Origin of the sequence: Arhodomonas sp. SL1 (assembly GCF_052060015.1) — a bacterium.
Taxonomy (GTDB): Bacteria; Pseudomonadota; Gammaproteobacteria; order Nitrococcales; family Nitrococcaceae; genus Arhodomonas.
Genome location: NZ_JBPODZ010000005.1, coordinates 111,678 through 281,676 on the forward strand (window position 1 = coordinate 111,678; position 169,999 = coordinate 281,676).

158 protein-coding genes (1 of these 158 running past the window's edge) are annotated in these 169,999 nt (G+C 68.5%); 88 read left to right on the forward strand and 70 right to left on the reverse strand.

Annotation, left to right across the window (positions count from 1 at the left end; all coding sequences use genetic code 11):
• The 4 genes in view from ACQ754_RS09025 to glyQ are tightly spaced (each overlapping or abutting the next) and all read right to left on the reverse strand, a layout consistent with a single transcriptional unit that may run on beyond the window.
• On the reverse strand, positions 1 to 317 hold the start of the coding sequence (locus ACQ754_RS09025) for a lysophospholipid acyltransferase family protein (protein WP_440996687.1). It extends 451 nt beyond the left edge of the window; 317 of the gene's 768 nt are visible here — the first part of the coding sequence; the start codon lies at positions 315 to 317; its stop codon lies beyond the left edge, outside the window.
• The gene (gene gmhB / locus ACQ754_RS09030) at positions 314 to 859 is read right to left on the reverse strand and encodes a D-glycero-beta-D-manno-heptose 1,7-bisphosphate 7-phosphatase (RefSeq protein WP_440996688.1); all 546 of its coding nucleotides are present in this window, start codon (positions 857 to 859) and stop codon (positions 314 to 316) included. The genes ACQ754_RS09025 and gmhB overlap by 4 nt, the downstream gene beginning before the upstream one ends.
• Positions 856 to 2,964, reverse strand: coding sequence for a glycine--tRNA ligase subunit beta (gene glyS, locus ACQ754_RS09035; RefSeq protein WP_440996689.1), 2,109 nt, complete (start codon positions 2,962 to 2,964; stop codon positions 856 to 858). The genes gmhB and glyS overlap by 4 nt, the downstream gene beginning before the upstream one ends.
• Positions 2,961 to 3,863 (reverse strand): glycine--tRNA ligase subunit alpha, encoded by a 903-nt coding sequence (gene glyQ / locus ACQ754_RS09040; RefSeq protein WP_440996690.1) that lies wholly within the window; start codon positions 3,861 to 3,863, stop codon positions 2,961 to 2,963. Before glyQ ends, glyS begins: the two co-directional genes overlap by 4 nt.
• 305 nt (positions 3,864 to 4,168) lie before the next feature.
• Between glyQ and glnA the strand changes: the two genes are divergently transcribed.
• The 4 genes from glnA (at position 4,169) to ntrC (ending at position 8,764) form a co-directional block, all read left to right on the forward strand.
• Positions 4,169 to 5,584, forward strand: coding sequence for a glutamate--ammonia ligase (gene glnA / locus ACQ754_RS09045; RefSeq protein WP_440996691.1), 1,416 nt, complete (start codon positions 4,169 to 4,171; stop codon positions 5,582 to 5,584).
• Positions 5,585 to 5,684: 100 nt separating this feature from the next.
• Complete coding sequence (locus ACQ754_RS09050) at positions 5,685 to 6,227, forward strand: DUF4124 domain-containing protein (protein WP_440996692.1); 543 nt, start codon at positions 5,685 to 5,687, stop codon at positions 6,225 to 6,227.
• Positions 6,228 to 6,311: 84 nt separating this feature from the next.
• Positions 6,312 to 7,358, forward strand: a complete 1,047-nt coding sequence (gene glnL, locus ACQ754_RS09055) for a nitrogen regulation protein NR(II) (RefSeq protein WP_440996693.1) — start codon at positions 6,312 to 6,314, stop codon at positions 7,356 to 7,358.
• Complete coding sequence (ntrC, locus tag ACQ754_RS09060; RefSeq protein ID WP_440996694.1) at positions 7,355 to 8,764, forward strand: nitrogen regulation protein NR(I); 1,410 nt, start codon at positions 7,355 to 7,357, stop codon at positions 8,762 to 8,764. Before glnL ends, ntrC begins: the two co-directional genes overlap by 4 nt.
• Positions 8,765 to 8,777: 13 nt before the next feature.
• Here ntrC and ACQ754_RS09065 read toward each other — a convergent pair whose 3' ends face one another.
• Positions 8,778 to 9,074 (reverse strand): cupin domain-containing protein, encoded by a 297-nt coding sequence (locus ACQ754_RS09065; protein ID WP_440996695.1) that lies wholly within the window; start codon positions 9,072 to 9,074, stop codon positions 8,778 to 8,780.
• Positions 9,075 to 9,191: 117 nt separating this feature from the next.
• On the opposite strand from ACQ754_RS09065, the gene ACQ754_RS09070 reads away from it, so the two are divergent.
• Genes ACQ754_RS09070 through ACQ754_RS09090 form a run of 5 tightly spaced genes read left to right on the forward strand, consistent with a single transcriptional unit; the run spans position 9,192 to position 13,206 of the window.
• Positions 9,192 to 10,055, forward strand: a complete 864-nt coding sequence (locus ACQ754_RS09070; RefSeq protein ID WP_440996696.1) for a sulfurtransferase — start codon at positions 9,192 to 9,194, stop codon at positions 10,053 to 10,055.
• Positions 10,052 to 10,621 carry an endonuclease dU gene (locus ACQ754_RS09075; protein WP_440996697.1) on the forward strand — a complete coding sequence of 190 codons (570 nt, stop codon included), beginning with the start codon at positions 10,052 to 10,054 and terminating at the stop codon, positions 10,619 to 10,621. Before ACQ754_RS09070 ends, ACQ754_RS09075 begins: the two co-directional genes overlap by 4 nt.
• A gap of 9 nt (positions 10,622 to 10,630) precedes the next feature.
• Entirely contained in the window at positions 10,631 to 11,296 is a 666-nt protein-coding gene (locus tag ACQ754_RS09080; RefSeq protein WP_440996698.1) for a hypothetical protein, read from the forward strand.
• A 5-nt stretch (positions 11,297 to 11,301) separates the two neighbouring features.
• The gene (locus ACQ754_RS09085; RefSeq protein WP_440996847.1) at positions 11,302 to 11,766 is read left to right on the forward strand and encodes a tRNA (cytidine(34)-2'-O)-methyltransferase; all 465 of its coding nucleotides are present in this window, start codon (positions 11,302 to 11,304) and stop codon (positions 11,764 to 11,766) included.
• Positions 11,767 to 11,802: 36 nt separating this feature from the next.
• A complete protein-coding gene (locus ACQ754_RS09090; RefSeq protein WP_440996699.1) occupies positions 11,803 to 13,206 on the forward strand; it encodes an FAD-binding oxidoreductase in 1,404 nt (467 codons plus the stop codon).
• Positions 13,207 to 13,209: 3 nt separating this feature from the next.
• Here the strand turns inward: ACQ754_RS09090 and ACQ754_RS09095 are convergent, their stop codons facing one another.
• The 3 genes from ACQ754_RS09095 to ACQ754_RS09105 are packed head-to-tail and all read right to left on the reverse strand — an operon-like array spanning position 13,210 to position 15,185.
• Positions 13,210 to 14,217, reverse strand: a complete 1,008-nt coding sequence (locus tag ACQ754_RS09095) for an NAD(P)H-dependent glycerol-3-phosphate dehydrogenase (protein WP_440996700.1) — start codon at positions 14,215 to 14,217, stop codon at positions 13,210 to 13,212.
• A 13-nt stretch (positions 14,218 to 14,230) separates the two neighbouring features.
• Positions 14,231 to 14,722, reverse strand: a complete 492-nt coding sequence (gene secB / locus ACQ754_RS09100) for a protein-export chaperone SecB (protein WP_440996701.1) — start codon at positions 14,720 to 14,722, stop codon at positions 14,231 to 14,233.
• A 37-nt stretch (positions 14,723 to 14,759) separates the two neighbouring features.
• The gene (locus ACQ754_RS09105; protein WP_440996702.1) at positions 14,760 to 15,185 is read right to left on the reverse strand and encodes a rhodanese-like domain-containing protein; all 426 of its coding nucleotides are present in this window, start codon (positions 15,183 to 15,185) and stop codon (positions 14,760 to 14,762) included.
• An 80-nt stretch (positions 15,186 to 15,265) separates the two neighbouring features.
• Here ACQ754_RS09105 and ACQ754_RS09110 point away from each other — a divergent pair, with 80 nt between their 5' ends.
• Genes ACQ754_RS09110 through ACQ754_RS09120 form a run of 3 tightly spaced genes read left to right on the forward strand, consistent with a single transcriptional unit; the run spans position 15,266 to position 18,346 of the window.
• Complete coding sequence (locus ACQ754_RS09110; RefSeq protein WP_440996703.1) at positions 15,266 to 16,420, forward strand: murein hydrolase activator EnvC family protein; 1,155 nt, start codon at positions 15,266 to 15,268, stop codon at positions 16,418 to 16,420.
• Positions 16,421 to 16,443: 23 nt separating this feature from the next.
• Positions 16,444 to 17,751 (forward strand): S41 family peptidase, encoded by a 1,308-nt coding sequence (locus tag ACQ754_RS09115; RefSeq protein ID WP_440996704.1) that lies wholly within the window; start codon positions 16,444 to 16,446, stop codon positions 17,749 to 17,751.
• Positions 17,752 to 17,776: 25 nt separating this feature from the next.
• Positions 17,777 to 18,346: a DJ-1 family glyoxalase III gene (locus tag ACQ754_RS09120; RefSeq protein ID WP_440996705.1), complete on the forward strand. Its 570-nt coding sequence runs from the start codon at positions 17,777 to 17,779 to the stop codon at positions 18,344 to 18,346.
• Between the two features lie 13 nt (positions 18,347 to 18,359).
• On the opposite strand, the gene ACQ754_RS09125 is transcribed toward ACQ754_RS09120, so the two are convergent.
• Both ACQ754_RS09125 and ACQ754_RS09130 read right to left on the reverse strand, forming a co-directional pair.
• Positions 18,360 to 19,280: a methylenetetrahydrofolate reductase gene (locus ACQ754_RS09125; RefSeq protein WP_440996706.1), complete on the reverse strand. Its 921-nt coding sequence runs from the start codon at positions 19,278 to 19,280 to the stop codon at positions 18,360 to 18,362.
• A gap of 5 nt (positions 19,281 to 19,285) precedes the next feature.
• On the reverse strand, positions 19,286 to 20,482 hold the full coding sequence (locus ACQ754_RS09130; RefSeq protein WP_440996707.1) for a glycine cleavage T C-terminal barrel domain-containing protein: 1,197 nt from the start codon (positions 20,480 to 20,482) through the stop codon (positions 19,286 to 19,288).
• A 293-nt stretch (positions 20,483 to 20,775) separates the two neighbouring features.
• Between ACQ754_RS09130 and ACQ754_RS09135 the strand changes: the two genes are divergently transcribed.
• A complete protein-coding gene (locus ACQ754_RS09135; RefSeq protein WP_440996708.1) occupies positions 20,776 to 23,343 on the forward strand; it encodes a GcvT family protein in 2,568 nt (855 codons plus the stop codon).
• Between the two features lie 50 nt (positions 23,344 to 23,393).
• On the opposite strand, the gene ACQ754_RS09140 is transcribed toward ACQ754_RS09135, so the two are convergent.
• Positions 23,394 to 24,440: a GlxA family transcriptional regulator gene (locus ACQ754_RS09140; RefSeq protein WP_440996709.1), complete on the reverse strand. Its 1,047-nt coding sequence runs from the start codon at positions 24,438 to 24,440 to the stop codon at positions 23,394 to 23,396.
• A 326-nt stretch (positions 24,441 to 24,766) separates the two neighbouring features.
• On the opposite strand from ACQ754_RS09140, the gene ACQ754_RS09145 reads away from it, so the two are divergent.
• Both ACQ754_RS09145 and ACQ754_RS09150 read left to right on the forward strand, forming a co-directional pair.
• Positions 24,767 to 26,500 (forward strand): formate--tetrahydrofolate ligase, encoded by a 1,734-nt coding sequence (locus tag ACQ754_RS09145; protein ID WP_440996710.1) that lies wholly within the window; start codon positions 24,767 to 24,769, stop codon positions 26,498 to 26,500.
• Positions 26,500 to 27,051: a cyclodeaminase/cyclohydrolase family protein gene (locus ACQ754_RS09150; RefSeq protein ID WP_440996711.1), complete on the forward strand. Its 552-nt coding sequence runs from the start codon at positions 26,500 to 26,502 to the stop codon at positions 27,049 to 27,051. The genes ACQ754_RS09145 and ACQ754_RS09150 overlap by 1 nt, the downstream gene beginning before the upstream one ends.
• A gap of 18 nt (positions 27,052 to 27,069) precedes the next feature.
• Here ACQ754_RS09150 and ubiB read toward each other — a convergent pair whose 3' ends face one another.
• The 9 genes from ubiB to ACQ754_RS09195 form a co-directional block, all read right to left on the reverse strand.
• Positions 27,070 to 28,740 (reverse strand): ubiquinone biosynthesis regulatory protein kinase UbiB, encoded by a 1,671-nt coding sequence (gene ubiB, locus ACQ754_RS09155; RefSeq protein ID WP_440996712.1) that lies wholly within the window; start codon positions 28,738 to 28,740, stop codon positions 27,070 to 27,072.
• Positions 28,737 to 29,375, reverse strand: coding sequence for a ubiquinone biosynthesis accessory factor UbiJ (locus tag ACQ754_RS09160; RefSeq protein WP_440996713.1), 639 nt, complete (start codon positions 29,373 to 29,375; stop codon positions 28,737 to 28,739). Before ACQ754_RS09160 ends, ubiB begins: the two co-directional genes overlap by 4 nt.
• Before the next feature lie 10 nt (positions 29,376 to 29,385).
• Positions 29,386 to 30,153 carry a bifunctional demethylmenaquinone methyltransferase/2-methoxy-6-polyprenyl-1,4-benzoquinol methylase UbiE gene (gene ubiE / locus ACQ754_RS09165; protein WP_440996714.1) on the reverse strand — a complete coding sequence of 256 codons (768 nt, stop codon included), beginning with the start codon at positions 30,151 to 30,153 and terminating at the stop codon, positions 29,386 to 29,388.
• Between the two features lie 3 nt (positions 30,154 to 30,156).
• Positions 30,157 to 30,552 (reverse strand): gamma-butyrobetaine hydroxylase-like domain-containing protein, encoded by a 396-nt coding sequence (locus tag ACQ754_RS09170; RefSeq protein WP_440996715.1) that lies wholly within the window; start codon positions 30,550 to 30,552, stop codon positions 30,157 to 30,159.
• Positions 30,553 to 30,732: 180 nt separating this feature from the next.
• A complete protein-coding gene (hslU, locus tag ACQ754_RS09175; RefSeq protein WP_440996716.1) occupies positions 30,733 to 32,055 on the reverse strand; it encodes an ATP-dependent protease ATPase subunit HslU in 1,323 nt (440 codons plus the stop codon).
• An 8-nt stretch (positions 32,056 to 32,063) separates the two neighbouring features.
• Positions 32,064 to 32,615, reverse strand: coding sequence for an ATP-dependent protease subunit HslV (hslV, locus tag ACQ754_RS09180; RefSeq protein WP_440996717.1), 552 nt, complete (start codon positions 32,613 to 32,615; stop codon positions 32,064 to 32,066).
• 229 nt (positions 32,616 to 32,844) lie between these two features.
• The gene (locus ACQ754_RS09185; protein WP_440996718.1) at positions 32,845 to 33,816 is read right to left on the reverse strand and encodes an ABC transporter substrate-binding protein; all 972 of its coding nucleotides are present in this window, start codon (positions 33,814 to 33,816) and stop codon (positions 32,845 to 32,847) included.
• 50 nt (positions 33,817 to 33,866) lie between these two features.
• A complete protein-coding gene (locus ACQ754_RS09190; protein WP_440996719.1) occupies positions 33,867 to 34,448 on the reverse strand; it encodes an HD domain-containing protein in 582 nt (193 codons plus the stop codon).
• Between the two features lie 10 nt (positions 34,449 to 34,458).
• On the reverse strand, positions 34,459 to 35,613 hold the full coding sequence (locus ACQ754_RS09195) for a TauD/TfdA family dioxygenase (RefSeq protein WP_440996720.1): 1,155 nt from the start codon (positions 35,611 to 35,613) through the stop codon (positions 34,459 to 34,461).
• A gap of 96 nt (positions 35,614 to 35,709) precedes the next feature.
• On the opposite strand from ACQ754_RS09195, the gene ACQ754_RS09200 reads away from it, so the two are divergent.
• Entirely contained in the window at positions 35,710 to 36,642 is a 933-nt protein-coding gene (locus ACQ754_RS09200; protein ID WP_440996721.1) for a LysR family transcriptional regulator, read from the forward strand.
• A 24-nt stretch (positions 36,643 to 36,666) separates the two neighbouring features.
• On the opposite strand, the gene xerC is transcribed toward ACQ754_RS09200, so the two are convergent.
• The 5 genes from xerC to lptM form a co-directional block, all read right to left on the reverse strand.
• On the reverse strand, positions 36,667 to 37,575 hold the full coding sequence (gene xerC / locus ACQ754_RS09205; protein ID WP_440996722.1) for a tyrosine recombinase XerC: 909 nt from the start codon (positions 37,573 to 37,575) through the stop codon (positions 36,667 to 36,669).
• Complete coding sequence (locus ACQ754_RS09210) at positions 37,568 to 38,275, reverse strand: DUF484 family protein (RefSeq protein ID WP_440996723.1); 708 nt, start codon at positions 38,273 to 38,275, stop codon at positions 37,568 to 37,570. The genes xerC and ACQ754_RS09210 overlap by 8 nt, the downstream gene beginning before the upstream one ends.
• A complete protein-coding gene (gene dapF / locus ACQ754_RS09215) occupies positions 38,272 to 39,132 on the reverse strand; it encodes a diaminopimelate epimerase (RefSeq protein ID WP_440996724.1) in 861 nt (286 codons plus the stop codon). Before dapF ends, ACQ754_RS09210 begins: the two co-directional genes overlap by 4 nt.
• 90 nt (positions 39,133 to 39,222) lie before the next feature.
• Positions 39,223 to 40,476 carry a diaminopimelate decarboxylase gene (gene lysA, locus ACQ754_RS09220; RefSeq protein ID WP_440996725.1) on the reverse strand — a complete coding sequence of 418 codons (1,254 nt, stop codon included), beginning with the start codon at positions 40,474 to 40,476 and terminating at the stop codon, positions 39,223 to 39,225.
• A 16-nt stretch (positions 40,477 to 40,492) separates the two neighbouring features.
• A complete protein-coding gene (gene lptM, locus ACQ754_RS09225) occupies positions 40,493 to 40,633 on the reverse strand; it encodes an LPS translocon maturation chaperone LptM (RefSeq protein WP_440996726.1) in 141 nt (46 codons plus the stop codon).
• A 108-nt stretch (positions 40,634 to 40,741) separates the two neighbouring features.
• On the opposite strand from lptM, the gene ACQ754_RS09230 reads away from it, so the two are divergent.
• Complete coding sequence (locus ACQ754_RS09230) at positions 40,742 to 41,413, forward strand: alpha/beta hydrolase (RefSeq protein WP_440996727.1); 672 nt, start codon at positions 40,742 to 40,744, stop codon at positions 41,411 to 41,413.
• A 17-nt stretch (positions 41,414 to 41,430) separates the two neighbouring features.
• On the opposite strand, the gene ACQ754_RS09235 is transcribed toward ACQ754_RS09230, so the two are convergent.
• Positions 41,431 to 42,624, reverse strand: coding sequence for a DUF5924 family protein (locus ACQ754_RS09235; RefSeq protein WP_440996728.1), 1,194 nt, complete (start codon positions 42,622 to 42,624; stop codon positions 41,431 to 41,433).
• Between the two features lie 321 nt (positions 42,625 to 42,945).
• On the opposite strand from ACQ754_RS09235, the gene urtA reads away from it, so the two are divergent.
• The 5 genes from urtA (at position 42,946) to urtE (ending at position 48,632) form a co-directional block, all read left to right on the forward strand.
• Positions 42,946 to 44,235 (forward strand): urea ABC transporter substrate-binding protein, encoded by a 1,290-nt coding sequence (urtA, locus tag ACQ754_RS09240; RefSeq protein ID WP_440996729.1) that lies wholly within the window; start codon positions 42,946 to 42,948, stop codon positions 44,233 to 44,235.
• A 51-nt stretch (positions 44,236 to 44,286) separates the two neighbouring features.
• Positions 44,287 to 45,879: an urea ABC transporter permease subunit UrtB gene (gene urtB / locus ACQ754_RS09245; protein ID WP_440996730.1), complete on the forward strand. Its 1,593-nt coding sequence runs from the start codon at positions 44,287 to 44,289 to the stop codon at positions 45,877 to 45,879.
• Positions 45,880 to 45,882: 3 nt separating this feature from the next.
• On the forward strand, positions 45,883 to 47,007 hold the full coding sequence (gene urtC, locus ACQ754_RS09250) for an urea ABC transporter permease subunit UrtC (protein WP_440996731.1): 1,125 nt from the start codon (positions 45,883 to 45,885) through the stop codon (positions 47,005 to 47,007).
• On the forward strand, positions 47,004 to 47,831 hold the full coding sequence (gene urtD / locus ACQ754_RS09255) for an urea ABC transporter ATP-binding protein UrtD (RefSeq protein WP_440996732.1): 828 nt from the start codon (positions 47,004 to 47,006) through the stop codon (positions 47,829 to 47,831). Before urtC ends, urtD begins: the two co-directional genes overlap by 4 nt.
• A 111-nt stretch (positions 47,832 to 47,942) precedes the next feature.
• A complete protein-coding gene (gene urtE / locus ACQ754_RS09260; protein WP_440996733.1) occupies positions 47,943 to 48,632 on the forward strand; it encodes an urea ABC transporter ATP-binding subunit UrtE in 690 nt (229 codons plus the stop codon).
• 24 nt (positions 48,633 to 48,656) lie between these two features.
• Here urtE and argH read toward each other — a convergent pair whose 3' ends face one another.
• Positions 48,657 to 50,051 carry an argininosuccinate lyase gene (gene argH / locus ACQ754_RS09265; RefSeq protein WP_440996734.1) on the reverse strand — a complete coding sequence of 465 codons (1,395 nt, stop codon included), beginning with the start codon at positions 50,049 to 50,051 and terminating at the stop codon, positions 48,657 to 48,659.
• 116 nt (positions 50,052 to 50,167) lie between these two features.
• On the opposite strand from argH, the gene ACQ754_RS09270 reads away from it, so the two are divergent.
• From ACQ754_RS09270 to ACQ754_RS09295, 6 genes are read left to right on the forward strand one after another with little or no spacing between them, the layout of a single operon-like run.
• The gene (locus tag ACQ754_RS09270) at positions 50,168 to 51,199 is read left to right on the forward strand and encodes a sensor histidine kinase (RefSeq protein WP_440996735.1); all 1,032 of its coding nucleotides are present in this window, start codon (positions 50,168 to 50,170) and stop codon (positions 51,197 to 51,199) included.
• Complete coding sequence (locus ACQ754_RS09275) at positions 51,180 to 51,920, forward strand: LytR/AlgR family response regulator transcription factor (RefSeq protein WP_440996736.1); 741 nt, start codon at positions 51,180 to 51,182, stop codon at positions 51,918 to 51,920. Before ACQ754_RS09270 ends, ACQ754_RS09275 begins: the two co-directional genes overlap by 20 nt.
• A gap of 53 nt (positions 51,921 to 51,973) precedes the next feature.
• Positions 51,974 to 52,903 (forward strand): hydroxymethylbilane synthase, encoded by a 930-nt coding sequence (hemC, locus tag ACQ754_RS09280; RefSeq protein WP_440996737.1) that lies wholly within the window; start codon positions 51,974 to 51,976, stop codon positions 52,901 to 52,903.
• The gene (locus tag ACQ754_RS09285; RefSeq protein ID WP_440996738.1) at positions 52,900 to 53,676 is read left to right on the forward strand and encodes a uroporphyrinogen-III synthase; all 777 of its coding nucleotides are present in this window, start codon (positions 52,900 to 52,902) and stop codon (positions 53,674 to 53,676) included. The genes hemC and ACQ754_RS09285 overlap by 4 nt, the downstream gene beginning before the upstream one ends.
• A 9-nt stretch (positions 53,677 to 53,685) precedes the next feature.
• Positions 53,686 to 54,819: a uroporphyrinogen-III C-methyltransferase gene (locus ACQ754_RS09290; RefSeq protein ID WP_440996739.1), complete on the forward strand. Its 1,134-nt coding sequence runs from the start codon at positions 53,686 to 53,688 to the stop codon at positions 54,817 to 54,819.
• Positions 54,820 to 54,830: 11 nt separating this feature from the next.
• Positions 54,831 to 56,075 (forward strand): heme biosynthesis HemY N-terminal domain-containing protein, encoded by a 1,245-nt coding sequence (locus tag ACQ754_RS09295; RefSeq protein ID WP_440996740.1) that lies wholly within the window; start codon positions 54,831 to 54,833, stop codon positions 56,073 to 56,075.
• Here the strand turns inward: ACQ754_RS09295 and ACQ754_RS09300 are convergent.
• From ACQ754_RS09300 to ACQ754_RS09325, 6 genes are all read right to left on the reverse strand, one after another.
• The gene (locus ACQ754_RS09300) at positions 56,072 to 57,052 is read right to left on the reverse strand and encodes a quinone oxidoreductase family protein (protein ID WP_440996741.1); all 981 of its coding nucleotides are present in this window, start codon (positions 57,050 to 57,052) and stop codon (positions 56,072 to 56,074) included. The two genes, ACQ754_RS09295 and ACQ754_RS09300, sit on opposite strands and share 4 nt — an antisense overlap.
• Positions 57,049 to 58,101: a ferrochelatase gene (gene hemH / locus ACQ754_RS09305; RefSeq protein WP_440996742.1), complete on the reverse strand. Its 1,053-nt coding sequence runs from the start codon at positions 58,099 to 58,101 to the stop codon at positions 57,049 to 57,051. The genes ACQ754_RS09300 and hemH overlap by 4 nt, the downstream gene beginning before the upstream one ends.
• A gap of 13 nt (positions 58,102 to 58,114) precedes the next feature.
• Positions 58,115 to 60,403 carry an NADP-dependent malic enzyme gene (locus ACQ754_RS09310; protein WP_440996743.1) on the reverse strand — a complete coding sequence of 763 codons (2,289 nt, stop codon included), beginning with the start codon at positions 60,401 to 60,403 and terminating at the stop codon, positions 58,115 to 58,117.
• Between the two features lie 106 nt (positions 60,404 to 60,509).
• Positions 60,510 to 61,304, reverse strand: a complete 795-nt coding sequence (locus ACQ754_RS09315; protein ID WP_440996744.1) for an alpha/beta fold hydrolase — start codon at positions 61,302 to 61,304, stop codon at positions 60,510 to 60,512.
• 33 nt (positions 61,305 to 61,337) lie between these two features.
• Positions 61,338 to 66,197: an NAD-glutamate dehydrogenase gene (locus ACQ754_RS09320; protein ID WP_440996745.1), complete on the reverse strand. Its 4,860-nt coding sequence runs from the start codon at positions 66,195 to 66,197 to the stop codon at positions 61,338 to 61,340.
• Positions 66,198 to 66,283: 86 nt separating this feature from the next.
• Positions 66,284 to 67,309, reverse strand: a complete 1,026-nt coding sequence (locus ACQ754_RS09325) for a 3-oxoacyl-ACP synthase III family protein (RefSeq protein WP_440996746.1) — start codon at positions 67,307 to 67,309, stop codon at positions 66,284 to 66,286.
• 153 nt (positions 67,310 to 67,462) lie between these two features.
• On the opposite strand from ACQ754_RS09325, the gene ACQ754_RS09330 reads away from it, so the two are divergent.
• On the forward strand, positions 67,463 to 68,815 hold the full coding sequence (locus ACQ754_RS09330) for a phosphomannomutase (protein ID WP_440996747.1): 1,353 nt from the start codon (positions 67,463 to 67,465) through the stop codon (positions 68,813 to 68,815).
• A 140-nt stretch (positions 68,816 to 68,955) separates the two neighbouring features.
• On the opposite strand, the gene lpdA (ACQ754_RS09335) is transcribed toward ACQ754_RS09330, so the two are convergent.
• The 9 genes from lpdA (ACQ754_RS09335) to ACQ754_RS09375 form a co-directional block, all read right to left on the reverse strand.
• Entirely contained in the window at positions 68,956 to 70,728 is a 1,773-nt protein-coding gene (lpdA, locus tag ACQ754_RS09335; protein ID WP_440996748.1) for a dihydrolipoyl dehydrogenase, read from the reverse strand.
• 56 nt (positions 70,729 to 70,784) lie between these two features.
• Positions 70,785 to 72,485: a dihydrolipoyllysine-residue acetyltransferase gene (aceF, locus tag ACQ754_RS09340; protein ID WP_440996749.1), complete on the reverse strand. Its 1,701-nt coding sequence runs from the start codon at positions 72,483 to 72,485 to the stop codon at positions 70,785 to 70,787.
• A 108-nt stretch (positions 72,486 to 72,593) separates the two neighbouring features.
• A complete protein-coding gene (aceE, locus tag ACQ754_RS09345) occupies positions 72,594 to 75,269 on the reverse strand; it encodes a pyruvate dehydrogenase (acetyl-transferring), homodimeric type (RefSeq protein ID WP_440996750.1) in 2,676 nt (891 codons plus the stop codon).
• 318 nt (positions 75,270 to 75,587) lie between these two features.
• Positions 75,588 to 76,511 (reverse strand): oxygen-dependent coproporphyrinogen oxidase, encoded by a 924-nt coding sequence (hemF, locus tag ACQ754_RS09350; protein WP_440996751.1) that lies wholly within the window; start codon positions 76,509 to 76,511, stop codon positions 75,588 to 75,590.
• 12 nt (positions 76,512 to 76,523) lie between these two features.
• Positions 76,524 to 77,087: a Sua5/YciO/YrdC/YwlC family protein gene (locus tag ACQ754_RS09355; protein WP_440996752.1), complete on the reverse strand. Its 564-nt coding sequence runs from the start codon at positions 77,085 to 77,087 to the stop codon at positions 76,524 to 76,526.
• A 1-nt stretch (position 77,088) separates the two neighbouring features.
• The gene (locus ACQ754_RS09360; RefSeq protein WP_440996753.1) at positions 77,089 to 79,416 is read right to left on the reverse strand and encodes a DNA topoisomerase I; all 2,328 of its coding nucleotides are present in this window, start codon (positions 79,414 to 79,416) and stop codon (positions 77,089 to 77,091) included.
• A gap of 112 nt (positions 79,417 to 79,528) precedes the next feature.
• Positions 79,529 to 80,005 carry a DUF494 family protein gene (locus ACQ754_RS09365; RefSeq protein WP_440996754.1) on the reverse strand — a complete coding sequence of 159 codons (477 nt, stop codon included), beginning with the start codon at positions 80,003 to 80,005 and terminating at the stop codon, positions 79,529 to 79,531.
• Positions 80,006 to 80,042: 37 nt separating this feature from the next.
• Positions 80,043 to 81,176 carry a DNA-processing protein DprA gene (dprA, locus tag ACQ754_RS09370; protein ID WP_440996755.1) on the reverse strand — a complete coding sequence of 378 codons (1,134 nt, stop codon included), beginning with the start codon at positions 81,174 to 81,176 and terminating at the stop codon, positions 80,043 to 80,045.
• Positions 81,157 to 82,182 (reverse strand): LysM peptidoglycan-binding domain-containing protein, encoded by a 1,026-nt coding sequence (locus ACQ754_RS09375; RefSeq protein WP_440996756.1) that lies wholly within the window; start codon positions 82,180 to 82,182, stop codon positions 81,157 to 81,159. The genes dprA and ACQ754_RS09375 overlap by 20 nt, the downstream gene beginning before the upstream one ends.
• A gap of 117 nt (positions 82,183 to 82,299) precedes the next feature.
• Here ACQ754_RS09375 and def point away from each other — a divergent pair, with 117 nt between their 5' ends.
• From def to ACQ754_RS09515, 28 genes are all read left to right on the forward strand, one after another.
• On the forward strand, positions 82,300 to 82,830 hold the full coding sequence (gene def / locus ACQ754_RS09380) for a peptide deformylase (protein ID WP_440996757.1): 531 nt from the start codon (positions 82,300 to 82,302) through the stop codon (positions 82,828 to 82,830).
• A gap of 5 nt (positions 82,831 to 82,835) precedes the next feature.
• Positions 82,836 to 83,777, forward strand: coding sequence for a methionyl-tRNA formyltransferase (fmt, locus tag ACQ754_RS09385; RefSeq protein WP_440996758.1), 942 nt, complete (start codon positions 82,836 to 82,838; stop codon positions 83,775 to 83,777).
• Positions 83,761 to 85,077, forward strand: a complete 1,317-nt coding sequence (gene rsmB, locus ACQ754_RS09390; RefSeq protein WP_440996759.1) for a 16S rRNA (cytosine(967)-C(5))-methyltransferase RsmB — start codon at positions 83,761 to 83,763, stop codon at positions 85,075 to 85,077. Before fmt ends, rsmB begins: the two co-directional genes overlap by 17 nt.
• The gene (locus tag ACQ754_RS09395) at positions 85,059 to 85,643 is read left to right on the forward strand and encodes a DUF4390 domain-containing protein (RefSeq protein ID WP_440996760.1); all 585 of its coding nucleotides are present in this window, start codon (positions 85,059 to 85,061) and stop codon (positions 85,641 to 85,643) included. The genes rsmB and ACQ754_RS09395 overlap by 19 nt, the downstream gene beginning before the upstream one ends.
• Positions 85,619 to 87,841 carry an ATP-binding protein gene (locus ACQ754_RS09400; protein WP_440996761.1) on the forward strand — a complete coding sequence of 741 codons (2,223 nt, stop codon included), beginning with the start codon at positions 85,619 to 85,621 and terminating at the stop codon, positions 87,839 to 87,841. The genes ACQ754_RS09395 and ACQ754_RS09400 overlap by 25 nt, the downstream gene beginning before the upstream one ends.
• Entirely contained in the window at positions 87,838 to 89,181 is a 1,344-nt protein-coding gene (locus tag ACQ754_RS09405) for a sigma-54-dependent transcriptional regulator (RefSeq protein ID WP_440996762.1), read from the forward strand. The genes ACQ754_RS09400 and ACQ754_RS09405 overlap by 4 nt, the downstream gene beginning before the upstream one ends.
• Positions 89,181 to 90,557: a Trk system potassium transporter TrkA gene (gene trkA, locus ACQ754_RS09410; protein ID WP_440996763.1), complete on the forward strand. Its 1,377-nt coding sequence runs from the start codon at positions 89,181 to 89,183 to the stop codon at positions 90,555 to 90,557. Before ACQ754_RS09405 ends, trkA begins: the two co-directional genes overlap by 1 nt.
• Before the next feature lie 13 nt (positions 90,558 to 90,570).
• Positions 90,571 to 92,028, forward strand: coding sequence for a TrkH family potassium uptake protein (locus ACQ754_RS09415; RefSeq protein WP_440996764.1), 1,458 nt, complete (start codon positions 90,571 to 90,573; stop codon positions 92,026 to 92,028).
• 201 nt (positions 92,029 to 92,229) lie between these two features.
• Positions 92,230 to 92,550: a tetratricopeptide repeat protein gene (locus tag ACQ754_RS09420; RefSeq protein WP_440996765.1), complete on the forward strand. Its 321-nt coding sequence runs from the start codon at positions 92,230 to 92,232 to the stop codon at positions 92,548 to 92,550.
• Between the two features lie 80 nt (positions 92,551 to 92,630).
• The gene (locus tag ACQ754_RS09425) at positions 92,631 to 93,071 is read left to right on the forward strand and encodes a hypothetical protein (protein ID WP_440996766.1); all 441 of its coding nucleotides are present in this window, start codon (positions 92,631 to 92,633) and stop codon (positions 93,069 to 93,071) included.
• 289 nt (positions 93,072 to 93,360) lie between these two features.
• Complete coding sequence (gene dtd, locus ACQ754_RS09430) at positions 93,361 to 93,801, forward strand: D-aminoacyl-tRNA deacylase (protein ID WP_440996767.1); 441 nt, start codon at positions 93,361 to 93,363, stop codon at positions 93,799 to 93,801.
• An 81-nt stretch (positions 93,802 to 93,882) separates the two neighbouring features.
• Positions 93,883 to 94,482 (forward strand): imidazoleglycerol-phosphate dehydratase HisB, encoded by a 600-nt coding sequence (hisB, locus tag ACQ754_RS09435; RefSeq protein WP_440996768.1) that lies wholly within the window; start codon positions 93,883 to 93,885, stop codon positions 94,480 to 94,482.
• Positions 94,483 to 94,486: 4 nt separating this feature from the next.
• Positions 94,487 to 95,125, forward strand: a complete 639-nt coding sequence (gene hisH, locus ACQ754_RS09440) for an imidazole glycerol phosphate synthase subunit HisH (RefSeq protein ID WP_440996769.1) — start codon at positions 94,487 to 94,489, stop codon at positions 95,123 to 95,125.
• Between the two features lie 37 nt (positions 95,126 to 95,162).
• Positions 95,163 to 95,909: a 1-(5-phosphoribosyl)-5-[(5-phosphoribosylamino)methylideneamino]imidazole-4-carboxamide isomerase gene (hisA, locus tag ACQ754_RS09445; RefSeq protein WP_440996848.1), complete on the forward strand. Its 747-nt coding sequence runs from the start codon at positions 95,163 to 95,165 to the stop codon at positions 95,907 to 95,909.
• Positions 95,909 to 96,682: an imidazole glycerol phosphate synthase subunit HisF gene (gene hisF, locus ACQ754_RS09450; RefSeq protein ID WP_440996770.1), complete on the forward strand. Its 774-nt coding sequence runs from the start codon at positions 95,909 to 95,911 to the stop codon at positions 96,680 to 96,682. The genes hisA and hisF overlap by 1 nt, the downstream gene beginning before the upstream one ends.
• Positions 96,679 to 97,074, forward strand: a complete 396-nt coding sequence (hisI, locus tag ACQ754_RS09455; protein ID WP_440996771.1) for a phosphoribosyl-AMP cyclohydrolase — start codon at positions 96,679 to 96,681, stop codon at positions 97,072 to 97,074. Before hisF ends, hisI begins: the two co-directional genes overlap by 4 nt.
• Entirely contained in the window at positions 97,067 to 97,393 is a 327-nt protein-coding gene (locus ACQ754_RS09460; protein ID WP_440996772.1) for a phosphoribosyl-ATP diphosphatase, read from the forward strand. Before hisI ends, ACQ754_RS09460 begins: the two co-directional genes overlap by 8 nt.
• A 50-nt stretch (positions 97,394 to 97,443) precedes the next feature.
• Positions 97,444 to 97,722 (forward strand): twin-arginine translocase TatA/TatE family subunit, encoded by a 279-nt coding sequence (gene tatA, locus ACQ754_RS09465; protein ID WP_440996773.1) that lies wholly within the window; start codon positions 97,444 to 97,446, stop codon positions 97,720 to 97,722.
• Between the two features lie 17 nt (positions 97,723 to 97,739).
• Entirely contained in the window at positions 97,740 to 98,129 is a 390-nt protein-coding gene (tatB, locus tag ACQ754_RS09470) for a Sec-independent protein translocase protein TatB (RefSeq protein ID WP_440996774.1), read from the forward strand.
• Positions 98,126 to 98,890, forward strand: coding sequence for a twin-arginine translocase subunit TatC (tatC, locus tag ACQ754_RS09475; RefSeq protein ID WP_440996775.1), 765 nt, complete (start codon positions 98,126 to 98,128; stop codon positions 98,888 to 98,890). The genes tatB and tatC overlap by 4 nt, the downstream gene beginning before the upstream one ends.
• 455 nt (positions 98,891 to 99,345) lie before the next feature.
• The gene (locus ACQ754_RS09480) at positions 99,346 to 102,165 is read left to right on the forward strand and encodes a 2-oxoglutarate dehydrogenase E1 component (protein WP_440996776.1); all 2,820 of its coding nucleotides are present in this window, start codon (positions 99,346 to 99,348) and stop codon (positions 102,163 to 102,165) included.
• A gap of 67 nt (positions 102,166 to 102,232) precedes the next feature.
• Complete coding sequence (gene odhB, locus ACQ754_RS09485; protein WP_440996777.1) at positions 102,233 to 103,543, forward strand: 2-oxoglutarate dehydrogenase complex dihydrolipoyllysine-residue succinyltransferase; 1,311 nt, start codon at positions 102,233 to 102,235, stop codon at positions 103,541 to 103,543.
• Between the two features lie 38 nt (positions 103,544 to 103,581).
• Positions 103,582 to 105,003 (forward strand): dihydrolipoyl dehydrogenase, encoded by a 1,422-nt coding sequence (lpdA, locus tag ACQ754_RS09490; RefSeq protein ID WP_440996778.1) that lies wholly within the window; start codon positions 103,582 to 103,584, stop codon positions 105,001 to 105,003.
• A 323-nt stretch (positions 105,004 to 105,326) separates the two neighbouring features.
• A complete protein-coding gene (prpB, locus tag ACQ754_RS09495) occupies positions 105,327 to 106,211 on the forward strand; it encodes a methylisocitrate lyase (RefSeq protein ID WP_440996779.1) in 885 nt (294 codons plus the stop codon).
• A gap of 31 nt (positions 106,212 to 106,242) precedes the next feature.
• A complete protein-coding gene (prpC, locus tag ACQ754_RS09500) occupies positions 106,243 to 107,367 on the forward strand; it encodes a bifunctional 2-methylcitrate synthase/citrate synthase (protein WP_440996780.1) in 1,125 nt (374 codons plus the stop codon).
• Positions 107,368 to 107,570: 203 nt separating this feature from the next.
• Positions 107,571 to 110,198, forward strand: a complete 2,628-nt coding sequence (gene acnD, locus ACQ754_RS09505; protein WP_440996781.1) for a Fe/S-dependent 2-methylisocitrate dehydratase AcnD — start codon at positions 107,571 to 107,573, stop codon at positions 110,196 to 110,198.
• A complete protein-coding gene (gene prpF / locus ACQ754_RS09510; RefSeq protein WP_440996782.1) occupies positions 110,195 to 111,373 on the forward strand; it encodes a 2-methylaconitate cis-trans isomerase PrpF in 1,179 nt (392 codons plus the stop codon). Before acnD ends, prpF begins: the two co-directional genes overlap by 4 nt.
• 317 nt (positions 111,374 to 111,690) lie before the next feature.
• A complete protein-coding gene (locus ACQ754_RS09515) occupies positions 111,691 to 113,133 on the forward strand; it encodes a bifunctional 2-methylcitrate dehydratase/aconitate hydratase (protein ID WP_440996783.1) in 1,443 nt (480 codons plus the stop codon).
• A 175-nt stretch (positions 113,134 to 113,308) separates the two neighbouring features.
• On the opposite strand, the gene ACQ754_RS09520 is transcribed toward ACQ754_RS09515, so the two are convergent.
• From ACQ754_RS09520 to ACQ754_RS09535, 4 genes are read right to left on the reverse strand one after another with little or no spacing between them, the layout of a single operon-like run.
• Complete coding sequence (locus ACQ754_RS09520; RefSeq protein WP_440996784.1) at positions 113,309 to 114,076, reverse strand: M15 family metallopeptidase; 768 nt, start codon at positions 114,074 to 114,076, stop codon at positions 113,309 to 113,311.
• Between the two features lie 4 nt (positions 114,077 to 114,080).
• Entirely contained in the window at positions 114,081 to 115,364 is a 1,284-nt protein-coding gene (locus ACQ754_RS09525) for a TRAP transporter large permease (protein WP_440996785.1), read from the reverse strand.
• Positions 115,361 to 115,879, reverse strand: a complete 519-nt coding sequence (locus ACQ754_RS09530; RefSeq protein ID WP_440996786.1) for a TRAP transporter small permease — start codon at positions 115,877 to 115,879, stop codon at positions 115,361 to 115,363. The genes ACQ754_RS09525 and ACQ754_RS09530 overlap by 4 nt, the downstream gene beginning before the upstream one ends.
• Complete coding sequence (locus tag ACQ754_RS09535; RefSeq protein ID WP_440996787.1) at positions 115,876 to 116,886, reverse strand: TRAP transporter substrate-binding protein; 1,011 nt, start codon at positions 116,884 to 116,886, stop codon at positions 115,876 to 115,878. The genes ACQ754_RS09530 and ACQ754_RS09535 overlap by 4 nt, the downstream gene beginning before the upstream one ends.
• Before the next feature lie 331 nt (positions 116,887 to 117,217).
• On the opposite strand from ACQ754_RS09535, the gene djlA reads away from it, so the two are divergent.
• Complete coding sequence (gene djlA / locus ACQ754_RS09540; protein ID WP_440996788.1) at positions 117,218 to 117,994, forward strand: co-chaperone DjlA; 777 nt, start codon at positions 117,218 to 117,220, stop codon at positions 117,992 to 117,994.
• 9 nt (positions 117,995 to 118,003) lie between these two features.
• On the opposite strand, the gene ACQ754_RS09545 is transcribed toward djlA, so the two are convergent.
• The 3 genes from ACQ754_RS09545 to ACQ754_RS09555 are packed head-to-tail and all read right to left on the reverse strand — an operon-like array spanning position 118,004 to position 120,412.
• Complete coding sequence (locus tag ACQ754_RS09545; RefSeq protein ID WP_440996789.1) at positions 118,004 to 119,308, reverse strand: DUF4139 domain-containing protein; 1,305 nt, start codon at positions 119,306 to 119,308, stop codon at positions 118,004 to 118,006.
• A 28-nt stretch (positions 119,309 to 119,336) separates the two neighbouring features.
• The gene (locus ACQ754_RS09550) at positions 119,337 to 120,059 is read right to left on the reverse strand and encodes an LrgB family protein (protein ID WP_440996790.1); all 723 of its coding nucleotides are present in this window, start codon (positions 120,057 to 120,059) and stop codon (positions 119,337 to 119,339) included.
• A 2-nt stretch (positions 120,060 to 120,061) separates the two neighbouring features.
• Complete coding sequence (locus ACQ754_RS09555; RefSeq protein WP_440996791.1) at positions 120,062 to 120,412, reverse strand: CidA/LrgA family protein; 351 nt, start codon at positions 120,410 to 120,412, stop codon at positions 120,062 to 120,064.
• A 126-nt stretch (positions 120,413 to 120,538) separates the two neighbouring features.
• Between ACQ754_RS09555 and ACQ754_RS09560 the strand changes: the two genes are divergently transcribed.
• A complete protein-coding gene (locus ACQ754_RS09560; protein WP_440996792.1) occupies positions 120,539 to 121,018 on the forward strand; it encodes a YbhB/YbcL family Raf kinase inhibitor-like protein in 480 nt (159 codons plus the stop codon).
• 4 nt (positions 121,019 to 121,022) lie between these two features.
• Here ACQ754_RS09560 and ACQ754_RS09565 read toward each other — a convergent pair whose 3' ends face one another.
• The 5 genes from ACQ754_RS09565 to ACQ754_RS09585 form a co-directional block, all read right to left on the reverse strand.
• Positions 121,023 to 122,264 carry an AAA family ATPase gene (locus ACQ754_RS09565; protein WP_440996793.1) on the reverse strand — a complete coding sequence of 414 codons (1,242 nt, stop codon included), beginning with the start codon at positions 122,262 to 122,264 and terminating at the stop codon, positions 121,023 to 121,025.
• A gap of 63 nt (positions 122,265 to 122,327) precedes the next feature.
• The gene (locus ACQ754_RS09570; protein ID WP_440996794.1) at positions 122,328 to 122,852 is read right to left on the reverse strand and encodes a hypothetical protein; all 525 of its coding nucleotides are present in this window, start codon (positions 122,850 to 122,852) and stop codon (positions 122,328 to 122,330) included.
• Positions 122,846 to 123,043 carry an oxidoreductase-like domain-containing protein gene (locus ACQ754_RS09575; protein WP_440996795.1) on the reverse strand — a complete coding sequence of 66 codons (198 nt, stop codon included), beginning with the start codon at positions 123,041 to 123,043 and terminating at the stop codon, positions 122,846 to 122,848. The genes ACQ754_RS09570 and ACQ754_RS09575 overlap by 7 nt, the downstream gene beginning before the upstream one ends.
• A gap of 13 nt (positions 123,044 to 123,056) precedes the next feature.
• Entirely contained in the window at positions 123,057 to 125,393 is a 2,337-nt protein-coding gene (locus tag ACQ754_RS09580) for a Tex family protein (protein ID WP_440996796.1), read from the reverse strand.
• A gap of 5 nt (positions 125,394 to 125,398) precedes the next feature.
• Positions 125,399 to 126,502: an AI-2E family transporter gene (locus ACQ754_RS09585; protein WP_440996797.1), complete on the reverse strand. Its 1,104-nt coding sequence runs from the start codon at positions 126,500 to 126,502 to the stop codon at positions 125,399 to 125,401.
• Between the two features lie 177 nt (positions 126,503 to 126,679).
• Between ACQ754_RS09585 and ACQ754_RS09590 the strand changes: the two genes are divergently transcribed.
• Together ACQ754_RS09590 and ACQ754_RS09595 are read left to right on the forward strand one after the other, a co-directional pair.
• Entirely contained in the window at positions 126,680 to 127,825 is a 1,146-nt protein-coding gene (locus ACQ754_RS09590) for a flagellar motor protein MotA (protein WP_440996798.1), read from the forward strand.
• Positions 127,826 to 127,827: 2 nt separating this feature from the next.
• Positions 127,828 to 129,147 carry a peptidoglycan -binding protein gene (locus ACQ754_RS09595; RefSeq protein WP_440996799.1) on the forward strand — a complete coding sequence of 440 codons (1,320 nt, stop codon included), beginning with the start codon at positions 127,828 to 127,830 and terminating at the stop codon, positions 129,145 to 129,147.
• Here ACQ754_RS09595 and ACQ754_RS09600 read toward each other — a convergent pair.
• From ACQ754_RS09600 to ACQ754_RS09610, 3 genes are all read right to left on the reverse strand, one after another.
• Positions 129,134 to 129,631, reverse strand: coding sequence for an alpha/beta fold hydrolase (locus ACQ754_RS09600; protein ID WP_440996800.1), 498 nt, complete (start codon positions 129,629 to 129,631; stop codon positions 129,134 to 129,136). The two genes, ACQ754_RS09595 and ACQ754_RS09600, sit on opposite strands and share 14 nt — an antisense overlap.
• A gap of 226 nt (positions 129,632 to 129,857) precedes the next feature.
• Complete coding sequence (locus ACQ754_RS09605; RefSeq protein ID WP_440996801.1) at positions 129,858 to 130,367, reverse strand: cupin domain-containing protein; 510 nt, start codon at positions 130,365 to 130,367, stop codon at positions 129,858 to 129,860.
• 13 nt (positions 130,368 to 130,380) lie between these two features.
• A complete protein-coding gene (locus ACQ754_RS09610) occupies positions 130,381 to 130,764 on the reverse strand; it encodes a diacylglycerol kinase (protein ID WP_440996802.1) in 384 nt (127 codons plus the stop codon).
• Between the two features lie 54 nt (positions 130,765 to 130,818).
• Between ACQ754_RS09610 and ACQ754_RS09615 the strand changes: the two genes are divergently transcribed.
• Complete coding sequence (locus ACQ754_RS09615; RefSeq protein WP_440996803.1) at positions 130,819 to 132,762, forward strand: MBL fold metallo-hydrolase; 1,944 nt, start codon at positions 130,819 to 130,821, stop codon at positions 132,760 to 132,762.
• A gap of 14 nt (positions 132,763 to 132,776) precedes the next feature.
• Here the strand turns inward: ACQ754_RS09615 and ACQ754_RS09620 are convergent, their stop codons facing one another.
• The 4 genes from ACQ754_RS09620 to ACQ754_RS09635 all read right to left on the reverse strand — a co-directional run bounded on the left by ACQ754_RS09620 (position 132,777) and on the right by ACQ754_RS09635 (position 135,369).
• The gene (locus ACQ754_RS09620) at positions 132,777 to 133,259 is read right to left on the reverse strand and encodes an RES family NAD+ phosphorylase (protein ID WP_440996804.1); all 483 of its coding nucleotides are present in this window, start codon (positions 133,257 to 133,259) and stop codon (positions 132,777 to 132,779) included.
• Positions 133,256 to 133,693, reverse strand: a complete 438-nt coding sequence (locus ACQ754_RS09625) for an antitoxin Xre/MbcA/ParS toxin-binding domain-containing protein (RefSeq protein WP_440996805.1) — start codon at positions 133,691 to 133,693, stop codon at positions 133,256 to 133,258. The genes ACQ754_RS09620 and ACQ754_RS09625 overlap by 4 nt, the downstream gene beginning before the upstream one ends.
• Before the next feature lie 63 nt (positions 133,694 to 133,756).
• Positions 133,757 to 134,194: a nucleoside deaminase gene (locus ACQ754_RS09630; protein ID WP_440996806.1), complete on the reverse strand. Its 438-nt coding sequence runs from the start codon at positions 134,192 to 134,194 to the stop codon at positions 133,757 to 133,759.
• A 131-nt stretch (positions 134,195 to 134,325) separates the two neighbouring features.
• On the reverse strand, positions 134,326 to 135,369 hold the full coding sequence (locus tag ACQ754_RS09635) for a cyclase family protein (protein WP_440996807.1): 1,044 nt from the start codon (positions 135,367 to 135,369) through the stop codon (positions 134,326 to 134,328).
• 154 nt (positions 135,370 to 135,523) lie between these two features.
• Here ACQ754_RS09635 and ACQ754_RS09640 point away from each other — a divergent pair, with 154 nt between their 5' ends.
• The 15 genes from ACQ754_RS09640 (at position 135,524) to ACQ754_RS09710 (ending at position 151,957) form a co-directional block, all read left to right on the forward strand.
• Positions 135,524 to 136,501, forward strand: coding sequence for a LysR substrate-binding domain-containing protein (locus ACQ754_RS09640; protein ID WP_440996808.1), 978 nt, complete (start codon positions 135,524 to 135,526; stop codon positions 136,499 to 136,501).
• 73 nt (positions 136,502 to 136,574) lie between these two features.
• Entirely contained in the window at positions 136,575 to 137,888 is a 1,314-nt protein-coding gene (locus ACQ754_RS09645) for an ABC transporter substrate-binding protein (protein WP_440996809.1), read from the forward strand.
• Between the two features lie 71 nt (positions 137,889 to 137,959).
• Positions 137,960 to 138,868 (forward strand): branched-chain amino acid ABC transporter permease, encoded by a 909-nt coding sequence (locus ACQ754_RS09650; protein ID WP_440996810.1) that lies wholly within the window; start codon positions 137,960 to 137,962, stop codon positions 138,866 to 138,868.
• A gap of 2 nt (positions 138,869 to 138,870) precedes the next feature.
• Positions 138,871 to 139,827, forward strand: a complete 957-nt coding sequence (locus tag ACQ754_RS09655; RefSeq protein ID WP_440996811.1) for a branched-chain amino acid ABC transporter permease — start codon at positions 138,871 to 138,873, stop codon at positions 139,825 to 139,827.
• On the forward strand, positions 139,824 to 140,567 hold the full coding sequence (locus ACQ754_RS09660; RefSeq protein WP_440996812.1) for an ABC transporter ATP-binding protein: 744 nt from the start codon (positions 139,824 to 139,826) through the stop codon (positions 140,565 to 140,567). The genes ACQ754_RS09655 and ACQ754_RS09660 overlap by 4 nt, the downstream gene beginning before the upstream one ends.
• Positions 140,568 to 140,570: 3 nt before the next feature.
• Positions 140,571 to 141,275 carry an ABC transporter ATP-binding protein gene (locus ACQ754_RS09665; protein WP_440996813.1) on the forward strand — a complete coding sequence of 235 codons (705 nt, stop codon included), beginning with the start codon at positions 140,571 to 140,573 and terminating at the stop codon, positions 141,273 to 141,275.
• A complete protein-coding gene (locus ACQ754_RS09670) occupies positions 141,272 to 142,747 on the forward strand; it encodes an aldehyde dehydrogenase family protein (RefSeq protein WP_440996814.1) in 1,476 nt (491 codons plus the stop codon). Before ACQ754_RS09665 ends, ACQ754_RS09670 begins: the two co-directional genes overlap by 4 nt.
• Positions 142,748 to 142,926: 179 nt before the next feature.
• Positions 142,927 to 143,676 carry an SDR family oxidoreductase gene (locus ACQ754_RS09675; RefSeq protein ID WP_440996815.1) on the forward strand — a complete coding sequence of 250 codons (750 nt, stop codon included), beginning with the start codon at positions 142,927 to 142,929 and terminating at the stop codon, positions 143,674 to 143,676.
• Between the two features lie 173 nt (positions 143,677 to 143,849).
• Complete coding sequence (sdhA, locus tag ACQ754_RS09680) at positions 143,850 to 145,643, forward strand: succinate dehydrogenase flavoprotein subunit (protein ID WP_440996816.1); 1,794 nt, start codon at positions 143,850 to 143,852, stop codon at positions 145,641 to 145,643.
• Between the two features lie 13 nt (positions 145,644 to 145,656).
• Complete coding sequence (locus tag ACQ754_RS09685; protein ID WP_440996817.1) at positions 145,657 to 146,244, forward strand: hypothetical protein; 588 nt, start codon at positions 145,657 to 145,659, stop codon at positions 146,242 to 146,244.
• Between the two features lie 5 nt (positions 146,245 to 146,249).
• A complete protein-coding gene (locus ACQ754_RS09690; RefSeq protein ID WP_440996818.1) occupies positions 146,250 to 147,863 on the forward strand; it encodes a rhodanese-like domain-containing protein in 1,614 nt (537 codons plus the stop codon).
• Complete coding sequence (locus ACQ754_RS09695; RefSeq protein ID WP_440996819.1) at positions 147,860 to 149,017, forward strand: acyl-CoA dehydrogenase family protein; 1,158 nt, start codon at positions 147,860 to 147,862, stop codon at positions 149,015 to 149,017. Before ACQ754_RS09690 ends, ACQ754_RS09695 begins: the two co-directional genes overlap by 4 nt.
• A gap of 10 nt (positions 149,018 to 149,027) precedes the next feature.
• Positions 149,028 to 150,161 (forward strand): CaiB/BaiF CoA transferase family protein, encoded by a 1,134-nt coding sequence (locus tag ACQ754_RS09700; protein ID WP_440996820.1) that lies wholly within the window; start codon positions 149,028 to 149,030, stop codon positions 150,159 to 150,161.
• Positions 150,154 to 150,978: an FAS1-like dehydratase domain-containing protein gene (locus ACQ754_RS09705; protein ID WP_440996821.1), complete on the forward strand. Its 825-nt coding sequence runs from the start codon at positions 150,154 to 150,156 to the stop codon at positions 150,976 to 150,978. The genes ACQ754_RS09700 and ACQ754_RS09705 overlap by 8 nt, the downstream gene beginning before the upstream one ends.
• A 115-nt stretch (positions 150,979 to 151,093) precedes the next feature.
• Positions 151,094 to 151,957 carry an HpcH/HpaI aldolase/citrate lyase family protein gene (locus ACQ754_RS09710; RefSeq protein ID WP_440996822.1) on the forward strand — a complete coding sequence of 288 codons (864 nt, stop codon included), beginning with the start codon at positions 151,094 to 151,096 and terminating at the stop codon, positions 151,955 to 151,957.
• Positions 151,958 to 151,970: 13 nt separating this feature from the next.
• On the opposite strand, the gene ACQ754_RS09715 is transcribed toward ACQ754_RS09710, so the two are convergent.
• The gene (locus ACQ754_RS09715) at positions 151,971 to 152,486 is read right to left on the reverse strand and encodes a DUF2062 domain-containing protein (RefSeq protein WP_440996823.1); all 516 of its coding nucleotides are present in this window, start codon (positions 152,484 to 152,486) and stop codon (positions 151,971 to 151,973) included.
• 225 nt (positions 152,487 to 152,711) lie between these two features.
• On the opposite strand from ACQ754_RS09715, the gene ACQ754_RS09720 reads away from it, so the two are divergent.
• Positions 152,712 to 153,767, forward strand: coding sequence for an ATP-binding protein (locus ACQ754_RS09720; protein ID WP_440996824.1), 1,056 nt, complete (start codon positions 152,712 to 152,714; stop codon positions 153,765 to 153,767).
• 4 nt (positions 153,768 to 153,771) lie between these two features.
• Here ACQ754_RS09720 and ACQ754_RS09725 read toward each other — a convergent pair whose 3' ends face one another.
• From ACQ754_RS09725 to ACQ754_RS09760, 8 genes are all read right to left on the reverse strand, one after another.
• Entirely contained in the window at positions 153,772 to 154,293 is a 522-nt protein-coding gene (locus ACQ754_RS09725) for a carboxymuconolactone decarboxylase family protein (protein WP_440996825.1), read from the reverse strand.
• A 187-nt stretch (positions 154,294 to 154,480) separates the two neighbouring features.
• On the reverse strand, positions 154,481 to 155,020 hold the full coding sequence (locus tag ACQ754_RS09730; RefSeq protein WP_440996826.1) for a cytochrome P460 family protein: 540 nt from the start codon (positions 155,018 to 155,020) through the stop codon (positions 154,481 to 154,483).
• A 62-nt stretch (positions 155,021 to 155,082) separates the two neighbouring features.
• Entirely contained in the window at positions 155,083 to 155,817 is a 735-nt protein-coding gene (locus tag ACQ754_RS09735; RefSeq protein WP_440996827.1) for an outer membrane protein assembly factor BamB family protein, read from the reverse strand.
• Between the two features lie 145 nt (positions 155,818 to 155,962).
• Positions 155,963 to 156,661, reverse strand: coding sequence for a polysaccharide deacetylase family protein (locus ACQ754_RS09740; RefSeq protein ID WP_440996828.1), 699 nt, complete (start codon positions 156,659 to 156,661; stop codon positions 155,963 to 155,965).
• Complete coding sequence (locus ACQ754_RS09745) at positions 156,658 to 157,779, reverse strand: glycosyltransferase (RefSeq protein WP_440996829.1); 1,122 nt, start codon at positions 157,777 to 157,779, stop codon at positions 156,658 to 156,660. Before ACQ754_RS09745 ends, ACQ754_RS09740 begins: the two co-directional genes overlap by 4 nt.
• Positions 157,776 to 158,954, reverse strand: coding sequence for a sulfotransferase (locus tag ACQ754_RS09750; RefSeq protein WP_440996830.1), 1,179 nt, complete (start codon positions 158,952 to 158,954; stop codon positions 157,776 to 157,778). Before ACQ754_RS09750 ends, ACQ754_RS09745 begins: the two co-directional genes overlap by 4 nt.
• Positions 158,951 to 159,394 carry a GtrA family protein gene (locus ACQ754_RS09755; RefSeq protein ID WP_440996831.1) on the reverse strand — a complete coding sequence of 148 codons (444 nt, stop codon included), beginning with the start codon at positions 159,392 to 159,394 and terminating at the stop codon, positions 158,951 to 158,953. The genes ACQ754_RS09750 and ACQ754_RS09755 overlap by 4 nt, the downstream gene beginning before the upstream one ends.
• Before the next feature lie 140 nt (positions 159,395 to 159,534).
• Complete coding sequence (locus ACQ754_RS09760; RefSeq protein ID WP_440996832.1) at positions 159,535 to 160,521, reverse strand: calcium/sodium antiporter; 987 nt, start codon at positions 160,519 to 160,521, stop codon at positions 159,535 to 159,537.
• 362 nt (positions 160,522 to 160,883) lie between these two features.
• Between ACQ754_RS09760 and ACQ754_RS09765 the strand changes: the two genes are divergently transcribed.
• The 10 genes from ACQ754_RS09765 to ACQ754_RS09810 form a co-directional block, all read left to right on the forward strand.
• Positions 160,884 to 161,147, forward strand: coding sequence for an SHOCT domain-containing protein (locus ACQ754_RS09765; protein WP_440996833.1), 264 nt, complete (start codon positions 160,884 to 160,886; stop codon positions 161,145 to 161,147).
• 21 nt (positions 161,148 to 161,168) lie between these two features.
• Positions 161,169 to 161,648: a cytochrome c biogenesis CcdA family protein gene (locus tag ACQ754_RS09770; RefSeq protein WP_440996834.1), complete on the forward strand. Its 480-nt coding sequence runs from the start codon at positions 161,169 to 161,171 to the stop codon at positions 161,646 to 161,648.
• A 9-nt stretch (positions 161,649 to 161,657) separates the two neighbouring features.
• Entirely contained in the window at positions 161,658 to 161,885 is a 228-nt protein-coding gene (locus ACQ754_RS09775) for a hypothetical protein (RefSeq protein ID WP_440996835.1), read from the forward strand.
• Between the two features lie 619 nt (positions 161,886 to 162,504).
• Positions 162,505 to 163,008 carry a cupredoxin domain-containing protein gene (locus tag ACQ754_RS09780; RefSeq protein WP_440996836.1) on the forward strand — a complete coding sequence of 168 codons (504 nt, stop codon included), beginning with the start codon at positions 162,505 to 162,507 and terminating at the stop codon, positions 163,006 to 163,008.
• 183 nt (positions 163,009 to 163,191) lie between these two features.
• Positions 163,192 to 165,519: a copper-transporting P-type ATPase gene (locus ACQ754_RS09785; RefSeq protein WP_440996837.1), complete on the forward strand. Its 2,328-nt coding sequence runs from the start codon at positions 163,192 to 163,194 to the stop codon at positions 165,517 to 165,519.
• 15 nt (positions 165,520 to 165,534) lie between these two features.
• Entirely contained in the window at positions 165,535 to 165,717 is a 183-nt protein-coding gene (locus tag ACQ754_RS09790) for a hypothetical protein (protein WP_440996838.1), read from the forward strand.
• A 67-nt stretch (positions 165,718 to 165,784) separates the two neighbouring features.
• Entirely contained in the window at positions 165,785 to 166,669 is an 885-nt protein-coding gene (locus ACQ754_RS09795; RefSeq protein ID WP_440996839.1) for a cation diffusion facilitator family transporter, read from the forward strand.
• 137 nt (positions 166,670 to 166,806) lie between these two features.
• Complete coding sequence (locus ACQ754_RS09800) at positions 166,807 to 167,007, forward strand: heavy-metal-associated domain-containing protein (protein ID WP_440996840.1); 201 nt, start codon at positions 166,807 to 166,809, stop codon at positions 167,005 to 167,007.
• Positions 167,008 to 167,068: 61 nt separating this feature from the next.
• Entirely contained in the window at positions 167,069 to 169,576 is a 2,508-nt protein-coding gene (locus ACQ754_RS09805) for a heavy metal translocating P-type ATPase (RefSeq protein WP_440996841.1), read from the forward strand.
• Positions 169,577 to 169,697: 121 nt separating this feature from the next.
• On the forward strand, positions 169,698 to 169,999 hold a 302-nt coding region (locus tag ACQ754_RS09810; RefSeq protein WP_440996842.1), incomplete at its 3' end, for a hypothetical protein.

Consider the following 169,999-nt stretch of genomic DNA (forward strand, 5'->3'; position numbering starts at 1 on the left):
CAGATGAGCTCGCGCTTCACCACCCAACTCTGGGGGTAGAAGAGGCGGACCAAGGTAACGGTCTCCCAGGTGCTCTGGTGCTTGGCCATTACCACCGCCGCCGGCCCCTGGGCGTTCTCCTGGCCCTTGATTCGGTGGCGGATGCCGGCGCTTAGGCGCAGCCATAGCTCGACTAGGACGCACCAGCGGCTGATAAACCAGTAACGCCAACGATAGGGGAGCACTGCCGTAAAAAGACTGGGGATGCCCCACAGAAGCACCAGCGCGACGAATCCCGCCTGAAACAAGACGCCGCGAAACCAACTCCCTCGCCTCACCGTGTCCCCCCGCCGGCGATTGCCTTGGCAGCTGCTAGGAGATCGTCGAATACCGGGATACTCTCGTCCGCCAGTGCCGCCGCGGTGCGTCTCCCATTGCCGGTGCGCACCAGCAACGGGCGCGCCCCCGCAGCGCGGGCCGCCTCCAGGTCCCGGCGGCTGTCGCCGATGACGAAGCTACCGAGCACCGGACGCCCGAGCCGCTGCGCCACCTGTTGCAGTAGGCCGGGCCGGGGTTTGCGACATTCACAGTCGTCGCCCGGTCCGTGGGGGCACACGAAGATGCCGCGCACGTCGCCGCCGGCGGCACGGATCTCTGCTAGCATGTGCCGGTGGATCGCCTCGAGGTTCTCGCGGTCGATCAGCCCCCGCGCGAGCCCGGACTGGTTCGTGCAGACGACCACGTCAAAGCCGCTTCGGTTGAGCAGCGCTATCGCCTCGAGGCTCCCCGGCAGGGCCACCCAGTCCCGAGGAGTGCGGATGAAATCCGCCGAGTCCTCGTTGATGACCCCGTCACGATCGAGGATGACCAGCCCCGTCATGAATGGCTGCGCCCTGGCAGTTCCGAGATGTCTGCTACCGCCAGGAAGGCGTCGGCGAGGCGGTGCAACAGCGCCAAACGGTTATCCCGGACCCGCTCATCCTCCGCCATCACCAACACTCCCTCAAAAAACGCGTCCACGGGGCCAGCGAGACCGGCGAGATGTTCCAGCGCTGTGTCGTAATCACCCCTTGCTACCGAGCGTTCCACCGCGTCCCGTGCGTTGCCCAGCGCCTCGTGAAGGGTGTGCTCCTCGGGGTTTTCGAGAAGGCGCGGGTCCGGGACCCCCGCCTCCCCTTGGATGCCGGCCTTGCGTAGGATGTTGCGGATCCGTTTATTGGCCTCGGCGAGGCCGGCGGCTTCGGGGCGTTCCAGGAACCGCTGACAGGCCATGACTCGCCGATCGAAATCCACGACGCTGGCGACGGGGCCGTCGTCCCCGTGCAGCGCGCGTACCGCGGCGAAGACCTCTGCTGGTAATCCCTGCTCTAGGTACCAGGCACGTAGTCGCTCGACGGTGAACTCCATCACCGGCCCCACCTGGGCATCGCCATCGAGGCCGCCGGGCAGGTTATCCGCAGCGGCGGCGAATAGCTCCCGCAGGGAGATATCCCGCTGTGATTCCAGCAGGGTACGGGCGAGTCCGAGGGCGGCGCGCCGGAGTCCGAAGGGATCCTTGGCACCGCGAGGTGCCTTCCCGATGGCGAATATCCCCACTAGCGTATCGGCGCGCTCCGCGACCGCGAGGAGTTGGCCCAGGGGAGTCGCCGCCACGTGATCACCGGCGGAGCGGGGACGGTAGACCTCGTCGAGGGCCATGCAGAGCGCCTCCGGCTCACCGTCCTCTCGAGCGTAGTAGCGACCCATCACGCCCTGGAGATCCGGGAACTCGTCCACCATTTCCGTGAGCAGATCCGCCTTGGCCAGCCAGGCGGCACGCTCGGCCAGGGCCGTATCGATGCCAAAATCACCGGCGAAGCGACGGGCCAGCGCGGCTACCCGGGCGCTCTTGTCGTATAGCGTCCCGAGGGCCTTCTGAAAGACTACCGATGCCAGCCCCTCGACACGCTCCGCCAGCGGTGTCCGCCGATCCTGATCCCAGAAGAAGGCGGCGTCCGCCAGCCGCGGGCGGATGACACGCTCGTTACCGGCGATCACCTGACGGGGGTCGCGGCTCTCGATATTGGCCACCGCGACGAAACGCGGCATTAATCGCCCATCCGGCCCGCGCACCGGGAAATAACGTTGGTGGCCCTCCATACTGGAGATCAGCGCCTCCTCCGGCACCCGCAGGAAATCCTCGTCAAAGCCCCCGCTCAGGGCCACCGGCCATTCCACCAGTGCGGTCACCTCCTCGAGCAGGGGTTCGCGGATTACCGCTTCACCCCCATCGCCCCGTGCCACGTCGAGAACCCCGGAGCGGATGTGTTCCCGGCGCTGGTCGAAGTCCGCCAGTACCCGGCCGGGGTCGCGGAGTGTGTCCGCATAGTCGCGGGGGTGGGCGATGGCGAGGGGATCCGGGTGGTGGAACCGGTGGCCGCGGCTGTAGGTATCGCTATCGAGCTCCAGCAGCCGGGCGGGCACCACTTCGGTGCCGAGCTTGATCAGCAGCCAGTGGGCCGGGCGGACGAAGGTCTCGTCGCTGTCCCCCCAACGCATCCGTTTGGGGATGGGTAGCCGGCTGAGGGCATGCCCGATGATCCCGGGCAGGAGGCCGGCGGTTTCGCTGCCCGGCTCCACGCCCCGGTAGGCGAGCCGTTCCCCCTTCTCCGTTTCCACGCGCACAAGCTCCGCCACGGCTACGCCACAGGAACGCGCGAACCCTTCCGCTGCCCGTGTCGGTTCACCTTCGCTGTCGAAGGCGGCGGCAACGGCCGGTCCCAGGCGCTCTATCTCACGGTCCGGCTGGCGTAGCGCCACCTCCGGGATATGCACGGCAAGCCGTCGCGGGGTGGCGTACGGCTGCGCCGTTCCGCGGCTGATCCCGGCCTGGTCCAGGCCGTCGGCCACGGCCTCGGCAAAGCTGGTCATCAGCTCACGCAGCGCGGTAGGCGGCAGCTCTTCGGTACCGAGCTCGATAAGGAGGTCGTCGCGGGTCTCGCTCATGCTGTCTCGTCCTTCGCGCTATCCATCAGGGGGAACCCGAGGGCCTCGCGGGCGGCGTAGTAGCCCTCCGCGACCCGGCGCGCCAGGTTGCGGACCCGCAGGATATAGGCCTGGCGCTCGGTCACCGACAGGGCGTGCCGGGCATCCAAGAGGTTGAATGTGTGCGAGGCCTTCAGCGCCTGCTCGTAGGCGGGCAGCGGCAGACCGGCCTCCGACAGGCGGATGCTTTCGCGCTCGCAGGTCTCGAACCAATGGAAGAGGCTGGCGACATCCGCATGCTCGAAGTTGTAGGCGGACTGCTCGCGCTCGTTCTGCAGGAATACGTCGCCGTAGGTCACCGTGCCCGCCGGGCCCTCCGTCCAGACCAGGTCATAGACGCTGGCCTTGTCCTGCAGGTACATCGCGATCCGCTCGAGCCCGTAGGTGATCTCCCCGGTCACCGGGCGGCAGTCCAAGCCCCCGGCCTGCTGGAAATAGGTGAACTGGGTGATCTCCATGCCGTTAAGCCAAACCTCCCAGCCGAGACCCCATGCACCCAGGGTCGGCGATTCCCAGTCGTCTTCCACGAAGCGGATGTCGTGGACCAGCGGATCGACGCCGAGCGCCTCGAGGGAACCCAGGTACTGGTCCTGGATGTCCAGGGGCGAGGGCTTGAGCACCACCTGGAACTGGTAGTAGTGCTGCAGGCGGTTGGGGTTCTCACCGTAACGGCCGTCGGTGGGCCGGCGCGAGGGCTGGACATAGGCGGCGTTCCAGGGTTCCGGGCCGATGGAGCGCAGGAACGTCGCGGGGTGGAAGGTGCCCGCGCCCACCTCCATGTCCAGCGGCTGCAGGACCACGCAGCCGCGTTGGGCCCAGTAACGCTGCAGTTCCAGGATGAGCTGCTGAAAGGTGATCATTGCCTCGCCATCCCAATGGGGCATGGATTGCCCGGCTCGGACCGGGGGAGAAAATCGCAGAGTATACCGTGGGGAACGATCGCCGGGACAGGGCAGCGTAGGGCCCGTTTGCACTATACTAGTGCAACTGGTGCCCAGGATTGCACCACATTGAATCGCGCTGCCCCTGTTTGGGGTCCCGCCGCGGGGCATACCTGGGTGGTACTTTTATATTATATTGATTTTCCGGTTTATTTTTAATCTGGCACGGAATATGTATTCCTGGTCCGTGAACCGTTTTCGAACCACCAATCCGGAGGTAGCCCATGTCCCGCACCGCCGAGGATGTCCTCAAGCTCATCGAAGAGAACGAAATCAAGTTTGTGGACTTCCGCTTTACCGATACCAAGGGCAAGCAACAACATGTCACCGTCCCGGCGTCGACCCTGGACGAGGAAACCTTCGAGTCGGGCAAGATGTTCGACGGCTCCTCCATCTCCGGCTGGAAGGGCATCAACGAGTCGGACATGATCATGATGCCCGACCCGGAGACCGCGGTCATCGACCCCTTCTACGAGGAACCCACGGTCAACTTGGTCTGCGACATCATCGAGCCCGGCACCATGCAGGGCTATGAGCGTGATCCCCGCTCCATCGCGCGTCGCGCCGAGGCCTATCTGCAGTCCACCGGGGTTGGCGATATGGCCCTATTCGGCCCGGAGCCCGAGTTCTTCGTGTTCGACGACGTCCGCTGGGGCGCGAGCATGAGCGGTAGCTTCTATAAGATCGACTCCCAGGAGGCGGAGTGGAACTCCGAGCGGGTCTATACCGACGGCAACATGGGCCATCGGCCGGGAGTAAAGGGCGGCTACTTCCCGGTCCCGCCGGTGGACAGCCTCCACGACATGCGTGCGGCCATGTGTCTGGCCCTGGAGGAAATGGGCCAGGCGGTGGAGGTCCACCACCATGAGGTCGCTACCGCCGGCCAGTGCGAGATCGGCACGCGGTTCAACACCCTCGTGAAGAAGGCGGACGAGGTCCAGACCCTGAAGTACGTGGTCCATAACGTCGCCCATGCCTTCGGCAAGACCGCCACCTTCATGCCCAAGCCCCTCGTGGGGGACAACGGCAGCGGTATGCATGTGCATCAGTCCATTGGGAAGACCGGCGAGGCCCTGTTCGCCGGTGACCAGTACGGTGGGCTCTCGGAGACAGCGCTGTACTACATCGGTGGCGTCATCAAGCACGCCAAGGCCATCAACGCCTTCGCCAACGCCTCCACCAACAGTTACAAGCGCCTGGTGCCCGGCTTTGAGGCCCCGGTGCTGCTGGCCTACTCCGCGCGCAACCGCTCCGCCTCGGTGCGCATCCCCTGGGTATCGAGCCCCAAGGCGCGGCGGATCGAGATCCGCTTCCCCGATAGCACCGCCAACCCCTATCTGGCCTTTGCGGCGATGCTGATGGCGGGCCTCGATGGCATCCAGAACAAGATCCATCCCGGCGACGCCATGGATAAGGACCTCTACGACCTCCCCGCCGAGGAGGAGGCCGAGATCCCCAAGGTGGCGTTCTCCTTCGAGGAGGCGCTGGCGGCCTTGGATACCGACCGCGCCTTCCTCACCGCCGGCGGTGTGTTCACTGACGACGTCATCGACGCCTACATCGAGCTCAAGGGGGAAGAGGTCCAGCAGCTGCGTATGACCACCCACCCGATGGAGTTCGACCTCTACTACAGCGTGTAGGTCCTCCGTGCCCGGATGCCGGGCCGGCATCCGGGCACCGGTAGTGGTAGGGCATCCGCCGTGGCTGGACGAAGCGCCGCGGGCGCTTTAGATTGCGGGTATGTACCGATGGATATCGATCCCCTTCCTGCTGCTTCTCCTCCTCGCTACCGGTGCGGCCATTGGCGCGGAGGTCTACCGTTGGGTGGACGAGGACGGCAAGGTCCATTTCGGCGACCGTCCGCCGGAGGAGGCGGAACGCCTGGACATCGGCTCCCCCTCCGTGGCGGACCCTGTGGCCGTACCCGAGCGCTCACCGCCGGCTGGCGAGGAACAACCGGCGGGCGAGGAGGCGGTGGACTACAGTGTCCGCATCGATGCGCCGGCCGACGAGACCACGGTGCGGGACAACGTGGGCCGCGTGCGTATGAGCCTGGATGTGCGTCCGGAGCTCGGTTCCGAGCATCGTATCGTGGTCCTGGTCAACGGCAGCCCCGTGGAGGGCGGACCCTTCGAGGAGGCCGACATCGAGGTGCAGGGCCTGCACCGCGGCACCCACGAGCTCCAGGCGCTGCTCCGCGACGCCGAGGGCCGTACCCTCGCCCGCAGCGGGACCGTCACCATTTACCTCCATCAGGCCTCCGCGCTCTTCCCCAATCGCTGAACCGGCCGCGGTATGTTCGCGGCAGCCGAATTGCACCATAATGGTGCAAACGGAGACCCCGGTCGCGTCTGTGGGAGAGGCCCGATGAGCACCCCGGTCGGTGACAATCCCATCCTCGAGCATCTCGCCACGGCGGTGATCGTCGTGGATGCCCGTGACCGGATCACCGAGCTGAACCCGGCGGCCGAGAGCCTGCTGCGCATCAGCGCCCGACAGGTGACCGGGGTGGCCATCGGGGAAGCGCTACCGGGGCTGGATGGGCTTGCCGGGGCCCTCTCCCGGGCCCGCAGCCAGGGCAGCAGCTTCACCGACCGGGAGCACCGCCTTGCCCTCGGCGGCGAGTGGGTGACCCTGGACTGCTCGGTCACCCCTCTGCCCGATGGTGGGCTCGTCCTGGAGCTCGCCCAGCTGGACCGGCATCTGCGTATCAGCCGGGAGCATCAGCTCATCGCGCAGAACCAGGCCATCCGCGAGCTGATTCGCGGCCTGGCCCACGAGATCAAGAACCCCCTGGGCGGGCTGCGCGGGGCGGCGCAGCTGCTCGAGCGCGAGCTCGAGGATCAGCGCCTGCGCGAGTATACGGCGGTGATCATCGGCGAGGCGGACCGGCTACGAGGCCTTGTCGACGGGTTGCTCGGCCCCAGCACCCGGGCGCGTCGCGAGACGGTGAACCTCCACGAGGTCCTGGAGCGCGTCCGCCACCTGGCGAGCGCGGAGGCCCCCGCCGCGGTAAGATTTCGGCGGGACTACGATCCCTCCATTCCGCCGCTTCAGGGTGTTCGCGACCAGCTCCTGCAGGCCCTGCTCAACCTGGTCCGCAACGCCCTGCAGGCCGTCGACGGTCACGGCACCATTACCCTGCGTACCCGGACCCAGCGGCGTTTCACCATCGGCGATGTGCCCCACCGGCTGGTCGCGCGGATCGATGTCATCGATGACGGTCCCGGGATCCCGCCGGAGCTCATCGAGCGGATCTTCTATCCGATGATCACCTCGCGTCCCGAAGGCAGCGGCATCGGCCTCCCCATCGCCCAGAACCTGGTGGCCCAGCACGGTGGGCTCATCGAGTGCGAGAGCGAGCCGGGGAACACCCAGTTCACCGTATGGCTCCCCCTGGAGGACGGCGAATGAGCCCTACCGAACGCATCTGGATCGCCGACGACGACCGCTCCATACGCTGGGTACTGGCGCGGGCGCTCGAGGCCGAGGGGCTGGCCGCGGAGGGGTACGCCAGCGCTGAGGAGGTGCTGGCGGCGCTGGATCACCGCCGGCCGGACGTCCTCGTTACCGACATCCGCATGCCGGGGATGGACGGGCTGGCCTTGCTGGAGCGCCTGCGCGAGCAGGCCCCCGAGGTTCCGGTGATCGTGATCACCGCCCACAGCGACCTGGACGCGGCGGTATCGTCGTATGAGGGCGGCGCCTTCGAATACCTGCCCAAGCCCTTCGACATGGAGGAGGCGGTAGAGCTGGTGCGCCGGGCCCTGCAGGCCGCCCGGGAGCGGGCCCCGAAGGCGGCGGACGCCGGTCCGGTGCCGGAGATCATCGGCGAGGCCCCGGCGATGCAGGAGGTCTTTCGGGCCATCGGCCGGTTGTCGCGCTCACATATCACCGTGCTCATCAACGGCGAGTCCGGTACCGGCAAGGAATTGGTGGCCCGTGCCCTGCATCGCCACAGCCCGCGGGCGGATCGGCCCTTCGTGGCGCTCAACATGGCCGCCATCCCCCGCGACCTCATGGAGTCCGAGCTCTTCGGCCACGAGCGCGGCGCCTTCACCGGCGCCCACCAGCAGCGCCGCGGGCGCTTCGAGCAGGCCAACGGCGGGACCCTGTTCCTCGACGAGATCGGCGACATGCCGGCGGAGCTGCAGACCCGATTGCTGCGGGTGCTCGCCGATGGTGAGTTCTACCGGGTGGGTGCCCATACCCCCATGCATGCCGATGTCCGCATCATCGCCGCCACGCACCAAGACCTGGAACGGTTGGTTGAGCAGGGGCGCTTCCGCGAGGACCTCTTCCACCGGCTCAACGTCATCCGCATCCACGTGCCGGCCCTGCGGGAGCGCGCCGAGGATATCGCGGTGCTAGCCCGCCACTTCCTCGCCACCAGCGCCCGGGAGCTCAACGTCGAGCCCAAGGTGCTCACCGAGGCCGTGGAACGGCGCCTGGCGGCGCTCCCCTGGCCCGGCAACGTCCGCCAGCTGGAGAACACCTGCCGTTGGCTGACGGTCATGGCCAGTGGCCGGGAGATCCGGGAGGAGGACCTGCCGCGGGACCTGGAGGGTGGTGGCGCCGAGGCGGAAACGCCACCCGCAGGCGTCGGCGGCTGGGAGCAGGCCCTGGCCGACTGGGCCCGGCGCGCCGGGCAAGGGGGCGAACCCGCGGCACTGGCCGGTGCCCATGACCGTTTCGAACAGGTGATGATCCGCGTGGCACTGGAACGGACCGCCGGACATCGCCAGGAGGCGGCCCGGCTCCTGGGCTGGGGCCGTAATACCCTGACCCGCAAGATCAAGGAGCACGGCCTGGAGTTATAGCCGTGGTATCCGCTCAGTTGTCCTTCAACTCGACCTCCACGAACCACAACTCGCGGTCGCCGGCGTTGATCACGTTGTGCTCGGTGCCGGCGCGGCGCTGGTAGGAGACACCGGCGGACAGGGTCGCCCGGTTCTCGCCGGAGGCATCCACGATCTGCAGCAAGCCGTCGGTCCCGGGGACCACGATGTAGTCATATTCGTGGCGATGCCATCCGGTCTCACCGCCCGGCGGGAACGTCCAGCGGGTGATACGGACGCGGTCGTCATCGCACTGTAGGTCGGCGTGGGCCTGGGGGCGGTTTTCGGGCATGACGCGGTTCCCTGCTGCTCGGTGTCGTTCCCAGTCTATCGCGGCGAGGGCTCCCTTGCGCTGCCTGCCTGCAGGGATATCCTGAGCGCAGGACCCACAGCGGCGAGGGATACCGGAATGCGCTGGACGACACTGATCGACGTGGAAGAGCTGCGCTCGGCGCCGGGCGCCGGTGACTGGGTGGTGGTGGACTGCCGCTTCGATCTTTCCGACCCCGAGGCCGGTCGGCGGGCCTGGCAGCGGGGGCATATCCCCGGCGCGGTGTTCGCCGATCTCGACCGCGACCTCTCGGGCCCGGTGAACGAGCGCACCGGCCGCCATCCCCTGCCGGATACCGACGCCCTGGGCGCATGGCTGGAGCGCCACGGTATCGGCGACGACACTCAGGTGGTGGCCTACGACGACGGCCCGGGTGCCATGGCGGCGCGATTTTGGTGGCTGCTGCGCTGGCTCGGCCACGAGCCGGTGGCGGTGCTCGACGGCGGCATCGCGGCCTGGCGGGCCGCTGGTGGGGGCGTCACCGACGAGGCCCCCGAACCGGCGCCGCGCCGGTTCCGGCCGCGTCCGGGCTCCATGCCCGTGGTGGAGACCGATACCCTGGCCGACGGGCTGGAGGGTTTCTGCGTGGTGGATGCGCGCAGCGCCGAGCGCTACCGCGGGGAAGAGGAGCCCATCGATCCAGTGGCTGGCCATGTCCCCGGTGCCCTGTCCCGGCCCTTCAACGCGAACCTGGACGAGGACGGGCGTTTCCTCCCGGTCGAAGAGCTCCGTGCCCACTGGGCGCCGATCCTCGAGAACGCCCGCGGGCGGCCGGTGGTGGCCATTTGCGGTTCCGGGGTGAGCGCGTGCCATCACGTGCTCGCCCTGACCCATGCCGGGCTCGGTCCGGCCGCCCTCAATCCCGGCTCCTGGTCGGAATGGATCCGCGATCCCACCCGGCCCGTGGCCGTGGGGGATGAGAGCCGGGCCGCCGAGGGGTGACCGACCCCTGGCGGCATGCCGTCGGCTTCGATGACGCGCCCTTCGAGCGTGACAGGGATACACCCGTGCTCTTGGTGGGCGCCGTGTACGCGGGGGCCCGCCTCGACGGGGTGATCAGCACCTGCGCGCAACCGGACGGCGACGACGCCACCGCCGCCATCGCCCAGTGCGTCAATGCCAGCCGTCACGCCACCGGCCTCCGGGTGATCTTCCTCCAGGGCATCGCCGTGGGCGGTTTCAACGTGATCGATCTCCCGGCCCTCGCCGCTGCCACCGGGAAGGCGGTGATTGCCGTTGCCCGCCGCCGTCCGCGCTATCTCGCCATCGCCCGTGCCCTCCACCGCCGGGTCCCCGGCGGCGCCGGCAAATGGCAACGGCTGCGTGCCGCCGGGCCCATGCAAGCGGTGGCCGGCGTATGGGTCCAGGCGGCGGGGCTCGAGGATCCACGGGTGCTCTCGGGGCTGATATCCTCCCATCAGCGTTATTCCCGGATCCCGGAGCCGCTGCGCGCCGCTCACCTGATCGCCGGCGGCGTGGTCTCCGGGGAGTCCCGGGCCCGTGTCTAGGAGGCAACGATGCCCATACGCCCGCGGCACCTGATGCCTGCCGCCCTCGCCCTCGCGGTGGCCCATCCCGGTCCCGCCCCGGCCCAGGACCTTACCTTCGCCATGGATGTCGCCCGCGAGCAGTCGGATCTCCGCTATGACGATGGTCGCCGCATCGACACCCGGGAGACCCGGGTCTCGGCGAGCTTTCGCGAGCCCTTGACCCCCCACCTCGACGGTACCCTGACCCTGGGTGCCAGCTGGGTCAGCCAGGATGGTGATCCCGCCACCGAGGGCGAGGACCTGACCGGTGGCTTCGGCGGCCTCGCCCTCGAAGGCGTATGGCCGTTGAACCCGGAGCTGGCCGTCGAGGCGGCGATGGGCTGGCAGTACCACCGTGCCTCCGGGGACGGGCGTGACGGCGACATCACCCTGGAGCGCCACGTCGGCAGCGCCCGCGGTGGCCTGCGGCTGTCAGTGGAGGACCTCTCCCTGGCGGGCGGCGCGCTCTACCAGTACACCGACGGCGAACGCCGGGTCGACGGCCTGGACACCCAGGGTTTTGAGACCGACGATGATGTCGGGATCTACGCCCGGGTCGGCCTCGGCACCGGTGCCGGCGGGGCCGTCGCTGTGGAGGCCGTCACGGGACCGTGGCGGGGGGTACGCCTGATCTTCTCCCGGCGCTTCCGCTGATCGCGGTGATCGACGTCATCCTCTACCAGCCGGAGATCCCGCCGAATACCGGCAACGTCATCCGACTGTGCGCCAACACCGGGGCCCGCCTCCATCTGGTGGAGCCCCTGGGCTTCGAGCTGGACGACGCGCGGCTGCGCCGCGCCGGTCTTGACTACCATGAGCGCACCTCGCTGGTCGTGCATGCCGATCTGGTGCATTGCCTGGCCAGCCTCGGGCATCCCCGCCTGTTCGCCCTCTCCGCCCGCGGGCGGACGCGCTTCGACATCCCGGCCTATGCCACCGGCGACGCCCTGCTCTTCGGCCCCGAGACCCGTGGCCTCCCCGATGCCGTGTTGGCGGAATTGCCGACGGCGCGGGTCCTGCGGGTGCCCATGGTGCCGGGCAACCGCAGCCTCAACCTCTCCAATGCGGTGGCGGTAACGGTCTTCGAGGTCTGGCGCCAGCTGGGCTATGCTGGCGGGTCGTAGGCCAATCCGGCTCAACGGAATCGTCAGGAGGCAATCATGAGCGCCGTCGAACCCCTGGGCTTCGGCCCTGCCGGCCCCGCCATCGAGGCACTCGCCGAGATCCTCGGCGAGCGGCTGTCCACCGCCACCTCGGTGCGCGAGCACCACGGCCACGATGAGTCCGGGTGGCCGGTGATGCCCCCGGATGCGGTGGCCTTCCCGGAGAGCACCGACGAGGTAGCCGCCGTGGCGCGGATCTGCCACGAGCATCGGGTGCCCATGATCCCCTTCGGCACCGGCACCGCGGTGGAGGGCCACGTTCAGGCCCTGCACGGCGGCATCGCCGTGGATCTCACCGGCATGGGGCGGATCCTCCGGGTGTCCACCGACGACATGGATTGCACCGTCGAGGCCGGCGTCACCCGCAAGCAGCTCAACGCCGAGCTCCGGGACACAGGGCTGTTCTTCCCCGTCGACCCCGGCGCCGACGCCTCCATCGGCGGAATGATCTCCACCCGTGCCTCGGGCACCAATGCGGTGCGCTACGGCACCATGGCCGAGAACGTGCTCTCGCTGACGGTGGTGCTCGCCGACGGCCGGGTCATCCGCACCGGCGGCCGGGCGCGCAAGACCTCTGCGGGCTATGACCTCACCCACCTGTTCACCGGCTCCGAGGGGACCCTGGGCTTTATCACCGAGATTACCCTGCGCCTGCACGGCCTGCCCGAGGCCACTTCGGCGGCGGTGTGCCGTTTCCCCGACGAGGATGCCGCCGTGCGCACGGTGATCGAGACCATCCAGTCCGGCGTCCAGGTGGCGCGCATGGAGCTCCTCGATGCCCTGCAGATGCGTGCCATCAACGCCTACAGCCGGATGGACTACCCGGAGGCCCCGCACCTGTTCCTGGAGTTCCACGGTAGCGAGGCGGGGGTCCGGGAGCAGGCCGAGCTGGTCCAGGCCCTGGCCGCGGACAACGGCGGCGGCGATTTCACCTGGGCGACCTACGAGGAGGAGCGCTCACGGCTGTGGCAGGCCCGTCACGACGCCTATCCGGCGGCGATACAGCTGCGCCCGGGCTGCCGCCCGTTCACCACGGATGTCTGCGTACCCATCTCCCGGCTCGCCGAGTGCATCCGCGCCACCCGCGAGGACCTCAAGTCCCTGCCCATGCCTACCACCATTCTGGGCCACGTGGGCGACGGCAACTTCCACGTGCTCATCCTCTGCGACCCGGACAGCGCCGAGGAGCTGGCCATGGCCAAGCAGGTCAACGAGGCGATCGTGCTCCGGGCCCTGGAGATGGAGGGGACCTGCACCGGCGAGCACGGCATCGGCCAGGGCAAGATCGACTACCTCTACCGCGAGCACGGTGCCGGCGTGGACGTAATGCGCACGATCAAGGAGGCCCTGGACCCGCTGGGACTGATGAACCCGGGCAAGGTCCTGCCGCCCCGGCCGTGACGCTCAGTCGAACTCGGACTTGCGGGCCCGCTCCATGAGGTTGCGGGTCGCCTCCGCGGGGGTAACCTCGCCGGCGAGCAGGGCGTGGACCTGCTCGCAGATGGGCAGCTCGACGCCTTGCTCGGTGGCCAGGGCGTGGACCTCGCCGGCGGTGCGCACCCCTTCCACGGTCTGGCCGATGCCCTGCTCCGCCTCGGCGACCCCCTCGCCCCGGCCGAGGGCCAGCCCCATGCGGCGGTTGCGGGACTGGTCGTCGGTGCAGGTGAGGATGAGATCGCCCATCCCGGCGAGCCCCATGAAGGTGCGGTCGTCGGCGCCGAGGGCGCGGCCGAGGCGCCGCACCTCCGCGAGGCCCCGGGTGATGAGCCCCGCCCGGGCATTGGCACCGAAGCCGATGCCGTCGGCGACGCCGGTGGCGATGGCCAGCACGTTCTTCACCGCGCCCCCGAGCTCGACGCCGACGAGGTCGCTGCTGGTGTAGACGCGGAAGCGCTCGTCGTGGAAGGCGGCGCCGATGCGCTCGGCCACGGCCTCGTCCCGGGCCGCGACGGTGACCGCCGTGGGCAGCCCGGCGGCCACCTCCCGGGCGAAGCTGGGCCCGGAGAGCACCGCGCAGGGGTTACCACCCAGCGTGCGGTCGGCGATGTGGTGGAGGAGCCCGCCGGAGCCGGCATCCAGCCCCTTGGTGGCCCAGACCACGGGGGTGTGGGGTTCGAGCCGGGGTGCCAGCTCGGCGATCACGGCGGCGAAGGCGTGGCTCGGCACCGCCACCAGCACCCAGTCCACGCCGGCTACCGCCCGGGCGAGGTCGGACTGCACCGCCAGGTTGTCCGGGAAGGCGGCGTCCGGCAGGTGACGGCGGTTGCGGCGCTCCGCCGCGAGCCGGGCGAGATGGTCCGCATCGTGGCCCCAGAGGGTTACCCGATGGTGGTTCCGCGCCAGAACCAGTGCCAGTGCCGTCCCCCAGGACCCGGCGCCGAGGACGGCCATATGGCCCGCTGACCCTGCCATCGTCGGTGGCCCGCTACTGCTCGCCCCCGCCCTCTTCGCCGGCCTGTTGTTGGCGCCGGCGCTGTTGGGCGTAGAGGGCATCGAAGTTCACGGGGGCGAGCACCATGGGCGGGAAGCCCGCCTTGCCGGAGAGATCGGAGACCGCCTCGCGGGCATAAGGGAATAGGATGCTCGGGCAGAAGCTGCCGAGCAGCCCCTCCAGGGTCTGCTGGTCAAAGCCCGAGAGCGCGAACACCCCGGCCTGCTCCACCTCGCAGAGGTAGGCGGTCTTGTCGCCGAGCTTGGCGGTCACGGTGATGCGGATGGCGACCTCGTAGCTGCCGGAATCGATCTCCCGGTGCCGGGTGTCGAGCTCCACGTTGGCCTCCGGCCGCCACTCGGAGCGGAACACCTCCGGGGAGTTGGGCGCCTCCACCGAGCAGTCCTTGAGGTAGACCTTCTGGATGGCGAACTGCTGTTCCTGTGCCTGCTGGTTGCCGGCCGCGCCTTCCTGATTCTCCGCCATGATGCCTCCTGGGATGGGATTGTCGAATTCGCCCGACTCAGCCGCGGCCCTCGGTGGGCAGGCCCTTCTCCGCCCACGCGGGGAAGCCGCCCTGGAGCTGGTAGACGGGCTCGTGGCCCATGCCGCGGATCGTCTGCACTGTCGACGCCAATCCGCCGCCGTTGCCATAGACGATGACCGGGCGGCCGCGGGCGCGCTCGAGACGGTCACGGTGCTGCTCGAGATGCGTGCCCGGGGCGTTGATGGCCCCGGGGAGGTGGGCGCTGACGAAGGCGTTCTCGTCGCGCACGTCCACGAACACCGCGTCCTCCCGGTTGTACAGGCGGGTCGCCGTGTCCGGGTCTACGGCATCCCGTGCTTGGATGCGCAGATAGATCTCGTTGGCGATGATCGCGGCGATCACCGCCACGGTACCGAGCACCAGCAGCGGGTGGTTGGTGGCGAACTCGACAAGTCTTTCCATTACGGATCCGTAACCGTCCCGAGGCTTGATAGACTGCGCATTATACGCACCACCCCTCATGATGGAACGCCACCCCAGCCATGACCGCGCTCGCATCCCGGCTGTTCCTCGCCCTGCTGCTTGTGGCCGGTACTGTCGCCGCCCAGGGGGATCGATTGGCCGCCGAACGCGAGCGCCTCGAGGCGGTGCGCGCGGAGATCGAGTCCCTGGAGCAGGCACTGGTGGAACGCCACGGCCGCGTCGAGGGTCTGGAGGCGGAGCTTGCCGAGCTCGAGGCCTCGGTCTCCGAGGCGGACCGGGCCCTGCATGACACCGAACAGGCCGTCGAGGCGGCCCACGCGCGCCTTGCCAGCTTGCGCGCCGAACGCGCCGTCGAGCGCGAGCGCCTCGCCGGCCAGCGCGAGCGCCTCGCCGGTCAGCTGCGCGCGCTCTGGCAGGCGGGGGAGAGCCCCTTCCTGCGCCTGCTGCTCAGCCAGGAGCAGCCGGACCGGCTGCAGCGGTTGAGCGTCTATTACCAGCACTTCGCCCGAGCGCGGGCGGCGCGCATCGAGGAGGCCATTGCCGCCTTGGAGCGACTGGATTCCCTGCAGCGGGAGATCGACGCTGAGCTCGAGCGCCTGGAGTCCCTGCGCGCGGAGCGGCAGCGGCGTCACGCGGAGTTGGAGCAGCGGCTGGCCGAGCGTCGCTCGCTGCTCGAGCGCCTGCGTGAGCGCCTCGACGACGACGACCGTCGTCTGGCCCGGCTCCGCTCGGATGAGGAGCGCCTCGGCGAGCTGGTCAGCGACCTCCGCGAGCGTCTCGAACGGCGCCGTCGCAGTGAGGCCGAGGCACCCGGGGGCGGTGCCGGTGGCGACGGCTGGCCGGTGGCCGGGGAGTTGCTGGCCTCCTACGGGAGCAACCGCTCCGGGGATCTGCGCTGGTCCGGGGTGCTTATCGGTGCCGAGGCGGGCACGCCGGTACGTGCCGCGGCGGGCGGTCGCGTGGTGTTCGCGGATTGGTTGCGTGGTGTCGGGTTGCTCCTCATCATTGATCATGGCGGCGGGCAGCTCAGCCTCTATGGTCACAACCAGGCGCTGTATCGCGATGCCGGTGACCGCGTCGGCGCCGGCGAGGTTATCGCCACGGTGGGCAGTAGCGGCGGACAGCGCCGCGAGGGCCTGTATTTCGAGGTCCGGGTTGACGGCGACCCGGTGGACCCGCTGGCGTGGCTCGAGCGCCGCGGCGGCCAGGGGTGAAACGGGGCGAGAAGGGAAACGACATGCGATTTTCAAAGACGCTTTACACCCTCTTCGCGGGGGCGTTGTTCGGCTTCATCCTCGCCACCGGCCAGCAGGTCTGGGCCGAGCGCGATGAGGCGCAGGCGAAGGTCCCCGTAGAGGAGCTGCGGGCGTTCACGGAGGTGTTCGGGCGCATCCAGCGGGGCTACGTGGAGTCCATCTCCGACCGGGAGCTCATCGACAACGCCATCCGTGGCATGCTTTCCGGGCTCGATCCCCACTCCGCCTATCTCGACCCCGAGGCCTATGAGGACCTGCAGGCGGGGACCAGCGGGGAGTTCGGTGGCCTCGGCATCGAGGTCGGCTCGGAGAACGGCTTCGTCAAGGTGATCGCCCCCATCGACGGCACCCCTGCCGACGAGGCCGGTATCCAGGCAGGGGACCTCATCATCCGCATCGACGGCCAACCGGCCAAGGACCTCAGCCTCGACGAGGCCGTGCATCTGATGCGCGGCGAGCCGGGTACCGACATCACGCTGTCGATCATGCGCGAGGACCGGGACCAACCGCTGGAGGTGACCATCACCCGGGCGGTCATCCAGGTGGAGAGCGTGAAGTCCCGGATGCTCGACCGTCGGTTCGGCTACCTGCGCATCAGCCAGTTCCAGAACGCCACCAGCGATGACGTGATCGCCGCGGTGGAGCAATTGCGCGGGGAGGCCGACGACGGTCTGCGCGGGCTGGTGCTCGATCTGCGCAACAACCCCGGGGGGGTGCTCAATGCGGCGGTGGACGTCTCCGACCTGTTCCTCACCGAGGGGGAAGTCGTCTCCACCCGGGGGCGCCTGGACGACTCGGAGATGCGCTTCACCGCCACACCCAATGATCTCCTCGGCGGCGCGCCCATGGTGGTGCTGATCAATGCCGGCTCCGCCTCCGCCTCGGAGATCGTGGCCGGTGCGCTGCAGGATCACGGCCGCGCCGTGGTGATGGGCGAGAAGAGCTTCGGCAAGGGTTCGGTGCAGACCATCGTGCCGCTTCAGGATGGTTCCGCCATCAAGCTGACCACGGCCCGCTACTACACCCCCGACGGTCGCTCCATCCAGGCCGAGGGGATCGCCCCGGACGTCGTTGTGCGCCCGGTGCAGGTGGCCGAGGCCGAGCGCAATGGGCCACGTCCGCTCTCGGAGGCGGATCTCTCCCGCCACCTGCGCGGTGACGGCGAGGACAACGGCGAATCGGGGGACGCCGGTGTCGCGGACCGCCTGGCCCGGGAGGACTATGTGCTGGCCCAGGCCCTGAACCTGTTGCGGGGCCTGGACATACTCGGTGAGCGCATGGCGCGATGAGCCGCGCCGGCATGGGAGGTGGTGTATGTCACGCGTGCTGGTACCGCTCGCCGACGGCTGCGAGGAGTTGGAGGCGGTGACGATCATTGACCTGCTCCGGCGGGCGGGGATCGAGGTCACCGTGGCCGGGCTCGGCGACGGCTCGGTCACCGCGAGCCGAGGGGTGGTGCTGCAGCCCGATCGGCCCCTGGCCGAGTTACTCGCCGAGGACTTCGATATGATCGCCCTCCCCGGCGGCGCCGATGGCGCCCGCCGGCTCATGGCGGATGATGGGCTGCGGGACCTACTGGCCCGCCACGCCGAAAGCGGGCGCTGGACCGTGGCCATCTGCGCGGCGCCCCGGGTCCTCGCGGAGGCCGGGTTGCTGGCGGGTCGCCGGGCCACCAGCTTCCCGGGCTGGCTGGATGATGCCGGGGGAGTCCAGCGCGCCGACGAGCCGGTGGTGGTGGACGGCCGGGTCGCTACCTCCCAGGGCCCGGGCACGGCCATGGATTTCGCCTTGACCCTGGTGGAGCTGCTGGAAGGCCGCGAGGCCGCGGCCGCGGTGGAGGAGCGGCTCCAGCGCCCGGGGAATCAGTGCCGCTACACCGGCTGAGCCGGGCTGCGCCTCAGCCCGGCTGCTCCACCTGGGCCGCGGACGGCACAGCCCGCCCCGTCTGCGGGTCGAGGCCATGCCAGCGGCAGTAGCCGCCGTGTAGCTCGTCGAGCCAGTCCCGGGTGCCGGTGACCTCGTTGAAGGTATACACGTGCAGGCCGGCAACGCCTGTCTCCGGCTGCTCCAGGGCCGGCGTCAGCCCCCAGATCAGGTCGTCGGCGCGGTAGACGCTCGGCTGTAGCAGCCGGCCCACCAGTCCCTTCTGCCGCCCTAGGGCACGGGTGGAGGCCCCGAGCCCGATCCGCACCGCCACCGACATCAGCCGGCGGCGTTCCATCACCCCCGGTACCCCGGCGTAGACCGGCAGATCCATCCCCCGCCGGCGTTGCCCTTCCAGCCACTCCAGCACGGTAGCGGCGTCGAAGCACATCTGGGTCACCGCGTAGTCGGCGAGCTCCGCCTTGGCCTCCAGCGCCCGCTGCAGCGTGGCCTCGTCCATGCGGTGGTGGCCTTCGGGATAGGCGGGCACGCCCAGTCGTGCCGGTCGTGTGGGCAGGCCGGCCAGGGCCTCCAGGAGCTCCACGCCGCCGGGGAAGGCGCCAGCGGGGACGTCGGCGTCGCCGCCGACCACGAAGCAGTCGTCGATGCCCGCGGCGACCATGCGTTCCGCCAGCTCCCGGAGGTGGCCATGGTCCGGGATCAGCCGGGCGGCGATATGGGGCACCGCCCGGAATCCCGCCAGCACCAGGTACTCCGCCGCCTCCAGGGTCCGCTCGATGCCGTGTTTCGGCGAGCAGGTCACCGTCACCGTCGCCCCCGGCGGCAGCCCCCGGGCGGCCTCGCGCATGCCCTTGATCGGTAGCAGTTCGTAGCGCGGGGCGGCCAGGGCCGCGCAGGCCCCGGCCTCCGGCGCTGCTTGCAGCGCTTCGCTCATGGCACTCACCCCTTGGGGGTCTCCTTGCGCGGGTCGTGGAATGGCTTCGGCACCACCACCGCATCCTGCACGCCGGTATTCGCCTCGATCCGCAACTGCGTACCCAGCTCGCTGTAGGCCGCCGGCACCATGGCGTAGCCGATATTGCGGTCCTGGCGTGGCGAGTGGGTGGCGGAGGTGACCTTGCCGATGCGCTCGCCATCGCTGTCGTAGACCGGGAAGACGTCGATCATGGAGCCATCGGTGAAGTAGCCGATATTCGGCCCGTCGATCTCCACGCCGACGAGCTTGCGGCTCACCCCCTCGGCCTTGATCCGCTCCAGGGCGGCACGGCCGATGAAGTCGTCATCGCCGCGCAGGTCGACCATCCAGTCGTAGCCCATGCCCACCTCGAAGGGATTCGTGTCGTACCAGATGTCGCAGCCGAAGGCGAGGATGGCCCCCTCGATGCGGCGGATGTGGCACGGCCCGATTACCTGCATGCCGTGGGGCCGGCCGGCCTCGAAGACCCGCTGCCAGAGCCGCTCGCCGTTGGCGGTGGCGTCGCGCAGATAGATCTCGTAGCCGATCTCGCCGGAGTAGCCGGTCCGCGAGATGACCACGGACATGCCGTCGATCTCCGCCTCCATGAGGTAGTAGTAGGGGATCTCCAGCACCCGCTCGCCGAAGAGATCCACCATCACCTGTTTGGCCCGGGGCCCCTGGACCTGCACGGGGGCCACGTCCACCTCCTGGATGGTCACGTCCATGCCGGAGTTATGGGCGAGCCCCTGGCACCACAGCAGCACATCGCTGTCGGCGAGCGACAGCCAGAAGCGGTTCTCCTCGATGCGCAGCAGCACCGGGTCATTGATGATGCCGCCGTCCGGGGCGGTGACGAAGACGTACTTGCACTGGCCGACCTTGCACTTGCGCATGTCCCGGGGCACCAGCATCTGGGTGAACTCGAAGGCATCCGGGCCGGCGATCTCGATCTGGCGCTCCACGCCCACGTCCCAGAGGGTCACCCCCTCCACGAGGGCCCAGTATTCGTCCACCGGGTCGGTGTAGACCCGCGGGTGGTAGTGATGGTTGTAGACGCTGTACTTGCGCACCCCGTGGCGGCGGGAGGCGTAGAAGAACGGCGATTTCCGCACCCGCGGGTAGAGCAGGATCTCCGGTGCCGCTTGGGTATGCTCGACGCTCTCGATGACCTGGGACATGGTTGCTCCTCCTGATTTCCGAATTCCGACAGCTTGCTCTGTGCGTCTCGGACCGACACCGGGTGGCCGTCCTTGGGAGGCAAGCTAGCGCTGGCGCGGCCCGATCATGGCACCGCCTGCGACTCGGTCTTTGGTATCCGCGCCATCGCCGGCGGGGCTGTCGTCAACGGCAAAAAGGATGTCGCAAACCCTTGTCGTCGCGACGAAAATCCGCGTCGCAGTCGGACAGCGGGGTGGTCGGGGCTTTCACTACTGTGATTGGCAAAGGCACACCAGCGGCGAGGAGAGCGGCCATGGCGACACTACCGGCGAGCGCGAATGTGGTAATCATCGGCCAGGGGGGCATTGTCGGGGCGTCGGTGGCCCACCACCTCATCGAGCACGGTTGGGACGGCATCGTCGGGATCGACAAGTCCGCCATCCCCTCGGACATCGGTTCCACCTCCCACGCCTCCGACTTCTGCTTCATGACCTCCCACGACAAGATGTCGTGCTACACGACCACCTACAGCCGGCGGTTCTACGAAGCCTGGGGCCGTTACTACCGGGTCGGCGGCATGGAGGTGGCCCGAGTGGGGGATGACCAGCGCATGGAGGAGCTCAAGCGCAAGGTCGCCTCGGGGAAGGCCTTCGGCACCAACGCCTACATGATCAGCGCCGCGGAGGCCGCCGAGCGCTTCCCCCTGGTGGATCCGGACCTCATCCAGGGGGCGATGTGGGACCCGGACGCCGGGCTGGTGGCGCCGCGCTCCCAGCGGGTGGCGGGGGAGATGATCGAGCAGGGCAGGGCCAACGGTCGGCTGCAGACCTTCGCCAACACGCGGGCGCTGGATATCGACGTCCAAAACGGGCGGGTGCGCGGGGTGGAGACCGCCAAGGGCTATATCGAGGCCCCCATCGTCATCGTCACCTCCGGGATCTGGGGGCCGATACCGGCGGCCATGGGCGGCGCGACCCTGCCGCTGATGCCGGTGGAGCACCCGCTGATGTTCTTCGGCCCGTATGGCACCTTCGCCGGCACCGGCAAGGAGATCGGCTACCCGCTGTTCCGCGACCAGGGCAATTCCGCCTACCTCCGCGACACCGGTGATCCCCGTACCACCGAGGGCGGCCAGATCGAGTGGGGCTACTATGAGGCCAGCGAGCCGCGGCTCGTCCATCCCACGGACATCCTCGAGCCCGGCGAGGCACGGCTGTCGCCGTCCATGCGCGACCTCTACCCGGATCAGGTGATGGAGGCCTACGAACGGGCCATGGAGCTCACCCCCGTGCTCGCGGAGTTGGGTTGGGACGAGAAGAGCTCGTTCAACGGGCTGCTTTCCGTCACCCCGGACGGCAGCTCCTTGGTGGGCGAGTCCCCGGAGACCCGCGGGCTGTGGTTCTGCGAGGCGGTGTGGGTCAAGGACGGCCCGGGCATGGGCAAGGTGCTTGCGGACTGGATGAGCCTCGGCCGCCCGGAGATGGATCCCCACGGCATCGACATCGCCCGGTTCTATCCGGTCCAGAAGACCCCCCACCATGTGGAGGGCCGTTGCCTGGAGACCGCCCGCAAGATCTACGACCCGCCGGTGCATCCCCGCGAGCCCTACGAGAACGGCCGCAATCTACGCCGCGGCCCCTTCTGGCCGCGGGAGAAGGAGCTCGGTGGCTACTTCATGGAGGCGGCGGGTTGGGAGCGTGCCCACGGCTATGCCGCCAACGAGGCCCTGCTGGAGCGTTACGGTGAGCGGGTGCCGGAGCGGCCCAACGAGTGGGACGGCCGGCACTTCTGGCGGGTGTCCAACGCCGAGCACCTGGCGTTGAGCGAGGACGTAGGGATGATCAACCTCTCCCACTTCGCCGTCTTCGACGTCAGCGGCCCGGACGCCGAGGCGCTGCTGGAGTACCTATCGGTCGCCCGGGTGGGCGGTAGTCAGCCCGCTGGCAAGGGCGTCTATACCCACTTCCTGGACGCCTACGGTGGGGTGCGCTCCGACCTCACCGTGGTGCGGCTCGCCGAGGACGTCTTCCGGGTGATCTGCGGCGGCGACACCGGCCATCGGGACTACGTCTGGATGACCCGTAGGGCCGAGGAGCGTGGCCTCGAGCGGGTGCACTTCGAGGAGCGCACCGACAGCCTGGCCACCCTGGGCCTGTGGGGACCCAACGCCCGCCGCACCCTGCAGGCCGTGGCCGATGATCCCGACGGCCTGGAGCCGGGGCGTTTCCCCTTCGCTACCGCCCGGGAGATCCGCGTGCGCGGCCTGCCGGTGTGGGCCTTCCGCATCTCCTACGTCGGCGAGCAGGGCTGGGAGCTCTACACCCCCTTCAGCTATGGGCTCACCCTCTGGGATATCCTCCACGAGCAGGGCGTCACGCCGGTGGGCATCGAGACCTATGCCAACAGCCGTCGGCTGGAGAAGAGCCTGCGGTTGCAGAACGTGGACCTGCTCACCGAGTACAACCTCTACGAGGCGGGGTTGGCCCGGCCCAAGGTCAAGCCGGCGGAATTCCACGGCAAGGCCGCCTACCTGGAGCAGCGTGAGCGCGAGCGCCAGCCGGCCTACCTGTGCACCATGACGCTGCGTGAGCACACCGACAGCCGCGGCGTGCCGCGTTACCCGGTGGGCCATTCCCCCATCCTCGACCCGGAGACCGGCGAGGTGCTGGTGGACCAGCGGGGCCGGCGCTCCTATGTCACCAGCATCGCCTATGGTCCCTCGGTGGGTGAGATCATCGCCCTGGGGTACGTGCCGGCGGACTATGCGGAGACCGGCCGGACGTTGACCATGGAATACTTCGGCGAGCACTATCCGCTGCGGATCGAGGCGGTGGGCTACCGGGCGCTGTACGACCCGGACAATGAGCGGCCGAAGAGCTGAACCGGGGCGGTGCCGGGGCCGCCCCGGCGCCGATCCAGCCGATCCCCTGCTCAGCCCTCCCCGGCCGGCCGGGCGGGGGGTGCCGGATCGATTGGTGCCGGGATCGTCTGCTCCAGCCGCTCGCGCCGGCGCTGGCGCTCGCGGCTCGGCGAGTGACCGAAATGATCGTGGTAGCACTTGGTGAAGTGCGGCGGGGAGACGAAACCGCAGGCCAGGGCCACGTCGGTGATGGGCATGTTGGTCTGCTGCAGTAGCTGCCGGGCCCGGGTCAGCCGCAGGTCCAGGTAGTACTTCGCTGGCGGGCAGCCCACGTAACGCTGGAACAGCCGTTCGAGCTGACGTCGCGAGAGGTTGGCGTGACGGGCGAGCTCATCCAGGGACAGCGGCTCGTGGAGATTGGCCTCCATCAGCGTGGCCACTTCCTCGAGCTTCGGCTGGCTGTGGCCCAGGCGCACCCGCAACGGCGTGCGCTGGCGGTCACCCACGTCGCGGATGCGCTCGTGGAGGAATTCCTCGGCGATGGCCTCGGCGAGCTCGAGCCCCTGCTGGCGGCCGATCAGCGTGAGCATCATGTCCAGGGGTGCGACGCCCCCCGAGCAGGTGTAGCGGTCCCGGTCCATGACGAAGAGCTGGGAGGTGAAGGTCACCTCCGGGAACATCAGCGCCTCGTGGATGCTCGAGATGTGCTCCCAGTGCAGGGTGCAGCGATAGCCGTTGAGCACGCCCGCCCGGGCGAGCACGTAGCCGCCCGTGCACACCGCGCCCAGGGGGACGTGGCGGCCCGCCATGCGGCGTAGCCAGGTCAGGGTCTCGCGGTCACAGTGGTGCTGTACCTCCACACCGGCGCAGACCACCACCAGGTCCAGCGGCAGCGGCTCCTCCAGGGGGCAGTCCACCGCCGTGCGCAGCCCGCTGCTGGCGCTCACCGGGGCGCCGTCCCGGCTCATCAGGTGCCAGGTGTAGAGGCGGCGCTCGGTGAGCTGGTTGGCCATCCGGAACGGCTCCAGCGCTGAGGAGAAGGCGAGCTGCGAGAACCCCGGCACCAGCAGGAAGCCGATATCGTAATGCCCATTCACTGGCGCGGTGATCGGCGCCATTGCTCCTCCTCCCAATGCTGCACCGTTCCCTGCCTATACAACGGTATAGACCGTAGTCTACGGCCCGTAAATCCGGGGGGATAGCGCCCCGACTTGCGCGTTTGCGTCGCGTATTTGCGCGCCTGCGCCACCCGCTGTTGGCGCACGGGTGCCGTTTCCCCCGCCGCCGAATCGTATCCCCGTAAAACAACGAGTTATGAGCTTCGTGCCATGTCGCTCCGGATACGGCGGTTGACGCCCGTGGGCAAACCGTAACGAGGGGCAGCGAGAATAATGGAACCCGTGGTAACGACCCTGTATGGCCCGTCAGCACGGGAGGAGAGAAAATGGCGACGAACCCGGAAGAGCTCGGCGAGAAGCAACAAACCATGCCGGACAACTTGAGCATTGCCCGCGGGGCGCAGCTCTGGCCTATCGAGGAGATCGCCCACCGTATGGGCGTGCCTGGCGAGTCCATCGAGCCCTACGGCCGCGGGATCGCCAAGCTGGATCTGGCCGCTGCGGACGCGCTCGCCGGCCGCCCGCGGGCGCGCTACGTGGTGGTCACGGCGATCACGCCGACGCCGCTGGGCGAGGGCAAGACCACCACCTCCATCGGCCTCGCCCAGGGCATGCACCACACGGGTCGCACGGCCACGGTGGCCATACGCCAGCCCTCCATGGGACCGACCCTCGGCATCAAGGGGGGTGCCGCCGGTGGCGGTTACAGCCAGGTGGTGCCCATGGAGCGCATCAACCTCCATCTCACCGGCGACATCCATGCGGTCACCGCCGCCCACAACCTGCTGGCGGCCATGGCGGATAATCATCTCCATCACGGTCGTGGTGTGGACCTGGACCCGGAGTCCGTGCGCTGGCAGCGGGTGATGGACATCAACGACCGTGCCCTGCGCAATACGGTCATTGGGCTCGGGCCACGGGCGGACGGGGTGACCCGGCAGACGGGCTTTGAGATCACCGCCGCCTCGGAGGTAATGGCAGTGCTCGCCCTGGCGGACTCCGTGGTGGACCTACGCCGCCGGCTCGGCCGCATGGTGGTCGGCTATACGCGTTCCGGCGAGCCCGTCACGGCCGAGGACATCGGCGCCGCGGGGTCCATGACCGCCCTGCTGAAGGAGGCCATCAAGCCCAACCTCCTGCAGACCCTGGAGCACACCCCGGCGCTCATCCACGCCGGCCCCTTCGGCAACATCGCCCACGGCAACTCCTCCATCGTGGCCGACCGGATCGGTATCCACGGCGGGGACTTCCTCATCACCGAGGCCGGCTTCGGTGCGGACATGGGCGCCGAGCGCTTCTTCAACATCAAGTGCCGGGCCTCGGGGTTGACCCCGGATGCGGCGGTGCTCGTCGCCACCGTGCGGGCGCTGAAGTTCCACTCCGGTCGTTACCGGGTGGTGCCGGGCAAGCCGCTGCCGGCGGCCATGCAGGCGGAGGGGCCGGATGACGTCCGCGCCGGCGCCGCCAATCTCACCAAGCAGATCGACAACATCCGTGCCCACGGCGTGGCGCCGGTGGTGGCCATCAACGCCTTCCCATCGGATTACCCCAGCGAGCACGCCGCGATCCGCGAGGTGGCGGAGGCCGCCGGGGCCCGGGTGGCGATCTGTACCCATGTCCGCGACGGGGGTGCCGGTGCCGCGGAGCTCGCCGAGGCGGTGGCGGAAGCGGCCGAGGCGGGCAGTGATTTCCAATTCCTCTACCCCGAGGACATGGCCCTGGACGCCAAGATCGAGCGTATCGCCACGCGCATCTACGGTGCCGACGACGTCTCCTTCTCGCCGGAGGCGCGTCGGCAGATCGACGCCTATCAGCGCCAGGGCTACGGCGATCTGCCCGTATGCATCGCCAAGACCCACCTTTCGCTGTCCTCCGACCCGTCCCTGCGCGGTGCGCCCACGGGCTGGACGTTGCCGGTCCGCGAGGTGCGGCTGTCCGCCGGGGCCGGCTTCGTCTACGCGCTTTGCGGCGACATCCGCACCATGCCCGGGCTCGGGGCGGATCCGGCGGCCGCGCACATCGACGTCGACGACAACGGCGAAATCACGGGGTTGTTCTGATGGCGGCCCGGGCGGACGAAATGACCGCCACCGCCGCCGGCGGGATCTCGGAGTTCCTGGAGGCCCTGGCCGCCCGGCGCTCCGCCCCCTCCGGCGGGGCGGGGGCCGGGCTCACCGTCGCCACCGCCGCGGCCCTGGTGGCCATGAGCGCCCGTTTCGCCGAGCGCCGCCGGGCCGATGCCGCGGAGATCGCCGCCGAGGCGGATGCCTTGCGGGATCGGGCGCTGGCGCTCATGGAAGCGGACGCCGCGGCCTTCGCCCCAGTGCTACGCGCGAGCCGCTGGGGGGACGCCGGGGCCTTGGAGGATGCCCTGGAGGGCGCCTGCGAGGTGCCCATGGAGCTGCTGGAGATGGCGGTGCGCCTCGCCGAGCTCGCCGACGAGCTGGTGCGCACCGGCAACCCACGGCTGGCCGGGGATGCCCGGGCGGCCCTGGCCCTGGCCACCGGTGGCGGCCGCGCCGCCGCGGCGCTCATCGACGAGAACCTGGACGGCGACCACGATGAGGGCCTCGCCGCCCAGGCCGCGGAGCTGGCCGACCGCCTGCCGTGATGCCGATGGCGGCAAGGGCTACTTCCTGGGCCAGGCACTGAGGCAGAAGAGCCCGCCCAGGGCGCCGAGTATCAGGCTCACCAGGGGGACGCCGGCGGTGACCATCATCGGGGTGTAGCCATCCAGGCCGGCGATGAGGAAGGCGGAGACGATCAGCGCCGCGCCGATGATGGCGGCGAAGTTGCGTCGGCCGTTGTCGCGGACTTCGTGGCGTAGGCGCTCCAGGGTGCGCTCCTGGTCCTCGACGCGCTCGCGCAGGGTCTTGGCCTCGGTCAGCGCGGTATCAATGCGCCCGGGAAGCTGGGGGAGGTATTCCCCCCACTTGGGCAGCTCGGCGCGCAGGTTGCGCATCAGCGCCCGGGTGCCGAGTTGGTCGCGCATCCACTGCTCCATGTAGGGCTTGGCGGTGCGCCACAGGTCCAGCTCCGGGTAGAGGTCGCGGCCCAGGCCCTCGATGGCGAGCAGGGTCTTCTGCAGGAGCACCAGCTGGGGCTGGACCTCCATGTCGAAGCGCCGGCCGGTCTGGAACAGCCGCATCAGCAGCGCCCCGAAGGAGATCTCGCCGAGCGGCCGCTCGAAGATGGGCTCGCAGACCACCCGCATGGCGCTCTCGAACTCGTCTACTCGCGTATCCGGGGGCACCCACCCGGATTCCACGTGGAGCTCAGCGACCCGGCGGTAGTCCCGGTTGAAGAAGGCCAGGAAGTTCTCGGCGAGGTACTTGTGGTCCTTGGGGCCGAGGGTGCCGATGATGCCGAAGTCCACGGCCAGATAACGGGGCGTGTCCGGCTCCCGCGGGTCGACGAAGATGTTGCCCGGGTGCATGTCCGCGTGGAAGAAGCTGTCGCGGAAGACCTGGGTAAAGAAGATCTCCACGCCCCGCTCGGCCAGCGCCTTCATGTTGACGCCATGGGCGCGCAGGGTGTCCACGTGGCTGATGGGGATGCCGTGGATGCGCTCCATGACCATCACCCGGGTGTGGGTGGCCGGCCAGTACACCTCGGGGATGTAGAGCAGCTCCGAGCCCTCGAAATTGCGCCGTAGCTGGGCGGCGTTGGCCGCCTCGCGCATGAGGTCAAGCTCGTCGTGGATGGTCTTGTCGAACTCACGGACCACCTCGACAGGGCGCAACCGGTAGGCCTCGTGCCAGTAGCGGTGGGCGAGCCGGGCCACGGTGTACATCAGCTGCAGGTCGTTGTCGATGGTGCGCTGGATGCCGGGGCGCACCACCTTGACCACCACCTGGCGGCCGTCGTGGAGCTCGGCGCCGTGGACCTGGGCGATGGAGGCGGAGGCCAGGGGGTCGGCCTCGAAGTGGGCGAACAGCGCCTCCACCGGTTGACCGGTCTCCTCCTCCACCAGGGCACGGGCGCGGGCGCTGGGGAATGGCGGCACCCGGTCCTGCAGCCGGGCCAGCTCCACCGCAATGTCCGGGGGCACCAGATCGCGCCGGGTGGAAAGGATCTGGCCGAACTTCACGAAGATGGGGCCGAGGTCCTCCAGGGCGCAGCGGATGCGCTCGCCCCGGCTCTGGCGGTAGTGGCGGAACCAGCTCCAGGGCATGAACAGCTTGAGAAAGCGCAGCGGCCGAAAGAGGTGGGTCGCCAGGATGACCTCGTCGAGGCCGTGCTTGATGAGGATGAGGTTGATGTAGAACAGCCGCAGCAGCAGCCCCGGGCGCAGGATCACGGCCGGCTCCCTTCGGCCCCGTCCAGTCGCCGTTCCAGCCGCCGGATCCGTGCCTCGAGGCGGTCGCAGTCGGCGCGCAGGCGGTCCACGTCGTGGATGAAGGCCGCCGCCTCCGCGGCCGGGGGCAGGTAGCGCGCCTCCTCGGTGAGGTATTCGCCCAGGGTCGTAATCAGCGAGTCCGCCGTGCGCTCCCCCCAGGCCCGGGCGTCGCGCACGCCCCGGCCGACCTGGTGGGCGATGATGTCGCCGGTGAGCCGGGAGAGCTGCTCCTCCCAGTCCACGTCCAGGCCGGCGAACAGGGCCCGCACCTCCTGGATGACGCCGACGTCGCCGCGGAAGGCCACATCCCGGCCGCGTCGGCCGCCGGAGCTCGCCAGGGCCAGCAGGCCAGGGACGCTGGCGTCCAGCTCCGCATCCGCCGTCTCGGCATCCCCGGGCGGGGACAGGCGCAGGCCGTCGGCCACGAACTCCGCCCGCGCCGCCAGCTCGGGGTCGGTCAAACGGACCGCCAGGGTGCGGCCTACCAGCGGTTCGAGGCGCCGGGGGCTGTCCGGGTCCATGGCGAGGATGCGGTTGATCGCCTGCTCGATCACCCGCAGGGCGCCTTCGGCGAGGATGCCACTGGGCTCCGCCATCGCCGCCCGCCTAGTAGACGTGGCCGCGGTGGATGGCGACCACCCCGCCGGAGAGGTTGATGTAGTCGCAGTCCTCGAAGCCCACGCCGGTCATCAGCTCGAGCAGGGTCTGCTGGTCCGGGTGCATGCGGATGGACTCGGCAAGGTAGCGGTAGCTCGCGGAATCGTGGGCCACGATCCGCCCCATCGCCGGCAGCATGATGAAGGAGTAGGCGTCGTAGAGGGGGCGGAGCGGGCGCAGGTAGAGCTTGGAGAACTCCAGGATGGTGACCTGCCCACCCGGGCGCAGCACTCGCCGGATCGCCGCGAGGGCGCGCTCCTTGTGGGTGACGTTGCGCAACCCGAAGGCCATGGTGACGCGGTCGAAGCTGGCGTCGGCAAAGGGCAGTTGCTGGGCGTCGGCGATGACATAGTCGACGTTCTCTACCACGCCGGCGTCGATGAGCCGGTCACGGCCGCGGGCGAGCATCGCCGGGTTGATGTCGGAGCTGACCACCCGTCCGTCGCGGCCTACCCGGCGGGCAATGGCCTCGGTGAGATCGCCGGTGCCGGCGGCCAGGTCCAGGACCCGTTGGCCGCGGCGGATGCTGCCCGCGTTGAGGGCCTGGCGCTTCCAGATCCGGTGCAGCCCGAAGGACATCAGGTCGTTCATCAGGTCGTAGCGCTCGGCGACGGATTCGAAGACCGCCCCCACCCGCCGGGCCTTTTCCTCCACCGGGACCCGCTGATAGCCGAAGTCGGTGGTATCGGGATCCTGTCGATGCTCGCCGCTGCCCACGGCTCACTCCTTTGCGGGGTTGGTTCGGCGCTCGATGCCCGCGCGCGCTAGCGCATCCAGGTAGTCCTGCCAGTAGCGCGCCTGATGGGCGCCCAGATCATAGAGCAAGTCGAAGGAGTATAGCCCCGAGTCGTGCCCGTCGTCGAAGACCAGGCGCAATGCGTAGTTGCCGACGGGCTCGATGCGGGTGATGCCCACCGACTCCTTGCCCACGACCAGCTGCTCCTGGCCGGGGCCGTGGCCGCGCACCTCGGCCGAGGGCGAGTAGACCCGCAGGTACTCGGCCGGCAGGTGGAAGCGGGAATCGTCGTCGAAGGCGATCTCCAGCACCGCCGAGCGCCGGTGCAGGCGGATCTCGGTGGGGCTGCGGCCGGTGTCGGTGCGCGGCGGCTGTTGCATGGCGACCTCTCGAGTTCTATTCAGGGCGGAGGCCGGGCGCGTGAGTCCCGCCGTGGACACGCGGTAAATACTTCCCTGTACGCTCGACGGCGGCCATCCCTGGCCGCCGACGGTCCGCGGCGGGACTCACACGCCCGACCTCCGCGCACCGGATTGTAACGCTCCTGTTGTGGCCTGGGCTCACAAGATGTAGCGGCTCAGGTCCTCGTCATGGGCCAGGTCGGCGAGGTGGCGGTCCACGTATTCGGCGTCGATGCGCACCCTGTCGCCGGCGTGGTCGGGCGCCTCGTAGGAGACCGATTCCAGGAGCCGCTCCATGACGGTGTGCAGGCGTCGGGCGCCGATGTTCTCGGTGCGTTCGTTGACCTCCCAGGCCACCTCCGCGATTCGGGCGACGCCCTCGTCGGCGAACTCCACGGTTACCCCCTCGGTGGCCATGAGCGCCTGGTACTGGCGCACCAGCGAGGCGTTTGGCTCGGTGAGGATACGCACGAAGTCCTCCACCGCCAGCGCCTCGAGCTCCACGCGGATGGGCAGTCGGCCCTGGAGCTCAGGGATCAGGTCCGAGGGCTTGGAGACGTGGAACGCCCCCGAGGCGATGAACAGGATGTGGTTGGTGTTGACCATGCCGTGCTTGGTGGAGACCGTCGATCCCTCCACCAGGGGCAGGAGGTCGCGCTGCACGCCCTCCCGGGAGACGTCGCCACCGGAGCCGGACTCGGCACGCTTGGCGACCTTGTCGATCTCGTCGAGGAAGACGATGCCGTTCTGCTCCACCCGCTCCAGGGCCTGCTGCTTGACCTCCTCCTCGTTGACCAGCTTCGCCGCCTCCTCGTCCTCGAGCAGCGGCCGGGCCTCGCGGATGGGCAACTTGCGGGTCTTGGTGCGCTCGCCGCCGAGGTTCTGGAACATGCTCTGTAGCTGGCTGGTCATCTCTTCCATGCCCGGCGGCGCCATGATGTCCACACCGGGGCCCTGGGCGCGGAGCTCGATCTCGATCTCGCGCTCGTCGAGGTCACCCTCGCGGAGCTTCTTGCGCATCTTCTGGCGGGTGCCGCTGCCGCTGTCGTCGTCCTCCCAGCCGCGGGCCCGCGGGAGCAGGGCATCGAGGATGCGGTCCTCGGCGGCGTCGGCGGCCTTGACCCGCACCGCCTCCATGGCCTCCTGGCGGGTCATCTTGATGGCGTTATCCACCAGATCCCGGACGATGGACTCCACATCCCGACCGACATAACCCACTTCGGTGAACTTGGTGGCCTCCACCTTGATGAACGGTGCCCGCGCCAACCGGGCCAGGCGCCGGGCGATCTCGGTCTTGCCCACGCCGGTGGGTCCGATCATGAGGATGTTCTTGGGGGTGATCTCCGCGCGCAGGGCCTCGTCCACCTGCATGCGCCGCCAGCGGTTGCGCAACGCCACCGCCACTGCCCGCTTGGCCTGGGACTGGCCGATGATGTGCTTGTCCAGCTCCTGGACGATCTCGCGTGGGGTCATCTCGGACATCTCGGTGTTCACTCCCGCTCGGTGCCGCCCAGCTCTTCGACGGTGAGGGTATGGTTGGTGTAGATGCAGATGTCGGCGGCGATGTGCAGGGCCCGCTCGACGATCTCCCGGGCGCCGAGCTCGGTGGTCTCCGCCAGTGCCGTGGCCGCCGCCTGGGCGTAGCCGCTGCCGGAGCCGATGGCGATGAGATCGCGCTCGGGCTCGACCACGTCGCCGTTACCCGAGAGCATCAGGGTGGTCTCGTGATCGGCCACCACCAGCAGCGCCTCCAGCCGTCGCAGGGCGCGGTCGGAGCGCCAGTCCTTGGCCATCTCCACGGCCGCCCGGGTCAGATTGCCTCGGTGCTTCTCCAGCTGCCCCTCGAAGCGCTCGAACAGTGTGAAGGCGTCGGCGGTGCCGCCGGCGAAACCCGCCAGCACGCGCTCGTGGTAGAGCCGCCGGACCTTGCGGGCGTTGCCCTTCATCACCGTGTCGCCGAGGGTGACCTGGCCGTCGCCGCCCAGGGCCACCCGGCCGTGGCGGCGCACCGCCAGGATGGTGGTGCCGTCGAATTGCCTCACGTCGGACTCCGCAATGGGGTGAATGGTCGTCAGGGTCGCCGATTCTACAACGGTGGGGCGCCGACGTCGGCCTTTCAAGGCGGCCGATGGCTGAGCGTATAACGAGGGGGCGCGTCAGTGATAGATTCGAACGGCCCATGCGGGAGCGAGGACCTTCGAGGTGTTCGGCGGGTAGTACTGCCTGTCCGGGTGGGGGACGCGGCGGCGGTGCGCCGCCGCGTCGAAGGGCTCAAAGACCGAGAGCGTCCGCGATGACCTCGTGGGCGTCGCGTTCACCGTCCGCGGTGGTGATGCCGCCGGTCTGATAGATGCCGCTCCGGGAGAACCAGCGATCGAGGAGCTCCGGGTTCTCGCGGATCAACCGTTTGCCGGCCTCCAGGTATTCCATGTCCTCGTTGTTGACGTAGTCCATCGCACGGCTCTGCTCGGCGACGGTGTAGTCGTAGTTATCCAGGAACTGCCCCACGTTGGCGCAGGCCCAGGCATAGCCCTTCCGGGTAACGGTGTTGACGATGACCTCGCCCTTGTTGGGCCCCCAATAGCTTTCGCCGCCGGAGAGGTACTTGAGGTCGTGGTTGACGTTCATCGGATGGGGCGACCAGGCCAGGAAGGCGATCCACTCTTCGCTGCGTTCACGCTTGCGCACCTCGGAGAGCATTCCGGGCTCGCTCGAGGCAACGAGCTCCCAGTCGCCAAGGCCGGCGTAATCATCCTCGATCATGCGCGTGAGGGTAGTGTTACCGCCGCTTCCGGGTTCTATGCCGAAGATTTCTCCACCAAATCGCTCCTTGTGCGCGTCGAGATCCTCGATGCTGGTAACACCCGCCTCATAGACGTAGCTGGGCACGCCGATGGTGTATTTCCCACCCTGGAGGTTGGGCGAGACGACGTCGATGGAACCCTCCCGGGCGAATGGCCGGAACACCTCGCGCTGCGAGGGCATCCACTGGCCTAGGAAGACGTCCAGTTCGCCTCCTTTCATGGTCTGGTAGACGATGGGTGCGGAGGCACTGGTGACTTCGGTGTCGTACCCGAGCTGCTCGAGCATCCAGCTCGCCGTGGCGGTCTTTATCGATACCCCGGTCCAGTTGACCTTGCCAAAGCGTACCGTATCGCAGTCGAAGTCCTCTTCGGCGCTCACCGCGGTACTCAGCATCAGGCCGAGGGTGGTTGCCAGGATGGTTACTAGTTTCAGTCGCATGTCATTATCTCTTGTGGCTTGGGGAAATCGGGAACGCCACCGGCAGTGCTTCATTCCGCCGCATCGTCACCGACCACTGCGGGGTCGAATGGCGGGCGAGTGAAGATGCGGCGTACCAGTGGCTCGAAATGGGCTAGCCCGCGCGTTGGATAGTTGGGGTCGAAAGCCGCCTGGTCGTAGCGCTCGCAAAAGTGCACGCAGCTAGCGAACCAGGGGTGGCCGCGGAAACGTTCGCGGGCCATCGGATCCTCGCCGATATGGTGACCGTAGTAATAGAGCTGGAAGACGCCATGGTGAGCGAGGACCCAGGTGACCTCCGGGCGAACGTACGGGCGGACTACCGCCGCTGCCAGCTGAGAATGATTGGCTGGCGCCAACTCATCGCCGATGTCATGCACCAGTGCGCCCAGTACCATCTCCTCGTCAGCGCCGTCGTCCTCGGCCCGGGTCGCCGCCTGTAGCGAGTGCTCCAGCCGTGTAACCCGGTAGCCGCTCAGGGAGTGCTCGAGCCGTTGCAGCGCAGTCAGAATGCGCTCGGGGAGACCCTCCATGTACTCGTTTTCGAGGCGTGAGAGGAACTCGTACTCGGCCCTGGTGCCCTCGCGCATTTGTCGAAATGCGACTGTCTCCATGGCGAGCTCCTTACCTCCAGCCGCTTGCTGTCGACATTGCCGGGTGGCTTTCGCCTTCGGCCCGCTCCTTCAGGGTACGGCACAGGCTCCGCGGCCCGTCCGGATCGATGTAGCACCCCTGGAGGTGGCGCCGGCCCTCGTTCGGATCGAAGGCGGTGCGGCCATGAAGGACGCGGTTGTTGTCGAAGAACATGAGCTCACCGGCGCTCAGCGGGAAACGAATCTCGTAGCGGGGATCGGTGAAAAGCTCTCCGAGCCGGCGCCGCGCCCGGTGAAAACGCTGGAGCGATTCCCCCTGCAGCAGTGGCAGGTAATCGAGTCGAGGGCTGTAGTGCACACCGGTCATCCGGCCTTGGGCATCGCGGCGGATGATCGGCCGACGCTCCACCAGTTCGCTGGTGCTGTCCACGAAGCGAAAACGGACCGGGGTTTGTGACAGCATGGCGAATCCCTCCGGGTCTTCGCTGGCGAGTTGCTCGCCAACGCTGAGGCTGTCGACAAGGGTCGACCACCCGCCGGAGGTCTCATTGACCAGGCAGTGGAGGAGCTGGATGCCGGGCACCGGCTCGCGGTAGGGGTTGTCGGTGTGCGGGCCGAGGTGCACCGGCCGATAGGCCAGGTCATTGGACCGCGGCCGTGAATAGACCTCGAAGTACTGCCCGAAGTTGGTTTCGCGCAGATTGCCGAACGTACGTGCCACCGTCAGGATTTCCTCGGGCCGTGTCGGCACCTCCCGCAGAATGATAAAGCCATAGCGCAGGAAGGCGACAGTGGCCGCGTGGAGGGCTTGTCCCGTGTCCAGGCTTGGCCAATCAAACGTCTGTTGCCCCCGGTCAAGGTCGGCGGTCCAGGGCTGCGGTTGCGGACAGCCATCGTAGGGATCGAACTCCGCGGCTAGCGCGGGAAGATGGTAGTACCCCCGATAGCCGTCGCTGAACGCCAGCTCGACGCCCTCGTCGTCCTTTCGTTCCGCCGCAGTCAGCGCGAGGTCATCGGGGAGTTGGTGCGGGTCGAAGAGGCGTTGCTGCGTGGTCGGATCCAAATGATCGGCGTCCTGGCAGTGTTCCCGCAGCCACAATGCCGGCAGCTCGAAACGCTCTTCGCCCTGCGCCACCGTCATCCGCGGGACTGTGCTGTCTACTTCGAAATGGACTGCTTGTGGCATCGATGAGCTCCGCGGTTGATTGCTTTGACTATTATCAAAATTGTTGTAAGAGGCTTTAAACTCCCAATCATTTGATGAATCACATGCAGAAAATTTATGAGTGAAAGCCGTTCCCCGGTGCCGTCCATGAAGGCATTGCTGGCCTTCGAGGCGGTTATGCGGTTGGGCTCCATTACTGCCGCGGCCGCCGAGCTCGGCAGCACACAGCCCGCTATCTCGCAGCGTGTACGCTCGCTGGAGGACGCCCTCGGTTTGCCGCTATTCGATCGCGATGGCCGTCGTGTCTCGCCCACGCGGGCTGGCCGCCGCTACTACGACGAAGTCGGGGAGGCGGTGCTCGATATCACCCGCGCCTCGCGGCGTCTGCGTTCGCGAGCACAGGCGCGTGGTCGGGAGCTCGTTATCGCCGCGCATTTCGGACTGGTGCATCTGTGGTTGCTGCCCCGGCTCGCGAGGCTGGAATCGGCGTTTCCGGCCACTCGCTTCGATGTTGTGCCGGTCGATCAGGACGGTAGCCCGGAGATGATGTCGGCGGATCTCACCATTCGCTTCGGTGCCCTTGACGAGCGCACCGAAAACGAGCAGCCCCTGTTCGAAGAGGCCGTCTATCCGGTGTGCAGCCCCGGATTCGGGGACCGGTACGCGCTCTGCGGGACGGTCACCGCCGCCGAGCTTGCGGGGACGCCGCTACTGCACATGGACCATGAGGACCCGCGCTGGCTGGATTGGCACCGCTGGTGCGAACTGGCCGGTCTGCCGTCACCGGGACACCCCCCCAGATTCCGTTACAACAACTATCCACTGTTGTTGAATGCCGCCGTGGAAGGCGAGGGGCTCGCTCTGGGCTGGGACGAGCTCGTCAGGCCATTGGTGCGCGAGGGCACGCTGATGCCCCTGAAACCGGTGATTCGCCGGTCCAGCCGTGGCTATCTGCTGGGCGCCCGTAACCCGGATGCCGCCTCGGTCGCGCCCGTTGTGGACTGGCTTCGGCGCGAGGGCGGAGCGAGCGATGGAGCCAAGGGGGGATAGGGCTTTGGACGTCTCCGAACCCGTTCAGTCCCGTTTGCGTCGGGCCCGCGGGTGGGCGCGGTCGTAGACCTCGGCGAGGTGCTGGAAGTCCAGGTGGGTGTAGACCTGGGTGGTGGCCAGGCTGGCATGGCCGAGCAGCTCCTGGACGGCGCGCAGGTCGCCGCTGGATTCCAGCAGGTGGGTGGCGAAGGCGTGGCGGAGCATGTGCGGATGCACGGGCCGATCCAGCCCCTGCTGCCGGGCCATAACCCGCAGCCGCTGCTGGATGGAGCGGTGGGCGAGCCGGCGGCCGCGGCGGCTGACGAACAGCGCCGGCTCGCCGGCCGGGGAGAGGCTGCCGCGAACCGCGAGCCAGGCCTGCACCGCGGTCCGGGCCCGCCGGCCTACGGGCACGATGCGGGTCTTTGCCCCCTTGCCCTCCACCCGCAGGGTCTCCGGGTCACCGGCCACATCGGCGACGTCCAGGGCCGCTACCTCGGCGAGGCGCAGGCCGCTGGAGTAGACCAGCTCGAAGATCGCGCGGTCGCGGCGAGCGAGGGTGTCGTCGTCGTTGCCGTCGAGGAGCCGGGCGGTTTCGTCCACGTCCAGGGTCTCCGGCAGCCGGCGTGGGGCGCGCGGCGCCGGGACGCCGGTGGCGGGGTTGTTCGCCACCAACCCTTCACGCATTAGGTAGGCGAAGAAGGTGCGCAGGGCCGAGAGCATGCGGGCCAGGGAGCGACCGCCGAGGCCACGACGGTGGCGGGCGGCGATGAAGGCGCGGACATCGGCCTCGGTGACACGTCCCCAGGCGGGGAGGTCGGCCTCCCGGGCATGGTGGGCGAACGCCTCTACGTCCCTGCCGTAATGACGAACGGTCGCCGGTGACAGGCCCCGTTCATCCCGGAGGTGGGCGAGGAATGCGGTGACGGCACCCGCGAGGGCGTCGTCAGCCATGACCCGCCAGGCCGTGGCGCAGGCGCCGGGCCACGATCTGTCCGAGGCGCTCCAGGAAGACCGTTCCCAGGTTACCGGCGTAGCGCTCCGGGTCCCGGCTGCCGATGGCGATCAGCCCCTGCACCGGCCCGTCCTGTAAGGGGACCACGGCGGCGGAGTGCAGGCCGTCGGCGGCGTCACCGAAGGCCGCCTGCATCTGCTCGGTGGTGAGCCGCCCGATTACGGGGCGATGGCCGCGGAAGAGCTCCCGCAGCCGCCGGGCCTCGTTGTCGCCGGTGGCGAGCTGTCGGGCGTTCAGCGACGGGGCCTCCATCCCCACCAACGTGACCTCGACGCAGTCGGCCCGGAAGTCGCTCACCAGCACACTCTCCAGGGTGTTGAGGGTGGCCTCGCCGCCCTCGGCATCCATCAGCTCGAGGGTCAGGCGGTGGAGCTGCTCGGAGAGGCGATCGTTCTCACGGGCGATGCGCAGCAGGTCGTCGAGGCGCCGGCGCAGCCGCCGCTCGTTGTCCCGGAGGATGCCCACTTGGTATTCCAGCAGCGAGATCGCCGGCGCCACGTCGTGGGGGACGTACAGCGTGGACAGCAGCCTGCGGTGCCGGGTGAAGAAGCGCGGGTGCTCGGCCAGGTAGGCGGCGATCCGCCGCTCCTCCGCGTCATCGCGCTCCGGTTCATTTTCGTTCTCGGCGTAGGGGGTCATGGTGCCAGGTCTTCGGTTGCCGGAGGCATGGGGATCACCCCGTCGAACACGTGCTCGGCGGGACCGGTCATAATCACCGGCTCGCCCTCGCCGGCCCAGTCGATGACCAGCTCGCCGCCGCGCAGGGCCACGGTGACGTGGGCGTCGAGCAGCCCGCGCAGGCGGCCCGCTACCATGGCGGCGCAGGCGCCGGTGCCGCAGGCCAGGGTCTCGCCGGCACCGCGTTCGTAGACGCGGACGCGCGCATGATCCCGCGAGACCACCTGGAGGAAGCCCGCGTTGACGTGGTTGGGGAAATCCGGATGCCGCTCGATGGTGGGCCCGAGCTCGGTGACCGGGGCCCGGTCCACGTCTTCGACCAGTAGCACCGCATGGGGGTTACCGAGGGACACCGCGTTGATCTCCAACTCCGTGCCGTCTACCAGCAGGGGATAGGTCACCGCCTGCTCCTCGGCGCGGAAAGGGATGCGCTCGGGCCCGAGTATGGGCGCGCCCATGTCGACCGCCACCAGGCCGTCGTCGCGTAGGTGTACCACGGCCAAACCGTTGGCGGTTTCAATGCGCAGGGTGTCGGGGCGGGCGAGGCCGCGGTCGTGGAGGAAGCGCGCAAGGCAGCGTATCCCGTTGCCGCAGTGCTCGACCTCGCTGCCGTCGGCGTTGTAGACGCGATAGCGGAAGTCAGCGTCCTCGCGGGTGGGCTGCTCGGCGATCAGCACCTGATCGCAGCCCACGCCGAGGCGCCGGTGGGCGATGGCCCGTACCTGCGCCCCGGTGAGCGCCACCGGCTCGTCGGTGGCGTCGATAACCACGAAGTCGTTGCCAAGACCCTGCATCTTGGCGAAGCCCAAAGCCTGCATCCCGCTCCCCGCTATGATGACGCACCGCCATAATCATGGTGTGTCAATGCAGGATATGGCCCTCTCGACGCTGATACAACCGGGTTGGCATCAGCGTCGACCCGGCAGGCGGTGCTCGCCGCGCCAGAGCTCGGTGGGCGTCTCTCGCTCTCGCACTACGTGCACCTGATCGCCGTCCACCAGCAGCTCCGGCGGCCGAGGACGACCATTGTAGTTGGAGGCCATGACGAAGCCGTACGCACCTGCCGAGCGCACCGCGAGCACATCCCCCTCGGCCACGCCGAGCTCGCGGCCACTGCCCAGGGTATCCGCGCTCTCGCAGACCGGGCCGACCACCTCGTAGCGCCGCGGCGGTACGTCTTGCCGCGGGCGCACCGGTTCGATGGCCTGCCAGGCGCCGTAGAGGGCGGGGCGCAGCAGGTCATTCATGCCGGCGTCCACCACGGCAAAGTCGTGGCCCTCGTTGTGCTTGAGGTACTCCACGCGGGTGAGCATCACCCCGGCATTGCCGACGATGGCGCGGCCGGGCTCCAGCAGTATCCGCTGGGGCCGTCCCTCCAGGCGCGCCAGCACTGCGGCGGCGTAGTCCGTCAGCGCCGGCGGCTCCTCGTCGCGGTAGCGGATGCCCATGCCGCCGCCGAGGTCGAAGTGCGAAAGGGTGATGCCGGCGGCGGCGAGCTCGTCCACCAGGGTGAGCAGGCGCTCCAGGGCGTCCGCCACCGGCGCCACATCCATGAGCTGCGAGCCGATGTGGAAGCCCGCGCCGGTGAGCCGAATCCCCGCCATGGCCGCGGCCTCGTGATAGAGCCGGCGCGCCTGGCCGATGCCCACGCCGAACTTGTTCTCCTTGAGCCCGGTGGAGATGTAGGGATGGGTACCCGGGTCCACGTCCGGGTTCACGCGCACGGATACCGGTGCCTGCACCCCGTGGACGCGGGCCACCCGGTCGAGGCGCTGCAGCTCGGCCTCGGATTCCACGTTGAATGCCAGTATGCCGGCCTCCAGGGCCCGTGCCATCTCCGCCTCGCTCTTGGCCACGCCGGAGAACACCACCCTGGCGGGATCGCCGCCGGCGGCCAGCACCCGCTCGAGCTCACCGCCGGAGACGATGTCGAAGCCGGAGCCCAGGCGGGCAAGCAGATCGAGCACCGCGAGGTTGCCGTTGGCCTTGACCGCGTAGCAGATCAGGTGGTCGCGCCCGCCGAAGGCCTCGTCGAAGCCGCGCCAGGCGGCCTCGATGGCGGCGCGGGAGTAGACGTAGCTGGGGGTGCCATGCTCGGCGGCGATCGCCGAGAGTGCGACGTCCTCGGCGTACCATTCACCGTCGCGGCGCTGGAAACCCATGGATGCTCCTTAATGGTCAGGCTTCGTCCGCCGGGGTCTCCGCCGCTCCCGACGGTGTCCCCTCGGGCAGGTAGAGATCACCCTTGCGGCCGCAGCCGGTCACGGCCAGGAGGAGGGCCAGGGCAACGGTCGCGACGGCGAGTGTTCGAAACGGCATGGGACCTCCCGTGTGAGCGCGCCAGTATAGCGAGGATCGGCCGCCGTGTTGACCGCGTCCTTGGGCTGCTAAGCTGCCGGCCGGTTGCGACATCGGAGGAGCTATCCCATGAACGACGAATTGCTGGAATCCGTGGAGGTGGGCCCGGCGGAGGGTGCTACCGCGTCGGTGATCTGGCTGCACGGCCTCGGCGCCGACGGCCACGACTTCGAGCCCATCGTCCCGGAGCTCGGGTTACCCGACACGGCCGCGGTACGCTTCGTCTTTCCCCATGCGCCGGTGCAGCCGGTGACCCTCAACGGCGGCATGGCCATGCGTGCATGGTACGACCTCTACGGGCTCGGCGAGTCCATGACCGAGGACGCCCGCGGCATCGCCGCGAGTCAGGCGCGGATCGAGGCGCTGATCCGCCGTGAGCACGAGCGCGGCGTCCCGGCGCGGCGGCTGGTGCTGGCGGGCTTTTCCCAGGGCGGTGCCGCGGCACTGCACACGGGCCTGCGTCATCCCGAGCGGCTGGCCGGGATTATGGGGCTTTCCACCTACCTGCCCCTGCGCGAACGCCTCGGCGAGGCGGATGCCGCCAACGCGGAGACACCGCTGTTCCTCGCCCACGGGACCATGGACCCGGTGCTGCCCTTCGAGCTGGGCCGCACCTCCAAGGAGCATCTCGAGGCGGCCGGCTATGCGGTGGAGTGGCACGAATACCCCATGCAGCACGCCGTCTGCCTGGAGGAGATCCGCGCCGTCGGTGCCTGGTTGCGGCGGGTGCTCGGGCTCTGACCGCCTGCCTCTCCCGCTCAGCCGTCCGTATCCGCCTTCCGTGCCGGTGCGGGCTCCGGCAACAGCTGTCCCAGGCGGAGGCCGGGTACCCCCGGCGGGTTGGTGATCGACCCGTCGGCCACGGTAGCGTCGGCCTCGGTCTCGGCGACGGTGAAGCGCAGCACCCCGATCCGCTGGTCGCTCGCCGTCATCACGTCAATGCGCCATTGTCCCACCGGCTCCTCGGGGAAGTTCTCCTTGTGGGTCCATGCGCGATAGCCCTCGGCGCGGCCGCCGTGGATCACCAGGGGGATGCGGTCAACGAGTTTCCCGTCATGCCGCCATTCGTGAAAGACCTTCTCCCGCAGGCCGCGCGGGGCGTGGATGGATGTATAGGCATATAGCCCGTTGCCGGTCAGCGCCTCCGCGGTCAGCGGCATGTTGCCCCGGGGGGCGCGCTGCTGCTCATCGAACTCCGGGGACAGCGCGCTGCCGGAGATCCACAGGCTCGCTGGCGGGACCCAGACCCGCCCGCTCCATCCGGCGAGGGCGAGGGCCGGGAGCAGCGTCAGCACCGCGAGACCGTGGCGCCCGGTCACGGGGCGCAACAGGTGCAGCACGCTGGGCAGGCTGAACACGATCATCGCCGCCAGGGCCAGCAGCAGGCTCTCGCCGGTGGTCAGCTTCAGCATCACTGGGAGCGCGACCAGCACCACTAGGAAGACACACTGGGCATGGAAGGCGAAGTAGAGCCACCGGGAGCGCTCGGCGAGCCGGTAGTACACCGGATCGAGGATCGAGAGCAGGGCCATAGCAATAATGAGCAAGGTGAACAGGGCCTGACCGCTGCTCCAGACCGTGGTGGCGAGCAGGAACGGGAGGGCGAAGAATAGGGTTTCCTGGTGGACCATTTGGGTGACGAAGGTGGTCACGGCCCGCGGCATGGCGGGATAGCCGCGGCGGGCAAGCCCGCGGCCTATCACCCCCTCGAACAGCAGTAGCAGCCAGCTCAGTAGCATACCCAGGGCGAGCGCGCCGCCGAGCCACTGCTGGCGCTCCACCAGGAAGAAGCTCGCCAGGCCGAGGAGCAGGGCTGTGGGTGGCCATAGCCCGCTCCAGGGACGGGCCCGTGCCACCCACCGCTCCACCAGATCCTGCACCGCCCGCAGGCGTGGGGCATCGCGGGTGGTGGTGGGCTCCTGGTGGTCCGGCGAGGTGAGGCCGTTGTTCATGGGCGAACCCTACCAGCACGGGGCCCCGAGGACAGTCTGTCGCCAAACGGCGACCGGCCGCGATCTGCCGGGGGGGATCCGCGCCGTCGGTGCCTGGTTGCGGCGGGTGCTTGCCCTTTGAATCCGCGCACCGCAATGGTGCCCCATGGTGTTGCGCACTGCACCATAGGGCATCAACCCGTTCCTTTCCGTTGCTGCCAGGGGATGGTAACCGTCTGACTAGCATGAGGTGTATCGAGTTGGCATGATCCCTGAAACCCTTCCGTGGTGGGCACCGCAGGTGGCGGTGCCGCTCATCCCAGCGACCGAGGAAGGGGAATCATGCGCCAATCCATCCGCCAGTATCTCGCCGGGGCCGTCGCCGCCGCCGCTGTGACCAGCGCCGGCCCCGTCCACGCCGCCGAACCCATCAAGGTGGGGGTGCTTCACTCGCTCTCCGGCACCATGGCCATCAGCGAGTCCACCCTCAAGGACACCATGCTCATGCTCATCGAGCAGCAGAACGCCGAGGGCGGCGTGCTCGGCCGCGAGCTTGAGCCCGTGGTGGTCGACCCGGCCTCCGACTGGCCGCTGTTCGCCGAAAAGGCCCGCGAGCTCATCACCCAAGAAGAGGTGGACGTGATCTTCGGATCCTGGACCTCGGTGTCGCGGAAATCGGTGCTGCCGGTGGTCGAGGAGCTCGAGGTGCCGCTGTTCTACCCGGTCCAGTACGAGGGGGAGGAGTCCTCCAAGTACGTCTTCTACACGGGGGCGGCGCCCAACCAGCAGGCCATCCCGGCGGTGGATTACCTGCGCAACATGCTCGGGATCGAGCGCTTCGTGCTCGAGGGCACGGACTACGTCTACCCGCGCACCACCAATAAGATCCTGGAGCGCTATCTCATGGATCGGGGTGTGGCCGAGGAGGACATCCTGGTCAACTACACGCCCTTCGGCTTCTCCGACTGGCAGAGCGAGGTCGCCCGGATCAAGGAGTTCGGCTCCCAGGGCAAGCCCACCGCGGTGGTCTCCACCATCAACGGTGACGCCAACGTGCCCTTCTACAAGGAGCTCGCCAACCAGGGTGTCTCCGCCGCCGATATCCCGGTAATCGCCTTCTCGGTGGGCGAGCAGGAGCTCTCGGGCATCGACACCGCGCCCCTGGTCGGGCACATGTCTGCCTGGAACTACTTCCAGAGTGTGGAAACGCCGGAGAACGAGGCCTTCATCGAGGCCTGGCACGAATACATCGGTGACGAGTCGCGGGTCACCAATGACCCTATGGAGGCCCATTACATCGGCTTCAACATGTGGGTGCAGGCGGTGGAGAAGGCCGGCACGCCCGATCCCGAGGCAGTGGTGGATGCCATGATCGGCGTGACCGCCCCCAACCTGACCGGCGGCGTCTCGGCGATGATGCCCAATCACCACATCAGCAAGCCGGTGCTCATCGGCGAGGTGCAGGACGACGGCCAGTTCGCCGTGGTCTGGGAGACCCCGGGGATGGTGCCGGGCGACGCCTGGTCGGATTTCCTGCCCGATAGCGCCGAGATCATCGCCGACTGGCGCGAGCCGCTGGCCTGCGGCAACTACAACGTCGCCAGCGGCGAGTGCTCGGGCCAGGACTACTGAGCCGCCAAGGGGGCGGCGTCCGCCGCCCCCTATTATGGATGCGGAGAGCCGATGATGATGCCACGAGCGCGGGGCTACCGCTGGCTACTGGTGCTACTCCTTGCCGTCTCTTTGCCGGCCGCCAGTGCCGATCTCGGCGAGCTGCTCGGCGAGCTCGATACCCGGAATTTCCGCACCAAGGCGGAGGTGGCTGAACGTATCGCCGATTCGGGCCATTCCCGGGCACTGCCGGTGCTCCAGGCACTCGGCGAGGGCACGCTGTATTTCCACCGCCCGGAGGATCGCGCGGTAATCCGCCACGGTGAGGGGCAGGTGGCGGATGCGGTGACCGGCGAGCCGGTGATGGTCACCGGGGAGCTGGACAAGGTGGTGGTCAATATCCTGATGCGCCGCCAGATCGCCAAGGCCACCGCGCGCCTGAGCCTGGCGGCGGAGGTCCCTGAGGTACGCCTGGAGGCGGTACGGGACCTCTTCGGCGAGCTCGATCAGGCCACCGAGGCGGTGGTGCGCGAGCGCCTGCCCGCCGAGGAGGATCCCCAGGTGCGCGCTGCCTTGCAGACGGCGCTGGCGCTGGCCGATCTGGAGTCGGGGGATACCGCGGAGCGGCTCACGGCAGTGGAGCGGCTGCGCGGCCAGCTCTTTGACAGTGCCCGCAACGCCCTGCGCGAGGCGAGCGCCGACGAATCCCTGGCGCCGGCGGTGCGCGAGGCCGCCGGCCGCGCCTACGAGGCCACGGTAACCCGGGTGCGTATCTACGGCCTGCTCGAGCAGATGTTCTACGGCTTGTCCCTGGGTTCGGTGTTGTTACTCGCCGCCGTCGGCCTGGCCATCACCTTCGGGGTCATGGGCGTGATCAACATGGCGCACGGCGAGCTGATCATGCTCGGCGCCTATACCACCTACGTCATGCAGCAGGTCCTGCCGGGACAGGTGGGTATCGCATTGGTGCTGTCGCTACCAGCGGCGTTCCTCGTGGCCGGCGCCTTCGGCATCGCCATCGAGCGCGGGGTGATCCGCCACCTCTATGGCCGGCCCTTGGAGACGCTGCTGGCCACCTTCGGCATCAGTCTAATCCTCCAGCAGCTGGTGCGTACGGTGTTCTCGCCGCTGAACCGCTCGGTGAGCGCCCCGGAGTGGCTGAGTGGCTCCATCGTCATCAATCCGGTGTTCTCGCTGACGATCAACCGGCTGGTGATCATCACCTTCGCCCTGGCGGTGTTCGTGACGCTGGTGCTGGTGCTCAAGCGCACCACCCTGGGGCTGAAGGTCCGGGCGGTGACCCAGAACCGGGGCATGGCCCGGGCCGTCGGCGTACGCAGTGACTGGGTGGATGCGCTGACGTTCGGCCTCGGCGCCGGGGTGGCCGGTATCGCCGGGGTGGCGCTGTCCCAGCTCACCAACGTGGGTCCGAACATGGGCCAGGCCTACATCATCGATTCGTTCCTGGTGGTGGTATTCGGCGGCGCCGGAAATCTGCTCGGCACCTTGGTGGGCGCGTTCAGCCTGGGCGTGCTCAACAAGTTCCTGGAGCCGGTCACCGGCGCGGTGCTCGCCAAGATCCTGGTGCTGGTATTCATCATCCTGTTCATTCAGAAGCGGCCGAAGGGGCTGTTCCCCCAGCGCGGCCGCGCAGCGGAGGCGTAATCCATGGCCATGGCCAATGCCCGGCGCGTGCTGCTCGGTGCCCTGCCGGTGCGCTCCAGCAGTGATGTCCCTGGCCGGGTGCTCATCGCACTCCTGCTTGCCGCCGCCGTGGCGGTACCCGCGGCGAGTCTGCTGGCCACGGAAGGGTCGGCGCTGCATATCTCCAGCTATACGGTGACCCTGCTGGGGAAATATCTCTGCTATGCCTTGCTGGCGCTGTCCATCGATCTGATCTGGGGGTACTGCGGAATCCTCAGCCTGGGCCACGGGGCCTTCTTCGCCCTCGGCGGCTATGCCATGGGCATGTATCTAATGCGCCAGATCGGCACCCGCGGCGTCTATGGCGACCCGGTGCTGCCGGATTTCATGGTCTTCCTCAACTGGGAGTCCCTGCCGTGGTACTGGCACGGGCTCGATCACTTCCCGCTGGCGGTCATGGCCATGTTCGCGGCCCCCGGGATCGTCGCCTTCCTGTTCGGCTGGTTGGCCTTCCGTTCCCGCGTGACCGGGGTGTATCTATCGATCATGAGCCAGGCCCTGACCTATGCGCTGATGCTGGCGTTCTTCCGCAACGAGATGGGGTTCGGCGGCAACAACGGGCTCACCGACTTCAAGGAGATCCTCGGCTTCGACATCCAGGCGGACGGGACCCGGGCGGCGCTATTCGCCGCCTCGGCCCTGGCCCTCGCTGGCGGCTACGCGCTGTGCCGGTTCATCGTCGCCAGCAAGCTAGGCCGCGTGGTCACCGCCGTGCGTGACAGCGAGGCCCGGGTACGCACGGTGGGCTACCGGGTGGATCACTACAAGGTGTGGCTGTTCACCGCCTCCGCCATGCTCGCCGGCGTCGCCGGGGCGCTGTACGTGCCGCAGGTGGGCATCATCAATCCCGGCGAGTTCGCCCCGCTGAAGTCCATCGAGGCCGTGGTCTGGGTGGCCGTGGGCGGGCGTGGGACCCTCATCGGGGCGGTGGTCGGTGCCCTGGCGGTGAATTACGGCAAGACCGTGTTCACCGGGCTCTGGCCGGATGGCTGGCTGTTCGTCCTCGGTGGCTTGTTCGTGCTGGTGACGGTGTGGTTGCCCGGCGGGCTCGTGGGTCTGTTCCGTCGGCGTGCCCAGGAGGCGACATGACGATGCTCGCGGAGGTCCTGCAGCGGGACCGGGTCTTCGACTTCACGCTGCCGCCGCCGGATTTCTCCGCGGCACCGGATACGCGGCACGGCCCCATACTCTACCTGGAGGATGTGACCGTGTCCTTCGACGGCTTTCGGGCCCTGGACCAGCTGAGTCTCTACATCGACGACGGCGAGCTGCGCTGCATCATCGGCCCCAATGGCGCGGGCAAGACCACGATGATGGATGTAATCACGGGGCGTACCCGTCCGGATAGCGGCAGTGCCTGGTTCGGCAGCCGTATCGATCTTCTCCGGCTGTCCGAGACCGAGATCGCCCGCGGCGGGATCGGCCGCAAGTTCCAGACGCCAACGGTGTTCCCCCACCACAGCGTGGCCGAGAATCTGGAGCTCGCCATGGCGGCCGACAAACGCGTGTGGCCGACGCTGTTCGCGCGCATGGACAGCGCCGACCGCGACCGGCTCGCCGAGGTGCTCGCGCTGATCGGTCTGGCATCGCTGGAGCGCCAGGCCGCCGGTGAGCTCTCCCACGGCCAGAAACAATGGCTCGAGATCGGCATGCTGCTGATGCAGAACCCGCGGGTGCTGCTGGTGGACGAGCCGGTGGCCGGGATGAGCCAGCAGGAGATGGAGCAGACCGGGGTGCTGTTGCAGCGTCTCGCGGGCCACCATTCGGTGATCGTCGTCGAGCACGATATGGCCTTTGTCCGCTCCATCGCCCGGCGGGTGACGGTGCTTCACCAGGGCAGCATGCTTGCGGAGGGGAGCATGGACGAGGTTCAGAACGACCCGCGGGTGGTCGAGGTGTACCTCGGTGAGTAGCGGCCGTCCGTGGACGCAGACGGTCCGGTACCGGCTCCCCGCGCGAGCCCAACCAGCGATGTGGAGTCGGCCGCCCGTTATCAACCCGTCACGGGAGGAACGTATAGCCCTATGCTCACAGTGAAGGGCCTCAACCAATACTACGGTCAGAGCCATATCCTGTGGGATGTGGACTTGGAGGTGCCTGCCTGCTCGTGTACCTGCTTGATGGGGCGCAACGGGGTGGGCAAGACCACGGTGCTGAAGACCCTTATGGGGCTGGTGCCTGCCGCCTCCGGCACCATCACCCTGGAGGGTGCGTCCATCGACCGGCAGCCTACCGAGGCACGGGCCCGGGCCGGAATCGGCTATGCGCCCCAGGGTCGGGAGATCTTCCCGCAGCTCACGGTGGAGGAGAATCTGCGCATCGCCCGGGCCGCGCTCGGGCGCCGGGATATCCCCGAGCGTGTCCACGAGCTGTTTCCGGTGCTCCATGAAATGCGCCACCGCCGTGGCGGGGATCTCTCCGGCGGCCAGCAGCAGCAGTTGGCGATCGGGCGTGCGCTGTGCCTGGAGCCGCGGCTGCTGGTGCTCGACGAGCCCACCGAGGGCATCCAGCCCAACGTCGTCCGGGAGATCGGCGACGTCATCCGGCGCCTCAACCGCGAGGAAGGGCTCACCGTGTTACTGGTCGAGCAGAAACTGCCCTTCATCCGCCGAGTGGCGGACCGCTTCGTGATCCTCGATCGCGGCCGGCGCGTGGCCGCGGGGGCCATGGACGAGCTCGACGACACGCTGGTCAGCGAGTATTTGACCGTGTGACCCACCGCCCGGCGGTCTGTGGCTTCACCCCTCGCGAAGGCGTTCCCGCGCGGCGGCTACTTGGGCGCGGACCTGGGCGGGGGCGGTGCCGCCGGTGTGGTCCCGGGCCGCCACGGAGCCCTCCAGGGTGAGCACGTCGAAGACATCGTCACCGATGGCGGGGGAGAAGTGGCGCAGCTCGTCGAGCTCCATCTCCGCGAGGTCGCGGCCGCGCTCGACGCCGTAGCGCACCGCCCGGCCGACGATCTCGTGGGCGTCGCGGAAGGGCACGCCGTTGCGCACCAGGTAGTCGGCGAGATCGGTGGCGGTGGCGAAGCCGCGGCGGGCGGCCTCCCGGGTATTCTCCCGCTTGACCGTGAGGTTGGGCACCATGTCCGCGAAGGCGCGGAGGCTGGCGACCACCGTGTCCGCGGCGTCGAATAGCGGTTCCTTGTCTTCCTGGTTGTCGCGGTTGTAGGCCAGCGGCTGGCCCTTCATCAGCGTGAGCATGGTCTGCAGGGCACCGTGGACGCGGGCGGTCTTGCCGCGCACGAGCTCCGCGACGTCCGGGTTCTTTTTCTGCGGCATGATGGAGCTGCCGGTGCAGTAGCGGTCCGGCAGGTCGATGAAGTCGAACATCGGCGAGGACCAGAGCACCAGCTCCTCGGCCATGCGGGAGAGGTGGGTCATGATGGTCGCGCTCGCGGACAGGAACTCGATGGCGAAGTCCCGGTCGGAGACTGCGTCCAGGGAGTTACGGCTGGGGGCGTCGAAGCCGAGCTCGGCACAGGTCATGTCCCGGTCCACCGGGAAGGTGGTCCCGGCCAGGGCGGCCGAGCCCAGGGGCATCACATTGGCGCGCTCGCGGCAGTCGGCGAGGCGGCCCTCGTCGCGCACCAGCATCTCGTACCAGGCGAGCATGTGGTGGCCGAAGGTGATGGGCTGGGCCACCTGCAGGTGCGTGAACCCCGGCATGACGGTCTCGGCCTCGCGCTCGGCGAGGTCCACCAGCCCCGCCTGGAAACGGCGCAGCAGCGCGATGGCCTCGTCGATGGCCTCGCGCAGCCAAAGCCGAACGTCGGTGGCGATCTGGTCGTTGCGCGAGCGAGCGGTGTGCAACCGTTTGCCGGCATCGCCGATACGCTCGGTCAGCCGTGCCTCGATGTTCATGTGGACATCCTCGAGGGACGGCGACCACGGGAACTCGCCGCGTTCGATCTCCTCGACGATGGCGTCCAGGCCCTCGACGATGGCCCGGGTGTCGGCATCCGAGAGCACGCCCACGTGGTTGAGCATGCGCGCGTGGGCCTTGGAGCCGCGGATGTCCTGACGGTAGAGGCGGCGGTCGTAGTGCTCGGAGGCAGTGAAGGCCTCGACGAAGGCATCGGTGGCCTCGGTGAAGCGACCGCTCCAGAGCGGGTTGCTGGTATCGTCGGTCATGATGGTGTCCGATAGGCGATGAGTGGCGGCGACCGCGGCGCAGTATACCAACTCCGCGGCGCTCGGCGTGCCACTCCGGGCTACCATCGGGGGCAGGCATGGCGGGAGGGCCAGCAGTGGCGGCACAGGGTAGTTTCCTGCCGGATTTCTGTACGCGCACCAATGTATTCACGGTAGTGGTCACCGCCGAGCTCCTGGCCTTCGTGCTGGTGCTGGCGCAACCCGACGGTGGCAGCTGGCAGGCGTTGGGGCTGGTGTCACTGCTGGTGCAGTGGATCGCCCTCGGCAGTGCCGCGCTGCTGTGTTACCTGCGCCCGTTGCTGGCACGTCAGCCCGGGCCTTGGGCCGCGGCGGTCAGCTACGTGCTGGTGCTCGTCGTCACCGCCGTGGTGAGCGAAGGGGCCTGGTGGCTGGCCGGGCCGTTGACCGAGCAGGGCCATGCCCTGTTCGTGGGCCGCGCCGTTGCCGTGGCCGCCATCGTCGCCCTGGGGGTGCTGCATTACCTGTACGTCCAGCACGAGTGGCGCAGCCGCATCCAGGCGGCGGCGGAGGCGCGGAATGAGGCACTGCAGGCGCGCATCCGGCCCCACTTCCTGTTCAACAGCCTCAACACCATCGCCTCCATGATCACCGTGGCCCCGGGGCGCGCCGAGCGCCTGGTCGAGGACCTGGCGGATCTCTTTCGTGCCACCCTCGGGCGCAGCGAGCGTCTCGTCCCCCTGTCCGAGGAGCTGTCCTTGGTGGAGGGTTACCTGCGCATGGAACACGAGCGCCTCGGCGAACGCCTGTCGGTGGTCTGGCGCACCGGGTCCCTGCCGGGTGAGGCCCTGATCCCGCCCCTGACCCTGCAGCCGCTGTTCGAGAATGCGGTCTATTATGGCGTGGAACCGCGGCGGGAGGGCGGCACCCTCATGGTTACCGGGCGCGTGGTCGGCGAGATCGTCCTGGTGGAGCTGGTCAACCCCCTGCCGCCGGCGACGGCACGCACGCCGGGGTTCGGCATGGCGCAGTCCAATGTCCGCGAACGTCTGGCCCTTGCCTTCGGTCATCAGGCGTCGCTGGAGGTCAACGAGCGGGAAGGCGTCTATCATGTGATAGTGCGGTTTCCCTATCGGCGAGGGGTGGCCGATGAAAATACTGGTAGTTGACGACGAGGCACCGGCGCGCCAGCGCTTGGCGGCAATGATCGCGGAGCTCGGTGACTGGGAGGTGGCCGGCGAGGCCGCCGATGGCGACCAGGCGCTGGCCCAGGTGGATCGGCTAAGGCCCGACGTGGTGCTGCTCGATATCCGCATGCCCGGCCCCAGTGGCCTGGAGGTGGCTGCGCGTCTCAGCCAGATGCCCCATCCACCGGCGGTGATCTTCGTCACCGCCCATGGTGATCATGCCCTACAGGCCTTCGAGACCGCCGCCATCGATTACCTCCTGAAACCCGTGCGCAGTGAGCGCCTGGCCGCCGCGCTGGAGCGGGCCCAGCGGCTCAACCGCGCCCAGTTGGAGGCCCTGCAGCTGTCGGCGGATAACGACGGCCGCGAGCACATCCTGTGCCGGCGCCGGTCGGGCATTGAGCTCATCCCGGTGGATAGCGTGCGTTATTTCATGGCCGATCAGAAGTACGTCACGGTCAATCATGAGCGTGGCGAGGATCTCATCGAGGACTCCCTGCGCAAGCTCGAGGACGAGTTCAAGGGGCGCTTCGTGCGCATCCACCGCAAGGCCCTGGTCTCCCGCGATCGCCTGGTGGGCCTGGAGAAGGGACGGGACGGGCGCACCTATGCCGTGCTCGAGGGCACGCCCGACCGCCTCGAGGTCAGTCGTCGCCACCTGCCCCAGGTTAGGGGCCTGCTGCGGGCCGCGCGCGTGAGTTGAGCCCTGCGTTCGTGGCATCCTGTAGGGCCGATTGGCTGCCAGCGAGTCCATCCATGTCCCGCGATCGCATCCGAATCGCCACCCGTCGCAGCGCCTTGGCGTTATGGCAGGCCGAGCATGTCGCCGAGGCGCTGCGCCGCGCCCACCCGGGCCTGGAAGTGGAGCTGGTGGGCATGAGCACCAGGGGCGATGAGATCCAGGACCGACCGTTGGCTGCCATCGGCGGCAAGGCGCTGTTCGTCAAGGAGCTGGAGCGGGGGATCTTCGAGGACCGCGCGGACATCGCCGTCCATTCCATGAAGGACGTGCCCGCGGAACTCCCCGAGGGGATGCACCTGCCGGTGATCCTGGAGCGCGATGACCCCTTCGACGCCTTCGTTGCCAACGAGCATGAGGGGCCGATGTCCCTGCCGGAGGGCGCCCACGTGGGCACGGCGAGCCTGCGCCGGGCCTGCCAGCTGCTCTGGCACCGTCCGGACCTGCGGGTGTCGTCGCTGCGCGGCAACGTCCAGACCCGGCTCTCCAAGCTGGATGCCGGCGAGTTCGACGCCATCGTCCTCGCCGCCTCCGGGCTGCGCCGCCTGGGGCTCGGAGAGCGCATTCGCCGGCCCCTGAGTCCCGAGGAGAGCCTGCCCGCGGTGGGCCAGGGGGCGCTCGGCATCGAGTGCCGTGCGGAGGACGCGGAGCTCAACGCCCTGATCGCACCCCTGCGCCACGACGACACCTTCGACCGGGTGAGCGCCGAGCGGGCGGTGAACCGGCGCCTGGAGGGCAGCTGTCACGTGCCCATCGCGGCCTATGCCGTGCTCGAGGGGGATGCAATCCACCTGCGTGCCTTGGTCGGCAGCCCGGACGGGCGCACGGTGCTGCATGCCGAAGGCCGCGCCCCCCGGGGCGAGGGCGAGCACCTGGGCCGATCGTTGGCGGAGGATCTGCTCTCGCGGGGCGCCGGGGCACTGCTCGCTGAGGCCGGGGGCGAATGAGCCGGGCGCTGGAGGGCGTCGGTGTCGTGGTTACCCGCCCGCAGGGGCGTACCCATGCCCTCGCTGCCGCCCTGCGGGCGGAGGGCGCGCAGGCGCTGGAGCTGCCCACCATTGATCTGACCCCCCTCGATGACGCCGCGGCGCAGGCACGGGTAGAAGCCGCCCTGGCGGCCGCTGACTGGGCGGTGTTTGTCAGCCCGGGCGGGGTCGAAGTAGCCCTGGAGCGCTTCGGCAGTCGGGGGATCGCACGGCCGGAGGGGGTGCGGATCGCCGCCGTCGGCCCGGGTACGGCGGCGGCGCTTCGCCTTCGCGGATGGCCGGTGGATGCCAGCCCGGCCGCCGGCGGGGGCGCGGCGGAATTGCTGGAGACCGCTGACTTCGCTCCGCGGCCGGGGGCGAGCTGTGTCATCCTCGCCGGCGAGCACGGTCGCGATGTGCTCGCCGAGGGGCTGGCGGACCGGGGCGTGCGGGTGACCCGCCTCGCCGTCTACCGGGCGATGATCCCGACTGTGGATCCCGCTGCGGCGATCCAGGGCTGGCGGCAGGGGCGGCTGCAATACACAATCGTCACCAGCGTGACTGGCCTGGAACACCTGCGCCGCCTGCTCGGCCCTTCCGGCTGGGCGGCGGCATGCAATAGTCGCATGGTCACGGTTTCGGCGCGGGTCGCCGACCGGGGCCGGGCACTCGGTATCGATACCGCCGCTGTCGCCGCCGATCCCGGGGATGAAGGGATCGTCCAGGCGCTTCGCCGGGCGGTGGATGCATCATAGGAGTCGCGAATGACGGATAAGCAGGACGAAACCAGGACCTCCGGGACGGAGGAGGGCAATGCCACGGAAGAGTCCCGGGGGAGAGGGCCGGCGACGCAGCCTCAGGGCTCGGGTGGCGCCGGTGCTCAGGGGCTGGCCATCGCCGCGCTGGTGCTCTCCATCATCGCCTTGGTGGGCATGCTGGTGGGTGGCTGGTGGGGTTGGCAGCGCTATCAGGCGTTCGCCGAGGGCCAAGGCGATTTGGTCGATGCCTCTGAGCTGGCGGCCCGTAGCGAGGCCCTGTCCGAGCGGATCGCCGAGCTCCGTGGCCGGGTAACGAGCCTGGACGAGCGCAACGCCGGTCGTGATCAACAGATCGCGGGGCTCGAGGAGTCCATCGATACCCTGCGTCAGCAACAGTCGGACCTCACCGCCCGGATGGACCGGGTTACCGAGCTCGCCCAAGTCAGCCGCGATGACTGGCGCCGCTCCGAGGCCGCTTACCTGGCCAACGTGGCCGTTCATCGGGCGCGTTACTACCAGGATGCCGATGCCGCCCTCGGGGCATTGAGAGAGGCCGACCGCCTGCTTGCCGCCCTCGGTGGCGAGGGCATCGGCGAGCGTAAGGCCATCCGTGAGGCGATCGACCTGCTGCTGGACGCGGACGTGCCGAAGGTGGCGCGTACCGCCGAGGAGATCGGTGAGATCGCCGATGCCGTGGATGGGTATCGCCTGCACGCCGGGGCCCAGCCCCTCTCGGACGAGGAGGCGGCCGGGCCGGATTCCTGGGGCGCCGAGGAGGCCGTATCCGGGGCCTTCGGTGACGCCTGGGAGCAGTTCCGCGGCGCCATGGGCGAGCTCGTGGTGGTCTCCGGGCCGGAACGGGAAGTGGTGCCGCTGCGGCCCATCGAGGAACGCTACTTCCTGCGCGAGAACCTGCGCCTGCGCCTGGAGGGGGCTCGACTGGCCGCGCTTCAGGGTGATACCAGCACCTACCGCGACGGGCTCGAGCGGGCCCGTGAGTGGCTGCAGCGCTACTACGACAGTGGCGACCCGGCGGTGGCCGAGGCCGTGGATCGCCTCGCCGCCCTCGCCGAACGCCCGGTCACCGTGGACCTGCCGGAGATCGAGTCGGTGCTCGGCCCGGTCCGCGAGTTCGATTGAGGGGAGGCGTCATGCGCAAGCTGTTCATCGCACTGCTGCTGCTCATCGCGAGCATGGCCGCCGCCCTGTGGCTGCGTGATCACCAGGGCTTCGTGATCCTGAAATTCGGTGAGTGGTCTTTACAGACCAGCCTGGTGGTGTTCGCCGCGGCGCTGCTCGTGGCCTGGGCGGTGCTGAGCCTGGCCTGGACATTGGTGGTGCGGCTGGTCACGACGCCGCGCGGCATGCGCCGGTGGATCCGCGGGCGCCGGCGCAGCCGTAGCCGTGAGCGCCTGGTCAACGGACTGATCCAGCTCGCCGAGGGTCACTACGAGCAGGCGGAGCGGATGCTTACCCGCCAGGCGGAGGCGGACGAGTTGCCCCTGTTCCACTACCTGCTCGCCGCCATCGCCGCGCACCGTCGCGGGGATACCGACGAGCGTGACCGCTTCCTCAGCCTCGCCGACGAGAGCGAACCCGGCGCCACAGTGGCCGTGGGCCTGTTACAGGCGCAGCTTCAGCTGGAGTCCCGCCAGTGGGAGAAGGCGCTGGCGACCCTGTCGTGGCTGCATGAGCGGGCGCCGGGCAACCGCCGGGTGCTGTCCATGCTCTATCATTGCTCCCTGCACCTGGAGGACTGGGAACGGGCCCGGGCGCTGCTGCCCGAGCTCCGCCGCAACCATGCCTTGCCCGACGGCGAGCTCTCCGGCCTGGAGAACCGCCTCGCCAAGGAGCGGCTGGATGCAGCCACGGCGCCGGGGGCGGAACAGTCACTGGCTTCCATCTGGCAGGGGCTTTCCCGGGCGGAGCGCCGGGAACCCGAGCTGCGCGCCCACTACGCCCGCTGCCTGATCCGGGCCGGGGAGTCCAGCACCGCGGCGGAGCTGCTGCGGGGCTGGCTGCGCCATGACTGGGATGATCGGTTGGTCGAGGCCTGGGGCGAGCTGGATGACGATTATCCGGGGGATCAGGCCTACACCCAGGCCGAGAAATGGCTGTCCCATCGCCCGGAGGATGCGGTGCTGCTGCGCGCGGCGGCCCGCCAGGCCCTGCGTGCCGGGCTCTGGGGCCGCGCCCGCAGCTGCCTGGAGGCGGCGGTGGCGCGGGATGCCGATGCCGCCACGGAGCGGCTGCTCGGTGACCTCTACGACCAGCTCGGCGAGTCCGAGCTGGCCCGCAAGGCCTGGCGCCGCGCCCTGGACCGCGGCCTCGGTCGCCCGGCCATGGAGGTGCCGGCGCTGCCGGCGCGGGCGGCCACCGGCACGGAATCGCCCTAGCGCGGCTCGAGGATGGTGGAGCCGGTGGTCCGCCGTGCCTCGAGGCCGCGGTGGGCCTCCGCCGCCTCTTCCAGGGGCAGGCGCTGATTGATTTCGAGGCGCACCGCCCCCTGGCCGACCACCTCGAAGAGCTCGGTAGCCGTGGCGAGCAGGTCCTCGCGGCGGGCCGTGTAGGTGAAAAGGGTCGGGCGGGTGAGGAACAGCGAGCCCTTCTGGGCCAACACGCCGATATTCAGCGGCTCGACCGGCCCCGAGGACTGCCCGAAGCTGACCAAGGTGCCCATGAGGCGCAGGCAGTCCAGGGAGCCGTCGAAGGTGTCCCGCCCCACGGAGTCGTAGACCGCCGCCACCCCCGCGCCGCCGGTGATCTCCCGTACCCGTGCCACGAAGTCCTCCTCGCGGTAGTTCACCGGGTGGGTGCAGCCGTGCGCGCGGGCCAGCTCCGCCTTCTCAGCGCTGCCGACGGTACCGATCACCGTGGCCCCGAGGTGGCTCGCCCACTGGCAGGCGATGAGCCCGACGCCGCCGGCGGCGGCGTGGATGAGCACGGTGTCGCCGGGTTGGACGCGATAGGTCCGGCGCAGTAGGTACTGGGCGGTCATGCCTTTGAGCATCATCGCCGCCGCCTGCTCATCGCTGATGCCCTCGGGGACAGGGACCAGGCGGTCGGCGGCGATCACCCGCGCCTCGGCATAGGCCCCGGGTGGCGGCGCGGCGTAGGCGACGCGGTCGCCCACGCTGAGCTCGGTGACGCCCGCGCCCACCGCCTCCACCACACCGGCGGCCTCCATGCCCGGCGTGAAGGGTAGCCCCGGCGGGGTGTAGAGCCCGGTGCGGAAGTAGACGTCGATGTAGTTCACGCCGATGGCGGTATGGCGGACCAACGCCTCGCCGGGGCCCGGTTCGGGGACATCCACCTCCTCGAGGTGCATCGTCTCGGGGCCGCCGTGCTCGTGGATGCGGATTGCCTTGCTCATGTCTGCCTCCCGAGGCTGAATATCTCGTCGTTGGCTACCCGGGCCAGCGGGCGGACCCAGCCCTGGAGCTCGCGCAGGACGATCTCGCCGAGGGCGCGGATATGGTCCTCGCGGTCGTTGAGGCAGGGGATGTAGTGGAACGCCCCCCCGCCGGCCTCCAGGAACAGCTCCCGGTTGCCGATGTTGTTCTCCTCCAGGGTCTCCAGGCAGTCGGCAGCGAAGCCGGGGCAGATCATGTCCACCCGGGCGACGCCGCGGCGAGCGAGCCGCTGGAGAGTGACGTCGGTATAGGGCTTGAGCCATTCCTTGGGCCCGAAGCGGGACTGAAAAGTGGTCTTCCATTGGCCGCGCTCGAGCCCGAGGCGTCGCGCCACCGCCTGCGCGGTTCGGCCACAGTGCACCGGGTAGGGATCACCCTTCTTGACGTACTCCTTGGGGATGCCGTGGAAGGACAGCAGGAGTATGTCGCCGCGGTCGTGGCGGCGCCAGTGCTCATCCACCGAGGCGGCGAGGGCATCCACGTAGCCCGGGTGATCATGGTAGTCGCGGATCACCCGTAGGTCCGGCACCCGCCGACGGCGGGCCATAGCGGCGCCAAGGGCGTCATACGTGGAGGCGGTGGTGGCGGCGGAGTACTGCGGATACAGCGGTAGCACCGCGATCTTCTCGGCGCCGGCGCGCTCCAGCTCCGCCACCGCCGACTCGATCGAGGGGTTGCCGTAGCGCATCCCCACCGCCACCGGGATGGGGCGGCCGGTGCGCTCGGCGACGTGCCTGCGCACTGCCTCCGCCTGGCGCCGGGTGATGGTGAGCAGTGGCGAGCCCCCCTCGGTCCAGATCTTGCGGTAGGCCTCCGCGGACTTTCGTGGCCGGGTTCGCAGGATGATGCCATGCAGCACCAGCCACCAGGGCAGCCGTGGCGCCTCCACCACCCGAGGGTCCCATAGGAATTCCGCCAGGTAACGCCGCAGCGCCGCGGTCTCCGGCGCGTCCGGTGTGCCCAGGTTGGTCAGCAGTATGCCGATGGGCGCATGGGTGGTGGTGCTCAAGACTGCCTCCGGCTCACTCCGCCTCGCTTGCCGCCTGCGCCATCGCTGCCTCCACGCTCGCCAGCGCGCTCATGTTCATGATGCCACGGACCGTCACCGACGGCGTCAGGATGTGGGCGGGCTGGTTGGCGCCCAGCAGGACCGGGCCCACGGAGACGGTGTCGGAGACGGTCTTGAGCAGGTTGAACGAGATATTCGCCGCGTCGAGGCTTGGCATGATCAGCAGGTTGGCCTGGCCCTTGAGCCGCGAGTTGGGGAAGATGCGCTGCCGGATCTGCTCGTTGATGGCGGCGTCGCCGTGCATCTCCCCCTCCACCTCCAGGGTGGGATCGCGGTCTTCGATGAGCGCCAGGGCCTCCCGCATCTTCTCGGCGCTGGGGTGCGGCGAGGTGCCGAAGCTCGAGTGCGAGAGCAGCGCCACCTTGGGGGTGATGCCGAAGCGCCGGATTTCGTCGGCGGCGAGGATGGTCATTTCCGCGATCTGATGCGGCGTCGGGTCGTGGTTGACGTAGGTGTCGCAGAGGAACAGCGTCCCCTTGGGGCTCATGATGGCATTCATGGCCGCGAGGTTGCGCACGCCGGGCCGGCGGCCGAGGACCTGTTCGACGTAGGCGATCTGGCGCTCGTAGCGCCCCACCATGCCGCCGAGCATGGCGTCGGCCTCGCCGCGCTTGACCATCAGCGCGGCGATCACCGTGTTGCGGGTGCGCACGATCTGACGGGCGCGGTCCGGGGTGATGCCGCGGCGCTCCATGATGGAGTGATACAGCGTCCAGTACTCCCGGTAGCGTGGGTCGTCCTCGGGGTCCACCAGCTCGAAGTGCTCGTCCACCGTCATGCGCAGGCCGAGGCGCTTGAGCCGCATCTCCACCACTCGGCGGCGTCCCACCAGGATGGGCCTGGCGAGGCCGTCGTCCACCACCGCCTGGACGGCGCGCAGCACCCGCTCCTCCTCACCGTCGCTGTAGACCACCCGCTTGGGGTCCTGGCGGGCGCGCTCGAAGATGGGCTTCATCACCAGCCCCGACTGGAAGACGAACTGGCTGAGCCGCATGCGGTAGCTGGTGAAGTCGTCGAGCGGCTGGGTGGCGACCCCGGAGTCCATTGCCGCCTTCGCCACCGCCGGGGCGACCTTGGTGATCAGCCGTGGGTCGAAGGGCTTGGGGATGAGGTATTCCGGTCCGAATTTCAGGGGCTTGCCGCCGTAGGCGGCCACTACCACGTCCGAGGATTCCACCAGGGCCAGGTCGGCGATGGCCTTAACCGCCGCCTTCTTCATCTCCTCGTTGATGGTGGTGGCGCCCACATCCAGCGCACCGCGGAAGATGAACGGGAAGCACAGGACGTTGTTCACCTGGTTGGGATAGTCCGAGCGGCCGGTGGCGAGCACGGCGTCGGGTCGGGCCTCCTGGGCGACCTCGGGGAGGATCTCCGGGGTCGGATTGGCCAGGGCCAGGATCAGCGGCCGGTCGGCCATCTTCTTGACCATCTCCGCGCTGAGCACCCCCGGTGCCGAGAGGCCGAGAAAGATGTCCGCACCCTCAATGGCCTCACCCAGGGTGCGCGCGTCCGTGTCAGCGGCGTAGCCCTCCTTGCGCGGGTCCATATACTCCTTGCGGCCCTTGTAGACGGTGCCCTTGGAGTCATTGACGATGATGTTCTCGCGCTTCAGACCCATGGAGACCAGCAGGTCCAGGCAGGCGATGGCCGAGGCCCCGGCGCCGGAGGCCACCAGCTTGACGTCCTCGAAGCGCTTCTCCACCACACGCAGGCCGTTGTAGAGGGCCGCGGCCGCCGTGATCGCCGTGCCGTGCTGGTCGTCGTGGAAGACCGGAATATTCATGCGGCTGCGCAGCTGCTCCTCGATCTGGAAGCACTCCGGCGCCTTGATGTCCTCCAGGTTGATCCCGCCGAAGGTGGGCTCCAGGGAGGCGATGATGTCGACGAGCTTGTCCGGGTCCTTCTCGTCGATCTCGATATCGAAGACGTCGATGCCCGCGAACTTCTTGAACAGCACCCCCTTGCCTTCCATCACCGGCTTGGAGGCCAGCGGCCCGATGCCGCCGAGGCCGAGCACCGCGGTGCCGTTAGTGATCACGCCCACGAGGTTGCCGCGGGCGGTGTAGGCACTTGCGGCATCCGGATTCTCGACGATCTCCTCGCAGGCGGCGGCGACGCCCGGGGAGTAGGCCAGCGCCAGGTCGCGCTGGTTGGCCAGGGGCTTGGTGGGGGTCACCGCGATCTTCCCCGGCACGGGGCTGCGGTGGTACTCGAGGGCGCTCTCGCGGAAGTCTTCCGACATGGTGGTTATTACCTTGATTCCCAGTGATACGGAGGCGTTGCCGTTGCCACCGATGATACGGGGCGTCGGCCGCCACTGCCTCCCCTATTTATAGAAACTGTTTCCATTAACGTCCAGGGATCTCGCGAAGGAACCGTTCCACCGTCTCCGTGAAGGCCTTTGGCGCCTCCACGTGTAGCCAATGCCCCGAGTTGGAGATCGTTTCCACCTCGGCTTGCGGGAAGAGGCGGGAGATGGCCTCGCGCCCGGCGGCATCCACGTAGGGGGAGCGTCCGCCGTGGACGAACAGCGTCGGCCCCTCCCAGTGGCCGTCGATTCCCGGCCAGCCCTGGATCGCCGGCAGCGATTCGGCCAGGATCCCCAGTGGGAGCCGCCAGCGCCACGACCCGTCCTCCTGCTCCAGGTTGGTGAGCAGGAACTGGCGTACCGCCGGCGTCTCGATCTGCTCCGAAAGCTCCGCGTCAGCGTCCCGCCGCGAGCGGATGCCCGCCAGATCCACCGCCTGCATGGCGGCGATGATCCCAGCGTGCTCGTCACCGCCGTAGGCCACCGGGGCGATGTCCGCCACCACCAGGGCGCGCAGGCGTGCCGGGCGGGTCAGTGCCAGGGCCATCGCCACCTTGCCGCCCATGCTGTGGCCGAGGAGGGTCGCCTCCTCCGCGCCCTCGCGTTCGAGCAGGCGCTCGATGTCGGCGGCCATGGCCGGGTAGTCCATGCGCGGATCCCGGGGCGAGCGGCCGTGGTTGCGCAGGTCCGGCAGCAGCACCCGGTAGTCCGCCGCCCAACGCCGGGCATAACTGCGCCAGTTGTTGCCCGAGCCATAGAGGCCGTGGAGCAGGACCAGCGGTGGGCCGTCGCCGCTGGCCTCGTAGTGGAGATCGATGGGCTGTGGGTCGGTCATGATCCTCGTTCTGGCCTTGGACGAATGAACGCCTCAAGCGGGCTCGCCGGTGACCAGTTGCTGCGCCGAGCCCGCCTGGGCGAGGTTGCGCAGCTCCTGCAGTGCCACGCCGAGCATGGCGAGATCCACCTGGGAGGCCTTGCGCAGCTCCGCGATGGTCGCGCCCATGCGTTCGACCATGGCCTGATTGTCGCCGATCCAGCGCTCCAAGCGCCGTGCCGCCGGCTCACCGGCATCGCCGCTGCGCAGCACGCGCACCGCCAGGCGGCGGAGCTGGACGAAGAACTCCTCCTCCATGCCGGCCCGGTAGCGCTCCTGCCAGGGATCGTCCACGGGGTGCTCGGTGATGGCCTCGCGCAGCCACCCGAGCTCCAGGCGCGTGCCGGCGCTGTAGTAGACCTCGGCGGCCTCCTGCAGGGGGGCGTTGGTGTCGGTGGCCACCTTCACCAGGTCGAGGGCGGCATACAGGGGTTCCAGCCGTGCCACCCGGCGGGCCAGGGCCTCGGGCACCGCCTTGGCGGTAAAACCCTCCACCTCCGAGTCCAGTATCCGGCGATCCTCCTCGGGTAGCAGCTCGTCGAGGGAGTCGGCGAGTTGTCGCACCGCCGGGCTGATGCGGGCCACGGTTTCCTCGATCTCCAGTGGCGAGGGGAGGTTGCGCAGCAGCCACAGGGTGGCCCGCTCCTGCAGCTCGCAGAGGGTGTCGAGCAAATGCAGCTGGGTGTCGGCGGGGACCTGGTTATCCAGGGCGTCGATCTCGTGCCAGAGCTCACGCAATCCGTAGATGTCCCGGGCCGCGAAGTAGGCACGGGCGGCATCCGCCGCTCCCGCGCCGGTGCGCGAGCGGATCCGGTAGAGGAAGGTCGTACCCATGCGGTTGAGGATATGGTTGGTGACCACCGTGGCGATGATCTCCCCGCGCAGGGGATGGACCTGCACGCGTTCGGCGAAACGCTCCCGCAGCGGCTGTGGGAAGTAGCGCATCAGCTCGTCGCTGAGATAGGGGCTTGCCACCAGCTCCGATTCTAGGAGCTCCGGGTACGCCTCGATCTTGGCATAGGCCAGGAGTACCGCAAGCTCCGGGCGGGTCAGCCCACGTCCGGCCTTGCCGCGTTCCTCCAGGCCTTCCTCGTCGGGCAGAAACTCGACGTGGCGGTCGAGCTGGCCGGCACGCTCGAGCTCACGCATGTAGCGGCTGTGCTCGTCCATCCACTCCGGGGCGTGGCGCTCGAGCAGGGACAAACCCTGGGTCTGGCGGTAGTTGTTGGAGAGCACCAGCCGGGCCACCTCGCCGGTCATTTCCGCGAGTAGCTGGTTGCGCTGCTTGTTGGTGAGATCGCCGTCGTCGACGACCCGGTTCAGCAGGATCTTGATGTTGACCTCATGGTCCGAGCAGTCCACGCCGCCGGAGTTGTCGACGGCGTCGGAGTTGACGCGGCCACCGTGGAGGGCGAACTCCACGCGACCGAGCTGGGTGACGCCGAGGTTGCCGCCCTCGCCGATGACCCGGCAGCGCAGCTCCCGGCCGTCCACGCGGAGGGCGTCATTGGCCTTGTCGCCCACGTCCGCGTGGGTCTCCTCGGAGGACTTGATATAGGTACCGATGCCGCCGTTCCAGAGCAGGTCCACCGGCGCGCGAAGGATGGCCGATAACACCTCCAGCGGCGTCAGCCGCTCGCCCCCGGTGATGCCCAGCGCCTTGCGCGCTGCTGCCGAGAGCTGGATGGACTTGGCGGTGCGCGGCCAGATTCCCCCGCCGCTGGAGATCTTGCTGCGGTCGTAGTCGTCCCAGGTGGAGCGATCCAGGGCGAACAGCCGCTGGCGCTCGGCGTAGCTGCTCGCCGGGTCCGGGTTCGGGTCGATGAAGATGTGGCGGTGATCGAAGGCCGCCACCAGCCGGATCTGATCGGATAGCAGCATGCCGTTACCGAAGACATCGCCGGACATGTCGCCGACACCGACTACGGTGAATGGCTCGCTCTGGATGTCGTGGCCGAGCTCGCGAAAGTGGCGCTGCACCGCCACCCAGGCGCCCCGGGCGGTGATGCCCATCTTCTTGTGGTCGTAGCCCGTGGAACCGCCGGAGGCGAAGGCGTCGTGGAGCCAGAAGTTGTATTCCTCGGCGAGCTCGTTGGCGTAGTCGGAGAATGTTGCCGTGCCCTTGTCCGCGGCCACCACCAGGTAGGGGTCATCATCGTCGTGGCGCCGCACCTGCTGTGGCGGCACCACCTCGCCGTCGACGATGTTGTCGGTGACATCCAGCAGCGCGCGTATGAAGGTGCGATAGCCCTCGAGCACCTCGGAGCCGGCCGCCTGGCGGTCCTCGGGGAGCTGTTTGCAGACGAATCCGCCCTTGGCGCCCATGGGCACGATGACGCTGTTCTTGACCATCTGCGCCTTCATCAGCCCCAGGACCTCGGTGCGGTAGTCCTCGCGGCGGTCCGACCAGCGGATGCCGCCGCGGGCGACCTTGCCGCCGCGCAGGTGCACACCCTCCACCCGTGGTGAGTAGACGAAGATCTCGTAGGCGGGCACCGGTTTGGGCACGCCGGGGATCGCGCGCGGGTCGAGCTTCAGGGAGACGAAGCCACGGCGGTTGCCGTTGGTGTCGCGGCGGTAGAAGTTGGTCCGTAGGGTCGCCTGTATCGCGGCCAGGATGCGCCGTAGGATGCGGTCCTCGTCGAGGCTGCTCACCTCTTCGAGGCGCTCGTCGATCTCCGTGGCCAGCGTCTGCACCCGCCCCTCGTCGGCGTTGTCGGGGTCCAGTCGGGCGGCGAACAGCCGGATCAGGCGGCGGGTGATACCCGGGTTTCCGGCCAGGGTCTCCTCCAGGTACTGCTGGCTGAACGGCAGGCCCGCCTGGCGCAGGTAGCGGGCATAGGCCCGCAGGATGACGATCTGCTCCCAGCTGAGGCCGGCGGCGAGGACCAGCCGGTTGAAGCCGTCGTCCTCGGCGTGACGGTGCCAGACCGCGGTGAAGGCCTCCTGGAAGGCCTCGCGGATGTGCTCCGCCTCCTGCCGGGCGGTGCCGTCGTAGCGCAGGCCGAAGTCGTGGATATGGCAGGTGCTCCCGCCCCGGGGAGTGACCTCGTAGGGGCGCTCGTCGACCACCTCCACGCCCATATGCTCGAGCACCGGCAGGACGTCGGAGAGCACCATGGGGCGCTGGTACTGGTAGAGGCGCAGGCGCAGCATCTCCGGCGGCGCCTCCAGCGGTCGGTAGAGGACGATGCCCAGGTCGTCGCGGGTGGACAGCCCCTCGAGGCGCTCGACATCGTGTACCGAGGCGCGGGCGGTGGTGTCCTCCCGGTAGGCGGCGCTGAAGCCGCTGCCATAGCGTTGCAGCAACCGGTTGCCCGCGGCCTCGCCGAAGAACTCCAGCATGGCCTCGGCGAATTCGTCGCGCCAGCTACGCATGGTATTGGCCAGGCGCTGCTCGAGCTCGTCGTGGTCATAGGGTGGCTGGCCGGGTTCGGGCAGGCGCACGATGAAGTGGATGCGCGCGAGCACCGATTCCGATAGCTGTACCGTGAACTCCGAGGTGCTCGCGCCGAAGGCCTCCATGAGGAGGGTCTCCATACGCTCGCGCACGTCGGTGTTGTAGCGCTCCCGCGGTGCGAACACCAGGCAGGAGACGAAACGGCGGAAGGTGTCGTAGCGCACGAACAGCCGGACCCGCTGGCGCTCCTGGAGGTGGAGGATCCCCTTGGCGGTTTCGTAGAGCTCCTCGGTAGAGGCCTGGAACAGCTCGTCGCGGGGATGGGTCTCGAGGATGTTGATCAGTGCCTTGCCCGCATGGCTGTTGGGCCGCAGGTTGGCCTGTTCTAGGATCTGCTCGAGCTTGCGCCGCAGCAGCGGGATGGTGCGCGGGCTGCGGTGGTAGGCAGCGGAGGTGAACAGGCCGAGGAAACGGTGCTCGCCGATCACCTCGCCCTGTTCATTGAATCGCTTGACGCCGATATAGTCCATGTAGCCGGGCCGATGGACGGTGGCCCGAGTATTCGATTTGGTCAACACCAGGGGATCCGGGTCTCGGGCCGCGGCGCGGATCGGCGCCGGCAGGGCCGCGAAGCTGCCCGAGCGCTCGTGGCCCTCGTGCTCGCGTAGGATGCCGAGGCCGGTATCGCTGCAGGCCTGCAGGGCAACGTCGTCGCCCTCCGGCACCAGCTCATAGCAGCGATAGCCGAGCAGGGTGAAGTGGTCGTCGTGGATCCAGCGCAGGAAGGCGCAGACCTCCTCGAGCCGGCGCCGGTCAATGGCCGGCGGCCGGTGCTCGAGCTCCCGAATGGCCTCCTCCAGGGTCTGAAGCATGGGCTTCCAGTCCGCCACCGCACTGCGGACGTCTTCGATCACCGAGGTGACCTCGGTCTCGATCCGATCCAGGTCCTCCACCTCGCCCTGGCGGTCCACTTCGAAGTGCATCCAGGCCTCGGGGATCGCCCCCTCCGCCTCCTGGGCGTCCAGGACCTCGCTGACATGACCCGCCTCATCGCGGCGGACCGTGAGTACCGGATGGATGATCAGGTGGATGGTCAGGCCCAGGCGGTTCAACGCCATGGACACCGAATCCACCAGGAACGGCATGTCCGGGGCCACCACCTCGCAGACCGTGTGCGTAGACTGCCAGCCGTGCTGCTCGGTATCCGGATTATAGGCGCGGGCGCGGATCTCGTCCGCGGCGCGGGCCTCGCCGAGATTCCAGTGGGACAGCGCCGCGCCGTAGAGGTCGTCGCTGCGCCGCTCGAGCACGTCCTCCGGCGCCGCCCCTTCGTAATACAGGCCTACGAACGTCGCTACAATCTCCGCCTGTTCGGCGCGCCAGCGCTGCTGCACCCGGGCGGCGATCTCGTCGATGACCTCGTCACGGGCCTTTTCTTCTGCGGCTTGCAGCATCTCTCCCCCTGTCCCTGCGTTGGTGGTGGCCCTTGGTTCTTGTGCCAGTGTAGTCGCAAGCGTCCCATTTCGTAGGGGCGAACGGCTCAGTCTGTGGCGGCCGCCGCTGCGGCCTGTGCGTCGATGCGCGCCGCCACCGCTGCCATGTTGTAGCCGACCCCCGAGCCGAGCAGCACCACCAGGTCGCCGGCACGCGCGCCGCCATGGCTGAGCAGCGTATCCAGGGCCATCGGCACGCAGGCCGAGCCGGTGTAGCCGCACTCCTCCATGATCATCACCGCCCGCTCCCGGGGCAGATCCAGGGCGTCACAGACCCGGTGGATGGTGCAGCGATTCACCTGGGTGAATATAGCGTGATCGATCTCGTCGATGGCAAAGCCGCAGCGCGCGGCGAGCTGGCGGACCAGTCGGGGCCAGCCCTGTTCGTTGATCTCCGGGGGGTAGCGGTGCTTGATCCGCACCCGGTGACGGCCGGCGGCCAGGGCCTCCGGGTTGGCCGGCTCCACGGTACCGCCGGCATCGATGCCCCAGTAGTCGGCGTAGCGGCCGTCCGCGTCGAACGCGGCGCCGAGTATGGCGGGTTCGGCGGCGGGGCGGAGGATGGCCGCGCCGGCGCCGTCGCCGTAGAAGAAGGACATGGGGTCGTCGTCGGCGGCGTGACGGCTCATTAAATACGCCCCCACCACGAGCACGGTCTCCACGCCGGTGTTGGCGGCCATCAGGCCACTGGCACTGGCGAGGGCCGTGGGGAAGGAGGCGCAGGCGCAACCCACGTCGAAGGTGCCTGCCCTGTGGGCGCCGAGCTTGGCCTGTAGCACCGTGGCCGTGGCAGGGGTGATGTAGTCCGGTGTGTCCGTGCCCACCAGGATCAGGTCCAGGTCCGCCGCCGTGAGCCCCGCCCGGGCGAGGGCCCGTTCGGCGGCCCGCGCGGCGAGGTCGGAGGTGGCCTCGTCGTCGCCGGCGCGCCAGCGCTGTCGGATGCCGGAACCCGCCTCGAAGCGTTGGAGGCGCTCCGCGTGCTCCGGGCCCAGGCGCTCCAGGAGCGCGGCGTTGGTCACCCGGTGGGCCGGTCGGTACTGCCCCGTGGCGGCGATGCGAGCGGACCGTGCCATTCGCTGGCGGCTCCCTGGTGGGTTCGGATAGCGGCGGCTTCCCGGCTATGTTGGCAGATCGCCGGTTGGCGGTCGATCATCCGCCATGGTGGGGGTGTGGCCGGCGCAGGTAAGATGCCGGGTCGATTACAGCCATTTCAGCCCGAGGACGAGATGAGCGAATACCTCTCCTGCTTCAAGGCCTACGACATCCGCGGCCGGGTACCCGACGACCTGGATGAGGGGCTCGCGCGACGAATCGGCCGCGCCTACGCCGAGGCCATCCGGCCCTCCCGTGTGGCCGTGGGCCGGGATATCCGCTTGAGCAGTCCCGCGATGGCCGCGGCGCTGGGCGAGGGGCTGCGCGACGGCGGTGTCGACGTCTTGGATATCGGCGTCTGCGGTACCGAGGAGGTGTACTTCGCAACCTTCCACTACGGCCTGAACGGCGGGATCATGGTGACCGCCAGCCATAACCCACGGGACTACAACGGCATGAAGTTGGTCCGGGAAGGGGCGCGGCCGATCAGCGGCGATACCGGACTGGGGGAGATCGAGCGCCTGGCCGCCGGCGACGCCCTGCCGGTAGCGGACCGGCGCGGCGGCCTGGAGTCCCTGGACCATCGCGGCGACTATGTCGACCACCTTATTGGCAGTGTCCGTCGCGACGCCTTGACGCCGCTGACCATTGTCGTCAACGCCGGCAACGGCGGGGCCGGTGCCGTGGTGGACGCATTGGCGCCGCGACTGCCGTTTTCCTTCGCGCGGGTGCACCACGAGCCCGACGGCCACTTCCCCAACGGCGTGCCCAATCCGCTGATCGAGGAGAGCCGTTCGGTGACCGCGGAGGCAGTGCGCGATGCCGGCGCCGAATTCGGCGTGGCCTGGGACGGCGACTTCGACCGTTGCTTCTTCTTCGATGAGCAGGGCCGCTTTATCGAGGGTTATTACCTGGTGGGACTGCTCGCCGAGGTGTTCCTGCGCAAGTCCCCCGGGGAGAAGATCATCCACGACCCGCGACTGACCTGGAACACCATCGACATCTGCGAGGAGTTCGGCGGCGTGCCGGTGCAGAGCAAGACCGGCCACGCCTTCATCAAGGAGCGCATGCGTGCCGAGGACGCCGTCTACGGCGGCGAGATGAGCGCCCATCACTACTTCCGCGACTTCGCCTATTGCGACAGCGGGATGCTGCCCTGGCTGCTGGTCGCCGAGCTCATCGGGCGCACCGGCAAGCCCCTGTCGCAGCTGGTCGACGAGCGCATCGGGCGCTTCCCCGCGAGCGGGGAGATCAACCGCGAGATCGCGGACCCGGCGGCGGCCATCGCCGCGGTGGAAGCCGCCTATACGCCGCAGGCCCTCTCGGTGGACCGTACCGACGGGGTCAGCATCGAGTTCGCCGACTGGCGCTTCAACCTGCGGATGTCCAATACCGAGCCGGTGGTGCGGTTGAACGTGGAGTCCCGCGGTGACCGTGCCCTGATGGAGGCGAAGACCGCCGAGCTGCTGGCGCGGCTCGACGGTTGACAAGGAACAGGGCCACGGATGGACATTGATGAACGCGGATCACTCGCCTTGCGGATACCGCTTTGTCACCGGGTGTCCTTGGGGACAGCCTGTTGGATAGATGGTGTCTCGTATTCGTATCCATCCGCGTTCGTCCGTGGCTATTTTTTCTTGTTCTTCGGCATGTAGAGATCGGTAAGCGTCCCCGCTGCCGCCTCCGCGGCCATGGCCACGGTCTCGGACAGGGTCGGGTGCGGGTGCACCGTCAGCCCGATGTCGTGGCAGTCCGCGCCCATCTCGATGGCCAGGCAGACCTCGGAGATGAGGTCACCGGCGTTGGGGCCGACGATGGCGGCGCCGATGACCCGTTCGGTCTTCGCGTCGAGGATCAGCTTGGTCACGCCGTCGCTGGCGTCCAGGCTCAACGCCCGGCCGTTGGCCGCCCACGGGAACTGCGCCTTCTCGTAGTCGATGCCCTCGGCCTTGGCCTGCTCCTCGGTGACGCCCACCCACGCCACCTCGGGGTTGGTGTAGGCCACCGAGGGGATGACCCGGGCATCGAAGGCGCTCTTCTCGCCGGCGCAGCACTCCGCGGCCACCTTGCCCTCGTGGGTCGCCTTGTGGGCGAGCATCGGCTGGCCGACGATGTCGCCGATGGCGTAGATGTGGGCGACATTTGTCTGCTGGTGCTCGTTGACCGGTATGCAGCGGCTGTCGTCGATCTGCACCCCGGCGGCCTCCAGGTTGAGGAGATCGGTGTTCGGGCGCCGGCCCACGGAGACGAGCACCCGGTCGAAGCGATCGGTTTCCGGGGCCTTTGCCCCCTCGAAGTGCACGGTGACGCCGTCGTCGTCGGGCTCGACGGCGGTGACCTTGCTCTGCAGAAAGATGTTCTCGTAGGCCTTGTCGATGCGCTTCTTGTAGACCTTGACGATGTCGGGATCGCCGCCGGCCATGATCCGGTCGAGCATCTCCACCACCGTGACCTTCGCGCCCAGGGCGTGGTAGACGCTGCCTATCTCCAGGCCAATGATGCCGCCGCCGACCACCAGTAGCCGTTCCGGGATCTCCTCGAGCTTGAGCGCGTCCGTGGAGTCCATGATCCGGGGGTGGTCCAGGTCGAAGCCCGGTGGCGCCGTGGGTCGCGACCCCGCGGCGATGATGCAGTTGCGGAAGCTGATGCGTCGCTCGCCATCGTCGCCGCGGACGACGACCTCATGGGTGCCGGCGAACTCGGCCGCACCCTGGACGACCTCCACCTTGCGTTGCTTGGCCATGCCCTTGAGGCCGCCGGTGAGCTTACCCACCACGCCGTCCTTCCAGGCACCGAGCTTGGCGATGTCGATCTCGGGCTCGCCAAAGGTGATGCCGTGGTCGGCGAACTGCCGGGTCTCCTCGAGCAGCGCGCCGGCGTGGAGCAGCGCCTTGGAGGGGATGCAGCCGACATTGAGGCAGACGCCGCCGAGGTTCGGGTAGCGCTCCACGAGCACCGTTTTCAGCCCCAGGTCGGCGGCCCGGAAGGCGGCGGTATAGCCGCCGGGGCCGGCGCCGAGCACCACCAGGTCACAGTCGGCCTCGGCCGGCGCCTCCCCCGCCGATGCCGGCTCCGGTTTCGGCGCCTCGGGGGCGGGCCCCGCCGGGGGCTTGCTCGCGGCCTCTCCGATGTCGGCCGGCTCCGCGTCGCCACCCGCCTCCGACGGCTCGGCGAGGAGGATGACATCCCCCTCACTGACCTTGTCGCCCACTTGGACCTTGAGCTCGGCGACCCGCCCGGCGAAGGGCGCCGGCACCTCCATGGTGGCCTTGTCGGACTCCAGGGTGATCAGCGACTGTTCGGCCTCGATCTCGTCGCCGGGGGAGACCAGCACCTCGATGATCTCCACCGCCTCGAAGTCACCGATGTCGGGGACCTTGATCTCTTTCATTTCCGCCATCGTTATTCCGTCCTTCTTGCCACCGATGCCTTCACCCGTGGCGTGTCGTTCGTCACTCAGAGCACCAGCCGGCGAAGATCGCCGAGCAGCCCCGCGAGGTAGGCTGTGAAACGCGCCGCCGCGGCGCCGTCGATCACCCGGTGATCGTAGGACAGCGACAGCGGCAGCATCAGCCGCGGCTCGAATTCGCTGCCGTTCCACACCGGTTTCATGCTCGACTTGGATACCCCGAGTATGGCCACTTCCGGCGCATTGACGATGGGCGTGAACGCCGTACCGCCGATGCCACCAAGGCTGGAAATGCTGAAGGTGCCGCCCTGCATGTCGCCGGGGCCGAGCTTGCCGTCCCGGGCCTTGGCGCTCACCGTGGCCAGGTCCTCGGCGATCTGGTAGACGCCCTTTTGATCGGCGCCCTTGATCACCGGCACGACCAGGCCGTTGGGGGTGTCCACGGCCACCCCGATGTTGATGTACTTCTTGATGATCAGGGCGTCCCCGGAGGCCTTCAGCGAGCTGTTGAAGATGGGGAACTCACGCAGCGCCGCCGCCGATGCCTTCACCAGGAAGGCCAGGGGCGTGAGTTTGACCCCCTGCTTCTCGGCCGCCGCCTTCTCCGCCTTGCGGAAGTCCTCCAGGGCGGTGATGTCGGCCTCGTCGAACTGGGTGACGTGGGGCACGTTCAGCCAGGCACGCTGCAGGTGCGGCCCGCTCTTCTGCTGGATGCGCGAGAGCGCCCGTTCCTCGACTTCGCCGAACTTGGAGAAGTCCACCGCGGGGATGGGCGGTATCCCCATGCCGCCCTCAGGGGCGGCCGCCGGGGCAGGCGCAGCGCCGCCCTGTAGGGCACGTTTGACGAAGGCGCGGACATCGTCATGGGTGATCCGGCCCTTCGGGCCGGTGCCGCTGACCTGGCCGAGATCCACCCCCAGCTCCCGGGCGAAACGGCGCACCGACGGGCTCGCGTGGGCGAGGCGCTGGCGCTCGGGTTCGATGGGCCGCTCGATGGGCTCGTGGTCCGTCTCCAGCGAGCGCCCGGCGCTGGGGCCCGGCAGGATCTCGCCGGTGTCCGCGTCGGTCTCGCCGGGCTCGCCGTCACCGGCAGCCGTTGCCTGCGGCGGCGGGGCCGGTTCTTCCTGGGCCTGCGGCGGGGCGGGGCTGGATTCCTTCGCGGCGCCGGATTCCCCCGAGCCGGCGCCGGCCAGGCGGACGATGGGTGTGCCCTCGGAGACCTTGTCGCCGGTGGAGACCAGCACCTCCGCGACGCGGCCTGCCTCGGGGCAGGGCACCTCCATGGTGGCCTTGTCGGACTCCAGGGTGATCAGCGACTGCTCGGCCTCGACGCTGTCACCGGGCTGGACCAGTACCTCGATGACATCGACCTCGTCGAAGTCGCCGATGTCGGGCACCGTCACCGTCTCGCTGCCGCCGCCTGCGCCGCCGGAAGGGGCGGCCTGTGGTTCCTGGGTCGCGGTGGCCTCCTCCGCGGCGTCCGCGTCCTCGGTGGCGCCACCGGCGTCCGTGGCCTCCAAACGCACGATGGCGGTGCCCTCGGAGACCTTGTCCCCGGTGGAGACCAGTACCTCCGCGACGCGGCCTGCCTCGGGGCAGGGCACCTCCATGGTGGCCTTGTCGGACTCCAGGGTGATCAGTGACTGCTCGGCCTCGACGCTATCGCCGGGCTGGACGAGTACCTCGATGACATCGACCTCGTCGAAGTCACCGATGTCGGGAACCGTGATTTCTTTTGTCTGCGCCATGGGTGAAATCCACTATGGTTCTGGGCCACGGATGGACCCGGATCAGCACATACCATCCGGGTCCATCGGCGTTAATTTGTGGCTACAGGGGTTTGTTCTTCGCCGCCCTCATACGGTCGCCGGATTCGGTGCGTCCGGGTCGATGCCGTACTTGCGGATGGCCTCGTTGACCCGTTCGCCATCGATGTCGCCGTCATCAGCCAGGGCCTTCAGCGCGGCGACGGTGACGTAGTAGCGGTCCACCTCGAAGAAGTGGCGCAGCCGCTCGCGGGTGTCGGAGCGGCCATAGCCGTCGGTACCCAGGACCACATAGCGCCGGCCTACGTAGCCGCGGATCTGATCGGCGAAGGCGCGCATGTAGTCGGTGGCTGCCACCGCGGGGCCATCGTGCCCCGCCAGTTGCTGGGCCACCCAGCTCTGCCGGGGCTCGGCATCGGGGTGGAGCATGTTCCAGCGCTCGCAGTCGATGCCGTCGCGGCGCAGCTCGGTGAACGAGGGGCAGCTCCACAGATCCGCCGCCACGCCCCAGTCCTCGTGCAACAGCTCCGCGGCGGCCACCACCTCCCGGAAGATCGCTCCGGAACCGAGCAGCTGTACCCGGGGGCTGCCCTGGCCACCCTCGCGGAACAGGTACATGCCCTTGCGGATGCCCTCTTCGGCCCCCTCCGGCATGGCCGGCTGGTGGTAGTTCTCGTTGAGCATGGTGATGTAGTAGAAGACCTTCTCCTGGTCCCGGTACATCCGCCGCAGCCCGTCCTGGATGATCACCGCCATCTCGTAGGCGTAGGTCGGATCGTAGGAGATGCAGTTGGGGATCACTGAGGTCAGCAGGTGGCTGTGGCCGTCCTCGTGCTGCAGCCCCTCGCCGTTGAGGGTGGTGCGTCCCGCGGTCCCCCCCATGAGGAAGCCCTTCGCCTGCATGTCGCCGGCCGCCCACCACAGGTCGCCGGTTCGCTGGTAGCCGAACATGGAGTAGTAGGCGAAGAAGGGGATCATCTCGATGCCGTTGTTGGCATACGAGGTCGCCGCCGCGATCCATGAGGACATGGCGCCGGCCTCGTTGATGCCCTCCTGCAGGATCTGGCCGCCCTTGTCCTCGCGGTAGTACATCAGCTGGTCGGCGTCCTGGGGCTCGTAGAGCTGGCCCTTGGGCGAATAGATGCCGAGTTGCCGGAACAACCCCTCCATGCCGAAGGTCCGGGCCTCGTCGGGGACGATGGGCACCAAATGCCGGGCCAGGGTCTTGTCACGGCCGATCACCGCCAGTGCCCGGACGAAGGCCATGGTGGTGGACATCTCGCGGTCGCCGCTGTCCTTGAGCAGCACCTCGAAGGCGTCGAGGTCCGGGATCTTGAGCGGCTCGGCGCCGTGGTGGCGGGCCGGCAGATAGCCGCCGAGGGCGCGTCGGCGCTCGTGGAGGTACTGGAGCTCGGGGCTGTCGTCGTCGGGCTTATAGAACGGTGCGTCGGCGACCTTGTCGTCGGGTACCGGGATCTGGAAGCGGTCACGGAAGGCCTTCAGAGCGTTCTCGGCCATCTTCTTCTGCTGATGGGTGATGTTCTGGCCCTCGCCGGCCTCGCCCATGCCGTAGCCCTTGACGGTCTTGGCGAGGATCACCGTGGGCTGGCCCTTGTGCTTGGTGGCCGCGGCGTAGGCGGCGTAGATCTTGTGCGGGTCGTGGCCGCCGCGGTTGAGCCGCCAGATGTCCTCATCGGTCATGTTGGCGACCATTTCCTTGAGCTCCGGGTACTTGCCGAAGAAGTGCTCGCGGGTGTAGGCACCGCCCTTGGCCTTGAAGTTCTGGTACTCGCCGTCGACGCACTCCTCCATGCGCTTGCGCAGCAGCCCCTTGGTGTCGCGGGCGAGCAGCGGGTCCCAGTAGGAGCCCCAGATCACCTTGAGCACGTTCCAGCCCGCGCCGCGGAACTCGCCCTCGAGCTCCTGGATGATCTTGCCATTGCCGCGTACGGGCCCGTCGAGGCGCTGGAGATTGCAGTTGACCACGAAGATGAGGTTGTCGAGCTCCTCCCGGGCGGCCACGCCGATGGCGCCCAGCGACTCCGGCTCGTCCATCTCGCCGTCGCCACAGAACACCCAGACCTTGCGGTCCTCCGTGTTGGCGATGCCGCGGTTGTGGAGATACTTCAGGAAGCGCGCCTGGTAGACGCCCATGATGGGGCCGAGCCCCATGGACACCGTCGGCAGCTGCCAGAAATCGGGCATCAGCCACGGGTGCGGATAGGAGGAGAGCCCACCCTCGGAGAGATCGGAGCGGAACTTGTGGAGCTGATCCTCGGTGAGCCGCCCCTCGAGATAGGCGCGGGCATAGATGCCGGGGGCGGAATGCCCCTGGATGAACACCAGGTCCCCGCCGTGGTCCTCGGAAGGGGCGCGCCAGAAATGGTTGAACCCCACCTCGTAGAGGGTGGCCGAGGAGGCGTAGCTCGCGATGTGGCCGCCGATGCCCTCGCGGTCCTTGTTGGCCTGGACCACCATGGCCATCGCGTTCCAGCGCAGCAGCGAACGGATCCGCCATTCCAGGGCGGCGTCGCCGGGGGACTTCTCCTCGTGCTGCGGGGGGATGGTGTTCTGGTAGGCGGTGGTGGCCTTGAACGGGAGCTGGCCGCCCCGGCGCCGCGCCTTATCGACCAGGGCCTCGAGCAGGAAGTGGGCGCGATCGGTGCCCTCATACTCGAGCACTGCCTCCAGGGCCTCGAGCCACTCCTGGGTCTCCTGGGGGTCCTCGTCGCCGGGCAGGGGCGTGGGTTTCATGCGTGCAGCCATGATCTCACCTCATCTGTCGCCGCCGTGGTGGCGCGTTCAGTGGTTCATTGTCGTTGTCGGCAGGGCTTGTACTGCCGGAGTATAGACACTCGCCCGGTGGCGCGGTTCGCGCGCTTCGGTGCGCCCCGGTTGCAAGGGTCACTGGGGCAAACGCTACCGTAGCGTGGGTGGGGTTGTCGCCACCTTATTAGTTCCTGAAAGGAATAAATGATGTGCCGTGTTCCCGTAACCCCGTGATTCAATCACCGGATGACAGTAGGTTACAGGCTATCGTTTGATGTGGGATGCTTATGTTGCGCCGCAGCGGAACAGATCCGCTCAGTCGTCCGTGGCGCCGAGCCAGTCCCGGGGCTGCAGCCAGAACTCGGTGAGCTCCGCCTCGCGGCTGCCCGGTTCCGGCTGGTAGCCGTATTCCCAGCGCGCCAGCGGCGGCAGGGACATGAGGATGGACTCGGTGCGCCCGCCGGACTGGATGCCGAAACGCGTACCCCGGTCGAAGAGGAGATTGAACTCCACGTAGCGGCCGCGCCGGTAGAGCTGAAACTGCCGCTCGGCCTCGGTCCAGGGGGTATCTCGGCGCCGCTCGACGATGGGGAGGTAGGCGTCGAGATAGGCCTCGCCGACGGAGCGCGTGAGGCCGAAGGCGTGCTCGAAGCCCCCCTCGTCGAAGTCGTCGAAGAACAGCCCGCCGATGCCGCGGCGCTCGCCGCGGTGGGGAAGATGGAAGTAGTCGTCGCACCAGCGCTTGAAGCGGGGATAGAGGTCCGCACCGAACGGGGCGCAGGCGTCCCGGGCGGTACGGTGCCAGTGGCGGACGTCCTCGGTCACGGGGTAGTAGGGGGTGAGATCGAAGCCGCCGCCGAACCACCATACCGGCGCGGCCTCCGGGTGCTCGGCGAGCAGGAAGCGGACGTTGGCGTGGGAGGTGGGCACGTGGGGGTTGGCCGGGTGCACTACCAGGGAGACGCCCATGGCCTGGAAGCTACGGCCGGCGAGCTCCGGGCGGCGCTCGCTGGCGCTTGCCGGCAGGGACTCGCCGCGGACATGGGAGAAGTTCACGCCCGCCTGCTCGAAGACCGCGCCGCCGGCTAGCACCCGGGATCGCCCGCCGCCGCCCGCGGGGCGCTCCCAGGCGTCCTCGTGGAAGCCGGCATGGCCGTCGACCCCGGCCAAAGCCTCGCAGATCCGTTCCTGCAGGGCGGTCAGCCATTGCCGTACCGCGTCCGGGCGAACCTCGCTCATGATCTTCCTCCTTCAGCCGGCGCGGAGCACCGCGCCGTCGGGCCATCGCCGGATCTCGGTGGGCCCGCGGTGCCGGTCCACCGCGCCGCCGAGTATGCCGTCCACTTCGCCGTCGAAGTAGGTGCGCACCCGTAGCGCGGTTCGGGCGGGGTGGGCGCCGGCGGGATTGGCGCTGGTGGAGACCAGCGGGCCGGCGAAGGCCGCGGCCAGTGCTGCAGCTACCGGATGGGCCGTGACCCGGACCGCGATGCGATCGCTGCCACCGGTGATCCAGGCCGGCGCCCGCGGTCCGGCGGGCATCAGCCAGGTGACCGGCCCCGGCCAGGAGGCGGCAAGCCGTTCATCGCTGAGGGCGAAGGCGTCGGCCCACCCCTGCAGGCGCCCGGGACGGTCGGCGATGAGGATGAGGCCCTTCTCCACCGGGCGGGACTTGAGGTTCAAGAGCCGCGCCACGGCGTGGGGATCGGCGGGGTCGCAGCCGAGCCCGTAGACCGCCTCGGTGGGATAGGCGATGACGCCGCCCGCGCGCAGGCGGCGGGCGACATGCCGGAAGCGGAACCCGGGCGTGGCGGTCACCTCAGCTGGTTTTGCGCTTTGCCGGCGCCCGCCGCCGGCCGCCCTTCTTCTCCGGCGCGGCGGCGATGAGCTCCCGGCACTCGTCCAGGGTCAGGGACTCCGGTTCCCGCTCCTTGGGGATCTTCGCGTTCTTGCGCCCGTCGGTGATGTAGGGGCCGAAGCGCCCGCGCAATACCCGGATGCCCTCTTCCGGCCATTCCCGGATGGTGCGCTTGGCCTCGTTTTCCTTCTTCTCCGCGACCAGCTCCAGGGCCCGTTCCCGGGTGATGGTGTAGGGATCGTCGTCTTTCTTCAGGGAGGCAAACTTGTTGCCGAAGCGCACGTAGGGTCCGAACCGGCCGATGTTGACCTGCATGGGCTCGCCCTCGGGGGTCTCGCCCATGTCCCGCGGCAGCTGGAACAGTGCCAGCGCTTCCTCGAGGGTGATGGTGTCGATGCTCTGCCCCGGGCGCAGGCTGGCGAAGCGGGGCTTCTCCTCGTCGTCGCGGGTTCCGATCTGCACGAACGGGCCGTAGCGGCCGAGTCGGGCCTGCACGGGGCGGCCGCTCTTCGGATCGGTGCCGAGCTCGCGGGCTTGCATCACCTCGGCGCGCGAGACGTTGGCCTTCTCCTCGACGCGCTCGTGGAACGGCTCCCAGAATTGCTGCAGCACCGGGATCCAGTCCCGTTCGCCCCGGGAGATGGCGTCGAGGTCGTCCTCGAGCCGGGCGGTGAAGTCGTAGTCCACGTAGCGGTCAAAGTGCTCGGTGAGGAACTTCGCCACCACCCGGCCGGTGTCGGTGGGCCGGAAGCGGCGGTTGTCGAGCTCCACGTAGCCGCGCTGCTGCAGCGTGGAGATGATGCTGGCATACGTGGACGGCCGGCCGATGCCCCGTTCCTCCAGCGCACGCACCAGCGAGGCCTCGCTGTAGCGCGGTGGCGGCTCGGTGAAGTGTTGCTCGGGGCGGATGGCCTTGAGGGTGACCTCGTCGCCCTCGGCCATCGCTGGCAGGATGCGTTCCCGGTTGTCCGCGCCCTCCTGGTTATCGTCGCTGCCCTCCATGTACACGGTCATGAAGCCCGGGTCGCGGATGGTGGAGCCGGTGGCGCGGAAGACGCCGACGTCACCGGCGGCCAGGTCCACGGAGACCGTGTCGATGGTGGCATGGATCATCTGGCAGGCCACCGAGCGTTTCCAGATCAGGTCATAGAGCCGGTACTGGTCCTCGCTGAGGTGCGCCTTCAGGTCCTCCGGGTGGCGTCCCGCTTCCGTGGGCCGGATGCCCTCGTGGGCCTCCTGGGCGTTCTTGGCGCGGGTGCGGTACTGGTTGGGCTTGTCCGGCAGCATCCGCTCGCCGTAGCGCTCGGCGATCACCCCGCGGAGGTTGCCGATGGCCTCCTCGGAGAGGTTGACCGAGTCGGTACGCATGTAGGTGATCAGCCCGATGGCGCCGCTGCCCGTGTCCACGCCCTCGTAGAGCTGTTGGGCGACGCGCATGGTTCGCTGGGCGGAGAAACGGAGCTTGCGTGCCGCCTCCTGCTGCAGCGTCGAGGTGATGAACGGCGCCGCCGGATTCCGCCGGCGCTGCTTCTTCTCCACCTTGGAGACCGTGAGCCGGCCGCCGGCCGCCTCCTCGAGCCGCCGCGTCGCCCGGGTGGCCTGCTCCTCGGTGGTGATGCTGAACTGCTCGACCTTCTCGCCGTCGAGGCGGGCGAGCCGGCCGGTGAAGGCCTGTTCGTCGTGCGCCAGATCGGACTCGATGCTCCAGTATTCCTGGGGCTCGAAGGCCTCGATCTCCTGCTCGCGCTCGACGATCATCCGCAGCGCCGGGCTCTGGACCCGGCCCGCGGAGAGCCCGCGGGTGATCTTGCGCCACAGTAGCGGCGAGAGGTTGAAGCCCACCAGGTAGTCCAGCGCCCGGCGCGCCTGCTGGGCGTTTACCAGGTCCTCGGAGAGCCCGCGCGGATGGGCGATGGCCTCCTGGATGGCGGGCTTGGTGATCTCGTAGAACACCACCCGGTGGACGGGCTTGTCGTCGAGCACGCCCTTGTCGCGGAGCAGCTCGTAGAGATGCCAGGAGATGGCCTCGCCCTCGCGGTCCGGGTCGGTGGCGAGGTAGATGGCGTCCACCTTGCGGGCCGCCTTGGCGATGGCCTCCACGTGCTTGGCGTTGCGCTCGATGGTCTGGTAGCGCATCGCGAAGTCGTGCTCCGGATCCACCGCCCCCTCCTTGGGGATGAGGTCACGCACATGGCCGTAGGAGGCGAGGACCTGGAAGTCCTTGCCGAGGTACTTTTCGATGGTGCGTGCCTTCGCCGGGGACTCGACGATGACCAGGTTTTTTCCCATACGAATATAGTCTCCGGTGTGCCCGGTGACCCCTGAACGAGTGTGCAAGACGGTCAGCCCGGGTGCACCCCGGAAACTAACGGCGCGGAATCGGTTGTCAATGCCCCCGGCGTCAGTGGATCAGCTGGTTCGGCCCATCGAAGACCAGGTTCTCCATGCTGGCGAAGGCCTCTTCCTCTCCCGGCTGGCTGAACAGGACCATCAGCACCACCCACTTGAGGGTGTCCAGGTCGATCTCCTCGTCGCCCAGGGCCATGACCCGGTCGATGACCAGCTCGCGGCTGTGGGGGGCAAGGATGCCCACCTGCTCGAGATAAAGCAAAAACCCCCGCATCTCGGTGTCCAGGCGCTCCTGCTCCCGGGGGGCGAACACCCGGACACATCGACTGGCGTTCGTGGCTACGGCGGGCAGATCGCGGCTGTTGGCGAGCTCGTCGAGCCAGTCGAAGGCCTTGCGGATCTCGGAGCGACTGAAGCCGATGTCGGTGAGCTCGGAGGTCAGGGAGTCCCGGTCGGGTTGGGGTTCGTCTTCGTTATAGAAGTAGTTCTCGAACAGATACATCAGGAGGTCGAAGACGTTCTCTTTCATCCGCACGCTCGGCGAGGCTGTCAGGAAGTGGTTCCGCTCAGTGGCTGCGTGCGTACCGCCCGCCGGCACAGGCGATGACATGCCCTCTGAGCTCGAGTATCAGCAGCATGGAGGAAAGCGTATCGGCCGTCAATCCGGTGCGCTCGGTGAGGACATCGAAGGCCACGGGGTCGTATTCCAGGGCGTCTAGCACCGTTGCGTAGTCGTCGCCGAGGGGCTCGGCCCCGGACCCCTCCTCCGAAGCCCCCTCGCGCGTGGCCGGTGTCGCGGATGGCGTGACCGCCATCGGGGGTAGTTCCTCGAAGACGTCCCCGGCCGATTCCACCAGCTTGGCCCCGGCCCGGATCAGGGCATGGCAGCCCCGGGCCAGCGGGTTGTGAATGGAGCCGGGAACGGCGAAGACCTCCCGGTTCTGGTCCAGGGCGTGGCGTGCGGTGAGCAGGGAGCCGCTGTGCATCCCCGCCTCTACCACCAGCACGCCGAGGGCGAGTCCGCTGATCAGGCGATTGCGGCGCGGGAACTGTTCGCGGCGTACGCCGGTGCCGGTGGGCAACTCGGTGACCACGGCGCCGTTGGCGGCGATCTCCCGGGCTAGGTCGCGATGGCGGGCGGGGTAGGTGCGGTCGGCACCGGTGGCGGTGACCGCCACCGTCGCCCCGCCGCCGGCCAGGGCCCCGCGATGGGCCGCCGCGTCGATGCCCAACGCCAGGCCGCTGGTGATCACCAGGCCGCATTCCGCCAGGTAGCGGGCGAACTCCCGGGCGTTGTCGCTGCCCGAGTGGGTGGGTTTGCGGCTGCCCACCACGGCGAGTTGCGGACGTCGAAGCACCGTGGGGTCACCGACCACGAACAGCAGCGGCGGCGCGTCGGCGATGCTCGCCAACTGTTCCGGGTAGGCGGGGTCCGAACGGGTGATCAGGTGATGGTCGTCGGCGGCGGCCAGCCAGGCCAAGTCCGAGCGCACCCCCGGGTCGTCCACCCCTGGCACGCCGTCGCGCAGGGCGGGGTTGAACCCACGCGCCCGGAGCTCGGAGGCCTCCGCGTCCAGGTAGGCCGCCGGGGAGGCGAAGGCGTCGAGCACGGTGGCGTAGGTGGCCGGCCCTATCCCGGGGGTGCGGAGCAGCCGCAACCAGGCCGCCAGGGCAGCGGTGTCAGGGGTTGCGGACGGCATCGCCGACGCTGATAGCCCGCGTCGCCTCCATGATCAGCCCCAGGCTCATCCGCTCGAAGGTGCGGAACACCAAGAGCGTGCCCTCGCGCTCGGGGGGCAGGGCCACGGGCTCGTCCGTCTTCGGGTCGCTGACCACCCGCTCTTCCTCGTAGACGGAAAGGACATGACCACTGGCGAGCCCCTGCGCCTCGCCCCGGTTGATGGCCACGACGTCGTACTGGCCGATCTGGTTGACGCCGTCCAGCACGGTCATGATGACGCCGTCGATCTCCTGCTCCGGTGCCCGCGGCATCATGCGGCTGTCCAGGGCCTCGTCGCTGGCGGGGAGTACCAGGTCCCGGGAGAGGATCTCGCGGTTGCTGCTGGTCAGCATCAGGGTGGCCGGATCGCCGTGCTCGTCGAGCTGGGCGCTGCCGAGCCGCCGGGCCAGCACGCCGAGCACGTCCCCGGATTCGGGGTCGGTGAAGGTCTGTTCGCGCCGGACCACATCCCAGTGTTGCCCGCCGCTTTCTGGGATGCCCCGGACATAGACCCGGTCGCCGGTGGCGCTCATGACCCGCTCGTCCCGGCCCGCGACCACATAGGCGGCGTCGTCGAGGGCTTCCGGCTCGACGATTCGGTCCCCGCTGAGGAACGGCCGGATCTCTTCGAGGGGGATGGTCGGTATGGCGTCGTCGAGCTCCTCGACCCGGACCTTGGGGGAGAGCTTCACCGTCCCGCCGCCGCGTTCGGCGGTCAGTCGCGGCTCACCGTCGACGATGGCCAGCCGGATGACGTCACCGGGATAGATCAGGTGCGGGTTGTCGATCTCGGGGTTCTCGTGCCAGATCTCCGGCCAGTACCACGGCTTGGTGAGGAAACGGCTGGCGATGTCCCAGAGGGTGTCGCCGGGCTGCACGGTATAACGGGTGGGGTGCCCGTCACGCAGTGACGAATCCTGGGCGGCCGCCACTGCGGATACGACGAGCGCGACGAACCAGCCCCACAGGAGGGTTTTTTTGAGCATGGGCAATCCCTGTATAGGCGCCGGCAGGTGGCCGCCTACGACCGCCATTCGTTATGATATTAGTAACGAAGGCTACACTAGCAGCCCATCCATCTGGGCCGCAACGGAATCGCAGACATGGCGAGACTCGAGATCCTCCATTATCCCAACCCGCGGCTGCGCACGGTCGCGCGCCCCGTTGAGCGCGTGGATGCACGCATCGTGCGGCTCATCGACGACATGCTGGAGACCATGTACACCGCCCCGGGGATCGGGCTGGCGGCCACCCAGGTCAACGTCCATGAGCGGGTGATCGTCATCGACATCTCCGAGGACCGGGACAGCCCGGTGGTGCTGGTCAACCCCCGGATCACCGAGCGTGACGGCGAGACCGTGGGCGAGGAGGGCTGCCTGTCGGTGCCCGAGTACTTCGAGGCGGTCCGCCGCAGTGAGCGGGTTACCGTGGAGGCCTTGGGGCGTGACGGGGAGCCGTTCTCCCTGGAGGCCGAGGGGCTGCTCGCGGTCTGCATCCAGCACGAGATGGATCACCTCGAGGGCCGGTTGTTCGTGGATTACCTCTCCGAGCTCAAACGCAAGCGCCTGCGCCGGCGGATGGACAAGCTTGCCCGCCAGCAGGGTGGGGTGGCCGCCGCCACCGAGGCGGTCTAAGCCGGATGGTGGCGCCGCTGCGCATTGCCTTCGCCGGTACCCCCGATTTCGCCGTCCCCGCCCTGAACGCCTTGCTGGACGCGGGTCATGAGGTGGCCGCGGTCTACACCCAGCCGGATCGCCCCGCCGGCCGTGGCCGGCGTCTGCGCCCCTCGCCGGTGAAAGCGGCGGCGGAGCGCGCCGGCCTTCCCGTGCGCCAGCCGCTTTCCCTGCGCAATGCCAGCGAGCGGGAGACGCTGGCCGCACTGGCCCCGGACGTCATGGTGGTGGTGGCCTACGGGTTGATCCTGCCCGCCTCGGTCCTGGGGATCCCGCGCCATGGGTGCCTCAACATCCATGCCTCGCTGCTGCCGCGCTGGCGGGGGGCGGCGCCCATCCAGCGGGCCCTGCTCGCCGGTGACGAGCGCACCGGCGTATGCATCATGCGCATGAGCACCGGGCTGGATACCGGGCCGGTGATCGCCTGCGAGGACACGCCCATCCGCGACGACGACACCGGCGGCAGCCTCCATGACCGCCTCGCCGCCATGGGCGCGGAGCTGATCGCGCCCGCCCTGGAGGGTTGGGTCCGTGGTGAGCTCGCCGAGCGGCCCCAGCCCGAGCAGGGTGTGACCTACGCGGACAAGCTCAGCATGGACGAGACCCGGGTGGACTGGAACGAGACGGCCACCGCCATCGAGCGCCGGATCCGTGCCTTCGACCCTTGGCCGGTGGCCCGGACGCGTTATCGGGACACAGAGCTCCGCTTATGGCGGGCCCGGGTCCTGCCGGGCCCGGCGCAGGGTACCGCCGGCCAGGTGGTTTCCGCCAGTGGTGAGGGCATCGACGTCGCCACCGGGGAGGGGGTGCTGCGCCTCGAGGAGCTCCAGCTCGCCGGCCGACGCCGTCAGGACGTGGCGAGCTTCCTCAACGGTTTCAGGCTGGTGGTCGGTGAACACCTCGGTTGAGCCGGGGGCGGCGGCGCGCCAAGCCGCCACGCGGGCCGTGGCGGCGGTGGTCCATGGGGGGCGCTCGCTCAGCGACGCCCTCCCGGAGGCGGAGGCCGGGCTTGCCGGCACCGACCGCGCCCTGATCCGGGAGCTCGCCTACGGTGCGCTGCGTTGGTACGGCCGCCTGCAGGCGGTCACCGCGGAGCTGCTCGCCCGTCCGCTCCGGCCCCGCGACCGCATCCTCGAGCCGTTGCTGGTGGTGGGCTGCTATCAGCTCGCCTTCACCCGTATCCCGGCGCATGCGGCGGTCTCCGCCACCGTGGCAGCGGCCGGCGCCCTGGGCCGGCCGCGGGCGCGGGGCCTGGTCAACGGCTGTCTGCGACGCTTCCAGCGCGAGGCGTCGGAGCTCCTCCAGCGTGTCGACCGGGAGCCAGCGACCGCCGCCGCCCTCCCGAAGTGGCTCTACCGTGCCATCGCCGACGACTGGCCGGCGGAGCGGGGGGCGGTGATCAGGGCGCTGCTCGAGCGCCCACCTATGACCCTGCGGGTCAACCGCCGGGCGAGGACGGTCGCCGCCTATAGCCAGGAGCTGGCCACGGCCGGCCTGACCGCGCGTCCGGTCCCCGGTGTCCCCGACGCCCTGACCCTGGACCGACCGGTGGCCGTCACCGATCTTCCCGGGTTCCGGGAAGGCCAGGTCTCCGTGCAGGACGCCGCCGCGCAGCTCGCCGCCGATCAGCTCGCCGCCGGGCCGGGCATGCGGGTGCTCGATGCCTGCGCCGCCCCCGGTGGCAAGACCGCCCATCTCCTGGAGCGTCATCCGGACCTCTCGGTAGTCGCCCTCGATAACGATCCCGGGCGGCTGGCGCGCATGGCCGAAGGCCTGGAACGCCTGGGCCTGGAGGCGGAAGTGCTCCGCGGTGACGCCGGCGACCCGGGGGGCTGGTGGGACGGGCGCCCCTTCGAGCGCATCCTGCTGGACGCGCCGTGCTCGGCGACCGGCGTCATCCGCCGTCATCCGGATATCAAGTGGCTCCGCCGGGCGGCCGACATCCCCACGCTGGCCGAGGGCCAGGCCCGCCTGCTGCGCGCGCTCTGGCCTGTACTGGCGCCCGGTGGCAGGCTGGTCTATGCCACCTGTTCGCTGCTCCGTGCCGAAAACGAGGCGGTGACGGCGCCGTTCGTCGCGGCCCATGATGACGTGTCGGTATCGGAGCCGGCGCTGCCGGCCGGGCGGGCCACGGGCGTGGGCGCCCAGATCCTCCCCGGGGAAGCGGAGATGGACGGATTCTACTACGCGTGTCTCACCAAGCACTGAGCCGGTACTGGCCGGGTGCCCTCTGCGCGCTGCTGCTGTGCCTCCTGGCGGGGTCGGTGGCCGCGGAGGACGGCTACGTCCGTATCGTCGACGGGGAGGTCGGGCTTCGTGAGGGCGTCTGGGAGCTCGATGCCCGAATCGACTATCGCCTAAGTGATGCCGCCCGGGAGGCCCTGGAGAACGGCGTGGCCCTGGAGATGCGGCTGGATATCAAGGTCGTGCGCCCGGCCTGGATCTGGTGGGAAACGACCGTCGCCGAGCTCACCCAGCGCTACCGCATCCAGTATCACGCCCTGAGCGAGCGCTACGTCCTGGTCTGGGTCAACAGCGGCGAGTCGCGCAGCTTTCGCAGCCTGTCGGCGCTTCGGCAGGCCCTGGGGCGGGTGGAGGGGCTGCCGGTGATCGACGCCGGCCTGCTGGGGGCGGGCACGCGCTATACGGTGGCGGCGCGGGCCGGATTGGATACCGAAGCGCTGCCCCGGCCGCTGCGCTCCATGGCCTACCTGTCGCCCCAGTGGCAGCTCGAGAGCGAGTGGAAGCGATGGCGGCTGCACGACGACGCCTAGGGTGGCTCCGCAGCGAAGGGTTCCTGCGGCTGCTGTTGTGCGTGGTCTTGCTGGCCTCGCTGTATCTGCTCAACGCCGCCACCGAGAACTCCGCGATCTTCGGCCAGTTGTACCTGTGGCTGCTAGTGTTCAACGGCCTGGCGCTGGTGGCGTTGGTGACAGTGATCGCCCTCAACATCCGGCGGCTGGTGCGCTCGCTGCGCGCGGAGCGGCCAGGCAGCCGGCTCACCGGGCGGATCATGGTGCTGTTCGCCCTGCTGGCGGTGGTGCCTGGCCTGGTGGTCTACGCCTTCTCCATGCAATTCCTGCGCAGCGGCATCGACAGCTGGTTCGATGTGCGCGTCGAGGATGCCCTCGACGACGCCCTCAAGCTCTCCCAGGCCTCCCTGGATCTGCGCATGCGCGACATGCTCAAGCGGGTGCAGAATGCCGCCGGTGAGCTGGCGACGGCCCCCGAGGGGGGAATCACTTTCACCGTCGACGACCTGCGCTCGCGAATGAACGCCGCCGAGCTGACCCTGTTCGGCAGCAATGGCCGTATCGTCGCCTCCAGCACCCGGGAGACCGAGGGCATACTGCCCAATCGCCCGGAAGAGGAGATCCTCCTGCAGCTGCGCCAGGGCCGCCCCTATGTGGGCCTGGATCCCATCGAGGGCAGTGGGTTGAACATCCGGGCCGCGGTGCCGGCGCCCAATCCGGAGCAACCCCAGAACGCGCGTTTCCTGCAGGCGCTGTTCCCCATGTCGCCGCGGCTCGACGAGCTGGCCACCAATGTCCAGGACGCCTTCGCCCAGTACCGGGAACTGGCCTATCTGCGCGGGCCGCTGAAGGACAGCTTCATCCTCACCTTGTCGCTGGTGTTGCTGATGTCACTGCTGTTCGCGGTGTGGTCGGCGTTCTACCTGGCCCGCCGGCTGGTCGCCCCCATCAGCCGCCTGGCCGAGGGCACCCGGGCGCTGGCTGAGGGCAATTACGGGACCCAGCTCCCCGACGGTGGCCGCGACGAGCTGGGCTTTCTGGTGCACTCGTTCAACGATATGAGCCGCCGGGTGGCGCAGGCCCGTGATGAGGCGCAGCGGGGGCAGATCCTCGCCGAGGCGCAGCGGGCCTACCTGGAGACCGTGCTCGGTAGGCTCTCCTCCGGGGTGCTGGCACTGGATCAGTACGGTTGCCTGCGCACCTACAACCAGGCGGCGGTGGACATCCTCTCGGTGCCCCTGGCGCAGGCCGTGGGTGGTCGGCTGCGTCTGCTCACCGCCAACCATCCCGGCTTCCTGCCCTTCGTGGAGCTGGTGGAGGCCCGTATCGCCGGCGGCGGTGCGGAGTGGCGGGAGGAGTTCAGCCTGGACACCGAGGAGGGCCGGCGAATGCTCATTTGCAGCGGCGCGGCCCTGCCCGGCGGCCGCACCGCCGGCGGCCATGTCATCGTGCTCGACGACGTCACCACCCTGATCCGGGCCCAGCGCGATGCCGCCTGGGGTGAGGTGGCCCGGCGCCTGGCCCACGAGATCCGCAATCCGCTGACGCCCATACAGCTGTCCGCCGAGCGTCTGCAGCACAAGCTCAGTGACCGTCTCGAGCCGGAGGCCGCGCAGATGCTCGAGCGCTCCACCCGTACCATCATCCAGCAGGTCGACGCCATGAAGGCCATGGTCAATGCCTTCTCGGAATACGCACGGCCCCCGCGGCTGAGCCTCACGGAGGTGGACCTCAACGCCCTGGTCCAGGATGTGGTGGAGCTGCACCGTTCGGAAACCGGCCGGGTGCGCTTCCAGCTCGATCTCGACGAGGCCCTGCCGCCGCTGCGCGCGGATCCCGGCCGGCTGCGCCAGCTGCTGAACAACCTAATCCGCAATGCCATGGAGGCCGCCGAGGGCGGAGGTCGGGATGAGGGCTGCCTGCTGCGCGTGAGCACCTGTGTCGGCAGCGGGCGCTACGAGGATATGGTGGAGCTCGCGGTCAACGACAACGGCCCGGGCTTCCCGGAGGAGGTGCTCGACCAGCTCTTCGAGCCCTACGTGACCACTAAGCCCCGCGGTACCGGGCTGGGCCTGGCGATCGTCAAGAAGATCGTGGAGGAACATAATGGGCTGATCGCGGCTCGCAACCTGCCCGACGGTGCCCGGATCACGGTCCGCCTGCCGGTGGCGGAATCGCTGGCACCGCAGCGATGGAACGATGTCGAGGAGAGACGATGAGCGATGCCAGCGTGCTGGTGGTGGACGACGAGCCCGATATCCGGGAGCTGGTCCGCGAGATTCTGGCCGACGAGGGATACCGGGTGACCACGGCGGCCAGCGCCGCCGAGGCGAGGGCGGCGCTGGCCGAACAGCGCCCCGATCTCGCGCTGCTGGACATCTGGATGCCCGAGGAGGACGGCATCTCCCTGCTCAAGGAATGGGTCCAGGCCGATGGGCCGGCGTTCCCGGTGGTGATGATCTCCGGTCACGGCACCGTGGAGACGGCGGTGGAGGCGACCCGGCTCGGTGCCGTGGACTTCATCGAGAAACCGCTGTCCATGGGCAAGCTCCTCGCCACCGTGGAGGAGGCCCTGGCGGCCCATGCACCGGCCCCCGGGGCCGAGGCCGCCGCGCCGGCGGTGGTTCCGGTGGGCCGGAGTCAGGCCATGACCCGGCTGCGCGAGCAGGCCAAGCGCCTTGCCGACGCGCGCTCGCCGGTGCTGGTCACCGGGGAGTCCGGCAGCGGGCGTAAGACCTTCGCTCGCTATATGCATGGCCTCGCCGCGCAGCCGGGACCCCTGGTGGAGCTGGTGGTGGGCAATGTCGCGGACGGCTCGCTCACCGAGACGCTGCTCGGCCGGCAGGGCGGCGGCCCCGGCCGGCTGGAGGCGGCGGCGGGGGGCACCCTGGTCGTCGACGAGGTCGATGAGCTGGACGATGCCGCCCAGGCCCATCTGGCCGCGGCGCTGGAGGGGCAGCGCTTCCAGCGGGTCGGCGGCAGTGAGGCGCTGCCCCTGCGCTGCCGGGTGGCGGCCGTCGCCGGGGCGGAGCTGGAGGCCGCGGTGCGCGCCGGGCAGTTCCGTGAGGACCTCTTCTACCAGCTCAACGTGGTGCCGGTGACCATCCCGCCGCTTCGCGATCACGTGGAGGATATACCCGAGCTGGTGAGCTTCTTCGTCGATGACCTGGTCGAGCGCGAGGGGCTGGTCTACCGGCGGTTCACCGTCGCCGCTCAGAACCGGCTGCGCAACCATACCTGGCCGGGCAACGTTCGCGAGCTGCGCAACCTCGTCCAGCGCCTGCTGCTATTGGGGGAGGGGCGGGACATCGACGTCGACGAGGTGGACCGCGTGCTGGCGGACAACGCCCATCCCGGCGATCCCGGACGGGCCGCCGAGCTATGGCTGGATCTGCCCCTGCGGGAGGCCCGGGAGGCCTTCGAGCGCGCCTACCTGCAGCGCCAGCTCCGGCGCGCCGAGGGCAGCGTCGCCCAGCTGGCCCGGCTGACGGGGATGGAACGCACCCACCTCTACCGCAAGCTCCGGGCCCTCGGCATCGACCCGAGGGAGGCCGGCTGATGAAGATCATCATCCTCGGTGCCGGCCAGGTCGGGAGCACCGTCGCCCAGAACCTGGCGCGGGAGGACAACGACATCACCGTCGTCGACGTCGACCCCGGTGTGCTCCAGGAGCTCCAGGACCGCCTCGATCTGCGCACGGTCACCGGCAGCGCCACCTATCCGGACGTCCTTGCCCGCGCCGGCGTCGACGATGCCGACATGATCATCGCAGTGACGGACTCCGACGAGGCGAACATGGTGGCCTGCCAGGTGGCGGACACGCTGTTCAACACCCCCACCAAGATCGCCCGGGTGCGTGCGGTGGAGTACCTGGCCTGCCCGCAGCTGTTCTCGCCGGACGCCCTGCCCATCGACGTCATCATCAGCCCCGAGCAGCTGGTCACCCAGTACGTGCGCCGGTTGATCGAGCACCCGGGGGCGCTGCAAGTGCTGGATTTCGCCGGCGGCAAGGTCCGGCTGGTGGCGGTGCGGGCCTACTACGGCGGCCCCCTGGTCGGCCAGGAGCTCAAGGCGCTGCGCGAGCACATGCCCAACGTCGACGCCCGGGTGGCGGCGATCTTCCGCCGCGGCCGCGCCATCATCCCCGAGGGCGACACCGTGATCGAGGCCGGCGACGAGGTCTTCTTCGTGGCTGCGCGCAAGAACATCCGCGCCATCATGGGTGAGCTGCGCCGCCTGGAGAAACCGGTCAAGCGCCTGATGCTCGCCGGCGGCGGTAACATCGGCACGCGGCTGGCCCAGTCCCTGGAGGGTCGGTTCCAGACCAAGATCATCGAGCGCAACCCGCGGCGCTGCCGGCTGATCTCCGAGCTGCTGCAGAAGACCATCGTCCTGCGCGGCGATGCCGCCGACGAGGATCTGCTGCTCGAGGAGAATATCGAGAACACCGACGTCTTCTGCGCCCTGACCAACGATGACGAGGCGAACATCCTCTCCGCGATGCTGGCCAAGCGCCTGGGGGCGCGCACGGTGATGGCGCTGATCAACCGGCCCGCCTACGTGGATCTCATCCAGTCCAGCGAGGATATCGACGTGGCCATCTCGCCACAGCATGCCACCATCGGCAGCCTCCTGGCCCACATCCGCCGCGGTGACGTGGTCAACGTCTACAGCCTCCGGCGCGGCGCGGCCGAGGCCATCGAGGCCATCGCCCACGGCGACGCGCGCAGCTCTTCGGTGGTGGGCAAGCGGATCGACCAGATCCGCCTGCCCCGGGGGACCACCATCGGTGCCATCGTGCGCGGCGACGCAGTGATCATGGCCCACCATGACACCGTCATCGAGCCCGAGGATCACGTCATCCTGTTCCTGGTGGACAAGAGCCGGCTCGCCGACGTCGAGAAACTCTTCCAGGTCGCCGTGACCTTTATCTGAGCGCCGGGCGCCCATGCGATTCGATGCCGTACAACGGATCCTCGGGGTCCTGCTGATGGTCTTCAGCCTTACCATGCTGCCGCCGGCGCTGCTGTCGCTGGTGACCGGTGACGGCGCCCATACCGCCTTCCTCGTGACAACTGGCCTGTTGGTGCTGCTGGGCTTCGCCCTGTGGCTGCCGGTGCGCAAGCTCCGCCGGGAGCTGCGCATCCGCGACGGCTTCTTTATCGTGGCCATGTTCTGGGTGGTCCTCGGGGTCTCTGGCGCGGTGCCGTTCCTGCTCGAGAGCCGCACCGGCATGGGCCTGGCGGACGCGGTCTTCGAGAGCATCTCCGGGCTGACCACTACCGGTGCGACGGTGCTCACCGGCATCGACGAGCTGCCGCTGTCCATCCGCTACTACCGTCAGCAGCTGCAGTGGCTCGGCGGCATGGGCATCATCGTGCTGGCCGTCGCCATCCTGCCCATGCTCGGCATCGGCGGGATGCAGCTCTACCGCGCCGAGCTGCCGGGGCCGGTCAAGGACGCCAAGCTCACGCCGCGCATCACCGAGACCGCGAAGGCGCTGTGGTACATCTACCTCAGCCTCACCGTTGTCTGCGCGGTGGCCTACTGGATCGCCGGCATGGATGCCTTCGACGCCATCAGCCACGCCTTCACCACCGTGGCCACCGGCGGCTTCTCCACCCACGACGCGAGCATGGGGCATTTCGATAGTATCGCCATCGAGCTCATCGCCGTGGTGTTCATGTTCGTCTCGGCGATCAACTATTCCCTGCACTTCCTGGTCTGGCGTTGGCGCAGCGTCGACCCGTGGGTGCGCGACCCGGAGCTGCGCTTCTACGTGGGCATAGTGCTCACCGCGCTGGTGCTGATCACCGGCGGGCTGTATCTCTATGAGGCGAGCCTGGGGATCGAGAACCCGGATATGTGGCACCACGCCCTGTTCCAGGTGACGTCTTTCGCCACCACCACCGGTTACACCACCACCGCCTACCACGTCTGGCCGGCGTTCCTGCCCGTGCTCCTGTTGTTCCTCTCGTTCATCGGTGGCTGCGGCAGCTCCACCTCCGGCGGCATCAAGGTGGTACGCGTGCTACTGCTGCTGCGCCAGGGTGGCCGCGAGATCCTGCGATTGATCCACCCCCAGGCGGTGCTTCGGGTCAAGCTCGGCGACAAGCCGGTCAGCGATCGCGTCACCGATGCCGTGTGGGGTTTTTTCGCGGCCTATGTGGCGCTGTTCACGGTGATCATGCTGAGCCTCATGGCCATGGGGCTGGATCAGATCACGGCCTTCTCCGCCACCGCCTCGGGCATGAACAACCTCGGCCCGGCCCTCGGGGATGTGGCGACCCATTTCGGCGACATGGGTGCCGGGGTCAAGCTGCTGATCTCCTTCGCCATGGTCCTCGGGCGGCTGGAGATCTTCACCCTGCTGGTGTTGTTCACGCCGGCGTTCTGGCGTCGATGACCGCAAGTCGCCGGGGGCGGCACGGGGACGGCGGGGTCTTTCGGGGAGACGTCGTGAATACATCGCTGTAGGCTTGGATGCCGCGTCCCTGCGGCATGCACTCCCCGAAAGACCCCGCCATCCCCGTCCGGTGTCCCTGTTGCCGTCCTGGCAGCCTTCGACCCACTTTAAAGCGGCGCCATTGGCCCGCATCCTATTGTCATGGACATCAATGCCCTGGAATCGATGATCGAGCAGGGGCGCGACAGCGCCATGCTGCGCCTGACCCTCGGTAACGCCTATGCCAAATCCGGTGATACCGCCGTGGCCCTGGAGCACCTGCGCGCGGCGGTGACCATGGATCCGGGGTATTCGGCGGCCTGGCGGGCCCTGGGTCGGCTGCAGGAGCGCGCCGGTGAGGGTGATCAGGCGCGGGAGAGTTATCGCCACGGGCTGGAGGCCGCCCGGGAGCGGGGCGACATTCAGGTGGTCCGCGAGCTGGAGGTACGGCTGCGCCGCCTCGGCGATCCGGGCGGCGGATGATTCCCGGTTGACTACACTTCGGGCATCGGCGGTGCGAGGCCGATAACGATGCCCCCGGCACTAGCAGAAGGAGTCGAAGCATGGACTGGCAGAAGCAGATGGAAGAGGCGATGTCCCACTGGACCGATACCCAGCGCAAGCTCTGGGATCAGTGGTTCGAGGGGATGCGCAACGCTGGCATGGGCGGCCCCATGCAGGAGACCCAGAAGCAACAGATCGACGCGTGGCAGAAGGCCGTCAGCGAGGCACTGGAGCGCCAGCAGCAATGGGTCCGGAGCCTCTCCAGCAGCGGCGGCGCCGGCAACGAAGACTGGTCGGCGCAGATGCAGCAGATGATGCGCGCCTGGACCGAGACCCAGGGCGAGCTCTGGCGGAACTGGCTCTCGCGCATGGAGGACGCGCAGCCGGCCGTCCGCGACATGCCTTGGTATCGTAGCGCCCGGGATGTTCTCGATGCCTGGGAGGAGGCCATGCGCCAGGCCGGCGAGGCGACTCAGTCGGCAGGTAAGGGCAAGAAGTAGGGAGCCAAAAAAAGACGCCGGCGCGGTCCCTGCGCCGGCATTTCCAGGTTCACTGTGCTGGAGGTGAAATGCGCACGCGCCCCGTCCTTGGGGTGTCGGACCTCCTGTCCGCGTGCGCCACGTCCCTGTGCCCTTTTTGTTGGTTGATCAACTTCCGTGTCGACCCGGCCCGCCTTTCCTGGCAGGCACGTATACAGCTTGCCATGCGGGGGAGGGCTTGGCTGTCAGTCAGTAATGACATTCCGTGTAGGAATATTCCTACATCGGGTGCACCCCCTGGAGGTCTCCCTTGATCGCACTGCTGCAACGGGTCCGCCACGCCGAGGTGCGGGTGGACGGGGAAACGGTCGCGGCCATCGGCGCCGGGCTGCTGGTGCTCGCCGGGGTCCAGCGTGACGACGAGGTGGCGGACGCCCGTCGCCTCGCGGAACGGCTGCTCGCCTACCGCGTCTTCCCCGACGCCGAGGGCCGGATGAACCGGTCGCTCACAGAGATCGACGGCGGGTTGCTGTTGGTGCCTCAGTTCACCCTGGCGGCGGACACCCGCAAGGGCAACCGTCCGGGCTTCTCCACCGCAGCGCCACCGGAGCGTGGCGAGGTGCTGTTCCGGGAGTTGGTGGCCTGCTGCCGTCAGCGCCATGCGGATGTGCAGGCCGGTGTCTTCGGCGCGGACATGGCGGTGGGTCTGACCAACGACGGGCCGGTGACATTCTGGCTGCAGACCCGGTAGCGCCGTGGCTGAACGGCGAGGCACACCGCGTGGCAGCCGTGGTATGCTCCGCGCGTCACCCAGCCCAGCGACACCGAGAGCATGGCCGATCGACTCGCAACCATCGAGCGCAATACCCTGGAGACCCAGATCCGGGCGGAGATCAATCTGGACGGCAGCGGCAACTCCCGCGTTGATATCGGGGTCCCCTTTCTGGAGCACATGCTGGACCAGATCGCCCGCCATGGGCTGATGGATCTGGATATCCGCGCCAGCGGCGATCACCACATCGACGATCACCATACCGTCGAGGACGTGGGTATCACCCTGGGCCAGGCGCTGGCGCAGGCGGTGGGGGAGAAGAAGGGCATCCGCCGCTTCGGCCATGCCTACTGCCCCCTCGACGAGGCGCTGTCCCGGGTGGTGGTGGACTTCTCCGGGCGGCCGGGGCTGGAGTTCAACGTGGACTTTCCCCGGGCGCGTATCGGCAGCTTCGACGTGGACCTGTTCAGCGAGTTCTTCCAGGGCCTGGTCAACCACGCATGGATCACCCTGCACGTGGACAACCTCCGCGGCCATAACGCCCACCACATCGCCGAGACGGTGTTCAAGGCCACCGGCCGGGCACTACGCATGGCGGTGGAGCTCGACCCCCGGCAGACCGGCGTGACCCCTTCCACCAAGGGCACGCTGTCGGGGTGAGGCCATGACGCAGATCGTCGTCGTCGACTACGGTATGGGCAACCTGCGCTCCGTTTCCAAGGCCCTGGAGCACGCCGGGGCCCATGAGGTGCGGGTGACCGATGACGCCGAGACCATCGCCGCCGCCGAGCGGGTGGTCTTTCCGGGGCAGGGCGCGGCACGGGAATGCATGAGCGCGTTGCATGCCCACGAGCTGGTCAGCGTACTCCGGGAGTCCATGGCCGAGAAACCGTTCCTGGGTGCCTGCATGGGCATGCAGGTGCTGCTCGGGCACAGCGAGGAGAATGACGGGGTTACGCTTCTTGGCGCCTTTCCCGGGGAGATCCGGCATTTTCGACACCATTTCCCGGAAACCGCGCAAGGGCTCAAGGTCCCCCATATGGGCTGGAACCGGGTGCGCCAGACCGCCGAGCATCCACTGTGGGCGGGGGTCGCCGACGGCGAATGGTTCTACTTCGTCCACAGCTACTACGCCGAGCCCCGGGACCCGGGGTTGGTGCTCGGGGTGACCGACTACGGGGGCGAGTTCGCCAGCGTGGTCGGGCGGGACAACGTGTTCGCCACCCAGTTTCACCCGGAGAAGAGCCACGATGCCGGGCTACGTCTGCTCGGCAACTTCATCCAATGGGACGGCCGTGCCTGAGGGGCGCCGCCAGTAGACAGGTGTAATGGATCCGGACATGCTCCTTATCCCGGCGATCGATCTCAAGGAAGGCAAGTGCGTGCGCCTGCGCCAGGGGCGCATGGACGATGAGACCATCTTCTCCGACGACCCGGTGGCCGTGGCCGGCCGCTGGATCGAGGCGGGCGCGCGCCGTATCCACCTGGTGGACCTCAACGGCGCCGTGGCCGGCTTTCCGGTCAATGCGGACATCATCGGTCGCATCTCCGAGGCGTATCCGGAGGTCGACATCCAGGTCGGCGGCGGTATCCGGAGCTTCGACGTAATCCAGACCTACCTGGACGTGGGCGTGGACTACGTGATCATCGGCACGCAGGCGGTGCGGCAGCCGGCCTTTGTCGACGATGCCTGCGATGAGTTCCCGGGCCACATCATCGTGGGCCTGGACGCCAAGGACGGGATGGTGGCTACCGACGGATGGGAGCAGGTCAGCACCGCCACCGCCGAGGCGATGGCGCGGCGCTTCGAGGCCGCCGGCGTGGAGGCGCTGGTGTTCACCGACATCGGCCGCGACGGCATGATGCGCGGCGTCAACGTGGAGGCCACGGCCCGGCTGGCACGGGCGGTGGAGATCCCGGTGATCGCCTCCGGCGGGGTTACCTCCATGGACGACGTCCGGGCGCTGTGTGCCGCCGCCGATAGCGGGATCGCCGGGGCCATCGTCGGCCGGGCGCTCTACGAGGGACGGCTGGACCTGGAGGCCGCTCAGCGCATGGCCAACGAGCTCACCAGCGGGGCGGCGTGATGGCGCTTGCGCGACGGATCATCCCCTGCCTGGACGTGGACGCCGGCCGCGTGGTCAAGGGCGTGCGCTTCGTCGACATCCGGGACGCCGGCGACCCGGTGGCCGTGGCCCGTGAGTATGACCGTGCCGGCGCCGACGAGATCACCTTTCTCGATATCACCGCCAGCCACGAGGGCCGCGAGACCATCGTCGAGGTGGTGGAGGCGGTGGCCAGCGAGGTGTTCATTCCCCTGACCGTCGGCGGTGGCGTGCGCGAGGTCGCCGACGTGCGTCGCTTGCTCAATGCCGGCGCCGACAAGGTGGCCATCAACACGGCCGCGGTGCACCGCCCGGAGTTCGTGCGCGAGGCCGCCCAACGCTTCGGATCCCAGTGCATCGTGGTGGCCGTGGACGCGAAGCGGGTGGCGGACGTGGATGGCCAACCCCGCTGGGAGGTGTTCACCCACGGCGGTCGCCGCGCCACCGGTCTGGACGCGGTGGAATGGGCGCGCCGCATGGCCGATCACGGTGCCGGCGAGATCCTGCTCACCAGCATGGACCGGGACGGCACCCGGGAGGGCTTCGATTGCCCCCTGACCCGCGCCGTCTCCGATGCCACCGGTGTGCCGCTGATCGCCTCGGGTGGCGTGGGTAATCTCCAGCACCTGGCCGACGGCGTGCTCGAGGGCCACGCCGACGCCGTGCTGGCGGCGAGTATCTTCCACTTCGGTGAGTACAGTATCGCCGAGGCCAAGGCCTACATGGCGGAGCACGGGATCGAGGTGCGCCGATGACATGGCTCGACGAGGTCCGCTTCAACGACGACGGCCTGGTGACCGCCATCGCCCAGGACGCCGCGGACGGCCGGGTGCTGATGCTGGCCTGGATGGACCGGGAGGCCCTGCGCATCACTGCCGAAATCGGTGAGGCGGTGTACTATTCGCGCTCCCGGCGGCGGCTTTGGAAGAAGGGCGAGTCCTCGGGCCATGTCCAGCGCGTGCGGGACATCCGCCTCGACTGTGACGGCGATGCGGTGCTGCTCGCCGTCGAGCAGATCGGCGGGATCGCCTGCCATACCGGCCGGCGCAGCTGCTTCTATCGCCGGCTCGCCGACGACGCCTGGATCGAGGAAGACCCGGTGGTCCGCGACCCGGAGGCCATCTACGGGGGGGAGGGGAATGGCTGACGACATCCTCCAGCGCCTCGCCGAGGTCCTCGAGGCTCGCAAGGGCGCCGATCCGGAGGGTTCCTACGTCGCCGGGCTATATGCCCGCGGCGAGGACCGGATCCTCAAGAAGGTCGGCGAGGAGGCCACCGAGACGGTGCTCGCCGCGAAATCCGGAGATCGGGACCATTTGGTTTATGAGACCGCGGATCTGTGGTTCCATACTCTGGTCATGCTGGCGCACTATGGTCGCGGTCCGGCTGACGTGCTCGCGGAGCTGGACCGCCGGTTCGGCCTGTCCGGACACGACGAAAAGGCCGCCCGCGAGGACGGCGATTAGCGGGTTCCGCCGCCAAGGGGCGGCGGCTCAAATTATTTAGGAGGGGATCCATGGGATTCGGTGGCATCAGCGTTTGGTCGCTCCTGCTCATTCTGGTCATCGTGCTGCTGCTCTTCGGCACCAAGAAACTGCGTAACGTCGGCACTGACCTCGGGGGTGCGATCCGCGGCTTCAAGCAGGCGATGGGCGAGGGCGAGAAGGGCGGCGAAAAGAAGGACGAGGATAGCAGCGAGCGCCTGGAGTCCGGCGAGGGTGAAGACGGCGGCCGGCAGGCCGACGCCAGCCGGACCGAAGACGAGACGGCCCGCGACCGTCACCACTCCGGCTGACCGCGGCTCGCCGGCAGATGTTCGACGTCAGCTTCTGGGAGCTGCTGATCATCGGCGTGATCGCGCTGATCGTGGTGGGTCCGGAGCGGCTCCCGGGGCTCGCACGCACCCTCGGTCTCTGGGTGGGCCGGGCACGGGCCACGTTCACGTCGCTGAAGGACGAGATTGAGCGGGAGTCCCATATCCAGGGCCTGAAGGACACCGAGCGGGCGATGCGCGAGCGCGAGCGGGAATTCCGCGAGGACGTCCAGCGGACTACGCGGGATGTCCATGAGACCGCGGAGAGTGCCCGCAGCGACGTCGAGGAGGCCGCCGGCGAGCGTCGCAACGGCGGTGGCGATGCCGATGCCGCGGCGGAGAAGACGTCGCCACAGGGTGAAAGGGAACGGGACAACACCGGACAATGAGCGCTGATCCACGTGATGAGGGGATGGACGAGGACCGGCCCCTGCTGAGCCATTTGCTCGAGCTGCGTAGCCGGCTGATGCGCGCCGTGCTCGCGACCCTGGCGGTGTTCCTCGTGCTCTATCCCTTCCGCGACCCCCTCTACCAATGGCTCTCCGGGCCCCTGCAGGCGGTGCTCCCCGAGGGCTCGCAGATGATCGCCACCCAGGTGGCCACGCCGTTCCTGATACCGCTCAAGCTGGCCTTGGTCAGCGCCTTCTTCATCTGCATCCCGTACGTCCTCTATCAGGTGTGGGCGTTCGTGGCACCGGGGCTCTATCGCCACGAGCGGCGACTGATCTGGCCCCTGCTCGCCTCCAGCGTCGCGCTGTTCTACCTGGGCATGGCCTTCGCGTACTTCGTGGTGTTCCCGCTGGTGTTCCGTTTCTTCGCTGGTGTCACCCCTGAGGGGGTGTCGATGATGACCGATATCGGCGAGTACCTCTCCTTCGTGCTCACCCTGTTCTTCGCCTTTGGTGCGGCCTTTGAGGTGCCCATCGCCACCATACTGCTCATCCGCAGCGGCATGATCTCCCGGGAGGACCTGGCGGCGAAGCGCCCGTATGTGATCGTCGCCGCCTTCGTGATCGGAATGGTGCTTACCCCCCCGGATGTCATCTCCCAGGTGCTGCTGGCGCTGCCGGTATGGCTGCTGTTCGAGGCCGGCCTGGTGTTCTCGCGCTGGCTTCCCGGCGGTGACCGGGCCACGGAAACCGATTCCTGATCTATTGGTAAGAAAAGCTCGAGATTTAGCCGGTGCCGGCCAGTAAGGACCGGTTAACGGGTTGTAAGCCCGCGCCAGTGTTGCGCTTGCACACACTCACGAGTATCGTATCGCGGGCAGTACCCCGGGGGCGCCGACCGGCAGAGATTGGTCGAGTGCCTCTCTCGGGACACCCATCAGCGGCAAGGACAGTCGGGCACGGCGTGAGATGAACGCTACCGGAGCCAGCGCATCCGGGTCGGGAGACCGCGCTACGGGCCGGCCACCGCGACCCGCCCCCTCAACCCGCTCGTCCGGCGACCCGGAGCCGGCGAAGCCATTCCCTGCCCGTGTCCCTTTTGCTCGTACCCTTTGCCCCTTTGCTTCCCGGTCCCACTGGCATGGTCATGCCGGTCGGCTACCTTTTGCCTTGAGACCCCACTGCACACGCGCACTCAATCACCAGGTGATTCCCCATGAACGGTGCCTTTGAACGGCTACAGCGCAACTCCTACCTGAGCGGCGGCAACGCCAGTTACATGGAGGCCCTCTACGAGGCCTACCTCAATGATCCGGACTCCGTGCCCACGGAATGGAAGCGCTATTTCCAGGGGCTGGAGGCCGGTGATGGCGCCGCCGCCCGGGACGTGCCCCACAGCCCGATCCGCGAGCAGTTCGCCGAGCTCGGTCGTCGTCGCGGCCGCGTCGACGGTGCGGCGGCGGAGATGGCGCCGGACGTCGCCCAGAAGCAGGCGGCGGTGCTGCGCCTGATCAACGCCTACCGCTTCCGCGGCCACCAGCGTGCCGACATCGACCCGCTGCACCTGCGCGACAAGCCCGAGGTCCCTGACCTGGATCCGGCCTATCATGGGCTGTCCGAGGCGGACATGGACCAGACCTTCAACACCGGGTCGCTGTTCACCGCCGAGCAGCTGACGCTGCGCGAAATCATCGCCCTGTGTGAGGAGGTCTACGCCGGGAAGCTCGGCTCGGAGTACATGCACATCACGGATACGGCGCAGAAGCGCTGGATCCAGGAACGCCTCGAGCGTCCGCGGGCCCGGGCCGAGCTGGACGCCGAGAGCCGTCAGCGGGTGCTGCAGCGACTGACCGCTGCGGAGGGTATCGAGAAGTACCTGAACAGCAAGTACGTCGGCCAGAAGCGCTTCTCGCTGGAGGGCAGCGAGGTGCTGGTCCCACTGCTCGACGAGGTGATCCAGCGCGGCGGCGAGCAAGGCGTGCGCGAGATGGTGCTGGGCATGGCGCACCGCGGTCGGCTGAACGTGTTGATCAACACCCTCGGCAAGTCTCCCGCCGACTTGTTCGCCGAGTTCGAAGGCGACTACGAGCTGGAGAATGCCACCGCCGGCGACGTCAAATACCACATGGGCTACTCGTCGGACATCCAGACGCCGGGCGGGCCGCTGCATCTGGCGATGGCCTTCAACCCCTCGCACCTGGAGATCGTCAACCCGGTGGTGGAGGGCTCGGCGCGGGCGCGCATGCAGCGGCGCCGTGATTTCATCGGTGAGGAGGTGCTGCCGGTGCTGGTCCACGGCGATGCCGCCTTCGCCGGCCAGGGCGTCGTAATGGAGACCTTCCAGCTCTCCCAGGCCCGTGGCTTCTACACCGGCGGAACGGTCCACGTGATCGTCAACAACCAGATCGGGTTCACCACCTCCAACCCCCTGGACTCGCGCTCCACCTTCTACTGCACGGAGGTGGCGAAGATGATTCAGGCGCCGATCTTCCACGTCAACGGCGACGACCCGGAGGCGGTGCTGTTCGCCACCCGGGTGGCCATGGACTACCGCAAGCGCTTCCGGCGCGATGTGGTCATCGACGTGGTCTGCTACCGCCGCCATGGTCACAACGAGGCCGATGAGCCCGCCGCCACCCAGCCCACCATGTACCAGAAGATCAAGAAGCATTCCCCGGTGCGCAAGCTCTACGCCGAGCGGCTGGTCGAGGAGGGCGTCCTCGACAAGGACGGGCTTAAGGCCCTGGAGCGGGATTACCGGGACCGCCTCGATGAGGGCAAGGTGGTGGCCCCCAACATCCTCGACGAGGTCCACAACAAGTTCGCCGTGGACTGGAGCCCCTACTTCAAGGGCGACGGCGATGAGACCGTGGACACCGCCGTCCCGCTGGAGCGGATTCGTGCCCTGCAGGAGCGGCTGCAGCGCCTGCCGGAGGGCTTCGAGCTCAATCCGCGGGTGGCGAGCATGATGGAGAGCCGGCGCAAGATGGCCGCCGGCGCCCTGGCCATGGACTGGGGATTCGCCGAGACCATGGCCTACGCCTCGCTGCTCGAGGAGGGCTGGCAGGTGCGCCTGACGGGGCAGGACTCCGGGCGCGGTACCTTCTTCCACCGCAACGCGGTGTTGCACAACGCCAAGGACGGTACCACCCATGTCCCGTTGAAGGACATCAGCACGGACCCGGCGGACTTCACCGTCATTGACTCCCTGCTCTCCGAGGAGGCGGTGCTCGGCTTCGAGTACGGCTACACCACCTCCGATCCCGAGACCCTGGTGATCTGGGAGGCGCAGTTCGGCGATTTCGTCAACGGCGCCCAGGTGGTCATCGACCAGTTCATCACCTCGGGCCAGGCGAAGTGGGGCCGGCTCTGCGGGCTGGTCATGCTCCTCCCCCATGGCTATGAGGGTCAGGGCCCGGAGCACTCCTCGGCGCGACTGGAGCGCTTCCTGCAGCTGTGCGCGGAGCAGAACATGCAGGTCTGCGTGCCCTCCACCCCGGCGCAGTTCTTCCATATGCTGCGCCGTCAGCTCCTGCGCCCGACGCGCACGCCGCTGGTGGTGATGACGCCGAAGTCGTTGCTCCGTCACAAGCTCTCCACCTCCGTGCTCGACGAGCTCTCCCGCGGGCATTTCCACCGGGTGGTCGACGAGATCGACGACCTGAAGGTCCGCGACGTCAAACGTGTGGTGGCCTGCAGCGGCAAGGTCTACTACGACCTCCTCCAGGAACGGCGCAAGAGGGAGCGCAAGGACACCGTCATCGTCCGGGTCGAGCAGCTCTACCCGTTTCCGGAGAAGGAGCTCGCCGCGCTGCTCAAGCGCCGCTACAAGGGGGCGAAGGAGATCGTGTGGTGTCAGGAAGAGCCGCAGAACCAGGGGGCCTGGTACCAGATCCAGCACCACTTGCGAAACTGCATGACCCGGGAGCAGTCGCTCACCTATGCCGGCCGCGACCCCTCCGCCTCGCCGGCGGTGGGCTACGCCAAGCTCCACCATGAGCAGCAGCGCCGGCTCGTGGAGGCCGCGCTCGGCTGACCCGGTCGCCGCGTATCGCCCATAACCTCGGCCCGACGGGCCGCCCAGGACAACAAGCGAGGAATCGATGAGTATCGAAGTCAAGGTACCCGCACTGCCCGAATCCGTGACCGAGGCTACCGTGGTCACCTGGCACAAGCAGCCCGGTGACGCGGTGGAGCGCGATGAGAATCTGGTGGACATCGAGACCGATAAGGTCGTGCTCGAGGTCCCGGCCCCGGATGACGGCGTGCTCGGCGAAATCCTCAAGGGCGAGGGCGATACGGTCACCGCCGGTGAGGTGGTCGCCACCTTGACCGAAGGCGGCGGCGAGGCAAAGCCTGCGGCCGCCGAGAAGGAGGCCGCTGCCCCGGAACCCGAGCCCGCCGCAGCCGCGCCGGAACCGGAGCCCGAGAAGACTACCCCGGCCGAGGCCCCGGTGGCGGCGGACGAGGATCTCGCCCCGGCGGTGCGCCGCCTGGTCGCCGAGCACGATCTGGATCCCGCAAAGATCGAGGGCAGTGGCCGCGGCGGGCGAATTACCAAGGAGGACGTGGTGCGCTACTTGGAGGGCGCCGGCGAGGGCGCTGGCGGGGCCGCCGAGCGCCGCCCCCGCGAGCCCGAGCCCGCCGGACGCCGCAGCGAGGCCCCGGCGGAGACCCAGTCCCCCGAGGCCCCGGCGGTCTCCGCTGCCGGCGAGCGCCCCGAGCGCCGGGTACCGATGACCCGGCTGCGCCAGCGCATCGCCGAGCGCCTGGTGGAGGCGCAGCAGACCGCAGCCATGCTCACCACCTTCAACGAGGTGAACATGCAGCCGGTCATGGACATCCGCGCCCGCTACAAGGAGCGCTTCGAGAAGACCCACGGGATCAAGCTCGGCTTCATGTCCTTCTTCGTGAAGGCAGCGGTGGAGGCGCTCAAGCGCTACCCGGCGGTCAATGCCTCCATCGACGGCACCGACATCATCTATCACGGCTACTACGACATCGGCATCGCCGTTTCCACCGAGCGTGGCCTCATGGTGCCGGTGCTGCGCAACGCCGATCAGCTCTCCTATGCCGAGATCGAGGCGGGGATCACTGATTTCGGCAAGCGCGCCAAGGAGGGCAAGATCGGCCTCGACGAGCTCACCGGCGGCACCTTTACCATCACCAACGGCGGCATCTTCGGCTCGCTGGTCTCCACGCCCATCCTCAACCCGCCTCAGAGCGGCATCCTCGGCATGCATAAGATCCAGGAACGGCCCATGGCGGTGGATGGCGAGGTCAAGATCCAGCCGATGATGTATCTGGCCCATTCCTACGACCACCGCATTATCGATGGCCGTGAAGCCGTGCAGTTCCTGGTCGCCATCAAGGAGGTCCTCGAGGACCCGGCCCGGTTGCTGCTCGAGGTGTAAGCGCTTTACCGACTATCCCCTATCTTTCAGGAGTCAACATGGCCAATTCCTACGACGTCATCGTCATCGGCGCCGGCCCGGCGGGCTACGTGGCGGCCATCCGCGCCGCCCAGCTGGGCATGAGCGTGGCCTGCGTCGACGAGTTCCGGCGCAAGGGCAGTGAGCCCGCCCTTGGCGGCACCTGCCTGAACGTCGGCTGCATCCCCTCGAAGGCGCTGCTGGATTCCTCCGAGCAGTACCATAAGGTCCAAGGAGAGCTCGCCGGCCATGGGATCAAGGTCGGCGACGTCTCCCTGGACGTCCCCAAGATGATCGCCCGCAAGGACAAGGTGGTGGCCGATCTCACCGGCGGCATCCAGCAGCTGTTCAAGGCCAATAAGATCGAGTGGCTGCAAGGCCACGGTAAGCTGCTCACCGACCGCCGGGTGGAGTTCACGCCGCATAAGGGCAAGGCCCAAACGCTGGAGGCCACCAATGTGATCCTGGCCACTGGATCGCGGCCCATCGAGATCGGCGCCGCGCCCACCGATGGCGAGCGGGTGCTGAACTCCGATGGCGCGCTGGAGATGACCGAGGTCCCCAAGCGCCTCGGCGTCATCGGCGCCGGCGTCATCGGCCTGGAGATGGGCAGCGTCTGGGACCGGCTGGGCTCCAAGGTGGTGCTGCTCGAGGCCCAGGACGAGTTCCTGGCGCCGGTGGATCACCAGGTCTCGCGCGACGCGAAGAAGCACTTCGAGAAGCAGGGCCTCGAGATCCGACTGGGTTGTCGGGTCACCGAGACCCGCAAGGGCAAGAATGTCTCGGTGCACTACGAAGACAAGGATGGCAGCCAGAGCCTGCAGGTGGACAAGCTCATCGTCTCGGTGGGCCGGCGACCCAACACCGAGGACCTGGCCCACGAGGACGTGGACCTGCTCACCGACGAGCGCGGTTTCGTCCACGTCAATGATTATTGCGAGACCAACATCCCCGGCGTCTATGCCGTGGGCGATGTGGTCCGGGGCCCCATGCTCGCCCATAAGGGCAGCGAGGAGGGCGTGATGGTGGCCGAGCGCATTGCCGGCAAACCCGGTCATGTCAACTACGAGACCATCCCGTGGGTGATCTACACCGAACCGGAGATCGCCTGGGTGGGACGCACCGAGAAGCAACTCAAGGAGGCGGGTATCCCGTTTCGCACCGGTACCTTCGGCTTCGCGGCCAATGGCCGTGCCCGCGCCATGGATCGCACCGAGGGACTGGTCAAGATCCTGGCCCACGCCGAGACCGACCGGATCCTGGGCGTGCATATCTGTGGCTCCCAGGCCTCCGAGGTGATCGCCGAGTGTGTGGTCGCCATGGAGTTCGCGGCCAGTGCCGAGGACCTGGCGCGGACCATCCATGCCCATCCCACCCTCTCGGAGTCCGTTCACGAGGCGGCCCTCGGGGTCGATAAAAGGGCCATCCACAAGGCGAACTGACCGGCGGTCATCCCCGGCCTCGACGAAAGCCGCCTGGGGGCGGCTTTTTCGTATGCGAATGCGTGTCTTCGGCAGGGTGATCGTGAAGCAGGGCAATCCACGGCCGACGCGTTCATTGTGTTTCACAATACAGAACGTCCGAAAGCGCGTGAAGAACCCATCTTCCATCATTTTTGTTTTGTAACCATTTGTTCTGAAAACGATTTGGGAATCGCCTTTACGCTAGCGTAAACTGGCGAACCCCGGACGCGGACGGTAGGTAACCGCCCCGCGACCGCCGCATCCCCCGGCCCGCCAGGGCCTACGGCAAGGGAGAGGAAACCATGCCAACACTGGAATCCGCAGGCCGGCGCTTCCGTCGCGCCGTCGAAGAGGAGCGGCCACTGCAGGTGGCCGGCACCATCAATGCCTACGCGGCCTTGCTCGCCCAGCGCGCCGGCTTCCGCGCCATCTATCTCTCCGGCGGTGGCGTCGCCAACGCCTCCTTCGGCTTGCCGGACCTTGGCATCACCCAGCTGGCCGATGTCGCCGAGGATGTCCGCCGCATCACCGCGGTGTGCGACACGCCGTTGCTGGTGGACATCGACACCGGCTGGGGTGGGGCCTTCAATATCGCCCGTACCATCCAGGAGCTCACCCGCGCCGGCGCCGCCGCCGTGCACATCGAGGATCAGGTCCAGGCCAAGCGCTGCGGCCACCGCCCCGGCAAGGCCCTGGTCTCCAAGGAGGAGATGGTGGACCGCGTGAAGGCGGCGGTGGATGCCCGCTACGACGAGCAGTTCGTCATTATGGCGCGCACCGACGCCTATGCGGGGGAGGGCCTGGAGTCCGCTGTGGAGCGGGCCAATGCCTACGTGGAGGCCGGTGCGGACATGATCTTCGCCGAGGCGTTGCACACCCTCGACGAGCTCTCCGCCTTTGCCGGGCGTGTCTCCGTGCCGGTGCTCGCCAATATCACCGAGTTCGGCAAGACCCCGCTGTTCACCGTCGACGAGCTGCGTGGCGCCGGGGCCTCCCTGGTCCTGTATCCGCTCTCGGCGTTCCGGGCCATGAGCCGCGCGGCCGAGCAGGTCTACGCCGCTATCCGCCAGGACGGCACCCAGCAGGCGGTCACCGACATCATGCAGACCCGCAACGAGCTCTACGAGGTCCTCGGCTACCACGACTACGAGCGCAAGCTCGATGAGCTGTTCTCGCGGGACGAGTGACCCACCGGATCCAATCTCAAGGAGAGCGAAGATGACTGAAAAGAAAACCGGGGCCGGGCTCCGCGGTATGACCGCCGGCGAGACTGCCCTGTGCACCGTGGGCATCAAGGGTACCGGCCTGACCTATCGCGGCTACGACATCCACGACCTCGCCGAGCAGGCCGAGTTCGAGGAGGTCGCCTACCTCTTGCTCTACGGCAAGCTCCCCAACCGCAGCGAGCTCGCCGACTACAAGCGCCGGCTCAAGGGCATGCGCGATCTGCCGCAGCCCCTGAAGGAGGTGCTCGAGCGCATCCCTGCCGATGCCCATCCCATGGACGTAATGCGCACCGGCTGCTCCATGCTCGGCAATTTGGAAACCGAGCAGGACTTCAGCGAACAGCAGGACAAGGCCGACCGCATCCTCGCCGTGCTGCCCGGCATCATCACCTACTGGTACCGCTACTCCCATGACGGCGTACGCGTTGACCCGGCTACCGATGACGACTCCATCGGCGCGCAGTTCCTGCACCTGCTCCATGGCGAGGCCCCCAACGCCACCCATGAAAAAGTGATGCACGCCTCGCTGATCCTCTACGCGGAGCACGAGTTCAACGCCTCGACCTTCACCGCGCGGGTTTGTGCCTCCACCCTCTCGGACATGCACTCCTGTGTCACCGGTGCCATCGGATCGCTGCGCGGACCGCTCCATGGCGGTGCCAACGAGGCTGCCATGGCCATGATCGAGCAGTGGTCCGACCCGGACGAGGCGGAGCGCGAGATCCTCGGCATGCTCGAGCGCAAGGACAAGATCATGGGCTTCGGCCACGCGGTCTATCGGGATAAGGACCCGCGCAATGCCATTATCAAGGCATGGTCGAAAAAGCTCGCCGAGGAGGTGGGGGACACGGTGCTCTACCCGGTCTCCGAGCGCGTCGCGGATGTCATGTGGCGCGAGAAGAAGCTCTTCCCCAACGCGGACTTCTTCCACGCCAGCGCCTACCACTTCATGGGTATCCCCACCAAGCTCTTCACCCCCATCTTCGTGATGTCCCGGGTGACCGGCTGGTGCGCCCATGTCTTCGAGCAGCGCGCCAATAACCGCATCATCCGCCCGAACGCGGAGTACACTGGCCCGGACCTGCAGGAGTTCGTGCCCATCGACCAGCGCGACTGACCCGCCGGGCCAAATCAGGTGCGTAGGGCGGGTGGAGCGGCAACGCCGCGCAACCTGCCGGGATCACAAGCGAGGTAGGGTGCGTGGAGCGGCGGCGCTGTGTAACGCACCAACAGGCCTCTGGAAACGAGATGCAGCGACGTGGGGTGGGTCGAGCGGCATTGCCGCGCAACCCGCCTTTGCACACGGTGGGTAAACCGACGATGAATACGCAATACCGTAAGCCCCTGCCGGGCACCGACCTCGACTACTTTGACACCCGCGCCGCGGTGGAGGAAATCCAGCCCGGCGCCTATGACAGGCTCCCCTACACCGCCCGGGTGCTGGCGGAGAATCTCGTCCGCCGTTGCGACCCGGCCCTGCTGACCGACGCGCTCACCCAGATCATCGAGCGTCGGCGTGACCTGGACTTCCCCTGGTACCCGGCGCGGGTGGTCTGCCACGACATTCTTGGCCAGACCGCCCTGGTGGATCTGGCCGGGCTGCGCAACGCCATCGCCGAGAAGGGCGGTGAGCCGGCCAGGGTGAACCCGGTGGTGCCCACTCAGCTCATCGTCGATCACTCCCTGGCCGTTGAGTGCGGTGGTTACGATCCGGATGCGTTTCAGAAGAATCGCGAGATCGAGGACCGCCGCAACGAGGATCGCTTCCACTTCATCGACTGGACCAAGAAGGCGTTCGACAACGTCGACGTCATCCCGCCCGGCAACGGCATCATGCACCAGATCAACTTGGAGAAGATGTCGCCGGTGGTGCAGGCCCGTGACGGCGTGGCCTTCCCCGACACCTGCGTCGGCACCGACAGCCATACCCCCCACGTGGATGCCTTGGGCGTGATCGCCATCGGCGTGGGCGGCCTGGAGGCGGAGAGTGTGATGCTCGGCCAGCCCTCCTACATGCGGTTGCCGGATATCGTCGGCGTGGAGCTCACCGGCCGGCCCCAGCCGGGCATCACCGCCACGGATATCGTTCTGGCGCTCACTGAGTTCCTGCGTAACGAGCGGGTGGTCTCCGCCTACCTGGAGTTCTTCGGCGAGGGGGCCGAGGCCCTGACCGTGGGCGACCGCGCCACCATCTCCAACATGACCCCGGAGTACGGCGCCACCGCGGCGATGTTCCACATCGATGGCCAGACCATCGACTACCTCCGGCTCACGGGCCGCGAGGACGATCAAGTCCGGCTGGTGGAGACCTACGCCAAGGAGGCCGGCCTCTGGGCGGACGCGCTCAAGAGCGCCGAATACGAGCGCGTGCTCCGCTTCGACCTCTCCGCCGTGGAGCGGACCATGGCCGGCCCGTCGAATCCGCACCGGCGCTTGCCCACCCGGGCGCTCCACGAGCGGGGCATCGCGGTGGACTACGACAAGGCCCTGGCCGAGGAGAAGCAGGGCCAGATGCCCGACGGCGCCGTGATCATCGCCGCCATCACCAGTTGCACCAACACCTCCAACCCGCGCAACGTGGTCGCCGCCGGGCTGCTGGCGAAGAAGGCCAACGAGATGGGCCTCACCCGTAAGCCCTGGGTGAAGACCTCGCTCGCGCCCGGCTCCAAGGCGGTGCAGCTCTACCTGGAGGAGTCCAGTCTGCTCGAGGAGTTGGAGGACCTCGGTTTCGGCATCGTCGGCTTCGCCTGCACCAGCTGCAACGGGATGTCCGGCGCGCTGGACCCGGAGATCCAGCAGGAGATTATCGACCGGGATCTGTACGCCACTGCGGTGCTTTCCGGCAACCGCAATTTCGACGGCCGGATCCACCCCTACGCCAAGCAGGCCTTCCTCGCCTCTCCGCCCCTGGTGGTGGCCTATGCCATCGCGGGTACGGTGCGCTTCGACATCGAGAAGGATGCGCTCGGTTACGACAAGGCGGGCAAGCCGATCACCCTCAAGGACCTCTGGCCCTCGGACGAGGAGATCGACCGGATCGTGCGCGAGAGCGTGAAACCGGAACAGTTCCGCAACGTCTACACGCCGATGTTCAACATCAAGGTGGAGAAGGGCGAGCAGGTCAGCCCCTTGTACGACTGGCGGCCCATGAGCACCTACATCCGCCGGCCCCCGTATTGGGAGGGCGATCTCGCCGACAAGCCCGCGCTCAAAGGCATGCGGCCGCTGGCAGTGCTGCCGGACAACATCACCACCGACCACCTCTCCCCCAGCAATGCCATCCTGCCGGACAGCGCGGCCGGCGAGTATCTCGCGAAGATGGGCCTGCCGGAGGAGGACTTCAACTCTTACGCGACCCACCGCGGCGATCACCTCACTGCCCAGCGCGCGACGCTGGCGAACCCCAAGCTCTTCAACGAAATGGTGCGTGATGACAACGGCGAGGTGCGTCAGGGCTCGCTGACCCGGCTGGAGCCGGAGGGCACGGTCATGCGGATGTGGGATGCCATCGAGACCTACCAGCAGCGCCGGCAGCCATTGATCATCATCGCCGGCGCCGACTATGGCCAGGGATCATCGCGGGACTGGGCGGCCAAGGGCGTGCGCCTCGCAGGCGTGGAGGCCATCGTCGCCGAGGGCTTCGAGCGTATCCACCGCACCAATCTGGTGGGCATGGGCGTGCTGCCGATGCAGTTCCAGGGGGGCACCAGCCGCAGGACCCTGGACATCGACGGCAGCGAGACCTATGACGTCCAGGGCGAGCCCGCGCCTGGCGGAACGCTGACCCTGGTGATCCATCGCCGGGATGGCAGCCGCGAGGACGTGCCGGTGACCTGTCGCCTGGACACCCAGGACGAGCTCAACACCTACAACGCGGGCGGCATCCTCCAGCGTTTCGCCAAGGAGTTCATGGGCGAGAACACGGACCAGGAGGCGGCGACGCAATGAGCCACGCACCACAGATCCGCATCCCGGCCACCTATATGCGCGGTGGCACCAGCAAGGGCGTGTTCTTCCGGCTGGATGAGCTGCCGGAGGCGGCGCAGCGGCCCGGGGCCGCCCGGGACAACCTGTTGCTGCGCGTCATCGGCAGCCCCGACCCCTATGGCAAGCACACCGACGGCATGGGTGGGGCCACCTCAAGCACCTCGAAAACGGTGATCCTGTCGAAGAGCGAAAGCCCTGATCACGATGTGGACTACCTATTCGGCCAGGTCGCCATCGACAAGCCCTTCATCGACTGGAGCGGCAATTGCGGGAACCTCACCGCCGCCGTGGGTGCCTTCGCCATCAACAACGGCCTGATCGATGCGGCGCGCATCCCGGCGAACGGGCACTGCACCGTGCGCATCTGGCAGGCGAACATCGAGAAGACCATTATCGCCCACATCCCTGTCACCGACGGCGCGGTACAGGAAACCGGCGACTTCGAGCTCGACGGCGTGACCTTCCCGGCCGCCGAGATCCCCATCGAGTTCATGGACCCGGCGGACGGCGAGGGCGCCATCTTCCCCACCGGGAACATCGTGGATGATCTGGACGTGCCCGGCGTCGGGACGTTCCAGGCCACCATGATCAACGCCGGTATCCCCACCATCTTCGTCAACGCCGCGGACCTCGGCTACACGGGTACCGAGCTCCAGGGCGCCATCAACGAAGACACCGAGGCCTTGGAGCGGTTCGAGACCATCCGTGCCCATGGCGGCGTGCGTATGGGCCTGTTCAATGAGGTGGCCGAGGCCGCGAGCCGCCAGCACACGCCCAAGATCGCCTTCGTGGCCCCACCGAAGGGTTATACGGCCTCCAGCGGCAAGGAGGTGAAGGCGGAAGATATCGACCTGCTTGTGCGGGCACTGTCCATGGGTAAGCTCCACCACGCCATGATGGGTACGGCGGCCGTGGCCATCGCCACCGCCGCCGCCATCCCCGGCACGGTGGTGAATCGGGCGGCAGGTGGCGACGAGCGCAACTCGGTGCACTTCGGCCACCCCAGCGGTACCCTCCGCGTCGGCGCCGAGGCCCGACAGGTGGATGGTGCCTGGACGGTGGAGAAGGCCATCATGAGCCGCAGCGCCCGTATCCTCATGGAGGGCTGGGTCCGGGTGCCGGGGGATGCCTTCTGAACGCGATCCAGTAAGCCGGCTTGGAGGGCGTCGGGTCAAAGATTGTGCGGCTCGTCGCCTGCCACGGAAAACCCCGGCCCCCATGATGCGCGGCGGGGCGGTTGCCGATCAGGCCGCATCCAGCCGCCGCGCCGCCTCCTCAAGGTCTCGGTATGGGCCGCCCGTATAGTCCTTGCACTCACCCCCATGGGGTTTAGAGTCCCGGTAAGCGCCGCCAAGGAATACCCAGGGAGACTGGCTTTGTCAGCGTCGCCACAGCACCCACTGATCGTCATCGATCATGGGCGCGGCACGCCAACGCGGACGGAGGAGACATCATGAGCAGCACTGGCCCGGCCACTCGTCGCGACTACGACCAACCCCTGAAGGACATCGCCGAGTACGTGGTCAACACGGAGATCACGTCGAAGGAGGCCTACGAGACCGCCCGCTACGACCTGATGGACACCCTCGCCTGCGGGATGCTGGCGCTGCAGTACCCGGCCTGTACCAAGCTGTTGGGGCCGGTGGTGGAGGGGGCGGACATGCCGGGTGGCGTGAAGGTGCCGGGTACGCCCTACCGGCTGGACCCGGTGACCGCCGCCTGGAACATCGGCGCCATGGTCCGCTGGCTGGACTTCAACGACACCTGGCTGGCCGCGGAGTGGAACCACCCCTCGGACAACCTGGGTGCCCTGTTGGCGCTCTCCGATCACCTCTCCCGCCGTGCTGTGGCCGAGGGCCGTGAGCCCATGACCGTGGGCGATCTGCTCACCGCCATGATCAAGGCCCACGAGATCCAGGGTATCATCGGCCTGGAGAACAGCTTCAACCGCGTGGGCCTGGACCACGTGATGCTGGTGCGCATCGCCTCGGCCTGCGTGTCCATGGGCCTGCTCGGCGGGGACGTGGACGACGTGACCAACGTGGCCTCCCATGCCTTCATCGACGGCTCCGCCCTGCGCGCCTACCGCCACGCCCCCCAGGCCGGCCCCCGCAAGAGCTGGGCGGCCGGCGACGCCTCGGGGCGGGGCCTGCGGTTGGCGCTCATCGTCGAAACCGGCGAGATCGGTTATCCGAAGGCGCTGTCGGCGCCCACCTGGGGCTTCCAGGACGTCCTCTTCGGCGGCAACGAGCTGCGCTTCAGCCGTGGCTATGGCAGCTACGTGATGGAGAACATCCTCTTCAAGCTCTCCTTCCCGGCGGAGTTCCATGCCCAGACCGCGGCCGAGGCGGCGATGACCCTGCACCCGGAGGTACGCGAGCGCATCGACGACATCGATAAGCTGGTCATCGAGACCCAGGAGGCGGGGGTGCGGATCATCGACAAGACCGGCCCCCTGAACAACCCCGCCGACCGCGATCACTGCATCCAGTACATGGTGGCCGTGCCGCTGATCTTCGGCCGCCTCACCGCCGATGACTACGAGGACGACGTCGCCACGGATCCCCGCATCGACGCCCTGCGCGGGAAGATGGAGGTCCGGGAGAACGAGCAATTCACCAAGGACTACTTCGATCCGGACAAGCGGGCCATCGGCAACGCGGTGCAGGTATTCTTCACCGACGGCAGCGCCACCGAGCGGGTCGCCGTGGACTACCCCATCGGCCATCGCCGACGCCGTGATGCGGGTATCCCGGTGCTCCTCGACAAGTTCGAGAAGGCACTCGCCACCCGCTTCGCCCCCAAGCAGGTCGGCCGTATCCTAGACGTCTGCGGCGAACCCCAGCGGCTCGAGGCCATGCCGGTACACGAGTTCGTGGATCTCTGGGCGCTGTAAGGTGCGGTTGCGCGCACGCGCTATCGGCGTGCGCCTCGCTCGGCAGCGGTGGCCGGGTCAGTCCTCCGCCCATAGCCGCAGGAGGTTGCTGCGGGGCTTCAAGATCAGGGGCCGGTGTGCCCTAGCTGGAAGAGGTTGTAGCGCGCCTGCCGTCTAGTCGTAACGGATGCCCCTCTCAGGTCAGATTGCGACGCCAGCGTCGCTCGATGGTGTCCAGCTCGGTGGCACCGTAGACGGCGGCATCGTGTTCGCCGTAGTACGCCCATAGTTGATCGCCGAGATCGAAGTGCCACCACTCGCTCGGTAGGTTCGTGAACCCCTGCGAACGCATGACGTCGTGGAGCAGCCGGCGATTGTCGCGTGCGCGCCGCTGTTGCGGTGTCGGTGATGTCAGGCGCTCGAGGAAGTCGGTATGGGAGGCCGGCAGTGCCTCGTCGAACAGCGTCCCCATATCCAGGGGCAGACCATCCGCGCCGCAGACCGTGACGTCCACGGCCCCCCCGGTGAGATGGGGGCTCGGGGCCTCCGGGTCGGTACTAGGGAGCGCGACGAACTCCCGCGTGCGGCTGTGCAGCTGCTCTTCCGTCTGTTCCGGGTCTTGTTGGCGGATCGTCTCGTAGAGGGTATCGAACAGATGGCGCTGGACCCGCCACGGCCGCCAGCCGTCGAGCACCAACAACGAGAGGCCCTCGGGCAGTGCCCGGGCGGCGGCAACAAGCGCGTGATAGACCCCCTCGCGGACGAAGCACTCCGGCACGGCCCCCGGGATCCCCAGCCGGGCGTATACGGGATAGACCTTGATCGATCCCGGAGCGAGGCTCACCGGGACCAGTTGCTCGCCGTTGTCCCGGATCGGCCGTTTCGCCAGCCCCTCCCAGTCCGGGTCGGGAGCACTCGGGACAGGGGGGAGGGCCATGGAATCGGAGGAATGCTGATGATGCATGGGGTCAACCAAAGTCGAAGGCATGCGGCAGGGTGGTCGTGATCGGCGGGACGAGGATGATGATCACCAGCGCGATCAGTGCCGTGACGACGAACGGCCAGATCGTGCGGAACAGATCCACCAGGGGGACATCACCGACGGCCGACACCACGTAGACGCAGGCCCCCATGGGCGGCGTGATCAGGGCGATGGTGATATTGAGCGTGATCACGATACCGAAGTGGAACGGATCGATGCCCGCAACCGCAGCGATGGGCGCGAACACCGGCGTGAGCAATACCAGTGCCCCGATCTCCTCCATGAACATGCCGATCAGGAAGGTGATCGCGCTCAGCACCAGCAGCACCATGACCGGGCTCTCCGCGAAACCGAGCACGACCTCGGCGAACTGCTGGGGCACCTGCTGGCGTGACAGCAGCCAACCGATTACGGCTGCCGCACCGATGATGACGAAGATCACGCTCGTCAGGCGCGCGCAATCGGCGATCGCCACGCCAATACGCCGCGGGCCGAGCTCGCGGGTAATGACGAGACCCGCGAGGACGACATAGGCGACGGCGAGCGCACCGGATTCGGTGGGCGTGACCACGCCGGAGATGATCCCGCCAAGGATGATCACCGGCGCCAGCAACGCCGGTACGGAGTACCGCACGGCATGCAGCACCTCGCCCGCCGACGGTCGGGCGCCCGGCGCATAGCCCTGGCGGGTGGCATGCAGCCAGTTCAGGCCCATGAACGCCGCCGCCAGCACCAGGCCGGGCAGGATACCGGCGACGAACAGGCCGCCGATCGAGGTCCCCGTCATGGTTCCGTACAGGATCATGAAGATCGACGGGGGCACGATGGGACCGATCAGCGAGCTGCCCGCGGTCAGGCCGGCGGCATATGCGCGGCTGAACCCATCCTTTTCCATCGCCGGGATCAGGATCGAGCCGAGTGCCGACGAATCCGCTACCGCCGAGCCGTTGACCCCGGCGAAGGCAACGCTGCCGACGATGTTCACGTAACCGAGCCCGCCGCGCAGGTAACCGACAGCGGCACGGCAGAGTACCAGCAGGCGATCCGTAAGACCGCTGTGATTCATTAACGTGCCAGCGAGGATGAAGAACGGAATCGCCATCAGCGTGAACACGTCGATGCCACTGAAAAACTGCTGAATGGCGATACGCAGCAGGCTCATATCGCCGATCCAGACAAAGCCCGTCAGGGCCGCCGCCAGCAGGGCGATGAACAGCGGCGTGCCGATCACCATCAGCAGCACGAAGGTGCCCAGCATGGCCCAGGTCATACCGGTGCCCTGCCCCTCGTCCGCTCCGGTAGCGCCGGCCCGGCGATCTGTACCAGGAGATACTGGATCAGCATCAGCCCCATGCCCACGGGGATGGAAGCGGTCGGGATGGTTCGCGGGATATTCAGGGCCAGCGTGCTCATGGCCCAGATCTTCTGCGCGTAGTACGCGCCCATCACCGTCATGAAACCGAGCACCGCGATTACGACGATACGGCGGGCGAGGTCGACGACGCGGGCAACCCCCGCCGGCAGGGCGTCGACAACGATATCGATCTGCATGTGTTCACCGCGGCGCAGCGCGGCCGCGCCCGCCAGCATCACCGCCCAGATCAGGGCATAGCGGGCCAGCTCATCCACCCAGATGGGCGATGCGGCGAAACCGTAGCGCGTCACGATGCCGAACAGAACGACACCGATATTGACGGCAAGGCACAAAGCGGCCGCCCAGGTGCTCAGGACCTCGATCCCATGCACCCCGGCGGCCGCCCGGGCACGTACGGCGCCCAGTGTCACGAACCGTCGCCCATCCGTGCCGCCTCGTTGGCGCTATCCTTCGCGAGGTCGATCCACTTCTGATCGATCTTCCCGGCGAGCCACTCCATGTACGCGGGCTGGCCGTGTTCACGGAACGCGGCCATTTCCTCCTCATTCGGATAGTAGACCTCGACACCCGCGTCCTTGATCGTGTTGACCCGCTCCTGGACCTTCGCCTCGACCCAGATGCGGTTGATGACATTGGCATCGTGCGCCGCCTGGCGGATCGCGTCCTGATGCGCCTCGGCCAGGCCATCCATCCAGGCGCCATTGATCACGAGGAACTGCATGGAGTACTGGATGTTGGCCATGGTCATGTAATCCTGCACCTCCTGCAGGCTGCCGATCAGGATGTACATGGGCGGATTCATCTGACCATCGGCGACGCCGGTCTTGAGCGCGGTATAGACCTCGGTCCACGGCACCGGCGTACCACTGGCACCGAACGCCTCATACAGCGCGACCTGGCTTTCGTCCATCGCGCGGAACTTGAGGCCTTCAAAGTCTTCCGGGGAACGGATCGGCCGCTCCGAGTTCGTGAACGCCAGGAATCCGCCCTCCTCGACGGCCTCCAGGAGATAGGCGCCGGTACGCTCATGGAATGCGTCGGTCGCCTCCTGCCAGTATTCGCTGTCCTCGTAGAACCAGTGCGCCGATTTGAAGTCCTCGAACATGAACGGCGCATTCCCGGCGAAGATCTCCGGGAACACCGACTGCATGCCGGCAAGCGAAGCGACGTTGATCATCGGGCCGGTCATGACCTGCTCCATCCGATCGGATTCCTTGCCGAGCTCGCTGTTCGGATAGAGCTTGATCTCGATGGCGCCGGTGGTACGCAGCTCCACCAGCTTCTTGAAGTTCGACGCGAAGCGATGAACGGCGTTCTTCTCGACCTCCGGCGGGCCGTTGTAGGACATATTGATGGTCGTGGACTCGGCCGCGGCGACGTTTACGGTAAGCGCGGTCGCAAGCGTGGTGGCGGCCATCAGTCCGGCCATGCGGATGAAGCGACGGATGGATGTCATGATTTGCCTCCCCTGTACGGTTCTTGTTCGGCGCGTGTGACACGCGCTCAACCCCTGGAACCTAGCAAATGAGCGGCCAAGTGGGCCAGGCCGTGGTTCGCCCGGAAGGGGCCTTCTCCCCATCGATACGCACGGTCATTCGGCCGTCATGAACGGCCTTCGCTCGATTGTGATGCACCAGCCAGGCTCGGCAGCGTGGACGTGGTCCCCGGGCGAATCACGGTTGCCGGGTTGACGGCCCGAACTCCGCCGCTCATCTTTTGCCCTTTCGCGTGTTACTGACGGCGTCGGCATGAAGTGGATTGGCAAGGTCATCGGGGTCGTGCTCGGCTACATGGCCGGCGGGCCCCTGGGTGCCCTGGTGGGGCTCGCTCTGGGGCACTGGTTCGACCGCGGGCTTGCGCGGGCGCGCATGGCCGCCGGCGGCGGTGACCCCAGGGCGGTGTTCTTTCGCACCACCTTTCAGGTGATGGGTCATATCTGCAAGGCGGACGGCCGGGTCTCCCAGGCCGAGATCGCCGCCGCCGAGCAGGTGATGACCCGTATGCGGCTCAGCCAGGCGCAGCGCCGCAAGGCCATCGAGTATTTCAACGAGGGCAAGTCCGAGGACTTCGACCTCGACGCGGCCCTCGCCGCCTTCCGCCGTTCCTGCCGGGGCCGGGTCAACCTGGTGCGTATCTTCCTCGAGATCCAGATCCAGGCCGCTATGGCCGACGGCGCCCTCGGTGATGCGGAGCAGCAGGTGCTCAAGCGCATCGCCTCGCATTTCGGCATCTCCGAGGCGGACTTCGAGCGCCTGGTGGCCTTCCTTGCGAGTGGCTACCAGCGCAGCCACGCCACCGAGACCGGGCGGGACCCGTTGCCGGAGGCCTACAAGGAGCTGGGGGTCAGCGAGGACGCCAGCGACGCCGAGATAAAGAACGCCTACCGCAAGCTCATGAGCGAGCATCATCCGGACAAGCTGGTGGCCAAGGGCCTGCCCGAGGAGATGATGGAGGTGGCCAAGGAGCGCACCCAGGAGATCCAGGCCGCCTACGAGACCATCCGCCGCGCCCGCGGCATGAAGTGAGTGGTCCGATTACTGGCGGACGCGTAGCCGGTAGTCCAACACTGCCTCGTCGCCAGCCGGGACCGAGAGCTCCCAAACCGCCGCATCGGCCCGGCGGGACACCGGTGCTGCGGAGTGCTCCAAGAGCTCCCAGTCGCCGTGCATCCGCTCGGTGAGGGTTACCGTCCGCGCCTCCTCGCCGGCGTTTTGCACGGTGATCCGCCAGCCGGCCTCGAAGGCGTTTCCGCCGAGGCGCTGCCATTCGGTCTGCTCGCGTTCCGCCCGCAGGTCGAAGGCGCTGCCGAGGGCGAGGGAGAAGCCCTCTCCCGGCGGTATATGGCCCACCGGGGCGACGCCCTGGAGCATGGGGCCGCCCTTGCCACGGTCGATGACCCGCACGCTGCCCGCGGGCAGCGGCCTGAGATGCTCGCCGGTGGGCTCCACACCCAGGCGGATCCGCACCGGGGGCTCGTTACCGCCGCGGCCCGTGCCGTCGCCCCGGACCTCGTAGTGACGGGTGGTGTCCACCGGTGCGGCGGCGAGTAGCGGCAGTCTGAGCTGCGCGCCGTCGTCCAGGAGATGGCGGCCGGGCAGGGCGTAGCGGTACCAGTCCCCGGCCTGCTCGGCCTCCGGCATCGTCGCGGCATCCGCCGTTCGGGCCATTAGTTCCGTGGGGCGCGGGCCGCCGCCGGCATCGTCGCGGATATCGCCGGCCACCAGCGTGATGGCGGCGTCGCGGTAGGTAGCGCCGCTGGTGTTGCGCAGGGTGGCGTGGCCGGAGAGGCGGTTGCCGTTGGGGTGGAGGTGCAGCGTGTAGTCCGCCTGCCAGTCGAGGCCGTCGGTCAGGTAGTCCAGGCGCAGGTTGCGGCCGGCCGCGGCGATCACCCGGATGGCGTCCCGCACCGGGAGGCCGTCGCCGGGGAGTGCGATACGCCAGGGCGAGCCCTCGTCGATCAGCTCCATGTGGTCGTCGACGTGCACCACCGGGGTGCCGCCCTCGAGGCCGAGTAACCGACCCTCCCGCCGGTTACCGTCGTCGTCGATGAGCAGCACCTCCCGGCCGATCCAATCGGCGAGCAGGCCCTTCCCGCCGGTGCGGCGCAGCGGGTAGGCGCGGCCGGTGTCGTCGGAGACCGACAGGGTCGGGAACCGCAGCCCCTCGGGGAGCCCTTCCAAGGACGCCTCGCCCTGCCCTGCCGGTACCGTTGCGGTGGCAGCCACGAGCGCCGCGCCCTCCTGCTGCAGCACCAGGGCCTCGGTATCCACCTCCATGGCCCCGGCGGCAGCCGCCGGGAGGGCGCTCAGGGCGATGGTGACGGCAATGCTCCGGCGCATGGTGTTCCTCCGCTTCGATGGGTTCGGGCTAGCCGCCGGTGAGCCACAGTATCACCGGCACCAGCACGGCGGTAAGCGCGCCGTTGAGACCCATGGCCAGGCCCGAGAAGGCCCCCGCTGCCTCGCTGTGGGCGAAGGCCCGGGCGGTACCGATGCCATGGGCGGCGACGCCGACGGCGAAGCCCTTGGCTACCGGGTCCCGGAAGCCCAGCAGGCGCAGCATGGGGATGCCGAGCACGGCACCGGTGATACCGGTGAGGATGACCAGGACCGCGGTGAGCGAGGGCAGGCCACCGATCTGTTCGGCGATGCCCATGGCGATGGGGGTGGTCACCGACTTCGGCGCCAGCGAGCGCAGGGTTTCGGCATCCAGGCCCACGGCCCAACCTATGGCCAGGGTGGAGGCGATGGCGGTGACCGAGCCGATCAGCAGGGCGATGCCGATGGGCAGCCACAGCCGGCGCAACCGGTCCGCCTGGCGATACAGGGGGATGGCCAGAGCCACCGTCGCCGGGCCGAGGAGAAAGTGGACGAACTGCGCGCCGTCGAAATAGGTTGCGTAGTCCGTTCCAGTGGCGAGTAGCAACAGCACCAGCGCGGTGACGCTGATCAGCACCGGGTTGGCCAGGGGCATCTCCCGTGTGCTGCGGAACAACCACTGCGCCGCGGCGTAGATACCGACGGTCACCGTCAGCCACAGCAGCGGCTGTTCGGCGAGATAGACCCAGATGCGGGTGAGGGCCTCCTCCATGGCTACTCCTCCGCCCCCGCACGCCGCATCAACCAGCGAAGCGCACCGGCCGAGACCACCAACGTGATCGCGGTGCTCGCCAGCACGGTGACGGCCAGGGCGAACCAGTCCTGGGAGACCCGGTGGAGGTGGACCATAATGCCCACCCCGGCGGGGATGAACAGCAGCGCGAGGTGCTCCAGCAAGCCGGTGGCGAGGCGGTCCAGTGTCGCCGGCACCGCGCCCCGCAAGGCCACGGCCCCGGCAAGCAGCAGCATGCCGAGCACCGGGCCCGGCAGTGGCAGCGACAGGCCCCGGGCGATGACCTCACCGGCGAGCTGGAAGGCGAGTAGGGCGAAGAGGGCGGCGATCATGGGTGCGCTTCTCCCCGTGTGGTCTCCGCTTCAAGGATAGGGGGCGCCGGCTCGGGGGTCATCCCGTTGACCGCCCCGCCCCGCGGCAGTGGAAAATGAACCGCTATGACAGCAGAGGAGGCGCGAATGCCCTTCGTACTGGAGTCCCCGGAATTCCATCACAACGGCGAGCTCCCGCGACGCTTCACCGGTGACGGCGCGGAGGTATCCCCGCCGCTCGCCTGGCGCGGCGTCCCAGAGGAGGCGCAGGGTTTGGTGCTGATCATGGAGGACCCGGATGCCCCGGATCCGCTCGCGCCGCGGGAGCGGGTGACCCACTGGCTGGTCTATAACCTTCCGCCGGGTGACGGGGGGCTGCCCGAGGGGGTCACCGGCGCCGATCTGCCGGAAGGGACCGCCGAGGGGCTCAACGACGAGCATGTCGTGGGTTATCTCCCGCCGATGCCGGCGGTGGACCGACACCGCTATTTCTTCCGTCTCTACGCCCTTGCGGCGCCCCTGCCCGTACCCGACGCGCCCTATGCCCGCTACGGGCTGGAGCGGGCCATGTCCGGGCTGGTGCTCGCCGAGACCGAGCTCGTCGGCACCTACCGGCGCCCGGAGTAGCCCCTCACAACCGGGCCACGAGACGCCGGTACCAAGCCATGGCCCATTCGTGGAGGCCGTCGAACGCCGGTGTTGCCGCCGCGATGACGATGACCAGTGCGACGATGGCCAGGATGGTGGCGAGCATGGCGGTGGTGTGGCGTTGCCGCGGGGCGCGTTTCGGCGGCTGCGCTGTCGGCTGCGGTGAGGCGGGCCCGGCGCGCGGGGGGCGGCTGCCGGCGCCGGGTGTTACCACGTCCGTGAGTACCGGTTCCTTGCCGTAGCCGGGCCCGGGCGGTTCGCTGTCCCGCTCCGGTCGGGGCCGCGGCGAGGCGAAGGGGTCGGGCTCCACCGACGGCGGGGCCGGGCCGTCGGCTGACTCTGTCGGGGGTTCGGGCTCCGCCCGGGGGGCGTGCAGCGGGGGAGTGCCCGTTTCGCCACGCTCCGTTACGGCGTCGGCCGCCTCGTCCTCCATCTCGGCAAGTACGCGATGGAGGTGCTCGACGTGGACCTCGTGGCGGGAATCCGCAAAGGCGTCCAGTAGCAGACGGCCGCCGAGCAGATTGATCCGCCGCGGCACGCCACCGCTGGCGACATGGAGTAGCCGGAATACCGCCTCGGAGATGGCCGGGTCCCCGTCCCAGCCCGCCCCTTCCAGCCGATAGTGGACATACTTGCGGGTCTGGGCCTCGGTCAGCGGCTCCAGTTGGCAGCTGGCGATAAGCCGCTGGCGGAACTGCTCCATCTCCGGGCGCTTGAGCAGCTCCCGCAGCGGTGGCTGGCCGAGGAGCACGATCTGCAATAATGGTTGGCCCTGACGGGTGAGATTGGTGAGCAGGCGCAGCTCCTCAAGGGCATCCGGCTCCAGATCCTGGGCCTCGTCCACCACCAGCAGGGCCCGACGGCCGCGTTCCGAGCGTTGCTCGAGATCGCGCTGCAGGGCGGTAAGCAGGGCCGCCTTGTCCCGGCGGCCCGGCTCGATCCCGAACACCGAGGCGGTGAGCCGTAGCAGATCCTCGGCGCCGAGGCGGGAGGTGACGATCTGGGCGACATCGGTGCCGGCGGGGAGGTTCGCGCAGAGCTGCGCGATCAGGGTGGTCTTGCCGCAACCCGGCGGTCCGGTGACCACCACGAACCCCTCGCCGCCCATGAGGCCGTATTCCAGGTAGGCACGGGCCCGCTCGAAGCTCGGATGCCGGAAGACGACCTCCGCGCTGGGGGTAAGCCGGAACGGATCATGCTCGAGGCCGAAGAAGCGGTGGTACATCACCTCGGGACCTTAGTGTGGACGCCGGACAAAGTCGCCAGTCTAGCACCCCCGCGACGGATACTACGCCCGGCGCTCACCGAGCAGGCAATCCCGGGCCTCGTTCAGCCGGGCGGCGAGGTAGCTTGAGCCGCCCCGGTCCGGATGGCAGCGCTGCATCAGCCGGCGGTGGGCGGCGAGGATGTCGGCGCGCTCCGGCTCGCCACTGAGCCCCAGGATCTCCAGGGCGCGTGCCCGGGTCATGGGACCTTCCGGCGGGGTCTCGCCCGTGCTCGTGCCCGTGGGTCCCGCGCCCGCATCGGCGCCAGCCCCCGCCGTATTGCCGCCGCGCCACTGGCGTAGCAGCCGCGCTACCCAGCCCGCGTTCAGCAGCAGGGGGGCGAGACGCTGGGCCAGCGCCACCAGCCCCGCCACCGCGGCGGTGATCCAGTGCGCCCGGCCGGTGACCACCAGCGCCACCGCGACGATTACCGCGCCGATCACCAGGATCCGCGGCAGGCGCTCGCGCAGGGTCGCCCGCGCCGCCGGCGAGACCCAGAGCACCGCCCCGGTCGCGACCGCCGCCACCAACAGCAGCTGGATCAGCACGTTGGCCCCTCCTCCGGCGGCAGGCCGTGGGCCTCGCGGATGGCCGCGCAGCGTGCCCGCCAGCGCTCCAGGCGCCGGTCATAGACGTCGAACACGCAAGGATCGCAGCCGGTGCCGCAGCACTCGTCCAGCTCCGGCTCCCGGGGCGGAGGCGGCATGCGCGGTGGCTTGCTTGCGGCGTCCTCACTCATCCGCCCAATGATATCAGTCGCTGGCGCCACCGTTGTCCCCTCGCAGGGCGGCGAAGGCGGCGCCCATGGCCGTCTCGGGGCGTTCCGCTGCCTTGCCGGAGCGGTTGTTGCCGCGGCGCTCGCCCCGGCCCTTTTTGCTGTCGCCGCCGCGTTTGCGCTTCTCCCCGGCCTCGTCGTCCAGGCGCATGCTGAGCCCGATGCGCCGCCGCTCCAAGTCCACCTCCAGGACCTTGACCCGAACCACGTCGCCGGAGCGGCAGACCTCCCGGGGGTCGCGCACGAAGCGTTCGGCCATCGCCGAGATGTGTACCAGCCCATCCTGGTGGACACCGATATCGACGAAGGCCCCGAAGTTGGTCACATTGGTCACCGTCCCCTCCAGGATCATCCCCGGCTCCAGGTCCTCGGGCCGTTCCACCCCCTCGCGGAAGGTGGCGGTGCGGAACTCCGGGCGCGGGTCCCGGCCGGGCTTCTCCAACTCGCGGAGGATATCGGTGACCGTCGGTAGCCCGAAGCGGTCGTCTGTGAAGGCCTTGGGGTCCAGGGCGGCGAGGGCGTCGCGGTCGCCGATGAGCGTGTCGATGGTTTTGCCCGTGTGGGCGAGGATGCGCTCCACCACGGGGTAGGCCTCCGGGTGGACGGCGGAGGCGTCCAGGGGCTGATCGCCGCCGCGGATTCGGAGGAAGCCCGCCGCCTGTTCGAAGGTCTTCGCGCCGAAGCGCGGGACCTCCAGCAAGGCACGCCGGTTGCGGAAGGGACCGTGGTCGTGGCGGTGGGCCACCACGCGGTCGGCGAGGGTTCGGCTGAGTCCTGAGACCCGGGCCAGCAGCTCCGCGGAGGCGGTGTTGAGGTCCACACCCACGGCATTGACGCAGTCCTCCACCACCGCCTCCAACTTGCGGGCCAGGGCCACCTGGCTTACGTCATGCTGATACTGGCCGACCCCGATGGACTTGGGCTCGATCTTGACCAACTCCGCGAGTGGGTCCTGCAGGCGCCGGGCGATGGAGACGGCACCGCGCAGGGACACGTCGAGGTCCGGGAACTCCCGTGCCGCGGTCTCGGAGGCGGAGTACACCGAGGCCCCCGACTCGGAGACCAGCACCGCGGTGGTCCCGGCGCTGGCGTCGTGCTCGCGGCGGAGGTCGGCGGCCAGGCGTTCGGTCTCCCGGGAGGCGGTGCCGTTGCCGATGGCGAGGAGCTCCACGCCGTGCCGCTCCACCAGTCCGCCCAGGGTGGCGAGGGCATCGCGATGGCGCTTCTGGGGGGCGTGGGGGTAGATGGTGGCGGTGTCCACGAGCTTGCCGGTGGGGTCGACCACCGCGACCTTGCAGCCGGTGCGCAGTCCCGGGTCGATGCCCATGACCGTCCGCGCGCCGGCGGGTGCGGCGAGCAGCAGATCCTGGAGGTTGCGGGCGAAGACCTCGATGGCCTCGGCCTCGGCATTCTCGCGGAGGGTGCCGAGCAGGTCCGTCTCCAGGCGGGTGAGGAGCTTCACCCGCCAGGTGAAGCGCACCACCTGGGCGAGCCAGTTGTCGGCCGGCCGCCCGCGGTGGCGGATATCGAAGCGCGCGGCGACCATGCCCTCCCCCCGGCTGGGATCCTGGGGGCCCTCCTCGAGCTCGTCGGCCATCGCCAGGCGTAGCCGCAGCACCCCCTCGCGCCGACCGCGGAACAGCGCCAAGGCCCGGTGGGAGGGGATGCCGTGGATGGGCTCGCGGTGGTCGAAATAATCCGAGAACTTCACGCCGTCGGCGCGGCGCTTTTCGTCCACTGCGGAGACCAGGACCCCTTCCCGCCAGCCGTGCTCGCGCAGCCCCGCGATGAGCTCCGGGTCCTCGGCGAAACGCTCGGCCAGGATGTAGCGGGCCCCTTCCAGGGCGGCCTCGGTATCGGTGACCCCCGACGCCTCGTTCACGTACCCCGCCGCCGTGGCTTCGGGATCCAGTGCCGGATCGGCGAGCAGGGCATCGACGAGCGGCTCCAACCCCGCCGCCCGGGCGATCTCTCCGCGGGTGCGCCGCTTCTTCTTGAACGGCAAATAGAGGTCCTCCAGGCGCTGCTTGGTCTCGGCGGCCTCGATGGAGGAGTGCAGCTCCGCGGTGAGCTTGCCCTGTTCCTTGATCGCGGCGAGGACGGTGGCGCGGCGCTCTTCGAGCTCGCGGAGGTAGGCGAGGCGGCGTTCGAGCTCGCGGAGCTGCGTGTCGTCGAGGCCGCCGGTGGCCTCCTTGCGGTAGCGGGCGATGAAGGGGACGGTGGCGCCGTCGTCGAGCAGGCGCAGGGTGGCATCGACCTGGCGCGTGGCGACGCCGAGCTCGCCGGCGATGCGCTCGGGGATGGATTGCGTCATGGGCGTCAGGGATCCCTCTGTTGCGGTTCGTCGTTGTCACCGCTGCGGTAGAGCGCGCTCTGGAGGTAGTGGTCGTGGGCGTGGCGGAGCAGTACCACCACCACCGCCGCCACGGGCAGGGCCAGTAGCACCCCGGTGAAGCCGAAGAGCTGGCCGCCGGCGAGCACCGCGAAGATCACCGCCACCGGGTGCAGCCCGATGCGATCACCCACCAGCACCGGCGTGAGCACTGTGCCCTCCAGGGTCTGGCCGAGGAGGTAAACCCCCCAGACCAGCAGCAGCGGTATCAGGAAGTCGCTGAACTGAAACATCGCCGCGACGCTGGCCGCGGTGATGCCGACGATGAAGCCCAGGTAGGGCACGATGTTGGCGAGCCCGGAGAGCAGACCGATGAGCACGGCCAGCTCCAGGCCCACCAGGTACAAGCCGGTGGCGTAGATCACCCCCAGGGCCAGCATCACCAGGAACTGCCCGCGCAGGAAGGCCGCCACCACCTCGTTGCACTCGGCGGCCAGTGCACTCACCGTCGCCTCCACCCGCCGGGGCAGCAGCTCGCGGATCCGCGCCATGAGCCGGTCCCAGTCGCGCAGCAGGTAGAAGCCCACCACCGGGATGAGCGCGAGATTGGCCAGCAACCCCATTAGGGCCAGCCCGGAACGGGTGGCGCGGGCGATGAGGGTGGCCGCCAGGCTGCCGGTGGACTGCCAGTGCTCGGCGATGGCCTCCCGCAACGCGGCCACGTCCAGGCGGGAGGCGGAGATACCGAGGTGGCCCTCGATCCACGGCACGGCGGTGCGCTGGAACCAGTCCACGATCTCGGGCAACCGGCGCACCAGGTAGTCCACCTGATGGGCAAGCAACGGGGTGATGATCACCACCGCGGCGACGATGACGGCCAGCAGCGCCGCGAATACCGCCACCGTTGCCAGGGTCCGGGAGACGCCCCGTGCCTCCAGGCGGTCGGCGAGTGGATCGCCGATGTAGGCGAGCACCGCCCCGGCCAGGAAGGGCGTGAGTATGGGGCTCAGCAGGTAGACCAGGGCCGCGCCGAGAACCACCGCGGCGATCAGCGGCCAGGCCTGCCGGTCCCGCAGCCCGCTGCTCAGCATCGTGTGTCCCGTGGTGTGGCCACGTTGGTGCCCATGCCGGTGTTCGTGCCGTTGCGTGTGATGGCGGGGAGTCTAACCCGCCGGGCATCGGTGGCGTTAATGGGCCCAACGGATCACAATCGGGTGCATTTCGCGCTAAAGTACGCGTTTATCGCCAACGCCTCGAGGGAGACCGCGGTGCGAAATCCCAATCGCGTGCTGATCTGGATGAGCCTGTTCCTGCTCGGCGTGGCCGGCGCATGCGCGCTGCTCGCCGAACCGCTGCGCAGCGCGTTCATGGCCAATTCCGTGTTCAACGGCCTGATCCTCGCAGTGCTCGCCATCGGCATCCTGATCAACTTCCGCCAGGTGCTCATCCTCGGCCCCGAGGTCTCGTGGATCGAGGCCTTCCGCCGCGCGGACTCCGAGCACCCCCCGGAGCCGCCGCGCTCCGGGCTCATGGGCTCGCTGGCGCGGATGCTCACCGGCCGTCAGGGGGATCGCTTCAGCTTGTCCACCATGTCGTTGCGCACGCTGCTCGACGCCATCCGCTCCCGGCTCGACGAACAGCGCGATCTCTCCCGCTACATGATCGGGCTGTTGGTCTTCCTCGGCCTGCTCGGTACCTTCTGGGGCCTGCTGGAGACGCTCCGCTCGGTGGGTGGGGTGCTGTCGTCGTTGTCCATCGAGGGCGGCGACACCGCCGCGATGTTCGCCGAGCTCAAGGCCGGGCTGCAGGAGCCACTCACCGGCATGGGCACGGCGTTCAGCTCGTCGCTGTTCGGCCTGGCCGGTGCCCTGGTGCTCGGCTTCATCGACCTGCAGGCCGGCTATGCCCAGAACCGATTCTACAACGACCTGGAGGAATGGCTGTCGTCGCAGACCAAGTTCGGCAGCGGGGCGTTCGCCGGCGAGGGCGAGGGCAATGTCCCCGCCTATATCCAGGCGCTGCTGGAGCAGACCGCCGACAGCCTGGACAAGCTCCAGCGGGTCATCGCCCGTGGCGAGGAAGAGCGGCGCAGCGCCGAGCACCGGCTCACCGAGCTCACCGAGGAGATCGCCAACCTCGCCGAGCAGTCCCGTACCGAGCAGCGCGGACTGATGAACCTCACCCGGGTGCAGTCCGAGCTCCAGGGGGTGCTCCAGCAGCTCGCCGAGGTCACCGGTGGTAACCAGGAGCATGATCGCGAGGTCCGCGATAATCTGCGCCACATCGCGGGCAGTGTCGATCAGCTGCGCGAGGGGATGGCCGGGGACCGCGAGCACATGGTCAACGAGCTCCGCGAGGAGCTGCGGCTGCTTACCCGGACCCTGGCCCGCTTCCGCGATAGCCGTCAGGGCTGACCATGTTCGGGGGCAGCCGACGCGGGCGCAACGCGGTCAACATCTGGCCGGGCTTCGTCGATGCCCTGGCCACGATCCTGCTCGCCTTCGTATTCCTGCTCATGCTCTTCGTGGTGGCCCAGTTCTACTTGAGCGACGCGCTCTGGGGGAAGAACCGGGCCCTGGAGCGGCTGCAGCAGAACATCGCCGAGCTCGCCGAGGAGCTCTCCCTGGAGCGTGACGAGCGCGAACGCCTCCAGGAGCGCATGTCCGATCTCTACTCGGAGCTCCACGCCACCCTGTCCGAGCGGGACGCCCTGGCGAATTCGCTGCAGGAGTCCCAGGGGGAGGTGGCGCGGCTGCAGAGTGAGCTCACCGAGACCGATGAGGAGCTCGAGGTCAGCCGGGAGCGGATCAAGGCCCGACTCACGGAGCTCGCTTCGCTGCAGGCGGATATCGCCACCCTCCGCGAGGTGCGCGCGCGCCTTGAGGAGCAGGTCGGTGAGCTTGCCGGCCGGCTGGGACAGTCCGAGCAGGCGCTGGCCCAGGCCCGGGATCGGACCCGCGCCCTCACCAATGAGCTCGCCGACGCCGAGGAGCGGACCTTCCTCGCCCAGCAGGCCGTCGAGGAGCGCGAGATGCGGATCCAGGATCTGGTCGCGGAGATCGAGGAACGTGACGAGGCGTTGGCCGAGGAGCAGCAGCTCACCGCCGATGCCGAGGCGCGGATCGAGCGCCTGCGTCGCCAGATGCGGGCGCTACGGGACCAGATCCAGCAGGTGGCCACGGCCCTGTCGCTCTCCGAGGAGACCGTCGCTGAGCAGCGTACCCGCATCGAGGACCTGGGCGAGCGGTTGAACCTGGCACTCGCCGAGCGCGTCGAGGAGCTCTCCCGTTACCGTTCCGAGTTCTTCGGTCGGCTGCGCGAGGTGATCGGCGACATCGATGAGATCCGCATCGTCGGCGACCGCTTCATGTTCCAGTCCGAGCTGTTCTTCGCCAGCGGCGAGGCGGAGATCGGCCCCGAGGGCCGGGAGAAGCTCTCCCAGCTCGCCGGGGTGTTGCAGCAGGTCGCCGAGCGCATCCCCGACGACATCCCCTGGGTGCTCCAGGTGGAGGGCCACACCGACCGCCGGCCCATCCGTACCCAGCGCTTCCCCTCCAACTGGGAGCTCTCCACGGCCCGGGCGACCAATATCGTCCACTACCTCGTCGACCAGGGCATCCCGCCGGAGCGGCTCTCCGCGGCCGGCTATGGCGAGTACCAGCCCCTCTCCGAGGGCGACAGCGAGGAGGCCATGGCGCGGAACCGGCGCATCGAGCTCAAGCTCACCCGGCGCTGAGGCGGATGACGAATCGCTCGAACAGCGCGGCGATGTCGTCTACGGCGTCGGCGAGGCCGTGGTCGCTGTCGAGGACGTGCAGCGCCGCCCGGTACGCCTCCGCGTAGTGCATGCTATGGGCCGGGGGAATCAGCTCGTCGCCCCAGCCGTGGATCACCGCCACCGCCCGGGCGTGGGGGGTGACGTCCCCCTCGTAGCCCGGCAGATACAGTGCCGGCGCCATCAGGAACAGCCCGGCGGGGCGCAGGGCAGCGCTCGCGGCCGCCGCAACGTAGCCGCCCATGCTCGAGCCCACCAGTACCAGGGAGTCGCCCCGGGGCGGTGACTGGGCGATGAGGTGGCGGACCCGCTCGTCGGGGTCCTCGGTGTGGCGGTAATCCACGCTGACCACGGTGTGCCCGAGCTCCCGGGCGACCGCGGCCAGGTGGGTGATCTTGCGGCCCCAGGGGCCGCTTTCCTTGCCGTGACTGAACCAGATCTCCATCGGCGATTTTTCCCCGGTTGCGGGAACCTCCGCGGGCGGACGCTGTCACAAGGATAGAACTGCTGGAGATGAGATGCGCGCGATCGCGCCGCGACGTGCAGCTCGGGCCGGCCAAGGATGAGCCGTCCGAGTCAATTGGTAACCTTTCCCCTCCTGTATGTCGGCTGTATGCCGATTACCCTTGCTCGGCCCGGCCCGCCCGGGCCGCGTTTTTTTTTGTGCCCCTTCAGGGGCGCGTCAGCCGAGCGATGGTGTCCGCGTGCGCCGGGAACCGCCTCGCCAGCTCGTCACGGCGCGCCAGGGTCATGTCCTCGTACTCGAAGCCCGGCGCCACCGCCTCGCTGATCAGGCCATGGCCAGCGGGTCCCGCCAGGAGCTCCGAGGCCTTCCACACGCCGCCGGGGACGGCGAGTTGCAGGCACTGCCCCGCGGCCAGGTCCGGGCCCAGGTCCACGGTCTCCATACGGCCGTCCTCGTCGAGCAGGTAATAGCGTATCGGGTCCCCGAGGTGGAAGAAGTGGATAATATCCGAACGGTTGCGGTGGAAATGGCCCACCGGGGCATCCGCGGTGAGCAGGTAGTGGATGCTGGTCATCAGGTAACGACGGCCCGTGGCCATGGGCACCCGCGGTTGCCCCTCCGCCTGGTAGGTGCGCCGGAAGTAACCCCCTTCCACGTGGGGCTCGAGGTGTAGGAGGCGGGCGAGCTCTTCCGCGCCGGGCTGATCCGTGCTCATGGGACTTCTCCGCTCAGCCGAGCAGCCGTGGCCACAGGACGAGCACCCATACCACGGCCACGATGATCAGGGTGACGAAGACCGCCGCCGAGCCCAGGTCCTTGGCGCGGCCGGACAGGGGGTGGGGCGTCTCGCCGAAGCGGTCCACCACCGCCTCTACCGCCGAGTTGACGAGCTCCGCGAGGGGCACCAGGAACAGGCTGCCCACCAGCAGTGCCCGCTCGGCGCCGTTGCCGCCGAGCCACAGCCCAAGCGGTATCATGACCACCATAGCCAGCAGCTCGAGCCGGAACGCCTCCTCGTGGAGGTATGCCGCCCACAGGCCCTTGAGGGAATACCGGCATGCGTGGAACACATGGGCGATGCCGCGATGCCCGGGCTTATTGCTTGTTGCCATGGCGCCAAAGGTTATCATCCGGCGACGGGACTGCGGGCGTGATACGTTCGTCCGATGGGTGAGTCATTGCCGCTGCAGCATCTCGACGGCCCGGCAGAGGCCGTGACACTCCTCGCGGCCTCGGCGCCTTGGCGGCTGCTTCTCCACGGGGCCGCCGGTTCCGGCAAATCCAGCCTGGCGGCGGCCCTGGCCCCGGCGCTTGCCCGCTCAGGGGCGCTGCTCTGCCTGGGCGCCGACCCGGGCCGGCCAGCCTTTGGCCCGCCGGGGGCGCTCGCCCTGGCGCGCTGGGAGGCCGGCTGGCGGATCATCGATCGGGAGCCGCTGTGCACCCTCGATGCGGGTCGTTTCCGCCTGCCGTTGGTAATGGCCGTGGACCGATTATTGGGTCGCGCGCCGCCGGCCCGGCTGCTGGTGGACGCCCCGGGGGTGACCCGGGGTGTCGCGGGGGCCGAGTTGTTGCCCGCGCTGGCGCAGGCGGCGGCGGTGGATGGCGTCGCGGTGTTGGCCGGCGGGCCGGAACCCGCCCTGGCCACCGAGCTGGCGGTCCTGGGGGTGCCGGTATGGCGGATCACCCCGCACCCGGATGCCCGCCGCCCACCCCGGCGGACCCGGGACCAGGAGCGAACCCGCGCCTGGGATGCCTATCTCGGCGGCGCCCCCCGCCGCGAGCTCCCCCTCCGGCAGCTCAAACTGCTGGGTACGCCGCCCCCGACCGCCGCGGTGGAGGCTTGGCGGGGCCGGCAGGTGGCCCTGGGCAGCGCCGAGCGCTGGTACGGAATGGGGGAGGTGGAGGCCCTGGAGGGCGGATCCCTGCGCGTGCGTACGCCGGTGCTTGAGGATGGTGTGGATACCCTGCTGGTACGGGATGCCCGCCGCGGAGCGGACGGCAGCATGGGTACCGCCGAGGCCAGAGGGGGCGGGGCGGCACGGAACGCGCCCGGGGATGTTGCCCCCGTCGCCGGTGGTGGCGACGGCGGGCCGCCCCTGGTCGTGGACGGCGAGGCGGTGCGGGCGGTGCTGGTCAACGGCGTCTTCGGCGACGCGATGCTGCACCTGCGGTTGCGGCATCAGGCACGCAGCCTGCTCTTCGACCTGGGCGATGTCAGTCGGCTCTCCACCCGGGTGCTGCATCAGGTCACGGATGTGTTCATCAGCCATGCCCACGCCGACCACATCGGTGGTTTCATGGGCCTGCTGCGTGCGCGCATCGGGCAGACCGCCCCTTGCCGGCTGTATGGTCCGCCGGGGCTCGCCGGCCACGTCCAGGGCATGGTCAACGGCTTGCTGTGGGATCGCGTCGGTGACCGGGCCCCCGAGTTCCTCGTCCACGAGTGCCACGACGCGGTCCTGCGTCGGTTCACCGTGGTGGCCGGGCGGCGCACGCCGCTTTCGGAGCCGGAACTCCCGGCCCCTGACGGGCTGTTGCGGGAGGAGGCGGGCTTTCGGGTGCGCAGCAGTGTGCTCGATCATGCCGGCACGTCGGTGCTCGCCTTCGCCTTCGAGCCCTGCCGTCAGGTCAATGTGCGCAAGGAGCGGTTACACGCGCTGGGTTATGAGCCCGGGCCCTGGCTCACTGAGCTCAAGCGACGCGTACGCGCCGGTGATACCGGGGGTACCATCGCCCTCCCCGACGGCGGTCGTCGCTCGGTCCTGCAGCTCGCCGATGAGCTGTTGCTGCTGGCCCAAGGGCGGCGGTTGGCTTACGCCACGGACTTAGCGGATACCGCCGAGAACCGCGCGCGCCTGACCGCGCTCTCCGAGGGCGCCGACGCCCTCATCTGCGAGGCCGCCTTTCTCGACGAGGACGCGGATCAGGCCCGTCGCACCGGCCACCTCACCGCCGGTGCCTGCGGTGCCATCGCGGCGGCGGCCGGTGTGCGGCGCCTGATCCCCTTCCACTTTTCCGCGCGCTACCGGGACGACCCGGCCCGGGTCTACCGGGCCATCGCCTCTGCCTGCCCCTCGGTGGCGGTACTTCCGGGGATCGCGCCGAACTGAGGTTCGTAAGGGGCTCAGTCCGTGAACAGCCGATGGTCCCACCATACCGGTGTGGGCAGGCCATGGTCGATGTGCGGGAATTCCTCGTGGGCGGGATTGATCACCACATTGCGTTCCACGCGGGCGACGAAGGAGGGGACCAGCAGGATGGCCGAGCGCCGCTGCAGCGCCCAAAGCTCGCCATGGGCCGCTGAGACCGTGGGCTCGGGGGTGTCCCAGCCGGGGAGCGTGTCCTTGGTGACCATCTCGTAGCTCAGCCCGTGGGGCAGGGTGATCTCGACGAAATGCTGGTCCGGTGGCATCAGCCCCCCGGCGTGGACGAGCTTCTCGAGCATGGCCGTCGAGTAGCACTCGCTGGCATAGATCACCGGCGCGCTGGCGGTGTTCCAGCGGCCCGGGTACAGTTGCGAGCCGGTGGCATCGAAGATGGGATAGTCGCCGTCCGGGTCACCGATTCGGTAGGCGCTCAGCGTCCGGTCCAGGCGCTGGACGCTCACGCTGCGGAGCCGTACTTCAGCCGCCCGAGGATGTGCTCCACGGCGTCCGCGCCGATCCCGCTCTCCACCGTCAGCTCCAGCGGTGTCCGGCCCTCGAGCAGCGGGTGGGGCTGGTGGAGGAAGCGCCGTGCCTGCCCCTCGTCCTTGTAGACCTCCAGCGCCATGCGCCAGATTCGGGCGGTACGGGCGAGCTTCTCGCTCTCGTAGGCGCTGAGGGGGCGGTTTTCCCGCCGCCGCCGCTTGAGCGTACCGCGGGGGACGATCATTTCGGGGAAGGAGCGGTCGTCAGGCGCCACCTGCCGGGCTATGCGGTCCAGCGAGGCAACCGAAAGCCCCTGGACCAGCTCCTCCGACAGGCTCAGGTAGGAGAGGGCCGCCGCGTCGGGCAGGCCGAGCAGCTCGCCGAGCTCTTGGATCTCACTGTGCGCGGGCATGTTGCGCCTCCGTTCATTTGGACCGTACTGTAGGCCCATTTGGATCGGGCGCCAATCCCTATCCTAGACTCCGATATCCTCGTGCCATAGGTCCGGGTGATCGCGGATGAAGGCGGACATCAGGGCGATGCAGTCGGGATCCTGTACCACCTCCACGGCGACGCCCCGGGAGCGAAGGAGCGCCTCGTCCCCCTGGAAGGTATGGTTCTCGCCGATCACCACCCGCGGGATGCCGTAGAGGAGGATGGCGCCGCTGCACATGGGGCAGGGGGAGAGGGTGGTGTAGAGGATGCACTCCCGGTATACGGACGCCGGCTGGCGGCCGGCGTTCTCCAGGGCGTCCATCTCCGCGTGGCGAATGACACTGCCGTCCTGGACGCGGCGGTTGTGGCCGCGGCCGAGGATGCGACCGCCGTGGACCAGCACCGAGCCGATGGGGACTCCGCCCTCGGCCTGCCCCTCCCGTGCCTCCTCGAGGGCCGCCTGCAGGTATTCGTCCATCGCCTCCTCCTCGACGCTCACTCCAGGATGCGCCGGCCCGGGTCCAGGACCCTGCAGCGCGGGTTTACGGTGCAAACCGATGGCCTCATAGTAGCCGTCCGCGGCGGCAGAAAGCCGCCGCCGGCACTCGCTCACTTGATGGCGATGGGGTTCACCGGGGCGCCGGTGCCGCCCTCCACCTGCAACGGTGCGGCGACCAGCATGAACCCATACTGGCCGTCCTCGGCGCTGTCCGCGGCGAGCTCATGGAGCCAGTAGATCTCCGACATCACGATGCCGAGGTCCCGGATCAGCGCACCGTGCAGCGGGATCAGGATGGTCTCGCCGTCGATCTCCTGGACCACCTTCTCCACGCCCAGGTTGTCCGCGGCCACCATCGGGGTCTCGTGGTCCACGAACCACTGCACCAGCGCGTCGCTGTGACACAGCCCCGGCTCCTTGGTGGCCTCCCACTCGCTGTTGGTCTCCTCGTCGAAATAGCGCTCCATGGAGCCGGTGCGGATCACGACGATGTCGTGGTTCTCGATTCGGGTGCCCTGGGCCTCGGCGGTGGCCTGCAGGTCTTCCAGGGAGATGCACTCATTGGGCTCGAGACGCCCGTCCTCGCCGCCCTTGTGGCGGCCCACATCCAGCAGCACGGCCCGGCCGACGATACCGCGCTTGCCGATGGCGGCCACGTCCGCGTGGCTGTGGCCGTCCACCGTGGTCTGCGCCGAGACACCGCCGTAGACCTGGTCGCCGTACCAGGCGTGGCCCAGCGCGTCGACGTGGGTGGTGCCCTGCAGGTAGGTAAAGGCCACGTCGTCGGAGAATTTCACCCCGCCCGGGAGGGGATCCTGCTTGCCGGAGGTGAAGGTCGCCTCGTCCTGGGCCATGTAGTGCATCATGGGGATGCGCCCCGGGAAGACGGGCCCGAAGTTGTGGCTCATGGGGATCTGCAGGGAGAAGACCTCACCGCCGCTGACCGTGGCCGCGGCCGCCTTCACCTGGTCGGTCCCGAGGTAGTTGAGGGCGCCGACCTGGTCGCCCTCGCCCCACTGCCCCCATGCGTTAGGGGCATTCGCTTGCAGCCGCTCGATGGGCGTCTCCGCCAGTGCCGCCGGGGCGGCCATCAGGGACAGGGCCACGGTAGCGGCTAGGGCAAGTCCGGTACGGGGATATTGCGTTGCCGTCATTTTGCTCCTCCTGGGTGTTTTGTGTTCTCGCCCATGGAGCATAATTCAGATTCTCGATTGCGTCGGCCGGTATTGATATGAAATTCCTATAATGGGGATATCATTGGCCTGATGCCCGGGTTGCAGGAGACAGGCCCTCGGGAGGGGAAACGGTTTGGATGTCCGGCAGTTGCGGTATTTCGTCGCCATCGTGGAGCACGGCTCCATCAAGCGGGCGGCGCAGTCGCTGTATGTGGCGCAGCCCTCGCTGAGCCAACACGTACGGAACCTGGAGGAGGATCTGGGCGTGGGCCTGCTTACCCGTTCCGCCAAGGGGGTGTCCCCCACCGAGGCGGGCCTGGAGTTGCTCGGCTACGCCCGCAGCATCCTCTCCCAGCTGGAGCAGGCCCGGGAGGCGCTGCGCGCCGGCAGCCTGGATCCCCATGGCAGCGTGCGCCTGGGCCTGCCCAATTCGGTGAGCCTGGTGCTCGGCGTCCCGCTGGTGGAGGCGGCCCATCACGAGCTGCCCAACGTCTCGCTGCGCATCGTCGAGAGCATGAGCGGTTACATCATGGACTGGCTCCGTGCCGGCCAGCTGGATCTCGCCATGCTCTACGGGGTGCAGCGCTCGCCGGGCGTCACTGCGCGGCAGCTGCTCACCGAGGGGCTGTACCTGGTGAGCCTGCCCGGCGGCACCGGCCGGGCCGGGCCCGGCGAGGCCACCGTGGCCATGGAGGAACTCGAGCGTTTCGAGCTCATCCTGCCCGCGCGGCCCCACGGCCTGCGGGAGCTGGTGGAGAAGGTGGCCCGGGAGAACGGGGTGCGCCTGTGGATCCGCACCGAGATCGACGCGCTGACCCAGATCAAGGCCTTGGTCCGCCGCGGGCTGGGGCAGGCCGTGCTGTCGCACTCGGCGGTCTACGAGGAGCTCCAGCGCGGCGAGCTGGAGGCGCGACGTATCGTCGACCCGGCGGTGGAGCGCACCGTCTATCTCGCCGAGCCCTCGGACCGCCCGGTTTCCCACGCCACCCGCGCCACGGCGGAGCTGCTCAGTCGCTGTGCAGCGTCGCTGGTGGCCGATGGCCGCTGGCGGGCCGTGTTCGGCAGCGAGGGGGTATCGGATCAACCGATAGGCGAGATCAAAAATATATAATTGAATGATCCCCCCGTTCGGCCATCCTTGTGGGGAGACGCACAACGACAACCCGTGAGGAGGAGAACGGCTTATGTATAAGTCAATGCGCCCTGTCGCCAGGGCAGTCATCGCGGGCGCCTGCGCCCTGGGCCTGGGCAGCGCTGCTGCTGCCGAAAAGCCCGATCAGATCGATATCGGCATCACCGCCTTCCTGTCCGGACCCGCCTCGGTGTTCGGTGAGCCCGCCCGCGCCGCCGCCGAGATCGTGGCCGGACAGATCAACGCCGACGGCGGTATCCACGGGGTGCCGGTGAACCTGAGCTTTATCGACGAAGGCGCCGGCGGCGAGCACCTGCTATCCGAGTATCGGCGGCTGGTGCAGAGCGAGAACTACGACATCATGTTCTCGGCGATCTCCAGCGGCAATTGCCTGAAGATCGCGCCACTGGCCGAGGACCTCGAGGTGATCAACCTCATGTGGGACTGCGGCACCCAGCGGGTGTTCGAGGAGGGCGACTACAATTACGTCTTCCGTACCCAGGCCAACGCCACCCCGGAGATGCTCGCCTCGGTGCTCTATCTGCTGCGCACCAACCCCGATTTCGACTCCATCGCCGTGGTCAACCAGGACTATGCCTGGGGCCGGGACTCCTGGGACATCTTCCGCACCGCCCTGGACACCCTCAAGCCCGGGGTCGAGGTGACCGCCGAGTTCTTCCCCAAGTTCGGCACTGCGGATTTCTCCACCGAGATCACCCGTTTGCTGGCGATGCGCCCGGACGTGATCCTCTCTACCTCGTGGGGCGGTGACCTGGATAATTTCGTCCGCCAGGCGGAGCAGCGCGGCCTCCATGAGCGCAGCCTCCTGGTGTTGCCGTTGGCGGAGAGCTCCCTGGAGCGCCTCGGCGAGGACATGCCCGCCGGCGTGATCGTGGGCGCCCGGGGTGACCACTACTACAAGCACCCGGGCTACGTCGGCGATGCGGAGTTCGATAGCTTCGTGGAGACCTTCCGGGCGGAAACGGGCAACGTGCCGATCTATTCCGCGTTCCATATGGTGCAGGCGTTCGCGGCGCTGCAAGGCGCGTATAACCGGGCCATCGAGGCCAATGATGGGGAGTGGCCTTCCACGGACGAGCTCGCTGGCGCCTTCGAAGGGCTCTCCTTCCGGGGCCTGACCAGCGAGGTCACCATCCGTGCCGAGGACCACCAGGGCCTCGAGGACCAGATGCTCGGGACCACCGCCCGCGTGGAGGGGCAGTCCATCGCCGAGCTGGAGAACATCATGGTCTTCCCTGGCGAGGTGATCACCACCCCCGCCGGCCAGATCTCCGGGGAGTGGCTACAGACCCTGTCCACCGATTTCCTGGAGATGGAGGTCACCACCTACCCGGGCGAGCAGTGAGCCTGCGCCGCTGACCGCATGAAGCGCCGGGGCGCCGCGCGGCGCCCCGGCGACGAATCCCGGGGGAGGGGATGATGGATTTGATGATCGTCACGCTGGCCGTGCTCGACGGTCTGGCCTATGCCTCGCAGGTATTCATGGTGGCGGTGGGCATGACGCTGATCTTCGGCGTGATGCGCATCCTCAACATCGCCCACGGGGGCTTCTACGCCATCGGCGCCTATCTCTCGGCGGCCATCGGGCTCGCCATCGCCGGCGCGGGCCTCAGCCCGTGGCTGCATTTCCCGGCGCTGATCCTGGGCGCCGTGGTCTCCGGCGGCATCCTTGGCCTGGTCATCGAGCGCTGGGTGCTGCGCTATATCTACGTCAAGGAGGAGGTGCTGCAGCTGCTGGTCACCTTCGCCATTTTCATGATGCTCGAGGACGTCCAGCGCCTGGTCTTCGGGGTGCAGCCCTATGCCTCCAGCAGCCTGGTTCAGGCCATGGGCACCATCGACGTGATGGGCATCCCCTACAACACCTATCAGATCCTGCTGCTGCCGGGCGTCGCCATCGCCGTGCTCATCGGGCTGCGATTCTTCCTGCGGCGGACACTGCTCGGGCACCTGATCACCGCCACCGCCGAGGACCGCGAGGCGGCCACCGCGATGGGCGTCAACGCCAACCGGGTGTTCCTGCTGACCTTCGCCATCGGCACGGTACTGGCCTCTCTCGGCGGGGCGCTGGCCGCGCCCACTACCGCGGTGCAGCTCGGCATGGGCGCGGACATGATCGTGCTCTCCTTCGCCGTGGTGGTCACCGCCGGCCTGGGCAAGATTGGCGGCGCCGCGATCACCGCGGTGCTCATTGGCCTGGGGCGTTCCTTCGCCATTTACCTGATGCCGGAGCTCGATGTGCTCATGCCCTACTTCATCATGATGCTGGTGCTGCTCATCCGACCCTACGGGCTGTTCGGCACCGTCGAGACGAGGAAGATCTGACTATGCGCGGCAGTCGACTCCTGCTGATACTGGCGGTGGCGCTGATCGCGGTACTGCCCCTGATCGCCCCGTGGAGCAAGACCTTCCTGGTGCTCGCCCTGGCCAAGGGCCTGGCGGTGCTCGGCATCGTCGTGTTACTCCGGGCCGGCCAGGTCTCTTTCGGTCACGCCCTGTTCTTTGCCGCCAGTGCGTACGTGGCTGCATTCGCCGCCCGGGCGTTGAGCGGCGGTGAGCTCATCACCCTGCTGGTGATCGGGGCGTTCGGCAGCGGCGTGCTCGGCCTGCTGGTCGGGCTGTTCGTGGTGCGCTACCGGTATATCTTCTTCGGCATGCTGAACCTGGCCTTTTCCATGGTCTTCTACGCGATCCTGGAGAAGTTCTACCACTACACGGGCGGCAGCGACGGGCTGACCCTGCCGCGGCCCACCATCCTGGGCGTGGAATTGGAGCGCCAGCCCTTCGAGTACGCCCTGTTTTACGTCGCCCTCGGCGTGGCCGTGGTGCTCACCTACCTGGTCCATCGTTATCTGCGCTCGGCACCGGGCCAGGCGCTGGCGGCGATCAAGACCAACGAGACGCGCCTTGAATACCTCGGGGTCAGCCCCCGCGGCATCCTGCTGGTGGCCTACGTCATCTCGGCCATGCTCGCCGGTGTCGGCGGCGTGTTGGCGGCGGCGATGCAGGGGCTGGTGACGCCGGAGTACGCCTTCTGGGTGCGCTCGGGTGAGTTCGTGTTCATCGCCATTCTCGGGGGTGCCGGCCACGTAGTGGGTGCCTTCGCCGGCGCCCTGGTCTACGAGGGCGTGCGCATGTACGCCGCGGCCTACGCCGCCGGCATGTGGCAGCTGTTGCTCGGTGCGGCGCTGCTCGTCATCGTGCTGTTCGCCTCCGAGGGCCTGGTGGGCCTGTGGCGGCGGGTGAGGGGACGTGTGGTGGCGGCAGGGAGGGTGGCGCCATGAGCGAGGCACTGATCGAGGCGCGGGGCTTGCAGATCGAGTTCGGTGGCGTGAAGGCCGCCGATGGTGTGGACCTCTCCGTGCGGGAGTCGGACCACCTCGCCATCATCGGGCCCAACGGGGCCGGCAAGACCACGTTCCTGAATATCTGCACCGGTTATCTCCGGCCCAAGGCGGGCACGGTGCACTTCGACGGCACGGAGATCACGGGGCGCAGCCCGCGCTGGATCACCCAGCGCGGCATCGCACGGGCATTCCAGATCCCACAGCTCTTCCTCGAGCACACGGTGATCGAGAACATGCTCATCGCCGCCTCTGCCCGGGACCGGGTGCGCTCGCTGTGGCGGCCGATGTCGGCCTCCGGGGCCCGCCGGGAAATGCTCGATCTACTGGAGCTCATGGGGGTGGCGGATCTCGCCGGTCAGGTGGTCACCGCCCTGCCCGAGGGCCAGCGCAAGCTCATCGATATCGCGCTGGCGCTGGCGCTCAAGCCCCGGGTGCTGCTCATGGACGAGCCCACCAGCGGGGTGAGCTCCCAGGAGAAGTTCCAGATCATGGACACCCTGATCGGCGTGCTGGCGCACCAGAAGGTCACTGCCGTGTTCGTCGAGCACGACATGGAGATGGTGGAGCGCTATGCCGAGCGGGTGGCGGTCTGGGACGCCGGCAAGATCCGCATCGAAGGGACCCCCGCGGAGGTACTGGCCGACGCGGGCGTGCAACGCGACGTCATTGGGTTGTAGGCCATGTTGCGATTTGACGGTATCAATGCGCGTATCCAGGGCGTACAGGTGTTGCGCGGGCTCGGTTTCACCCTCCAGCCGGGGACCACGGCGGCGCTCATCGGCCGCAACGGCGCGGGCAAGACCACCACCCTGCGCACGGTGATGGGGTTCGTCGCGCCGGAGAGTGGCTCGCTCTACCTGGGGGATCAATGCCTGGACGCGGTGCCCGCCCACGAGCGTCCGGGGCTGGGCATCGGTTATGCCCCGGAAGACCGGCGCCTTTTCGCGGCCTTCAATGTTCGCGAGAACATCCTGCTTCCGGCCCGGGCGGCAAAGGTCCCGGCGGAGGAGATCCGGCGCCGTCTGGAAGGGATCTACGAGGTCCTGCCGGAGCTCCGGGAACTGGCGGAACGCCCGGCCGGTAACGTCAGCGGCGGGCAGGGCAAGATGGTGGCACTGGGCCGGGCGCTGATGATCGGCACCAAGGTGGTGCTGCTCGACGAGCCCTTCCAGGGCCTGGCCCCGGCACTGGCGAACCGCTACGCGGAAGCGCTTCGTACCCTGCGCGAGCGCGACCGCGACATCACCCTGCTGGTCACGGAATCCAATCCGGCGCTGCTGCGGCAGCTCGCCGATCGCACATTCGTCATCGAACGCGGTGAGGTCACCGAGGGTGGCAGCGATGCCGCCGCCGGCCCGCCCGCCGCGGAGGAGGAGGTCTCATGAGTAGCCAACGGCTCGACATCTCGCCGGAGGGTGGGGCGGTCAGCATTCTTATTAACAACGAATGGCGGGCGGCTGCGGGGGGCGGCGCTATCCCCGTGTACGCGCCATCGGACGACGGCCAGTTCGCCCAGATCGCTCGCGGCGGAGCCGCGGAGGTGGACGGGGCGGTGGCCGCGGCGCGGGAGGCCTTCGAGCGTGGTGATTGGGGCCGGCTCACCGCCACCGAGCGCGGCCGGCTGCTGATGAAGGTCGGCGAGCTGATCCAGGCCAATGCCGAGGAGCTGGCCCAGCTCGAGAGCCGCGATACCGGCAAGCCGCTCAGCCAGGGCCGGGCGGACATGGCGGCGGCGGCCCGCTACTTCGAGTATTACGGCGCGGCGGCGGACAAGGTCCATGGCGAGACCATCCCCTTCCTGGAGGGCTACACGGTGATGGCCCTGCGCGAGCCCTTCGGGGTGACGGCCCACATCATCCCCTGGAACTACCCGGCCCAGATGTTCGGCCGCTCGCTGGCACCGTCGCTCGCCATGGGTAACGCCACGGTGATCAAGCCTGCCGAGGAGGCGTGCCTGCTGCCGCTGCGTATCGCCGATCTCGCCATCGAGGCGGGCCTGCCCGCCGGCGCCATCAACGTGGTCACGGGGTTGGGCGAGGAGGCCGGGGCGCCGCTGGCCGCGCACCCGGGTATCGACTTCCTAGCCTTCACCGGCTCCCCGGAGGTCGGGACCCTGGTGCAGCAGGCGACGGCCCGCAACCACGTGGGCTGCGTGCTGGAGCTCGGCGGCAAGTCCCCGCAGATCGTCTTCGAGGATGCGGATTTCGACGCCGTGCTGCCGGTGGTGCAGAAGGCCATCGTCCAGAACGCCGGCCAGACCTGCTCCGCGGGCAGCCGCGTGCTGGTCCAGGAGAGCGTCTACGACGAGTTCGTGGGGCGGCTCAAGGAGGCCTTCAGCGGCCTGGTCACCGCCAGTCACGATGCCGACGCCAACTGCGGCCCCCTGGTCAGCCGTGACCAGCAGCAGCGGGTGCAGCGCATGCTCACCGCCGCCGAGGCCGACGGTATCCCGGTGATCTCCCGTGGCGGCATCGCCGAGGGTACCCCGGCGTCGGGCTACTACGTGGCCCCCACCCTGCTCGGCCCCGTCCCCAGGGACCACACCATCGCCCGCGAGGAGGTCTTCGGGCCGGTGCTCTGTGCGATCCCCTTCCGCGACGAGGCCGATGCCGTTGAGCTTGCGAACAGCACGGACTATGGGCTGGTGGCGGGCATCTGGACTCGCGACGGGGCCCGGCAGATGCGCATGGCGCGAAAGGTGCGCGCCGGCCAGGTATTCATCAACGGTTACGGCGCCGGCGGCGGTATCGAGCTGCCCTTTGGCGGTATGAAGAAGAGCGGCCACGGCCGCGAGAAGGGCTTCGAGGCCCTGCGTGAGTTCTCGGTGGTCAAGACCATCGTGCTCAATCACGGGTGATGGACGAATGAAGGGAGCACGCGGGCGGGACGTATCGGCGCCGGGAGCGTCGGCGGCCATGGACGGCCGCCGCCGAGCGTACAGGGATGTATTCACAGCGTCTCCCGGCGCCGATACGTCCCGCCTGCGTGCGGTCCAGTCCCCCCGATACCAGTGATGGAATAACGGAGGAGAGTCCCATGCGGATGCAAGACAGGATCGCGGTGGTCACCGGTGCCGCCTCGGGTTTCGGCGCGGAGATCGCCCGGGTGTTCGCCCGGGAGGGCGCGAAGGTGGTGGTCGCCGACCTCAACGAGGACGGCGCCAAGGCGGTGGCCGCCGAGATCGGCGACAGCGCCGTTGGCGTGCGCGCTGACGTCGCCGACCGCGCCGACGTGAAGGCGATGATCGACACCGCCATCGAGCGCTTCGGTGGTTTCGACACCATCGTCAACAACGCCGGCTACACCCATATCAACCAACCGTTGATGGATGTCACCGAGGAGGACTTCGACCGCTGCTACTCGGTCAACGTCAAGGCCATCTACCTGGCCACCCTGGAGGCGGTGCCCCACTTCCGTAAGCGCGGCGGCGGCAACATCATCAACATCGCCTCCACCGCCGGCATCCGGCCGCGGCCCGGGCTGACCTGGTACAACGGCAGCAAGGGCGCGGCGCTGATGACCAGCAAGTCCATGGCCGTGGAGCTCGGCCCGGAGAACGTCCGCGTCAACGCCATCTGCCCGGTGATCGGCGAGACCGGCATGCTCGAGCGTTTCATGGGCGTGCCGGACACACCGGAGAACCGCAAGAAGTTCCTCGCGACCATCCCGCTGGGGCGGATGTCCCGGCCCTCGGATGTGGCCAATGCGGCGCTGTATCTGGCCAGCGACGAGGCGGAGTTCATCAGCGGCGTGGCGCTGGAGGTGGACGGGGCGCGCTGCGTTTGACCGTCGCTCGGGGAGGGACAGTGCGGCGGCGGACCGTCTGCGGCCAGGGACGGCCGCAGTCGAGCGTACAGGGACGTATTCACAGCGTGTCCGCCGCCGCATTGCCCCTCCCCGAAGGCCCTACCGTCCCGTGCTGGGGCGATCTGTGAATGAACTGGAGTAACGATAGACCGATGTCCGCCGCTGAGCCGATCATCGAGCACAACCACGACGTGGTGGTCGTGGGCGCCGGGGGCGCCGGCCTCCGGGCCACCCTGGGCATGGCCGCCCAGGGGCTCGATACCGCCTGCGTCACCAAGGTGTTCCCCACCCGCAGCCATACCGTGGCCGCCCAGGGGGGCATAGCGGCGGCGCTCGGGAACATGGACGAGGACGACTGGCGCTGGCATGCCTACGACACCATCAAGGGTTCGGATTGGCTCGGTGACCAGGACGCCATCGCGCACATGTGCGAGGCGGCGCCAGCGGCGATCCGGGAGCTCGAGCACTACGGCGTGCCGTTCTCGCGAACGGGGGGCGGCCGGATCTATCAGCGCCCACTCGGCGGGCACAGCACCCGTTTCGGCGAGGGCCGCGCCAATCGGGCCTGTGCCGCTGCCGATCGCACCGGGCATGCCATTCTGCACACCCTCTACCAGCAGTCGCTGAAGCACCAGGCGGAGTTCTATATCGAGTTCTTCGCCATCGACCTGATCATGGACGATAGCGGTGCCTGTCGAGGGGTCATCGCCCTGGAGCTTGCCACGGGCCGGGTCCACCGCTTTCGCGCCCGCGTCACTGTGCTCGCCACCGGCGGTTACGGCCGGGCGTACTTCTCCTGCACCTCCGCGCACACCTGCACCGGCGACGGGGCCGGCATGGTCCTGCGGGCCGGGTTGCCGCTGCAGGACATGGAATTCGTGCAGTTCCACCCCACCGGCATCTATGGCTCGGGGTGCCTGATCACCGAGGGGGTGCGCGGCGAGGGCGGATATCTCACCAACGCCGACGGTGAGCGCTTTATGGAGCGCTATGCCCCGAATGCCAAGGACCTGGCCTCCCGGGATGTGGTCAGCCGGGCCATGACCATCGAGATCCGTGAGGGCCGCGGGGTCGGTGCGGAGGGCGATCACATCCACCTCCACCTCGCCCACCTGGGCGCGGAGGTGATCAACGAGCGCCTACCGGGGATCGTGGAGACGGCGCGGATCTTCGCCGGGATCGACGTCACCCGTGCGCCTATCCCCGTGTTGCCGACGGTGCACTACAACATGGGCGGCATCCCCACCAACCGGCACGGGGAGGTGGTGGCCCCCGACCACGGGGACCCGGAGGCCGTGGTGCCGGGCCTGATGGCCATCGGAGAGGCCGCCTGCGTCTCCGTCCATGGTGCCAACCGCCTGGGGTCCAATTCCCTGCTGGATCTCATCGTCTTCGGCCGGGCGGCGGCCCGGCGCGCCGCCGTGATCCTGGGGGAGGCCGGCGCCGATCGTGGCAGGCTGCCGACGAGCGCCTCCGAGCCCGCCCTCGAGCGACTGGACCGGCTCCGTAACGCCCGCGGGGATATACCCACCGCGCGACTCCGCGCCCGGATGCAACGGGACATGCAGGACTACGCTGCCGTCTTCCGCACCGGCGAGACGCTGGATGAGGGTCGCCGGCGCATCGACGCCCTGCTGGACGGCTTCGCCGACGTCTCGGTCAGCGACCGCGGTCTGGTCTGGAATACGGATCTGGTGGAAACCCTGGAGCTGGAGAACCTGCTGGGCTGTGCGGCCACCACGGTCCACGCGGCGGCGGAACGTACCGAGAGCCGCGGCGCCCACGCCCGGGAGGACTACCCCGATCGGGACGACACGCAGTGGCTGCATCACAGCCTCAACTGGCTGGACGGCGGTACCGCGGTGCGCCTGGGCCGGCGGCCGGTGCGCATGAACACGGACCACCCCGAACTGGAAACGGTACCCCCGGTGGCCCGGGTGTATTGAGGAGGTTACGGCCATGGACACAACGGCGCGGCGCGAGCAACGCGTCACCGAAACCCTGGCACGGGTGCGCGGGCTGCTGCCGGGGGAACCCGATGGGCGCGCCCCCCTGGAGGAGGCGCTGCGGGTGCTGATCGAGCTCGCTGCCGAGCGTGAGCTCTGGGGAGAGGGGGATTTCCCGCCGCCCGAGGGCGAGGAGCGGCAGGCGCGCTACCTCATCAACGAGGACCCGGACCGGCGCTACGCCCTCTACCTCAACGTCATGCGTCCCGGTAAGCGAATCCCGCCGCACAACCACACCACCTGGGCCTGTGTGGCGGCGGTGAATGGCATCGAGCACAACGAGCTCTACGTGCGCCTGGATGACGGCGCCCAGCCCGGTCGTGCGCGAGTCGAGCCCGCCGGTGCCTTGGATGTGGGTCCCGGCGGCGGCGTCGCGCTCCTCGGTGACGACATTCACGCCGTGGAGATCCGTGGCGAGCAGGTCATCCGCCACCTACACCTCTACGGGCGTGCCCTGGAGACGCTGACCGGCCGGCTGACCTTTGACCCCGATTCCGGCACCTGCCGCCCCATGGCGGTGGGCGTGCAGACCCGGCGCTGAGGCCCATGGACACGATTACCCCCCAAGAGCTCCAGGCCAGGCTGCAATCCCGGGAGCCGCTGGCCCTGGTGGATGTCCGCGAGCCGGGGGAGTTCGGCCTGCGCCATCCCTACCGGGCGGTGCCCCTGCCGTGGCGGCGCTTCGAGCTGGAGCTGCCGCGCCTGGTGCCGGCCCCGGGCCTGCCCTTGGTGCTCGTAGACGAGGCCGGGACCATCGCACGGCTGGCCGCGCGGCGCGCCCGTGCGCTGGGCTACCGTCGGGTGATGGGCCTGGACGGCGGGTTGCGGGCCTGGCGTGCCGCCGGCTACTCGGAGTTCGCCGGCGTCCACGTACCCAGCAAGGCCTTCGGCGAGCTGGTGGCCGAGCGTCGTGGCACCCCGATGATCGACGCCGCGGGACTGGCCCGGCGTCTGGAGGCGGGCCAACGATTCCACCTGTTCGACGTCCGGCCCGTTGCCGAATACCACCGCATGAGCATTCCCGGGGCGCGCTGCTGCCCGGGCATCGAGCTCCACGCCCGGCTGGAGAGTCTGGTCGACGATCCGGACACTCCCATCGTGGTCAACTGCGCCGGCCGGACCCGGGGGATCATCGCCGCCCAGACCCTGGTGGATCTGGCCGTGCCGAACCCCGTCTATGCCTTGCGCAACGGCACCATGGGCTGGCAGCTCGCCGGCTTGGAACGGGACCACGGCGCCGACGACGTGGTGCCCCTGACGGCGCCGCCGGCACCGTCGCCGGCCTGGCGGGAGCGCATCGCCGCCCTGGCGCGGCGGGCGGGCGTGACGGCGGTGGATGCCGCCACCGTGACGCGATGGCGTGCCGCCGGGGAGCCGGTGTACTGCCTGGACGTGCGCCATCCCGGCGGCGGCGATGAGCCGCCGCTGCCGGGAACCGCCCGCGCGCCCGGGGTCCAGCTCCTGCAGGCCACGGAAGGCTGGATCGGCGTGCCCGGGGCCCGAGTGGTGCTCGCCGACGACGATGGCGCGCGTGCCCCCCTGTGTGCCTACTGGTTGCGGCTCATGGGCTTCGACGCCCATCTGCTGCCCGCCGCGGAGGCGGTGGCCCTCCCCGCTCCCCCGACCCCCGAGCCGCCGGAGCTGCCCCGCTGCCGGACGGCCACGGCGGTGGCGGAATGCCGTGATCCCAGCGGACCCTTGCTGCTGGACCTGCGATCCAGCAGTGCCCACCGTGAGGCCCATCCCGAGGGGGCGCGCTGGCTGCTGCGCCCGCGACTCGGTGATGTGGTCCCCGAGCTGGTGCGCGAGCGCACCGCCGTGCGGTTGCTCGCTGACGACGCGGGCGAGGCGGCATTGGTGGCGGAGGACCTCCGCGAGCGCGGTATCGACGACGTCGCCCTCATCGACGGGGGGGTGGAGGCCTGGCGGCGGGCCGGGGGCAGTGTGGTACACACCCCCGAGGATCCACCGGATCGTGCCTGCATCGACCGCCTGTTCTTCGTTCACGATCGCCATGACGGCAACCTGGACGCCGCCCGCCGCTACCTGGAATGGGAGCAGGGTCTGGTGCCGCGTCTGGGACCGGCGGAGCTGGCCGACGTCGACGGCCTCGAGCCGCAACGGCCGAGCGGGCGATCCGACCCACGGGAGCTCGGATGACCGACACCGACACCATTCGCGAGATCCGCGATGCCGTAACCCGCCTGTGCGGGGATTTCCCGGGTAGCTACTGGCGGGATCTGGACGCCACCCGCGGCTACCCGGACGAGTTCGTGCGCCGGCTCACCGAGGACGGTTTCCTCGGCGTGCTCATCCCCGAGGAATACGGCGGTGCGGGCCTGGGGCTGACCGCCGCCGGGGTGATCCTCGAGGAGATCTCGCGCTCCGGTGGCCATCCCGGCGCCTGCCACGCCCAGATGTACACCATGGGGACGCTGCTCCGCCACGGCTCCGAGGCCCAGAAGCAGGCCTATCTGCCGGCCATCGCCACCGGCGAGCTGCGCCTGCAGGCCTTCGGCGTCACCGAGCCGGGGGCCGGTACCGACACGACCTCCATCCGCACCTTCGCCGAGCGCCGGGGCGAGCGCTATGTGATCAACGGCCAGAAGGTCTGGATCAGCCGCGTGGAGCACTCCGATCTCATGATCCTGCTGGCGCGGACTACGCCGCGGGATCAGGTCTCGCGCAAGACCGAGGGCCTGAGCGTCTTCCTCGTCGACCTGCGCGAGGCGGTGGGCCAGGGCCTGACCGTGCGGCCCATCGAGACGATGATGAACCATCACACCACGGAGCTGTTCTTCGATGACCTGGAGGTGCCGGCGGATGCCTTGATCGGCGAGGAGGGGCGGGGCTTCCGCTACATCCTCGACGGCATGAACGCCGAACGCATCCTCATCGCCTTCGAGTGCATCGGCGACGCGCGCTTCTTCATCGAGCGGGCGAGTGCCTATGCCAGCGAGCGCGAGGTATTCGGCGGCCCCATCGGCCGCAACCAAGGGGTGCAGTTCCCCATTGCCCGTTCCTATGCCGAGATGCGTGCCGCCGAGTTGATGGTCCACCGGGCGGCGGAGCGCTTCGATGCCGGCGAGCGCTGCGGTGCCGAGGCCAATATGGCCAAGCTGCTGGCGGCGGATTGCTCCTGGCGCGCCGGCGACGTCTGCCTGCAGACCCACGGGGGCTACGGCTTCGCCCGGGAATACGACATCGAGCGCAAGCTGCGCGAGACCCGGCTCTACCAGGTCGCCCCCGTGTCCACCAATCTCATCCTCGCGTATCTCTCGGAGCATGTCCTGGGGATGCCGCGATCGTTCTGAAGGAGCTGCCATGACCATGCACGAACCGGGAAAGCCCCTGGAGGGGACGGTGGTGGTCTCGCTGGAGCAGGCCGTCGCCGCCCCGGTGTGTACCTCGCGCCTGGCCAATGCCGGGGCGCGGGTGATCAAGATCGAGCGCCCCGAAGGCGACTTCGCCCGGGGCTATGACGAGTACGTCAAGGGCGAGGCCACCTATTTCGTCTGGGCCAACCACGGCAAGGAATCCGTCTGCCTGGACCTGCGTGCCGATGGCGACCGTGAGGTCTTCGAGGGGATGCTCGCCGGCGCCGACGTGTTCGTGCAGAACCTCTCCGTGGGCGCCATCGACCGCCTCGGCTATGGCTGGGAGACGTTGCATGAGCGCTACCCGCGGCTGGTCGTCTGCAACATTTCCGGCTACGGGGAGGACAACGACTACGCGCGCATGCGCGCCTACGACATGCTGGTCCAGGCCGAGAGCGGGCTGTCCAGCATCAGCGGGCGTGGGCGCATCGGCGTGTCCATCGCCGATATCGTCACCGGCATCAACGCCTACGGGGCCATCCTCGAGGCGCTGATCCGACGGGGGCGCAGTGGCGAGGGCGAGCGCCTGAGTGCCTCGCTGTTCGCGAGCATGGCCGACCTCATGGCGGTGCCGCTGTTGCAGACCCGCTATGCCGGGCGCGCCCCGGAGTACATGGGCATGCGCCACCCCTCCATCGTCCCCTACGGCGCCTTCCCCACCGCGGACGACACCGAGGTGGTGATCTCCATCCAGAACGAGCGCGAGTGGGAGCGTCTGTGCCGGGACGTGCTCGAGACCCCGGAGCTCCTCGATGAGCCGCAGTTCTCCAGTATCGCCCGCCGTACCGCCAACCGGGAGCGCGTGGAGGCGGCCATCGCCGCGGTCACCGCACGGCTGCCGGAGGCGGAGCTCATCGCCCGCCTCGACTGCGCGCTGATCGCGTATGGCAAGCTCAACGAGCCGGCGGACGTGCTCGATCATCCGGCATTGCGCCTCGCGCAAGTGGAGCTGGCCAACGGGGATGCCGCTGAGATCCCGGCCCCGCCGGTGCAGGCCCGGTGGCTCGGCGATCACCTGGGCCACTGTCCGTCGCTCGGCGAGAACACGGAGGCCATACGCCGGGAGTTCGGCCATGATTGACCCCAGCGAATGGATCGGGCGGCAGCGCACCAGCGATGACGTCATCGATGCCTGGCACGTGGCCGCCTTCAATGCCGCCCTGGACCGCAGCCCGGAGCTGCCGGCGGATGGCACGCCGTTGCCCCCCTGCTGGCAGTGGCTGTTCTTCCGCCCACTGTACGCGGCCTCGCGCTCCGGGCCGGATGGTCACGAGCGCCTGGGCGAGTTCCTGCCGGCGCTACCGGTGCAGCAGCGCATGTGGGCGGGCAGCCGCATGACGGTGCACCGGCCCCTGCAGGTGGGTGAACGGGTGACTCGGTACTCCACGGTTGCCGATGTGGTGCCCAAGCAGGGCCGCAGCGGGCAGCTGGTGTTCGTCACCGTCGCCCACGATATCGAGGGGGAGCGTGGCGGCTACATCGAGGAACAGCAGGATATCGTCTACCGCGAGCACCGACCGGTGGGCGGGGCCGGGGAACCGGCGAGGGAGTTGCCGGGGCCGGCCTGGCAGGCGCTGTGGCGGCCCGATCCGGTGCTGCTGTTCCGCTACTCGGCGCTTACCTACAACAGCCACCGGATCCATTATGATCGGCGCTACTGCGTCGACGAGGAGGGCTATCCGGGGTTGGTGGTCCACGGGCCATTGATGGCCACCCTGATGGTGGACCTGGCCGAACGCCATCGGGACGCGCCCGTACGATATTTCGAGTACCGCTCCCATGCGCCGGTATTCGACGACATGGCGTTCACCGCCGCCGGTGTGCCCGACGGTGACGGCGCACGGCTTTGGGTGACGCGGTCGGATGGGGTGCTGGCGCTGAGCGGGCGGGCGGAATGACCCTATCGGGTCTAGGCGCTCACGCTCGCCGCCGCCCAACCGCGGGCGATCCGTGGTCTCCGTGGCCGATATGGTGATGACGGCATCGTCCCGGCCGTGAAGAAGGAGGACTGAGATGACAACGTGGCCCGGCTGGCGGTCCCTGCTGTTCGTGCCGGCCGACAATGAACGGCTATTGGCCAAGGCCGGCAGCCGCGGGGCCGATGCCTGCATCCTGGACCTGGAGGACGCGGTGGCGCCCGAGCACCGCCCCGCCGCCCGGGACGGGCTGCCTGGCGCCATGGAGCGGCTGGCCGCTAACGGCGTCGCGGTGCTGGTCCGGGTCAACGCCGGCCTGCGCGACCAGGTCCGGGACCTAGAGGCGGCCGTGGGCCCGGCTTTGGCGGGCATCGTGCTGCCCAAGTTGGAGCATAGCCACCAGCCGGTGGTTACCGATGGTCTCCTCGGCGAGTTGGAGGCAGAGCGCGGCCTCTCGGCCGGCGGGCTTCCGCTCATCGGGATGATCGAGACCGCCCGTGGTCTGCTTGCCGCCGCGGAGCTCGCCGATGCCAGTGAACGGATCGTTGCGCTGGCCCTCGGGCCGGAGGATCTGGCGCTGGATCTGGGCGGCTCACCGGATCGCGCGTTGCTTACCGAACCGGCACGGCGTATGGCCTGGACCGCCCGTGCGGCGGGCGTCGAGGCCTTGGGCTTCCCGGGTTCCATCGGCAACTATTCCGATCTCCCGCGGTTGCGCGAGGACTTGGTCGCCGCGCGGGCGCTGGGCTTCTCGGGGGCATTCTGCATTCATCCCGCGCAGATCGATCCCATCCACGAGGCGTTCTCGGTGGGTGAGGCGGAGCTCGCTTGGGCGCGGCGCATCGTCGAGGCGGCGCCGTCCGAGGGTGCCCGCGTGTTCTCCGTGGACGGCCAGATGGTGGACCGGCCGGTATTGGAGCGGGCGCGGGCGATACTCGCCCGCGGCGGTCGGCGGGACTAGGGGGCGATCCCGGTCATCCCTGTCGTGTCCGGCGTCGCTGTGCGCGCCGGGCGGCTAACCATGCCGCCAGTCGATGGGTGATCAGGTAGCCGGCGAGGGCGACGGGCGTAGCCACCAGCAGGCTCCCCACCACGGCGAACACTACCTCCTCGCCGATTCCGTCGAGGGCCCATTGCCGCGCGTTCACTGGTGTCCAGGGTACGGCATTCAGCAGCGCCTCGCCGATCGCATGGAAACCCCAATACAGGGGACCCATGGTGAATGGATTGCTCACCCAGGAGATGGCGAAGGCGGCGGGGAAGTTGCCGCGTAGCAGCATACAGCCGGCAATCATTAACACCGTCTGGAAGCCCACTGTCGGCGTCAAGCCCAGGAAAAGCCCCACCGCGACGCCGCGGGCGGCGGCCTCGGTGCCGTGGGTCAGGCAACCGGTGGTGTGGAGGGCGCGGTTGATCGCGGGGTGGCGGCGCAACCAGACATGCCCCCGCCACTTGAGCGCCCGGAAGCGCACCGCTGCCTTCTCGAACATGGATAACCCCGCACACGAATACCGGTGCCGGCTCCCCGAAGCCGGTGAGCGGCGATTATCGCCGACAGCCACGCTCCCGAACAGGGTAGGGGGAAAACGAGCACCCCAGGAGTGCCCCGAATTGGTGCATGGCAACACGGGGCTTCACTGGTACGCGCGTTCCGATACCATGGGGCCCCTGACGAGGACCACGCGGCAGACGCTGCCCGCGCAGGAGCCGGCGCGATGATCCTAAACGATGCCCTCGCCCGTTCGGCCGATGCCGTAACCCGGCTGTTTGATGAGCTCTATGATCCGGCGTTCCTCATCGATCCGGAAACCGGCGGGTTTGCCGGCGTGAACCATGCCGCCTGCGCCTTCCTGGGCTATTCCGCCGACGAGCTCGGTGCCCTCACCCCCGCGGATATCCATCCCCACGAGATCCCCCGGCTGGAGGGGTTCATCGCCCAGGTCCGCCGCCATGGTCGCTGGGTGGCCGGTGATCTCTCCTGTCGGGCCCGTGGCGGGACCCTGCTGCCGGCCCAGATCCGGGCTTCGCTCATCCCGCTGGACGGCCATGAGTACATACTCGCCATCATCCGCGATCGCCGCGACGAGGAGCTCGCGGAGCTGGGGCGTTCCATCCGCAAGCTCACCCACGACCTGCGCAATACCATGGTTGCCTCCCAGCTCATGGGTGACCGATTATCCCGGCATGACGACCCCATGGTCCGCCGCAGTGCCGAGCTGATCACCCGTTCCGTGGACCGGGCCCTGGAGATGTGCCAAAGGACCTTGGAGGCGGGCAGCGCGGTGGAGCATACCCCGCGCCACGAGCGTTTTCCGCTCTCCGATGTGGTTGCCGAGGTCGATGCCGCCATAGGCCCCGAGGAAATCGCCGGGGCAACGCTGGGGGCACCCGGCGCGGCTGGGATCACCTTGGACGCCGACTTTGATCAGCTCTTTCGCCTGCTGCTGAACCTGGCCCGAAACGCCCTGGCCGCGGGCGCCACGGAGCTTTCCATACAGGGCAGCTATCGGGATGATCAGGGGGTGTGCATCGATATCATCGATAACGGGCCCGGGTTGCCGCAGGCGGTGCGGGAGCAGCTGTTCAACGAGAAGCCGGGTGTTTCGGCCAGCGGTGGCGCCGGCCTTGGGCTGGCCATCGCCTGGGAACTGGCTCGCAACCACGGCGGTGAGCTCTCGCTCGCGGACACCGGCCCGGACGGCACTACCTTCCGTCTGGTATTGCCCGCCGCCGCGACCGCGAAGCACATCGCGGACGCCGCCGCCCGCTGAGGCGTCAGCGGAACTCGGGGTCGACCCGGGTATGGAAGAGGTTATTGGTGTAGGTCGGCAGGGTGAATGCAGCGATAATGGTGACGATCTCGAGCAGCGACTCGAAGCTTACACCGCGCTCCTCGAGGAGCGTCAGCTCGGCGCGACCGAGTCTCCCCTTGCGCTCCAGGATCCGGCGGGTGGCATCGATGAGCGCCGCGTAGCGGGCCTCGCCGACGGCGAGCTCGCCAACCACCGCCGCGATCACGCCGTCCTCCACCCCTGCGTCGGCGGCCTCGTGACGGAATACCCCTGAGCAATACTCGCAACCGTTATGCACCGAAACCTGCAGCGCGACCAGGGCCTGCTCCGCGCGGGTGAGCTGGCCGCGCTGCCCAATGCTGCGCTCCAGGTGCACAAAGGCCTCGAGGGCCAGCGGGGAGCGGGCCAGCTGGCGGTAGACGTTGGGAATGGTGTCCTCGAAGGTTTGCGCCACCTCGCGCAGGAGCTCGAGTGCCTCCTCCGGCGGCGTCGTTTCCGCGCTCATCGCTGGGGACCTCTGCGTCGGCACGACAATGGTGCCGGCCCTTCAGGGCCGGTACAAGCTTTGGTTACAGCCTCGCAGGTAGTCCGAGTCGAGACGATCCGTAACGATACGAATCGTGTCCGTGATTCCGCGTACGGGCGGAATGCCCCCGGGGCATCGTGGCATCGCCGCCGGGGGCGCGGTGGGGTTACTGGAAGCGATCGTTGTTGAAGACATAGTCCTCGCCGGGAGCGGCCGTGTGGCAGGCGATGCAGCCCTGGTCCGCGCCCTTGGCCACGCGCCCGGCGAGCGGCATGTCCTTGGGGTTGCGTTCCAGGCTCCCGTCGGGCTGGTACTTCGCCCAGAACCAGTCCTGATTGTCTGGGTCGTAGCCGTCCCGGCGGTACATGACGGTGACCGATTGCAGCCACTGTCCGGGATCGTCGGCCACCGCCGACTCGCTGACGCCGTCGCCGCCGTAATTGCGCTTGACGATCACTGTCCCACGGTTGCCATCGATCTCGAGGGTGGTGTCGACGGTGTCGAGCACGGCCCCGTGGGGATGTTGCCCCCCGTAGGGCGTGGACATCACCGACCCTTTCCCCACTAGGCCCGCGTCTTCCATCTGGGCCCAGAGCTGTTTGGCGTAGTTGACGTCGTCGCGGGTCCCGAAGGGTGCCTCCGCGTGGGCGAGCCCCGCTGCGAAGGTCAGGGCGCCGATCGTCGCGATGATGCTGGTTGATTTCATGGTTCCTCTCCTCTCTTTTCCGCTTGCGGGCGTTTGATTCATTGGCCGGCTGCGCTTTTCGCCTACGGCTGCGTTGTGGCTCCGGTTTCCGGGTCCACGAGGACAACGGTCCCACCGAAGGTCCGTACCCGCAGGGCTCCGCCTGCCGGCTCCAGCCCGGTGGCGGGCCCTGGCAAGGAAACGGACCAGAGCAGGGATCCGTCCTGGACGGCGACGGCGTGGAGCGCCCCGTCATAGGTGGCCGCGGCTACTGCCGACTCCGAGAGCCGCACCGGCGCACTGGTGAGCTCCTGGCTGAGCCTCTTTTGCCAGCGCAGTGCTCCCTTCTCCTGGTCCACGGCCCACAGGGTGCGATCGCTGCCACCGGTCACGGCCAACCCACCCGCCAGGGCGGGGGCGTAGACCCAGCCGGGAAAGCGGTGCCGCAGGCGGATATTCCCTGTCGTGACGTCGAGTGCCAGCAACCGCCCACCCCGTGTGCCGGCCCAGACCGTCTCGCCTGCAATCCGGGGGCCGAAGACGTGCTGCCCGGCCAGGGCATGCCACAGGGGCCGACCGCCACCGGCCGGCACGGCGAACAGGCCGCTGGTGGTGCCGATGAACAACCGGCCATCGTCCTGGGCCGTGCCAATGATCCCCGGGCAGCGCTCCGGCCGGACTATCGGGCAGCGCTCGCGGTTATGGGTATCGAGGGGTGCGGGGTCGGCGGACGCCCCGCCAGCCAGGGCAGTGACGGATACCAGCAATAGCCCGGCTAGGGGGCCGTACGCGGGGCTTGCACTGACAGGTGCCGCCATGACTGGGTCCGGCGTTGACGTTTCCTAGGATCGTAGGAGAGATGTTCCGGGTGGGTAATACGGAGGAACACGTAGGGCTGCTGCGGATCGTGTTCGGACTAGGGTCGAACTCCTTCGCCAACCCCGCCAATGCCGTCAACTCCCGTTACGGCTCGAAATCGCGATAGCGGAGACTGCGCCAGTTGCCGGCGATGAAGGCGTGTAGCTGACCGGCCAGGCGAAGCTCGTGGTCCTGCGGGTGGATGCCGATTCGCAGCGGGCGCTTGTGATCGCGCGCGAGGCGAGCCTGGACGTTGTTCCAGGCGCGCAGGAAGCGTTCGCGCATCAGGGTATCGGCCTCGAAACCTACCAGTGGCAAGGCGATCAGGCGGCCGGTCGCGGGGAATAGCAGTCCCCGGGTGATCTCGATGCGCTCGAAGGGCTGGGCGCGTAGTTGCTCGGGTCGAATCCGGCCGAGGGCCCAAGCGGGCGGTACGTAGGTCGTCGCCGGCGTGAGGTTTTGCCGGGGGAACCACGCAGCGCTCTTCCGCATGAGATCCGCGATGGCGTTAGGGCCGAGCGCAAGGTGTTCGGCCGCTCGACGGGAGAGGAGCGCGCTGTGGATCCAGTGGCGTGGTCCGCCGAGCCGTGGGGCGTGGTGATGCCAGCCGTGGGCGGCGAGCTCCAGGCCCTGGCTCTGCCAACGAGCGAGTTGGGCAATGTCGGCCTCGCCCCATGGGCGCCCCGGGACGACGAGCAGGGTGATGGCGTCGTGGCCGTGGCGCCGGAGCACACGGAGGTGGTGCCCGACGCGGTCGAGCGTCTCCGGCATGACGTCGTGGATGCTGATGAGCGCATCCATCATCCCAACCCGCGGGCGTGCGCGGTAAGAACGGCCAGCCACTGCTCCAGGGTCTCGTGATGGAACCTGAGTGCGCCCGCGCGTCCGCGTTCGCCGCGGGCTGCCCAGTCCGAGGGGGCTTCCGCCGCGAGCCGGGCCAGGGCGTCCTCGAGGCGTTCGTCCGGTGCCAGCGGGCAGAGCCCGTCCGCGACCTGCGGCCAGTCGTGGATACCGGCGTTGGCGCTGACCAGTACGGGTCGCCGGCGCGCTAGCGCCTCCAGGGCGATGGAGCCGAACGTCTCGAAGTGGGATGGCAGGACCAGCAGACCGGCCTCGTCGAGCAGATCGCATAGCGCGTGACGGCTGAGCCACCCCCGGTAGTCCAGGTTGTCGAGTTCCCGCGCGGCGGCGGCCACCGCCGCGCGTTGAGGCCCGTCGCCGGCGATGATGAATCGCTGCCCGGGGCGTGCCCGGGCGGCGCTCAGGAGGGCGTCGATATTTTTCTCCGCTGCCAGCCGCCCGGCGAAGACGACCGGATCGGGGCGTTGTGGCGCCGCGGGTGGCGTTGTCGCCAGAAAGACCGACGCAATCGGGGTGCCCATCACGTCGACCCGGAGCGCGCCCAGGCGCCGAACGGTGTCCACCAGGCCGGAGTTAGTCACGAGCACGGTGTCGCTGCGCCGACATAGGCGCCGGTTGAGCCCCTCCAACATGCGATTGCCGATACCGCGCCGCAGTGGTCCCCAGTAGAGATTGGCAAGGGCCGCGAAATCGGTGTGGTAAGCGGTGACGAAGCCCGCGCCATGGTGATGCGCCAGACGTTCGCCCAGCAGCCCGAAGGGACCGGGCGTGACACTGACCACCACGTGTGGCCGAAGGGCGGCCATGGCGCGCCGGATGCGAAACGGCGCCGGCCAGCCGATGCGCTGGGTGGGGTCGCCCGGCAGGCGCATGCTGATGGCCTCGAGCCCGTCTTGCAGCCGCGGCTGGAGGGCTTCGGCGGCCGCTACCCGGTCGCGCAAGTGCGCGAGGAGGTCGTGGTAATACGCTCCGGTGCCGTTGCGCTCCGGTAGGGAGTCCGAGAAAAAGGCGATTCGCAGATCGCTGCTCGTCTGCCCGGCTGGTGTCGTGGATTGGGTCACGGCGTCACCCGGATACGGTGCGGTAGGGCCATGAGGCGTCGGTAGCTTGGCGTCATGCGCTCGTCCAGAGTGGTCGTATCGATGCCTAGATCGGCGATGCTGTGCCGATGGGCGCTCGGGCCGGGGTCGCCCAGCCCGTTCAGCCTGGCGCTGAGGCTAGCATGCTCGCGGACCCCTAGCCGGTGCAGTGCCTCACGAATCACTGGGGCGGGGTGGGCCCGTACATCAGTGAGGTCAACAATCGCGGCGCGGTCGAGGGGCCAGTCGCCGATGGTTTGCGTCAGGTGCTCCAGCGTCACTGCGTAAATGTGCAGGAAAAGCCGTTGAAAGGCCGCGCTGCCGGTAGCCGTGCCGAACAATGAGCGCGCGGCGGCGACGGAGCTGATCTGGGAGCTCAACGCCCGGTGCGGGTCACGGAGGCAGACGATGAAGCGCGCCTCCGGTAGGGCCTGCTGTAGACCGACGACCCAGGAGCCCAAGGCGGCGTTCTTGGAAAGCAACTGGCGGCGGGCGCCGTCGGCGTAGACATGGCGCTGCAGGCAGGCGCGATAGAAGTGCAGTAGGCGCCGACGTCGCTGCGGTGCCACGGCGCGATCGAATTCCCCGAGGCTCTGCAGGCCCGGCGCCGCCGGGAAAGCCAACAGCATGACAAAGCACCCTGCGGCGGGGAGCAGCGTGAGATAGTCCTCCTCGGCGGCGGTCAGCCCGACCTCGTGGATGGCGTCCAGGCCGCTGGTGAGGCGGCGCGTCAGGCCGGCGAGTCCCCGTGCCAACGGGCCGCCGAGGCAACCGTCCAGCCAGGCGAGACCGCTCACGAGGCGGCGTTGGAGAATCGACGGGGCGAGCAAGGCCTCCCAGGTGGTCAGCGTGGTGTAGTGCTCCGTCTCGGCCGAGAGGATGCGGTGCAGGAAGGTCGTCCCGCTGCGCGGAATACCGGTGATGACGAGCGTTCCATCCAGTGATGTGCGTCGGTAGCCGGGGAAGAGGATCTCGTCAAGGAGCAGACAGATCGCGTGCACCAGCTGAACGCCCAGGAAGATCGGCATGCCGAGCGTTAGGACGACGAAACGCCGCACGCTCATGGGCGCGCGTGGATCGCGCCAGCGCACAAGGGCGGACAGCCACCAGCCCAGGTAGCGCGCCAGGCCTTCGGCAACGACGGCCAGGGTATTCATCGGTTGTGAAATACCAGTTTGTGGGAGACCCCATAGTTGAACGCCATCCCGCCGATGCCCCCCATCCAGATGCCCAGCAGGGGCAACCAGAAGCGCACGGTGGGCCCTGCGTCGGCGACATCACCAACGGCGACGATGGCGGCGAAGACACCATAGTTGATTAGCCCGCCCAACCCGAAGACGGCGTAGAATCGGGACAGTTCGGCGGCAAGGTGGCGCGTACGCCGATGATCGCGGAAGGTATAGCGGTTGTTGAGGAAATAGCCGACCGTCATCGCCGTGCCGTAGGAGAAGATGCGCGCGAGGTAGACATTCAGACCGCCCGCGCCGTGCAGTAGATACAGGATCAGGATATCGATTCCGGCGATAGTGGTTGCCACCAAGGTGAAGCGAAGAAAAGTGGCACGGTGGCTGCTCGACCAGAGGCGTTGTGACGGCATGCGCTATGGGGTCTCGTTACGGGCTATGGCGCTATCAGGGTGCGCACATACTGCCCACTCGCGGTGCGATGAGCGAGCCCCAAGGGCGGGTTGTTCACGTTAGACCAGCGCGCCTGCTAGCCTACGGCGCTGCCCCGGCCTCAGATCACCCACAAGTAGAGCACATACGCCAACACCAGGAGCCCGCCCTCGACCCGGGTCAGCCGGTGTCCGCTCCAGAGAAACAACGCGACGACGATCGAGACGCCCAACATGACGGGCCCATCGAACACCGCGATCGTCTCCGGCACCGTGGTGGGTGCGACCCATGCCGTCACGCCGCCGATGCCCAGTATGTTGTAGATGTTCGAGCCGAGGACGTTGCCGATGGCGACGTCGTGCTGGCGCCGAAAGGCGGCCATGGCCGAGGTGGCGAGCTCGGGCATGGAGGTGCCGGCGGCGACGATGGTCAGCCCGATGACCGTCTCACTGATCCCGAGGGTGTGGGCGAGGGCGATGGATCCGCCAACGAAGAGTCGGGCGCCGATGACCAGGGCGATCAGCCCGCCCGCCGTTATGGGCAGCGCGGTGACCCACGAAGTGCCCGCGGTCGGGGGCTGTGACGGCGCCACGGCGCGGTCCACGCCTTCCAGTGCCGCGGCCTTCTCCAGCGGCGCTGTGTGCTCGGTGGCCGGCGTGTCGCTCTTACGCTCCTGTCTCCAGGCGAATACCAGATACGCCAGCAGCAGCCCGAGCAGCACCGTCCCAACCGCCCGGTCGAGCGCCAGGAAGTACCCAAAGCCTACGAACAGCGCGGCCGTCGCGATCACCAGGATGCCGTCCCGACGCAGGGCGCTGGATGGGACGGCGAGGGGTTGAATGAGTGCCGCCACTCCCAGAATGACGAGCAGGTTGAACAGGTTGGAGCCAACGATGTTGCCGACCGCGACGCCCGGTGAGCCCGAGAGCGCGCCCTGGACGCTGGTCACCAGCTCCGGCATCGAGGTGCCGAAACCGACCACGGTAAGGCCGATGAGAAGCGGTGATACCCCAGCATGCGACGCCAGTCGCACGGCGCCGCGGACCAGGAATTCCGCGCCGATGATGAGCAGAAGCAAACCGCCGACGAGCATGAGTGTCATATTCATCGATGACGTGCCCCGTTTGTCCTCTGCGGCGAATGCAGTCCGGCCCTAGGAGGCGCCTCCACTACGCTGCCTGACCGGGGATAGCCTATCTAGGAGGGTTTCGAGGTCGAGTTGGTCCCGACCCGGGCGGCAAGTCGCTTCGCAGGCCTTGAATGGCGGCGCCGTCGGGCAATCCCCCGTGCCAGGTGATCATCCTCTGAGCACGGATTGCCGCCGGGCCTGCTATACGCGTATCGTAGTTGTACCCATCCCACCCCGGGAGGGGTATACGGGTTAGCCCCCTGAGCCCGACGGCGGACGCCGGAGGCTGGGGAACGGGTATCGGCTTGTGCGTGGCCAACAGGCGGGCAGGAGACATGACGATGTGGGACGGAATGGGTTGGCATATGAACGGCATGGGGTGGGGTTGGCTCGGGTTCGGGGTCCTGCACATGGTGATCTTCTGGGCCCTGATCATCGCTGCTGTGGTCGTGGTAGTGAGGTTTCTTGCGGGTGGGCGGTCTGATAATGGCTCGGGCGATGAGCATGCATTGCAGATCCTGCAGCGACGCTATGCCAGCGGGGAGATCGATGACGAGGAGTTCGAGCGCAGGCGGCAGCAGCTGACCGACAACCATCGCCGCTGACGAAGAGGGCCTCGACGCATCGTGTTCGAGATCGCCGACATCGGCCTGCTGACCGCCATTCTCGCCGGAGTCATCTCGTTTCTCTCGCCCTGCGTGCTGCCGCTGGTGCCCGGCTACGTGTCCTTTGTAGCAGGCCGGTCCGTCGACGAGCTGCAGGTCCTCTCGGGCCGGCGTGAGCGGCTGGCCGTGTTGGCGATGGGTGTCTCCTTCGTCCTCGGTTTCGCCACCGTGTTCATGATCCTCGGTGCCAGTGCGACCGCGCTTGGCCGCCTGCTGCTGTCCTACAAGCAAGAGGCCAATCTCATCGGTGGGGCCGTGGTCATCACCTTCGGCCTGTTCATGACCGGCGTGTTGCGGCTGCGTTTTCTGCACATGGATTATCGGTGGTTGGACCGCCTGGAGGGCGGCGGCACGCCATGGCTTAGCTATCTGCTGGGGGTGGCCTCGCGTTCGGCTGGACGCCGTGTATCGGTCCGGTGCTGGGCAGCATCCTCACGGTGAGCGCCTCGGGTGCTGGGGATCTACTCCCTTGGCCTCGGTGTCCCCTTTTTGTTGACGGCCCTGGGGCTGAACCGATTCCTTGCCAACCAGCATCGCTTCCGCGCATGGGGGAGGGGTCTGCACCTCATAGGCAGCCTGGTGATGATCCTGATGGGCCTGGCGATGATTACAGGCCAGCTGGCACGCTTTAGCTACTGGCTCCTCGAGGCCTTCCCATGGCTGGGCCGGATCGGCTAGCCCGCCTCTCAAGGGGTACTGTGCGCCGGCCCCGCTCATGGCACAATGCGCCCCACTAACAGGTTCCTCGGTCCTGATATGATCCGCAACGAGCGTTTGCCTGCCAGCACGATGACGGAACCACCTGGGCCTTCGTGGCACGCACTCGGACTCCGGGGCCTCGCGCTTGTGGTCCTGGCCCTGGCGGTACAGGTCGCTGCTGCGTGCGGGCCGCCGCATCCCGAGGCAGGCGCGGGCCGGCATGGTCAGGATGGGCACGCGCAGGCCCCGGTGGACCATGCGCCCCACGGGACCGCCTGCTCGCCGGTGACCGACGAGATTGCCGGAATCCTGACGACCGCCGATCGAGACCCGGAGACACCGGCGGTTCCGCTCGCCCGACACCGGCCCGATTCCGTCAAGGCGGCGATGGATCTTGGGCTGGCCGGCGTGGGGCCGTCTGCAACTCCTCCTTTCCCCCTCTATCTCCTAACCCTCCGTCTCCGACTCTGATCGCTATCGACCGGTCGTACCCGGTCGATCTGCGCTGTTCATCTTGCAAATCGTCGCACGCCCGCGCCGCTGCTTCGGCAGCGGTGGGCTCGGCGTGGGATGGAGAAATGGAAAGAGGAGACTCCACGTGATCCGCATATCCCGTATTGCGTCTGTGACCGCTGGGCTCGCTGGCGCCCTGTTCATCATTACTACCGCCCTCGCAAGTCCGGGCCACGGGGACGGTCCGTCCTCCGGCTTCGCAGGGGGCAAGCCCGGCAAGCCCGGGGAGGTTGACCGTACGGTGCACATTACCGCCGGCGACACCTACTTCGAGCCGGAGGCGCTCGACGTCCGGGCCGGGGAGACGGTCCGCTTCGTGGTGGAGAATCAGGGGCAGCTACGGCATGACTTCACCTTGGGATCCCCGGAGGTGCAGAAGGCCCATCGGGCGGAAATGGCCGAGCGCCTGAAGCATGCGGCCATGGAGGGCCACAGCGACCCCAATGCGGTGATGCTCGCGCCCGGTGAGACCGCCTCTGTGATATGGCGTTTCGAGAAGACGGATCGCTTCCTGTTCGGGTGCAATATCCCGGGCCACTTTGAGGCCGGCATGAAAGGGAAGATCACCATCCAACCGACCGGCACGTGATGCGGTGGGCCGTGCCCGCCGCTCATCCCGCCCGGCGGGCGCCGCCCACCGAGGCGCATCGAATGGGATCGTCAGCTTTGCGGCCCGTGGTCTGGTGCAAATGCCTTGACGTAGCGACGGGGCGGTCTTATGGTCAATCTTCATGCACCCCAGGAGGGGTGGGGTTGTATACCGGAGGGCCGGATGGCTGACCAGCGAGATTCCCGACACGAGGCCCATGCCGACGCGCCGCGGACCGGCGCAGGCGGTCGGCACGGGGAACGCCACGAAGGTGGGGGCTCGAGGCGCTACACCTGTCCCATGCATCCCGCGGTCGTCTCCGACGGGCCGGGGGAATGCCCGAAATGCGGGATGGCCCTGGAACTGGAGGCCCCGCAGGGCCATGGCGGCACCAAGACCGAGTGGATCTGCCCCATGCACCCGGAGATCGTGCGGGACGAACCCGGCGAGTGTCCCAAGTGCGGCATGGCGCTGGAGCCCCGGCAGGTGAGCGCGGAAGAAGAGGAGAACCCCGAGCTCACGGACATGGCCCGGCGCTTCTGGGTCGGCGTGGTACTGACCATTCCGGTGATGGTGCTGGCCATGGGTGGCCTCGTCCCGGGTGTGTCCATGGAGGCCCTCGTGCCCCACGGCATCCGCGTGTGGCTCGAGCTCGCGTTGAGCACGCCGGTGGTGCTCTGGAGCGGTTGGCCGTTTTTCGTCCGCGGCTACCGCTCGGTGGCGAGCTGGAACCTCAACATGTTCACCCTCATCTCGCTCGGCGTCGGCGTCGCCTACGTCTACAGCGTGGTGGCCACCCTGTTCCCGGGGATCTTCCCAGCCTCGTTCCGGGATGAAAGCGGGCAGGTGGGGGTCTATTTCGAGGCCGCGGCGGTCATCGTCACCCTGGTGCTGGTCGGGCAGGTGATGGAGCTCCGCGCCCGCAGCTCCACCACCGCCGCCATCAAGGCGCTGCTCGGCCTGGCGCCGAACACCGCCCGACGCATCAACGACGACGGCAGCGAGGCGGATGTGCCGCTGGAGCAGGTGCAGATCGGTCACCGGTTGCGGGTACGCCCCGGCGAAAAGGTACCCGTGGACGGCACCGTGGTGGAGGGCAGCTCGTCGGTGGACGAGTCCATGATTACCGGCGAGCCCATCCCGGTGGAGAAGGCGGCGGGTGAGAGGGTGATCGGCGCCACCGTCAACGGCACCGGCTCGCTGGTCATCGAGGCGGAGCGCGTCGGCAGCGACACGCTGCTCTCCCAGATCGTGCAGATGGTGGCCGAGGCCAGCCGCAGCCGGGCGCCGATCCAGAACCTAGTGGACGTGGTCGCGGCCTACTTCGTGCCGGCGGTGGTGGTTACCGCCATCATCACCTTCATCGTCTGGGGGATCTGGGGGCCGGAGCCGGCCATGGCCTATGCCCTGATCAACGCGGTGGCAGTGTTGATCATCGCCTGCCCGTGCGCCCTGGGCCTGGCCACGCCCATGTCCATCATGGTGGCCACGGGCAAGGGTGCCTCCGTCGGCGTGCTGTTCAAGAACGCCGAGGCCATCCAGACGATGCGGCAGGTGGACACGCTCATCGTCGACAAGACCGGCACCCTCACCGAGGGGCGACCGCGGCTGCAGGACGTGGTGGTCGCCGAGGGCTTTGAAGAGGAGCAGGTGCTGCGCCTGGCCGCCACCCTGGAGCGCGGCAGCGAGCACCCGCTTGCGGCGGCCATTGTGGAGGGCGCCGAGGAGCGCAGTGTGGCGCTGGATCGCTATACGGACTTCGAATCCGTCACCGGCAAGGGGGTGCAGGGGCGCATCGGCGAGCAGCATGTGGCCTTGGGCAACCACGCACTCATGGAACACCTCGGCGTCGATGCAGCGGCCCTGACCGAACAGGCAGAGTCCCTCCGCGCCGAGGGCAAGACGGCGATGTTCGTGGTCATCGACGGTCAGCCGGCGGGTCTGGTCACCGTGGCGGATCCCGTCAAGGAGACCACGCCGGAGGCCATCGACGCGCTGCATGACGAGGGTATTCGCATCGTCATGCTCACCGGCGATAGCCATACCACGGCAGAGGCCGTGGCCGGGCGGCTGGGCATCGACGAGGTGATCGCCGAGGTGCTGCCGGAGCAGAAGGCGGAGAAGGTCAAGGCGCTGCAGCGCGAGGGCCGGTTCGTGGCGATGGCGGGCGACGGCATCAACGACGCCCCGGCGCTGGCCCAGGCCCAGGTGGGGATCGCCATGGGCACGGGTACGGACGTGGCCATGGAGAGCGCCGGCGTCACTCTGGTTAAGGGCGACCTCACCGGCATCGTCCGGGCCCGCAAGCTCAGCCGCGCCACCATGCGCAACATCAAGCAGAACCTGTTCTTCGCCTTCGTCTACAACAGCCTGGGGGTGCCGGTGGCCGCGGGGGTGCTGTACCCGTTCTTCGGGATCCTGCTGTCGCCGATCATCGCGGCGGCTGCCATGTCGTTCAGCTCGGTGTCGGTGGTGGGCAACGCGCTACGGCTTCGGCGTCAGGACGTCTAGGTGGGGGAGAATGGCATGTATCCGGGAAAGACGAACCGCCTCCTCGCCTACTCGATCGATCGTTGGCAACGCGGCATGCGCTATACGGATGCGCTCCGGCAGCGGGCGGAAAACATGATCGCCTGTAAACGGGCCGGCGAGTCGCCGCCAGAACGAAGGGCGGAGTCGGTACGCGGCGATTTCCTGCGGACGGGGTAGGAAGCTTATGGAACCTGGAGAGGGTGGCCACGGGCATGCCGGGCATATGCCCTCCAGCGGGCCGGGAATGGCCATATCGGCTTGGCTGACGGGGCTCTACTTTATCATTGAGATGGGCATCGGTCTGTGGACCGGGTCCATCGCGGTCATCTCGGACGCCTTTCACACGTTCTCCGCCGTGGGCGGCGTGCTGGTGGCCATTGTCGCCGCGCGGCTGGCCCGCCGGCCGGCGGATGAGGATCGCAGCTTCGGTTGGTATCGGGCGGAGATCGTCGGCGCGCTGGTCAATGGCGGCTTCCTGCTCGGCATGGCGCTGATCGTGATCATCATGGGGGCCATGCGGCTCACGGATCCGATCGAGCTGCCAGCATTACCCATGATCGCGGCGGCGGTCGGCGGGCTTATCACTGAGGTTATCTCGCTTGCGCTGATCTGGAAGCACAGCCGCAGCGACCTCAACGTGCGCGGCGCGCTGTGGCACATCATCCAGACGTTTGTTGGCAGTCTGCTTATTATCGTGACCGCGCTGGTAATCCGGTTCACCGGGTTCCTGCTCATCGATCCGCTGCTCGGCATGGCATTTGGCGTGGTCCTGCTCTGGGCCAGCTGGGGCATCCTGCGTGACGCGATCCATCTGCTGATGGAGGGTACGCCCGCCGACGTGAGCCTCTCGGAGGTCACCCAGGCCTTGGAAGCCGTCGACGGCGTCGCGAATGCACACCACGTCCATGCCTGGGCCCTGACCAGTGGTCGCTATGTCTTCTCCGCCCATCTGCGGGTCGCGACCGGGGCTGACTCGCAGGCGGTGCTCCGGGCGGCCCATGACATGCTTCGGGAGCGTTTCGGGTTCTTTTTCGTGACGCTGCAGGTAGAGGAAGGCTGTCTGGACGAGTCGGGCGCCGAGGCCATCGACGTCACGGGTTCCGCCCCGAGCGGGCGGCACCGGGGCTGATCGCGCTCCCGGGGTGCGCGTGCCTGACGGGAAGGGCAGCCCGTGCGAGCCCGTCGATCTTGAACTCCTCTTGACGGTCAGGCACTCTTTGTTTCAACAAACCCACCCCACCCCGGTAGGGGTATAGGAGGCCAGAAATGCTGAAGCTGAAAGTAACCGGTATGACTTGTGGGCATTGCGAGAAGGCCGTCGAGGACGCGTTGTCCGGTATCGAGGGCGTCGCGAAGGTGATCAAGGTCAGCCGCGCCGACGAGGAGGTCCTCATCGAGGGTGAGCCCGATGCCCGGGCGGTCATCGACGCCATCCACGAAGAGGGCTATGAGGCGGAGGTTGCGTGATCGCCATGACGCAGAGCGCGTCGGTGTGTGATCCGAAACCGCAGACAGGCGGGGGGCACCCATGAGCCAGGCGCTGAAATTCGGGGTCCGCGGCATGACCTGCGCGTCCTGTGTCTCGCGCGTGGAGCGCGTGTTGAACAAACAGCCCGGCGTCCGTGAGGCGCGGGTCAACCTGGCGGCAGAGACGGCGCAAATCGTCGTCGACGAGCAGGCGGCGGACGTCAGCCAGCTCCTGGCCGCGGTAGACGATGCGGGCTACGAGCCGGTGCTCGCCGAGGGCGAGATTAAAGTGACCGGCATGAGCTGTGCCGCCTGCGTGCGGCGCGTCGAGAAGGCGATCGCCCGGCTGCCCGGCGTGCAATCCGTCAGTGTCAACCTCACTACCGGCAAGGCCCACCTGCGCTACCTCCCGGAGACCGTGGATCTCTCCGCCGTCGCCGAAGCCGTCCGGGATGCCGGCTACGAGGCGCAGATCGAGGCGCGATCGGAGCGCGACGAACAAGGTGAGGATCGCGAGCTGGCGCTGCTGCGCCGGCGGGTCTGGATCGCAGCGCTGCTCACGGCCCCGCTGGTGGTGGTGGCCATGGGCAAGCACCTGCCGGGGGTGGAGGCCCTGATGGGCGCGCTGCTGCCCCCACGCGGCTGGATGACCGTGGAGCTAGTGTTGGTCACGCCGGTGCTGCTGTATGCCGGCGGCGTGTTCTTCCGCCAGGGTTGGGCGGAGATGAAGCACCTCAACCCCGGCATGAGCAGCCTGGTGATGCTCGGCACATCCGCAGCCTACGGCTATTCCCTGCTGGCCCTGCTTGCCCCCGGCCTCTTCCCCGAAGGCACGGCACATAGCTATTTCGAGGCGGCCGGCGTGATCGTCACCCTCATCCTGGTGGGGCGGTACCTGGAGCAGATCGCCAGGGGGCGCACCTCCGAGGCCATCAAGAAGCTGATGAGCCTCCAGGTGAAGACCGCCCGGGTGCTGCGCGACGGTGAGGCCGAGGAGGTGGCCGTCAGCGCCGTGGTGCCGGGCGACCGGATCCTGGTCCGGCCCGGCGAGCGCCTGCCCGTGGACGGCGAGGTCGAGAATGGGCGCTCCTACGTGGACGAGTCGATGATCTCCGGAGAACCGGTGCCGGTGGCCAAGTCCGCCGGGGACGAGGTCGTCGGCGGCACGGTCAACAAGAACGGCGCCCTGACCTACCGGGCGACGCGGGTCGGCGCGGACACCGTGCTCGCGCAGATCATCCGGATGGTGGAGCAGGCCCAGGCGGAGAAGCCGCCCATCCAGGTACTGGCGGACAAGGTCGCCGGGGTGTTCGTGCCGGTCGTGATGGGCGTGGCTGCGGTGACCTTCGGCCTCTGGCTCGCCTTCGGGCCGACGCCGGCGCTGTCGTTCGCCTTCGTGGCCGCCGTCAGCACGCTGTTGATCGCCTGCCCCTGCGCGATGGGGCTGGCCACGCCCACCGCGGTGATGGTGGCCACCGGCAAGGGCGCGGAGATGGGTGTGCTGTTCCGGCGTGGCGCCGCGCTTGAGGGCCTCGCCAAGGCCACCACCGTGGTCTTCGACAAAACGGGCACACTCACCGAGGGTCGCCCCGAGCTCACCGATGTGGAGGTGCTGGAGGGCGACGCCGGGCAGGTGCTCTCCCTGGTGGCAGCGGTGGAGGCCAAAAGCGAGCACCCCATCGCCGAGGCCGTGCTCCGAGGCGCACGGGAGCGCGGGCTCCCGCCCGCCGAGGTGGAGCGCTTTGAGGCCGTTACCGGCTACGGCGTGGCCGCCGAGGTCTCGGGCCATTTGGTCCAGGTGGGGGCGGAGCGTTACATGCAACGGCTGGGGATCGATACAGGGACGGTCGCCGCGATCGCCGGCCGTCTCGCCGCGGAGGCGAAGACCCCCATCTATGCGGCCGTGGACGGGCGGCTCGCGGCGGTCCTCGCCGTCGCCGACCCGGTGAAGCCGTCCAGCGCCGAGACGATCGAGGCGCTGCACGGCATGGGGCTCCGGGTGACCATGGTCACCGGTGACCATACCGCCACGGCGGAGGCGATCGCCCGAGAGGTGGGCCTCGACCGCGTCCTCGCCGAGGTGCTGCCGGACCGCAAGGCCGACGAGGTAGGCCGGCTGCAGCGCGACGGGGAGGCCGTGGCCTTCGTCGGCGACGGCATCAACGATGCCCCCGCGCTCGCCCAGGCCGACGTGGGCATCGCCATCGGCACCGGCACGGATATCGCCATCGAGGCCGCCGATGTGGTGCTCATGCGCAGCGACCTGCGTGAGATCGTCAACGCCCTGGCGCTGGCGCGGCGGACGCGCCGGACCATCCACCTGAACTTCTTCTGGGCCTACGGCTACAACGTGTCGCTGATCCCGGTGGCGGCCGGCGTGCTGTATCCCTTGACCGGCTGGCTGCTCAACCCGATGGCCGCGGCAGCGGCCATGAGCCTCTCGAGTGTATTCGTTCTGACCAATTCGCTGCGGCTGCGGCGCTTCGCTGGCCCGCTCGCCCAACTCTCTTCCCCGGAACCGCTCACCGACGCCACAGGTCGGCAGGAAGAAGGGCTTTCCGGTGGATAGTCACCCACGCCGCCACAACGGGAGGCAACGAGCCCGAGTATCACGAAAACGGACCAGAGCAGCCAACCCCGCTATTTCGGAGGCGGCATTCACTGAAGACGCCGAAACGGGAGTATACGATATGTTTGCAGGGAAATTGCGCAAGACCGTAGTAAGCAGTGCCCTTGTGCTGGTCATGGCCGCCGGTAACGGCATGGCAGTCGCCCATGGGGGCGGCATGGATCCGGGCATGATGGGTCCCGGCATGATGGGTCCCGGCATGATGGGTCCCGGCATGATGGGTCCCGGCATGATGGGTCCCGGCATGATGGGCCAGGGCATGGGTCCCGGCATGATGGGCCAGGGCATGGGTCCCGGCATGATGGGCCAGGGCATGGGTCCCGGCATGATGGGCCAGGGCATGGGTCCCGGCATGATGGGCCA

What these genes read in the sequence shown, in the direction of transcription:
- gmhB (WP_440996688.1), bottom strand. Translation starts at nt 859, where the DNA reads ATGACGGGGCTGGTCATCCTCGATCGTGACGGGGTCATCAACGAGGAC.
- glyS (WP_440996689.1), bottom strand. Translation starts at nt 2,964, where the DNA reads ATGAGCGAGACCCGCGACGACCTCCTTATCGAGCTCGGTACCGAAGAG.
- glyQ (WP_440996690.1), bottom strand. Translation starts at nt 3,863, where the DNA reads ATGATCACCTTTCAGCAGCTCATCCTGGAACTGCAGCGTTACTGGGCC.
- glnA (WP_440996691.1), top strand. Translation starts at nt 4,169, where the DNA reads ATGTCCCGCACCGCCGAGGATGTCCTCAAGCTCATCGAAGAGAACGAA.
- ACQ754_RS09050 (WP_440996692.1), top strand. Translation starts at nt 5,685, where the DNA reads ATGTACCGATGGATATCGATCCCCTTCCTGCTGCTTCTCCTCCTCGCT.
- glnL (WP_440996693.1), top strand. Translation starts at nt 6,312, where the DNA reads ATGAGCACCCCGGTCGGTGACAATCCCATCCTCGAGCATCTCGCCACG.
- ntrC (WP_440996694.1), top strand. Translation starts at nt 7,355, where the DNA reads ATGAGCCCTACCGAACGCATCTGGATCGCCGACGACGACCGCTCCATA.
- ACQ754_RS09065 (WP_440996695.1), bottom strand. Translation starts at nt 9,074, where the DNA reads ATGCCCGAAAACCGCCCCCAGGCCCACGCCGACCTACAGTGCGATGAC.
- ACQ754_RS09070 (WP_440996696.1), top strand. Translation starts at nt 9,192, where the DNA reads ATGCGCTGGACGACACTGATCGACGTGGAAGAGCTGCGCTCGGCGCCG.
- ACQ754_RS09080 (WP_440996698.1), top strand. Translation starts at nt 10,631, where the DNA reads ATGCCCATACGCCCGCGGCACCTGATGCCTGCCGCCCTCGCCCTCGCG.
- ACQ754_RS09090 (WP_440996699.1), top strand. Translation starts at nt 11,803, where the DNA reads ATGAGCGCCGTCGAACCCCTGGGCTTCGGCCCTGCCGGCCCCGCCATC.
- ACQ754_RS09095 (WP_440996700.1), bottom strand. Translation starts at nt 14,217, where the DNA reads ATGGCAGGGTCAGCGGGCCATATGGCCGTCCTCGGCGCCGGGTCCTGG.
- secB (WP_440996701.1), bottom strand. Translation starts at nt 14,722, where the DNA reads ATGGCGGAGAATCAGGAAGGCGCGGCCGGCAACCAGCAGGCACAGGAA.
- ACQ754_RS09105 (WP_440996702.1), bottom strand. Translation starts at nt 15,185, where the DNA reads ATGGAAAGACTTGTCGAGTTCGCCACCAACCACCCGCTGCTGGTGCTC.
- ACQ754_RS09110 (WP_440996703.1), top strand. Translation starts at nt 15,266, where the DNA reads ATGACCGCGCTCGCATCCCGGCTGTTCCTCGCCCTGCTGCTTGTGGCC.
- ACQ754_RS09115 (WP_440996704.1), top strand. Translation starts at nt 16,444, where the DNA reads ATGCGATTTTCAAAGACGCTTTACACCCTCTTCGCGGGGGCGTTGTTC.
- ACQ754_RS09120 (WP_440996705.1), top strand. Translation starts at nt 17,777, where the DNA reads ATGTCACGCGTGCTGGTACCGCTCGCCGACGGCTGCGAGGAGTTGGAG.
- ACQ754_RS09125 (WP_440996706.1), bottom strand. Translation starts at nt 19,280, where the DNA reads ATGAGCGAAGCGCTGCAAGCAGCGCCGGAGGCCGGGGCCTGCGCGGCC.
- ACQ754_RS09130 (WP_440996707.1), bottom strand. Translation starts at nt 20,482, where the DNA reads ATGTCCCAGGTCATCGAGAGCGTCGAGCATACCCAAGCGGCACCGGAG.
- ACQ754_RS09135 (WP_440996708.1), top strand. Translation starts at nt 20,776, where the DNA reads ATGGCGACACTACCGGCGAGCGCGAATGTGGTAATCATCGGCCAGGGG.
- ACQ754_RS09140 (WP_440996709.1), bottom strand. Translation starts at nt 24,440, where the DNA reads ATGGCGCCGATCACCGCGCCAGTGAATGGGCATTACGATATCGGCTTC.
- ACQ754_RS09145 (WP_440996710.1), top strand. Translation starts at nt 24,767, where the DNA reads ATGGCGACGAACCCGGAAGAGCTCGGCGAGAAGCAACAAACCATGCCG.
- ACQ754_RS09150 (WP_440996711.1), top strand. Translation starts at nt 26,500, where the DNA reads ATGGCGGCCCGGGCGGACGAAATGACCGCCACCGCCGCCGGCGGGATC.
- ACQ754_RS09160 (WP_440996713.1), bottom strand. Translation starts at nt 29,375, where the DNA reads ATGGCGGAGCCCAGTGGCATCCTCGCCGAAGGCGCCCTGCGGGTGATC.
- ACQ754_RS09170 (WP_440996715.1), bottom strand. Translation starts at nt 30,552, where the DNA reads ATGCAACAGCCGCCGCGCACCGACACCGGCCGCAGCCCCACCGAGATC.
- hslU (WP_440996716.1), bottom strand. Translation starts at nt 32,055, where the DNA reads ATGTCCGAGATGACCCCACGCGAGATCGTCCAGGAGCTGGACAAGCAC.
- ACQ754_RS09185 (WP_440996718.1), bottom strand. Translation starts at nt 33,816, where the DNA reads ATGCGACTGAAACTAGTAACCATCCTGGCAACCACCCTCGGCCTGATG.
- ACQ754_RS09190 (WP_440996719.1), bottom strand. Translation starts at nt 34,448, where the DNA reads ATGGAGACAGTCGCATTTCGACAAATGCGCGAGGGCACCAGGGCCGAG.
- ACQ754_RS09195 (WP_440996720.1), bottom strand. Translation starts at nt 35,613, where the DNA reads ATGCCACAAGCAGTCCATTTCGAAGTAGACAGCACAGTCCCGCGGATG.
- ACQ754_RS09200 (WP_440996721.1), top strand. Translation starts at nt 35,710, where the DNA reads ATGAGTGAAAGCCGTTCCCCGGTGCCGTCCATGAAGGCATTGCTGGCC.
- xerC (WP_440996722.1), bottom strand. Translation starts at nt 37,575, where the DNA reads ATGGCTGACGACGCCCTCGCGGGTGCCGTCACCGCATTCCTCGCCCAC.
- ACQ754_RS09210 (WP_440996723.1), bottom strand. Translation starts at nt 38,275, where the DNA reads ATGACCCCCTACGCCGAGAACGAAAATGAACCGGAGCGCGATGACGCG.
- dapF (WP_440996724.1), bottom strand. Translation starts at nt 39,132, where the DNA reads ATGCAGGCTTTGGGCTTCGCCAAGATGCAGGGTCTTGGCAACGACTTC.
- lysA (WP_440996725.1), bottom strand. Translation starts at nt 40,476, where the DNA reads ATGGGTTTCCAGCGCCGCGACGGTGAATGGTACGCCGAGGACGTCGCA.
- lptM (WP_440996726.1), bottom strand. Translation starts at nt 40,633, where the DNA reads ATGCCGTTTCGAACACTCGCCGTCGCGACCGTTGCCCTGGCCCTCCTC.
- ACQ754_RS09230 (WP_440996727.1), top strand. Translation starts at nt 40,742, where the DNA reads ATGAACGACGAATTGCTGGAATCCGTGGAGGTGGGCCCGGCGGAGGGT.
- ACQ754_RS09235 (WP_440996728.1), bottom strand. Translation starts at nt 42,624, where the DNA reads ATGAACAACGGCCTCACCTCGCCGGACCACCAGGAGCCCACCACCACC.
- urtA (WP_440996729.1), top strand. Translation starts at nt 42,946, where the DNA reads ATGCGCCAATCCATCCGCCAGTATCTCGCCGGGGCCGTCGCCGCCGCC.
- urtB (WP_440996730.1), top strand. Translation starts at nt 44,287, where the DNA reads ATGATGATGCCACGAGCGCGGGGCTACCGCTGGCTACTGGTGCTACTC.
- urtC (WP_440996731.1), top strand. Translation starts at nt 45,883, where the DNA reads ATGGCCATGGCCAATGCCCGGCGCGTGCTGCTCGGTGCCCTGCCGGTG.
- urtD (WP_440996732.1), top strand. Translation starts at nt 47,004, where the DNA reads ATGACGATGCTCGCGGAGGTCCTGCAGCGGGACCGGGTCTTCGACTTC.
- urtE (WP_440996733.1), top strand. Translation starts at nt 47,943, where the DNA reads ATGCTCACAGTGAAGGGCCTCAACCAATACTACGGTCAGAGCCATATC.
- argH (WP_440996734.1), bottom strand. Translation starts at nt 50,051, where the DNA reads ATGACCGACGATACCAGCAACCCGCTCTGGAGCGGTCGCTTCACCGAG.
- ACQ754_RS09275 (WP_440996736.1), top strand. Translation starts at nt 51,180, where the DNA reads ATGAAAATACTGGTAGTTGACGACGAGGCACCGGCGCGCCAGCGCTTG.
- hemC (WP_440996737.1), top strand. Translation starts at nt 51,974, where the DNA reads ATGTCCCGCGATCGCATCCGAATCGCCACCCGTCGCAGCGCCTTGGCG.
- ACQ754_RS09285 (WP_440996738.1), top strand. Translation starts at nt 52,900, where the DNA reads ATGAGCCGGGCGCTGGAGGGCGTCGGTGTCGTGGTTACCCGCCCGCAG.
- ACQ754_RS09290 (WP_440996739.1), top strand. Translation starts at nt 53,686, where the DNA reads ATGACGGATAAGCAGGACGAAACCAGGACCTCCGGGACGGAGGAGGGC.
- ACQ754_RS09295 (WP_440996740.1), top strand. Translation starts at nt 54,831, where the DNA reads ATGCGCAAGCTGTTCATCGCACTGCTGCTGCTCATCGCGAGCATGGCC.
- ACQ754_RS09300 (WP_440996741.1), bottom strand. Translation starts at nt 57,052, where the DNA reads ATGAGCAAGGCAATCCGCATCCACGAGCACGGCGGCCCCGAGACGATG.
- ACQ754_RS09310 (WP_440996743.1), bottom strand. Translation starts at nt 60,403, where the DNA reads ATGTCGGAAGACTTCCGCGAGAGCGCCCTCGAGTACCACCGCAGCCCC.
- ACQ754_RS09315 (WP_440996744.1), bottom strand. Translation starts at nt 61,304, where the DNA reads ATGACCGACCCACAGCCCATCGATCTCCACTACGAGGCCAGCGGCGAC.
- ACQ754_RS09320 (WP_440996745.1), bottom strand. Translation starts at nt 66,197, where the DNA reads ATGCTGCAAGCCGCAGAAGAAAAGGCCCGTGACGAGGTCATCGACGAG.
- ACQ754_RS09325 (WP_440996746.1), bottom strand. Translation starts at nt 67,309, where the DNA reads ATGGCACGGTCCGCTCGCATCGCCGCCACGGGGCAGTACCGACCGGCC.
- ACQ754_RS09330 (WP_440996747.1), top strand. Translation starts at nt 67,463, where the DNA reads ATGAGCGAATACCTCTCCTGCTTCAAGGCCTACGACATCCGCGGCCGG.
- lpdA (WP_440996748.1), bottom strand. Translation starts at nt 70,728, where the DNA reads ATGGCGGAAATGAAAGAGATCAAGGTCCCCGACATCGGTGACTTCGAG.
- aceF (WP_440996749.1), bottom strand. Translation starts at nt 72,485, where the DNA reads ATGGCGCAGACAAAAGAAATCACGGTTCCCGACATCGGTGACTTCGAC.
- aceE (WP_440996750.1), bottom strand. Translation starts at nt 75,269, where the DNA reads ATGGCTGCACGCATGAAACCCACGCCCCTGCCCGGCGACGAGGACCCC.
- hemF (WP_440996751.1), bottom strand. Translation starts at nt 76,511, where the DNA reads ATGAGCGAGGTTCGCCCGGACGCGGTACGGCAATGGCTGACCGCCCTG.
- ACQ754_RS09360 (WP_440996753.1), bottom strand. Translation starts at nt 79,416, where the DNA reads ATGGGAAAAAACCTGGTCATCGTCGAGTCCCCGGCGAAGGCACGCACC.
- ACQ754_RS09365 (WP_440996754.1), bottom strand. Translation starts at nt 80,005, where the DNA reads ATGAAAGAGAACGTCTTCGACCTCCTGATGTATCTGTTCGAGAACTAC.
- dprA (WP_440996755.1), bottom strand. Translation starts at nt 81,176, where the DNA reads ATGCCGTCCGCAACCCCTGACACCGCTGCCCTGGCGGCCTGGTTGCGG.
- ACQ754_RS09375 (WP_440996756.1), bottom strand. Translation starts at nt 82,182, where the DNA reads ATGCTCAAAAAAACCCTCCTGTGGGGCTGGTTCGTCGCGCTCGTCGTA.
- def (WP_440996757.1), top strand. Translation starts at nt 82,300, where the DNA reads ATGGCGAGACTCGAGATCCTCCATTATCCCAACCCGCGGCTGCGCACG.
- fmt (WP_440996758.1), top strand. Translation starts at nt 82,836, where the DNA reads ATGGTGGCGCCGCTGCGCATTGCCTTCGCCGGTACCCCCGATTTCGCC.
- ACQ754_RS09400 (WP_440996761.1), top strand. Translation starts at nt 85,619, where the DNA reads ATGGCGGCTGCACGACGACGCCTAGGGTGGCTCCGCAGCGAAGGGTTC.
- ACQ754_RS09405 (WP_440996762.1), top strand. Translation starts at nt 87,838, where the DNA reads ATGAGCGATGCCAGCGTGCTGGTGGTGGACGACGAGCCCGATATCCGG.
- trkA (WP_440996763.1), top strand. Translation starts at nt 89,181, where the DNA reads ATGAAGATCATCATCCTCGGTGCCGGCCAGGTCGGGAGCACCGTCGCC.
- ACQ754_RS09415 (WP_440996764.1), top strand. Translation starts at nt 90,571, where the DNA reads ATGCGATTCGATGCCGTACAACGGATCCTCGGGGTCCTGCTGATGGTC.
- ACQ754_RS09420 (WP_440996765.1), top strand. Translation starts at nt 92,230, where the DNA reads ATGGACATCAATGCCCTGGAATCGATGATCGAGCAGGGGCGCGACAGC.
- ACQ754_RS09425 (WP_440996766.1), top strand. Translation starts at nt 92,631, where the DNA reads ATGGACTGGCAGAAGCAGATGGAAGAGGCGATGTCCCACTGGACCGAT.
- hisB (WP_440996768.1), top strand. Translation starts at nt 93,883, where the DNA reads ATGGCCGATCGACTCGCAACCATCGAGCGCAATACCCTGGAGACCCAG.
- hisH (WP_440996769.1), top strand. Translation starts at nt 94,487, where the DNA reads ATGACGCAGATCGTCGTCGTCGACTACGGTATGGGCAACCTGCGCTCC.
- hisA (WP_440996848.1), top strand. Translation starts at nt 95,163, where the DNA reads ATGCTCCTTATCCCGGCGATCGATCTCAAGGAAGGCAAGTGCGTGCGC.
- hisF (WP_440996770.1), top strand. Translation starts at nt 95,909, where the DNA reads ATGGCGCTTGCGCGACGGATCATCCCCTGCCTGGACGTGGACGCCGGC.
- hisI (WP_440996771.1), top strand. Translation starts at nt 96,679, where the DNA reads ATGACATGGCTCGACGAGGTCCGCTTCAACGACGACGGCCTGGTGACC.
- ACQ754_RS09460 (WP_440996772.1), top strand. Translation starts at nt 97,067, where the DNA reads ATGGCTGACGACATCCTCCAGCGCCTCGCCGAGGTCCTCGAGGCTCGC.
- tatA (WP_440996773.1), top strand. Translation starts at nt 97,444, where the DNA reads ATGGGATTCGGTGGCATCAGCGTTTGGTCGCTCCTGCTCATTCTGGTC.
- tatB (WP_440996774.1), top strand. Translation starts at nt 97,740, where the DNA reads ATGTTCGACGTCAGCTTCTGGGAGCTGCTGATCATCGGCGTGATCGCG.
- tatC (WP_440996775.1), top strand. Translation starts at nt 98,126, where the DNA reads ATGAGCGCTGATCCACGTGATGAGGGGATGGACGAGGACCGGCCCCTG.
- ACQ754_RS09480 (WP_440996776.1), top strand. Translation starts at nt 99,346, where the DNA reads ATGAACGGTGCCTTTGAACGGCTACAGCGCAACTCCTACCTGAGCGGC.
- odhB (WP_440996777.1), top strand. Translation starts at nt 102,233, where the DNA reads ATGAGTATCGAAGTCAAGGTACCCGCACTGCCCGAATCCGTGACCGAG.
- lpdA (WP_440996778.1), top strand. Translation starts at nt 103,582, where the DNA reads ATGGCCAATTCCTACGACGTCATCGTCATCGGCGCCGGCCCGGCGGGC.
- prpB (WP_440996779.1), top strand. Translation starts at nt 105,327, where the DNA reads ATGCCAACACTGGAATCCGCAGGCCGGCGCTTCCGTCGCGCCGTCGAA.
- prpC (WP_440996780.1), top strand. Translation starts at nt 106,243, where the DNA reads ATGACTGAAAAGAAAACCGGGGCCGGGCTCCGCGGTATGACCGCCGGC.
- acnD (WP_440996781.1), top strand. Translation starts at nt 107,571, where the DNA reads ATGAATACGCAATACCGTAAGCCCCTGCCGGGCACCGACCTCGACTAC.
- prpF (WP_440996782.1), top strand. Translation starts at nt 110,195, where the DNA reads ATGAGCCACGCACCACAGATCCGCATCCCGGCCACCTATATGCGCGGT.
- ACQ754_RS09515 (WP_440996783.1), top strand. Translation starts at nt 111,691, where the DNA reads ATGAGCAGCACTGGCCCGGCCACTCGTCGCGACTACGACCAACCCCTG.
- ACQ754_RS09520 (WP_440996784.1), bottom strand. Translation starts at nt 114,076, where the DNA reads ATGCATCATCAGCATTCCTCCGATTCCATGGCCCTCCCCCCTGTCCCG.
- ACQ754_RS09525 (WP_440996785.1), bottom strand. Translation starts at nt 115,364, where the DNA reads ATGACCTGGGCCATGCTGGGCACCTTCGTGCTGCTGATGGTGATCGGC.
- ACQ754_RS09535 (WP_440996787.1), bottom strand. Translation starts at nt 116,886, where the DNA reads ATGGCCGCCACCACGCTTGCGACCGCGCTTACCGTAAACGTCGCCGCG.
- djlA (WP_440996788.1), top strand. Translation starts at nt 117,218, where the DNA reads ATGAAGTGGATTGGCAAGGTCATCGGGGTCGTGCTCGGCTACATGGCC.
- ACQ754_RS09545 (WP_440996789.1), bottom strand. Translation starts at nt 119,308, where the DNA reads ATGCGCCGGAGCATTGCCGTCACCATCGCCCTGAGCGCCCTCCCGGCG.
- ACQ754_RS09550 (WP_440996790.1), bottom strand. Translation starts at nt 120,059, where the DNA reads ATGGAGGAGGCCCTCACCCGCATCTGGGTCTATCTCGCCGAACAGCCG.
- ACQ754_RS09555 (WP_440996791.1), bottom strand. Translation starts at nt 120,412, where the DNA reads ATGATCGCCGCCCTCTTCGCCCTACTCGCCTTCCAGCTCGCCGGTGAG.
- ACQ754_RS09560 (WP_440996792.1), top strand. Translation starts at nt 120,539, where the DNA reads ATGCCCTTCGTACTGGAGTCCCCGGAATTCCATCACAACGGCGAGCTC.
- ACQ754_RS09565 (WP_440996793.1), bottom strand. Translation starts at nt 122,264, where the DNA reads ATGTACCACCGCTTCTTCGGCCTCGAGCATGATCCGTTCCGGCTTACC.
- ACQ754_RS09575 (WP_440996795.1), bottom strand. Translation starts at nt 123,043, where the DNA reads ATGAGTGAGGACGCCGCAAGCAAGCCACCGCGCATGCCGCCTCCGCCC.
- ACQ754_RS09580 (WP_440996796.1), bottom strand. Translation starts at nt 125,393, where the DNA reads ATGACGCAATCCATCCCCGAGCGCATCGCCGGCGAGCTCGGCGTCGCC.
- ACQ754_RS09585 (WP_440996797.1), bottom strand. Translation starts at nt 126,502, where the DNA reads ATGCTGAGCAGCGGGCTGCGGGACCGGCAGGCCTGGCCGCTGATCGCC.
- ACQ754_RS09595 (WP_440996799.1), top strand. Translation starts at nt 127,828, where the DNA reads ATGTTCGGGGGCAGCCGACGCGGGCGCAACGCGGTCAACATCTGGCCG.
- ACQ754_RS09600 (WP_440996800.1), bottom strand. Translation starts at nt 129,631, where the DNA reads ATGGAGATCTGGTTCAGTCACGGCAAGGAAAGCGGCCCCTGGGGCCGC.
- ACQ754_RS09605 (WP_440996801.1), bottom strand. Translation starts at nt 130,367, where the DNA reads ATGAGCACGGATCAGCCCGGCGCGGAAGAGCTCGCCCGCCTCCTACAC.
- ACQ754_RS09610 (WP_440996802.1), bottom strand. Translation starts at nt 130,764, where the DNA reads ATGGCAACAAGCAATAAGCCCGGGCATCGCGGCATCGCCCATGTGTTC.
- ACQ754_RS09615 (WP_440996803.1), top strand. Translation starts at nt 130,819, where the DNA reads ATGGGTGAGTCATTGCCGCTGCAGCATCTCGACGGCCCGGCAGAGGCC.
- ACQ754_RS09625 (WP_440996805.1), bottom strand. Translation starts at nt 133,693, where the DNA reads ATGCCCGCGCACAGTGAGATCCAAGAGCTCGGCGAGCTGCTCGGCCTG.
- ACQ754_RS09630 (WP_440996806.1), bottom strand. Translation starts at nt 134,194, where the DNA reads ATGGACGAATACCTGCAGGCGGCCCTCGAGGAGGCACGGGAGGGGCAG.
- ACQ754_RS09635 (WP_440996807.1), bottom strand. Translation starts at nt 135,369, where the DNA reads ATGACGGCAACGCAATATCCCCGTACCGGACTTGCCCTAGCCGCTACC.
- ACQ754_RS09645 (WP_440996809.1), top strand. Translation starts at nt 136,575, where the DNA reads ATGTATAAGTCAATGCGCCCTGTCGCCAGGGCAGTCATCGCGGGCGCC.
- ACQ754_RS09650 (WP_440996810.1), top strand. Translation starts at nt 137,960, where the DNA reads ATGATGGATTTGATGATCGTCACGCTGGCCGTGCTCGACGGTCTGGCC.
- ACQ754_RS09655 (WP_440996811.1), top strand. Translation starts at nt 138,871, where the DNA reads ATGCGCGGCAGTCGACTCCTGCTGATACTGGCGGTGGCGCTGATCGCG.
- ACQ754_RS09660 (WP_440996812.1), top strand. Translation starts at nt 139,824, where the DNA reads ATGAGCGAGGCACTGATCGAGGCGCGGGGCTTGCAGATCGAGTTCGGT.
- ACQ754_RS09665 (WP_440996813.1), top strand. Translation starts at nt 140,571, where the DNA reads ATGTTGCGATTTGACGGTATCAATGCGCGTATCCAGGGCGTACAGGTG.
- ACQ754_RS09670 (WP_440996814.1), top strand. Translation starts at nt 141,272, where the DNA reads ATGAGTAGCCAACGGCTCGACATCTCGCCGGAGGGTGGGGCGGTCAGC.
- ACQ754_RS09675 (WP_440996815.1), top strand. Translation starts at nt 142,927, where the DNA reads ATGCGGATGCAAGACAGGATCGCGGTGGTCACCGGTGCCGCCTCGGGT.
- sdhA (WP_440996816.1), top strand. Translation starts at nt 143,850, where the DNA reads ATGTCCGCCGCTGAGCCGATCATCGAGCACAACCACGACGTGGTGGTC.
- ACQ754_RS09685 (WP_440996817.1), top strand. Translation starts at nt 145,657, where the DNA reads ATGGACACAACGGCGCGGCGCGAGCAACGCGTCACCGAAACCCTGGCA.
- ACQ754_RS09690 (WP_440996818.1), top strand. Translation starts at nt 146,250, where the DNA reads ATGGACACGATTACCCCCCAAGAGCTCCAGGCCAGGCTGCAATCCCGG.
- ACQ754_RS09695 (WP_440996819.1), top strand. Translation starts at nt 147,860, where the DNA reads ATGACCGACACCGACACCATTCGCGAGATCCGCGATGCCGTAACCCGC.
- ACQ754_RS09700 (WP_440996820.1), top strand. Translation starts at nt 149,028, where the DNA reads ATGACCATGCACGAACCGGGAAAGCCCCTGGAGGGGACGGTGGTGGTC.
- ACQ754_RS09705 (WP_440996821.1), top strand. Translation starts at nt 150,154, where the DNA reads ATGATTGACCCCAGCGAATGGATCGGGCGGCAGCGCACCAGCGATGAC.
- ACQ754_RS09710 (WP_440996822.1), top strand. Translation starts at nt 151,094, where the DNA reads ATGACAACGTGGCCCGGCTGGCGGTCCCTGCTGTTCGTGCCGGCCGAC.
- ACQ754_RS09715 (WP_440996823.1), bottom strand. Translation starts at nt 152,486, where the DNA reads ATGTTCGAGAAGGCAGCGGTGCGCTTCCGGGCGCTCAAGTGGCGGGGG.
- ACQ754_RS09720 (WP_440996824.1), top strand. Translation starts at nt 152,712, where the DNA reads ATGATCCTAAACGATGCCCTCGCCCGTTCGGCCGATGCCGTAACCCGG.
- ACQ754_RS09725 (WP_440996825.1), bottom strand. Translation starts at nt 154,293, where the DNA reads ATGAGCGCGGAAACGACGCCGCCGGAGGAGGCACTCGAGCTCCTGCGC.
- ACQ754_RS09730 (WP_440996826.1), bottom strand. Translation starts at nt 155,020, where the DNA reads ATGAAATCAACCAGCATCATCGCGACGATCGGCGCCCTGACCTTCGCA.
- ACQ754_RS09735 (WP_440996827.1), bottom strand. Translation starts at nt 155,817, where the DNA reads ATGGCGGCACCTGTCAGTGCAAGCCCCGCGTACGGCCCCCTAGCCGGG.
- ACQ754_RS09740 (WP_440996828.1), bottom strand. Translation starts at nt 156,661, where the DNA reads ATGATGGATGCGCTCATCAGCATCCACGACGTCATGCCGGAGACGCTC.
- ACQ754_RS09750 (WP_440996830.1), bottom strand. Translation starts at nt 158,954, where the DNA reads ATGAATACCCTGGCCGTCGTTGCCGAAGGCCTGGCGCGCTACCTGGGC.
- ACQ754_RS09755 (WP_440996831.1), bottom strand. Translation starts at nt 159,394, where the DNA reads ATGCCGTCACAACGCCTCTGGTCGAGCAGCCACCGTGCCACTTTTCTT.
- ACQ754_RS09760 (WP_440996832.1), bottom strand. Translation starts at nt 160,521, where the DNA reads ATGAATATGACACTCATGCTCGTCGGCGGTTTGCTTCTGCTCATCATC.
- ACQ754_RS09765 (WP_440996833.1), top strand. Translation starts at nt 160,884, where the DNA reads ATGTGGGACGGAATGGGTTGGCATATGAACGGCATGGGGTGGGGTTGG.
- ACQ754_RS09785 (WP_440996837.1), top strand. Translation starts at nt 163,192, where the DNA reads ATGGCTGACCAGCGAGATTCCCGACACGAGGCCCATGCCGACGCGCCG.
- ACQ754_RS09790 (WP_440996838.1), top strand. Translation starts at nt 165,535, where the DNA reads ATGTATCCGGGAAAGACGAACCGCCTCCTCGCCTACTCGATCGATCGT.
- ACQ754_RS09795 (WP_440996839.1), top strand. Translation starts at nt 165,785, where the DNA reads ATGGCCATATCGGCTTGGCTGACGGGGCTCTACTTTATCATTGAGATG.
- ACQ754_RS09800 (WP_440996840.1), top strand. Translation starts at nt 166,807, where the DNA reads ATGCTGAAGCTGAAAGTAACCGGTATGACTTGTGGGCATTGCGAGAAG.
- ACQ754_RS09805 (WP_440996841.1), top strand. Translation starts at nt 167,069, where the DNA reads ATGAGCCAGGCGCTGAAATTCGGGGTCCGCGGCATGACCTGCGCGTCC.